At 45.0% G+C, this 195542-nt stretch carries 201 protein-coding genes, 5 tRNA genes, 4 pseudogenes and 1 riboswitch (2 of these 211 running past the window's edge); of the genes and pseudogenes, 171 read left to right on the forward strand and 39 right to left on the reverse strand.

The features are described from left to right. Positions 1-523 carry the start of a uroporphyrinogen decarboxylase family protein gene (locus C6P39_RS18755; RefSeq protein ID WP_104804798.1) on the reverse strand. It extends 539 nt beyond the left edge of the window, so only the first 523 of its 1062 coding nucleotides appear in the window; the start codon lies at positions 521-523; its stop codon lies off the left edge, out of view. A 17-nt stretch (positions 524-540) separates the two neighbouring features. Then, positions 541-1959: an MFS transporter gene (locus C6P39_RS18760; RefSeq protein WP_104804799.1), complete on the reverse strand. Its 1419-nt coding sequence runs from the start codon at positions 1957-1959 to the stop codon at positions 541-543. A 281-nt stretch (positions 1960-2240) separates the two neighbouring features. Between C6P39_RS18760 and C6P39_RS18765 the strand changes: the two genes are divergently transcribed. Together C6P39_RS18765 and C6P39_RS18770 are read left to right on the forward strand one after the other, a co-directional pair. Beyond that, entirely contained in the window at positions 2241-3026 is a 786-nt protein-coding gene (locus C6P39_RS18765) for an arylamine N-acetyltransferase family protein (protein ID WP_158661617.1), read from the forward strand. A 76-nt stretch (positions 3027-3102) separates the two neighbouring features. Then, on the forward strand, positions 3103-4428 hold the full coding sequence (locus tag C6P39_RS18770; RefSeq protein ID WP_104804801.1) for a serine hydrolase domain-containing protein: 1326 nt from the start codon (positions 3103-3105) through the stop codon (positions 4426-4428). A gap of 280 nt (positions 4429-4708) precedes the next feature. On the opposite strand, the gene C6P39_RS18775 is transcribed toward C6P39_RS18770, so the two are convergent. Continuing rightward, the gene (locus C6P39_RS18775; protein WP_158661618.1) at positions 4709-5455 is read right to left on the reverse strand and encodes a LytR/AlgR family response regulator transcription factor; all 747 of its coding nucleotides are present in this window, start codon (positions 5453-5455) and stop codon (positions 4709-4711) included. 211 nt (positions 5456-5666) lie between these two features. Here C6P39_RS18775 and C6P39_RS18780 point away from each other — a divergent pair, with 211 nt between their 5' ends. After that, positions 5667-6338 carry a hypothetical protein gene (locus C6P39_RS18780; RefSeq protein WP_158661619.1) on the forward strand — a complete coding sequence of 224 codons (672 nt, stop codon included), beginning with the start codon at positions 5667-5669 and terminating at the stop codon, positions 6336-6338. Between the two features lie 52 nt (positions 6339-6390). Here C6P39_RS18780 and C6P39_RS18785 read toward each other — a convergent pair whose 3' ends face one another. The 3 genes from C6P39_RS18785 to C6P39_RS27515 form a co-directional block, all read right to left on the reverse strand. After that, positions 6391-7710: a sensor histidine kinase gene (locus C6P39_RS18785; RefSeq protein ID WP_158661620.1), complete on the reverse strand. Its 1320-nt coding sequence runs from the start codon at positions 7708-7710 to the stop codon at positions 6391-6393. A gap of 61 nt (positions 7711-7771) precedes the next feature. Continuing rightward, the gene (locus C6P39_RS18790) at positions 7772-8728 is read right to left on the reverse strand and encodes a sensor histidine kinase (protein ID WP_158661621.1); all 957 of its coding nucleotides are present in this window, start codon (positions 8726-8728) and stop codon (positions 7772-7774) included. Positions 8729-9413: 685 nt separating this feature from the next. Next, positions 9414-10766 carry a transposase family protein gene (locus tag C6P39_RS27515; RefSeq protein ID WP_158661622.1) on the reverse strand — a complete coding sequence of 451 codons (1353 nt, stop codon included), beginning with the start codon at positions 10764-10766 and terminating at the stop codon, positions 9414-9416. Positions 10767-11289: 523 nt separating this feature from the next. Here C6P39_RS27515 and C6P39_RS18800 point away from each other — a divergent pair. The 6 genes from C6P39_RS18800 to C6P39_RS18825 all read left to right on the forward strand — a co-directional run bounded on the left by C6P39_RS18800 (position 11290) and on the right by C6P39_RS18825 (position 17604). Beyond that, on the forward strand, positions 11290-12690 hold the full coding sequence (locus C6P39_RS18800; RefSeq protein WP_104804806.1) for a DUF6034 family protein: 1401 nt from the start codon (positions 11290-11292) through the stop codon (positions 12688-12690). A gap of 201 nt (positions 12691-12891) precedes the next feature. Next, complete coding sequence (locus C6P39_RS18805) at positions 12892-13647, forward strand: hypothetical protein (RefSeq protein ID WP_104804807.1); 756 nt, start codon at positions 12892-12894, stop codon at positions 13645-13647. Continuing rightward, complete coding sequence (locus tag C6P39_RS18810; protein WP_104804808.1) at positions 13640-14539, forward strand: hypothetical protein; 900 nt, start codon at positions 13640-13642, stop codon at positions 14537-14539. Before C6P39_RS18805 ends, C6P39_RS18810 begins: the two co-directional genes overlap by 8 nt. 53 nt (positions 14540-14592) lie before the next feature. Next, entirely contained in the window at positions 14593-15183 is a 591-nt protein-coding gene (locus C6P39_RS18815) for an ATP-binding cassette domain-containing protein (protein ID WP_330407092.1), read from the forward strand. Next, a complete protein-coding gene (locus C6P39_RS18820; RefSeq protein ID WP_104804810.1) occupies positions 15180-16721 on the forward strand; it encodes a COG1361 family protein in 1542 nt (513 codons plus the stop codon). Before C6P39_RS18815 ends, C6P39_RS18820 begins: the two co-directional genes overlap by 4 nt. Beyond that, positions 16711-17604 carry a hypothetical protein gene (locus tag C6P39_RS18825; RefSeq protein WP_104804811.1) on the forward strand — a complete coding sequence of 298 codons (894 nt, stop codon included), beginning with the start codon at positions 16711-16713 and terminating at the stop codon, positions 17602-17604. Before C6P39_RS18820 ends, C6P39_RS18825 begins: the two co-directional genes overlap by 11 nt. Before the next feature lie 632 nt (positions 17605-18236). Here the strand turns inward: C6P39_RS18825 and C6P39_RS18830 are convergent. Beyond that, positions 18237-18425, reverse strand: a complete 189-nt coding sequence (locus tag C6P39_RS18830; protein WP_104804812.1) for a hypothetical protein — start codon at positions 18423-18425, stop codon at positions 18237-18239. Between the two features lie 281 nt (positions 18426-18706). Here C6P39_RS18830 and C6P39_RS18835 point away from each other — a divergent pair, with 281 nt between their 5' ends. From C6P39_RS18835 to C6P39_RS18945, 23 genes are all read left to right on the forward strand, one after another. Continuing rightward, positions 18707-20023, forward strand: a complete 1317-nt coding sequence (locus C6P39_RS18835) for a sensor histidine kinase (RefSeq protein ID WP_158661623.1) — start codon at positions 18707-18709, stop codon at positions 20021-20023. 71 nt (positions 20024-20094) lie between these two features. Beyond that, entirely contained in the window at positions 20095-20298 is a 204-nt protein-coding gene (locus tag C6P39_RS18840) for a hypothetical protein (RefSeq protein ID WP_158661624.1), read from the forward strand. Positions 20299-20543: 245 nt separating this feature from the next. Further along, on the forward strand, positions 20544-21080 hold the full coding sequence (locus C6P39_RS18845; RefSeq protein WP_104804815.1) for a phosphatase PAP2 family protein: 537 nt from the start codon (positions 20544-20546) through the stop codon (positions 21078-21080). Positions 21081-21126: 46 nt separating this feature from the next. After that, a complete protein-coding gene (locus tag C6P39_RS18850) occupies positions 21127-21960 on the forward strand; it encodes a Cof-type HAD-IIB family hydrolase (RefSeq protein ID WP_104804816.1) in 834 nt (277 codons plus the stop codon). 15 nt (positions 21961-21975) lie between these two features. Next, the gene (locus C6P39_RS18855; RefSeq protein ID WP_104804817.1) at positions 21976-23898 is read left to right on the forward strand and encodes a DNA gyrase/topoisomerase IV subunit B; all 1923 of its coding nucleotides are present in this window, start codon (positions 21976-21978) and stop codon (positions 23896-23898) included. Between the two features lie 10 nt (positions 23899-23908). Further along, a complete protein-coding gene (locus tag C6P39_RS18860; RefSeq protein WP_104804818.1) occupies positions 23909-26155 on the forward strand; it encodes a DNA gyrase/topoisomerase IV subunit A in 2247 nt (748 codons plus the stop codon). A 49-nt stretch (positions 26156-26204) separates the two neighbouring features. Then, entirely contained in the window at positions 26205-27125 is a 921-nt protein-coding gene (locus C6P39_RS18865; RefSeq protein WP_104804819.1) for a magnesium transporter CorA family protein, read from the forward strand. A 12-nt stretch (positions 27126-27137) separates the two neighbouring features. Further along, positions 27138-28355: a transglutaminase domain-containing protein gene (locus C6P39_RS18870; RefSeq protein WP_158661625.1), complete on the forward strand. Its 1218-nt coding sequence runs from the start codon at positions 27138-27140 to the stop codon at positions 28353-28355. 192 nt (positions 28356-28547) lie between these two features. Further along, a complete protein-coding gene (locus tag C6P39_RS18875; protein WP_104804821.1) occupies positions 28548-29012 on the forward strand; it encodes a ribosome maturation factor RimP in 465 nt (154 codons plus the stop codon). Positions 29013-29057: 45 nt separating this feature from the next. Further along, a complete protein-coding gene (gene nusA / locus C6P39_RS18880) occupies positions 29058-30293 on the forward strand; it encodes a transcription termination factor NusA (protein WP_104804822.1) in 1236 nt (411 codons plus the stop codon). 8 nt (positions 30294-30301) lie between these two features. Next, positions 30302-30580, forward strand: coding sequence for an RNase P modulator RnpM (gene rnpM, locus C6P39_RS18885; RefSeq protein ID WP_104804823.1), 279 nt, complete (start codon positions 30302-30304; stop codon positions 30578-30580). Then, positions 30567-30881 carry a L7Ae/L30e/S12e/Gadd45 family ribosomal protein gene (locus tag C6P39_RS18890; protein WP_095170658.1) on the forward strand — a complete coding sequence of 105 codons (315 nt, stop codon included), beginning with the start codon at positions 30567-30569 and terminating at the stop codon, positions 30879-30881. The genes rnpM and C6P39_RS18890 overlap by 14 nt, the downstream gene beginning before the upstream one ends. Positions 30882-30897: 16 nt before the next feature. Then, positions 30898-34080, forward strand: a complete 3183-nt coding sequence (gene infB, locus C6P39_RS18895; protein WP_104804824.1) for a translation initiation factor IF-2 — start codon at positions 30898-30900, stop codon at positions 34078-34080. A 10-nt stretch (positions 34081-34090) separates the two neighbouring features. Next, positions 34091-34486 carry a 30S ribosome-binding factor RbfA gene (gene rbfA, locus C6P39_RS18900; RefSeq protein WP_095170653.1) on the forward strand — a complete coding sequence of 132 codons (396 nt, stop codon included), beginning with the start codon at positions 34091-34093 and terminating at the stop codon, positions 34484-34486. Further along, positions 34467-35432 carry a DHH family phosphoesterase gene (locus C6P39_RS18905; protein WP_104804825.1) on the forward strand — a complete coding sequence of 322 codons (966 nt, stop codon included), beginning with the start codon at positions 34467-34469 and terminating at the stop codon, positions 35430-35432. The genes rbfA and C6P39_RS18905 overlap by 20 nt, the downstream gene beginning before the upstream one ends. Continuing rightward, positions 35425-36345: a tRNA pseudouridine(55) synthase TruB gene (truB, locus tag C6P39_RS18910; RefSeq protein WP_104804826.1), complete on the forward strand. Its 921-nt coding sequence runs from the start codon at positions 35425-35427 to the stop codon at positions 36343-36345. Before C6P39_RS18905 ends, truB begins: the two co-directional genes overlap by 8 nt. Next, on the forward strand, positions 36342-37268 hold the full coding sequence (locus tag C6P39_RS18915; RefSeq protein ID WP_104804827.1) for a bifunctional riboflavin kinase/FAD synthetase: 927 nt from the start codon (positions 36342-36344) through the stop codon (positions 37266-37268). Before truB ends, C6P39_RS18915 begins: the two co-directional genes overlap by 4 nt. Positions 37269-37335: 67 nt before the next feature. Then, the gene (locus tag C6P39_RS18920; protein WP_095170643.1) at positions 37336-38994 is read left to right on the forward strand and encodes a Na/Pi cotransporter family protein; all 1659 of its coding nucleotides are present in this window, start codon (positions 37336-37338) and stop codon (positions 38992-38994) included. A gap of 169 nt (positions 38995-39163) precedes the next feature. Next, the gene (locus tag C6P39_RS18925; RefSeq protein ID WP_104804828.1) at positions 39164-39916 is read left to right on the forward strand and encodes an SH3 domain-containing C40 family peptidase; all 753 of its coding nucleotides are present in this window, start codon (positions 39164-39166) and stop codon (positions 39914-39916) included. Positions 39917-40083: 167 nt separating this feature from the next. Then, the gene (gene rpsO / locus C6P39_RS18930; RefSeq protein ID WP_065542529.1) at positions 40084-40350 is read left to right on the forward strand and encodes a 30S ribosomal protein S15; all 267 of its coding nucleotides are present in this window, start codon (positions 40084-40086) and stop codon (positions 40348-40350) included. A 158-nt stretch (positions 40351-40508) separates the two neighbouring features. Next, positions 40509-42605: a polyribonucleotide nucleotidyltransferase gene (locus C6P39_RS18935; protein WP_104804829.1), complete on the forward strand. Its 2097-nt coding sequence runs from the start codon at positions 40509-40511 to the stop codon at positions 42603-42605. Between the two features lie 138 nt (positions 42606-42743). Then, positions 42744-43235, forward strand: coding sequence for an anaerobic ribonucleoside-triphosphate reductase activating protein (nrdG, locus tag C6P39_RS18940; protein WP_104804830.1), 492 nt, complete (start codon positions 42744-42746; stop codon positions 43233-43235). A 27-nt stretch (positions 43236-43262) separates the two neighbouring features. Further along, positions 43263-43775, forward strand: a complete 513-nt coding sequence (locus tag C6P39_RS18945) for a dUTP diphosphatase (protein ID WP_104804831.1) — start codon at positions 43263-43265, stop codon at positions 43773-43775. 170 nt (positions 43776-43945) lie between these two features. On the opposite strand, the gene C6P39_RS18950 is transcribed toward C6P39_RS18945, so the two are convergent. The 3 genes from C6P39_RS18950 to C6P39_RS18960 all read right to left on the reverse strand — a co-directional run bounded on the left by C6P39_RS18950 (position 43946) and on the right by C6P39_RS18960 (position 46863). After that, the gene (locus C6P39_RS18950) at positions 43946-45325 is read right to left on the reverse strand and encodes a diguanylate cyclase domain-containing protein (protein ID WP_158661626.1); all 1380 of its coding nucleotides are present in this window, start codon (positions 45323-45325) and stop codon (positions 43946-43948) included. Positions 45326-45452: 127 nt separating this feature from the next. Beyond that, positions 45453-46217 (reverse strand): nucleoside phosphorylase, encoded by a 765-nt coding sequence (locus C6P39_RS18955; protein ID WP_104804833.1) that lies wholly within the window; start codon positions 46215-46217, stop codon positions 45453-45455. A 55-nt stretch (positions 46218-46272) separates the two neighbouring features. Next, positions 46273-46863 (reverse strand): TetR/AcrR family transcriptional regulator, encoded by a 591-nt coding sequence (locus tag C6P39_RS18960; RefSeq protein ID WP_104804834.1) that lies wholly within the window; start codon positions 46861-46863, stop codon positions 46273-46275. A gap of 444 nt (positions 46864-47307) precedes the next feature. Between C6P39_RS18960 and fabV the strand changes: the two genes are divergently transcribed. Next, entirely contained in the window at positions 47308-48483 is a 1176-nt protein-coding gene (gene fabV / locus C6P39_RS18965) for an enoyl-ACP reductase FabV (protein WP_104804835.1), read from the forward strand. 55 nt (positions 48484-48538) lie between these two features. Here fabV and C6P39_RS27520 read toward each other — a convergent pair whose 3' ends face one another. Further along, positions 48539-48796 (reverse strand): hypothetical protein, encoded by a 258-nt coding sequence (locus C6P39_RS27520; protein WP_158661627.1) that lies wholly within the window; start codon positions 48794-48796, stop codon positions 48539-48541. Positions 48797-48995: 199 nt separating this feature from the next. Between C6P39_RS27520 and C6P39_RS18975 the strand changes: the two genes are divergently transcribed. Next, the gene (locus tag C6P39_RS18975; protein ID WP_104804837.1) at positions 48996-49883 is read left to right on the forward strand and encodes a hypothetical protein; all 888 of its coding nucleotides are present in this window, start codon (positions 48996-48998) and stop codon (positions 49881-49883) included. A gap of 62 nt (positions 49884-49945) precedes the next feature. Here the strand turns inward: C6P39_RS18975 and C6P39_RS18980 are convergent, their stop codons facing one another. Beyond that, positions 49946-50839: an amidohydrolase family protein gene (locus C6P39_RS18980; RefSeq protein WP_104804838.1), complete on the reverse strand. Its 894-nt coding sequence runs from the start codon at positions 50837-50839 to the stop codon at positions 49946-49948. Between the two features lie 82 nt (positions 50840-50921). Then, complete coding sequence (locus C6P39_RS18985) at positions 50922-51317, reverse strand: DUF1292 domain-containing protein (RefSeq protein WP_095170618.1); 396 nt, start codon at positions 51315-51317, stop codon at positions 50922-50924. Between the two features lie 262 nt (positions 51318-51579). Here C6P39_RS18985 and C6P39_RS18990 point away from each other — a divergent pair, with 262 nt between their 5' ends. The 7 genes from C6P39_RS18990 to C6P39_RS19020 all read left to right on the forward strand — a co-directional run bounded on the left by C6P39_RS18990 (position 51580) and on the right by C6P39_RS19020 (position 59228). Then, positions 51580-53154 carry a ClC family H(+)/Cl(-) exchange transporter gene (locus C6P39_RS18990; protein ID WP_095170616.1) on the forward strand — a complete coding sequence of 525 codons (1575 nt, stop codon included), beginning with the start codon at positions 51580-51582 and terminating at the stop codon, positions 53152-53154. A 13-nt stretch (positions 53155-53167) separates the two neighbouring features. Next, on the forward strand, positions 53168-55066 hold the full coding sequence (locus C6P39_RS18995; RefSeq protein WP_242987080.1) for an alpha-amylase family glycosyl hydrolase: 1899 nt from the start codon (positions 53168-53170) through the stop codon (positions 55064-55066). Next, entirely contained in the window at positions 55066-55602 is a 537-nt protein-coding gene (locus tag C6P39_RS19000; protein ID WP_104804839.1) for a DUF5662 family protein, read from the forward strand. Before C6P39_RS18995 ends, C6P39_RS19000 begins: the two co-directional genes overlap by 1 nt. A 122-nt stretch (positions 55603-55724) precedes the next feature. Beyond that, positions 55725-56726, forward strand: coding sequence for an ABC-2 transporter permease (locus C6P39_RS19005; protein WP_158661628.1), 1002 nt, complete (start codon positions 55725-55727; stop codon positions 56724-56726). Positions 56727-56877: 151 nt separating this feature from the next. Further along, positions 56878-57840, forward strand: coding sequence for a beta-ketoacyl-ACP synthase III (locus tag C6P39_RS19010; protein ID WP_095170610.1), 963 nt, complete (start codon positions 56878-56880; stop codon positions 57838-57840). A gap of 14 nt (positions 57841-57854) precedes the next feature. Continuing rightward, positions 57855-58334 (forward strand): LURP-one-related/scramblase family protein, encoded by a 480-nt coding sequence (locus tag C6P39_RS19015; RefSeq protein ID WP_095170608.1) that lies wholly within the window; start codon positions 57855-57857, stop codon positions 58332-58334. Between the two features lie 39 nt (positions 58335-58373). Further along, positions 58374-59228 (forward strand): class I SAM-dependent methyltransferase, encoded by an 855-nt coding sequence (locus tag C6P39_RS19020; protein ID WP_242987081.1) that lies wholly within the window; start codon positions 58374-58376, stop codon positions 59226-59228. 75 nt (positions 59229-59303) lie between these two features. Here the strand turns inward: C6P39_RS19020 and C6P39_RS19025 are convergent, their stop codons facing one another. Continuing rightward, the gene (locus C6P39_RS19025) at positions 59304-60803 is read right to left on the reverse strand and encodes a tagaturonate reductase (RefSeq protein WP_104804841.1); all 1500 of its coding nucleotides are present in this window, start codon (positions 60801-60803) and stop codon (positions 59304-59306) included. A 93-nt stretch (positions 60804-60896) separates the two neighbouring features. Next, on the reverse strand, positions 60897-62378 hold the full coding sequence (locus C6P39_RS19030; RefSeq protein WP_104804842.1) for a UxaA family hydrolase: 1482 nt from the start codon (positions 62376-62378) through the stop codon (positions 60897-60899). 278 nt (positions 62379-62656) lie between these two features. Between C6P39_RS19030 and C6P39_RS19035 the strand changes: the two genes are divergently transcribed. From C6P39_RS19035 to uraA, 3 genes are all read left to right on the forward strand, one after another. Continuing rightward, a complete protein-coding gene (locus tag C6P39_RS19035; RefSeq protein ID WP_104804843.1) occupies positions 62657-63658 on the forward strand; it encodes a LacI family DNA-binding transcriptional regulator in 1002 nt (333 codons plus the stop codon). Between the two features lie 88 nt (positions 63659-63746). Then, positions 63747-65162 (forward strand): glucuronate isomerase, encoded by a 1416-nt coding sequence (gene uxaC / locus C6P39_RS19040; RefSeq protein WP_104804844.1) that lies wholly within the window; start codon positions 63747-63749, stop codon positions 65160-65162. Between the two features lie 155 nt (positions 65163-65317). After that, a complete protein-coding gene (uraA, locus tag C6P39_RS19045; RefSeq protein WP_104804845.1) occupies positions 65318-66580 on the forward strand; it encodes a uracil permease in 1263 nt (420 codons plus the stop codon). Between the two features lie 154 nt (positions 66581-66734). On the opposite strand, the gene C6P39_RS19050 is transcribed toward uraA, so the two are convergent. Continuing rightward, on the reverse strand, positions 66735-67061 hold the full coding sequence (locus C6P39_RS19050; RefSeq protein ID WP_065542505.1) for a helix-turn-helix domain-containing protein: 327 nt from the start codon (positions 67059-67061) through the stop codon (positions 66735-66737). A gap of 500 nt (positions 67062-67561) precedes the next feature. On the opposite strand from C6P39_RS19050, the gene C6P39_RS19060 reads away from it, so the two are divergent. Beyond that, positions 67562-68011 (forward strand): hypothetical protein, encoded by a 450-nt coding sequence (locus C6P39_RS19060; RefSeq protein ID WP_104804847.1) that lies wholly within the window; start codon positions 67562-67564, stop codon positions 68009-68011. Here the strand turns inward: C6P39_RS19060 and C6P39_RS19065 are convergent, their stop codons facing one another. Genes C6P39_RS19065 through C6P39_RS19080 form a run of 4 tightly spaced genes read right to left on the reverse strand, consistent with a single transcriptional unit; the run spans position 68012 to position 71064 of the window. Then, positions 68012-68767, reverse strand: a complete 756-nt coding sequence (locus C6P39_RS19065; RefSeq protein ID WP_104804848.1) for an ABC transporter permease — start codon at positions 68765-68767, stop codon at positions 68012-68014. Beyond that, positions 68764-69732: an ABC transporter ATP-binding protein gene (locus tag C6P39_RS19070; protein ID WP_104804849.1), complete on the reverse strand. Its 969-nt coding sequence runs from the start codon at positions 69730-69732 to the stop codon at positions 68764-68766. Before C6P39_RS19070 ends, C6P39_RS19065 begins: the two co-directional genes overlap by 4 nt. Positions 69733-69738: 6 nt before the next feature. After that, complete coding sequence (locus tag C6P39_RS19075) at positions 69739-70194, reverse strand: GyrI-like domain-containing protein (RefSeq protein ID WP_095170587.1); 456 nt, start codon at positions 70192-70194, stop codon at positions 69739-69741. Between the two features lie 3 nt (positions 70195-70197). Further along, a complete protein-coding gene (locus C6P39_RS19080) occupies positions 70198-71064 on the reverse strand; it encodes an AraC family transcriptional regulator (RefSeq protein ID WP_104804850.1) in 867 nt (288 codons plus the stop codon). A 519-nt stretch (positions 71065-71583) separates the two neighbouring features. On the opposite strand from C6P39_RS19080, the gene C6P39_RS19085 reads away from it, so the two are divergent. From C6P39_RS19085 to C6P39_RS19150, 14 genes are all read left to right on the forward strand, one after another. Further along, the gene (locus C6P39_RS19085) at positions 71584-72624 is read left to right on the forward strand and encodes a CapA family protein (protein ID WP_104804851.1); all 1041 of its coding nucleotides are present in this window, start codon (positions 71584-71586) and stop codon (positions 72622-72624) included. A gap of 46 nt (positions 72625-72670) precedes the next feature. Beyond that, a complete protein-coding gene (locus C6P39_RS19090; RefSeq protein ID WP_095170581.1) occupies positions 72671-73327 on the forward strand; it encodes a hypothetical protein in 657 nt (218 codons plus the stop codon). A gap of 232 nt (positions 73328-73559) precedes the next feature. Beyond that, on the forward strand, positions 73560-74234 hold the full coding sequence (locus C6P39_RS19095; RefSeq protein WP_095170579.1) for a response regulator transcription factor: 675 nt from the start codon (positions 73560-73562) through the stop codon (positions 74232-74234). Between the two features lie 17 nt (positions 74235-74251). Continuing rightward, a complete protein-coding gene (locus C6P39_RS19100) occupies positions 74252-75625 on the forward strand; it encodes a sensor histidine kinase (RefSeq protein ID WP_104804852.1) in 1374 nt (457 codons plus the stop codon). 119 nt (positions 75626-75744) lie between these two features. Continuing rightward, the gene (locus tag C6P39_RS19105; RefSeq protein WP_104804853.1) at positions 75745-76482 is read left to right on the forward strand and encodes a polyphosphate polymerase domain-containing protein; all 738 of its coding nucleotides are present in this window, start codon (positions 75745-75747) and stop codon (positions 76480-76482) included. Beyond that, positions 76475-77164, forward strand: coding sequence for a DUF4956 domain-containing protein (locus C6P39_RS19110; RefSeq protein ID WP_095170573.1), 690 nt, complete (start codon positions 76475-76477; stop codon positions 77162-77164). The genes C6P39_RS19105 and C6P39_RS19110 overlap by 8 nt, the downstream gene beginning before the upstream one ends. Positions 77165-77169: 5 nt before the next feature. Continuing rightward, positions 77170-79026: a carbohydrate-binding domain-containing protein gene (locus C6P39_RS19115; protein ID WP_104804854.1), complete on the forward strand. Its 1857-nt coding sequence runs from the start codon at positions 77170-77172 to the stop codon at positions 79024-79026. Positions 79027-79147: 121 nt separating this feature from the next. Then, entirely contained in the window at positions 79148-80086 is a 939-nt protein-coding gene (cysK, locus tag C6P39_RS19120) for a cysteine synthase A (protein WP_104804855.1), read from the forward strand. A gap of 81 nt (positions 80087-80167) precedes the next feature. After that, entirely contained in the window at positions 80168-81475 is a 1308-nt protein-coding gene (locus C6P39_RS19125) for an O-acetylhomoserine aminocarboxypropyltransferase/cysteine synthase family protein (RefSeq protein WP_104804856.1), read from the forward strand. Positions 81476-81542: 67 nt separating this feature from the next. After that, entirely contained in the window at positions 81543-81977 is a 435-nt protein-coding gene (locus C6P39_RS19130; RefSeq protein WP_095170565.1) for an RrF2 family transcriptional regulator, read from the forward strand. Between the two features lie 186 nt (positions 81978-82163). Next, positions 82164-83042: a helix-turn-helix domain-containing protein gene (locus C6P39_RS19135; protein WP_104804857.1), complete on the forward strand. Its 879-nt coding sequence runs from the start codon at positions 82164-82166 to the stop codon at positions 83040-83042. A 464-nt stretch (positions 83043-83506) separates the two neighbouring features. Further along, positions 83507-83863, forward strand: coding sequence for a DUF2089 domain-containing protein (locus C6P39_RS19140; protein ID WP_065542492.1), 357 nt, complete (start codon positions 83507-83509; stop codon positions 83861-83863). Positions 83864-83903: 40 nt separating this feature from the next. Next, positions 83904-84308, forward strand: coding sequence for an SHOCT-like domain-containing protein (locus C6P39_RS19145; RefSeq protein ID WP_095170558.1), 405 nt, complete (start codon positions 83904-83906; stop codon positions 84306-84308). A gap of 15 nt (positions 84309-84323) precedes the next feature. Further along, positions 84324-84587 (forward strand): hypothetical protein, encoded by a 264-nt coding sequence (locus C6P39_RS19150; RefSeq protein ID WP_095170556.1) that lies wholly within the window; start codon positions 84324-84326, stop codon positions 84585-84587. Positions 84588-84631: 44 nt separating this feature from the next. Here the strand turns inward: C6P39_RS19150 and C6P39_RS19155 are convergent, their stop codons facing one another. Beyond that, positions 84632-85228, reverse strand: a complete 597-nt coding sequence (locus tag C6P39_RS19155; protein WP_095170553.1) for a cytidylate kinase-like family protein — start codon at positions 85226-85228, stop codon at positions 84632-84634. Positions 85229-85575: 347 nt separating this feature from the next. Further along, positions 85576-85745: riboswitch (Lysine riboswitch) on the forward strand. Between the two features lie 134 nt (positions 85746-85879). Between C6P39_RS19155 and C6P39_RS19160 the strand changes: the two genes are divergently transcribed. Both C6P39_RS19160 and gnpA read left to right on the forward strand, forming a co-directional pair. Beyond that, the gene (locus C6P39_RS19160; RefSeq protein ID WP_104805990.1) at positions 85880-87493 is read left to right on the forward strand and encodes a Na+/H+ antiporter NhaC family protein; all 1614 of its coding nucleotides are present in this window, start codon (positions 85880-85882) and stop codon (positions 87491-87493) included. A 299-nt stretch (positions 87494-87792) separates the two neighbouring features. Continuing rightward, a complete protein-coding gene (gnpA, locus tag C6P39_RS19165; protein WP_207657140.1) occupies positions 87793-89961 on the forward strand; it encodes a 1,3-beta-galactosyl-N-acetylhexosamine phosphorylase in 2169 nt (722 codons plus the stop codon). Between the two features lie 665 nt (positions 89962-90626). Here gnpA and C6P39_RS19175 read toward each other — a convergent pair. From C6P39_RS19175 to C6P39_RS19190, 4 genes and pseudogenes are all read right to left on the reverse strand, one after another. Further along, a pseudogene (locus tag C6P39_RS19175) lies at positions 90627-91061 on the reverse strand (ABC transporter substrate-binding protein); the annotation flags it as partial. Positions 91062-91082: 21 nt separating this feature from the next. Then, positions 91083-92441 carry a recombinase family protein gene (locus tag C6P39_RS19180; protein ID WP_104804859.1) on the reverse strand — a complete coding sequence of 453 codons (1359 nt, stop codon included), beginning with the start codon at positions 92439-92441 and terminating at the stop codon, positions 91083-91085. Between the two features lie 133 nt (positions 92442-92574). Beyond that, positions 92575-93126, reverse strand: coding sequence for an RNA polymerase sigma factor (locus C6P39_RS28775; RefSeq protein WP_408608515.1), 552 nt, complete (start codon positions 93124-93126; stop codon positions 92575-92577). A 365-nt stretch (positions 93127-93491) separates the two neighbouring features. Beyond that, entirely contained in the window at positions 93492-93872 is a 381-nt protein-coding gene (locus C6P39_RS19190; RefSeq protein WP_104804861.1) for a helix-turn-helix domain-containing protein, read from the reverse strand. Positions 93873-94018: 146 nt separating this feature from the next. Here C6P39_RS19190 and C6P39_RS27525 point away from each other — a divergent pair, with 146 nt between their 5' ends. Continuing rightward, positions 94019-94183, forward strand: coding sequence for a hypothetical protein (locus C6P39_RS27525; protein ID WP_158661630.1), 165 nt, complete (start codon positions 94019-94021; stop codon positions 94181-94183). 15 nt (positions 94184-94198) lie between these two features. Then, entirely contained in the window at positions 94199-94375 is a 177-nt protein-coding gene (locus C6P39_RS27530; protein ID WP_158661631.1) for a hypothetical protein, read from the forward strand. On the opposite strand, the gene C6P39_RS19195 is transcribed toward C6P39_RS27530, so the two are convergent. After that, complete coding sequence (locus C6P39_RS19195; protein WP_104804862.1) at positions 94364-95134, reverse strand: DUF4393 domain-containing protein; 771 nt, start codon at positions 95132-95134, stop codon at positions 94364-94366. The genes C6P39_RS27530 and C6P39_RS19195 overlap by 12 nt on opposite strands. A gap of 132 nt (positions 95135-95266) precedes the next feature. Here C6P39_RS19195 and C6P39_RS27535 point away from each other — a divergent pair, with 132 nt between their 5' ends. The 64 genes from C6P39_RS27535 (at position 95267) to C6P39_RS19480 (ending at position 144071) form a co-directional block, all read left to right on the forward strand. Then, the gene (locus tag C6P39_RS27535) at positions 95267-95416 is read left to right on the forward strand and encodes a hypothetical protein (protein ID WP_158661632.1); all 150 of its coding nucleotides are present in this window, start codon (positions 95267-95269) and stop codon (positions 95414-95416) included. Between the two features lie 195 nt (positions 95417-95611). Further along, positions 95612-95884, forward strand: coding sequence for a hypothetical protein (locus C6P39_RS19200; protein WP_104804863.1), 273 nt, complete (start codon positions 95612-95614; stop codon positions 95882-95884). A 13-nt stretch (positions 95885-95897) separates the two neighbouring features. Beyond that, positions 95898-96086: a hypothetical protein gene (locus C6P39_RS19205; protein ID WP_104804864.1), complete on the forward strand. Its 189-nt coding sequence runs from the start codon at positions 95898-95900 to the stop codon at positions 96084-96086. Positions 96087-96161: 75 nt separating this feature from the next. After that, positions 96162-98135, forward strand: coding sequence for a coiled-coil domain-containing protein (locus C6P39_RS19210; protein WP_104804865.1), 1974 nt, complete (start codon positions 96162-96164; stop codon positions 98133-98135). Between the two features lie 5 nt (positions 98136-98140). Beyond that, positions 98141-98419 (forward strand): hypothetical protein, encoded by a 279-nt coding sequence (locus tag C6P39_RS19215; protein WP_242987082.1) that lies wholly within the window; start codon positions 98141-98143, stop codon positions 98417-98419. Beyond that, complete coding sequence (locus C6P39_RS19220; RefSeq protein ID WP_207657141.1) at positions 98416-99000, forward strand: hypothetical protein; 585 nt, start codon at positions 98416-98418, stop codon at positions 98998-99000. The genes C6P39_RS19215 and C6P39_RS19220 overlap by 4 nt, the downstream gene beginning before the upstream one ends. A 51-nt stretch (positions 99001-99051) precedes the next feature. Further along, the gene (locus tag C6P39_RS19225) at positions 99052-99474 is read left to right on the forward strand and encodes a single-stranded DNA-binding protein (RefSeq protein WP_104805992.1); all 423 of its coding nucleotides are present in this window, start codon (positions 99052-99054) and stop codon (positions 99472-99474) included. A gap of 11 nt (positions 99475-99485) precedes the next feature. Then, positions 99486-99713: a hypothetical protein gene (locus C6P39_RS19230; RefSeq protein ID WP_104804866.1), complete on the forward strand. Its 228-nt coding sequence runs from the start codon at positions 99486-99488 to the stop codon at positions 99711-99713. Positions 99714-99725: 12 nt separating this feature from the next. Further along, positions 99726-100139: a hypothetical protein gene (locus C6P39_RS19235; protein WP_104804867.1), complete on the forward strand. Its 414-nt coding sequence runs from the start codon at positions 99726-99728 to the stop codon at positions 100137-100139. After that, on the forward strand, positions 100108-100719 hold the full coding sequence (locus C6P39_RS19240; RefSeq protein WP_242987083.1) for an ERCC4 domain-containing protein: 612 nt from the start codon (positions 100108-100110) through the stop codon (positions 100717-100719). The genes C6P39_RS19235 and C6P39_RS19240 overlap by 32 nt, the downstream gene beginning before the upstream one ends. Further along, a complete protein-coding gene (locus C6P39_RS19245; RefSeq protein WP_104804868.1) occupies positions 100709-101656 on the forward strand; it encodes a hypothetical protein in 948 nt (315 codons plus the stop codon). The genes C6P39_RS19240 and C6P39_RS19245 overlap by 11 nt, the downstream gene beginning before the upstream one ends. Then, a complete protein-coding gene (locus C6P39_RS19250) occupies positions 101657-103516 on the forward strand; it encodes an AAA family ATPase (protein ID WP_104804869.1) in 1860 nt (619 codons plus the stop codon). A gap of 25 nt (positions 103517-103541) precedes the next feature. Next, the gene (locus C6P39_RS28195; RefSeq protein ID WP_278277979.1) at positions 103542-103664 is read left to right on the forward strand and encodes a hypothetical protein; all 123 of its coding nucleotides are present in this window, start codon (positions 103542-103544) and stop codon (positions 103662-103664) included. Positions 103665-103676: 12 nt separating this feature from the next. Further along, a complete protein-coding gene (locus C6P39_RS19255) occupies positions 103677-103898 on the forward strand; it encodes a hypothetical protein (protein WP_104804870.1) in 222 nt (73 codons plus the stop codon). Positions 103899-104262: 364 nt separating this feature from the next. After that, the gene (locus C6P39_RS19260; RefSeq protein ID WP_104804871.1) at positions 104263-104553 is read left to right on the forward strand and encodes a hypothetical protein; all 291 of its coding nucleotides are present in this window, start codon (positions 104263-104265) and stop codon (positions 104551-104553) included. Continuing rightward, the gene (locus C6P39_RS19265) at positions 104543-104848 is read left to right on the forward strand and encodes a hypothetical protein (protein ID WP_104804872.1); all 306 of its coding nucleotides are present in this window, start codon (positions 104543-104545) and stop codon (positions 104846-104848) included. The genes C6P39_RS19260 and C6P39_RS19265 overlap by 11 nt, the downstream gene beginning before the upstream one ends. After that, positions 104832-105260 (forward strand): LexA family protein, encoded by a 429-nt coding sequence (locus tag C6P39_RS19270; RefSeq protein ID WP_104804873.1) that lies wholly within the window; start codon positions 104832-104834, stop codon positions 105258-105260. The genes C6P39_RS19265 and C6P39_RS19270 overlap by 17 nt, the downstream gene beginning before the upstream one ends. Before the next feature lie 17 nt (positions 105261-105277). Further along, positions 105278-105487 carry a helix-turn-helix domain-containing protein gene (locus C6P39_RS19275; protein ID WP_104804874.1) on the forward strand — a complete coding sequence of 70 codons (210 nt, stop codon included), beginning with the start codon at positions 105278-105280 and terminating at the stop codon, positions 105485-105487. 185 nt (positions 105488-105672) lie between these two features. Further along, positions 105673-106464, forward strand: a complete 792-nt coding sequence (locus tag C6P39_RS19280; RefSeq protein WP_158661633.1) for a radical SAM protein — start codon at positions 105673-105675, stop codon at positions 106462-106464. Positions 106465-106523: 59 nt separating this feature from the next. Beyond that, positions 106524-108146 carry a DNA cytosine methyltransferase gene (locus C6P39_RS19285; RefSeq protein WP_104804876.1) on the forward strand — a complete coding sequence of 541 codons (1623 nt, stop codon included), beginning with the start codon at positions 106524-106526 and terminating at the stop codon, positions 108144-108146. Beyond that, the gene (locus C6P39_RS19290; protein ID WP_104804877.1) at positions 108143-108571 is read left to right on the forward strand and encodes a hypothetical protein; all 429 of its coding nucleotides are present in this window, start codon (positions 108143-108145) and stop codon (positions 108569-108571) included. The genes C6P39_RS19285 and C6P39_RS19290 overlap by 4 nt, the downstream gene beginning before the upstream one ends. Positions 108572-108679: 108 nt before the next feature. Next, entirely contained in the window at positions 108680-109120 is a 441-nt protein-coding gene (locus C6P39_RS19295; RefSeq protein ID WP_104804878.1) for a peptidoglycan-binding domain-containing protein, read from the forward strand. A gap of 396 nt (positions 109121-109516) precedes the next feature. Then, positions 109517-109678, forward strand: a complete 162-nt coding sequence (locus tag C6P39_RS27540; RefSeq protein ID WP_158661634.1) for a hypothetical protein — start codon at positions 109517-109519, stop codon at positions 109676-109678. A 497-nt stretch (positions 109679-110175) separates the two neighbouring features. Further along, on the forward strand, positions 110176-110331 hold the full coding sequence (locus C6P39_RS27545; RefSeq protein WP_158661635.1) for a hypothetical protein: 156 nt from the start codon (positions 110176-110178) through the stop codon (positions 110329-110331). Between the two features lie 129 nt (positions 110332-110460). Beyond that, positions 110461-111072, forward strand: coding sequence for a hypothetical protein (locus tag C6P39_RS19300; protein WP_104804879.1), 612 nt, complete (start codon positions 110461-110463; stop codon positions 111070-111072). Positions 111073-111395: 323 nt separating this feature from the next. Then, the gene (locus C6P39_RS19305; protein WP_104804880.1) at positions 111396-111674 is read left to right on the forward strand and encodes a hypothetical protein; all 279 of its coding nucleotides are present in this window, start codon (positions 111396-111398) and stop codon (positions 111672-111674) included. A 298-nt stretch (positions 111675-111972) separates the two neighbouring features. Continuing rightward, positions 111973-112044 (forward strand) — tRNA-Gln (locus tag C6P39_RS19310). A gap of 269 nt (positions 112045-112313) precedes the next feature. Beyond that, positions 112314-112387, forward strand: a tRNA-Ile gene (locus tag C6P39_RS19315). A 326-nt stretch (positions 112388-112713) separates the two neighbouring features. After that, positions 112714-112815: transfer RNA gene (locus tag C6P39_RS27550), tRNA-OTHER, on the forward strand. 3 nt (positions 112816-112818) lie between these two features. Then, positions 112819-112902: transfer RNA gene (locus C6P39_RS19320), tRNA-Tyr, on the forward strand. A gap of 26 nt (positions 112903-112928) precedes the next feature. After that, positions 112929-113001, forward strand: a tRNA-Asn gene (locus C6P39_RS19325). Positions 113002-113183: 182 nt separating this feature from the next. Then, positions 113184-113807, forward strand: coding sequence for a hypothetical protein (locus C6P39_RS19330; RefSeq protein ID WP_104804881.1), 624 nt, complete (start codon positions 113184-113186; stop codon positions 113805-113807). Positions 113808-114060: 253 nt separating this feature from the next. Further along, complete coding sequence (locus C6P39_RS19335) at positions 114061-114348, forward strand: hypothetical protein (RefSeq protein ID WP_104804882.1); 288 nt, start codon at positions 114061-114063, stop codon at positions 114346-114348. Between the two features lie 56 nt (positions 114349-114404). Beyond that, a complete protein-coding gene (locus tag C6P39_RS19340) occupies positions 114405-116051 on the forward strand; it encodes a hypothetical protein (protein WP_104804883.1) in 1647 nt (548 codons plus the stop codon). 8 nt (positions 116052-116059) lie between these two features. Next, positions 116060-116470 carry a hypothetical protein gene (locus C6P39_RS19345; protein ID WP_104804884.1) on the forward strand — a complete coding sequence of 137 codons (411 nt, stop codon included), beginning with the start codon at positions 116060-116062 and terminating at the stop codon, positions 116468-116470. Positions 116471-116654: 184 nt separating this feature from the next. After that, positions 116655-118034: a phage portal protein gene (locus C6P39_RS19350; RefSeq protein ID WP_158661636.1), complete on the forward strand. Its 1380-nt coding sequence runs from the start codon at positions 116655-116657 to the stop codon at positions 118032-118034. Positions 118035-118132: 98 nt separating this feature from the next. After that, the gene (locus C6P39_RS19355; protein WP_104804886.1) at positions 118133-118732 is read left to right on the forward strand and encodes a hypothetical protein; all 600 of its coding nucleotides are present in this window, start codon (positions 118133-118135) and stop codon (positions 118730-118732) included. Between the two features lie 12 nt (positions 118733-118744). Continuing rightward, positions 118745-119065 (forward strand): hypothetical protein, encoded by a 321-nt coding sequence (locus tag C6P39_RS19360; protein WP_104804887.1) that lies wholly within the window; start codon positions 118745-118747, stop codon positions 119063-119065. A gap of 19 nt (positions 119066-119084) precedes the next feature. After that, positions 119085-120164, forward strand: coding sequence for a major capsid protein (locus tag C6P39_RS19365; RefSeq protein WP_104804888.1), 1080 nt, complete (start codon positions 119085-119087; stop codon positions 120162-120164). Between the two features lie 10 nt (positions 120165-120174). Beyond that, on the forward strand, positions 120175-120339 hold the full coding sequence (locus C6P39_RS27555) for a hypothetical protein (RefSeq protein WP_158661637.1): 165 nt from the start codon (positions 120175-120177) through the stop codon (positions 120337-120339). A 15-nt stretch (positions 120340-120354) separates the two neighbouring features. After that, a complete protein-coding gene (locus C6P39_RS19370) occupies positions 120355-120666 on the forward strand; it encodes a head-tail connector protein (protein WP_104804889.1) in 312 nt (103 codons plus the stop codon). 171 nt (positions 120667-120837) lie between these two features. Then, positions 120838-121095 carry a hypothetical protein gene (locus C6P39_RS19375; RefSeq protein WP_104804890.1) on the forward strand — a complete coding sequence of 86 codons (258 nt, stop codon included), beginning with the start codon at positions 120838-120840 and terminating at the stop codon, positions 121093-121095. Between the two features lie 47 nt (positions 121096-121142). Next, complete coding sequence (locus C6P39_RS19380; protein WP_104804891.1) at positions 121143-121379, forward strand: hypothetical protein; 237 nt, start codon at positions 121143-121145, stop codon at positions 121377-121379. Position 121380: 1 nt separating this feature from the next. Then, positions 121381-121815 (forward strand): hypothetical protein, encoded by a 435-nt coding sequence (locus C6P39_RS19385; RefSeq protein ID WP_104804892.1) that lies wholly within the window; start codon positions 121381-121383, stop codon positions 121813-121815. After that, positions 121808-122260, forward strand: coding sequence for an XF1762 family protein (locus tag C6P39_RS19390; protein ID WP_456318623.1), 453 nt, complete (start codon positions 121808-121810; stop codon positions 122258-122260). The genes C6P39_RS19385 and C6P39_RS19390 overlap by 8 nt, the downstream gene beginning before the upstream one ends. Before the next feature lie 4 nt (positions 122261-122264). Beyond that, on the forward strand, positions 122265-122426 hold the full coding sequence (locus C6P39_RS27560) for a hypothetical protein (RefSeq protein ID WP_158661638.1): 162 nt from the start codon (positions 122265-122267) through the stop codon (positions 122424-122426). A gap of 1 nt (position 122427) precedes the next feature. Continuing rightward, positions 122428-122967, forward strand: a complete 540-nt coding sequence (locus C6P39_RS19395) for a hypothetical protein (RefSeq protein WP_104804894.1) — start codon at positions 122428-122430, stop codon at positions 122965-122967. A gap of 59 nt (positions 122968-123026) precedes the next feature. Then, positions 123027-123722, forward strand: a complete 696-nt coding sequence (locus C6P39_RS19400; protein WP_104804895.1) for a hypothetical protein — start codon at positions 123027-123029, stop codon at positions 123720-123722. Between the two features lie 172 nt (positions 123723-123894). Then, complete coding sequence (locus C6P39_RS19405) at positions 123895-124209, forward strand: hypothetical protein (protein ID WP_104804896.1); 315 nt, start codon at positions 123895-123897, stop codon at positions 124207-124209. Between the two features lie 182 nt (positions 124210-124391). Continuing rightward, complete coding sequence (locus tag C6P39_RS19410) at positions 124392-124808, forward strand: phage tail tube protein (RefSeq protein ID WP_104804897.1); 417 nt, start codon at positions 124392-124394, stop codon at positions 124806-124808. A 59-nt stretch (positions 124809-124867) separates the two neighbouring features. Beyond that, a complete protein-coding gene (locus C6P39_RS19415) occupies positions 124868-125320 on the forward strand; it encodes a hypothetical protein (protein ID WP_104804898.1) in 453 nt (150 codons plus the stop codon). Between the two features lie 26 nt (positions 125321-125346). Next, positions 125347-125664, forward strand: coding sequence for a hypothetical protein (locus C6P39_RS19420; protein WP_104804899.1), 318 nt, complete (start codon positions 125347-125349; stop codon positions 125662-125664). Between the two features lie 32 nt (positions 125665-125696). Then, positions 125697-126185 (forward strand): zinc ribbon domain-containing protein, encoded by a 489-nt coding sequence (locus tag C6P39_RS19425; RefSeq protein WP_104804900.1) that lies wholly within the window; start codon positions 125697-125699, stop codon positions 126183-126185. A 116-nt stretch (positions 126186-126301) separates the two neighbouring features. Beyond that, positions 126302-127240 carry a hypothetical protein gene (locus C6P39_RS19430; protein WP_104804901.1) on the forward strand — a complete coding sequence of 313 codons (939 nt, stop codon included), beginning with the start codon at positions 126302-126304 and terminating at the stop codon, positions 127238-127240. 151 nt (positions 127241-127391) lie between these two features. Continuing rightward, positions 127392-128972, forward strand: coding sequence for a hypothetical protein (locus C6P39_RS19435; protein ID WP_104804902.1), 1581 nt, complete (start codon positions 127392-127394; stop codon positions 128970-128972). A 93-nt stretch (positions 128973-129065) separates the two neighbouring features. After that, positions 129066-130016, forward strand: coding sequence for an NUMOD1 domain-containing DNA-binding protein (locus tag C6P39_RS19440; protein ID WP_104804903.1), 951 nt, complete (start codon positions 129066-129068; stop codon positions 130014-130016). A 323-nt stretch (positions 130017-130339) separates the two neighbouring features. Then, a complete protein-coding gene (locus C6P39_RS19445; protein WP_104804904.1) occupies positions 130340-133321 on the forward strand; it encodes a phage tail protein in 2982 nt (993 codons plus the stop codon). 13 nt (positions 133322-133334) lie between these two features. After that, positions 133335-133685 carry a DUF6711 family protein gene (locus C6P39_RS19450; protein WP_242987084.1) on the forward strand — a complete coding sequence of 117 codons (351 nt, stop codon included), beginning with the start codon at positions 133335-133337 and terminating at the stop codon, positions 133683-133685. Positions 133686-133689: 4 nt separating this feature from the next. Next, a complete protein-coding gene (locus C6P39_RS19455) occupies positions 133690-136218 on the forward strand; it encodes a hypothetical protein (RefSeq protein WP_104804905.1) in 2529 nt (842 codons plus the stop codon). Beyond that, entirely contained in the window at positions 136187-136384 is a 198-nt protein-coding gene (locus tag C6P39_RS19460) for a hypothetical protein (RefSeq protein ID WP_104804906.1), read from the forward strand. The genes C6P39_RS19455 and C6P39_RS19460 overlap by 32 nt, the downstream gene beginning before the upstream one ends. 2 nt (positions 136385-136386) lie before the next feature. Beyond that, positions 136387-139530, forward strand: a complete 3144-nt coding sequence (locus tag C6P39_RS19465) for a hypothetical protein (RefSeq protein ID WP_104804907.1) — start codon at positions 136387-136389, stop codon at positions 139528-139530. A 94-nt stretch (positions 139531-139624) separates the two neighbouring features. After that, on the forward strand, positions 139625-142591 hold the full coding sequence (locus tag C6P39_RS19470) for a DUF6273 domain-containing protein (RefSeq protein WP_158661639.1): 2967 nt from the start codon (positions 139625-139627) through the stop codon (positions 142589-142591). 83 nt (positions 142592-142674) lie between these two features. Further along, entirely contained in the window at positions 142675-143154 is a 480-nt protein-coding gene (locus C6P39_RS19475) for a phage holin family protein (protein ID WP_104804909.1), read from the forward strand. Positions 143155-143201: 47 nt separating this feature from the next. Next, on the forward strand, positions 143202-144071 hold the full coding sequence (locus C6P39_RS19480) for a GH25 family lysozyme (RefSeq protein WP_104804910.1): 870 nt from the start codon (positions 143202-143204) through the stop codon (positions 144069-144071). Positions 144072-144429: 358 nt separating this feature from the next. Here C6P39_RS19480 and cas6 read toward each other — a convergent pair whose 3' ends face one another. From cas6 to C6P39_RS19495, 6 genes and pseudogenes are all read right to left on the reverse strand, one after another. Further along, the gene (cas6, locus tag C6P39_RS19485) at positions 144430-145173 is read right to left on the reverse strand and encodes a CRISPR-associated endoribonuclease Cas6 (RefSeq protein WP_104804911.1); all 744 of its coding nucleotides are present in this window, start codon (positions 145171-145173) and stop codon (positions 144430-144432) included. A 56-nt stretch (positions 145174-145229) separates the two neighbouring features. Continuing rightward, entirely contained in the window at positions 145230-145397 is a 168-nt protein-coding gene (locus C6P39_RS27565; RefSeq protein ID WP_158661641.1) for a hypothetical protein, read from the reverse strand. Positions 145398-145604: 207 nt separating this feature from the next. Continuing rightward, a complete protein-coding gene (locus tag C6P39_RS28200) occupies positions 145605-145727 on the reverse strand; it encodes a hypothetical protein (RefSeq protein ID WP_278277980.1) in 123 nt (40 codons plus the stop codon). Positions 145728-145817: 90 nt separating this feature from the next. After that, a pseudogene (locus C6P39_RS27570) lies at positions 145818-145970 on the reverse strand (ABC transporter substrate-binding protein); the annotation flags it as partial. Then, positions 145939-147876: a recombinase family protein gene (locus C6P39_RS19490; RefSeq protein ID WP_104804912.1), complete on the reverse strand. Its 1938-nt coding sequence runs from the start codon at positions 147874-147876 to the stop codon at positions 145939-145941. The pseudogene C6P39_RS27570 and the gene C6P39_RS19490, both read right to left, overlap by 32 nt. Before the next feature lie 63 nt (positions 147877-147939). Further along, positions 147940-148128 carry a hypothetical protein gene (locus C6P39_RS19495; RefSeq protein WP_242987085.1) on the reverse strand — a complete coding sequence of 63 codons (189 nt, stop codon included), beginning with the start codon at positions 148126-148128 and terminating at the stop codon, positions 147940-147942. 329 nt (positions 148129-148457) lie between these two features. Here C6P39_RS19495 and C6P39_RS19500 point away from each other — a divergent pair, with 329 nt between their 5' ends. The 3 genes from C6P39_RS19500 to C6P39_RS19510 all read left to right on the forward strand — a co-directional run bounded on the left by C6P39_RS19500 (position 148458) and on the right by C6P39_RS19510 (position 151197). Next, complete coding sequence (locus C6P39_RS19500; RefSeq protein ID WP_095170545.1) at positions 148458-149042, forward strand: 50S ribosomal protein L25/general stress protein Ctc; 585 nt, start codon at positions 148458-148460, stop codon at positions 149040-149042. Positions 149043-149149: 107 nt separating this feature from the next. Further along, positions 149150-149500, forward strand: coding sequence for an arsenate reductase family protein (locus tag C6P39_RS19505; RefSeq protein ID WP_095170543.1), 351 nt, complete (start codon positions 149150-149152; stop codon positions 149498-149500). Between the two features lie 299 nt (positions 149501-149799). Continuing rightward, positions 149800-151197, forward strand: coding sequence for a sensor domain-containing diguanylate cyclase (locus tag C6P39_RS19510; RefSeq protein WP_104804914.1), 1398 nt, complete (start codon positions 149800-149802; stop codon positions 151195-151197). Between the two features lie 76 nt (positions 151198-151273). On the opposite strand, the pseudogene C6P39_RS19515 reads toward C6P39_RS19510, so the two are convergent. After that, positions 151274-151738 (reverse strand): annotated as a pseudogene (locus C6P39_RS19515) (ABC transporter substrate-binding protein); the annotation flags it as partial. Positions 151739-151994: 256 nt separating this feature from the next. Here C6P39_RS19515 and C6P39_RS19520 point away from each other — a divergent pair. Then, positions 151995-152852: a helix-turn-helix domain-containing protein gene (locus C6P39_RS19520; protein WP_095170536.1), complete on the forward strand. Its 858-nt coding sequence runs from the start codon at positions 151995-151997 to the stop codon at positions 152850-152852. Positions 152853-152879: 27 nt separating this feature from the next. On the opposite strand, the gene C6P39_RS19525 is transcribed toward C6P39_RS19520, so the two are convergent. Next, complete coding sequence (locus tag C6P39_RS19525; protein ID WP_065542442.1) at positions 152880-153218, reverse strand: helix-turn-helix domain-containing protein; 339 nt, start codon at positions 153216-153218, stop codon at positions 152880-152882. A 161-nt stretch (positions 153219-153379) separates the two neighbouring features. Here C6P39_RS19525 and C6P39_RS19530 point away from each other — a divergent pair, with 161 nt between their 5' ends. Further along, on the forward strand, positions 153380-153592 hold the full coding sequence (locus tag C6P39_RS19530) for a hypothetical protein (RefSeq protein ID WP_095170534.1): 213 nt from the start codon (positions 153380-153382) through the stop codon (positions 153590-153592). A gap of 135 nt (positions 153593-153727) precedes the next feature. Here the strand turns inward: C6P39_RS19530 and C6P39_RS19535 are convergent, their stop codons facing one another. After that, positions 153728-153988, reverse strand: a complete 261-nt coding sequence (locus C6P39_RS19535) for a toxin PIN (protein ID WP_095170532.1) — start codon at positions 153986-153988, stop codon at positions 153728-153730. Positions 153989-154174: 186 nt separating this feature from the next. Continuing rightward, positions 154175-154657, reverse strand: coding sequence for a DUF6512 family protein (locus C6P39_RS19540; protein WP_104804915.1), 483 nt, complete (start codon positions 154655-154657; stop codon positions 154175-154177). 168 nt (positions 154658-154825) lie between these two features. Here C6P39_RS19540 and proC point away from each other — a divergent pair, with 168 nt between their 5' ends. Both proC and C6P39_RS19550 read left to right on the forward strand, forming a co-directional pair. Next, positions 154826-155620, forward strand: a complete 795-nt coding sequence (proC, locus tag C6P39_RS19545) for a pyrroline-5-carboxylate reductase (protein WP_095170528.1) — start codon at positions 154826-154828, stop codon at positions 155618-155620. A gap of 128 nt (positions 155621-155748) precedes the next feature. Beyond that, positions 155749-155958 carry a hypothetical protein gene (locus tag C6P39_RS19550; RefSeq protein WP_095170526.1) on the forward strand — a complete coding sequence of 70 codons (210 nt, stop codon included), beginning with the start codon at positions 155749-155751 and terminating at the stop codon, positions 155956-155958. 24 nt (positions 155959-155982) lie between these two features. Here C6P39_RS19550 and C6P39_RS19555 read toward each other — a convergent pair whose 3' ends face one another. Then, positions 155983-156441 (reverse strand): CYTH domain-containing protein, encoded by a 459-nt coding sequence (locus C6P39_RS19555; RefSeq protein WP_104804916.1) that lies wholly within the window; start codon positions 156439-156441, stop codon positions 155983-155985. A 505-nt stretch (positions 156442-156946) separates the two neighbouring features. Between C6P39_RS19555 and C6P39_RS19560 the strand changes: the two genes are divergently transcribed. Beyond that, positions 156947-157492 carry a DJ-1 family glyoxalase III gene (locus C6P39_RS19560; protein ID WP_104804917.1) on the forward strand — a complete coding sequence of 182 codons (546 nt, stop codon included), beginning with the start codon at positions 156947-156949 and terminating at the stop codon, positions 157490-157492. A 122-nt stretch (positions 157493-157614) separates the two neighbouring features. Here the strand turns inward: C6P39_RS19560 and C6P39_RS19565 are convergent. Then, positions 157615-159346 (reverse strand): annotated as a pseudogene (locus C6P39_RS19565) (IS1634 family transposase). Positions 159347-159629: 283 nt separating this feature from the next. Here C6P39_RS19565 and C6P39_RS19570 point away from each other — a divergent pair. The 17 genes from C6P39_RS19570 (at position 159630) to C6P39_RS19650 (ending at position 176493) form a co-directional block, all read left to right on the forward strand. Beyond that, positions 159630-159785, forward strand: a complete 156-nt coding sequence (locus tag C6P39_RS19570; protein WP_330407098.1) for a type 1 glutamine amidotransferase family protein — start codon at positions 159630-159632, stop codon at positions 159783-159785. 140 nt (positions 159786-159925) lie between these two features. Next, positions 159926-161236 (forward strand): trigger factor, encoded by a 1311-nt coding sequence (gene tig / locus C6P39_RS19575; protein ID WP_104804918.1) that lies wholly within the window; start codon positions 159926-159928, stop codon positions 161234-161236. Positions 161237-161287: 51 nt separating this feature from the next. Then, entirely contained in the window at positions 161288-161869 is a 582-nt protein-coding gene (gene clpP, locus C6P39_RS19580; RefSeq protein WP_065542433.1) for an ATP-dependent Clp endopeptidase proteolytic subunit ClpP, read from the forward strand. Between the two features lie 79 nt (positions 161870-161948). After that, entirely contained in the window at positions 161949-163244 is a 1296-nt protein-coding gene (gene clpX / locus C6P39_RS19585) for an ATP-dependent Clp protease ATP-binding subunit ClpX (RefSeq protein ID WP_095170516.1), read from the forward strand. 29 nt (positions 163245-163273) lie between these two features. Continuing rightward, positions 163274-165589, forward strand: a complete 2316-nt coding sequence (gene lon / locus C6P39_RS19590) for an endopeptidase La (RefSeq protein WP_095170514.1) — start codon at positions 163274-163276, stop codon at positions 165587-165589. Between the two features lie 22 nt (positions 165590-165611). After that, on the forward strand, positions 165612-166205 hold the full coding sequence (gene yihA, locus C6P39_RS19595; protein ID WP_095170512.1) for a ribosome biogenesis GTP-binding protein YihA/YsxC: 594 nt from the start codon (positions 165612-165614) through the stop codon (positions 166203-166205). Positions 166206-166301: 96 nt separating this feature from the next. Further along, complete coding sequence (locus C6P39_RS19600) at positions 166302-167486, forward strand: GNAT family N-acetyltransferase (RefSeq protein ID WP_104804919.1); 1185 nt, start codon at positions 166302-166304, stop codon at positions 167484-167486. A gap of 266 nt (positions 167487-167752) precedes the next feature. After that, positions 167753-168598 carry an energy-coupling factor transporter ATPase gene (locus C6P39_RS19605; RefSeq protein ID WP_095170508.1) on the forward strand — a complete coding sequence of 282 codons (846 nt, stop codon included), beginning with the start codon at positions 167753-167755 and terminating at the stop codon, positions 168596-168598. Continuing rightward, positions 168589-169446 carry an energy-coupling factor transporter ATPase gene (locus tag C6P39_RS19610; RefSeq protein WP_104804920.1) on the forward strand — a complete coding sequence of 286 codons (858 nt, stop codon included), beginning with the start codon at positions 168589-168591 and terminating at the stop codon, positions 169444-169446. Before C6P39_RS19605 ends, C6P39_RS19610 begins: the two co-directional genes overlap by 10 nt. Further along, positions 169443-170243, forward strand: a complete 801-nt coding sequence (locus C6P39_RS19615; protein ID WP_095170504.1) for an energy-coupling factor transporter transmembrane component T family protein — start codon at positions 169443-169445, stop codon at positions 170241-170243. The genes C6P39_RS19610 and C6P39_RS19615 overlap by 4 nt, the downstream gene beginning before the upstream one ends. Positions 170244-170254: 11 nt before the next feature. After that, a complete protein-coding gene (gene truA, locus C6P39_RS19620; RefSeq protein ID WP_104804921.1) occupies positions 170255-171010 on the forward strand; it encodes a tRNA pseudouridine(38-40) synthase TruA in 756 nt (251 codons plus the stop codon). Between the two features lie 4 nt (positions 171011-171014). Continuing rightward, positions 171015-172496 carry a 4-alpha-glucanotransferase gene (gene malQ, locus C6P39_RS19625; protein ID WP_095170499.1) on the forward strand — a complete coding sequence of 494 codons (1482 nt, stop codon included), beginning with the start codon at positions 171015-171017 and terminating at the stop codon, positions 172494-172496. Between the two features lie 81 nt (positions 172497-172577). After that, positions 172578-173087: a flavin reductase family protein gene (locus tag C6P39_RS19630; protein WP_095170497.1), complete on the forward strand. Its 510-nt coding sequence runs from the start codon at positions 172578-172580 to the stop codon at positions 173085-173087. 5 nt (positions 173088-173092) lie between these two features. After that, on the forward strand, positions 173093-174037 hold the full coding sequence (locus C6P39_RS19635; RefSeq protein ID WP_104804922.1) for an AEC family transporter: 945 nt from the start codon (positions 173093-173095) through the stop codon (positions 174035-174037). Between the two features lie 82 nt (positions 174038-174119). Beyond that, complete coding sequence (locus C6P39_RS19640; protein WP_330407099.1) at positions 174120-174266, forward strand: hypothetical protein; 147 nt, start codon at positions 174120-174122, stop codon at positions 174264-174266. 198 nt (positions 174267-174464) lie between these two features. Then, positions 174465-174725, forward strand: a complete 261-nt coding sequence (locus C6P39_RS19645) for a hypothetical protein (RefSeq protein WP_095170491.1) — start codon at positions 174465-174467, stop codon at positions 174723-174725. Between the two features lie 25 nt (positions 174726-174750). Next, positions 174751-176493: a GGDEF domain-containing protein gene (locus C6P39_RS19650; protein WP_104804924.1), complete on the forward strand. Its 1743-nt coding sequence runs from the start codon at positions 174751-174753 to the stop codon at positions 176491-176493. A gap of 96 nt (positions 176494-176589) precedes the next feature. Here the strand turns inward: C6P39_RS19650 and C6P39_RS19655 are convergent, their stop codons facing one another. Beyond that, the gene (locus C6P39_RS19655) at positions 176590-176790 is read right to left on the reverse strand and encodes a cold-shock protein (protein WP_018596689.1); all 201 of its coding nucleotides are present in this window, start codon (positions 176788-176790) and stop codon (positions 176590-176592) included. A gap of 336 nt (positions 176791-177126) precedes the next feature. On the opposite strand from C6P39_RS19655, the gene C6P39_RS19660 reads away from it, so the two are divergent. The 19 genes from C6P39_RS19660 to C6P39_RS19745 form a co-directional block, all read left to right on the forward strand. Beyond that, a complete protein-coding gene (locus tag C6P39_RS19660) occupies positions 177127-178422 on the forward strand; it encodes a dihydroorotase (RefSeq protein WP_095170487.1) in 1296 nt (431 codons plus the stop codon). A 38-nt stretch (positions 178423-178460) separates the two neighbouring features. Further along, a complete protein-coding gene (pyrF, locus tag C6P39_RS19665) occupies positions 178461-179390 on the forward strand; it encodes an orotidine-5'-phosphate decarboxylase (protein ID WP_095170485.1) in 930 nt (309 codons plus the stop codon). Between the two features lie 10 nt (positions 179391-179400). Beyond that, positions 179401-180177, forward strand: coding sequence for a dihydroorotate dehydrogenase electron transfer subunit (locus C6P39_RS19670; RefSeq protein WP_104804925.1), 777 nt, complete (start codon positions 179401-179403; stop codon positions 180175-180177). Further along, positions 180177-181079, forward strand: a complete 903-nt coding sequence (locus C6P39_RS19675) for a dihydroorotate dehydrogenase (RefSeq protein WP_207657142.1) — start codon at positions 180177-180179, stop codon at positions 181077-181079. Before C6P39_RS19670 ends, C6P39_RS19675 begins: the two co-directional genes overlap by 1 nt. A gap of 29 nt (positions 181080-181108) precedes the next feature. Next, positions 181109-181786, forward strand: a complete 678-nt coding sequence (pyrE, locus tag C6P39_RS19680) for an orotate phosphoribosyltransferase (RefSeq protein ID WP_095170479.1) — start codon at positions 181109-181111, stop codon at positions 181784-181786. Positions 181787-181828: 42 nt separating this feature from the next. Continuing rightward, on the forward strand, positions 181829-181981 hold the full coding sequence (locus C6P39_RS27710) for a hypothetical protein (protein WP_167388438.1): 153 nt from the start codon (positions 181829-181831) through the stop codon (positions 181979-181981). A gap of 134 nt (positions 181982-182115) precedes the next feature. Then, positions 182116-182604, forward strand: coding sequence for a VanZ family protein (locus C6P39_RS19685; RefSeq protein ID WP_065542414.1), 489 nt, complete (start codon positions 182116-182118; stop codon positions 182602-182604). Continuing rightward, positions 182585-182905 carry a DUF6142 family protein gene (locus C6P39_RS19690; RefSeq protein WP_095170475.1) on the forward strand — a complete coding sequence of 107 codons (321 nt, stop codon included), beginning with the start codon at positions 182585-182587 and terminating at the stop codon, positions 182903-182905. Before C6P39_RS19685 ends, C6P39_RS19690 begins: the two co-directional genes overlap by 20 nt. A 63-nt stretch (positions 182906-182968) precedes the next feature. Beyond that, the gene (locus C6P39_RS19695; protein ID WP_104804927.1) at positions 182969-183559 is read left to right on the forward strand and encodes an HD domain-containing protein; all 591 of its coding nucleotides are present in this window, start codon (positions 182969-182971) and stop codon (positions 183557-183559) included. Next, on the forward strand, positions 183552-185606 hold the full coding sequence (locus tag C6P39_RS19700) for an aminopeptidase (protein ID WP_104804928.1): 2055 nt from the start codon (positions 183552-183554) through the stop codon (positions 185604-185606). Before C6P39_RS19695 ends, C6P39_RS19700 begins: the two co-directional genes overlap by 8 nt. A gap of 423 nt (positions 185607-186029) precedes the next feature. Further along, positions 186030-186530, forward strand: a complete 501-nt coding sequence (gene purE, locus C6P39_RS19705) for a 5-(carboxyamino)imidazole ribonucleotide mutase (RefSeq protein WP_065542410.1) — start codon at positions 186030-186032, stop codon at positions 186528-186530. Between the two features lie 24 nt (positions 186531-186554). After that, complete coding sequence (purM, locus tag C6P39_RS19710) at positions 186555-187580, forward strand: phosphoribosylformylglycinamidine cyclo-ligase (protein ID WP_095170468.1); 1026 nt, start codon at positions 186555-186557, stop codon at positions 187578-187580. Between the two features lie 122 nt (positions 187581-187702). Continuing rightward, the gene (gene purN / locus C6P39_RS19715) at positions 187703-188338 is read left to right on the forward strand and encodes a phosphoribosylglycinamide formyltransferase (RefSeq protein ID WP_095170466.1); all 636 of its coding nucleotides are present in this window, start codon (positions 187703-187705) and stop codon (positions 188336-188338) included. Between the two features lie 153 nt (positions 188339-188491). Continuing rightward, a complete protein-coding gene (gene purD, locus C6P39_RS19720) occupies positions 188492-189766 on the forward strand; it encodes a phosphoribosylamine--glycine ligase (RefSeq protein ID WP_104804929.1) in 1275 nt (424 codons plus the stop codon). A 138-nt stretch (positions 189767-189904) separates the two neighbouring features. Then, positions 189905-190273, forward strand: coding sequence for a GntR family transcriptional regulator (locus C6P39_RS19725; RefSeq protein WP_065542406.1), 369 nt, complete (start codon positions 189905-189907; stop codon positions 190271-190273). A gap of 14 nt (positions 190274-190287) precedes the next feature. Continuing rightward, entirely contained in the window at positions 190288-192750 is a 2463-nt protein-coding gene (locus C6P39_RS19730; protein WP_104804930.1) for an ATP-dependent Clp protease ATP-binding subunit, read from the forward strand. Positions 192751-192873: 123 nt separating this feature from the next. Continuing rightward, the gene (locus C6P39_RS19735) at positions 192874-193287 is read left to right on the forward strand and encodes an endosialidase (protein ID WP_095170460.1); all 414 of its coding nucleotides are present in this window, start codon (positions 192874-192876) and stop codon (positions 193285-193287) included. 99 nt (positions 193288-193386) lie between these two features. After that, entirely contained in the window at positions 193387-194763 is a 1377-nt protein-coding gene (gene radA / locus C6P39_RS19740; RefSeq protein WP_095170458.1) for a DNA repair protein RadA, read from the forward strand. 526 nt (positions 194764-195289) lie between these two features. After that, positions 195290-195542, forward strand: partial view of a TetR/AcrR family transcriptional regulator gene (locus C6P39_RS19745; protein WP_104804931.1) — the 5' end (the start) only. Its footprint extends 323 nt past the window's final position; 253 of the gene's 576 nt are visible here — the first part of the coding sequence; it begins with the start codon at positions 195290-195292; the stop codon falls past the right edge of the window.

A 195542-nucleotide genomic window follows, 5' to 3' on the forward strand; every position in this document is an offset into this window, starting at 1 on the left:
CAGTAAGTTCGTCAGGCTCCTCAATGAGGGCGCAGAAGGCATCCTCAAAGCTGATAAGGTCAGCCGTTCTTTCAAAAAAACCGTTTACAATGACAAAGTATGAAAAGCGGTCCTCCGCAATCCGTCCTTTGTAGTTTTCTTCAAAGTCTTTCTTCCAGTCTATGGCGGATAAATCGGGAAATTCCAGTTCTTCCCGCCATTTTGTAATATCAGACAGTCTGCGGGTGCCGGGCTTTACCATGGCAGCCTTTGTATTAGGCTCATATTCCCATTCAATACCAAACCAGTCCGTACCGCCGAAATTGCGGGCCTTTGCATCGGGCATGACCAGGGGCTGAATGGCATTATTGTCAAGGGTCTGGTTGGGGACCCAAAGGGGCATCCTTCCGTCCAGCATGCGGAGCATATTTTCTTTAGGGGTGATGGGACGGTTGTATTTAGGTACAATACTGTCCGGTGCGCCGTAGATTCCGGGCATGTTGTATTCACCTGTGATCTCTAATTCTTTTTCATTAAATTTCATTTCCTGATTCCCTCCTGTCAATTGTTATTTCTTGCGGCGATCTCTGCGGAATACTGTTCTACTTTCTCTTTTGTCAGACGGAAGCCGAAGAGAAGAAGTACAGCTGCCACGATGAGAGCCAGTGCCGGTATGATCATAAAGGCCATGCAGATTCCCTTTTTCAGCTCTACGGATGCCATTGCAGCGTCAATACTCGGGTCAAAGGCAGCGAAGGCAAGGCAGGCAGAGATGATAATACCTCTTGTCATGACGCCCACCTTCAGAGGTACATTTTGAAGGCCGCTGATCCATCCGGTGGCGTTTTTTCCTGTTTTCCACTCAGAGTAGATGATGGTATCCGCATACAGGGCAGGGGTACATGCGTATGCAATGCCGTATCCGAACTGTGCCACAGACATAAGGATGATGACCAGGGTTACGTTGGCATAGGTAAAGTTGGCTGCGATCAGGATGACCGCCATAGCGAAAAAGGTGATGATGGTAGTCGATCTGGTGGAAATCTTTTTCGCCATATTTTTTGCCAGGTAGGAGCCAATGACACACAGGATATTGGAGATCAGGATGTACCTTGCCAGCAGGCCGGAATCTTGTGCCACATATGTAAAATAATAGATGGCTACACCGGAGCAGACAAAGTTAAACATCCATTTGGCCAGGTCAGCAAGCAGTAAAGAGAGGAGGGGCGGATTCTGTAAAAGAGCTTTGACCAGATCCATGCCTCCTGTTTTTGTGGTGTCCTTTTTGGCTGAGGCGCTGCTTGCGGCGGCTTCTGTTTCTTCGTAGCCGTCAAACATTTTAAAGTGTGTGAAATAGAGCACTGCCATGATACATCCCAGTACAAATGCAGTTGCTCCGTACTGGCTTTTCTCTCCGATCATGCCTGCGAAGAGAGCTGCCAGAGGCGGTCCCACATAGGAGAAGATAACCTTTGAAAAGTTAGCCCATGCAGCTCTGGTGGAAGCCAGATGTGCCCTGTCGTCCGGCGTTTTTCCGGCTACGGCGATCATGGATACGTTGGCTACATAGGGGAAATTCCATACAATATGGCTGACAACGGCAGCTATGATAATGATCGCTATGGAAAGAGGCCCGTCACCGATCTTTAAAAACTGGAACGCGTAGAGAAAAGGTACCATCCATGGCAGAAGGATCAGCCAGGAACGGTAACGGCCCCATTTTTTCGGTTTGATACTGTTTAAGATGGCTCCGTATATCCAGGACAGGAGGGCATCAATGATACTCGCGGTGGTAGTTATAAAGGAGACGGTGGCAAGTCCGAATTGTGCCAAATTGGTGAGGAAAAAGTTAAAGTAATAACTCTCCACATTGGTCATCAGGGTAAAGCCGCAGTCACCCACGCCGTAGAACATCTTCAGTGCCTTGCTCAGTCCCTTTTTGCCGGGTTTTTCTGTGTCAGGATTGGTTTTACTACTCATCTGAATCTCTCCCTTCGTTTTGGACATAGTGCGCACTTGTCCGTTCCTACTTTTTGTTCAGATACCGGTATGCTGTAATAAATTCATAAAACAAGTATATAACAGGTTATGATTTGCGTAAATCCGCACAGGGTTCCATTTGTGGAAAATAGATTCCTACTTTTTGTAGTATAGGGTGTGATCAATATGACGAAAGTTTTTTTCTGCTTTACAAACAAAAAAATAACTGTATATAATGAAAGTATCATATGAGTACGTGTACTGCCCAAGGAGGAAAGGTTATGTATGAAGCACTGTATGCGTCTGTTCCCGATGCGGACGCCTATCTGGAACGAATCCACAGAAAGCGCAGGACTGCGCTTACGAAAGAATATCTGGACGATTTGATCTATGGACATCAGAATCATGTGCCTTTTGAAAATCTGGATGTCTGGATGTTTAAAAAAGATATTCCATTGGATATTGCATCCATTTACGAAAAAGTGGTGGTTAAGAACAGGGGCGGCTACTGCTTTGAACTGAATGCGCTGTTTACCGCCCTGCTAAAAGACCTGGGATTCCATGCTTATTCCTGCATGTGCCGGATAACCAGGAATAAAAATTATGTGCCCCTGGTACTCCACAGGGGAATCCTTGTGGAATTGGATGGCATGAAGTATTTCTGCGATGTGGGCTATGGCGGCCCCATGCCTCCGGGAGCGGTACCGGTGCAGGATGGGGCAGAGGCGGAAATCCGTGGAGAGAAGTATTATATGTACAAGGACGTAGTCCCCTGGTGGACCATGAAGAGAAGGACGAGCAGCGGGGAGATGGAATCTATGCTGCAGTTCTATACTATGCCCCAGGAGGCAGTAGATTATATTCCTATGAATGAATACTGCTCCAAGAATGAGAATTCAGTGTTTCGTCAGAGGCTTTATGTGAATAAGAGGACGGAAAATGGAAGCGTGTCAGTTGTGGGGAATATATTTACAGAAGTGGAGAATGGGGCAGTGGTGCAGGAAAGAGAGATTGGGGAGGAGGAAGTGGCTGGGATTTTGGAGAAGTATTTTGGGATTATGTTATAAGGGGAAAAGACAGAGGCATCTGGTGTGGGTGTCTCTGTCTTTTTACGGATAGAAAGGACAGAAAGAGGTGGGGAAAGTGCCGATTGTTGATTTTATAAATGCCTGCAAAGAAAATACAAATACAAATATTTCACATGTGATTTGTACGTCTAAAGAAAATATACTTGCTGAATATATCATAGAACCATATAAACGTGACACATTGAAGCTGTTTTTCTCTATGACAAAGTCTTTTGCCGGGCTTGCAGTGGGGATAGCCTGTGACATGGGACTTCTGGATCTTGATGATTTTATTGTGGGATTTTTTGATAAAGAATTACCGTTGCTGCCCCATAAAAATCTCAAAAAGATTAGGATACGTCATCTGCTCACAATGTCATGCGGCATTTATGATGATACATACAGAGAATTAGTGATTCAAAATGATTGGGTAAGAGGATTTCTAAATCAGGAATTCCCTCATGAGCCGGGAACATATTACAAATATTGTACCCATGGTTCTCATATGCTTTCGGCAATAATTACAAAAGTCTCAAAAATGTCACTGGAAGATTTTCTGAATATACATCTTTTTCACCCATTGGGGATTTTTGAAGCCCAATGGGAACAGTCACCTGAAGGCTTGACCGCAGGAGGGATGGGACTGAGTCTTTATCCGGATTCGCTTGTAAAGATTGCGCAAATGCTTCTAAATTATGGAGCATATAACGGGAAACAACTGATTTCCAGGAAATATATCAAAATGGCCACTGAACAGCAGATAGTTAAGCAGGAAAGCAGTTTTTTCGGAGGCGCCGGATATGGATTTCAGTTTCATATCGGTAAAGAGGGGTTCTGCCGAATGGATGGTGCTTTCGGTCAGTTGTGCCTGTTGTGCCCTGCAAATGATTTGGCGGTAATCGTATTTTCACAGTGTTCAAAGATGGAAGATTTATTATCGATGATCTATAAACATTTGATATATGAAGATCAAAGCGGCAAAATTTGTTTACTGGATCATAATAATTTTAGAGTGAAGGTTCCTGGGCAGGTTTGGTTTCCTTTGAGAAAATATAGATTTAATGACAATAAGTGGGGAATAGAAAATGTAGAATTTCTGTTTCTTGACGGGGTATATCAGGTGATTATAAAAAATAGAAACGGTATAGAAAAGATATTATTTTCATTAGACTATGATACAAACGGTAAAGTGAAATTTATAAAAGATCTGCAGATGCACATGCAGGAGTATATTTGTCGTGCTGATTTTCATGAATCACTTGAATTGACCTTGTTTTTTATTGAGACCCCATATGTGGTTAAGTATAATTTTGCTTTTGAGGAGGAGAAAATATCATTTGGTTTTTCCGTAAATGTTAGTTTTACACTGGAAAATTTTATTGTAAAAGGCTTTGCGCAATGAGTGCCCCTGCCGGCGTGATTGGCAGTGTTTTTAACTAAATCCAAAATGAGCACAGCAGATAATTCCCATAGGATATTTGCTAAGCTCATTTTTAGATTGATTGTGATATCGTGAAAAAAGTACAGGTCATCACAACGCCCGGGCGTGCATTTGGTGCCTGTGGGGAAGGGTATTTGCGTTTGTCTTATGCTTCATCGGAGGAGGTGGTGCTTGAGGCGATAAAACGGCTTAAGGAATATTTTGGTATCATTTGACAAGCCCTCCCAATTTACATTCTTGGTCACTTTCCGGCTTCCAAAGCCAAAGCTACTTCTTTTTGAAAGCGGACGGCAACGTCACAGGTAAGATTATTATCAAATACAACTTTACGGACTTTTTTTTGCAGAGCCTGTACATGCTTTATATTGATTATGATGGATTTATGACAATATATAAAGTCACTGCCCAGGCGGGATTTTAACAGTTTTAATGACTCACTTGTCTCATAAATGCTGAACTGTGTATGTATGGCTCTTTTGCGGGTCCCCGGCACGATTTCTATATAATAGATATCTGACTGTTTTAAATGTATGTTCTCTGTTTTTGTTTTTAGTACCAGTGTCTCTTCTTCAGCAAGTGAGCGGGTATCTCTTTCGTGAATGAGCAGCAGGCAATCTGCTATGTTTTTCTTTAAGTCCTCAAAATTGTCTTTAGGTATAAAGTCAGTGGCAGCTATTCTGTGTCTCAATATCATCATACTATATTCGGAATGTGAGGTGATATAGATAATATATCCGTCAGGATCATATTGTCTGATTTTTTCTCCCAGATATATACCTTCTTTTCTTTTGCCGTTGCCCAGTGCAATATCTAAAAAATAAATTCCTTTTTGCTTGCCGCTGCTCACTCTGGTTAATATCTCGTCAGGGTCGGTTGTTGAACAGACAATTTTCATTTCATATTCATGAAAGGAAAGATAATCCTGAATGTAATTAGTATAACTTTTTAGGAGTACAGGCTCGTCTTCGCAAATAAAAATTGGCAGCATACAAATTCCTCTTTCTGAACGTTTATGTAAAAAAACAAGACGTTTGCGCATAAAATAACGTATTTCATTATATCATATGCTAGAATAAAATACACATAAAATGTTGAAAAAACCAGATAAAGCAGAGAGTATAAAAAAAGTACAGTTGCATAACCTGGAAAAACACTCAGCATGGTTTCGTTAAAATATGTATAGACTATGGAGGGATAAAGTGAGAATGAACAAACGTTACAAATTATGGATGGGGGCATGGGCTGTTTCTGTTTCTCTTTTATTTGCGGGATGTGGAACAAAGGAGAAAACGGAAAAGGATGCCGCTGCGATTACCGCGGAGACGGAAAGTGATTCAAATAAAAAAAAGGAAACAGTAGTTCAGCCTAAGAAAGATTCAAAAAACACTGTGGAAGATAAGAAAGTTGAAAATTCAGATATAAATAAACCTGCAGATATGACAGGGCAGGGCGCCGACACAAATGCAGCCGCGGAAGAGAACGTGCAGGAGGATAATGCAGAAGCAGTTGAGGAAAGCCGTAATCCGAATCCGGATATAAATGCAGATGTGACGGAAGAAGAGACAGAGAAGGATTTGATAGAATCCTGTGGTTATGTTATAGCAACAAATGAAGGGCCGACGATGCTGATCGCTGAAGGATGGGAAGAGGCGCCGCCCAGCGTAGTAGAAGCCAGAGAAACGGGGGTATCATATTATATCGGAGACGCAGAAATTGATTGCCCTTGTCGTATTTCTGCCGGATTGGTCGTGTATTTTACATATTATACGGAAGATGGGGTCAATATCGCTGTTGATATTACCAGCGACGGTGATGAGAAAGAACCGAGATTTTATGACTATGAATATGAATATCCACAGGATGAGCAGTAATTAAAAGCCGGATGATCTCCGGCTTTTTCATGATTGCAGATATAAAATTATTTTAGCTTTGTGGGATAAGAAGCTCCTGTGTGAAACAGCTATCTCTACATTCTGTGAAATGCATAACAACCGGATATTTATTTAATATCTCTTTTGCATTATAAAGTCCGATACCGTGTCCGAGGATTTTGGTTGTAAAACCGTTTTCGTATAGTTTTTCAATAGGAATAGCAGTTGCATTACAGGAATTAGTAAGACGAATAATAATGTTATCGTCATTTTGTAAAAAACCACAAAACAATTTCTTCTCTTCCGTTTCAGAGGCTGCTTCAATAGCATTGTCAAGGAATATGCCTATGAGCCGTGATAAATCTACAGGTTCCACAGAACCGATAGAAGTAAGAGGGGAGGGGATGTCAATATCTAACTGCAGGTGTAGGGAAGAGGCACGCATAAATTTCTGGTACAATAAACTTTTTAATTCCAGGATTTGTATATTTGCAAGTCTCCCGATTGACATACTGTCTTGGGAAAACTGTTTTCCGGTAGGCAGGATTTTAGAATGAAAGTAATCCTCCAGACTGTCTAAGTCCCCTTGTTCTATATAACAATCTAAAGTGGCGAGAATGTTTATGTAATCGTGTTTGAAGGAACGCATTTGCTGGTAAAGGTCTTCCAGTTTGGTTGTGTATTCCTGTAGTTTTTGATATTCCAGTATTTTTTGTTTCTTTTCTGTATCTTGTTTGATGGTTTTGATTGAGTGATATAGTATAATAACAGATAGAGAAAAATACAACAAAAAAAGAAAACAGTTTAAAAGATAACTAAATAAAGGATATCCCATATATTGGCCTGTGGCAAAGTTTGTAATTAATATACAGGCACAAACAGCTATAAATAGACATATGTTGATAACAAATTTTATGTTAAATTTATGCGTGAAAAGAAAATCTAATTGTTTCCTGAAAATTCTTTTAATGGCTGCGGTCGTAACGTACAACAATAAAATATAACATATATTAAATAAGGAGCGAAAAAGCCAGCTAAGTTTCATTACATAAATATCTGTTATAACGTAGATGATGGTCACACATAAATAATTTAAAAAAACATTATATATGTAACCCATGATTCCCAATATACAAATTTGAAATTTTTTCTTTTGACCAATCACAGAAACAAATACGGTATAACATATAACCAGGTAAGTTGAAAACTCACCACAAACAGGGTAGAGAAAAATTGTTATAATAGATATACCGGCTGCCATACAAAGCTTATTACGCATTTTGATAGGGGAAAGCGACAGGTTTGTAAACGCAATGATCAAGAACAGGACGCCGAATATATTATCTATAAAAAACTGTAAAGACAGATTCATGATATACCTCCAATTTATCTGTGTATTTTTCTGAATGTTCTTTTTACTTAGTGAGAAGATTTTAACAGCGTGGAATCTGTATTTCCTGGGTGAAATGGTTATCTTTACATTTGGTGTGATGAATAACATCCGGATATTTATTTAATATCTTTTTGGCATTAAAAAGCCCGATACCATATCCGGAATTTTTGGTTGTAAAGCCGTTTTCATATAATTTTTCAATTGGAATATCATTTTTAATACAGGAATTCGTAAGACAGATGATCATACCATCGTCATTTTGCAGAAGTCCGCAGAATAAATATTTTTCTTCCGTTTCAGATGCAGCTTCAATGGCATTATCAAGAAAGATACCCATAAGCCTGGATAAATCCACAGGCTCCATAGAGCCGGACGAAGAAACAGGGGAGGGGATATCAATATCTAACTGCAGGTGCAGGGAAGAGGCACGCATAAATTTCTGGTATAATAAACTTTTAAATTCTAAACCTTGTATATTTGCAAGCCTTCCCAGTGATGCGGTATCTTTGGAAAATTGTTTTCCGGTAGGAAGGATTTTATTATGAAAATACTCGTCCAGGCTGTCAAAATCCCGCTGTTCTATATAACAATCCAGAGTGGCAAGAATGTTTATGTAATCGTGTTTGAAAGAACGTATCTGCTGATAAAGGTCTTCTAATTTTGTTGTGTACTCCTGTAGGTTTTTGAATTCTGTCAGTTTTTGTTTTTCTATAGCCTCTCTTTTAACAGAATTTACTATGTAATAAATAAGTACGATAGTAAGAGAAAAGTAGGACAAAAATAGAAAACAGTTAATAAAAGTCAGGTATGTAGGATATCCCAATTGCTCACTTGATGAGAAATTAAATATGAATAGTGAAACACATAAAACAACAAAAATAACGATGAGGGTTAGCATTTTCTTTTGCTCAGTAAAGTGGCTGATAGATATATGCTTTTTTAAATAATTGCCAATTTGATAAGTTATAATCCAACATAGAAATGCATAGAAAATCATAAATACTATACTTTGCGTAAAATTATAATCCGAGAAATTAATCCTAAAAATTATATATACAAATAATGTACAAATATAATTTAAAGTCACCTGGATTAAGTAACCTATAAGAAATAAAAGACAGTTTAGTAATGCGTTCTGTTTATTAAGATAGATTATAAATAGTATATATGCGATCAGTAAATAGGTTGAGTATTCACTAAAAAAACATAAAGATATTGGTGAAATTATGAAACAGCCAAGCCACAAGATTAATTTTAAAGGAAATTTAAGGCTTGAATAGAGCATGTTTAAGCAAGTAGAGACTGTTACCAAAACCCCTAAGAAACTTGAAATAAAAAAATAAATCATAATTGACTCCTTACGTTCACTCAATAAACTATAACGTTTATGCGTATTTTTTTATCTGATTATTTATTGTGATATAATTTTAACATAAAATTATATCTTAAACCAGTTAAAAACTCAATCAGAGCTGTAGGACAGCAGCGGTGAGGAATAAATTTTATTTATTTCTCAGACTTTACTGCATACTTTTCTTTTTACAAATTATCCACCTTTTTTCTAACATTGTTCTTTGTTATACACATCCTATTTCTATACGGATACCGTTTCCAAAATTTGTGGATAACTATTCTATTATTTCAGCTTTCTTTTAACCACCACCTGTGTTAAAATAATCTTGTTATTCCAGATACACCGTTGTGTATCTAAAAATATAGGATACATCTTCGTCCGTTACTGGCTGTCTTCTAAAACTTTCCAGTAACCCCGAAGATGTATTTTTTAGTGTCTGGTTCAGCTCTTTTATATATGGATTCCATGCTACATAGAGCTGCATCAGGATATCTGCTATCTGCGTCAACAGATAGTGGTTTTTCATCGCATTGCTGTTTTTACTGTTGAGGTGTTCTATACGGTACAGTCCCTTCTTCTGGTTGTTAAAACCTTCATTTTCTATTTTCCAGCGCCCTCTTCCGGCAAGTATCATTTCTTCCAGGTTCCGTTTCGTTACTTCCAGACTGGTCACCCATTCAAAACATAGGCTCTCTTTCTTTCCTTCCTTGTCTTTTCTTTCATATTCATACTCAAATACATTCATAACCTCTGTTTTTCCGGCAACTTCTTCCACATGGTTTGCATAGAATCCCCTTCCCTTCTCTTGGCATAATCCTGGCTGACGTTCGGCATCTTCACCAGATTTTATCCATTCAAAACCTTCATCCAGTTTTTTCTGCCTTGTCTCTTTTTGGGTAAAAAGATATTCCCAATGGCAGGTTTTCTTACATAGCTTCATGAATGGTTCTGTTGCGTATAATGCATCACCCTGGATACAGATGGGAAGCCTTGGATAAGCTTTTTTTATTTTTTGCAAAAGACGTTTTGCGGCAGTCAGCTCACAGTCCTGTTTGCTTACATCTTCTTTTTCGTTTTCTATGAATTCCGTTCCCAGACTGATAACGATCTTATCACTCAGTACTATCTTTGCTTCCAGAACTTTATGATGATACAGCTTTACCGTCTTTCCATCATCGGTCTTTCTTTTCGTGCACAGACAGTTGTCACAATGCCTTTCCTTAAAATAAAACAAACCTGTCCCATCCAGGATGATCCGCCAATATTTCCCCAACAGCCGGTTTCTATGAAACTGCCTGCCACGGATCAAACTTGTGACCATCTTTTTTCGTAGATCTGAAAGGCACTCCGGCGACAGCCTCTCCAGATAATAATTCAGAGTATCATAATGAGGCATTTCCTCCAGATGCCGGTTTCCTGACAGAAGACGAAGTGTATCAATACAGGTTTCTTTATTGAAGTTTTCCTCCATCTCTCTCATGGAAAACTGACCACATACATTTTTTAGGATTGCCATATATCCCAGATCTGCCTGTGTGTATGTGATATAACTCTGGTTTCTTGGGTCATCCATCTCCATGATCCATTCCTTTAAAGAATGGAAAAAATGATTTGTGACCATCATAAGATCAACGATCTCCCTATCCTGTTTCTTTCGTTCCCGCTTTTCCCGTTTTCTCATTTTTAAAACCTCCAGTGCGAAAAATTTATTACTTATATTTTACCGCACAGAAGGCTATCCTGCATAAAATCTGGTTATTTTATTGTGAAAAATATTTATTCCTCAAAGCTGGTAGGACAGNTTTTCCCGTTTTCTCATTTTTAAAACCTCCAGTGCGAAAAATTTATTACTTATATTTTACCGCACAGAAGGCTATCCTGCATAAAATCTGGTTATTTTATTGTGAAAAATATTTATTCCTCAAAGCTGGTAGGACAGAACTGGAACTCAATCCATAATCAATGACTTTTTATTGTTTTTTGTAACTGCTCACTACATTCACAGTTACAGGCAAAAATCCATGCAGAATCGCCTTTGGCGATGGGATGTTTGTGATCTTATTGATAGGTATTATTTTGATATGAATTAGCACTACAGCGAATATTTAGGGTTCTTTTTTCTATGCAACAGATACGCGCAATGATTTCGTGGTATATGATAATAGTTTTAGAATGCAAAAACTAAGAAGGGAGGATCAGGAAAAGTGAAGAGACTATACATAGTCAAATTATTATGCCTTTTGCTTATCTGTACATTTATTTCGGGTTGTCAGGAAACACCGCAAGAAGATCTGGTCAAAAATAAAAAGGAGCAGGATTTAGAACAGGAAATGAAGGCGAACCAGCCGACAGGAGAAAGTTATGCTCAGACTGCAGAGATTTTAGAGTCTGTACCAACGCATTATACGGATGAATTTGAGGCGGACGGTGTAGCTGTGCTGGTTGATGCAGATGTACATATTCCGGATACAGATAAAATTGTAAGTGAAAAAGTAAAACCAGCAGCAATGACGCAGGAACAGATAAAACAAGTAATACATTATTTCGTAGGTGATGCGGCCTGCTACCCAATTGGCACTGCAGTATCCAAAGAAGAGATAATGGATGAAATTATTTCTCTCAAACAGGAGATATCGCTTCTGGAATGCGGCGCGCAATCAAGTATTAATGAAGGGGATGGAACTTTGGATGAGCAGCTTTCTCAATTAAAGGAGCAGTTAAAAAAATCCGAAGAATTATATACGGCAGAGGCAGATAAGGAGGCAGCCCCCATTGCTGTTGATGACATCACATTTGACGAAAAGGGTGCCATAGAACTTCAGAGTGATTTAGGAAGGGCGGAAAAAGCCCGGATACTTATTTACAAGGATACAGACAGAGGCGATCGGATAGAGTTCATGAATTACAGTCCAGCATATAACGCTGTAGAAGGCGCTTGGTCTGTGGATATTTCAGAAGAAGAAGCTGGGAATAAGGCACAAGAAGTGATTCAGGCACTTGAATTGGGCGATTTGGAAATTGTGGGTATTGAGAAAAAGGCGCAGGTTGTAGATGGAAATATTGTGGGATATTACGATATTAGCTATAAGAGAAAGATAGGCGGACTTGAAAATTTTTATCTTGAAGAAAAGACTTCTGTTCAGACAGACCGGGCGGAACCCCTGGAAGAGTATAGTGCCCATATGGGGCAGACACAAGATAATATACAGGTGGACGCTTCAGGAGTCATTGGCATGAATATGAATTTGCCGCCCCGGGTGATAGAATCCATTAATAAAGATGTCGCCATAAGCAGTTTTGATCAGATGAAGGAATTTCTGGCCGCAAATATTATGAATAAATCGTGGAAAGCACCAGGTGAAAAGACTTATCTGAAGATTACACAGATTTATTTGTCTTCTATGTATGTAGTTAATAAGAATAACAACCAGGAATACTTGACTGTTCCAGTGTGGGATTTCTGCGGATATTCTTACTGGGAAAGTATGCCGGAGAATTCCGTTTATAATCTGGAGAAGGTAGATAAAGAGAGCATCTACAAAACTACATATTTAACCCTAAATGCCATTGATGGAAGTGTTGTTAGCAGACAAGCGGGATATTAACTATAAACAGAATATGGCCAGCGGGAAGTATATTGACAACAGGATATGAGGTAATAAGGTGACTATTCAACAGGCCGCGCATTTACTGTGTTGACTGTAGGAAAGACCCTGTGAGGGGGAAAACAATCAACAGCCAGGCAAAGTCAAAGCTGATGAGGATACCCAATAGTTACATAATAAGAGTAACAGGCAGGAAATTATATGAGATATATATATGCAGAATTGATTCGGGTTTTAGAACAAAAGCGTTTTTATATGATAAATTTCTTGGTGATTGCTGTCATGATTTTGCAGTCTGAAAGGATTTGCCATCTGGCAGAAGAAAAAGAATGGCTGGCACAGGGATTTTGGATTCATTTGCTTTCGCTCATACTCCAGGATCAGCATACCGTTTTGTTTTTTGCGGTCATAAGCGGAACGGCATATGCGTCGAGTCTTAGAGAGGATTATGAAAGTAGGTTTTACTACCCCTGTTTTTGCCGTGAAAGACGAATTGATTATATAAAAGGTAAGATTGCAGTGAACTTTTGTGTTATTAACACGGTTTTTATAACAGCTTGTTTCTTCTGTGCTGTGAAGCAGTTTTTGTTTTTGAGTCCTCGAGAGGTTTTGCCTGTGGAGAGTGGAATGATAGAATCTGTCAGAGAGATATTGTCTTTTGGAATTACATATCTGCTGTTTAATTTTTTTTGGAGTAGTTTTGCTATGATGATTTCTTATGCTATGAAAAGTATATACTTGTCTTATCTTGCGCCTTTTATTGGATTCTACCTTCTGGTGATTATGAATCAGCGTTTTTTTAAGCAGTTAATAATGTTAAATCCCTATATGTGGATACAAAAAGGACAAGACTGGTATGGCGGGAAATATGGTCAGTGGTTATTCCTTCTCTTATTGTGTATTGCCGTTAATTTGATTCTTGCAGTCATTGTTTATAAGAGGTACGGAAATGATTAAAATGAAGCAGACAGGTATGGTTGTGGTCTTTTATTTCCGCCTTTGGAAACATAATTCCAAAGTATGGACCGCTTTTGGCCTGAATTTTGTTATATGTTATCTCTTGTTGGAAAGAATATTAGATTTTTCAGAGCAGCATCATACGGTTATGCAGATATTTGAACCATTCATCTGGACTTTTGACGACAGTTATGCAGTTCTGCTGATTTCAGTGGTTCTGCTCTTGCTATTTTCTGATGTTCCGTATCTTGGTAAGGAAGTGCCTTATCATCTCATGCGCATGAGCAGGAAGGTATGGCTGACTGGCCAGGTGCTTTATGTAATTTTGGCTACAGGGATTTATATGATGGCAATCTTGCTGTCAACGGTCATTATCTGTGGACCGCGCTGTTTTATAGGGAACAGGTGGAGTGAAACGGCAGTGAAGCTGGCCTTTTCAGATGCAGGCGAAACTTTATCTCTGGCATCTTCTGCCAGAACCATAGAGATGTCACGGCCGTATCAATGTATGTTGATCATAATTACACTGATTTTTCTTTATTCTTGTCTTATGGTATTCTTTATGTTTGTTTTCAGAATTTTGTTGTCTGAGACGGCTGGTATGGCCGCAGGAATTTCATTTAACCTTTACACAGTGCTTATGAGTCCTGAATTGATCGGGGAATTGTTTCATATCAGCGAGCAGGAGCGGTATAAGCTGTATGTGATTGCAGGCTGGGCTTCCCCGTTAAGGCAGGCTACATACCATTTGCATAATTTTGGTTACGATAAACTGCCAACTATTTGGCAGAGTCTGGTGTATTCCGGAGTGGTTTTAATCCTCCTGTTTATACTGGCTCTGGCGGGTATGCGGAAATATAATTTTAACTTCGGAGGTACCCTGGAAAATTGAGAGAAGATATTATTATAATTGAGCATGTCTGTAAATCTTTTCGGGGGGAGAAGGTGTTAAAGGACATTACTTATACGCTTCAGGCTGGGAAAATATACGGCCTGATTGGAAATAATGGAAGTGGAAAGACCGTCTTGCTGAAATGCATCTGCGGTTTTCTGATTCCGGATTCTGGAAAGATTTTTGTCCGGGGAAAGTGGATTGGCAGGGATGTGGATTTTCCTGAAAATATTGGCGCTATTATTGAAAGTCCTGGTTTTCTTCCAAATATGACAGGTATGAAAAATCTGAGGATTCTCGCAGCGCTCAATGGAAAAATAAATAGAGATGATATCCGAAAAGCCATTTGTAAGGTGGGGTTAAATCCCGATTTGAAAAAGAGTGTGGGAAAGTATTCTCTCGGAATGCGCCAGCGCCTGGGAATTGCACAGGCTATTATGGAAAATCCTAACATTCTTATATTGGATGAACCATTTAATGGTCTGGACAAAAGGGGAATTAAAGAGATACGTGAACTGATATTGGAACTAAAGCAAGAGGGAAAAACAATTCTGTTGGTTAGCCATAATCAAAAAGATATTGATATTTTGTGCGATGAAGTCTGTGAGATAGATAATGGATGTCTGGAGGTATTGACAAGATGAAAAAGAGTATTATTCTGGCAGGAATTCTTATAGGCACTCTGTTTGGACAAACAATTGCCGCCGCCGGTACAGAGGATGCTGCATATATGACTTCAGAACAGGAAAATTCCAGTAATCAGGAAGAACCGGGCCAGGATAAACAGGAAGAAAGTACAGACGTGGAACTGTATATAGATAATCAGACTGTGTATGAGGGAATGGATACTTCCTACAGCAATGGATACATACCAAAAGAGGGTGAAGACAGTGTTGAGATTATACTGCCTTTGCTGCACAAAGGAGAGATTCTTAACAAAGAGATCCGTGTGAGTCCCAATATAGGTGATACACAGGAGAATCCCTTTATTTATAAGAATTATGACATGTATGTAAAAGAAAAAGAGATTACTACTGCTGAACAGAAAGCGAAGAAATCCGTGTATTACATAAAGCTGACGCTGGAGTTAAAACAGGAGAGGATGGGTGGTACTTTTCCTATAACCTGGGAAATTTCAGGGGAAAGCATTGGCAGCAAGAAGTTTAAACAGACCTTTACAACTTATGTCAATGTTACGGAAAAAATGGCAGAGGAAAAAGAAGAAGCGGAAGAAGAAAAAACAGAAATTGGGGAGACTGGGGAAGAGGCAAATACAGCCCAAAATGGAGGTGAAATCAACGCGGGACTGCCGGAGGATGGTGTTACTCAGGAAGATGCAGAGAAGAAATCATCCCCCAAGTTACTTCATATAGGAACAACTTGTGAGGAAGAAGAGGTTGTTCCAGGTGAAAGTGCTGTTTTCCATCTGCAATTTCAGAATATGAGCGAAAAAGAAAACATAAATAATGTAAGCCTTTCTGTCACAAGTCAGGAAAAGGATATTTCCATATTAAATGAAAGCACAGTCTGGTATTTTGAACATATCGGACATAAAGAGACAATAGAGATTTCCGTGGAGGTTTTGGTTCAAATGGGAATTGAAACAGATGCTTTCACACTTCAATATAAAGCGGCCTATGAAAATGGGGAAGCTGAACAGTTGACAGAGGAGGGGACTGTCGTAGTTAAGATACGGAAGATACCTAAAGTAACTGCAGAGATGACGAAGCCGAATAAGCAGATTTACGTTGGAGATGCTATTGCAGTGAAAGGAAGCTTTATGAATACCGGAGCAGGAAAAGCCTATAATTTGACTATTTCCCTGACTGCTGAGGGGTTGAAATTTCAGAACACCATGTTCATTGGAGAAATCGAAAGCAGGGATGCTGCGGAAGCAGATGGTATTTTGCTGGTGGATGGCAAGGAAGGAAAGGATAAATACGGAGAAATAAACGGTACATACCGAATAAGTTACAGCGATGAACTAGGGAAAGAATATGTGGAGGAAATTCCTTTCACCACAGAGCTGCAGCCACCAATACTGCTTTCAGATAATGATAATAAGAAAGAAGGGGAGAAGATGTCGGTACAGTGGTGGATAACTATAGGGATTCTAGCCGAAATCATTATGCTTTGTTTAGCTTATTTTCTAAAAAAGGTAAAAGAGAATCATGATAAGTGAATGGAGATATATCGGTAAACAACTCTTTGAGAGAGGAAGATACAAATGGATATTGATTTTTTTTGCACTTCTATTTGCTGCAGCCATTGTACTGCCAAAAGAGCAGTTTAAGAGGATAAAAAATGCTTACAAGAGTCAGGAGATATGGATAACGGACAGTTATGTATCATTAGAAACAGTTTCAGAACTGGAAAGATGGAAGGACATTGAAACGGTTTATCCCTTATATAAACTACAGGCGGGTTCAATTGGAGAGGAGAAGAAAGAATTTGACCTTTATGGTATCTGTGGGAATTACATTTCAGATTCAAAAGCAGAAGAGATGATTTTTCTTCCGGAAAAATTGGGATTTTTTATATCCAAATTATCCAGTCAGACACTGCTCACCGTGGGGAAAGAAAAACATACACAAAAAGAATACGTGTTTTCTAATACACGGAAAAGTAAAAATAACGTGGCTTATATTTCCGGGGATACAGCAGAGAAAATCATCAGGGAGACAGGCGCAGTGGCAGGATATTATGACGGAGTGTGTCTCAAGATTACGTCTGCCGCATCTGCGTGGAAGATAGAAAAGCTTATAAAGAAAATACATGGAGTGTCCCTAAGTGACTTAAGTATTCTTAAAGAACAGTATAAATTAGGGCATGATAGCCTTATGTTGTTTGTGTTCTATCTGATAGCCGGAATTTTAGTGATAGAGGTTCTGATTTCTTTGATGACGGAAAATTTGTGGAATGCTGGGAAGATTCAATTGCATAAAGAAAAAATTATGGAGGATAACCGTAAGAAAGTAAAGATATATTGGTTTGTGAAAATGAATGGTATTTTCATATCTATAGTGGTAACTGCAGTAGTATTAGCAATATTGGGTGTTGTTTGAATCTATTACAGCAAAAGTCTCTGTCCATCCGGGAGCCATCACATCATATCTAGTCCGGTGTGGCGACTTGAAAATTTCATATACTTTGTAGATTTTACTGAATCACAACGCTACCTATAGTACAAAAGAAGTATCTTAGGAAAGTAGGTGTTTCATATATTATTTACAGAGGATTCATGCCGGCAGATTTCATTTATAGATAGCTTTATTGGTCTTACTTCATGAGAATAAAAGGAATCAGAAAAATCATGGGCAAAGATATTTGCTGAGGGGATTTTTTCTGCTATTGGTGAAAAACGTTTTCCGGTTTTTTATAGTGAAAAAGCTTCACGTCCTAATGCTCCTGTCAATGTAATAGTCGGCCGGTGCTTTGATCATCAAAGAACTATTTGATTACTCTGAGGATGAGATGATCGAAAACTGATGCATCTTTGTCCTCCTTTTCTGCTGAAAAGAGAGGGAGGAACAGGGCTAAAAGAGCCGATGTGAGGTCCTCCTCAAGCCGGGAGTTGTTTCCGGTCTGAGGGTTGTTTCCATCATAGCCTCCCCCATCAAGATATCAGAATTCATAGACTCGTTGAATGAAGATTAGATATGGTATAACAAAAAAGGGATTAAAGTATCATAATCAGCTATATGTCATCTCTTGACTCTTCATCGACCGTTTGCTGTGTGGATGTTTCTGATGTACAAAGTTTCATTTCTCTACTATATTCTTTAAATTGAGGTTCGTATGTAAATACTGGTAACGAGTGTTTCATAGAATTATTTGCATACTTCATAATATTTTGAATAAGTAAATCTATTTTTTTATTTGACATTAATTTCTCCCTTCAGACAGTCTGAAAGCTTTATTCTTTTAAAATTCAGACATTTATTTATACTGTTATAGATGGATTTCTACATATATTTTAGTGTACGTAGCCAACAACTAACTCATTTAATTACGTCTTTTGTATAAAAAAGATATGATTATAATCTACATATTTCTCAATTATTATTGCGTTATCAAATGAATAAATATATAATACTATATAAAATACAGTTTTATTATAAAATGCTTGAACGTTTCAAGAAACAACATAAACGTTTGGAGGTTACTATGAATCACACTCTACAATTTTATATAGATATCTTAATGGGGGCTCTAGTTTTAATGATAGCATGTACAAATTTAACTCCTCTCCCTATCAAAGTAAATAATATATTTTTTATCATTACCGGTATATTCATAATGTCAATTCACTTATTACCAATTGTGGGTAATTTTTTAACATATTTAATGGTGGGGTATGTAATATTTGTGGTACTCATAGGTCAAAATAAAAAATTTCAAATCTTTATTCTTGGAATAATAGGATATATTTTTAATGTATTATTTAATTATTTATGTATGGCTATCATCTATTTTATAACAGGTATTAATATAATGCAAATTGGTTGGTACCTTCAAACCCTATTTACTATATGTTATATTTTACTTCTATACATTACAACATCTGCAATTAAACAAATTTTCAAAAGACAAATAAATTATTTTATCAATCAAAAATTCAATACTAAAATCATTATTTATATTTGTCTATTTACCACTATTTGTGCATGTATATTGATTACTAACTTTGCCTCAAGTCAATATTTAGGATACCCTTTATTCAGTATACTTTTAAATTGTTTTCTTTTTTTACTATATTTTGCCTTTACTATAATTATGTTATATCAAATTATCAGAAGTATTAAACAGGATTTAGAAAAAAAGTCAAAACTAGAAGAATATAAAAATCTGCAAGAATATACAGCAAAATTAGAAGATCTTTACCAGCAAATGCGTTCCTTCAAGCACGATTACATAAACATTCTAGCCACTCTTAATTGTTATATAGAACAACGAGATTTTGAACTCCTGAATGAGTATTTTCATAATAAAATTCTTCCTACTGGAAAACAGTTTTCCAAAGATACTGCATCACTCGGAAAACTTGCAAATATACAGATTTTAGAACTAAAAGGGTTATTGTACCAGAAATTTATACGCGCATCCTCTCTGAATCTACAGTTGAATATTGATATACCCACACCTCTTACTTCTACTAATTCTATGAAGCCTATTGACTTATCCCGGCTAATGGGCATCTTTCTTGATAATGCTATAGAAGCAGCGTTTGAAACTGAAGAGAAATATTTATTCTGTGGTCTTTTAGAAAATGAAGACAATATTATAATCTGTCTTACAAATTCGTGCAATATGAACCGTTTTCCTATCGAGAAACTGTATGAAAATGGTTTTACAACAAAAGATACCGGATACGGTCTTGGACTTTTTAATGCCAAAGAGATATTAAAAAATTATCCAAATGTTATACACCATACAGAATATAAAAATAATCGTTTTACTCAGGAACTTTATATTCCACAGTGATAAGATAATTAGTCTGGTTGGAAGACATAGGATTTGAAACAACCAACTTAAAATGGACAGAAGATATCATTATGGATTATAATGATCATTATGAATACAATACGTTTATCCAGACAAGGGATGGAGCTTTAATGGCTTGTGGGATTGGTTTGGGTAAAGAGAAAAAAGTGGCAGAAATATACGAAGATACGGAGGAGGAGAAAAGCAGCATCTACAGTAGTGAGTTTTTATCCATATCTATCAGCGAAAAACCTTCTAAACAATCATTACAATGAAGTGAGATATATTCCGTGGGGTAGATAGAGGTATTCTTACCATAGACCTGGCAAGCCCCGAGATAAGAAACGGCCTTATAGTATATTTCTAAATATCATAGACAAAAAAGCCTTTGCCTCCCCGTCCCGGAGCCAAAGGCTTTTTACCGTCCCCCCTCATCTTCACCGATTTACAGAATAGATTTGAAAAAATCCCCAAAATAAGTTATGATATAGGTCGAATCCGAAACAGAAAGGAAAATCATATGGGTTGGGAATTTACAATATTGGATGCTCTGCAGCAGATACATACTCCTCTGCTGGACAAAATTTTAGTATTTATCACATCCCTTGGAAACGCAGGATGGTTCTGGATCGTACTTGGCCTGGTGCTGCTCTGCGTTAAGCGATACAGAAAGTACGGTGTCCTGGTGTTGGGAGCGCTGATATTTTCCGCATTGTTTGGAAATATTATTTTAAAGCCGCTTGTGGCGAGGCAGCGTCCATGCTGGATCAATGAGACTGTGGAGCTGCTGATCCAGGTGCCTAAGGATTATTCATTTCCTTCCGGTCACACGCAGGCTTCTTTTGCTGCGGCGACGGCACTTTTTACAGGGAATAAAAAGGCAGGCATCTGCGCCTATGTGCTGGCGGCGCTGATCGCCTTTTCACGTCTGTACTTATATGTGCATTTCCCTACAGATGTGCTGGCGGGAATCGTGATTGGCATCTGCTGCGGCCTTCTGTCTGTATATGTGTTTGACTGTGTGAAGCGTAACAGGGGGACTGAGGCAAAGGGATAAAGGAAAAAAGCCTTAGGTATATAGGAAGAATAACAGGAGAACAGAGATGAGAAAAGATTTAAAAATGATAGCTATTGACCTGGACGGTACACTCCTTCGGGATGACTGCACCATTTCACAGCGGACCAGGGAAGCGGTGGAGGAGGCGGGAAGAAGAGGATACCTTATAGTTCCCACAACAGGCCGCTCCTACCGCAATACCCGGTTTGTATTAAATGGGTTCAGGGAGATCTCTTATTTTATAAACGGCAACGGTTCCGTGATCAGCAGCGGCAGGACAGAGGATGTCCTGTATTTTCATGATATGGACATGGATAATGTCAGGAAAATTTTTGAGCTTGCGGCAGAATACGATACATATGTGGAGATCTATGCAGGTCAGGATGCCTACATGGATGCCAAAGGACAGGACGTGATCAAAAGATGCGGACTTCCGGAAGAATACTGTGACCAGCTTCTTGCCACCAATAAAATAACAGCAGATTACAGGAAGCTTCTGGCAGGGAATGATATCCGTGTGGGAAAGGTACATATCCTGGTATCCAAAATGGAAGAAAAGGATAAGCTGATAAGGGAAATCGATCTGCTCCCCGGTGTACATCCCATCTCCGTTATCCCCAATAATATAGAAGTGGTGCATGGAAGATGGAGCAAATGGAATGCCATTGCAAAGCTGGCCGATATGGTTGGAGTCAGACAGGAAGAGATCATGGCCATCGGCGACAGCAATAATGATTATGAAATGCTTTTGAATGCCGGGTACTCTGTGGCAATGGGCAATGCCTGTGACAGGGTAAAGGAGATCAGCAGTGCGGTGACAGATACCAACGAAAATGACGGTGTTGCAAAAGCAATTGAAAATATACTGAATCAGGAATAGAAAGGACGAACAGGAATGGCAAAAAAAACAACCTATGATGCCAGCAGCATTACCGTTCTGGAAGGACTGGAGGCTGTAAGGAAACGGCCCGGTATGTATATCGGCAGTGTTTCCAGGAAAGGTTTGAACCATTTGATTTATGAGATTGTGGACAATGCGGTGGATGAACATCTGGCCGGTTTCTGTACGGATATCCGTGTGACACTGGAGCGGGACGGTTCCGCCACCGTAGAGGACAACGGAAGGGGAATCCCTGTGGGAATGCATGAGAAGGGCATGTCAGCCGAGAGACTTGTATTCACCACTCTGCACGCAGGCGGAAAATTTGACGACTCTGCCTATAAGACAAGCGGAGGCCTTCACGGTGTGGGTTCTTCTGTCGTGAATGCACTGTCCACATACCTGGATATTAAGATCAGCCGGGAAGGTTATATCCATCACGACCACTATGAGCGGGGAATCCCCACCATCGAACTGGAGGAGGGCCTGCTCCCGAAATTGGGAAGGACAAAAACCACAGGGACGCTGGTGAACTTCCTTCCCGATCCGGAGATTTTTGAGAAGACGCGTTTCTCCGCCACAGAGGTCAAGAGCCGTCTTCACGAGACTGCTTATCTGAATCCTGACCTGACCATTGTCTTTGAGGACAAGAGAGGGGATGAGCCGGAGTGTATCACCTTTCGTGAGCCGGAGGGTATCGTAGGATTTATAAAAGACCTGAACAAAAAATGTGAGATCCTTCACGACCCTGTGTATTTTAAGGGGGAATCCGAGGGCATAACCGTGGAGGTCGCTTTCCAGTATATCAATGAATTCCGGGAGAACGTGCTGGGTTTCTGCAACAACATTTACAATGCGGAAGGCGGCACTCATCTGACCGGATTTAAAACTACATTTACTTCTGTGATGAACAATTATGCCAGGGAACTGGGAGTTTTGAAGGAAAAGGATCCCAATTTTACAGGTGCGGATATCCGAAATGGCATGACCGCCGTGGTTTCCATCAAGCATCCGTCCCCGCGTTTTGAGGGACAGACCAAGACCAAGCTGGACAACCAGGATGCGGCTAAAGCCACAGGTAAAGTGACGGGGGAAGAGGTTGTTTTCTTTATGGACAGAAATCTGGACACCCTGAAAAACATCCTTTCTTGTGCGGAGAAGTCCGCGAAGATCAGAAAAACAGAGGAAAAGGCTAAGACCAACTTGCTGACAAAGCAGAAATACTCTTTTGACTCCAACGGCAAGCTGGCAAACTGCGAGAAGCGTGACCCCTCCCTGTGTGAGATTTTCATTGTGGAGGGAGATTCCGCGGGGGGCAGTGCCAAGACAGCCAGGGACAGGAACTTCCAGGCCATCCTTCCCATCCGCGGTAAGATTCTGAATGTAGAGAAAGCCACCATTGACAAAGTGCTGGCAAATGCAGAGATCAAGACCATGATCAATGCCTTTGGCTGCGGATTTTCAGAAGGATACGGCAACGATTTTGATATCAGCAGGCTGCGCTATGACAAGATCATCATTATGGCAGATGCCGATGTGGACGGTGCCCACATTTCCACACTGCTTCTGACCCTGTTCTACCGCTTCATGCCGGAACTGATCTATGAGGGACACGTGTATATTGCCATGCCGCCCCTCTATAAAGCCATGCCCGCAAAGGGAAAAGAGGAATACCTCTATGATGACAAGGCACTGGAGCGCTACAGAAAAAGGCATAGAGGTCCCTTCACCCTGCAGCGGTACAAAGGTCTGGGTGAGATGGACGCGCAGCAGCTCTGGGAGACAACCCTAAACCCGGAAACCAGGCTTTTAAAGCTGGTGGAAATCGAGGATGCCCGCATGGCGTCCGATGTGACAGAGGTACTTATGGGAACAGAGGTGCCGCCCAGAAAAGCATTCATCTATGAACACGCCCAGGATGCGGAATTAGACATATAGGAGGAGCGAAATGGCGAACGTACAGGATAATATCATCAGAACAGAATATTCGGAGATCATGCAGAAGTCATATATTGACTATGCCATGAGCGTCATTGTTGCCCGCGCCCTTCCGGATGTACGGGATGGCTTAAAGCCGGTACAGCGGAGAACCCTTTACGATATGTACGAATTGGGGATCCGCTATGACAGGCCGTACAGAAAATGTGCCCGTATTGTAGGCGATACTATGGGTAAATACCATCCCCACGGCGACAGCTCCATCTATGAATCCCTTGTGGTCATGGCGCAGGAATTTAAAAAAGGCCAGACCCTGGTGGACGGACACGGAAACTTTGGTTCCATAGAGGGGGACGGGGCGGCTGCCATGAGGTACACGGAAGCCCGCCTGGAAAAAATAACCCAGGAAGTCTATCTGGCAGACCTGGATAAGAATGTTGTGGACTTTGTGCCAAACTTTGATGAGACGGAGAAAGAGCCGGCGGTGCTTCCCGTCAAGGTTCCCAACTTGCTGCTGAACGGTGCGGACGGTATTGCTGTAGGTATGGCGACCAGCATTCCTCCCCACAATTTAAATGAGGTCATTGACGGCGTTGTGGCTTATATGAAGGACAACACCATCACAACAAAAGATCTGATGAAGTACATCAAAGGACCGGATTTCCCAACAGGAGGAATCGTGGTCAATAAAGACGACCTTCCGTCTATTTACGAGAGCGGGAGCGGCAAGATCAAGATCCGCGGCAAGGTGGAGGTGGAAAAGGGAAAAGCCGGAAGAACACTTCTTGTGATCACGGAGATTCCCTACACCATGATCGGTGCCAATATCGGCAAATTCCTCAACGATGTGGCAACGCTGGTGGAGACGAAAAAGACCACGGACATTGTGGACATTTCCAACCAGTCCTCAAAAGAGGGGATCCGCATTGTGCTGGAACTGAAAAAAGGTGCGGATGTGGAAAACCTCACCAACATGCTGTACAAAAAGACAAGGCTGGAGGACACGTTTGGTGTCAATATCCTTGCGGTTGCAGACGGAAGGCCGGAGATCTTAAGCTTAAAACAAGTCATTGAATACCATGTAGACTTCCAGTTTGAGGTGGCTACCAGAAAGTATCAGACACTGCTTGCAAAAGAGCGGGAAAAACAGGAGATACAGGAAGGTCTGATCAAGGCTTGTGACGTGATCGACCTGATCATTGAGATCCTGCGGGGAAGCAAGAACAGGGAGCAGGTGAAAAACTGTCTGGTAAGCGGTATGACGGAAGGAATCCGTTTCAAGACAAAAACAAGTGAACGGCAGGCTAAAAAACTGCAGTTCACAGAGCGGCAGGCCGCAGCGATCCTGGACATGCGCCTCTATAAGCTCATTGGCCTGGAAGTTGAGGCACTGATGGCGGAACATGAGATCACATTGAAAAATATAGCACGCTATGAAGATATTCTGAACAACTACGAATCTATGGCTGCTGTTATCATTGATGAACTGAAAGCCGTGAAAAAGGAATTTGGAAAAAAACGCCTAACAGCCATTGAGAATGCAGCGGAAGCGGTATATGAGGAAAAGAAGATCGAGGAAATGGAAGTTGTGTTCTTGATGGACCGTTTCGGTTATGCCAGAACTATAGACAAGGCAGCCTATGAGCGGAATAAGGAGACAGCGGACAGCGAGAACAAATATATATTCTCCTGCCTCAATACAGATAAGATATGTGTGTTTACAGATTCCGGCAGAATGCATACCATCAAGGTGCTGGACCTGCCATTTGGTAAGTTCAGGGACAAGGGGACTCCCATTGATAATGTGAGTAATTTTGACAGCTCTCTGGAGCAGATGGTATTTGTATCCAGCCTGTCAGGGATCAAAGAGTCCATGCTGTTCTTTGCCACAAAAACAGGTATGCTGAAACAGGTGGCAGGAACAGAGTTTGATGTGTCAAAACGGACGATAGCAGCCACAAAGCTGGCGGAGGGGGACCGGTTGATCTTAGTACAGATTGCTGACCCCATGGAATATGTGGTGCTTCAGACGAAAAACGGCCTCTTCCTTCGTTTTATGAAAGAGGAGGTACCGGATAAAAAGAAGACTGCCATCGGTGTGCGCGGCATTCGCATTGCAGAGGATGATGAGGTGGAGCACGCGTATCTGCTGGAAAGCCGTACGGAATACACCGTTACCTATAAAGAGAAGAATGTGACGCTGAACAGGCTGAAGCTGGCAAAACGTGACACAAAAGGCACAAAAATAAGGCTGTAACAGACATCCCCCAGGGGATACGAAGAACAGCGCGGATACAGGAGGGGCTATGAGATATGGTTTAAATAAGAAAATGTCAGGTCTGGGAGAAAAAGAAATTCCGGCTCCGGGGGACTGTCTTATTGAGATACTGAACATGGAATCCTACAAAAGAAAATATGGGGACACCAGCCCTGGCCGTCTGCTTCTTCGGAGCTTGGAACATGTGCATTTCTGCAAGGCTGAGATGCAGAAGGATTGTGTGGTGGGAACTTTTTCCGTTCCGCAGAAAGAAAAACTGCTGGAAAAACCCATTTCTTTCGGGTATTATATGGATAAAGAAAAACTTCTGTTTGTGGATGAGTCCGGATTCGTGGCCCATATAGTGAAGCGTATGGAAGAGATCCGATTCCAGGAACAGAGCTATGTGGCACATTTCCTCTTTGAGTTCATGGAACGTCTTCTGGAAGATGATGTGCGTTTTCTCCAGGCATATGAGCTGAAGATGACGGACATGGAGGATGGGCTTTTCCGTGAGGAGATCAAGGACTGTCCGGCCAGAATGCTGGCTGTACGCAGAGAGCTCCTGCGCATGAATACTTACTACGACCAGCTTGCCGACTTCTGTGAAATGCTGGAAGAGAATTACACCGGATTTCTGGGGGAGGAGGACTGCCGCCTTTTCCGGATCATGGGCAAGAGGATCCAGCGCCTGGCGGATAATACCAGGAATCTGCGGGAGTATACCCTTCAGATTCGGGAGATGTATCAGGCCAGGACTGCGGAAAGGCAGAATAAGATCATGCAGTTTCTCACAGTGGTCACCACCATATTTATGCCTTTGACATTGATCACAGGCTGGTATGGCATGAATTTTATCAATATGCCGGAGCTTCATTACGGAAGCAGCTATTTTATCCTGATCGGCGTGGTGATCCTGATCGTTATTATAGAGATTTGGTATTTTAAACACAAGAAATGGTTTGACTAGGAGAATATGCCCATGAGAAAAAAAGTATACAGTCTGTTTTTGTGCGGAGTGATGGTAGTTTCCTTCATGGTTTCCGGCTGCGGCAGGGAGATAAGCACAGAGTCAAAAGACAGTGTATCCGAAACGGTACAGAAGAAAATATATCAGGTTTTTGAGCCCCAGAAAGAGGAGATCGCAGAGGCGGACGCCCTGCAGTATGTAAACGGTGATTACATACCCTACGGATATGAAAGCCTGACAGAGAAACAGCAGAAGGTGTACCGGCAGCTTTTGAACGGCATCCTGGAATACAAGGATGAGGTTTCCGTAGACCCCTGTACAGAGGAGGAGATCAACCTGGTCAATAATATGGTGTTTGTGGATCACCCGGAATTTTTCTGGCTGGACCAGCAGTCTTATACCTTTCAGGGGGACGGTTCCCCGGATATGGCCAGCAGTGTGGATCTGCAGCTTGTTTACAATATGGATAAGTCGGAAATAGAAGCTGTAAAAGCCTCCATTGAGGCAGCAGCGGACCAGTGGCTTGCCCAGGTGCCGCAGGAGGCGGATACTTACGGCAGGATAAAATATATCTATGAGTTTCTGAGCCAGAACATCGCTTATGACCCATCCAGCTCCAACAACCAGAACATCCAGAGCGTCTTTTTAAACCAGGTCACAGTATGTGCCGGATTTTCAAAAGCAACCCAGTATCTGCTTGGTAAGATGGGAATCTTCTGTACCCTGGTTACCGGAACGGCGGCGCCCAACAATGAAGAACATGCATGGAACCTGGTGAAAATAGGGGATAATTATTACTACGTGGATACCACCTGGGCAAATCCTGGATTTTCGGAGCAGCAGGAAGGTGCTGTACAGGAAATATCTTACACTTATCTCTGCTGTGACGCCACAACACTTCTCGCCACACATACACCGGATGCGCTTCTGCCGCTGCCGGAATGTGCGGATGACAGTTATAACTACTATAAAATGAACGGCACCTGGTACTCCTATTATGATGAAAATGAGATTTACTATGTATTGACCTCCTCCATATCGGAGGGACGGGAGCGGGAAGATTTTAAGTTTGCCGATCCGGACAGTTATCAGCAGGCCGTTGCGGCCATGGTGGACGGGGATCTGATCGAGCGGGCCGTGCGGGAAGCCTATCATTTTGGGGAAGGTGAGACCTATCAGTGGAACATCGGATACAGTGATGAGGACATGCTCCTTACCGTCTATTGGTAAAAAACACTTGCAACTTCATACTTTTAGTGGTATTCTGGTATAGAACTTGATAATCACGATAACATAAGAGTGGGCCTGCGGTCCACTCTTATTATGTAGTGGGAAACTAAGTACCCATAAAGTTACCACAAATATAGCTTAATTTATAACTTTATCGAGTACCAGACAGAAGATGCGGAAGAAGGTGAAAGAATGAGTCAAAGAGAACGATACGAGCAGAAAGCAGAAGCCCTGATAACACCCATCCTGGAAAGCCATGGTTTTGAGCTTGTGGATATGGAATATGTGAAGGAAGGCAGCAACTGGTATCTGCGTGCCTACATTGATAAAGAAGGCGGCATTGCTGTGAATGACTGTGAAGTTGTCAGCAGAGCATTTTCTGAAAAGCTGGATGAAGAAGATTTTATCGACACTGCTTATATTATGGAAGTAAGTTCCCCCGGCCTTGGAAGACCACTGAAAAAAGAGAAAGATTACCTTAGAAATATGGGGAAGGAACTGGAGATCAGGACCTACCGTGCCATTGACCGGGAAAAGGAATTTTACGGTATACTGAAAGCCTATGATGCGGACAGCGTGACCATTGAAAACGAGGATGGGGAGCGCACCTTTTCAAAGGCAGACATTGCACTGATCAGACAGGCGTTTGACTTTTAAACAGCAGTGGATATTATATAGAAGAAATTCAGGAGGATGTAAAAAATGAATACAGAGTTATTAGAGGCGCTGGATATTCTGGAAAAAGAGAAATCCATCAGCAAAGATACGCTTTTGGAAGCCATTGAGCAGTCCCTGATCCAGGCGTGCAAGAATCATTTCGGCAAAGCTGACAATGTGCACGTGAATATCAACCCTGAGACCTGTGACTTCGGTGTGTATGCGGAGAAGACTGTGGTTGAGGAAGTGATGGATCCGGTTATGGAGATCAGCCTGGCAAATGCCAAGATGATGAATTCCCAGTATGAGCTGGGCGATGTGGTGAATGTGGAGATCAAGTCAAAGGAATTCGGACGGATCGCCACCCAGAATGCCAAGAACGTAATTCTGCAGAAAATCCGCGAGGAAGAGAGAAAAGTAATCTTCAACCAGTATTACGGAAAAGAGAAAGATGTTGTGACAGGGATTGTCCAGAGAAGTCTTGGCAGAAACTACAGTATTAATCTGGGTAAGGCAGATGCCATCCTGACAGAAAATGAACAGGTGAAAACAGAGGTGTTCCGTCCTACAGAAAGGATCAAACTGTATATCCTGGAGGTGAAAGATACCCCCAAGGGACCTAAGATCCTTGTGTCCAGGACACACCCGGAACTGGTGAAACGTCTCTTTGAGGCTGAGGTCACAGAGGTGAAGGACGGCACTGTGGAGATCAAGAGTATTGCCAGAGAAGCTGGTTCCCGTACAAAGATCGCTGTGTGGAGCAATGACCCGGACGTAGATCCTGTTGGTGCCTGCGTCGGTATGAACGGTGCCAGAGTCAATGCCATCGTGGAGGAACTGCGCGGCGAGAAGATTGATATCATCAACTGGAGTGACAACCCGGCGCTTCTGATCGAGAACGCTTTAAGTCCAGCAAAGGTCATCTCTGTTATGGCTGACCCGGATGAGAAGACCGCTATGGTCATTGTTCCAGATTACCAGCTTTCCCTGGCAATCGGTAAAGAGGGGCAGAATGCCAGACTTGCTGCCAGACTGACAGGATTTAAGATTGACATCAAGAGCGAGACACAGGCCAGAGAGTCTGGTGACTTCGATTTCTATGAGGAAGATTACGAAGAAGAGAGCTATGAAGAAGAGAGTTATGTAGAAGCGGGTTACGAAGAAGAGGGCAGTGTGGCGGAATCCTATGAAGAAGAGGATATGGCAGATATTGCTTCCGATGAGGCACCGGATTCTTATGAGGAGCCGGATGCTTCCGGGATACCCGGTGAAGAAGAGTAGGTGATATTATGGGTACGGTCAGGAAAGTCCCCATGCGTAAATGTACCGGCTGCGGTGAGATGAGGAATAAGAAGGAAATGCTCCGTGTCTTGAAGACACCGGAGGAGGAAATCGTTCTGGATGCCACCGGCAGAAAGAACGGCAGAGGGGCATATCTGTGTTTTGACAAGGAATGCCTGCAGAAGGCCGTTAAGAACCGGGGCTTGGAGCGTTCTCTCAAGACAGCGATTCCGGCATCCGTATATGAGAGCCTGGAAAAGGAGTTTGATAAGCTTGAACATCAGTAAAGAACTGTCCCTTTTGGGACTGGCGGCCAAAGCCGGGAGAGTGGTGAGCGGTGAGTTTGCCACAGAGAAAGCAGTGAAAGCAGGAAAAGCACGCCTTGTCCTTGTGGCAGGCGATGCATCAGATAATTCTAGAAAAAAGTTTTCCGATATGTGTGCCTACTATAAGGTGCCGGTTTATTTTGTCGGAACAAAGGAGGAGTTGGGAGGTGCCATTGGAAAGGACTACCGCGCGTCCCTGGGCGTGACGGATGATAATTTCGCAGTGGCGATGAAGAAAAAGCTGGAACAGATGGGTAAATAAAAAAGGAGGGCAATATATGTCAAAACTGAGAGTGCATGAAATTGCAAGAGAATTAGATAAAACCAACAAGGAGGTCATGGATTTTTTGAAATCCAAAAATATAGATGTAAAAAGCCACATGAGCAGCCTTGAGGATGACCATGTGAGCATGATACGCTCAAACTTGAGAAAGGGAAATGTGGCAGCAGCCAGCACGGATTCTGCGAAACCGGCAGCGCCGGCGGAGGAAAAACCGAAGAAGAAACTGATTCAGGTGTTCAGACCGCAGAATGCAAGTCATATGCCAGAGAGAAAACAAAAACCACAGAATCGTCCTGCAGAAGCAGGCAGTGTGCACAGCAGCAGCCAGCCGGCAAATAATCGTCCGGCACAGGGAGGAATGAAAACGGAAAGTACAGCAAATACTCAGAACAGGACAGATAATCGTCCGGGCAATAACAATAACGGAGACCGTCCAAACCGCTATAACAGCGATAACAACAACGGAGACCGTCCGAATCGCTATAACAGTGATAACAACAACGGAGACCGTCCAAACCGCTATAACAGTGATAACAATAATGGGGACCGTCCGAATCGTTACAATAACGATAACAGAAACGGCGATAACCGCCCGAGAAACAACAGTGGGGATGGCCAGAACCGTTATAATAACGACAACAGAACCGGTGACAACCGTCCGAGAACAGGCACGGGAGACCGTCCGCGTTACAACAGTGACAACAGAACCGGTGACAATCGTCCGAGAACAGGCACAGGGGACCGTCCGCGTTATAACAGCGACAACAGAACCGGTGACAATCGTCCGAGAACAGGCACGGGAGACCGTCCGCGTTACAACAGTGACAACAGAAACGGTGACAACCGTCCGAGAACAGGCACAGGGGACCGCCCGCGCTACAACAATGACAACAGAACCGGTGATTATCGTCCGAGAACAGGCACAGGGGACCGCCCGCGCTACAACAGTGACAACAGGACCGGTGACAACCGTCCGAGAACAGGCACGGGAGACCGTCCGCGCTACAACAGCGATAACCGAAACGGTGACAACCGTCCGAGAACAGGCACAGGGGACCGTCCCCGTTACAACAATGACAACAGAGGCGGAGACAACCGTCCAAGAACAGGCAGCGGTCCGAACCGTTTCGGCGACAACAGACAGAGAGGTACGGATAACCGTCAGGGCGGCGGATTTAACAGAGATAAAGGCGGCAAATCAGATGCTCCCAAGCTGGAATTTGTGGAGAAAGACAGCCGTAAATTAAACCGTGAGAATAAGAAAAAGGACGTTAAGAAAGATGACTTCCAGGCAGGCAGCAAACGCCCGAACCAGGCAGGCAGCAAACGTCCGAACCAGGGCGGCGGAAGACGTCCGAACCAAAGACTGCCAAGGGCGCTGCAGAGACCAAACACACAGCCTAAGGTGGAAGAGAAGAAGGAAGTAGTAAAGGAGATCACACTTCCGGAGAAAATGACGATCCGTGAGCTGGCTGAGAAGATGAAGATGCAGCCTTCAGTTATCGTTAAGAAACTGTTTATGGAAGGCGTTATGGTTACCGTGAACCACGAGATCGACTTTGAGAAAGCAGAGGAGATCGCACTGGGCTACGATATCATCGCAGAACCGGAAGTAAAGGTGGATGTTATCGCAGAACTCCTAAAAGAGGATGATGAAGACGAATCCTTACTGGTTCCAAGACCTCCGGTAGTCTGTGTTATGGGTCATGTTGACCATGGTAAAACATCTCTTTTGGACTGCATCAGAAATACACATGTGACAGACCGAGAGGCAGGAGGTATCACACAGCACATCGGTGCTTATGTGGTTACCATCAATGATCAGAAGATCGCATTCTTGGATACGCCGGGACATGAGGCATTTACCGCTATGCGTATGCGTGGTGCCAATGCAACTGATATTGCGATCCTGGTAGTAGCTGCGGACGACGGTGTTATGCCCCAGACCGTGGAAGCTATCAACCATGCCAAAGCCGCAGGTGTTGAGATCATTGTTGCTATCAACAAGATTGATAAGCCCAGCGCCAATATCGAGAGAGTAAAACAGGAATTATCCGAGTATGAGCTGATTCCGGAAGACTGGGGCGGAAGCACCATCTTTGTACCGGTTTCCGCACATTCAGGGGAGGGGATCGAGACTCTTTTAGAGATGATCCTACTGACAGCTGAGGTGGCAGAGCTGAAAGCCAATCCCAAGAGAATGGCAAGAGGCCTCGTGATCGAAGCGGAACTTGACAAAGGAAAAGGCCCTGTTGCCACAATTCTGGTACAGAAGGGTACCCTGCATGTGGGTGACTTCATTGCAGCCGGAGCCTGCTCCGGTAAAGTCCGTGCCATGATGGATGACAAGGGAAGAAGAGTAAAAGAGGCAGCTCCGTCCACCCCGGTAGAGATTCTGGGTCTGAGTGACGTGCCCAACGCAGGAGAGATCCTGGTTGCAACAGAAAATGACAAAGAGGCAAAACATTTTGCTGCTACCTTTGTTTCCGAAAATAGAAACCGTCTGCTGGAAGAGACAAAAGCTAAGATGTCTCTGGATGATCTGTTCACACAGATTCAGGCAGGCAATCTGAAAGAGCTTCCTATCATCGTGAAAGCCGATGTACAGGGGTCTGTAGAAGCAGTAAAACAGAGTCTTGTGAAGCTGTCTAACGAAGAGGTTGTGGTAAAAGTCATCCATGGCGGTGTGGGTGCCATCAATGAATCAGATGTTACCCTTGCAAGTGCGTCCAATGCCATTATCATCGGCTTCAATGTACGCCCGGATGTGACGGCAAAGGCAATTGCAGAACAGGAAGGCGTTGACCTGCGTCTGTATCGTGTCATCTATCAGGCCATCGAGGATGTGGAAGCAGCCATGAAGGGTATGCTGGATCCGGTATACGAGGAAAAGGTGATTGGCCATGCGGAAGTGCGCCAGACGTTCAAGTCATCCGATGTGGGTACCATTGCCGGCGGATATGTTCTGGATGGTATGTTCCAGAGAAACTGCAAAGTCCGCATTACCAGAGGAGAAGAGCAGATTTACGAAGGTATTCTGGCATCTCTGAAGCGTTTCAAGGATGATGTAAAAGAAGTGAAAGCGGGTTATGAGTGCGGTCTCGTATTCGAGGACTTCAGTGACGTACAAGAGGAAGACAAGGTAGAAGCTTATATTATGGTGGAAGTGCCGAGATAGGAGAGCTTTTATGAGAAAAAACAGTATTAAAAATACACGGGTGAACGCTGAGGTTCACAAAGAACTGGCAGAGATCATCCGTAATGGTATTAAGGACCCGCGCATAAAACCCATGACCAGTGTAACTGCAGTGGAAGTGGCGCCGGACCTTAAAACCTGCAAAGCATATATCAGTGTGCTTGGCGATGCGGAAGCGAAAAAGGACACCCTCGCGGGGCTTCGCAGTGCGGAAAGTTATATCCGCAGGCAGCTCGCCAAGACGGTGAACCTTAGAAATACGCCGGAAATACGGTTCATCCTGGATGAATCTATTGAATATGGCGTGACCATGTCTAAGCTGATTGATGAAGTCAGCAAAAAGGACACAGCATCGGAGGTGCATGAGGATGGAGAAGATAGCCAGTGAACTGAAAGGCATTAAGAGGGCAGCCATCGCCGGACACGTTCGTCCGGACGGTGACTGTGTGGGGTCCTGTATGGGACTTTACCTCTATCTGCGGGAAAACTATCCGGAGATTGAGACGGATATCTATCTGGAAAAGCCAAGAGATGCGTTTTCTATGATCTCACATCTGGATGAGATCAGGTCTGCCTACAACGATGAGGAAGCATATGACGTGTTTTTTGTCATTGACACCAGCACATCAGACCGTATCGGTGTGGCGTGGGAGGCTTACCAGAAGGCAAAGAGAAAGATCTGCATTGACCACCATGTGAGCAACAAAGGCTTTGGGGATATCAATGTGGTGAAGCCGGATGTGAGTTCTGCTTCTGAGGTGCTGTACGGACTTCTGGATGAGGAAAAGGTATCAAAGTCTGTGGCAGAGGCCATTTATATGGGAATGGCCCATGACACAGGCGTGTTTAAATTTTCTTCCACAACCCCGGCAACTCTGCGTATTGCAGCAAAGCTGATGGAAAAGGGAATTGATTTTACCAGGATCATTGATGAGACTTTTTTCCAGAAAAGCTATGTACAGAACCAGATCCTGGGCAGATGCCTGATGGAGAGTATCATGCTGCTGGACGGAAAATGCATTATCGGCTGTATCAGAAAGCGGGATATGGAGTTTTACGGTGTGGAACCAAAAGATCTGGACGGCATAGTTGACCAGCTGCGCATCACCAAAGGCGTAGAGGTTGCCGTCTTCTTATACGAGGTAAAAACACAGGAATTTAAAGTGAGCATGCGCTCCAACGGACCTGTGGATGTGAATGTGGCAGCCAGCTATTTTTCCGGCGGCGGTCATGTGAAGGCAGCGGGCTGTACCATGCAGGGTTCCGTCTATGATGTCATCAACAACCTGACAGGACATATCGAAAAACAGATAAAGGAAAAATGCAGTGATTAACGGAGTTATCAATATATACAAGGAAAAGGGATATACATCCCATGACGTTGTGGCAAAACTTCGGGGCATTTTAAGGCAAAAGAAGATAGGCCACACGGGCACACTGGACCCGGACGCCGAAGGAGTCCTTCCGGTATGTCTGGGAAAGGCGACTAAGCTGTGTGACCTTCTGACCGATAAGCGGAAGACATACGAGGCAGTTCTGCACCTGGGGATCAGCACAGATACCCAGGATATGACAGGCACTGTGCTGGAGGAAAGAGAAGTTACAGCTGATCCTGCCACAGTGCGTTCCTGTATAGAGAGTTTTCTGGGAGAGCAGCAGCAGATCCCTCCCATGTATTCTGCTTTGAAGGTAAACGGCAGAAAGCTTTACGAACTTGCCCGGGAGGGAAAAGAAGTTGAGAGAAAACCGCGGCGTGTGGTATTTTACCAGATAGAGATCCTGGAGATGGACCTTCCGCTTGTGCGGTTTCGAGTGACTTGTTCCAAAGGGACCTATATCAGGACGCTGTGCCACGATATTGGCCGGAAGCTGGGATGCGGGGGCTGTATGGAAAGCCTGCTGCGCACCCGGGTGGAGCGGTTTGATGTGAAGGATGCCATGAGGCTTTCTGAGGTTGAGGCGGCAGTGGGAGCGGGCTGTATTTTATCCCATGTTGTCACCATTGAGCAGATGTTTTCCGAATACGGGGAGATACACGCCCCTGCACAATTTGACAAAATGCTGCGCAACGGGAATGCTGTCCCTGCCCAGGAGGAGATGGAGGACGGTACCAGGGTCCGTATGTATGACAGCGGACAGCGGTTCATCGGCCTCTATGAATATGAAAAGAAAAGAGAACAGTTTCGGCTGATTACCATGTTCTGCACCCCGGAGGATTTTGCGGAGAGCAGAAAGGAGACACCATGATATATACAACAGATGTGCCAAGGCTTGGCGAGGGGGAGACGAGTGCAGTCACCCTGGGAAAATTCGACGGGCTGCACAGAGGACATCAGAAGCTCATGAACTGCATACGGGAAAAAAAAGAAGATAACTGTAAGGCGGTTATCTTTACTTTTGACGTATCACCTGTAGTAAGGCTTCTACATACCCCTGCAAAGGGACTTCTGACCAATGAGGAGCGGGAGGAGCTGGCCTGTGAGCGGGGCATGGATATTCTGGTGGAGTGTCCCTTTACAGATGAACTGATGCACATGGAGGCAGAGGCGTTTGTAAAAGAATTTCTGGTGAACCGGATGCATGTAAAATATCTGGCAGTAGGCCCTGATTTCAGATTCGGCCACGACAGGGCCGGTTCCCCGGCTCTTTTGGATGATATGGGAAAAACTTATGGTTTTACTGTGGATGTAGTGGAAAAGTTAAAAGACGGGAATCGGGAGATCAGCAGCACCTATGTGCGGGAAGAGCTGGAAAAAGGGAATATGGAAAAGGTCAACGAGCTTTTGGGATATGTGTATTTTACCAGAGGTGAGATTGTACACGGCAGGCAGCTGGGGCGCACCATAGGAGTGCCTACTGCCAATCTGATCCCTCCGGTCTGTAAAAAACTGCCGCCCAACGGTGTCTATATCACCCGCTCCCGCATTGGAGACAAAATATACCAGGGAATTACCAACGTAGGGTATAAGCCCACAGTGGCAGAGCATTTTCTGGGTGTGGAGACATACCTGTTTGACTGTGACGAGGACTTGTACGGACAGGACGCGGAGGTGCGTTTTTACCGTTATCTGAGACCTGAGAGAAAATTCGCCTCCCTGCAGGAATTAAAGGGACAATTGGATGTGGATGTCCGAAAAGGTCGAGAATTTTTCAAAGCGTTTGACAAATAATGATGGACAAACCTCAAAATTTCTATTATAGTTTATAACGGAATCTTTTTTTACCAAGGAGATAAGAATGAACGTAGGAAACATTTTGACGCTGATAGGCGGCTTAGGGTTGTTCCTGTACGGCATGCGGGTGATGAGTGACAGCATTGAAAAAGCCGCAGGAGCAAAGATGCGTAGTTTTCTGGCTTTCTTTACAAAAAACAAATTTGTGGGAATGCTGTTCGGCATGATTTTCTGTGCCATTATCCAGTCATCCAGTGCGACCACAGTAATGGTAGTCAGCTTTGTAAATGCAGGGCTGATGAATCTCTACCAGGCAGCAGGTGTGATCATGGGGGCCAATATCGGTACTACCATCACGTCACAGCTGGTGGCTTTTAACCTTTCCCAGATCGCTCCGGTATTTTTGATGCTGGGTGTGATCATTGTTATGTTCTGCAAAAAGGAGAAGGTGAAAAAGGTCGGTGAGGTTATCCTGGGCTTTGGTATCCTGTTCATGGGCCTTTCGCTTATGTCGGGCAGTATGGCAGGTCTGAAGGAATCACCTATTATCATCAGCCTTTTATCCAATCTGAAAAATCCGTTATTAGGTATCTTCATCGGATTTTTGATCACGGCCATTGTCCAGAGTTCATCGGTAACGGTCAGTATACTGCTTTTGATGGCGCAGCAGGGACTGCTTCCATTGGGAATCTGCTTTTACATTATTTTAGGCTGTAATATCGGTGCGTGTACCTCTGCACTGCTGGCAGCCCTCAATGGAAACAAAGACGCAAAGCGCGCAGCGCTGATCCATTTTCTGTTCAATGTGATCGGTACCATAATCATGGCGGTGCTGCTGCTGGCAGGTGAGACTTGGATAGAGAATGCGATCACCACACTTTCCGGAGGCAACATAGGACGGAGCGTGGCAAATGCCCACACCCTGTTCAAAGTTTTCCAGGTGCTGATCTTACTGCCGTTCTCAGGTGCCATTGTGAAGATGACATATCTGTTCGTACCCGGAAAGGACGAAGTGGCAGCGGACGGCGGTTTCCAACTGGAATACATAGGGCCGACCAATGTATTTTCCCCCAGCACAGCTGTAGTGGAAGCTACAAAAGAGCTGGAGAGAATGGGCAATATGGCTATCACCAATTTAAACAGGGCGATGAATGCTCTGATCACGCTGGATGAGGACGAGATCGCAGAGGTGTACCGGGTGGAGAAACATATTGATTATATGAATCATGCCATCACGGATTATCTGATCGCCATCAACCAGAGTACCCTGCCCATTGATGATATTAAAAGCATAGGCGGTCTCTTCCATGTGGTGAACGATATTGAGAGAATCGGGGACCATGCGGAAAATGTGGCAGATTCAGCCATTGAGCGCAGGGAGAAGAACATTGAATTCAGTCCGGCCGCCCAGAAGGAGCTGGCTGAAATGATGGACAAGGTTATAAGGATCATGACCTACTCCATGGACATGTTCTCCAATAACAGCCAGAAACACCTCCAGGAGATTTTGGAGCTGGAGGACAGTATTGATGAGATGGAGAGACATCTCCAGGCAACCCATATACAGCGTCTTACCAAAAACGAATGTACACCGGACGCCAGCATGATCTATTCAGACCTTATTTCCGGTCTGGAGCGTGTGGCTGACCATGCGACCAACATTGCATTTTCTATTCTGGATGAAGAACCGGAAGAAGATAAAAGAATTGTAATGGAATTGTAATAAAATCGTAAAAAACAGGCAATACTCTATAAGACAATAAAAGATACGCTTTTATTGTTCTGAATACCAAAGAAAAAGCCTGCGGCAGATGAGCCGCGGGCTTTTTGTGTCCTGCCGGAAGCAAATCTGACAGGAAGAAATTTATGGATTCTTTGAAAAGGAGTATTTTATGCAGAATTTTATGAAAAAGATCAGTTATACATTAGTAGGAACCAGTATGCTTCTGACAGCAGTGCCTGTATTTGCGGAGCCTGCCGAGGAAGTACCGGAACAGGAGTGCTGTGCTGTGGCGGATGTGGATACCTGTCTGAACATCAGGGAGGGGGCCGGCACAGATGCTGCCATTATCGGCAAGCTTCCAAAGGACGGGCTCTGCTATGTGGAGAGCACAGAGGGGGAATGGTCCTATATCACATCAGGGGAGATGAGCGGATATGTTTGCAACCTGTATCTGGACATGCTTGGAAGCAATGAGACGGATTACCTGGAAATGACGGGGCTTGCGGAGCCTGTCCTTGCGTACCCTGTGGACGACCCGGAGCCTGTGCCGGTCATCAATCCTTCAGATGTGCGTACGTCCATTGTCAATTATGCCCTTCAGTTCGTGGGAAATCCCTATGTGTGGGGCGGGACAAGCCTGACCAACGGCGCGGACTGCTCCGGATTTGTGCAGACACTCTACAGTGACTTTGGCGTGGACATCCCCAGGGTGGCAGAGGACCAGGCAAATGTGGGGCAGAGGATATCTGTGGAGGAAGCGCTTCCGGGGGACTTGATCTTTTATTCGGAAAATGGTTATATTTATCATGTGGTCATGTACATCGGAGACGGTCAGGTGGTGCATGCCAGCAGCTCAGCCACAGGTATAAAAGTGTCCAATCTGTACAGGGAACAGGCTGTTTGGGGCGTGCGTTTATTTTAAGGAACGTTTACTGGTTACAGGCCGTATTTGATGATAAAAAGTTACTTTACAATTATAGGTTGTTATGCTATACTAAGCAAGTATGAGTACAGCCCTGATTCAGGAATTGGAAACTCCGACCGTTTCTTAATCAGAGGCGATTATAAAAAAATATGGAGGAACATACAATGATTTCTAAAGAAAAGAAACAAGCTATCATGACAGAATATGCAAGGACACCGGGTGACACAGGTTCACCGGAAGTGCAGGTTGCAGTTTTAACAGCAAGAATTGAGGAACTGACAGAGCACTTAAAGGTAAATCACAAAGATCATCATTCCAGAAGAGGTCTTCTGAAAATGGTAGGTCAGAGACGTGGTTTACTTGCTTATCTGAAGAAAACTGATATTGAGAGATACCGTGCTTTGATCGAGAAGTTAGGTCTTAGAAAATAATCAGTCAAACCTAGGGGCGGAGTATTCCGCCCTATTTTATCACGGCGAAGATACTGGAACCGAGACCACTGAAAAGGGTATTTCCCGGCTTATTTTGGAAGTGCATTTTTCAGTTGTTTCGGACAGCGCAACGCCGAAGAACGAAAAGGAGATATAATATGTACAAGAGTTTTACCATGGAACTTGCAGGCAGAAACCTGACGGTAGAGATTGACCGTGTGGCGAAGCAGGCAAACGGCGCAGCCTTCATGCATTACGGTGAGACCACCGTTTTATCTACAGCAACAGCATCCGACAAACCCAGAGAGGGAATTGACTTTTTCCCTATGAGTGTTGAGTACGAAGAAAAATTATACGCAGTTGGAAAGATCCCGGGTGGATTTAACAAGAGAGAAGGAAAGGCCAGCGAACATGCGATCTTGACTTCACGTGTCATTGACCGTCCTATGCGTCCTCTGTTCCCTAAAGATTATAGAAATGACGTTACTCTGAGCAACATGGTAATGTCTGTTGATCCGGACTGCAATCCTGAGGTGGTTGCCATGCTGGGTTCTTCTATCGCAACCTGTATTTCCGATATTCCGTTTGACGGCCCCTGTGCTGCAACTATGATCGGAATGATAGACGGAGAGCTGATCGTAAATCCTACACTTGCGCAGAAGGATGTCTCAGACCTACAGCTTACCGTTGCATCCACAAGAGAAAAAGTCATCATGATCGAAGCCGGAGCCAACGAGATTCCGGAAGACAAAATGATCGAGGCGATCTTCATGGCTCATGATGTGAACCGTGAGATCATTACATTTATTGATAAGATCGTGGCTGAATGCGGAAAAGAAAAACACACCTATGAAAGCTGTGCGGTACCGGAAGAACTGTTTGCGGCGATCAAAGAAGTTGTTACACCGGAAGCCATGGAAGAAGCTGTATTCTCAGATGACAAACAGACAAGAGAAGGCAACATCCGTGTGATCACAGAAAAACTGGAAGAGGCCTTTGCCGATAATGAAGAGTGGCTGGCACTGCTTCCTGATGCTGTTTACCAGTACCAGAAAAAGACGGTCCGCAAAATGATCCTGAAGGACCACAAGCGTCCGGATGGCCGTGACATCAGACAGATCCGTGCTCTGGCAGCAGAGACAGACCTGATCCCCCGGGTACACGGTTCCGCTATGTTTACCCGTGGACAGACACAGATCTGTACCATCACAACTCTGGCTCCTCTTTCCGAGGCACAGAGACTGGACGGACTGGATGAGTTTGAGACCAGCAAACGCTACATGCATCACTATAATTTCCCGTCCTACTCCGTAGGTGAGACAAAACCGTCCAGAGGACCGGGACGCCGTGAGATCGGCCATGGTGCACTGGCTGAACGTGCCCTGGTGCCGGTACTCCCCACAACAGAGGAGTTCCCGTACGCGATCCGTACCGTATCTGAGACTTTCGAGTCCAACGGTTCCACATCACAGGCAAGTATCTGTGCTTCCACCATGTCTCTGATGGCAGCAGGTGTTCCGATCAAGAAAACGGTAGCCGGAATCTCCTGTGGACTGGTGACAGGCGACACAGATGATGATTATATTGTACTGACAGACATCCAGGGTCTTGAGGACTTCTTTGGAGATATGGACTTCAAGGTGGCCGGTACACATGACGGTATCACAGCGATCCAGATGGATATTAAGATCCACGGACTGACAAGACCGATCATCGAGGAGGCCATTGCCAGAACAAAAGAAGCCAGAGAGTACATCCTGACAGAAGTTATGGAAAAATGTATTCCGGCTCCGAGAGACCACGTGAATGAGTATGCACCGAAGATCATCCAGATCCAGATAGATCCGGAGAAGATTGGTGATGTGGTAGGCCAGAGAGGAAAGACCATCAATGCGATCATTGATGAGACTGGTGTTAAGATTGACATTGATGATACCGGTGCTGTTTCTGTCTGCGGCACAGACCAGGAGATGATGGATAAGGCGCTTCATTATGTGAAGGTCATCACCACAGATTTTGTGGAAGGCCAGATTTATACAGGCAAGGTTGTAAGCATCAAGGATTTTGGTGCGTTCCTGGAATTCGCTCCCGGCAAAGAAGGTATGGTTCATATCTCTAAAATCGCCAAAGAGAGAATCAACCGTGTTGAGGATGTGCTGACACTTGGAGACAAGGTAAAGGTAATCTGCATGGGCAAGGACAAGATGGGAAGAATCAGCTTCAGCATCAAGGACGTGCCGAAGGACGCACAGTAGTTCAAAAATAGTGAGGGGAGAGCCAAGCCGCCTGTATCCGGGCAGCCGGTTCTCCCCTTTTATGCGCCGAGGCGCAGTACCTGTGTCAGGACGCGTGCGGCTGTCAGCTGCCGCTGCATGCTTTTGGAGGGAAAGTTCATGAGATATCACAATATTACAAAAGATGACATGTTAAACGGGGATGGTCTGCGGGTAGTCTTATGGGTATCCGGCTGCTCTCACTGCTGCAAGGACTGTCAGAATCCCATTACCTGGGATTCAGGAAATGGCCTTATTTTTGACGAGGCAGCAAAAGAAGAGGTTTTTGAACAATTGAGCAGGAATTACATATCCGGGATCACATTTTCCGGAGGTGACCCTCTGTATTTTCAAAATGTGCCGGAAGTGACAGCATTGGCAAAAGAGATAAAGGAAAAGTTTCCGGCCAGGACCATATGGCTGTACACAGGATATCTGTGGGAGGAACTCCGGGGAAAAGAGATACTTCAATATCTGGATGTGCTGGTGGACGGCAAATTTGTCGCAGAGAAGAAAGACATTGCCCTGAAGTGGAAGGGAAGTTCCAACCAGAGGGTAATTGACGTACAGAGGTCCCTGAAAGAGGGGAATGTAATACTGCACGCAGAGTAAATAAAAAACAACATACAGGAGATGACAATGAGAAGAATCGCGAAATTTCATAAAGTGAGCAGAGAACAGTTTGCAGAAGGATGGAAAGATACCTTTGGACAGGTAACAGAGGCGGAGACAGAGGCAGTATATGACAGCATAAAGCTTCCCAAAAGAGCTACCGCAGGAAGCGCAGGGTATGATTTTTACAGCCCTCTTTCCTTTGAACTGAAACCGGGAGAGACTATGAAAATCCCCACTGGGGTGCGCGCTGAGATGGATGAAGGGTGGGTGCTTAAGCTGTATCCCAGAAGCGGTCTGGGATTCAAATACCGCCTGCAGCTCAATAATACGGTTGGTGTTATTGACAGCGACTACTTTTATTCAGATAATGAAGGCCATATTTTCGTGAAGATCACCAATGATTCCAATGAAGGAAAGATCGTAAACGTGGAGGCGGGTACCGGCTTTGCGCAGGGGATTTTCGTGGAGTATGGGATCACCGTGGATGATGATGTATGTGAAGTCCGTAACGGAGGTTTTGGCAGTACAACGAAATAATAGTTTTCTGCAATTTTGAAAAGCATATAAAATACCCCCTAAGTAGAATTTGGTCATTTACCTTGTCTACTTAAGGGGTATCATATCATTCCCAAATGTGATCAGCCCCATGTCTGCTTGACATGGGGCTGATCACAAAAGAAGCAGGTTTTTATTTTATATGCCATATATTATCTGCAGCTGTAGAATGCAATCTGATTTTTTCCATTTTGTTTTGCTCTGTACAGAGCGTCATCTGCACGCTTGTAAAGCTGTTCAATGTTTAAGGTGTCACTGCTAAGAGCTACACCGATGCTGCAAGTCACAACTGACAGAGTCATTCCGGATGGTTTTATTTTCGTTATCTGTTCCAAAACATGTTCCAGACGATTCCGCAAGTCATCTTGTGACCGGAAACCTTGAGTAAAGGCTGCAAATTCGTCACCACCCAGGCGTCCTACTATGCCGTCGGCGGAAAAGGTGTCTTTCAAAATGCCCGCAATGGCTATGAGGACCTGGTCCCCTGCCGGATGGCCGTTGGTGTCATTGATGGCTTTAAAATTATCTATGTCCAGCATGACGAAGGCATGTGCTTCCCTATCGCAAAGAAGGGAGGAGACAGAGCCGATAAAGGCCGATTTGTTGAAAACACCGGTCATCACATCCCTGTCAGCCTTTGCGATCATATCCAATTCCCTGTGCTTGGCGGCATCAATATCCTTGACATACATGATCCCCTTTTTGTCACCTGTGGCCACATCCGTTATGAGCCTTACAATGGTCACCATCCAAAGTACGGAACCGTCAGGGCACAGAAAACGGTATTCGCAGTTAAGTTCTTTTTTTCCGCATGCAAAGGCATCCATAACATTTTGAAGAGACAGGGTCTCCAGGAAAATCTTCCTGTCTTCCTCCATGACATAAAGAGGTAAATGATCAGATAGAAACTGCTCATAGGGAGTTCCCGGCTCTACAAAGGCGCAGAGTTCCCCATTGAGCTGGCATTTTTCAAAAAGATCCAAAGAAAAATTTATGATGTAAAAGGCAATGGTGTCGGCCAATACAGCCTGACGATACTGCTCCTCTGCCAGATAAGCCTCCTCACCGATTTTTTCTTTGAGGCTTTGCAGGGTCTTTTCCGCAAATTTCAGGGGATATGCTTCCACGCTCTCCTCGGTTACCACTGGGGAGGAAGCGTGGAGTCCGCAGATCTTCCATTCTTCGCCCCTGCGGATGAGGGTCAGGAATTGGAGAAACTGGCTGGTGGTAAGTTCATCCCCCTTTTGGGCCCGGACGATCACCTTTGCACAGAGGTTGGCAAACCCTTCCTCATGGATCAGGATATGAATATGTTCAAAGGACAGGGAATGCTTTATGCCGGGAGCGTTTTTGACTCCGCTTAAAAAAACCTGACGCACATCCTCCAAGGAAGTGACAAATCCCTGTTCCCCAATTCCAATGCCTATGAGATCTTTGTCCAGGCATCTCATAACTTTATCCAGGTCCGCGGAAACAAGGCCGCCATCCTCATAATCATAGAAAACCTGGGTGATTTTTTCCCTATCCGTCATTGTATTCCCTTTCTGTTCAGGACTGCACAATAACCTGCGCAGCCTGCCGGGTTTTACCGGATTGAACACTGCATTTTCTTTTATTCTAATATTTCAGAATGCAGATGTCAAATATAAAAGGGAAAGTTTACATAGCCAGAGCGCACTCAAAAGCAAGGGCCATGTATTTATCTGCCCCGGAAAGTCCGTAGTCGGTCAGATCGCGGGGCTGCCAGGTGGGATTGTCCAGGCTGTCTGCCCCGTAGAAAAACTGGATAAACGGCAGATTACGGAATTGTGCAGCGGCCAGCAGAGCGGAATATTCCATATCTACGGCAATACAGCCCTGGTTTTTCCTGGCTTTTATCTGTGGCGGTGTCTCCCGGTATATGGCATCTGTTGTCCAGATCTTACCGCAGACATAGGGGTATCCGCATTTTTCAAGGCAGCCCTTTAATATTTCTGCAGAGTGGCTGTCAGACCGGATCTCATTATCCGGGAGGAGATAGTGGTAGCTGGTCCCCTCATCACGGACAGCCCCGGTGGGAACAAGGATTCGGTCCTGGGCGGCCTCCTCATCCAGGATACCGCAGCATCCAAAGAAGACAAATTTCTCTGCACCCATGGCAGCCACCTCCTCCAAACCGCATACGCAGGCAGGAGCACCTACCAGAGACATATAAAAAGCAATTTCCCTGCCGCCATAGACAATTTTATAAATTGGATTACGTCCATTGGCTGTATACAGATGTGCAATGATCTCCACGCCGTCAAGGGCAGCCATGTGTCGGATAATCTTTTCGGAGTATGTGGACACGCAGAGTTTGGGAAATCCCGGCACCCGGTGGACAGTATCCGTGGGATTGATAAAGGCCTGTCCCGGGAGTTCATTTCTATAAAATACGGTTTCCATGTGTTCCCCTTTCTATTTATATATATTTGTAGTTACAGTACCTGACAGCCGGTCATCAGCCAGCCGGGTCTTTTAACAGGAGCGTTTTGATCTGACGGGTGATCCCTTTGGGAATACGATCATCAATCTCCATAAGTTTACTGTACATGCGGACTCCCTGATAAGAAAACACGATCAGGTCGTAAACCGCTTCCGGGTCCACCGAAGAGAATTCTCCGGTCTGTATCCCATAGCGGATGAGAGCAGTCCACATGTCTTTTGATGTTTCATATTGCTGCCGGATAGAGTTATTGCTCTTGGCCATGGAAGGACTGCTGAAAAATTCATAGATGGCAATACTGAGAGAATGCTCACTGTCAGTCATTTCATTTTCATAGCGCTCCAGGACGTCATAAAGGATCTCACGTGCGGGAACCTTTGCTTTTATTTTCTCTTCAAACTCGTTTTGCTGGTTGGCCATCAGCACTTTGACAATTTCCAGGAAGATCTGTGAAGTGCTTTCATAGTGGCGGTAAAGCCCGCCCCGGCTGAGTTTTGTTCTTTCACAGATATCCTTCATAGTTACATCTTTGAACCCTTTTTCTGCAAACAGACAAAATGCGCATTGGCAGATCAGCTGTTTTGTTTTTTCACCTTTTGCTCCCATAGGATATTTTACCTCACTTGCGACACATGTGTTGCTTTTTATTATGCGACATGAATGTCGTTTTGTCAATGGGAACCAGTATTTTTTTTGAATATTGCTTTCCGCAAAATGTGCGTCACATTCCAGAATTAAATTACCGGGTTGCATTTCACCTGCATTTATGATAATATACTTTGGTAATCAAACTATTAGAAGATAAAAGTAAGTGGAGAGGCAAGGGGTCAGTGCCGCTGTCCTGTCAGGCAGGGGGCAGGCGGTCCTTGTGCGGAGAGAAAACTCTGCTTTCAGATAGTCAAAGACCCCGCAGCAAGCTGACGGGGCATCAATCTTGTAACGCAGCACAGCTGCGGGGTCTTTGACCCTCGCGGCAGTCGCCAAATATCCATGCAAGCTTGGCTGCTTGGCTCGTTGCTCGCGGGAATAAAAAAGTCGGAGGATAGAGAAATGATCGTTGAACCTAAGGTAAGGGAATTTATCTGTACAACAGCACATCCGGATGGGTGTAAGGAAAATGTAAAAAGACAGATCGCATATGTGAAGGAAAAAGGCCAGGTATGCGGACCGAAAAAGGTGTTGGTAATCGGTGCTTCCACAGGATACGGGCTGGCAAGCAGGATTACGGCAGCTTTTGCATGTCAGGCAGCTACCATTGGCATCATGTTTGAAAAACCGTCCAATGGCAAGAGAACAGCCACACCCGGCTGGTACAACACGGCTGCTTTTGAAGCGTTGGCGAAGGAGGAAGGTCTCTACGCAAAATCCATCAATGGAGATGCCTTTTCAGCAGAAGTAAAGCAGCAGGCAATTGAGATGATAAAAGAGGACCTGGGCCAGGTTGACATGGTGATCTACAGTTTGGCAGCCCCAAGAAGGACAACTGCGGACAATAAAACATGGTCCTCCACACTGAAGACCACAACAGGAGCTTTCACGGAGAAGAGCCTGGATCTAAGAAATAATACCATTGTAACCAAGACGGTAGAGTCAGCCAATGATGAGGAGCTGGAAGGTACGATCAAAGTTATGGGCGGCGAGGACTGGATGGACTGGATGGACGCTCTGACAAATGCAGGGGTGCTGGCTGAGAATGCGGTGACTGTGGCTTATTCCTATATTGGGCCGGAGCTTACCTATCCTATTTATACTGAGGGAACTATCGGACAGGCAAAAAAGCATCTCACAGAGACTGCAGGCAGGATTCGGGAAAAGCATCCGGGAATCCGGGCGTATATCTCCGTGAACAAAGCCCTTGTAACACAGGCCAGTGCAGCGATTCCCATTGTGCCCCTTTACTTTGCCATTCTGTATAAAGTAATGAAAGAGCAGGGAACACATGAGGGATGTATTGAGCAGATTTCCAGGCTGTTTCATGACAAGCTGTTTGCCGGAGAGATTCCCACGGATGAACAGGGCCGCATCCGCATGGATGACTGGGAACTGGCACCTCAGGTACAGGGGGCGGTGATGGACTGCTGGAAAGAGGTGGATACAGAGAATGTGGAGACACTTTCTGATATTGAAGGATACTGGGAAGATTTCTATCATATGTTCGGTTTCCATTTTGACAATGTGGATTATAGCAAGGATGTGGACATACAGGTGGAGATTCCAAGTCTGTAGTGAGACGTGCAGAGTACGGGAATGTATTTTCAGACACGCTTTGACTCCGGGCAGATCACAGGATGGTTTGGCCTGGAGGATTTTGGAAAGTGCCGGCACAGGAACGCAGCCCAGCGGAATGCGCGGATGGTTTTGTGTCGATACTGTTGGAAAATAAGGCTTGCTTTTTTTCGGTTTTTTTTGTATACTCTAAATACAGCAGATGCAGCATGCATATTTGCAGCGGGCATCTGCTTTTGCAAGGCCGGCTTTTTCGGACAGCGGTATTCTCTGATAAATTATCCGCTTTGTTATACTTTTCTTCAATTTTCATATAAAAATCTATTACGTCCTGTTCAGGACAAAATTTCCAAAAAAATAAAAAAAATTATGGTAAAACCGTTGTCTGCAAAGTATTAATTTGCTATAGTATCATTAGAGGACCTGCAATGTATTTGTATATGTTTACAGATACAGAGATTGTGATATTGGTGTAAGCGGATGCTTTTTCAGAGTACCTGTAAGGAGGTACCGTGAAAAAATCCAGACGGTCCGGTGTACAGCAAAAGTTTCCTGTCCATTCGGAGCATGAAGACAAGGCCATGAAGACTGCCGTGTCTTTTTTTGCCAAGGAACTGTTTCCTATGGTGGGCGTAAAACAGAAGGTAATAAGGATAGCGCCCACAGAGAGTGTCCATCTGGAACTGAAAAAATTTTATGAGGATCTTAACCTGATCCTGGAGGATGGTTCCTGCGGCCATCTGGAGTTTCAGAGCAGAGACGGAGGAATCGAGGATATGAGGCGGTTCCGGCTTTATGAGAGTATTATCAGCTATCAGTTTGGGATTGATGTTGTGACCTATGTTATATACAGCGGTCAGGTAAAACATCCTGTCACAAGTATGAGGTGTGGTAAAAATACTTATAAGGTGGTCCCTGTGATATTGTCTGAAAAAGATGGGGACGGACTTTTAAGAAAGCTGGAGGGAAAACAGAGACAGGGCAGAAAGCTGTCGCGAAAAGATTTGGCGAAGCTCTCCCTGCTACCTCTGATGGGAGGGGAGATCCCTCAGAAAGACAGGATTGAACGGGCTTTCCGGCTTACCGCAGGCCAGAAGGTTACAAGGGAAGTAAAGAAGACAGAATCTGTTTTGTACACACTGGCAGAAAAATTTCTGGAAAAAGAGGAATTAGAAGAAATCAAGGAGGTGCTTAGTATGACGTGGCTATACAGTATGCTGACCGAGGATGCAGAACGGGAAGGAGAAATAAGAGGAGAAAGGCGGGGAAAACGGAAAGGCATGGAAAAGGCGGCCGTGAGTTTTCTTGATATTCTGCCCCCCGAGGTGGTATCAGAGAGATCAGGCATTCCGCTGGAGCGGCTTAAAGAGCTGCAAAGCATGACACAGAAACAGGCATAAAAAAAGCCAGCCGGAGGATTCTTCAGCTATCCTCCGGCTGGCTGTAATACTTCTAGGTCCGCCTATGATAAAAAACGTATCAGATTGTCACCCATCACATCATTCCACTCTTCCTGTGTAAGCCCGGCATGTCCTTTGATATCTTCCACAAACATGGAAATATCCATTTCCCTGCATTTGGAAGGATAGAGCAGCAGCGGAAAATCACTTCCGAAAAGCAGACGTTTACTTCCGATCATGGAGATGACAGCCCGAAAACTGCGGATATTATACAGCAGAGGATTCGCGGCTGTGTCGTAGCAGACATTTTTGAATTTCCCGCTGTATTTGGGATTCATTTCATAGAAAGGAAGTCCGCCGCCCATATGGGCCAAAATGAGCTTTAGATCAGGATATTTCTTCACCAGTGCGGGGATAGGAGCCAGGCTGGTAAAGTCCCTGCCGGGATAGGCATGTCCCACCGGTTCCCCGCAGTGAATACATACAGTAAGGCCATAGTGCTGCGCGCACTCCAGCACATCTATAAGATCAGGATCCTCAAAATCATATCCATTTCCACCCGGTCCCAGTTCACCGATGCCGGTAAAACCCAGTTTTACACAACGTTCAATCTCAGCGATAGCCTTTTCACGGAACTTTGGGTTGATGGAAAGAAAACCTTTCAGCCTGTGGGGATGACGTTTCATCATATCAGCCATGTAATCATTGTGCATGGTCATGAGGCCCTCATCATTCCAATACCAGCCCTGCATAACAAGGCCGTAAATACCGGCTTTGTCCGCGCATTCCAAGGCTTCCTCGGCATTGGCCCAGGCTTCTTCCGTTCCTTTGCCGTTTTCCGGCTTTTTTGTGAGAAGGGCAAACCAGTTATCCCTGGCAGCGTATTTCTCCCAGTTCTGATAAATCTCAGGGGGAAACAGGTGCACATGGCTGTCCCAGATCTTAAAATCATGCATGGCAATTCCTCCGCTTCGTTCAATCCAAACCCGGTAATTTTACAGATGGGGGATACCGGTTTCACTTCCCCCGCCACTGCCGTTACTCTTCTTCTGTATCCTCTTCACTCGGAAGATTGGCGATAAATTCATGGAAGCTCTCAGCAGCAGCCATGTACTCATCTTCCCGTTCAATATTAGTTACAACAGGGTTGCCGTCTCCATCCTCTGCATAACGGAACAGATAGGTCTCCCCGGATGTGCTCTTGCCGTCTTTGTCAAGGGGAACGAGAGCAATGAACTCACCGAAGTCCTCCACAGGGAAAGTGGTGAGTACGGCACACTCCAGAACCGTATTGTCCTCAAGGGTCAGCTTGATGGTCGGGTTCGGAACTCTTGGGATAGAACCTTTGCCGGCGCTCTGGCAGTCAGAACTGCAGGAAGCGCAGTCACTTGGGTCGCAGCCGCCGATATTTGCTGTGAATGTTTCTTCACTCATATGTGATACCTCTCTTCTTTTCTTTCAGTGTAACTGTCACGTGGTTTTACAGTTACCTCTCAGTTTTCCAAATACAGCTCTGCACCGCATTTGGACTGCTTTCATACTATCAGATTAAGGAAAAGATTGCAACAGTTACGAATTGGCGATTGCAATTTTATGGGGGCACACGTATAATGAGAATAGCTGTAACTGTGAAAATACGGATCAGTTACGGGTAGTCTTTCGCATAAGACGAGGTACCAAAGAGGGAGGAATCATTGTGAAGCGGGACACTTCCTATGTGATTAAGAGAGCAGAGCATTTTAAGTCTATTTTGACAGCAGAAGGGTTTCTGGTGGGAATTGTGGCCGGACTTGTGGTCCTTTTGTACCGGGTACTGCTGGAGTACGCGGGCAGGGGCATGAACATGGTCCTTGATTACGGAAGAAAATATCCCCTGGTTGCAGGGGGCTGGTTTTTGGTATTATTTATTTTGGCCTGTGTTGTGGGGCGTCTGGTAAAATATGAGTCATTTATCTCCGGGAGCGGTATTCCGCAGGTGGAGGGAGAGATGGCAGGAAAATTAAATCAGATTTGGTGGAGAGTGCTGCCTGCAAAATTTTTGGGCGGCTTTTTGTCATTGTTCGCAGGGCTGTCCCTGGGAAGAGAAGGCCCGTCCATACAGATTGGAGCCATGGCGGGGAAGGCAGTATCGAAAATACTGGACAGGAGCAAGACAGAGGAAAAGTTCCTGCTGACCTGCGGTGCCAGTGCCGGTCTTTCCGCTGCATTCCATGCACCGCTGGCTGGTGTCATGTTTTCTCTGGAGGAGATCCACAAGAATTTTTCCGTGTCTGTGCTGGTGTCAGTCATGACAGCATCCATCACGGCAGATTACATATCTTCCAGATTTCTGGGATTCCGTTCTGTGTTTCAGTTTGAGATAACAGGCTCTATTCCGGCTAAGTATTACGGACATATTATTGTGCTGGGGATCATCTTGGGACTGATGGGAGCTTTTTATAACAAGATGACGCTTTTTTCCCAGTCATTGTTTGGAAAAATAAAGGGGAAGAGAGCTGAGACGACCAGGCTTCTCATTCCGTTTCTGCTGGCTGGGGCATTGGGCTTTATCATGCCGGAAATCCTGGGCAGCGGACATAATATTATTGATATTATCACAGAGGGCAATGTGATGCTGAAAACCATCCTTCTGCTGTTTGTGATGAAACTTATATTTTCCGCCGTCTCCTTTGGCTCCGGGGCACCGGGTGGCATTTTCTTTCCGCTGCTGGTTCTGGGGGCTTTGATCGGCGGGGCATACGGAACATTTGCGGTGCAGTACCTGGGCCTTGATCCGGATTATCTGAACAATCTGATCATGCTTGCAATGGCCGGGTATTTTACAGCTATCGTGCGGGCGCCGATTACAGGTATCATCTTGATCTTTGAGATGACAGGCAGTGTCAGCCAGATGCTGTCCCTGTCCCTGGTGTCTATTGTGGCCTTTCTGGTGGCAACGGCTGTGAAATCACAGCCCATTTATGAGAGCCTGCTGGAAAATCTGCTGAGAAAGCGGGGCGAACCGGTTCCGGAGAAAACAGGGGAGAAGATTTTGCAGGAGTTTGTGGTACGCCATAACTGTGAACTGCAAAATAAAATGGTGCAGCAGATTGAATGGCCGAAAAACTGCCTTCTGGTGGCAGTGCAGAGAAACGGTGTGGAATTGATCCCAAAGGGGCGCACCATACTAATGGCCAGCGATACCATTATTACCATGACAGATGAGCAGGATGCACCGGCAGTACATGACAGGATGGAGGTCCTGTGTTCGGAGCAGGAGAAATTGAAATGAGGTGGACAGCTTGATGAAGAGAAGTGACGAGGCATCAAAGGAGATACAAGCTTTGCCCGTATATCCGGGAAAACCGGGAGTAGCCAGGACAGATAAGGGATATCAGTTTACGGTTTCCATCCCCCATGGGGAGGAGGCATTTCTGCTTCTGTATCATACAGGAGAGAAGGAGCCGGTGAAGGAGATTGCACTAACAGATGAGAAAAAGATAGGAAATTTGATCTCTGTCTGTGTGGAAGGCATTTCTCCGGACCGCTATGAGTATAATTACCGTATCGGAAATGAAGTGATACAGGACCCCTATGCGGTCTATCTGTCCGGTACAGGGCCGTTCGGCCAGGAACAGAATGAAAATCCGGATATCATCCGGTGTGGTTTCCGGAAAGACAAATACAGATGGCAGGATGAGGATTTTAAGCCCTCTTCCCTGGCCGATACCATTATCTATAAGCTGCAGGTGCGGGAATATACCATGCAGAAAAATTCCAGAGTGCGTTTAAAAGGAACATTTAAGGGACTGGAGCAGAAGATAGAGTATCTGAAAAACCTGGGGGCCACGGCAGTGCTCTTAATGCCTGCTTATGACTACAGGGAAACAGCAAAAGTGCGAAGCACCGGGAGGCGGGGAGAACCCTCCTTTGCCTATCCAAGCAGCGTGCCAAAGCAGGTGAACTGCTGGGGATATACAGGTGAGGCCAATTATTTGGCGCCTAAGGCATCTTTTTGTGCTACGGACCGCCCTGTGCGGGAATTTTCCCATCTGGTGGATGCGCTTCATAAAGCCGGGATGGAATGCCTGATGGAATTCTACTTTGATGGCTCTGTCAGCCCTTCCGCTATGCTGGATATTCTGCATTACTGGAAGATGCAGTACCATGTGGATGGTTTTCATCTCATGGGGAGCGGTATCTGCCAGGAGGTTTTGGTGAGGGATGCACTGCTTTCCAGGACGAAGCTCTTTTTTCATGATGTGGACGGCGGATATCTTTACCAGGGAAAAGAACCTGCCTATAAGAATGTGGCAGAGTACAATGAAGGATTTCTTTACTGCATGCGCCATCTGCTGAAAAGTGATGAGAACATGCTGGAAGATTTCATTTACCGGAACCGCAGAAACCCAAAAGAGACGGGAATCATCAATTATCTGGCGGACCAGGACGGCTTCACCATGATGGATATGGTGTCCTATGATGAAAAACACAACGAGGACAATGGTGAGGACAACAGGGACGGCATGGAGTATAACTGCAGCTGGAACTGCGGGACGGAGGGGCCAACCAGGAAGAGAACGGTCAGGGAGCTGAGGCTGCAGCAGCTTAAGAACGCATTTCTGCTCCTTCTGTTAAGCCAGGGAACGCCTCTGATCTTCCAGGGCGATGAGTTTGGAAATTCCCAGAGGGGCAACAATAATGCCTGGTGTCAGGACAATGAGATCGGCTGGGTGGACTGGAATGCCTTTAAATCCAATCAGGAATTATACGAATTTGTGAAAGAGGCCATTGCCTTCAGAAAGAAATATTATATCCTGCACATGCAGGAGGAGCTGAAAGGCGTGGATTACAGGGCACTTGGTTATCCTGATCTGTCTTATCATGGAGCGCAGGCCTGGTACGCGCCCTGTGAGAGAAATCTGCGGCATCTGGGCATGATGTACTGCGGAGACTACGGCAGGCAGGAGAAAGAGTTTTTGTTTGTAGCCTACAATCTGCACTGGATGCCCCATGACTTTGCACTCCCCAATCTGCCGAAAGGGGCTGTGTGGAAATTCGTGGTGAGCACCGGTAAGCAGGAAGGAAAGGTATTTACAGAGGAAGATGTGAAGACGGCAAAGCAGAAAGGAAAAGGAAAAAGAGCTGTGGAGGTGCCGTCCAGAACCATTGCAATATTAATCGGAAAGCAGGAAACAGCGTAATGCATATATGGGCACATTTCAAGACAATTACCAGCCATAAGCTGCTGGTCATGCGCTACTGTTTTAAAATAGGTCTGTACCGGCAGGGTCTTCTGCACGACCTGTCAAAATATTCCTGGACGGAGTTTTCCGTGGGATGCAGGTATTATCAGGGAAACAGAAGCCCCAACAATGCGGAGCGGGAGGCCACAGGGCTGTCCACTTCCTGGATCCATCATTATGGAAGAAATAAGCACCATTTTGAACACTGGGTGGACTATGGTGTGGACTGCAGAACCGTTATACAGGGCGTTCCCATGCCCAGGAGATATATCGCAGAGATGGTCATGGACCGGATCAGTGCTTCCAGGGTGTATAATCCCGGAACCTATACGGACCAGGCACCTTTGGCTTATTTTCTGAAGAGCAGGGACCGGCTTTGGTTTGTGCATGAGAAGACCAATGAGGATCTGGAGTTCTTGCTGCGCATGCTGGCGGAAAAAGGGGAGAAAGATACCCTGAAGTATATTAAAAACGTGTATTTAAAACAAAAGTAAAATCCGGTATCAGGGGAGAGAGTGGTTTTTACTTGTCCGGGGCCTTTGGGCAGTATCAGGAAGGAAACAGACGTAAAGCGTTACAAATAAATACATTTCAGATAAGGGGTAAGGTGATTAATATGAATCCGGCAGATATTTTAAACATTGTAACTTCCCAGTATGGGAATGTTACGGAAAAGTATACGACGGGAATTATGCTGGCAGGGCTTGTTTTTGCACTGCTGAATTGTTTCATGGGATATAAGCTCAGAAAGATCTGGGGCAGTATCCTTGGACTTTTGATCGGTGCCGCGGGAGGCGGAATCGCGGGATATTATTTTCTTCATGAGGCAAAGTACGCGGTAATTGCAGGAATAGCCGGTGCAGTGGTGCTTGGCCTGCTTGCCTGGGTTTTCTATAAATTGGGAATTTTTGTGCTTTGTGCGGGTCTGGTGTATGCGCTGGCAAACTCTTTTCTAAGCGCACCTACAAATACCGGCAGGATCATCTGCATTGCTATAGGAATCTTTGCCGCTACCATGGCTATCGGTTATGAGGAGTATGTGATTATCGGCATTACGGGAATCTGCGGTGGTTTGGGCGCAATCAGGATCCTGTTTTCCATGACAGGCAAAGACGGCGGTGCAGGGACCTGGCTGCTGGGTCTGATCCTGGCTTTTTTGGGGATTGCGGTGCAGGCGGCCCCTCTTCTTCGGAACAGGGAGAAAAAGCAGGGACGAGGGAGCAGCAGGGAGCCTTTGTTTAACCGGAAAAAGAGGAAATTCAGCCTTCCTTCGCTGCCGGGCAGAAAAAAGAAGACAAAGAAGAAGACTGTTTATAAGACTACAGAGAAGAGCCGCGGCAATACATCATCCGGGCGGGCCCCTTCCGGGAGCAAAAGAAGCGGGAGCGGCAGCCAGGGAAGCGGCAGCCAGAGTCAGACACTCCGCAGGCAGACAGAGGAGCCGGGAGAAAAGACAAGAGAAATCCCCGATATGGCAAAACTGCGGGAACAGGACTATAATACCAGACCGAAACCGGATCATTCCTCATACAGTGGTGTGGGAACGGGAATTGACTTGGATGATCTGAGCCGGGAACTCTCCCAGGAAATCCAGAAAATATATAAAGAAGACGAGTGAGAAGGCCAGAGGCCGTTTGTGTAGTTGACAAACGGCCTCTTTCTTAGTATACTTTGAAAGAAAAGATTTGATTATCAAACTATTTGAAGGCATAAAGGAATTCCCGGATAGGATCCGGTGAAAATATGATAGAATAAGAGGTAGGAAGAGTATGGTAGCAAGGATAGCCGGAACAGGCAGTGCAGTTCCTGAAAATATTGTGACGAACGATGATTTATCCAGGGTTGTGGATACAAACGATGAATGGATCTCCACCCGGACCGGAATCCGGGAGAGGAGAATCGCAAAAGAGGAAAATACAACAATACTGGCATGCCGTGCCGCGAAAAAAGCACTGGAGAATGCCAACATGGATGCTGAGGATGTGGAGCTGATCATAGTGGCTACCTGTACGCCGGATTCTTTTTTTCCAAACACTGCCTGCCAGGTGCAGAAGGCCATAGGCGCCTCTCATGCTGTGGGATTCGATTTGAGTGCGGCCTGCTCCGGGTTTGTATTTGCACTGAGTACAGTTCAGGCGTATATAAAGAGCGGAGTTTATAAAAATGCCCTGATAATCGGAGCGGAAACCCTGTCAAAGCTGCTGAACTGGGAAGACAGGAGTACATGCGTGCTGTTCGGGGACGGAGCGGGTGCTGTTGTGGTAAGAGCTGATGAGACCGGGTTTGTGGATATGGTCCAGTGGTCAGACGGCAGAGGTGACCAGGTTCTCACCTGCGGTGCCCGCCAGATGAAAAATGTGCTGGTGCCGGGCATACAGGAGACGGATTATGTGGCCATGGAAGGACAGCCTGTGTTCAAATTCGCAGTGAAGAAGGTACCGGAGTGTATCATGCAGGTGCTTGAGAAAACAGGAATAGAAAAAGAGGAGATCAAGTATTATGTTCTGCACCAGGCCAACAGCAGGATTATCCAGTCTGTGGCAAAAAGGCTGAAGGAGGATGAGGAGAAATTCCCCATGAACCTGGAGCGGCACGGGAATACCTCGGCAGCCAGTATTCCAATCCTGCTGGATGAGATGAACCGTGAGGGCAAATTAGAAAAAGGGGACAAGGTTGTCCTGTCAGGTTTCGGAGCAGGGCTTACCTGGGGTGCTGTGCTGGTTGAATGGTAAAGGAGGAAGGATATATGAAATTACTGATAAAACAGAGAGTGTTTTCATGGACGGATACTTATGATGTATATGATGAGAACGGAACGCCAAAATATTTTGTAAAAGGAGAGTTTCTTTCTATTGGCCACAAGATCCATATTTATCGTCACGACACCGGTGAGGAAGTGGGTATGGTGAGAGAGAAGCTGATGACGGTCATGCCCAGATTCGAGCTGATAACAGGCGGCAGGGTTCTGGGAAGTATACAAAAGCGCTTTGCACTGTTTAAACCCAAATACGAGATTGATTACAATGACTGGAGAGTGGAGGGAGACTTTCTGGAATGGGATTATGATGTCTATCAGGAATGCTGTCCCATCATGCATATTCGGAAGGAGCCTTTCCATTGGGGTGACACGTATGTGATCGATTATGCCTGCCAGGATGATGAACTGATCGGACTGCTGACCGTGATCGCCATTGATGCCGCCAACTGCAGCGATGGAAAACGGTAGACACAGAGAAAGCAGAGAGCGGGACAGGGAGGAAATCATTTGGAAAATAACAGTAGTAAATTAATCAGTTATATGAAACAAAGGCCAAAGGTCTATGAGCCAAGCACCTCTGCTTTCTGGGATGATGTACATATTTCCAAGTATATGCTGGAAGCGCACCTGGATCCGGATGATGAGGGAGCCACCAGACAGCATGATTTTATAAAAAGATCTGCGGACTGGATTGCAGATTTCTGCGGGGGCGGGACCGGAAAAAGACTTCTTGATTTAGGATGTGGACCGGGGCTTTATGCCGAATTGTTTGATGCGCGGGGATTCCAGGTGACAGGTCTTGATCTTTCCAAGCGTTCTGTCCGGTACGCGGAAGAACACGCTGCGAAGGTGGGCAGGGAAATCCGATATTATTATAAGAATTATCTGGAAATGGATTACCGGGAGGAATTTGATGTCATTACCTTGATCTATTGTGATTTTGGGGTACTGCCTCCAATGGACAGGAAGATTCTTCTTGAAAAAATTAAAAAAGCCCTGAAAAAGGGCGGGATTTTGATTCTCGACGGATTTACGGATGCGGCACCGTTTGAGGAACTTGAAACGGTCGGGTATCAGAAGGAGGGATTTTGGTCCGCGGCCCCTCATGTGGTGATCCAGCGCAATTACCGATACCGGGAAACGGCCAATACCCTGGAACAATATGTGATAATCACAGAAGATGACTGTGCCTGCTATAATCTTTGGAATCAGCGGTACACCAGGGAAACCTTTAAGGCGGAAATAGAAGGTGCGGGTCTTACCTGTATAGGATTTTATGATGATGTGGCAGGGAAACCATATACAGGGAAAGATGTTACAATCTGCGCAGCCGCACAGAAATTAGCCCCAAATGGAAACTAATAAATACAGGTTTCCATTTGGGGCTATTATATTGCACTAGAGTGTGTCGGAATGAATTTTCAGACACACTCTAAATCAGCAGACAGACTTGATCAACTCATAGGCGCCGTCTTTCTGAATCTTTTTCAGCATATCTGTTACCGCAGCTTCAAATCCGGGCAGGGATGTCAGATCCATATCCCAGAGTGCCTCATTGGCGCAGACTGCGTGTACATATTCTTCCGGTCCATCCTCTTTATGGGCGGCAAAGAAGGTAAGCACACTCCGGTCGTCCGATACGGTGTAAGTGTCGCCTTTTGGGCGGCTGGCGGCAAGTCCGGTGTCGGTCAGTTCTCTGCCCTGGTAGAATGTCAGATAAAAAGCAAAAGACGCGGTGAGGCAGACAGGCAGTTTTCCAGTCTGTTCTGCATAGGCTGTCAAGGACGGCAGTACCCTTGCTTTCCACTTGGAAGTGGAATTCAGGGAGATGGACAGCAGTGCATGGTCTATAAACGGATTTTTAAAACGCTCCGTGACAGCAGATGCGAAACTTTCCAGTTCTTCCTTTGGAAGAGACAGGGTAGGGATGATTTCGTCATAGACCGCATGATTCATAAAACCGCAGATGGCGGCATCCTCCATACAGTCACGCACAATGTCAAATCCGGCCAGATACGCGCCCATGACCATGGAGGTATGGGCACCATTTAAGATGCGCACTTTGCGCTCCTTGTATGGTTTGTGGTCATCGGTGATGAGTACCGGGAGTCCGGCTTCCTCAAACCGGAGTTCTTCTTTTAAGGAGGCAGGTCCTTCTATTACCCAAAAGGCAAATACTTCTCCGGTATCCATGGCAGCATCCTCCCAGCCGTTTTCCCGGTTCAGCGTATCCTCCTCCCCTTTGGGAAAACCGGTCACGATCCGGTCCACAAGTGTGGAACAAAACATATTTTCTTCGTCCAGCCAAGTGAGGAAATCTTGTTCCAGGTTCCACTGTGTGGCATAGGAGAGCACACATTTTTTCAGTTCTTTTCCGTTTTCAGCGATCAGTTCGCAGGGTAGGATGACAAATCCTTTTCCTTTGTTACGGCCAAAGATTTCATAGCGGCGGTATAGGAACTGGGTCAGTTTACCCGGAAAGCTGGCAGCCGGCTTATCCTCAAACGCACAGGAAGGGTCGTAGACGATCCCTGCCTCCGTTGTATTGCAGGTTATGTAACGAAGGTCCGGATTTTCCGCACAAGCCATAACTGCCTCATAGTCTGCATAGGCATTGAGGCAGCGGCTGACACAGGAAATGACCCGCTTATCGCTGACCCTTTTGCCATTTTCAAAGCCCCGCAGGTATAAAGTATAGAGCCCTTCCTGCGCATTCAGATCATCGGCAAGGCTGTGGCCCGGGCGTTTTTGCCTGGGCTGTACAAGGACTGCTTTGCCATGAAACCCTGTCTTTTCATTTAATACATCAATAAAGTAGTCTGTAAAGGCGCGCATAAAATTGCCTTCTCCGAACTGGAGTACACGTTCGGGAGCCTCCGGGAGAAGATAGCCTTTATATTTTTTCTCTTTTAATATCTGATAACTGAGTTTTTCCATGATTTCTATTCTCCTGTCGGTTTATTTTCCCCTTTAAGCTGCAGAAAGACTCGGTTAAAACCCGGCGTTGTGTCTGACTGCAGCAGTGTGGGTTTAGAGGGTTACACCTTGCTTAAAAATCGCCATATCGTGAAAACCGGCTTCCTCTGCTTTAACCTTCTCCCCGGAAGCTACGCGCAGCACATATTCAAAAAGCTGGCCGCTCAACTCCTCCAATGTGACACCCTCCACCAAGGGGCCGCAGTTGAAGTCGATCCAGTTTTTCTTCTTCTCATAGAGCGCAGAGTTACTGGAAATTTTCACGGTAGGCACAGGGGACGCAAAAGGGGTGCCTCTTCCTGTGGTAAACAGGACAATATGAGCCCCTGAAGCGGCCAGAGCTGTGGAGGCCACCAGGTCATTGCCCGGAGCGCTCAACAGGTTCAGTCCCTTTTCCTTCACCGGTTCGCCGTAGGAGAGAACACCTTTCACAGGCGCGCTGCCTGATTTCTGGGTACATCCCATGGACTTGTCCTCCAGTGTGGAGATCCCGCCTTTTTTATTGCCGGGTGACGGATTTTCGTAAATTGTCTGGTTGTGGCTTTTGAAATAATTCTTAAAACCATTGATCAGATCAACTGTTTTGGCAAACAGTGCCTCATTGGCACAGCGGTTCATAAGCAGGGTCTCTGCGCCGAACATCTCAGGTACTTCCGTCAGAATAGTGGTGCCGCCCTTGGAGATGAGCAGATCAGAGAAACCTCCCACAGTGGGGTTGGCAGTGATGCCGGACAGACCGTCGCTGCCGCCGCACTTCATACCGATGACAAGTTCCCTGCAGCTGATGGGTTCTCTTGTAAAGCTGCCTGCATAATCTGCAAGTTCCCGGATCATAGCAAGTCCATCACGGATCTCATCCTCGGATTCCTGGGCTGTCAGAAATCGAACTCTTTGGGGATCATAGGACCCAATATATTTTTTCAGTTCCTCAATATTGCTGTTTTCACATCCAAGCCCAAGTACCAGAACACCGCCTGCATTGGGATGGTTGACCAAGTCTGCGAGTATCTGCCGTGTGTATTCCTGGTCATCCCCCATTTGGGAGCATCCGTACGGATGGGGAAATGCTGCGATATCGTCGATGGTGCCCGTCTTATAGATCTGTGCCTGTCTTTCAATGGCGGATGCCACATTGTTGACACAGCCTACAGTAGGGATGATCCAGATTTCGTTGCGGACACCCACCCGGCCGCTGTCTCTTTTGTAGCCGTTAAAGAAGCGGTCTTCTGTAACGGGAAGTTCAGCTGTGTTCTTATGATACGAATAGGTGAGAACCTCGCCCAGGCCTGTCTTCATATTATGTGTATGGATCCAGGTGCCTGGGGCAATATCCTCCTTAGCCAGTCCGATTGGGGAGCCGTACTTGATGACTGCCTCACCTGTCCGGATATCCTTCAGGGCAAACTTGTGCCCCTGGGGAATATCCTCTGATAACAGGAGTTCCTTGTTGTCCAAATGGACAGAAGTGCCTTTTGTAAGCGGTGTAAGCGCTACGGCAACACTGTCATCCGGATGGATCTTCAGATAAGTCTGCATGGGAATTTTCATCCTCCTTCATAAAGTGCCATTCCAAATAATGGGAAAGTTTGAAATGTAAGAGCTTACACTAAATCTACAACTTGGCAGGGGTTTCGTCAACTTGAATTTTCAAAATCCTGTAAAAAATAAGATATTTATTAAAAATAGACAAAAATATAGTGGAAAACTTGTGAAAAATATGGCGGCGAAAAGAATTGATTTTTCTTTTTTCTATCTGTATAATGAAAAATAAAGTGTAAGGGCTTACACTTCCACGGTGAAAGGATAGTGGGATTATGAATATATACGATATCGCCAAGCTGGCAGGGGTTTCCATTGCGACAGTATCACGCGTGGTCAATGACAGTCCCAAGGTGAGTGAAAAGACAAAAGAAAAGGTACGGGCAGTCATGGCAGCCAATGACTACATACCGAATGTATTTGCCAGGGGCATGAGCCTTAACTCCATGAAGACAGTGGGCATTATCTGTCCCAGTGTCTCAGACCATTATATGGCGTCTGCTGTGTCCTACCTGGAAAAGAACCTGAGGAACTACGGATATGACTGTTTTTTATACTGCAGCGGATATGAACAGGAGGACAAGGAGATCTCTGTGCAGATGATCCTGCAGAAGCGCATTGACGCGCTGCTTTTAGTTGGTTCCTGTTATGCGGGGGACAAGGAGTATGGGGAAGACATTACTTATATTAAGAAGGCTTCCGAAGAGATCCCGGTCTTTATTATGAACGGCTTTATCAGCGGGGAGAATATCTACTGTATGCTCACAGACGATTACCAGTCTGTCTATGATGCCGCTTCCGCCATGCTTGCGTCCGGCAGGAGGCAGATCCTGTTCCTCAGCGACTCTTATTCATACAGTGCGATGCACAAGCTGCAGGGATACGAGGATGCTCTGAAGGCGGCAGGTATTCCGGTGCTTGGGGAGCGCAAGGTCTATATTAAGAATGAGATCCATCTGGTGCGGGATATTTTGCTGGCCAGAAGAGATCTGGAGTTTGACGGGGTCATCGCCACAGATGACGGCCTGGCAGTGGGCGCTGTAAAATATGCCAGGGCAAAGAGGCTGTCCGTGCCCAAGGATATCAGTATCATAGGTTACAATAATTCAGAACTTTCCATTGGATGCGAGCCGGAGCTGACATCCATAGACGGCAGGGGTGATCTGTTATGTAAAATGACGATTGACTCCCTGATGGAGGTATTAAAAGGGGAGGACGTGGAGCACAGAAAATATGTGCGGTGCCGTCTGGAAAAACGGTGTACCACGGACTTTTGACAAAAAGAGGTAACTTATATCCCAAAGCTCAGCCCGTGGCTGTCAAGCCTGATGGGATATGTATAAAAATATAAGGAGGCAATGTTTTATGAAACAATTTATGGACAAAGATTTTCTTTTAAGTACACCCACTGCACAGGAATTATATCATGATCTTGCGGCTAAGGTACCGGTTCTTGACTACCACTGCCATATCAATCCTCAGGAGATCGCAGAGGACAGAAGGTTTGAGAACATCACGCAGGTATGGCTGGGCGGAGACCATTACAAATGGCGCCAAATGCGTTCCAACGGTGTGGAGGAGCGCTATATTACCGGTGATGCACCGGACAGGGAAAAATTCCAGAAATGGGCGGAGACGCTGGAGAAAGCTATCGGCAATCCCCTGTTTCACTGGAGCCATCTGGAACTGCAGCGGTATTTCGGATATACAGGTGTTTTAAACGGGGACACTGCGGAGGAGGTATGGAACCTGTGCAATGAAAAGCTCCGGGAGCCTTCCATGAGTGCGAGAAACCTGATCATCCAGTCAAATGTCACACTGATCTGTACCACAGACGACCCGGCAGATGACCTGAAATGGCATAAGGTGCTTGCAGAGGATACCAGCTTTCCGGTACAGGTGCTTCCTGCATGGAGACCGGACAAGGCCATGAATCTGGAAAAAGCGGATTACGGCCAGTATCTGGAGACTTTAGCGGCAGCGGCCGATATGGACATCCAGTCTTTTGAGGATTTAAAGACAGCTCTTAAGTCCAGAATGGCATTTTTCAATGAGATGGGATGCCGTGCGTCAGACCATGGGCTGGAGTTTGTTATGTATGTTCCGGCAGCAGAGGATGAGGTAGAGGCTATTTTCCAGAAACGTCTGAATGATGAGACGGTTACCAGAGAGGAAGAGCTGAAGTTTAAGACTGCATTTATGCTTTTTGCTGCCGCGGAGTATGCAAAGATGGGCTGGGCAATGCAGCTCCATTATGGCTGTAAACGTGACAATAACAAAGATATGTACGCAAAAGTGGGGCCGGATACAGGATATGACTGCATCAATAATTATGCGCCGTCAGGACAGATCGCGGACTACTTAAACGCACTGGATCAGGAGGGAAATCTTCCAAAAACCATTATCTACAGTCTGAATCCCAATGATGATGAGGCCATCGGTACCATTATCGGGTGCTTCCAGAACTCTGACGCTGTGGGAAAAATACAGCAGGGTTCCGCATGGTGGTTCAATGACCATAAGACAGGAATGACAAAACAGATGACCTCCTTGGCAAATCTGGGACTGCTGGGTAATTTTATCGGTATGCTGACAGATTCCAGAAGTTTTCTTTCTTATCCGCGGCATGAGTATTTTAGAAGGATACTTTGTGAGCTGATCGGAAATTGGGTGGAAAACGGAGAGTACCCTAAGGATAGGAAGATGCTGGAGAAAATTGTGAAAGGGATTTCTTATAATAATGCGGTGCGTTATTTTGGGTTTGAACTGGATGTGAAATAAAATTTGAGACAGAGGCCTGTGTGGAAGAGATTCCATGCAGGCTTTTTTCTTAGCAGATAGGATGTATTACCTTTGGAAACGTCGAATTTTGTATGGCAGATTACCGGCTATTGTGTTAAAATAAACGGAAAAGGATTTAAGAGAGGAGAAATATTGTGGAAAATCGAAGAATTATCCAGGTGGAAGAGAAAGTTCCGCCAAAACTTCTGATACCACTCAGTATCCAGCATATGTTTGCCATGTTCGGCGCGTCTGTGCTGGTTCCGTTTTTGTTTGGTATCAATCCGGCAGTGGTCCTGTTTATGAACGGTGTGGGAACCCTGCTTTTTATACTGATAACTAAGGGGAAGGCGCCGGCTTATCTGGGTTCCAGTTTTGCTTTTATCGCACCGGCCGGTATTGTGATCAGTAAATTCGGATACGCTTATGCACTGGGCGGGTTTGTGGCAGTGGGATTTTTGGGATGTATTCTGTCTTTTATCATTTACAAATTCGGCTCTGACTGGATAGATATTGTGCTCCCTCCGGCAGCCATGGGTCCGGTGGTGGCCCTTATCGGTCTGGAATTGTCAAGCACGGCGGCCAACAATGCAGGTATGCTGGATGAGGCAGTGGACCCGAAAAACGCGGTCGTATTTTTGGTGACTTTGGGCGTTGCGGTGATTGGCTCAGTAGTGTTCCGGAAATTTTTGTCGGTGATTCCCATTCTGATAGCGATCCTTGCGGGATATGCTGCGGCACTGCTCTGCGGGATCGTGGATTTTACGGAGGTGGCAAATGCCTCTATCTTTGCAATGCCAAATTTCTCAGCGCCTAAGTTTAATCTGCAGGCAGTATTGATCATTCTTCCGGTCATTCTGGTCATTGCTTCGGAGCATATCGGACATCAGATTGTTACGGGTAAGATAGTGGGAAGGGATTTGATCAAGGACCCTGGACTGCACCGCTCCCTTTTTGCGGATAACTTTTCTACCATGATCTCCGGTTTTATCGGTTCAGTGCCCACTACCACATACGGTGAGAATATCGGTGTTATGGCAGTGACAAGGGTTTACAGTGTATATGTGATCGGCGGAGCCGCAGTGCTTTCCATTGTCTGCTCCTTTGTGGGTAAACTGTCAGCACTTATCAGCACCATTCCGGGACCGGTCATCGGAGGGATTTCTTTCCTTCTGTATGGTATGATCGGTACTTCTGGTATCCGGATTCTGGTGGATGGACGTGTGGATTATGGCCGTTCCAGAAATCTGGCGCTGACATCTGTGATATTTGTGACCGGTTTGTCGGGAATCTCTGTCAGATTTGGACAGATAGAATTAAAGGGTATGGTCTTGGCTTGTGTGGTTGGAATGCTCTTAAGCCTGTTGTTCTATGTGCTGGACAGATTTAAACTGACCAATGATTTTGAGGAAGAATAGAATTGTATAAATAATGGGGGACCGGCATTGGTTTAAATATAAAGATCAATGCCGGTTTTTATATTGGTATCAATTTACAGCGAGAAGAATAAAGAAACCGTAGGATATGTTATTTCGATGCAGTCGCGGATGTATATGCAGATGGATCTCCGAGTTATTTCGGATAGTTTTTTAAGAATATTTCAATGATCTCCTGAAGCACCCTCTGGCTTTTGAAATCCAGGGAGCGCATTTGCTCTGCGTACTTTGACATTCTGGCCTCATGGCTGGCACTGATGACTCCCGAGAGAAGTTCATCTGCAGAGGCTTCCAGAGCATTGGCGATCACGGAGAAGGTTTCCAGTGTGGGGATTTTTTCACCGCGCTCGATCATTCCAATATATGCTGCACTTAGATGAACTTCCTCAGCCAGTTTTTCCTGGCTCCAGGATTTTGCCTTGCGTTTGGCGCGGATCTGAAATCCGATGTCTGAAAAATCCATATGCTTTCTCCTTCGTGTTTGCTCTGCTATAAGTATAGGTGAGAAAGGAGAGAAAGGACAGCAACTAGTAGTGAACTATTTGCACTGTCAGTTTATGCATATGAAAAAATAAGGAACAACTCCAACGTAAAATGCATCGCTGGTAAAGGCGGTGCGAATGATCTGCGCCATGGAATCCAGTGGCAGAATATGATGTACAGTCTGCCGCCGCCCGGGCAGGGCAATGGGCAGCCAGATCAGGGTGTCCGCAATGACAATGGCCCCGCGGTTTATAGGCAGGGTTTTTGAAAACGTGAGATGTCCTTCGTCTTGGCTTCTGAGTTCTGGAATGGAAGGCAGGCAAATCCGCATATGACAAATATCATTGTGGGAGCACCGGTTGCCAGGTACAACATGGTGGTTTTGTCAAGATGTAGAATTCGTATCTTGACTCTTACATCATGTAATGGTTTATACTTTTGACAAGGATAAAATGAGAAAAAAGAAAGGATGTGTTTAGAATGTGCCGGGAGTGCTATGCATATGAGGACCGAATCACGCCGCTTTTAAATCCCAAAGATTGTCTGAGAGATCATACCCAGTACATCTGCGGAACATGCGGGCGCTGTATCTGTATGGAACGGGAACCGAAAAGAGGCATGCAGAGGTGGAATTTTCCGTTTGCGTCTTTGGAGCAGGCAAAGCTCTATCTGCGAACTGCTGATTTTACCATGAAAAAGTCATGCGGAATCTATGAACTGAAGAATACCCAGGGAAGAGTTTCATATAAAATCTTCCCCGGTACAGAAGAATTGCAGGTTTATTTGAAAAAGAACCGAAATAAGAGATGTGAAACTATGCTGCCTGTTTTTTCTGAGAAAGAATACCGGGAGTATGCAAACACCCGGATACGGAGGTTGGAGCAGGCGGAAATAGAAAGGTATCTGCAGGAGAAAAATGCGCTGAAATAACTACAGATCTGTTTCCTTTTTCAGCCTGTAAGCGGCAAAGAAAAATCCCAGCCCTCCCATAAGAAGCAGCAGGCATACAGTAAAGACAAGCTCCCTGCCATGTATGGTCCCATACAGCAAAATAGAGCGTATATGATTGATCACATGTGTAAAAGGGTTGAGATTTACTGCGGCTTTCAGCACTCCCGCAGTGCCGTCAACGGGAAACAAAGCAGAGCTTAAAAAGAAAACAGGAAGCACAATGGCATTCATTACTGTCTCGTACATCATCTCATTGGGGAGGATCAGGCTGATGCCATAACAAATACCAGACATAAAAAATGCTGTCAGAAAGACCAGCAGCAGTATGATGGAGATGCCAATAAGGCCGGCACTGAATTTTACGGAAAAGAATAAACTCAAGATCCCCATGATCCCCACCTCCAAAAAGGTGCAGAGAACACCCTCCAGGATCTGTCCAAGTATGATGGAGCTCCTTTTGACCGGAGCGATGAGGATTCTGTAGAAGCTGCCTTCCGCCTTCAGCATGTAATTCATGATACCGCTGCTGCTGCACACAGAGAAGGAGACCAGCACCATGAGGCCCGGCAGAATAAATGCCGTGTAATTGCCTATCGCTGCCCCTTTCATGGTCTGACCGGCAACCGCGCTGTATAAGGCCAGCCAGAGAAAAGGCTGGGTCAGCGTGATGACAATGGTGAATTTGTTGTGAAAGCGCCATTTTATATTTTTCCATAGGATGGCAAAGACCGTCATATGCAGCTCCCCTTTCCGGTATCCTCTGTGAATTTCAGAAATATGTCATCCAAAGACGGCTGCTTTATCTCAATACCCAGAAAAGGTATATTGTTTTTCAGCAGATATACATTGGCTTTTGTCAAATCTGTGTGGATATCCTCTGTGAAGATCATACAGAAATTATCCTGGATCCTTACCTTCCCGCCCGGAAAAAGTCCGGCCATCGGCGCTGCAGAGTCTTTGGCAGCCGCCTTGGAGGAAAAGCGGATACGGATCATATCCTGTCTGATATACTGTCTCAGCTCAAATGGCGTACCCTGGGCTGCCTCCCTGCCATCTTTCATGATGCAGACAGTATCACTCAGGCTGTCCGCTTCCTCCAGATAGTGTGTTGTCAGAAAGACAGTGGTGCCAAATTCTTCCCGTATTTTACCTAACATTTCCCACATAGCCATACGGGACTGGATATCCATGCCAACTGTGGGTTCATCCAGAAAAAGGATCTCCGGCTCGGACATGAGATTCAGGGCAATATCCAGCCGCCTTTTTATGCCGCCGGAGTAGGAGGAGACCGGGTATTCCAAATACGGGATTAAGTCAAAAGCGTGTATGAGTTTGTCCATACGTTTTTGGGCAGCGGCTTTGGGAATCCTGTATAGACGGCTCTGAAACATCATATTTTCTTTAAGTGACAAATGAGTATCAATGGAAGTCTGCTGGGAAACACAGGCAATACGGGCGCGTATTTTTTCCGCATCCCTGTGAAGGTCCCAGTCCAGAACGGATATCCTTCCGCTGTCCGGTCTGAGAAAGGTAGTCAATATCCGTATCAAGGTTGACTTCCCCGCACCATTTTCCCCCAGCAGGGTGAAAATTTCCCCTCTTTTTACAGACAGGCTCAGTCCGGATAGAGCCTGCACGCCGTTTTTATATTGTTTGTACACATCTTCAGCCAAAATAGCGTATTGCGTTGTCTGCTGCATACTGCCTCAATCCTCCTCAATGGGAAACTGGATTTCCGTAATGTATTTGTCAGGGTTTCCTTTTAAGATCATACCCGGCCCCTTGAGGAAGACTTCCCGAAAAGGTGGTTTTAGGACCAGATGATGACTGGAAGCAAAGGCGTCTATGGCTTCATATGCCTGGGGAAGTGTCTCATAAGAACCTATATGCGTGACACAGACGGCCTTTATACGCGGAAATTCTTTTACCTCTACCCCGTTGCCTGCTGGGGTTTCTAAGGTGGGAACGCACAATTCCATTTGTCCCATCTTTGTTTCCGGGTCCATACTGATATAAGAAAAAAATGGGGCGCCATTTGTTTTTCCCCGGACGGACTTAAACACATGGGGGAAAATGCTGTTGGCTTTGGTGGCATCTCCACGGTATTTCATGAATGCAGCCCGTATAGGCTCGATTTCTCTGATTTCTGCTTTATGATCCATAAATCAATGCTCCTTATTCTGTGCTATTGCGATCCATACCTGAAAGTGGCCGTTTTCCGGCTGCTTTTCATATATGGGATAGACTTCTACATCCGGCAGATATGCATAATCATATCCGGAGAAGGGCAGCCATTCTGTCACAAACCGGCGGAATATTTCCTGCACCTGCTGTTTCAGGCTTCCGTCGCTCTCAAAGACTACCCATGTGGCAGCCGGTATGGTGTATGCAAACATCCCCTCAGGCACCGGGCCTTCTGTCTGGGCGGCTATATAATAGAAGATATGCAGCGGGTCCTGATAAATACTGACACCCAGTATAGTTCCGGGTTTCTGGTCAGAGAGGGAACAGATTTCCCTGAACTTTGGGCTTTCCATGGTTTGTTTCCAGAAAGAAGGGATAACCTCCATGTTTTTCTCCATGTTTTCTGTCAGTGGGATGCGTATGCCTGCAATGCGCATGGATTCTTTTTGTTCGATGCGGTAAGTCATAGGTGTTTCTCCCGTTACAGTGACGGAAAAACTGACAGCGGGATATGCATTCAGAACACATCCTTCATTTCTAGCGGCTGTGGGAGGAATCCCGTGTACACTTTGAAAGGCACGGTTGAATGAGGTAGGGGAAGTATAGCCGTACTTCAGGGCAATGTCCAGAACCTTCCGGTTTGTGCGCTGCAGTTCAAAAGCAGCCTGTGTCATTTTTCGTTTTCTGATGTAATCAGACAGGGGGATCCCTGCCACATAAGAAAACATGCGCTGGAAATAATAGGTGGAGCAGCAGGCAATCTCTGCTGCCTTGTCATAGGAAATCTCCTTGTCCAGATTCTCTTCAATATACGCGATGGCATTACTTAATTTTGTTAACCATTCCATTGTTTTGCCTCCTTGCTTACAGCATATCTTATAAAAATAGTATAATCCTCTCTTTTGGTGCCCTGTTTTGTAAAGGAAAGCTCCGTTCTCATGTCCGGTTTAGGATTACAACACCAAACGTTTATACGGATATGGGTTACGCTCACACTATTATCATGCAAAATGATATATTGTCTGATAATATACGGATAAGTGCTCAGGCCATACGGTCTGCCGGAATGTTACACACCTGTAACGCATTCTGTCATAGATTACATTCGGAACCGGGCATAAACAGCGGAAAGAGGATGGAAATTTTACATTTGTGGTATATGACATGTTAAGAATTTATTTTTTATTGTACACAAAAATGCAAAGATAGTCACAAACTTTGTCATTTCATTAAAAAAATAGTCACTGGTTTGTACAAGTAAAGTCGTTCAAACTTAAAATAAGATAGCTTATATTAGTAACAACTTTTCTATATAATACCAAACATGGACAGCAAATCCAGTTATTTGCTGTGAAAGAGGGGCTATTATGGATAAAAAGATCAGAAGGAACCGGATAAGGCGTGCCCGGCAGGTCAGGCGTATCAAGAAGAGACTTACATCAGGTGTGCTCCTGCTGGCAGCGCTGCTTTTCATTTTCCTGTTTTTTGTGCCAAAGGTATCTGCAAAGAGAGAATTAAAAGCACAGGCAGCCCGGGAACAGGAACTGGAATCTAAGATGACAAAGGTTACCATTGGAGCTGTCGGTACCTGTATCTTTGGCGACGAGCGGGGGACAGGGGAAAAGGGAAGTTTCCTGGAAGCATACAAAAAGGAAGATGATCCGGCTTACTTTTTTCAGAAGGTGAAAAAAGAGCTGGATAAAGCCGATGTAAATGTTGCGAATTTTATCGGAGATATGTCAGATGAGACCGCAGCAGGCAGGAAGCACCCCATTAAGGGACAGAAAGAATATGCAGATATTTTCAAAGCGGGTTCTATTGATTTAGTGAACCTGGCTAATGACAGAACAAAGGACTACGGACAGGACGGCTATTACGATACAGCCATTGCATTGAACGAAGCGGGAGTGGGAGCATTTGGACATGACCGGGTTTCTTTTAAAAATGTAAATGGAATTCAAATTGGCTTCATCGGCATTGATGTGCTTGACAAATCTATGGATATGCAGGCACTGCTGGTTAAGAATATACAGCTGGCAAAGGGCGCAGGCGCACACATGGTAATTGTGTGTATGAACTGGGGCAGTGAAGGGGCCCAAAAGCCCGGCAAAAGCCAGGAGGAATGGGCACACAGAGCCGTTGAAGCGGGGGCAGATCTGGTGCTGGGGTATCACCCTTCCCATGTACAGCAGGTAGAGAGATATGAGGGGAGTTATATCATATACAGCCTGGGAGTATTTTGCAATGGGGCAGATAAGAACCCTGAGGTTTGGGACAGCGTGATATACCGCCAGACATTCGGGTTTTTGGATGGAAAGCTTGCGAAGGCCTGGGAACCGGAGCAGATTCCATGCAGGATATCATCCGATTCCGGGGAAAATAATTTTCAGCCGGAATTGGGTGTTTAAAACCCGCCCCTGAAAAATCTGAAAGAACAAAGGAGAAAAAAGGGATATGAGAGCAAGAAAAATCATGGTTTTAGCAGCAGCAGCGATTTTATCTGCCAGTCTTTTGGCAGGATGCGGTGACAGCAGGGAGGAGCAAGATACAAAAACAAAGACAGAAGATACGGCAAAGAAGGACAAGGAAACAAAAAAAGAAGATACCAAGGTAATAAATCCGAAGAAGAAGACAGAAGAAGAAAAATCCGGTGAAAGCAGTACAGATTCTGATAAGAAGGACACATCTCAGGGGGAAGGCAGCAGCCAGGGCAGCGTGGAAAACCAGGAGAACGCAGAAGGCAGTGAAAGTTTGGAAAACCAGGAAAATGGGGAAAACAATGGGGATACCAGCAGTGTCATGGATGAATTTACTGATGAAAACGGGCATTATGATCCGTCAGGCGGAAGAGAAACTTATGAGACCGCAGGTTATGTCCTTAGCGTGGATGGCAATACCATGAGGATTGACGAGGAGAATACAGAAGGCCGTACTTACCAAGGGGAGGGGGAAGACAGGGCTACGGTCTATGATCTAGGCATGGCTCTTGTGGACTGTCCCGTACTTATAAAGGCAGGCCTCAGCGTGGATGTGGAGTATTATGTGGAGGACGGGGTCAATTATGCAGTCCATGTTTACAGTGACGGCGATGAAAAAGAACCCATCGGATGAGATCAATATGGAGCCATAACCGTGTGAGAGACCGGCAGCTTTTTAGCCGGTCTTTCACACGGTTCTGTTCCCGGAACTGCAGAGGACTATCTGCAGTTCCGGGGATTTTTTTAGCTTCTTTTAAGGTTTTTATGATATTATGATAATAAAACAATTTACGATCTCCTTTCCCGGATCCGTTTCATGGGGGAAAGGTGATCATCTATCTTATTGCATCCACAGGAGGGAAAACATGCGGCTACTTCTTGCAGAAGACGAAAAAGAGCTGGCAAACGCGCTGGCAGCAGTGTTGAAGCACAACAATTATTCCATAGATGTGGTCTATAACGGGGCAGATGCCTATGACTGGGCCCAGGCGGCTGCGTATGACGGTATGATCCTGGATATCATGATGCCCAGGATGAGCGGCCTTGAAGTGCTGGAAGCGCTGAGAAAGCAGGGCTGTACTGTGCCTATCCTGCTTCTCACTGCAAAGGGGGAGATTGAAGACCGGGTCACAGGACTTGATCTGGGAGCGGACGATTATCTTCCAAAACCTTTTGCCATGAAAGAACTGCTTGCCAGGATCAGGGCCATGACCAGGAGAAAGTCAGAGTTCTCAGCAAATGTGCTGGATTTCCATGAGTTGACCCTGAACCGGGAGAATTTTGAACTGGGCTATAAAAGCCAGTCTCTCCGTTTGGGAAATAAGGAGTTTCAGATGATGGAAATGCTCATGAGGAATTCCAATCAGTTTATCTCAGCAGAGCAGTTCATGGAAAAGATATGGGGATTTGAAGCGGAGGCCGAGGTGAGTGTGGTATGGGTCTATCTCTCCTATTTGCGAAAGAAACTCCAGAGTCTGGGTGCACCTGTGGAAATCAAGGCAGCCAGGGGAATCGGGTATAAACTGGAGAAAAAAGCCTGAGCCGGAAAGGTGTGCATATGATAAAAAAACTACAGAGGAAGTTTGTCATGATAACCATGATCTCCCTGCTCGCTGTGCTTCTGCTTGTGGTAGGGGGGATCAATGGGCTGAATATTTACCAGACCAACGGCAAGTCCAATATCCTTCTGGATATGCTGGTTCAAAACGGCGGGAGTTTTCCAAAGCAATGGGATAAGGGCAGCCATCCTCCCGAACCCGGTGAGGAGACAAGGCCAAAGGATGGGGAAGACAAGTCTGAGGAACCGCTAAGTCCCGGGGAACCGCCGGCTTCGCAGGAGGGCGATGGTATACGCGGACGGGGCGGGCTGTTTAGCTACCGGATGTCAGAGGAGACGCCTTTTGAGACCCGGTACTTTTCCGTGACCATTCCAAAAGAACTGACAGATTCCGGTGAAACAGTGCCTGTCTCACAGATGCAGGTGGATTTGACGCATGTGGCTGCAGTTACAGAGGAGGAGGTGGCTGCATTTGCCAATGAGGTTTTGGAAAAGGGCAGGGAAAAGGGCTACTGCGGCCAATACAAATACCAGAAGACTGTGAAGGAGGACGGACAGACGCTTCTGGTGTTTGTAGACTGCGGCAATGATTTGCAGTCTATCCGGAACTTCGCGGGAATATCTTTGCTCGTGGCATTTCTCTGCCTGGTGCTGGTACTGTTTTTTGTAAGTGTGTTCTCCAGAAGGGCAATCAGACCGGTGATCGAGAGTATGGAAAAGCAGAGACAGTTCATAACGGACGCAGGTCATGAGATCAAGACCCCCATTGCCATCATCTCTGCCAATGCAGAGGTGATCGAAATGTGTGAGGGGGAGAGTGAATGGACCAGGAGCATCCGAAACCAGGTGGAGCGTCTGGGAGAGCTGGTGAAAAATCTGCTTACGCTGTCACGGCTGGATGAAATGCAGGAGAGGCTTCAGACCGCAGATTTTTCCTGCTCCGAGACGGTAAAAGAGTGTGTGGATGCTTTTGCTCCCATGGCGCAGGCAAAAGGGCTGCAGATGCAGAAGCAGATACCTCAAGGACTTTATATGAACGGATGTGAATCCAATATCCGGCAGTTCGTGACGATCCTTATGGATAACGCAGTCAAATATGCCCCGGATGGAGGATGTATCCGTATAACCCTGGAGAAAAAAGAGCGAACCCTGGAGCTTTCTGTCTACAACGATTGTGAGGAGATTCCGGACGGAGATCTGAACAGGCTTTTTGACAGGTTCTACCGGGCCGACAGTTCCCGCTCCAGAAAGACAGGGGGATACGGAATCGGACTGTCGGTGGCTCATGCCATTGTAAAAGCACATAGGGGAAAGATCACCGCCAGGGCAAAGGATTCGGGTATCTGCTTCACGGCAAGGCTCCCATTGAAATAGACGGCTGCTTTAAGGCAGACAGCAGAAAAAAAATTGCTGTCTGTCTTTTTAAGTTGATTTAAGGTTGAAGCGCTATACTGAGGCAGAAGTAAAAAATAAGTAAACCAAGGAGGAACATCATGGGCAGTTATCAGATGACATTTAAGCGCTACGAGAAGAAATACCTGCTGGACGACAGTCAATATAAAGAATTTGTAAAAAGGACAAGCGGGAGGCTTATCCCGGATCAATATGGGACAACCACCATATGCAATATTTATTTTGATACACCGGATGCCCGGCTTATCCGTGCATCCCTGGACAAGCCGGTCTATAAGGAAAAGCTCCGGCTTCGCAGTTATGGAACACCGAAAAAGGACGGGCCTGTATTTCTGGAACTGAAGAAGAAATATAAGGGTATTGTATACAAGCGGCGGGAGAGTATGGTGCTTTCCGAGGCTGAGAGATATCTCCTGCGACGTGAGATGCCGGGGGTAGAGACACAGGTTCTGCGGGAAATTGACTGGTTTTTACAGTATTATAAAGATATCAGGCCGGCCATGTACATCGCTTACGACAGGATAGCTGCCTATGATATGGAGGAGCCGGAACTCAGAGTGACATTTGACTGGGATATCCGGTTTCGGAGCCGGGAACTGGATTTGAGAAAGGGCGCATGGGGCCGGCAGATACTGGAGGAGGGGCAGCAGCTTATGGAAATCAAAATTCCAGGGGCCATGCCTGTATGGCTTTCGGAACTTCTGGACCAGCTTCACATTTATCCCATATCGTTTTCCAAATACGGAAAGGCATACCAGCTTCAAAATGTCCGGCATACAAGGGAAGGAAAACGGGAAGGAGGGAAATATTGTGCTTAATACCTGGTTTCAGTCAATTTTGGTGAACGAGACAGCAGCCACATTTTCCCTGGGGACTTTTCTGGCATGTACAGCGGCCTCCCTGGTTTTGGGGATCGCGATCGCAGGGATTTACATGTACCGCAATACATATACAAAGGGATTTGTTGTAACTCTGGCGCTGATGCCTGCCATTGTGCAGATGGTGATCATGCTGGTGAATGGGAATCTGGGCACCGGTGTGGCGGTGATGGGGGCATTTTCCCTAGTCAGGTTCCGTTCTGTGCCCGGAACGGCCAAAGAGATCAGCAGTATTTTCCTGGCTATGGCTGTGGGGCTGGCTACGGGCATGGGATATATCGGTATTGCGGCACTTTTTGTGGTGGTGATCGGCGCAGTCAACACCATTTTTACAGTCAGCAGGTTTGGGGAGAAACATACGCAGGAGAGAGCACTGCGTATTACGATTCCGGAATCTCTGGATTACACGGAGGTGTTTGATGAGATCTTTGAAAAATATTTGAAGAGATGGGAACTGATCCAGGTAAAGACCACCAATATGGGCAGCCTGTTCCGTCTGGAGTACCAGGTTGTGCTGAAAGAGCAGAAAGACGAGAAGAGGCTGATAGATGCCCTTCGCTGCCGAAATGGAAACCTGGAGATATTAAGCAGCAGGGCTGCGATTGTCAGAGAGGAGCTGTGAGACAGATGTATAATAAAAAAACAGCGGCAGCAGTGCTTCTGGGTATTCTGCTGTCGGCGGGCAGCCTTTGGGGATGCGGAAATGAACAGGCAGACAGCCGGGAGACCGATAAAACGGTATCCGATACGGCAGCCGGCGGCAGAGGCGGTATGATGGGGGGAACCGGCAGCACGGAAGGCGTGGACCGGGATCTGGAGCTGACAGGATCAGAGGTAGATACGGAATTTACCGAACGCGATCGAGATGGCACTTATGCGGCGGATGCGGTGAGTGAGATAACCCTGAATGGAGATACCATTCAGTCAGAGAGCGGCAGTGCAGAGGTCTCCGGCAGCACGATCACCATTAGCGGGGAAGGTATCTACCGTATTACCGGGGAACTCCGTGACGGACAGATCGTGGTAGATGCAGGGGACAGTGACAAAGTGCAGATCGTTCTTGACGGAGCGGAAATCCACTGTGAGACAAGCGCTGCTGTTTATGTAAAAAACGCGGACAAAGTATTTCTCACGCTGGCAGAGGGAAGTCAGAACAGTCTGAGCGGAGGAAATACCTATACACAGACAGATGACAACACAGTAGACGGGGTAGTCTTTTCCAAGGATGACCTTACCGTAAATGGCAGCGGGGCTTTGAAAGTGACTGCCTCTTATAAACATGGCATGGTATCAAAAAATGATCTGGTCATTACAGGCGGAGAGATTACAGTCAATGCCGCGGAACACTGCATGACCGGAAAAGACTGCATAAAAATATGGGACGGCACATTCAGCCTCACATCCCAGGGCAAGGGAATGAAAGCAGAAAATACGGAGGAGACGGAAAAAGGCAATATCTATATTGCAGGCGGTACCTTTGTTCTTAATACAGAAGATGATGCCCTGCATACCGGCGGGAGCATTGTGATAGACGGCGGCAGTTTTACGGTGGACTCAGGGGATGATGCCTTTCATGCGGATCTGGATGTTGTGGTGAACGATGGAGTGATTGCTGTAAACTCCTGTTATGAAGGACTGGAAGGCCGCAGAGTGGTGGTAAACGGCGGCGAGACCAGTCTGACAGCCAGTGATGACGGGGTAAATGCGGCAAAGGCCAAGACGGAAGAGGAGGAGGCAGACGTGCCCGGCGGCAGCGGGGATGGAAGCATGGAGAATGATACGGAAGCCTACATTAAGATCACAGGGGGAACTCTGGAAGTGGACGCTGAGGGGGACGGTCTTGATTCTAACGGCAGTCTCTTTCTGTCAGGGGGAACCGTATATGTAAACGGCCCTGTGTCCGACGGTGATGGTGCTCTTGACTATAACGGAGGCGCGGATATCACAGGTGGAACCATCATAGCCGTGGGAAGTTCCGGTATGGCACAGGGATTCAGTGATTCCTCCACCCAGTGTTCTATTCTGCAAAATCTCACAGAGTCCCAGGAGGCACAGTCTGCGATTATCTTAAAAAATGCAGACGGCAATGAGCTGTTAAACTGGGCGCCTGAGAAAAATTATTCTTCTGTGCTGATCAGCTGTCCGGAAATGAATGAGGGGGAGACATATACCCTTACTGCCGGAAACGAAAGTAATGAGCTGACCCTGGAAGCCGTAGTCACGTCCAATGGCGCAGCAGGAGGTATGGGACGAATGGACGGCGGCATGAAAGGAAATAGGAAGAATGGCCAAAATCCGGGTAATGCGGATGGAGAGATGCCGGAGGGAATGGAACCACCGGATGGAGAGATGCCGGAGGGAACGGAGCCTCCGGAAGGAGAGATGCCGGAGGGAATGGAGCCACCGGAAGGAGAGATGCCGGAGGGAATGGAACTACCGGAAGGAGAGATGCCGGAAGGAATGGATCCGCCGGATGAAATTTAGCAAGATCCCAGATTGTATCTGAAAAAAAATCAGGCAATCTGGGATTTTTTTCTTGACAGACGGGACAGATGCGGTTATAATTCCTATTAATTCGATAGGAAATATATGAAAGGAGAAAATGATGAGCAGAGATCATATTTATAGAAGCGCAGCAGAGCTGGTTGGGGGCACTCCCTTGATGGAAATGCAGAATATGGAAAAGGAGGAGGGGCTGAACGCGTCAGTTCTGGCAAAGCTGGAATATCTGAATCCGGCGGGAAGTGTGAAAGACAGGATTGCCAAAAATATGCTGGATACTGCGGAGGAGGCCGGGCTGGTCGGTCCGGGTACGGTGCTGATAGAACCAACATCCGGCAACACAGGCATAGGCCTTGCATCCATGGCCGCAGCCAGGGGATACCGCCTGATCCTTACAATGCCGGAGACTATGAGCGTGGAGCGCAGGAATATACTGAAAGCCTATGGTGCGGAGCTGGTGCTGACGGAGGGAAGTAAGGGCATGAATGGGGCCATAGCAAAAGCGGAGGAACTTAGCCGTCAAATCCCCGGCAGCTTCATTCCGGGCCAGTTTGAAAATGCCTCCAATCCGGAAATGCACAGAAAGACCACAGGACCTGAAATCTGGAACGACACGGAGGGCACCGTGGATGTCTTTGTTTCAGGGGTTGGCACAGGCGGAACCATCACAGGTACCGGAGAGTATCTGAAATCAAAAAATCCGGCTGTTAAAGTGGTGGCAGTAGAGCCAACAGATTCACCGGTCCTCTCAGGCGGCAGGCCGGGGCCTCACAAGATCCAGGGCATCGGGGCAGGCTTTATCCCAACGGTGCTGAACACAGAGATATACGATGAGATCATACAGGTGGAAAATGATGCAGCCATTGAAACCGCAAAGAAAATCGCAAAAAAAGAAGGCATTCTGGTAGGGATCTCCTCCGGTGCGGCCATGTATGCAGCTATGGAACTGGCAAAGAGAGAAGAGTATGCAGGGAAAAATATCGTTGTGCTTCTTCCGGACAGCGGAGACAGATATTATTCCACGCCATTATTCCAGAATTAAGATCCCGGAACAAAGAACAGCTTTTTGCGCCAAAGCTTAATCGGCGTTATAAAAATATCAGAAAAGGTGAGGGTGACAACTATGAAAAAAACAGAGAGAAAAGACAGAAATTTCAAATTCGAGACTTTACAGCTCCATGTGGGTCAGGAGGCTCCGGATCCGGCAACAGGTGCAAGGGCAGTACCTATTTATGCCTCCTCCTCTTATGTGTTTGATGACTGCGCACATGCGGCAGCACGTTTTGATCTGTCAAATGCGGGGAATATTTACGGAAGGCTGACAAATCCCACGCAGGATGTATTTGAACAGAGAATTGCGGCCCTGGAGGGCGGCGTGGCAGCACTGGCTGTTGCGTCGGGGGCAGCGGCTATCTCCTATACCTTCCAGAACCTGGCAAAACAGGGGGATCACATCGTCTCCGCAAAAAATATTTACGGGGGGTCTTATAACCTGCTGGAACATACCCTGCCGGACTATGGGATTGAAACCACATTTGTGGATATATTTAATAAGGAAGAAGTGGAGGGGGCCATTCGGGAGAACACGAAAGCTATTTTTATTGAGACACTTGGAAATCCCCGTTCTGAAGTGGTGGATATTGAGGCTGTTGCGCAGATCGCCCATGCCCATAAAATTCCTTTGGTGGTTGACAACACGTTTGCAACGCCTTTCCTGGTGCGCCCCATTGCATACGGGGCTGATATTGTGGTACATTCCGCCACAAAGTTTATCGGCGGCCACGGTACGGCTCTGGGCGGTGTGATCGTTGACAGCGGAAAATTCGACTGGGAGGCATCCGGAAAATTTTCTTCCCTTGTGGAACCCAATCCCAGCTACCACGGGGTAAGCTTTACAAAAGCCGCTGGTCCGGCTGCCTTTGTGACAAAGATCAGAGCCATTTTGCTGCGCGACACAGGTGCTACGCTTTCTCCCTTCCATGCATTTTTCTTCCTTCAGGGGCTGGAAACTCTGTCTCTGCGGGTAGAACGCCATGTACAGAATGCGCTGAAAGTGGTAGAATATTTACAGAAACATCCGCTGGTGGAGGAAGTTCATCATCCGTCTGTCAGCGAAGATCCCGAACAGCAGAGATTGTATAAAAAGTATTTCCCCAATGGGGGCGGTTCTATCTTTACATTTGAGGTAAAAGGAGATGCCGGGAAGACAAAAGAATTCATCGATAACCTGGAACTTTTCTCTTTGCTGGCAAATGTGGCTGATGTGAAATCCCTGGTCATTCACCCGGCTTCCACCACCCATGCCCAGCTCACCGAAGCAGAACTTGCAGAGCAGGGAATCCGTCCCAACACTGTCCGCCTGTCCATAGGTACGGAGAACATTGATGACATCCTCCAGGATTTGGAGGAGGCATTTCGTGCCATATCCTGACAGGTACAGGGGAAGCGGGGATGACAGCATCTGCCTTCGGAAAGAAAGGGATATCTGGAGGTAACTCATGAAAATATCAACAAAAGGACGTTATGCACTGCGTATGATGCTGGATATAGCCATACACGATGAGGGCGGTCCGGTGAGAGTAAAAGAAATTGCGTCAAGACAGGAAATCTCCACAAAATACCTGGAGCAGATCGTGTCTATCCTTGCCCGCGCCGGTTATGTGAAAAGCATCCGCGGGCCCCAGGGCGGTTACCGCCTGTCAAAAAAGCCGGAGGAGTATACCGTTGGTTCTATCCTTCGTTTGACAGAGGGCAGCCTGGCACCGGTGGAATGCCTGGAAGGGGAGACCAACGAATGTCCCCGTGCGGAAGCCTGCCCCACGCTTGTTCTCTGGCAGGAGCTGGACAATGCCATCAAAAGTGTGGTGGACAAATACACACTGGCAGATTTGGTAGAATGGCAGAAGCAGTGTTCCCTGAATTATATTATATAGGAAAAACAGTGATACAAAAGAAAGCTGCTGCGGCCTGCCGGTATTTGAACCATTCGGCAGGTACCGCAGCTGTTTTATGATCCAAATCCTTTTGTAAGGAAGGACAAGCGTTTTGTGGTTGGCAAAAAAGGTCGAGAGTAATATTGGAAGTTCCGGTATGATAACAATTGTAGGGAGGTGACAGAAATGACAGAGCAGATTCTGGCTGTTCAGAGAATGCAGGATTACATCGAGCAACATTTAAGTGAAAATATCACGCTGGCGAAGCTTTCGGAAGTGTCTCTGTATTCTCCCTGGTATTCATACCGCCTGTTTAAGGAGTATACCAATCTCACTCCGGCAGATTACATCCGCCGCCTGCGCCTTTCCCGGTCCGCCTTGCGCCTGCGGGATGAGAAATGCAGGATTCTGGATGTGGCACTGGATATGGGATTCGGCAGTGTGGATGGGTATCAGCGTGCTTTTTTTCGGGAATTTGGCTGTAATCCCAGAGAGTACACGGCGAAACCGGGGCCTCTGCTTCTGTTTATCCCCTACGGCGTAAAATACAGAAACCTGCGAAAGGAGCCGGAAGATATGGAAAGTGTAAAAAGTGTATTTGTTCAGATGACAGAGCGGCCAGCAAGAAAAGTGATCTTAAAGAGAGGTAAGGACGCGGAGGACTATTTTCAGTATTGCGGGGAAGTAGGGTGTGATGTGTGGGGAATCCTCACCAGTATAAAATCCATCAGCGGCGAACCTGTATGTCTATGGCTTCCGGATGCATACCGCACTTCGGGCACATCGAAATATGTGCAGGGTGTGGAAGTGGCGGCAGATTTCCAGGAGCCGGTGCCGGAGGGATTTGAATGCATAGACCTTCCGGCAGCAAAATACCTGATGTTTCGCGGAGAGCCCTTCGAGGAGGAGGGGTACTGCCAGGCGATCACGGAGGTGCAGCAGGCAATTGAAAAATACGATCCGGAAGTGATCGGCTGCTGCTGGGATAAGGAAAATCCCCGCATACAGCTTGAACCGGTAGGTCACAGGGGATATATAGAACTGCTGCCGGTGAAAGAAATCTGATGAGCCGGTGCATCCCGTTAAGTATTTCATACTGATGTTTCACGTTTCGCTGTACCCGGGTGAGAAGTGAAGCATACAGCACTCCAGAGAATTCGTTCTTTCTGTTTTCCGGAAGAACGGGTTCTCTGGATTTTTGTGTGGAAAAAACGCAGGCAGAATACGATCTTTGGTATTTTTTCGGATGTGGGACTATAGGCGGTAAAACCGGGAGTGGGAAATATCACTTTGGGCGGCAGCAGGGGGCGTGCCGGAAGAGCCGGTACATTAGAGTTGACAGCTCTGCAGATGGGTATAAAAGTGCGGATAGAGGATACATGAGGTGATATATAAAAGGAATGAATACTTAAAATTAATATATTTAACGACAAAATTAAAATAATTAATATAGATATTAAAAATATGAATATTTATATTGACATATACGAAACGTAGGTATATTATATAAAACATAAGGAGGAAAACAAATGTATAAAGTAATCAGTCAGTGCCCGGTCTGCGGCGGCCAGCTCAAAGTGATCAAATTAAAATGTGACAAGTGTGATACGGTAATTGAAAATGATTTCCGCCTGAACAAATTTGATTACCTGTCCGAACAGGAGCTTTTCTTCACCGAAACATTCATCCGCTGCCGAGGCAACATCAAAGAAGTAGAAAAAGAACTGAAAATCTCTTATCCCACAGTCCGTTCCCGTCTGGACGAGGTGATAGAGAAGCTGGGTTACAAATCGGCTCCGGCTCCGGACAATAAGAAAAAGGAAATACTGGATGCCCTGGAACGCGGGGAGATCACCCCGGAGGAAGCTTTGGAGCAAATGAAATAAAAATAAAAAAATGAAAATATCAAAATAAAAGGAGAATATCATGGAAGAACAGTTAAGGATTTTGAAAATGTTAGAGGAAGGCAAAATTACAGCAGAGCAGGCATCGGAACTTCTGGCAGCTCTGACACCACAAAAGGAGGCTGGGTCAGCTTCCTATGAAGTAGTAAAAACCGAACCGGTCAACATGGATTATGATAAAAGAATGGTACGCATTGTGGTCGACAGCAGTGAGGGGGATAAAGTCAACGTGCAGCTTCCGGTGACAGCCATCCGCCAGATCCTCAAAGTCACAGGAAAGCTTCCTGTTGTCAGTGAAAATATGCAGGGTATTGAACTCACGGAGATTCTGGATACCGTTGTGGACTGTCTGGATGCGGAGGCGATCGGTGATATTGTGAATGTGGTATCTAAAGCCGGTGATGTTGTAAAAATCTACATCGGTTAAGCAAGGGGAGAGAAGATGAGGATCATTATACGCTCCAAGGATGTACGACTTTTCATTCCGGTACCTCTGCGGCTTGCGGGATTAGCCATAGCCTGCATCCCGGAGCGTGCTGTCCGGGAAATGCAGAATGCTCTGCCTGCTCCTTACGGAAAAGATATCAACAAAAAATTTCTCCGTCAGGCCTGCCGTGAATGCTATCAGGTTCTGCGGCAGTATAAAGGCCTGGAGATCATAAACGTCACAGCGCAGGACGGAACTTATGTTTCTGTCAGGCTGTGAAAAAAGGGACATCGGTGGATGTCCCTAGTACTCGATCCGGTCATTTACATATCTCTGTAAACCGCCTCCAGCATATCCAGAATGTGCTTCTGGGAAAATTTACTGCTGTCTAAACAGAGGTCATAGTGGGTCATATCCAGCCATTTGGCATCCGTGAAGTATTCATAGTAGGAACGTCTTCTCTTATCCATTTTTTTGACCAGGGAGCGGGCGCTTCGCTCTTCCCTGCCGATACGTTCCATAATGTTTTTTACCCTGTACTCAAAGGGGGCAAAAATGAAAATACTTTTGCATTTGTTCTCCAGAATCTGGTCAGCACAGCGTCCTGCAATAATGCAGTCTCCCTTTTCTGCCAGGTCATGAATGATTTTAGACTGGGACCCAAAGAGCACGTCGTTCATGGGCTGAAAATGATACTGGGGTTCCATCTGCATGGCGTCTTTCACCGGAAGATGCCATTGGTTTGCCCGCGTTTCATCTACTTTTTTCAGTTCCTCCAGGGGAATATCATTTTCCTGGCTTGCCAGGGTGATGAGCTCTTTGTCATAAAACGGAATATCAAGTCTCTCTGCAAGTGCTTTTCCGATAAGCCTTCCATTGCTGCCATACATTCGGTTGATCGTAATGATGCGGTTAGCCATATCCATCCCTCCTTGTATAAAACTGTGGGTAACGATCGGGTGTCCGTTATCTATTATTCTTTCAATCATTATACCATATTATCTGAAAGTATTCTATATATATAGAAAATTAAAAGCAGTAATTCAGCGCGCTGCGCAGCTAAAGCATGAGACAGCCAATACCGAAATGCATTCCATCGTAGTTGGACCCTGAAAGCGAGAACTACCATAAAGGGAGAAATTAGCGGATCATAACAGATGAAACGAATTTTAGGAAGAAATGTGTCAAAAACACTTGGATTTCTGACGGGATAATGTTATGATAACATGGAAATAAAAAACGGTTTCTGACAATGTGTCAGGAACGGCAGAATGATAGAGGTGCAGGTTTCAAGAGTATTTCCGCAGAAAAGGCCGGGCGGCCGCCGGAAAGAAAGGGGAAGCTGCCGAAGGGATGGATACCTGCCCGGGTGTCTGTTTCTGGGACGCCGCATAAGATGCGTCGTACTGTCACTGGAAGTGGAGCGCTATCATCTTGGACAGAGAAAGAAATTTTGCTGCCATGAACGCGTTCCCGTAAGGGATTGCCGTTCATGGCTTTTTATTGTCCGGAATAATAGAAAGCACTGCAGTACAGGGCAGAAACCGGGAAAAGAAAGAGAGGATGTTTCTATGGGAAGCAGGAAAAGAAGATGGGTCATGTGGGTGTCCGCAGCGCTTATGGTGCTGCTGTGTGCAGTCACAGTATTTGCCGGGGAGGGCGAGACGGCATATGAACCCAAAATGTACGCGACCTTCTGGGCGCTTGTGCCGCCGGTTGTGGCGATCGCGCTGGCACTGATCACAAAGGAAGTTTATAGTTCTCTGTTTATTGGAATTCTGGTGGGAGCTTTATTTTACTCCAACTTTTCCTTTGAGGGAACGGTAACACAGATTTTTCAGGGAGGCATAATCAGCGTGCTTTCCGATGGCTACAATGTAGGGATCCTTGTATTCCTGGTCATTCTGGGCATTATGGTGTGTCTCATGAACAATGCAGGAGGTTCCGCAGCTTTTGGACGCTGGGCAGGCGAGCATATTAAGAGCCGTGTGGGCGCGCAGCTTGCCACGATCCTGCTGGGTGTGCTGATTTTTATTGACGACTATTTCAACTGTCTCACCGTGGGCAGTGTTATGCGTCCGGTGACGGACAAGCAGCAGGTTTCCAGGGCAAAGCTGGCCTATCTTATTGATGCCACGGCTGCTCCGGTCTGTATTATAGCTCCTATTTCCTCATGGGCTGCTGCAGTCAGCGGATTTGTTGAGGGGGAGGACGGGCTTTCCCTTTTTGTGCGGGCCATTCCTTATAATTTTTATGCCCTTCTTACCATTGTCATGATGGTGGGAATGGTACTGATGAAGGTAGAGTTCGGCTCCATGGCAGTGCATGAGAAGAATGCAATGCAGGGTGATCTGTATACCACTCCGGGCCGCCCTTATGCCAGTGCAGAGACGCAGAGAGAGAACATGAAGGGGAAAGTGATTGACCTTGTCATCCCTATTTTGTGTCTGGTAGTGTGTTGTGTCATCGGCATGATCTATACAGGCGGATTTTTCGACGGGGCTGGGTTTGTAGAGGCATTCTCCCAGAGTGATGCATCCGTAGGCCTTGCACTGGGCAGCTTTTTTGGTCTGGTGATCACAGTGGTCCTGTATATTGCCCGTCGGGTTCTCTCTTTCAGGGATTGTATGGCATGTATACCGGAGGGATTTAAAGCCATGGTTCCGGCCATCCTTATCCTGACCTTTGCCTGGACACTGAAAGCCATGACGGACAGTCTGGGTGCAGCAGAGTATGTGGAAGTCCTGGTGAAATCAGGAGCAAGCGGATTTATGAACCTGCTTCCTGCTATTATCTTTTTAGTTGGATGCGGTCTGGCATTTGCCACCGGTACTTCATGGGGAACCTTTGGTATCCTGATCCCCATTGTAGTTTCCGCATTTTCCAACACCAATCCGCAGCTAATGATCATTTCCATTTCTGCCTGTATGGCAGGGGCTGTATGCGGTGACCACTGCTCTCCCATATCAGACACTACAATTATGGCGTCAGCGGGAGCCCAGTGTGACCATGTAAACCATGTTTCCACGCAGCTTCCTTATGCGGTCACAGCGGCAGCGGTCAGCTTTGTATCCTACATTATTGCAGGATTTGTGCAGACTGCATGGATTGCGCTTCCTATAGCGATTCTTCTCATGCTGGTGGTGCTGGTTGTAATAAAAATACAGAACAGGCCTCTTTCCTAAGGATTGGGCAGAAACAGGTGTGCAGACCTTTTGTCAAGGTGCTGCACACCTTTTTTGTGCCGGTTTTTGGGCTGTGCGGGAAAAACTTTCGGGGTCTGGAACAGTCTGATAACTCATCTATATTGTTGGAATGGATTGTAAAAAAGCAATATATCTAATATTATGAGCAAGAAGAAGATAGACTTATGAGGAAAATTTGCGTATGCTATAAATAGTAAGACGAAAGTTCCGGCAGAGTGCGGCAGCAGTCTGCAAAGGAGAAAAAAGTTGATATTTTTACCGGATGAAAGGAGATTCTTATGAGTGAAAGAGCGGAAATGAAGGGGCGGGTTACAATTCCTACAGATGTGGATGTGGTTCCGGAGACACTGGAGCTTGTGAAACGGTGGGGCGCAGACGCTATCCGCGACTGTGACGGAACAGACTATCCTGAGGAGCTGCGCCATGTGGATGCCAAGGTTTACTCCACTTATTATACAACCAGAAAAGACAATACATGGGCAAAAGCAAACCCGGATGAGATTCAGCAGATGTATATCATGACACCTTTCTATAATGCAGCTGAAAGTGAGCTGTCCATTCATCTGATGAACCATTTGTATCCGGACATGCTCAAGGTTAATTCCAGGGATGATATCACCCGCTGGTGGGAAGTGATTGACCGTACAACCGGTGAGGTGGTTTCCCCTGAACAGTGGGAGTACAGTGACGAGACAGGGAATGTGACCATCCATGATGCCAAAGCATTCCATGATTATACAGTCAGTTTTCTGGCCTATATTATGTGGGACCCGGTACATATGTATAATGCAGTGACCAATGACTGGAAAGATGTGGAAAAGCAGATCACTTTTGATGTCCGCCAGCCAAAGACCCGCAAATTTTCCATGGAGAGGCTGCGCAAATACATACAGGACAATCCTCACATTGATGTGATTCGTTATACAACTTTTTTCCACCAGTTCACTCTGATCTTTGATGAACTGGCAAGAGAAAAATATGTGGATTGGTACGGGTATTCCGCTTCCGTAAGCCCATACATTCTGGAACAGTTTGAGGCTGAGGCGGGGTATAAATTCCGTCCGGAATACATTATTGACCAGGGCTATATGAACAATACCTACCGCATTCCGTCAAAGGAATTCCAGGATTTCCAGAGATTCCAGAGACGTGAGGTTGCCAAACTGGCGAAAGAGATGGTGGATATCACACATGAGTGCGGCAAGGAAGCCATGATGTTCTTAGGTGACCACTGGATTGGAACCGAGCCATTTATGGATGAATTCAAATCCATAGGTCTGGACGCTGTTGTGGGAAGTGTGGGAAATGGTTCTACCCTGCGTCTGATCAGTGATATTGAAGGTGTGGATTATACAGAGGGACGTTTTCTCCCCTACTTCTTCCCGGATACATTCCACGAGGGCGGTGACCCGGTGAAAGAGGCAAAAGTAAACTGGGTAACAGCCAGAAGAGCTATTTTGAGAAAACCGATCGACCGTATCGGCTACGGCGGATATCTGAAGCTGGCTATGCAGTTCCCGGATTTTATTGACTATGTGGAGAGCGTTTGCCGGGAATTCAGGACCCTGTATAACAATATCAAGGGAACCACACCGTATTGTGTAAAACGTGTAGCTGTGCTGAATAGCTGGGGCAAAATGCGTGCCTGGGGCAATCATATGGTACACCATGCCATTTACTACAAACAGAATTATTCTTATGCAGGTATTATTGAGTCACTGAGCGGCGCGCCCTTTGATGTGAGATTCATCAGTTTTGATGACATCAGAGAGAATCCGGATATCTTAAAAGATATTGACGTTATTCTCAATGTGGGCGGTGCCTACACCGCGTATTCAGGAGGCGAGAACTGGGCAGATGAGAAAATCCTTACAGCAGTGAAACGTTTTGTATATGAAGGCGGCGGATTTATCGGCGTGGGTGAGCCTACCGCCTGCCAGAGAGAGGGACGTTACTTCCAGCTCTCCGGTGTTATGGGAGTGGAGAAAGAGAACGGTTTCACTCTGAATGTGGACAAATACAACTGGGAAGAACATGAACACTTTATCACGGAGGACTGCACAGGGGAAGTAGACTTTGGCGAGGGCCAGAAGAGTATTTTTGCCCTTCCGGAAACCACCATCATCAAGCAGGTAGATAAGGAAGTACAGCTTGCTGCCAATGATTTCGGAGATGGTAGAAGTGTATATATCAGCGGCCTTCCTTACAGCTTTGAGAACAGCAGACTTCTCTACAGAGCCATCCTCTGGTCATCCCATGATGAAGAAAACCTGCATAAATGGTTCTCCTCAAATTATAACGTAGAAGTCCATGCATATGTGAAAAATGGAAAATACTGTGTGGTCAACAATACTTATGAGCCCCAGGATACAGTGGTATATAAAGGGGATGGAAGCAGCTTTGAACTGCATCTGGATGCCAATGAGATTATCTGGTATGAAATTTAATTAAAAGCCGAAGCGAAAAAGAAGAGTTCCTGTCTGCGAAGCTGCCGACAGGAACTTTTCTTTTCGTTAATCACCTTTTAATTTACGGGAAAACATGATCTTCCACAGTTTATTCCGCTTTACTCTGTGCACGATTTTACTGGTTTTGTTACAATGCTTACATGTACCCAGATACTCATATACCATCACGTCATTTCTTTTTAGGTTTAGGTGATATACTTGATTCAAACACTTTCTGCAGTACTCCAGTTCATGGATCTTTTCGTTTTTCGTCATATTTCTCCCAACTTTCTGTAATCTTAAAGGTATCTGCCGCCAGCCGTACCTTTATCATAACAGATTCAAAGAACACAGAAACAGTCGTTGGCGCAAAAAAAACTGCTTTGCGCAGAGCGGCGGAATCTCTATTATATCAACAAAGCGAAAAAGCAGCTGTTCTGTCAGTGAAGATGCTGACAGGACAACTGCTTTTTACAGCAAGAAGTTCAAAGGATTTTACATCACTTTTTATGTGTTTCAGGTATAAGAAGTGATATATTATATATGATATCAGATTAAAAACGATATTGCAAGGGGGTGGTGTGAAAAATTTGTGAGAAAACCCATGGTTCATCGGGGATAGTATTTTTGTGTGAATTGAGATATCAGATTAAAACTGATGTACCTTATTTTTTTGCGTTCTCTGCGTAATCGGTAACGACAAGGTTAGAGTAATCCACTCGGGCTTTCAATTCACCTGCACTGTCCAGAATATCCTGGAGAAGTTCAAAACTGTCTTTTTCAAAGACAAGGTTATCTTTCCAGGTATCCTGGTCTTTATAACGTTTTACAATGGTTGTGATGGTATCTAAGTCGTTTTCCTTGAACTGAGGTTTTATGATCTTGGCAATCTCCTCGGCTGTGTGGGAGTTTACATAGTCCATACCTTTTTGCATGGCATTGACAAAACCCTGAATGATCTCCGGATTTTTCTCTATAAAACTTTTTTTGGCACTGTAGGCTGTGTAAGGAACATAACCGGAATCAACGCCGCAGGAGGCCACAACATAACCGGCTCCTTCTTTTTCAAGGGCGGTGGCGCTTGGTTCAAATTCAACGGATTTTTATAAGATACTACACCTCTAAACTAAAAATTCAAACCCACAGATTTTATGGGTTTCTGGGTCAACATGTATTTCTTTGATGGTGCGTTTCCAGAATGCTTTGCGATGCTCTACATCTAATTTGTCATACAGCCGTTGCCAATCACCTGAGACGGATTTCTTGATTTCCAAATACTTTTCCAGGGGAACAGCTACCGGCTGTTCTTTTTTTAATTCCTTTTCAAGTCTCCCATATTCCTGATCATAATATGCTTCCTCAATTCGTCCTTTTTGAAACAACAGATTTAGACGATTCATTTCGGATTTAATTTTTGATACACGGTTTTGAGGATTCTTCTTCATGGCTTGCTGCTGTTGCTGGATATTAAAAATATTATTTTCCAACTGGGGTATCAGATTTGCAACCATATATTCTTCAATAACGGATTCCGTAATGCATGGAGAGCTGTGATAATCAAATTTTCTGCTACACCGATATCTTTTGTAATGACTGATGTCTCCGTTTCCAAGCTTTTGTTTTTTGGTAATACCGGATAGACACGAACCGCAATGCGGACATTTTATCAGACCGCTGAATAGATAAGGCTCCCGGGTATGAGGATAACTTTTGGCTGTAGAAATTTTGTGGATTTCCCTGTATTGGTCCGGGGTTATATAAGCGGGGTGGTATCCCTCAATGCCATCATATATGCCGGCATAGGCTTCATTGGATAAAATCCGGTTTATCTTGTATTCAGTGAGTTTCTTGTCGTCGCTGTATTTGTCTAATATATAAAAGACAGTCCGACGCTTGGAAAAACAGGAAAAGTAGTATTTAAATATCTCATCTACGATATGCTCACGCTCAGGATCCTTATGTAGCCTTTTGTCATCTCCCAGGATGTAACCATATGGAGCTGCGCCAGTCACGTGCTGGCCCTGGCGTTTTTTGTGGGCAAAGACCACTTTGATACGCTCACTGGTGCGGTCACACTCATTCTGGGCCACGGCAAGCATGATATTGATTTTAAGCTGTCCGTCTGCAGTGGATGTATCATAGTCTTCATGGACTGTCTTCCAGTTGCAGTGATGGGCCTCCAGGATAGCCTGGGTATTATGATAGTCCTTCACGTTACGAAACCAGCGGTCCAGCTTAGTTACAAGTATAAGGTCTATCTTATCTTGCTGCACATCACTAAGTAGCCGCATAAAGTCTTTGCGGTTCTGCAGCTTCTTTCTGGCGGTAATCCCCTCATCAGAGTATGTGCCCACAATTTCGTATCCATGTGACAAGGCGTATTCTTTCAGGTCCTCCATTTGGGTTTCCAGTGACAGGCCGTACTTGGCCTGCAGGTCATGGGATACACGGTCATATAATGCACAGCGTATTTTTTTCATGGTATCATCTCCTCTATATGTGTATGAGTTTAGGTTACAAAAATAACACCATACTGGACCGTTCCGGGTTGCCGCCCGGGGTGGTTTTATAGTGTGAATAATCCTCAAAGGTAAACAATCCTTTTCTGTTCACTTAAAAAGGGGTCCGTAAAATGATGTAAATAAACAATGGTAGCACCACATCTTCTAAGTTAACTCCATTTTGAGCTTTTATGTAATTTCTGGCTCTTCGCAGGCAATTCTCTACTGTTTTTTTACTGCAACGAAATCTCCATGCGATTTCTTCAGTGCTTAATCCCAGAGTATATTTCATAAGGAGCATGTCATACCATATATTGTTTTTGCATCTGAGATCATATAGCACTGACGAAAGATATGTCCGTTCTATAACATCATTGGCATAATTCTTCCTTGTTGGGATTTCTTTGCTAAGCCAAATTATCCGGAATTTACCGTATTTTCGGACAAAATCTATGGAGGTATGTTTGGCTGTTAAATATAACCACGCCTGCAAATTTCGTATATTATTCCCATTACTGACGTTCTTATATAATTTCATAAAAACCTCTTGCGCAATGTCTTGGGCATAATCTCTGTCTAATACTATAAGATAAGCTACTTTCGCCACATTGTTATAATGTGTATTGTATATCTTTTCAAAGTCTTCCGTACTAATAGTTACCACCTCAGAGAAATTGTACCATGTAGGGTAGGGGGTGACTAATGGTAAGTGTTGGAAGGAATGGTATAAATTACCAAAATATATTTTGAAAAAATATGAGGGATTTTAAGCAAATCTCTCGGCTTATATATGTAACCTTAATAAAATATTGTTTACACAATAAAACAGAACGTATGTTCTTGAAATTTCTTTACTCCCGGTGTATACTCATAATAGAATATATGTTCCCACTGCATATCTGAGAGGGAGGCGCTACATATGGAAGAACTGAAGAACGAAATCATCACATTGGTTTCAAAATCTACAAATTATGACTTATTAAAGATAATTTCAAGGTTTGTAAAGAGATTACTAAGCTAGGCAAATGCCTAGCTTTTTCTCTTATTAGCAGCCTTTTGGGCTATTTTTTCCAATAGCTCCCATTCCTCAACCTCGAGATCGGCCAGTGCTTCAACTAATCTTCTCCGAAAGGATTCTTCTTCATCTCTTAATATGTCAGCCGCAAAATCAGTAATTTTTTCTGTTCGTGTCTTTTCTCTTATTGGTGATCCTTCACCTATAAGTAACCAGTTCATATTGACATCATGTACATCACATATATCAGATAACACTCTTTCAGTTATAGAAACGGCTCCGGTTTCTATATTTCCAAGGTTTGAGCGGGATATTTTAATGGATTTTGCAAACTCTTCTTGAGTCATATGTAAAACGTTTTTTCTTAAATATCTTATTCTCTCATGGGACTTCAATTATTATCACCAACTTTCCTTTTTTTGTATAGAAATATTATATCACAAGTCAAAATGCTTGTAAAGGACAAAGAAATACGTTGTATGCTTGACAAGGACTAAATAACGGTGTATAATGTCCTTAACAAGCGAAAGGAGAGGACAAAATGTCAGAGAAGGAAAAATGCATTTTAGAAAAACTTGCCGAAGTGCTTCCACACATGGATGAAGAGGACAAAGAAATCCTTGTTGAAAAAGCAGACAGTATGGCTTACATGAATCGGAAGTGGAAAAAGAAACTGGCTGAAACAGATGACAAGAAAGCCGGATGAGAGGAGGTGAGGAAGATGTGGACCATTGTTTTTGTGGTGTTGACAATATTATGTGGTTTTAAATGGATGCAATGGAAATTAGCTACTCATGCATGGGCGTGGTATTTGGAAAAGCGCGGATACCAACCTCCAAATGACCATGATATCAAGGAGTGTACCCGCGCGGTTATCGGTTCTTTATTATTTCGTTAATTTTTTTTCGAACGGATAAATTGAACATGCTGTAGCTAATGATTCTCCATAAGGAGTTAAGTATACTTGAGTGCCGCGTGCTATTGGGCGTGATTCACTTGCGGAATACTTTTTTTCTAGACTTTCAAAAAATTTGTTGTGAATAAAGTTTTCACTAATTACGACTGATATAGATGAAATTTGCTGGATTAACCCTAGTTGCTTTAGAGCAGAAATAGAAAGAGACTGCATATCGAAATTATCAAATGGTTCATCTACAAAAATAATGCAATCGTACAATAGTAGATAGTTGTCAGAGAAATCTGTTTCAACACGGTACTCTGCTGCATCAATGGAATGCTCTTTATTTTTAGCTAACTCTTTAAAAAGCCTTGCATCGTATGGGCTCATCTGCTTTAAAGTATTTGGAAAGGATGGATGCATAAACGTTGAAAAGTCAATATTACAAGAATTAGCAATCAATGCTGCAAACATAGAACGGAGTTCTTTGTGATGAATACAATATGCGCTACAATCAATTGCCTGTCCTAATACTTGATATTCAGGACGAATAATTTTGCTCTCATCTATTGATGTAAGATTATCAAATATATTTTGCCGGAAGATTTCTTGGCTAACATCATTTGGAACAGCATATTTTTCTGAAAATTGTCTTACTTTGCTTGCCGGGATTGCTAACAAATCAGAAATCATGTGGAAGATGATAGTAATAGGCTTTTTGGTCACTTCCCACAGTTGCTTATTTTGTTCATTGTTCACTAATGTTTCTCCTCTTTTTATGTATTCGGCCTGGCGGGGCCTGTAAGTACATTATAAATTAGAACTATTAATAAATCAATCAGAACCCAGACAACCTGTCATACATACCATAATACAAGGAAGGTGAAGTGTATGAAAACTATGGCAAATATGAGTAATGCGGAAAGAGAAGAAAGAATAATTCAGATCCTTGTGGAGTTACTGGAGGATCAGGACGGATGCAAATATGAGTACAGAAAATTGACACCGGAAGAAATAGCTGAGAAGGATAAAACCGCCTAATGGCGGGAAGGAGGGACAAGCCTGTGTATTATGAAACTGTAAGAGATACAGTTATCTGTACTGCAATAACAATACTACCACCGTTTTTCCGACCGACAAGCCTGTCAGCACAGGTGATTTGCTACATCGGTATATTTGCTATCATCTATGCTGCATTGGCCTTGTCAAGGGAATGGGATGAAAGGAGAAAAGACCATGGACAAGCTAAAAACAGACGGTGATGTCATGATCCATCTGGTGAAGGTAAGAAAGCACCTGCGGGATATATCGCAGCAGATAGATCAGAGTATATATTTGGAAATATCACCGGATGGGTATGCAAGAGTAATTGTTGGAGACTATGAGGCCTCAGAGTATCCTGGAATAGGGGCTGGTATAGAATACAGACCGGCTCGGAATTTGAAAGCATGGCAGGATGTAGAGCCACAGCAGATACGGTTTGGAAAAACTCCAGTAACTAGGAAATGAAGGAGGGCAAGTTATGAATACTCTGACAAGAGAATGCATTGAATACATCTCGGAAGAGATACAAGAAGGAAAAATGAAGGATGAAGACAGGCGATTAGCGTGTGTGTTATCATATCTGGCCAATGATGAAGATATTGATGAACTGTATAAACTCATTAAAACTGGAAAAGCCCCTGGAGCCGGGAAGCAATCAGGGACTTGATAAATAAAAATCATATTAATTGTATCAGAAAAGAAGTAATCGTGCAATGAAAAAAATTGTGAGGATAAAAACGTCATGAAAATCAAGTTAAAAAAATTGATACTGCAAAATTTTATGAACTACCATGAGATGTCCATTGATTTTGCAGAGATTACAAAGATTATCGGTAAGAACGGTAAGGGGAAGAGTAGTATTCTGACTGGCTATACATGGCTGCTCTTTAACTGTGACTATGAACTGAAGGATAATCCTAAAGTTCGCAGGGAAATAGAGGGAGTACCTGTATCTGATATGGATGTATCAGTAGAGGGGATATTTGAGTTGGACGGGAAGGAGGTTTCCGTTAAGAAAGTACAGAAGCGTAAATTTGGAAAGGATGGGGTTTCTTACGCAGACAATAATACATACTTTATCAATGAAGTTCCGAAAACGCTGCGGGATTTTAATGATTATTTTGATTTAGATATGGATGTCTTTAAAATGTGTTCCAGTATCAATGCATTCTTATCCAAAAAGCCAAAAGAAATGCGAGAGTTCTTATTTGGAACAGTTGATAGCGTGACCGATTTCGATGTGTCGGAGAAATTTGAGGATCTGGCTGAATTGGTCCCGCTCCTCCAGCAGTATGAGCTGGGAGAGATTGTTGCCATGAATAAGGCCAGTAAAGCCAAGATTTCCAAGGAACTTCCTATTCTGGAAGGTCAGATCAAGGAGAAAGAACGGGATTGCACGGTGGACATTGATACGGCTGAACTGGAGCTGCAGGCAAATGCTATTAAAGAGCAGATTGTAAAACTGGAAGCTCAGACGAATGACACAGATGCTCAATATGAACAGTGGCAGAGGCAATCTGATCAGATTCTTCAGAAGAAAATGGACTTGAATGAATATGTTCGTAAGGCTAATGCCGGGCTGGTTGAACAGAAGAGCCGGCTGAATCGGGAGTTGCTGGAATTACAGCAGAATCTTCGGGATGTCCAGAATGATTTCCGCATGGCTGAGTTGGACAAGCAGCGGTGTGAGCAGAATTTGGAGCGTCATAATAAGGAACGTGATTCGGTTTTTGCACAGTGGAAAGAATGGAATGCTAAACAGTTTGATGAGTCTATATGGGTTATCGGAGAAAACGATACCATATGCAAAATGTGTGGACAGAGGTTGCCGGAAGTAGAAATAGAAGAACGTAGGACACATCTTGAAGAGCGTAGACAAGATGCTCTGGAAAAATTCAATGATGAAAAGGCTTCTCATCTCGAAAATTTAAATGGTAAAGGGAAAGAAATCACTAATTTAATGAAGAACGCAAGTGCAGATATTGACGTTGCATCGGATAAAATGGAAGAACTGGCATTACAGTCTGGTAGCATTAAAAAAGAAATTTCAGACAAAGAGAACGAGCTGGCAATTCTTCATCCAGAAGTAGATTTGTCTGACAATCAGGAGTTTCAGGCCATGCAGGCCGAAGTGATCGCAATGGAAGAAGCCCATAACTCCATGACTTCTGGAACAGATATCCGTAATCTTCTCAAAATAAAACTTTCTGATCTGCGTGAAGAGTTATCGGCAGTGGAGAGGCAGATTGCATCAGCAGACACAACGGAAGCGGAGGAGCGCCTTGAAGAACTTCGGAAGAATCGTATGGATATGGAGCAGGCAAAAGCGGACTGTGAAAAGATTCTTTTTCTGGTTGACAAGCTGGATAAACATAAAAATGAGATGCTTTCAGACAGTATCAATGCACAGTTTAAATATGTGGATTGGAAATTATGGGAGACAAATAAATCAGATAATTATAAAAGTGTGTGTATCCCGACCATTGATAAAAAATCATTGTTGGATATTTCTTCAAACAAAGGAAACCGGATCATTGGAAAGTTGGATATCTGTAATTCTATCCAGAAGATTACAGGAATTAACTGCCCAGTGTTTCTTGATGATGCGGAAAGTCTTGACAGCGACAATATGAATAAGTGCCTGGAGATGATGCATTGCCAGGTGGTGACATTGATGGTATCTGATGATGCCGAACTGAGAGTGGAGGTAGCGTGATGGGATTGAAATTAAAAGAGGGAATAGCCCCAGAGGTTTTGAGAAAATACGGTTTCAGAACAGGAAAAGAATGGGCAGATGCAGGAGAGCGTTGCCTGAAAGGAGTGGGGTATGAGTATCAGCATGGATGGTGGCACAAATTCCTGATGGATGAAGAAGAACCAGAAAAAATAGCCTATACGGAAGAGGAATATGACATACCAATGGTGCAGATATCATTCCGAACCCAGGATAAGTTTAATATGGGATTGATGAAGAACTCCGGGCAGAGTCTATCGAAATGACCACTTTATCTGGTCTGATCGAGTACATAAAGGCAGGTGTAGATGATATGGCAGACAGCATGCTGGTTCAGGTGGTGTCCCCAACAGAAGTCAGGCTGATTTCACAGTTGGATTTTGACCGGAAACGTGAGTGCCTGGTAGAAGTCCATGCGGATATCCCGCAGTTTGCGTTTGGCAAATTCATTGATTCAGAAGCTTTCCTTATTGGAGTACGCTCTAAATTTATCCAGAATGAGGGCGCAGAGTCAATTCTGAGATTTGCTGGAACTGTAGAGAGTGGTACGGTTGCTAAGTATGGTGATGATGGCGTATCACAATCTGCAACGGTCAAAAAGGGAATTGCATCAAAAGAGGAAAAACTGGTTCCCAATCCTGTAACGCTCCGTCCGTACCGAACATTTACAGAGGCAACACAGCCGGAATCTGAATTTGTGTTCCGTATGAAAGATGACGGCATGAGTGTATATTGCGCCCTCTTTGAGGCTGATGGCGGAGCGTGGAAGAATACTGCCATGAAAGCCATTAAAGAGTTTTTGAAGTTTGAGCTGGCTGAATATCCTAATTTTACAGTGATTTCATAAGAATAAGTTTTCCGGCTGCCCTTTTCAGGGTGGCCGGGGATGGGAGAGAAAATGAATAAATGGATTGGAATAGGACGATTAACGCGTGATCCAGAAATTAGATATAGCCAAGGGGGAAACTCATTGGCAATCGCCAGATATACATTGGCAGTTGATAGAAGATTTAAGAAAGATGGAGAGCAGACAGCGGATTTTATCAACTGTATTGCTTTCGGCAAAAACGGCGAGTTTGCAGAAAAATACCTGCGTAAGGGAACAAAAGTTGCCGTTACGGGGCGAATTCAGACCGGAAATTATACCAACAAAGACGGCGTAAAAGTCTATACCACGGATGTTGTTGTTGAAGAGCATGAGTTTGCCGAGAGTAAAAATACGCAGCAGACAAATAACCAGACGCAGCAGAACCAGCAAGCAACAGGCGACGAGTTTATGAATCTCCCCGATGGAATAGACGAGGAGCTTCCGTTCAATTAAGGAGAGTATGTATGAAAGTGATAGTCAAAACTGAAAAAGAGATGGAATTAAAGAGGTATTTTGTACTTAGAGGAATCAAAGATACATGTGTATGCAAAACAGTCGTTGCGGAAAGAAAATACGCAAGTCCACCTCCGGCATTAGAAATCGCTGAATTTATCAATGAATATGGATGTGATTTTGCTTCACTGGTCGAAAACTTCTATTTAGAAGATGATCCTGAACTTCCGTTTAGTTAAGGATGGTGGAATATGGCAGGTAAAAAGACTGAAAGAAATCCGTCCGATATAATCCAGGACTTCCTTGATCTGATGAAGTCGAGCCAGAAGGAGTATCAGGATTGCGTAACTAAGGTGTGGCAGTATGACAAGAAAAAGCCTGTAGACTATATGCATGATTTTGAGTTTATGAACAACTGTAAAGAGCGCAGCAAGCTCTCTACAAAAATCCATAATGAACGTATTGAGCGCCGGAAATATAAGGATAGGGCGGAGCGGACGGAGAAGCTGGCAAAGTTCTATTCCGATAAACAGAACAAGCAGTTTTTGGACAGGTTGAGCGGCCTGGCAGCAGCGCAGAGGGAAGTAGAGGAATATCTGGACGGGGAAAGGCATTATAACAGAAGGGCAGGTGATGATATTGGCGATAACAGTCATAGAGGATAAAGCACAGCAAGCCGAAAAGCACATTACAAAATATCTGCACTGGGAAAACCATGGTGTGTATTGGGAACGCTATCCCTTGCCCGTAGGAGACTATATTCTTGCAAATGAAAAAGTTCTTGATGTGATTTCCAGAAAGCAAAAGCGGGGTACCGACGTAAAGAAAATGGATTTCCTTGGTACATATAATTGCACTGTGGATACTAAGAAGGATATACAGGAGATTATTGGAAATATTTGTGGTAAGCAGCATGGACGCTTTAAGGATGAATGCATTTTAGCACAGAATAATGGCATTAAACTGATTGTGCTGATCGAGAATGAAGATGGTGTGAAATCTATTGATGATTTGTTTCATTGGAACAATCCAAGGCTATATAGGTACAATAAGATTGCCTATATGCACAACTTTGAGAAGTGGCTAAGCATTCCATTGCCAAAGGCAAAGCCAACGGCAGGGAGTACACTTGCCAAAGCAATGATCACGATGGAAAAGAAGTATGGAGTGGAGTTTAAATTTTGTACTCCAGAAGAAGCAGGGCGGAGAATAGTAGAACTACTGGAGGGAGATTATGGCAAGTAAAAGAATGTTTAGTATAAATATAATGGATTCAGATGCTTTTCTAAATCTTCCAAAATCAGCGCAAGCCCTGTATGTTCATTTGTGCATGAGAGCTGATGATGATGGGTTTCTGGGAAACGCCAAGCGTATTACAAATTATGTCGGCGGTTCCACTAAAGACTTGGAGTTGCTTCTTAAAAAAAGATTTTTAATGCAGGTAGATGATGTGGTGGTCGTTAAGCACTGGAGAATGCACAATACGATTCTGAAGGATAGGTATACGCCGACTGTCTATCAGGATGAATATAAAAAGTTAACAATTAAGGGTAATCGCTCGTATACAGAACGTAAACAGAATGATGACAAAAATGTTAACGAATGTGTTAACAAAAATGACAACACTATTATAAACAACGCAGATAGCAATGGCGCTAACTGCAATGTTGCCATTAATGATAACACAGGTTTAGATTTAGGTTCAGGTTTAAAAAATAGTAAAAACACTCTTGTGCATTCTGGCGAAATGCACGACCCTGAAAAGCTCTCTTTGGAGCAGTTTTATGAATCTATCTGGAAGCTTTATCCACTCAAAAAAGGCAAGGGCCAGGTATCTAAGACAAAAAAACAGGTGCTGCAGAGGATTGGGTATGAGCAGATAAAACGCTGTGTAGACCGCTATGTTACAGAGCTCAGATCTTCTGGGAAAGAGAAATTCATGATGCATGGCAGCACGTTTTTTAACAGTGGATATGTGGATTATCTGGATGAAAATTACGTGGTTGGGGAGCAGCCGGCCGAGCAGGCTAAAGAGAGTGAGCCAGAAGACAGATTTTCCTGTCTGGAACCAGATATGCGTTCTCTCCTAGAAAGCTGCGGAGTGATTGACGGACAGTCACTTGATCTTGGAAATGCTACGGATGAGCAGATCAGATATTTGCAGGAATGCGGGGTGCTGTAAATGCTTTATGAGTTCAAAGAGGCGGATGCTTATGCTTTTGCCAGACATGTAGGTATACGGGCCAAGCAGAGAGGGCATAACCTGCATTTTCAGACTTGTCCTTACTGCCGTTCAGCGAAGGATAAAGACACATTTGCTATCGACCTGGAAACAGGGCAGTTCAAGTGCCTGCGGGCGAGCTGCGGGGTATCCGGTAACATGATCCAATTATCCAGGGATTTTGATTTCAGCCTTGGATATACGGTTGACGAGTATTACCGGCCAAAGAAGAAATATAAGCGGCTGCCAACACCAAAAGAGCCGATAGTCCCGAGGGATAAGGCGGTAGCATATCTGGAGAGCCGCGGGATATCTGCAGAGGTTGCAAAACGGTATGAAATAACCGTACATGCCAGACATGAGAATACTTTAGTATTTCCGTTCTTTGATGAAAAGGGTATATTGCAGACAATCAAATACCGGGATACGGAACATTTCCCTGGTAAGAAATTTACTGATAAAGACGGGAAAGAGCGTAAGTCACCGAAGGAGTGGATTGAAGAAGACAGCAGGCCAATCTTGTTTGGCATGAAGCAGTGCAATGATAAGTTTGACCGGCTCGTGGTTACGGAAGGGCAATTAGACAGTCTGAGTGCTGCCACGGCAAGCATAGAAAATGCGGTATCCGTTCCAAATGGATCGCAGGGTATGACATGGATTCCTTACTGCTTCAACTGGGTATCAAAATTCGAGGAGATCGTAGTCTTCGGGGATTTTGAAAAAGGGAGAATGACTTTACTGGAAGACTTCCAGAAGCGGTTTCCAAACAAAATAAAACATGTCCGGGAACAAGATTATCGAGAGTGCAAAGATGCCAATGAATTATTGCAGAAGCATGGCAAGGATGCTGTTAGGCAAGCTGTAGAAAATGCAGTTCCGGCTCCTGTAAACAGAGTTTTACCGCTTGCTGAAGTGGAAAGCGTAAATATCTATGAGCTGCCAAAGTTAAAGACCGGTATCAGTCAATTAGACCGCACACTGTATGGCGGGCTGCCATTTGGCATGGTGTGCATTATCGCAGGTAAGCGTGGAGATGGAAAATCCACATTGGCAAGCCAGATCATGGCAAACGCAGTGGAACAGGATTTGTACACATTTGCCTATTCAGGGGAGCTGCCTAATTATCTCTACAAGAGTTGGTTTGACTTCCAGGTGGCTGGCCGAAACCATATCGTTGAAAACCAGACAGAGTATGGTACGGTCAACCGGTTTATCACAAACAAAAATCAGGAGTTGATCAATACATGGTATGCGGATAAGGCATATATCTACGACAATCGTATCATTGACGGTGATGAGAAAGAGGACCTGTTGAAAAGCGTAGAACAGGCTATCATGCAGTATGGGATCAAGGTGGTGTTGATAGACAACCTTATGACTGCCATGTACATTGATGAGCTGCAAGGCAGCGATAAGTATGACCAGCAGGGGCGTTTTGTCCGGGAACTGACAAAGATAGCTATACGGTATGACGTCCTGATTCTTCTTGTCGCGCACCGCAGAAAAAATGCTTTTACATCAGATGCCAATGACGAGATCAGCGGTTCGGGAGATATCACAAACCTTGCCGGGATTACGTTGAGTTATGACCGCGGAAGTAAAGACGAGATTGATAAAGGGGTGTTGGAGGAGAGCCAGCGAAAGCTGATTGTTGCGAAAAATAGGTTATTCGGGAAGATTGACCTAAAAGGCCTGATTCTCAGCTATGATGAAAAGTCAAAACGGATCTATGGGGATGGCGATGATGTGAACAAGCAGTTTGGATGGGATAAATCTGATGGATTTACGGGCGCTGATAATATGGAAATACCATTTGATTAGTGTGGAAAGAGAGACATTATGAGATATGAACTACATATGTTCTTCCGAAAATTATATATATCTGGTACCAGAAGGGACTGCGATACATGCAGGCATTATGACGGAAGATTCGGGGATGATCATTGCTTCCGGTGTGAACGAAGTATAAAGGCGGTGGGGTATGACAAAAGAGGATCTGAATAAATACTTTGAGATATATACGGACTGCTGGAGACTATTCCGGAAATATTCAGAGCCAAGTGATAAAGATGCGTTCTGGCAAAGTTTGTTTGAAGAAGCAAATGCGCTTCATGAAAAGAATGGAAAAACTGAATTTTCTGAAAAGCTTATTTTGATAACAGAGGGAGAAATAGATAGGATTTTCAGGGAGCGAAAGGAGTGAGAGGTTTGCCGGCCGGCTATAAAGAGCTCTTTACTCCAAATCAGTATAATGAAAGATTGTGATTATCCAAACTGCCTGAATTGTACACAGAGTGACTGCATTATGGAAGAGCAGGATATAGCAGCGATATTGAAACGCAGGCGGTGGAATGCAAATCCTGAAGCATACAGACAAAAACAACGAGATTACCGTAAACGGGTCAGGGATAGCCTGCCACATTGTGACGAATGTGAAAATTGTATTCTGGTCCGTAAAGATAAGGGTGAGGGATACCGCAGATTATGTATCCAGGAAATGCGCCTAGTGGAACAGAAAGTTTCAAACAGCCCGCTGTGGTGCAGGAAGAGAAAGGGGAAAATTAAGAATGATACATTTGATAAAGAATTATTATGCGATCCCAAATAACATGGGATTTACACTTGCCGTGGATAAGGGCAGGAAGAACCAGGATGGGACCAACGCTTACGATACAATAGGATATTGTGGGAGCTTTGAAGAAGTGATTTTTCTCCTCAGACGTAAAATTGTAGACCGGAGGCTGAAAAGTGGATTATATGAGCTTTCAGAAGCTCTGGATATGATCAGAGAAACTTCGGAAGAGATAAGATTGGCGATAAACGGAAAGACGGAGGAAGGGAATGCAAATGGAAGTTGATGAGCGATATCACATAATTGCGGGATACTACAACAAGAGGGATGAATTGGGAAAGCTGTGGGAAGAAATCGGAGAGCTTGAAAATGAATTGGAATCATCAACGAATCCTTTTGGGCTGCCAGATCTTGTATATCTTACTCCAAATACATACAGTGAAATGGCTGATGTGATGATTGTCTGTATTAATGTGGCAATTCAGCAGGGAAAGCTGGATAAATTACTGGAGCAGATAGATTATAAATTAACTCGGCAGATTCGCCGGATTGAGGAGGAAAAACATGAAAGCCGAGGATAACATTAAACGAGGTGAGAGGACCCGCAGGGACATTCTGGAATACATAAAGCAGTATATCCGGCAACACAGTTATCCACCCTGCCGCAGGGAGATAGGGGATGGTGTAGGACTTAAATCTACATCCTCTGTACAGAGTCATATAGACAGAATGCTGGCCGATGGGATGCTAGAGACAGATGATGAAGCAGGTACTCCCAGAGCGCTGCGAGTACCGGGAATGCAGATCGTCAGCCGGGAGATGACAGTACTGGATAGATATATCGAATCAGAGAGAGTACGGATTGTGGAGCAGTTATGTCCTTATGATATACCATGGCTTGTCCATGAAGCAGGCACCCAGCAGTTTGAAGGAAGACAATGCCAGAATGACTGTGAGAAATGCTGGAATGTACGGTTGGTTAAGGCACCGTGACAAGGAGATGATAGACTATGGCAAAGTATAAAGCTCAGATTACAGAAATGGATATAGAGATCATAAAAAAGATGGCTGCCAATGACATGAATGTCACTCAGACAGCACTTGAATTAAATTACCACCGTAATACGGTTGTATACCATCTGGAAAAGATTGAGAGTATAACAGGATACAATCCATGCAGCTTTTATGGGCTTGTGCAATTGATTAATAAATTTGGATAGATAAGAAAGGAGCTTTTGCCGGCCGGCACAAAAAGGGCGCCCTTTTCAATTTTAAAATGAATATAGGTCTTCATGATGCAGAGAAAGAACATTTTAAACATGGGAAAAAATTTCCCAATTTAGCACTAATGAAATTATCAGAATGGCATAAAAAACAAGGAGATAATATAGGCTGGTGGATCCCAGTGTTACATTATGACCGAGTGTATAGCAGTAAAGTTTTTGACTTTACACCAGATAACACAGAACTGCCAGACGGTGCAATCCGTGGTGGAACCGGATATCGGGATTTGCCAATAGACCAGGAGCTGCCGCCGGAGATTGATGAAATGTATCCGGATTACAGCATATATCCTGAGTGCGATTATGCAATTGGGTATCTCACCCGTGGGTGCCCAAATCACTGCCGCTGGTGCGTAGTGCCGCATAAAGAGGGTCAGATTAAGCCGTACCAGTCTTGGCAAGATGTTGTGAGGTATGATACAGATAAGCTAGTGCTGATGGATAACAATATACTGGCTTGTGATCATGGTATAGCGCAGCTGGAGGGGCTGATAGAGAGTGGATATCGGATTGATCTTAACCAGGGTATGGACGTAAGGCTTGTGACGGACGGGGTGGCGCAGATATTATCACGGTTGTCATGGATCAGATTTATAAGGTTTTCATGCGATACAAAATCACAGATAGAGCCGATTAGGCGGACAATTGGCCTGTTGGGCAGATATGGAGTGAGGCCGTACCGGATTTTTATATACCTACTGGTCACAGAGGATATTGAAGATGCAGCAGATAGAGTTGAGTCCCTTAAAGGCTATAAGGCAATCAACCTATATGCCCAAGCTGAGCGTAACGAGCGTCTGGGAGTAATACCCAATAAAGTACAACTTGAGTTTGCGCAGCGGTACATATATGGTGGATGTTATCGCCATGAGACGTGGAATGAATATTGTAAAAGAAATCAAATAAAGCAATAAAATAGCAGAAAGGAGCCAGCCTCCGGCCGGAGAAATGCTATAGCGGGCTTCTAAATAATATGAGAGATTTAATTATTGATTGTTTCGCCGGTGGTGGCGGAGCGAGTGTAGGAATAGAAATGGCATTAGGCCGTCAGGTAGATATAGCAATTAATCATGATGAGCAGGCCATAAGGATGCACAAAACCAATCACCCAGACACGCTGCACCTGACAGAAGATATTTTTAAGGTGGATTTGGAAAAGTATGTAAAAGGCCAGCATGTAGCGCTCATGTGGGCAAGCCCAGACTGTACCAGCCATAGCAAGGCCAAGGGCGGACAACCAAGAAAGCATGGCCTCAGGATCTTGCCGTGGGCAGTGTATAAACATGCAAAAAAAATCCTTCCAGATGTAATAATTATGGAAAACGTGGAGGAAATACAGCAGTGGGGGCCTTTGGATGATAAGGGTCATCCTATTCCAGAGCGGAAAGGTGAGGAGTACCAGAGATTTGTAAGCAAGATGCAGGGCCTTGGGTACGGTTTCGACAGCCGGGAACTGGTGGCTGCGGACTATGGGGCACCGACAACCAGAAAGCGCTGGTATGCAATTTTTCGGCGGGAGGGTAAACAGATAATCTGGCCAGAGCCTACACATAGTAAGACAGGAGATGGCGGCAAGAAAAAGTGGGTGCCGGTGGCAAGCATTCTGAATTTCTCTGACCTTGGGAAACCTATCTTCGGACGCAAGAGACCTCTGGCAGAGAATACCATGCGCAGGACTGCAAGAGGACTGGAAAAGTTTGTATTTAACAACCCGGACCCGTTTATCATCCAGGTAAACCACGGTGGAGATAACTTCCGGGGCCAGAGCGTCCATGAACCAATGCCGACCATTGCGCAGAAGCATGGGTTTGGTACGATATCACCGTACATTATGCAAATTGGGCAGACTGGATTTACCGCAGATAGAAATAGGGGCATGGAAGAATCCCTGTCAACAGTGATTACAAAAAATGAGCACTGCCTGATAGCGCCATATATGATTCAGTATCATTCTGAAACCACCGAAAACGGCGTAAGAGGGCAGCAAGTGTCAGAACCCGTACAGACCATAGATACCAGCAACCGATACGGCCTCGTTATGGCGTTTTTGGAAAAGTTTTATAAAACAGGAACCGGACAGAGCCTTGCAGAGCCAATCCATACCATCACCACAAGCCCGGGACACTTCGGACAGGTATCAATCTATGCAATGGACTGGAAACAGTTGCAGGAAGCAGGAGTGGACGAAAAGACGGCCCAGAAAGCCACATGGGTATCAGAGTTTATCATGGAGTATTACGGAGCGGGTACCGGGCAGCAGGTGACAGAGCCACTGCACACGGTAGTCACAAAAGACAGATTTGCCATAATCACCATACTGGGTAATGAGTATGCCATACTGGACATTTTTCTTCGGATGCTGACACCGGAGGAGTTGAAATTGGCCCAGGGATTCCCGGCAGATTACATTATTGACCGGGATTACGCCTGGAAACCATATCCGAAGTCAGAGCAGGTTAAACGCATCGGAAATAGTGTTGTGCCAATCATGGCGAAGGCTTTGGTAAGCGCAAACTGCGGTTACTTAAGAGCAGGAGAGCGGCGGCCGGCGCCAGTAGTATATACACAAAAAAATGGGCAGGTGGCATTCGGATGAGTGGGAAATTTGAAGGCCAGATCACCCTGACAGACTACATCATTGACCGGAACAATGTTACCTTTAAGCTATGCGGCCAATGCGTCTGCGATAACTGCCTATACTGGTGGTCAAGCCGTTGCCCATATGGTGGATGCTATGATGATTGGCGGGCGGAAATAGACCCCTACGATAAAGCCTATCCTAATCAGCCGTCGCGGACTGCCTGGAGTTATTGGGATAAGCCCGGGGAGCAGGCACACTGGTGCAGAGGCGGGACGTTCTATCCGGCCCATTACTGCCCGGGTTTTACAAAATATAAAGGTTGCCAGATTAAAGAGTGCCTAAAGTGCAATGTGGCAGTGTATCAGGACGGGTATATAGATTGTAGCCTGGTGGATACTCTGGGCTGTACGGAGTGCTATCAGGAGTTTATGGAGAAATAGTCAGACAGATAATGTCGTATTATGCTATAAAGTGTCGATATAGTTATCTTGAATATTACTATAATTGATAATATAATTAAGATATCAAAATATAGAGGAGGTAGTAACATGAAAAGTTTTTGCAAAAAGATTTGCGTCTTCTTATTAACGGTGATAATGATTTTTACATCATCGTTCAGTGTTTTAGCAAGTTCAAATTATGATTCAAATTCTGACTTGGTAAAATCCGATGAATGGGTTCTTCCTGGCGGTGTACTTGCTAAAATACATGTTATTAACACTATCGTAGATGTTCCATCATGGGCAGTGCTACAATATGGAAGTAATAATCAATATGTATATTTGTTACAAGCCTGCTTGAAACATTTAGGACATTATTCAGGTGAATTGGACAGCAATTTTGGCCCTGCTACGTTAGCTGCGTTGAAAAGTTTTCAGGGAAAATGGGGGTTATCGGTAGATGGTTCTTGCGGCCCGGCTACTTGGATGAAATTTCATCAGTTATTATTAATGCAAACAGTTCAGATTGAGTGGTATTGGTGGTTTTAAGCTTGAATAATATATAATAAAAGCGTCTGGTCAGATTACTGGTTCTTTCTGACCTTTGGGTAATGTGAACTTTCTGAAATAACAATAGGAGCTTTAAATCTGTGATAAATACAGACTTAAAGCTCCTTTGATATTCAATGCCAAAATGATTCTTTACCCATAGTTCAGTAAGAACCAGATTACTGGCAGGGCGCTTTTACATTGCATTCCGCTAAAATGTAAGATATAATGTATAAATAATGAGGGGGTTGTCTTATGAAATGTTGTGGTACTGAAATGCATAGGAATGCAGATAGTTATTTTTGTGCAAAATGTGAATCTAGAAAATATTTTAAGTGATGTAAGAATCAATCATCAGTATTCACTGGTAGTTTTTCATAAGTGAGGAGATTTCTTATGGATAAATATACAAAGAAGGCTTTAATAGAAGCCATTTTATGGCTATTGCTATTGCTGTTTATATTTATTTGTCCAGAATTTAATCCTGTTATTGGGTTAATTATGCTTGGGGTTTTTTTGATAAAAGTGATAGCTAAATTTATGGATTCACATTTATAAATTATACTGATCGTTCCGCAAAGATGATAATAGACCGCACATCCTTTTCGATTTCTGTATGTTGGCAATATGTGAATATTTTGTATTTCAGGAATGAGTACGTTTAAGATAACGCGTTGTATGCATCTATGTATACATTTCGTGTTTTGCTATGAGTACACTATGTATACAAAACGGTTACATTCTGCTACCATCTTGTAATCACAGATAAGAATAGTAAAGAGAAGAAAAGAAAAGTAAAGATAAGAAAAAGGGTATTACATACCCCAAAAGAAAGCCGCTCACAAGTTGGCAAGTATTCGTGAAAATTTGCTATTGACAGCCATTGTATGTGCATGGTAGAGTAATGACCAAGAGAAATTGTATAATCACCCCGGCAATCTTTCCAGCAATTGAAATAGTCCGGGAAGCCTGTAAAGGTCGGTAGTCGTGAGCCGCTAGAGATTGGATTAAACCCCAGTCTTTAGCGGCTTTTTGTTTATCTGGAGGTAGTTTATATGCTTTGCGGAGAGTTTAAATGTGTGTTTCTGGTGGATGGAGAGTGTGAGCCGGTTGACGGTGGATTTATCAGCGATATGTGCGATAACTGGGGAGAGTGTATTAACTGCCAGCAACAAGCAGACGAAGACTGTGATGGGCTGCAGAAGGGATGATTACAAGGTGTCAAGGCGGCCGTAGCGAAGGTTTTAACAGCTTCCAAAGGTGCAAACGAGTAAATCATTGAAACAGGTAAAAGACAGGTAAATACAGCCATATACAAAGCAGAGAGGAGGTATAGAGAGATGACTATAGACAATACAGTTAAGACAGATACTGGTGTAGAAGTATATGAAAATGACATAGCTCTATATCTGGATCAGTATATACAAGAGCGTGGTATACAGAATATGTCTAAAGAGCCACAGAGTAAATGGAATGCATGTTTATTATATATCTATAAACATGTATTTAAAGGCAATAGAAATAATCTTTTATACCCCCATAGTAGAGATACATATAACAGTGAATTGATTAATGATATATGTGATATATATATAGATTTATGCTATGAATATGACAAGGAAGTATCTATTATGGGATTCAGTAAATTGACTGGAATAGATACGGATACTGTTAATACATGGGGTACAGGAGAGTGTAGACTTGGCTCTTTAAGTACCGTCATATACAAAAAGTTAGTTGCCAATAACGAAGAATCTCTTAGCAATATGCTCATATCTGGTGGGCGAAATCCCATGAAGATTTTGCCAGCACTTAACCGCAGACATAACTGGAACATGGGACAGCCCAGAGGCGTAGACGGGGCAATACAGCACCGGACACCGGAGCAGATAGCAGCGGATTATGCACTGCAGATAGAGCAAAAGGACACCAAAATAAAGGCAGATTCTTAAGGCAGTTGTATATGCAATTTATAATCTGCATGTGGTAAAATGACAGACACAATTCAATACAATTTGTGATCTGCTGAAAAGCCTTTAAAACAAAGGAATTCGATAAATAACTGTTCGCAAAATTGCTATTTAACGAATAGTTCAAGGCTATCAAAAAGCAAATGTGTCAATGGTTTCTAAATTTCACACAATTGTTTGGACGTAGATCTGAGGATGAAAAAGCAGGGGGGTGGGGGTCTGACAGGATGAGGCGCCCCGGGCCTAAATGAGCCGTTAGACTAAATTTAAAACAAAAAGAGCCTTTGCATGAAGGGAGATAAAGCATGAAAGATAAGGATTTTCAAAGAGCGCAAGAACTCAAGAGAGAAATTGAAAGGCTGGATTCTGAAATATATCTTTTGTATGACTTTATGCCGCCGACAAATAGAAACTGGGTAACAAAACTATTGTATAAAGTAAAGCGTTTGATTATGATAAACTCTTTCTATGCTGTTACAAGAGAAATAGAATTGACAAATGATGATGTAAGAGCTTTACAAGATTTGAGAATTGCAAAACAGGATCAGCTTAAAACAGAATTTGAATGCATAGGTTGCAATTGAATTCTGGAAAATATATTCAAAGGACGTGAAAAACAATATGACAATACTTAAAGCAATTTTAACAATCCTGAATATTTTCATGGCGTTTATATTCTTGATTAGTGCCAGGGATTACAAATGGGAGAATAAGGCAGATCATTCAAGTATTATTGGGTTTAGTTTTATGGTAATGCTGCATATAGTTAGTTCATTTTCTTTTTGGATTTAGAGTATAAAACCCCTATAATGCAAAAGTAACTGTTGCGGGCGTATGCGGCGAAACAATGGCGGTAAGCTGCTGATATGACCGCCAGCGTGATGGGCCATCGCCAAACGGTAAGGCACAGCACTTTGACTGCTGTATGCGCTGGTTCAAATCCAGCTAGCCCAGCTCGGTTTCTGATTTTTAGAAAACCTCCTTCCCCATCTAGCCTGAAGTGGCTGAATAAAGGCGTGTCAACAGCGCCGGATGGGTTCGGCACTCAGAGTAATGGCTGTTGTGCCGTATTTCCCCTCAAAACCATTACAGCAAACCAGCTAACGGTAGCAGGCGTTCTGCGCGATAGGGCTATAAGCGGTATAAAACGAATGGAATAACCGGCTTATGGTTGGCAGAACGGTCTGCGGAGCAGGTGAACTTGCACTGTCCCACCTGCTTTTGGGCTTTTAGCTCAGTTGGTCAGAGCAACCGGCTCATAACCGGTCGGTCCCAGGTTCAAGTCCTGGAAAGCCCATGTGGCGTAAGACGATGTAGGCTATGTCTTTATGGCAACGGTCATCTATTACAAATAGCTGATGCAGGCTGACGAGCAGTTTATATTGCAGCCGTTTTGGTTGGGAGTCCCCTTGATCCGTAGGACCAGAAAACTCCACGCTTGCAAGAGCGATTAAACTGAGCCTGGTCTTGCATATGCCAAGGAATGGCCCAGGATAGCCATATGCACGGCATTGGTTGGGAGTAGAGCCGTAAAATCCATGGCCGCCCTAGTGGCAGCAAAAACTCCATAGTGGAATGCACGCCACGATAAATATTGCTGCTATGGGGCCTGTGCCCCATCAAGACGGAATGGCGAAATTGGAAGACGCACATGTAAACCATGGAGTATTTAGCAATGCGCAAGGCGGTACTCAGTATTTAGAGGTTCAAATCCTCTTTCCGTCATCTGGATGAATATACCGTAATTGGTAGCGGGCCTGACTGTAAATCAGGTGCCTTCGGGTTCTGGTGGTTCAAGTCCACCTTCATCCACTGATTTTTACTTACAAATTTGATTTTGGCGTATAGCTCAGTTGGTAGAGCGTTCGGCTGTTAACCGGAGTGTCGCAGGTTCAAATCCTGTTGCGCCAGTTTTGGACAGAAAGTGCATACGTGCAGTAACCGGTCAATGCTGTGGTGTATGCCGGGGAACCATGGATATCATTTGTCCATGCTCCGGGTTCAAGTCCCGGCTGTCCATTTGAACTTTGATAATTGAATATTGGTGGTTGGTGTGATATAATTTCATTATCATAAATGATTGGAGATATATCATGAATAATGTTGGAAATATTGCCAACATCATATTTGGAAGCGCGCTTTTATTTGTTTGGGGAACCGGCATAGTCATCATTTTAGTTGGAATTATTTTAGGGAAAATGTATGAGAGAAGCTTCTTTCATGCTGTAAAAGAGTGTATTTCTGTAAAAGAGATTGATTTGCAAAAGTGTGTAGAGAGTATAAGGAATTATTATGCGGTATATAGAAACCATAGATTTGGCTTTGCTGGAAAGAAGATAGTTCATATTTGTCAAGAATTATCATTAGATATAAGACGAGGAGTCCGATTAGATAGCTTAGAATACAAATCAAAGGATGAATGGGCGGATAGGCTGGATGAGATTATTAAGCAATTTCAATATGAGGAACATTTTAGTGATGAAAAAGCAAACGAGATAGTTGACGAATTAAACAGCAAGATATCTACTGAGATGCTCAATAAAATAAAACAGAAGTTGATTTTCCTTGAAGCATTTCATAAGGGAGTTATAAGTGTAAAGGATGTAGAGATACAAGAGCTAAAAGATAAATTAAAAAGAAAACAATGGATTAGTTGGGTGTCTGGAATAATAGGTCTCATTGGGAGTATTGCCTCCATAATTTCTTTTTTTTCATAGTATGTGCCAACCATCAATATTCGGTGGTTGGTTTTTTATTGCAGAAAATTATGAGTTGCGGATATGGTGGAAGGATTTTCGTTGGAATTACAGGAGTATTGTTCGCATTGTGGTGATTTTGAACTAGATGTAGAAAAAGTGGAAGTCACGTCTCTTGGCAAAAATACATGTTTCTACATAACAGTGATTAAATGCAGAAATGATTATAAATGTTCGAGAATTGTTGAGAACATGAAGAATAGGGAGGCATACAATGAATCCAGTTGATTTTCCAGAAAGAAATGCAGTATTTGTAGCAGGTGGCTGTGATAATCTCCCTGCCTGCAGGCAGCACAACAAGCGGTTTGGCGCTGATGAGATTATTTCCTGTTGGGAATTATCCGATAAAGATTGTGTGGAGATATTAAAGCAGATCAAGGCCGGCCAACGCCCTGCTGTCTACCTGGCAGTGATCGTCGGGCAGCCCACGGTGAGTTTATGGGTGAGAGAAAACGATAATAATTATATACCGGCTGATAAACGATTTCAGCCGCTGTCCTAGAAAAAATATAGGCAGATGTGCAAGGGCACTTCTGCTTTTACGCGGAGGTGTCTTTATTGATTTCAGAACAAAACAAAGCGATTGCCAAGGCAATACGCAGTACCGGATTAAATACATACAAAACGCTCCATGATTATCTTGACCTGGTAAAATCCATAACAGAGCCTGATGGAGACAATGACCTTGCATATGCTCTCACCATGACAGCGGAGATTAAGGCGATTGTTCCAACATTGCCACTGACGCAGGAATTTAATGATCTGTACTGGCAGGCCATGTTGTTAGAGGCACCGTACCGGTTTGAAAGCTTTCTGCTGTACATGGAAAAGAACCGCCGGCCGGAGAAGAGATTCTATCAACCCAGGGCAAAGACATTGAAAATCGTGGTTAATGATTTGCAGGACTTGGAAGATGGTTTACTGGATTTTTATGGATTGTCGCTCCCCCCGCGCGTGGGCAAGAGTACGTTGTGCATCTTCTTTCTTGCCTGGGTGATTGGTAAACGTCCGGCAAGTCACAATGCCATGTCCGGGCACTCTGGCATATTGGCAGATAGATTTTACAATGATGTACAGAAACTGACTGAAAACGAAGAATACACTTTCCGGGAGATATTCCCTAAAGTTCAGCTTTGTAGGAAATCGGCAGATAAAAATGAGCTATCCTATGATGAAGTCGAGAGTTTTGCCACACTGACCTGCAGGGGTATAGATGGGACATGGACCGGTGCCGTCGATATTTCACCAGATGGATATTTGTACGTGGATGACCTGGTTCGCGACAGGACGGAATCATTAAGTCCTACTCGATTAGAAAATCGCTATCAGGATTATTTAAATGTGCTGGTTGACCGTAAAAATGATGGAGCAAGAGAGCTCATGGTGGGTACCCGGTGGAATGTCTTGGACCCTCTTGGGAAAGTTGAGGAAAAAAACAAAAATAATCCAAGATATCGCTTCCGGAAAATCCCGGCGCTGGATGAGAAGGGTAAAAGTGACTTTGATTACGATCACGGTAAAGGCTTTTCTACAAAATATTATCAGGATCTGAAAGAACGACTTGATCGGAACGAATGGGAAGCAAAATATCAGCAAAAGCCGTTTGTGCGTGAAGGTCTGCTATTCCCTGAGGCAGAGCTGCGTACATATAATGGTGTACTGCCAGATGGGGATTATTTCACGGTAGCGGCCTGTGATGTTGCATGGGGCGGCGGAGATAGCCTTTCAATGCCATTTGGAAACGTGTTTTCCGGAATGGATGGAGATATCTACATAACTGACTGGATCTTTAACAAAGGTGATAAAGAAGTTACGAAACCTATTGTAATTGCAAAAACATTGCAACATATGCCATCTAAAGAGCATTTTGAGGCAAATAATGGAGGAGATGAGTATGCGGATGATATAGACCGCAGGCTGAGAGATGAAAGGTATAAGATCAGTATCACATACTCAAAAGCATCAAATCAGACGAGTAAAATGGCAAAGATCATCCAGTATGCACCTGATATAAAGCGCAGGTTTGTTTTTCTGGCTGAAAAATACAGGAGTGAAGAATATCAGAACGCAATGGATGAATTGATGACGTTTGTGCAGATTGGTAAGAATGAGCATGACGATGCGCCAGATGGATTGGTACAGCTTCTGCAGTTGATAGATGGCGGTGTCTATGCGAAATGCGAAGCGATGCAGAGACCGTGTTAGGAGGGAGTATGAACAAGAGGGAACTAAATCTTAAAAAATACGGTATAAGCGGGAAACGGTACAAAGAATTATGTGGATTCTGTGAGCAGTATCCAGAATGGGTTGATGAACTAAAGCACAAGACGGATACCGTTAAGAGTAAAGTGGTTACAGATATGCCATTACCTCCACATGGCACAAGTGATCAGACGGGAGACCTTGCAATCCGGAGAGCAGAACTGCAGAAAAAATGCGAATTAATAGAACGAAGCGCTACACAGGCAAGCCCGGATCTTTACCAATACATAATCAAATCTGTATGTTATGAGGTTCCGGTTCATTATTTGATCTCTTTTGAAGAGATGCCCATTGGTAAGTCTGCATTTTATGAAATGCGCAGATATTTCTTTTATTTACTGGATATAAATAAGGAATTTTGAAAATACGGAAAAAAAGGACATGCTTTCGTGATATTATGATAGTATAGAAAAATTAGAGAACACCGACTTTGAGAACTCATTGCCGGTGTTTTTATTATGCAAAGAAAGGCGGTGGCAGAGATTGCTATACGGTCAAAATAGAAAATCGTTTACTTCAGTATGCCACGGTCAGCTTGGCAGGTGTGTGATTTACAGTAATGCCGTGGAGATAACGAAAAATAATGTTCTGCAGGAACTTGGAAAGGCATTAGCACTCCACTGGAGTAACCGTAGGGAAATTGAATATCTGGACAGGTACTATCGTGGAGACCAGCCTATCATATACCGGGAAAAGAAAGTGCGGCCGGAGATCAATAATAAGATCGTAGAAAATAGGGCATTTGAGATTGTGGAATTTTTCACGGCTCAGGATTTCGGGGAGCCAGTACAGTATGTGAGGCGCGGAACGGATGAAAATGTGTCATCTCTTATCAATCGCCTAAACGATTTCATGTTTTCCGAGGATAAAGGGGCGCACGACATAGAACTTGGGAGATGGCGAAACATCTGCGGAACGGGATATCGTCTTGTATACAATGATTCGCTGGCAAATATAGATATGGATGAGGCTCCATTTGGCCTGGAGATACTTGACCCACGATTTACATTTGTTGTCTATTCGTCTGGAGCTGGGAAGCGTCCCCTGTATTCGGTGCAGCAGGTCAAAGATGAGTTCGATGCGGATAAATATATTATTAAAACACGCAATAAGAAGTTCATTATCCAGAATGGGAAGATAATCAGTGAGAATCCGAACTATCTGGGGATAAATGTGATTGAATATCCGCTGAATGAGCGCAGGATTGGAAGGCTGGAAGTTGTCGTTACTATCCTGGATGCGATCAATAAGACCCAGTCAGACAGGCTGAACGGCATAGAACAGTTCATACAGGCGTTTATGAAATTTGTAAACTGCGAAATCGACAAAGAGACATTTATAGAAATGGTCAATTTAGGCGCTTTGAATGTAAAAACAGTGAATCCGAGTATGCCGGCAGATGTCAGTATGGTTTCCAGCCAGTTAGACCAGTCACAAACACAAGTGAGCAAGGATGACCTGATCGCAGCCATCCGGGATGTGCTTGGTATGCCGAGCCGCGAGGGAAATACTGGCGGCGATACCGGGCAGGCGGTATATCTCCGTAATGGTTGGGATTTTGCAGAGGGCAGGGCGGAACTGGATGAACCTATTTTCCAGAAATCAGAAAGAAACTCTTTGCGTGTAGTTTTAAAGATTCTTGATGGAAAGACAGATATCCGCTTGAAATTGAGCGATATAGAGATCAAGGTCACCCGTAGTAAAACAGACAATATGCAGTTGAAGTCCCAAGTGTTAAACCTTCTGCTGACAAGTGGGGTGGAGCCCGACAGGGCATTTAAAACCTGTAACCTCTGGAGTGATCCTGAGGAGGCTTATATGGAGAGCAAGCCATATCTGGATGCAAAATACAAGACCAAAGAGCAGATAGATAGTGAAATGGCAGCGAATAAACCGCCGCCGGAAGGTGGAGGTGCAGTTGATTAATGTGCGCTGCAAAGAGTTTTTATCTTGCACCTATGCGATAAATAGGAAGATCAGGCAGATACGACCTGCGATAACAAAGTGTGATTATAGGAGGATATATGAGTAGAGAACAGGCAAAAAAGAATTTGATTAGTTTCGGCATTGAGGAACCCACAGAAGAGCAGATCACCAATTATCTGAACCAGGTCAATGGTGAGACTCAAAAAGAAAAAGATAAAGCTGAAAAGCTGAAAGAAAAAGCAGACCAGTATGATGAAGCACAGCGCTTACTGGAGGAGGAAAAACAAAAAAATATGACGGCGGAGGAGAAGTTAGCTGAAGCGGAGCGCCTTGCAAATGAAAAAGCATCGGAGTTCGCTAAAAAGGCAAACAGGCTTGACGCAGAGAAAATCCTTCTGGATGCCGGGCTTACCGGTGAAGATTACGAGGCATTTATTGATGGAATCATCTCAGACGATACCGAACAGACGAAAGCTCTGGCTACATCACTTGCCGGAACATTTAAGGCAAAAAATGAAGCCGCTTTGCAGAAGGCGAAACAGGAATTGCTGGATGCTGGGGGTGCAGGAGATGAAGGTGATCATACAGGTGGAGCCGGCGGAGATGAAAAAACAGAAGATGTTAAATTTGCTGAAGACATCGCAAAGACATTCAGCAGTAACAGCGAAATTTCAAAGTCAGTATTTGAAAATTATTAGGAGGTATTTTAAATGGTAAAAAGCAGAGAATTTGGACAGCCGATTGAAATTCTGAAGTTTAATGACTTTAAAGGAGAGCCTTGTATGGTATCAGACAGCGGGGTGACTGCAGATGCAAACGGACTTAAAATCGTAAAGGCGGGAACGCCGCATCCGGCAAATGACGGAACGTGCAAGGGTATTTTGTTACATGACACGGATGTTACATACGGTCCGGCTCCAGGGACCCGCATTTTTGAGGGGTCCGTAGACACTAAGAAACTTACAAAGAACGGCATTACAGTTTCAGCGGAGGCGAAAGCTGTTCTTCCACGCGTGACATTTTTTGATTAAAGAGAGGGAGGTATAGATTATGCCAGCATTACCATTAAAAGAAGCATTTACCGCAAGGGCCATAAAGGTTATGTGGGATTCATACAAAGAAACACAGGGTATCGCGCCATATCTTGGCAGCGGTTTTTTCCCGGCTGAGAAAACACCAACCATGGATCTGAAGTGGTTCAAGGGTTCCAAAGGGCTGCCTGTATCACTGACACCATCCAATTATGATGCACAGGCAACTGTACGTGACAGGATTGGATTTAAAGAGATGGAAACCGATATGCCGTTTTTCCGAGAATCTTATCTGGTGAAGGAAAAAGACGCGCAGGAATATGAAAATCTCATGAATGCCTCTGACCCGGCTGTAGCGCAGCAGATATTAAAGCAGATCGCGCTTGGCCCTATCGACCTTATTCAGGGTGCAGACGTTGTTCCGGAGCGTATGATCTGGCAGCTCCTTGCCCCAGTTGACGGTGCGCCGAAGATTTCCATTTCCGCTAATGGAGTAGCATATGACTACAAGTATGACGTGGACGGGTCCTATAAGTCCAAAAATTTCATGGAGCTTACCGGGACAGATAAGTGGGATGATCTGGAAAATTCAGACCCTGTAGAGGACTTGAGAACTGCCAAAAAGGCAATGAAGAAGAGAGGAAAGGTTATTAAGGCATTTTCTCTCAACGACAATACATGGATGAAGATCTGCAAAAATAAAAAACTGGCAGGATACATTCTGGCAAAGAATCCGGCTGCTACCGTGTATATTACAGAAAAGATTGTTCAGGCTTTTATCACAGAAGAGCTGGAAATGGAGCCGATCGTCTATGATAAGCTGTTTATTGACGATGCAGGTGCAGAAAAGACATTCATCCCGGACGGTGTTGTCACATTGCTTCCCGGAAAGACTGCACTTGGAGTTACGAAATATGGTAAGACACCAGAGGAAAGAAGCGGTGATATGAGTACCGGCAATCTTTCTATCGTGAACACTGGTGTAGCATTGTACACCTTTACAACGCCTCATCCTATCGTAACTCAGTGTATTTGTTCGGAAATCGTTCTTCCTACTTACGAGCGTATGGATGACACCTACGTTATCAAGGCGTATTAGGAGGTGCGGCATGAAGTATGATCACACGGTAAAAGTGAACGGGAAGTATTATCCGGCAGGGGCAGAAGTTCCTGATCTGGATGCTGCAGCAGAGCAATCAGAAGAGGTGGAAGCTGAAGATATTACCGAGACAACACCTCAAAAGCGCGGCCGTAAGCCAGCAGGAGAAAAATAAGGCAGGTGATGAGGAGTGGACAAGAACAAAATCCTTGAAAACCTCAAAACATATTTAGGAGAAAAAGACGATGAGCTTATTTGGCTCTTCGTTGATTTGGCCTGCCAGAATGTGGTGAATCGGAGATATCCTTTTGGATATACAGAAGAGCAGGAGGCAGCCGCCATTAAACGATATAGGAATGTAGTGTTCCGAGCCGTGGTGTATGCCTATAATCTTCAAGGGGCTGAAGGACAGAGTGCTCATAGCGAGAATGGCATCAGCCGAACTTACATAGATGAGGATGATTTGTATATGGAGATTGTTCCGATGTGTGGAGTGTTGTAGAAAGGATGGTGTTCCAGGTATCTCCCGGCCGCAGGGTTAAGCGGCGAAGAAGTCAGTGCGTGGAGCAATCCGCAGGGCGGCGTTCAATGTTGGTGGAGGGAAGAACGCTAAAATTAGTTGGAAAATATCTCCTTTTGTCGTATAATGGCGGTGGAAGGAGCGTGATAAAGCATGCAGATAGTTATTAAGTTTCCAGATGGATATCAAGGAGTGGATGTTCAACCTTTTGTAGATTCAGAAAGAAAAGACTGTTTATCAAATGAAGACAGGAAAATCCTTGATGAAGCAGTAAATGTTTTAGGAAAAATAGAAAAAATTGGTTACAGAGTATTTGGCAATTATCCATTGGTATCAATAGAAAAGAAAGACGGATATTTATATGTTGAAATTGATGAGAGAGAAGTAATCAGTTGTGAAAAGGTAAATTAAGAGAGGCTAACCCCTCTCTTTTTTCATCATAAATTTGGGAGGTGCTTATGGCGAAATGTAGAGAATGCGGAAAAGAATTGCCGCAGATATGGGGTACGGACATATGCTTAGACTGCTCTCGTGAAGCAGTACGGAAGATTTTTAAAGAAAATCCCGAAGTGAAGCAGGCTTTCAAGGAAAGCATTGAGGAAATGAAAGAGCCGGAGAATATGAATAAAATGGTTGATAATACCTGCCGTTTTATGTCTGCCATTCAGAATTTGCAGAAAACAAGGAAGGGATGATATGCGGAGTTTACGGAAAAATACCCAGCCCCTCCATTACGCAACCTACAGCGAAGAAATTAAAGTATATCAGCGTGACGAAAACGGGGATATAGTTTATATAGAGGTTGATGGCGAGAGAGTTGCTGTTGAGATAGGCAGTGCGCCGGGGTACAATGCTCCGGTGCTTTTTTATGCCAACATAGCCATGTCCGGCGGTGAGGCAGAAGCAAGGGAATATGGCTTTGATATAGGCTCATACGAGGCGGTTTTGGTCACTACGGACAAATCCTTACCCATAAGCGAAACCTCTCGAATTTGGCACACCACAGAGCCCAAAATCAATGCTGACGGAACTGTTGACGGAGACAGCGCTGATTATTCCGTGCTTGCTGTAAAGCCAAGCCTTAATGGAATGAAATATCTGTTGAGGAAATTACCGAAAGGTGGTGCATGATTTGGAAATAAGACCTATAACATTTCGACAGGCAAGCGATTTTATCAATCAGTACCACAGGCACCATAAAGCTACCGTAGGTCATAAGTTCTCTGTCGGATTGTATGATGGAGAAAAGTTTGTTGGCTGTGCTGTATGTGGTAGACCTGTAAGCAGATACCTTGATGATGGATTAACCTGTGAAATAAACAGATTGTGTACTGATGGCACAATAAATGCCTGTTCTATGCTGTACGGTGCTTGCTGCCGCATAGCAAAGGATATGGGATATAGAAAGATTATTACTTATATTTTGCAGTCTGAAAATGGAGCAAGTTTAAAAGCAAGTAATTTTGTATGTGACGGAGAGGCAGGCGGAACGCATTGGACTGGAAAAAGAAATAAAAATCAGAATATTCCACATGAAATGAAAACACGATGGCATAGGGATTTGATTGGAGCATGAGCGTATGGCAAAATTGAAAATGGAATTTAAGTGTGAAAAATGCGGTAAGCCACAACCGAAGAATGAAAAAGAATCCAATGGGAATTGGAATGTCTATGACTGCAATCAAGTGTGTAAGTGCGGCGGTAAGTTCGTTATGTATGTGAACGGGAAGAAAGCAGGCTGATATGGCAAAGAAAATCAGTTTTGGCTTATCCGTGCGGGAAATCCAAGCCGCCATTAAAGAGGTCAAGGCATATCAATCTGATCTCAACCGCAAATGTGAAGAATTATGCCGCAGGCTGACCGCCGAGGGTATAAGTATAGCACAAGCCCATATCGGCAGTAGCGGCTTTGGCAAATACATCTACCTGGGCTCTGAAATCACACCACAGCGGGCCGGGTGCAAGGCTATCTTCTATATGGAGGACAGCAGTAAGATTGTGAGCCAGTGGCAGACGCTTGAGGGTGTACAGACAAAAGAAATCAGTCCATCATTGATGTTATGCTTTGGTTCGGGACTAAAGGCTCAAAATCCCGCCAATATACCTAATGTTGGTACGGGAAGTTATGGGGAGCATGGGGCAGACCCGAGTGGTTGGTGGTATATGGACTTACATGGTGTTTGGCATCACTCTACAGGTATAGAACCTAAAATGCCTTTGTATTTTGCTGGGAAAGAATTGCGTGATAAGGTCGTGGCGATAGCTAAAGAAATTTTTAAGTAATTTCAATTGGAAAGCACTTGATTTTGTCATATAATACTGATAAAGGAGTGTACAGTACATTGAAATACAAAAGAGATTTATTATTTTGGATAGTGTTTATTTTGGCCATATTATTTCTTTTTAGTCCACTTGTTTTAAGAATACCTGCTATGAAAATAGCTTTAGAGTGGTTTCTAATGCCGTTAAGAGATAACGCTTATAAAAGCACCTACATAGAGACGATAGGAACAATGATAGGAACAGTTTTAGCGATTGCTGGAACTTTGTTATTGCAAGGAATGATTGACAAAAGAGAAGATAAAGAAAAAGAATCACAAAAACAAAGGGAAATCAAATACAAAATTGTAATTATATATTATGATTTGAAACTTGCATTTGAAGATATTGCCAAAATCTATAACATGCTTGTTGTATCAGCTTTTCTTATAAATGACAAGAACAAGGTGGATGAGTTTTTTGATAGTGCAAGTAAAATTGAATTGTATATTGATGAAAATTGGATAAGGAATGTTGCATCTTTGTGTGATGAGCTGGACGAAAGTATATTGGAAAATATTTTCCTTATTTATGGTAATATATGCTCGATTAAAAGTGGGCTAAAATCTATGGACAAAAGCCTATATCAAGTTTGCAGACTTATAAATCTCATATGTCAATTTTACACTGGTGTGCATGAAGGAAAACCCGAATTAAACAAGAAATATTCAAATATATTAGATGTATTAAAGGAAATAGGAAACATTAAGGGAGGCTAATCCCTCTCTTTTTCCATACTCAAATTAAATAAATACGTGAAAAATGGGATTGTGCAAAACTGCACAGTTCTATCTTTATCCAAAAAATGACCGTGTCAATTTGATTTGTGACTTCGATAAATAACAACGGGTACTCGATTTGAACTCCCGTTATGAGAGAGGATGTGGAATAATGGCAGGCTTCGATTGGAACGAGTTCTATACAATTTTCAAAGTCAAACTGGAAAGGGCGGCGAAATGCGCCGTTGGGCGGTATGTGACTCCAAAAGAAACACGGATGCCTTACTGCGATATATCGCTCGCAGACAACTCCGGCGGCAACTATGATTTAGAGGGCAACGAGGGCAGCCAGTCCCCTATGCTAACAATATCAGTCTATTCTACCGGCTCCCTTGCTGACAGCACCTGCGAGCAAATCAGCCAGGCCGCAAAGAAAATCATACTGTCTTATGGTTTCATTGCCGGGGCGGGCCTATGCCGGTTGTAAACACGGCAGATCCAAATATCAAGAGATGGATTGGGCGGTACCAGCGTATTATTGCTGATGGAGATAAATTATAATAGAAACGAGAAACCAAGAGTCTGAAAGGGCTCTTATTTTTATGCACCGGATACCACATGAGGTATTCGCTGACCCCTAAAAGCTATGGGGTAGAAAGGATGGGAAATATGGCAATTTCAAGTTTTAACGCAAAATTAATGAAGGGTGCTGGAAGTGGAGATTCTGTCACCTGGACACAGCTCCTTCCGGTAAAGACCACACCGCAGATTGGTGGCGCTCCGGAACAGTTGGAAACGACTACCCTGGATGATAGCATGCAGACATATATCAATGGTATTCAGTCTTCGGAAACCATGGAATTCACTGCTAACTATGACAGTACCCAATATGATACACTGAAAGCGTTAGAAGGAAAAACAACACCTTATGCTGTGTGGTTTGGAAATGACGGTGACGGCTCTGAAGGGAAATATAAATTTGAGGGTCAGTTATCAGTTTATATTAACGAGACAGAGGTGAATGGTGTCGTTGAAATGACTATCAGCATTACACCAGGTACACCGATCACAAAAGACAATGCGTAGCTTGGACACTGGGCGGCTTAATGCCGTCCTTTATTTGATATAAGAAAGGAATCGGAGATATGGTTTTAAAAATCGGAGAAAAAGATTATAAACTGGAATATACATTTGAGGCCGCACTGAATGAAGAATGCATAGAGAAAACAATCAGTATGTTTGGCGGTATGGCGGATGCCAGCAAAAACATGAATAACAAGGAGATGCTGAAGGAAATCGCATCCATGCCCAAAACCGTCGTGTCATTGTTTTACGCTGGTCTTTTGGAGTATAACCCGGTTGATACGGAAGAGGATGCCAAGATACTGCTGAAACAGTATTTTAAAGAGAACCCTGAAGCAAAGGACGCTAATTTTTATGGAATGGCAACGGCGATTATCGGCCAGATGGAGGAAGATGGTTTTTTCAAACAGATCGGCCTGGTGAAACCGGAAGAGGAGGAAGAGGTCGAAGAGGAGCAGAAGATTCCACAGGATCACAAGAAAAAGACCACAGCGAAAAAAGCTACAAATGTATAATCTTAGAGGAACATCTTCCGTGGGCATTGACCTATGGTGTTCCTTATGTATTGTTCTGGCATCTTAACCCTGCAAAGCTAAAGCCGTTCAAACTAGCCTATGAACACCAATTAGAGCGGGATAATCGGAACGCATGGAATCAGGGCTTGTACATTAAAGCTGCTGTGTGCAGTGCTTTATTGGGTAAGAAAGCAAAATACCCGGACAAGCCATTTGGTACGGCTGAGGAAGCAAAAGAGGTCACTAAGGAATCGGCCGAAATTGCAGCAAAGAAATTTGATGCGTGGACAAAGATTTATAACGAGAGATTTAAAAAAAATGATGCGGAATTATCGTCGGAGTAGTATAATGTAATTATAAGAAAGGCGGTGATTCCATGGCTTTGGTTAAGTGTCCTGAATGTGGCAAAGAAATATCTGATAAAGCGTCGAGCTGTACTAACTGTGGCTGCCCTGCAAGTGAATTTAAGAAACCGTCGGTGCCGGAAGATACACGGTCTGAACTGGATAGGATTGCGGATGAGATATTTTGGAATGCACCTGTCGATATCGTGGGATGCGCTAAACATCTATCAAAAGATACTGGGATACCGGTTCGCGAGGCACGTCAAATGATGATTGCACGCAATACAGAATGGAAAAAAGGTAAGAAGAGTGGTAAATATTCAGATTCAGAATATTGTCCGTATTGTGCGTCACGTAATATTGAATATTTCCACAGGCCAGGAATAATCGTAACGAGGCAGTCCTCAGCATCTAAAAGCATGCTGATTAGTAGCCAAACAGATGGAATTGACATGATGCGTTGCCAACGTTGTGGAAGCAAGTGGATACCAAAACATAAAAAGAGAGAAATTAAAACATGAAGGGCGGTGATTCCTAGTATTGTTTACGTGTCCTGAGTGTGGGAAAAAGTGGAAAATTAAAGTTTGGTTATTATTTTGAGTTACAAGTCACAAAAGATAGAAAAGGGCTTTAGACTATGGGTGTCTTATTAGGTGTTTTGGATTTTATATGTTTAATATTAATTTGCGTATCAATTATATGTTTTGTTGTTTCCGTGTTGAAAAAGAAAAGTAAAAAGGTTCCTATTATTACATTTGTGACATCATTTGCGCTTTTGATTGTTTTTACTTTTATAGCGGTGACATTTTTTCCCGTAAGTGATAAGACTACGGAAGTAAAAACATCTGAAGAAGTCAATGCTAATAATATTACAGAGAAGAAAAAACAAGATAATGTAGAGAATAATGATAAAAATGCACAGAAACAGAATAAGAACGAAAAGGAGAATGATAAACATAAGCAGGAACCTGCAAAAAAGCAGGAGCCTACAAAAGACACAGCATTGAATGAACAAGAGAAAAAACAGGAGCCTGCGGATGTGCAGCAATCCCCAGTCCAAGAGCTGGAACCACCATCAGAGGACGAAGCTATAGAAACAGAGCCTTCTGTTAATGAAGAAAATACGCAAGAAAACGAAAAATCACAAGAAGTCGATGTGTCGTCTTTATCAGAAGATGAATACAAAAATATGTGTGAAATATTATGGTATGACGAGATTTTCTTCTCTAAAGATAGTCTGGAAGGGAAGTATGTTAGATTAGATTTATTTGTAGAAGAGTGGAGATTTTTCAATAACAAAGCTGCTTATGATGTGTTTGCAACCGATTTTATAAATAAATACAATTTACAGAGAGAATTCTATAAATGCGGAGTGCAGCGTGAAAATGAGAATTCGTACGTTGGTGGACAGATAACTATGTATTTTACTAATGAGAATGGATATTCTGCTTCAGACATGACGGAAGGAGATCACTTAATAGCGTACGGTGAAATAATTGAATATTCAACATTGACTAATGATGGATATAATTCTTGTAGCTTTTTACCAAAATATATTGAGAATAATGGACAATAGAATCCAAAATGAACCCCGCCTGGTTTTCCATGCGGGGCATTATATTGTGTGAACATCTGTCGCTATGGCAGGTGTTCTTTTTTATACAAAAACCGGTTATCAGATAAGTGATAGCCGCTGACCATGAACAATTAATGGAAGAGGTGAGAAGTTGGGAACCGAGATAGATAGACTTGAGATACAGGTCGAAGCGCAGGCGGCATCTGCCAATAAGCAGTTGGATACTTTGATCGTAAAGCTGAATAGTGTTTCAAAATCCATGTCAGGGATTAATGGCGGTGGGATGAAACAGTTTGCCGAGGGAATGAACCGCATTACTGCCGCGTCTAAGACCCTGGCGGCTGTAAAAGCATCAGATATCAACAGGGTGGTATCGCATTTACATAAGCTTTCGACGGTTAATTCTGGAAATATGTTCAATGTTGGAAATGCTTTGAAGAATCTTACATCTGGATTATCGGGTGTATCAGGCGTGAATATTTCAGGAATAGCACAAATGACCAACAGCATTGTCGGATTGTCTAAGATTGGGAATAAGGGCGTACAGACAGCTATTACAAGCATGCCGCAGCTAACCAAGGCTATAAATGGCATGATGGCGGCGCTAAACGGGCAGATGGCCAATAATGGGGCAGTGACACAGTTAACATCCGTAGCAAATGCAGTGAGCATGTTTGGACAGAAGCGAATCCAGGCCGCTACGACTATGATGCCCCAATTGGCAATGGCGCTGAAAACTTTCATGGACACGTTGTCCAAAGCGCCGGCTGTCTCGAACAACCTGATTCAGATGACTAATGCCCTGGCAAATCTGGCCGCTAGTGGTTCAAAGACAAAATCGGCTGCCAGTGCGATCACAAGTATAATTTCTGCATCTGCAGCAGCCAAAACTAAAGTGCAGGGGCTATCTACCAGCACTTATGCACTGGCGTTTAGCACGGGAGCATCCAAAGTGTCATTGAAGGGTTTCTCAACTGCCCTCACTAATGTTACAACAAGGATTGGGTTAACGGCTGTCAGAACTAAAAGCCTGTCACAAGTTTTCCATTCTTTTTATGCTACGTTATATCCAATCATCCGGGGAATAAAGCTCTTCGGAAAAACTGTTGAAAAGTCAATGGACTACGTGGAGACATACAATTATTATTCCGTTATCATGGATAAGATAGGGAAAGAGTTTGGCAGTAATTTTGCCCAGTATGGTTATGATAGTGCAGATGAATATACAAATTCTTTTAGCAGCAGGCTGAATGGCTTAACTGAAAAAATGTCTGGGTTTAAAGTTGGTGATGATGGAGTCCTGTCATTTGCGGATAATAAAAATTTAGGCCTTGACCCGGAACAGTTGATGCAGTATCAAGCAAATATTTCTGCTGTAACAAACTCTGTGGGGCTGGTCGGTGAAACGAGTATAAACGCAAGCAAGGCATTGTCAATGCTGGCTGCGGATATGTCATCTTTAAAGAATATTGATATGCAAACAGTTATGACTAACTTCTCGTCCGGTCTTATTGGGCAGTCCAGGGCATTGTATAAATACGGTATTGACATCACGAATGCCACGTTGCAAACCTACGCCTATAAATATGGGGTTGAAACGGCACTGCAGGAGATGACGCAGGCTGATAAGATGCAGTTAAGGCTGTTAGCAATACTTGACCAGTCAAAAGTTGCCTGGGGCGACCAAGCGAATACGATAAACAATAGTGAAGAGCTATTACTTGTCGCCTAATGTAGTAATGCATTAGTGAAAATCGGGTAAAATCGGTGAAACCTAAATTGATATGTATATGGTATAGTGGTATAATTAATTTGGTGATTAATTATGGAAAAGACCTATGTCATATATAAAGTGACAAATAAAATTAATGGAAAAATTTATATTGGAAAGACATATAACTTTGAAAAAAGAAAACGAGAACATATTTATGATATTAACAATGAATTGCCTTTTCATAAAGCCTTAAAGAAGTATGGTACAGAAAATTTTAGTTGGGAAGTTATTGATAATGCTTGTACCGATAAAAAAGCTAGGGAAAAAGAATCTTATTGGATAAAATTGTTTAATTCTTGCATACATATGCCTGACTCAAACGGATACAATATCACGTTAGGTGGAGAAGGTGGAGTATCATGGAATTCACGTCCTGTATTGCAGTTCGATATGGATGGTAAATTTTTGGAAGAATATCTAAGCTGTGCTTGTGCTGATAATGAATGCGGATTGTATCCGGGTGCTGTGCAGAGGGCTTGTCAGAATCAGGGGTCAGCTTGTGGATATCAATGGAGATATAAAGAGGATGTTACGGATAATAGTTTACAACCGTATATCCGTAAAAATGGCAAGGAATTGGCAGTTATACAAATTGATAAGCAGGGTAATTTCATAAAAGAGTTTTCGTCAGTAACCGAGGCAAGTAATCAATTATTGCTTAGCCGTTCAAACATATCAACTTGTTTAACGGGGAGAAGCAAGACTTGCGGTGGTTTTCAATGGAGATATGCTAATGAATTCTATAATGATGGATGTAGCAAAATTGAAGGTTATGATATTGAGAATAAAATTGTTCAATTAACCAAAGATTATAAATTTGTTGCAGTACATTATAATTGTAGGAGGGCAGCAAGAGCTATTGGTCTTGAAAGACCAGAAACCCAATATAAAATGATTCATAAAGCTTTAAACAAAAGAAGTCATTTTACACACGGTTTTGTGTGGATGCGACTTTCTGAATATTTGACACTTCAACAGGGTAATACCGAGGTAAGTGCATAGATTGCGAAAGGCTATGCAACACCGTAGAGCGTAGGTGGTGAATAAATATAATCCACCCAAGAGTATCCGACAACCATAGGACGCAATTTTGCGTTCTATTTTTGTGGTTGAAAATGTACGCCGACCTATGGGTGAAACAACATCCAGTAATGGGGGAAACCCCTAGAAGTAGAGGATAAAAAGCCTTTATGATAACAATGTGAAATTCGGTTGCGAACCAGTATCGTATTTTTAAACAGCAGATAAGTAATGTAGCACGTGCAATCGGAAATCTGCTCATACCGGCTTTGCAAGTAGTCTTACCAGTTGTAAATGGCGTACTTATGGCCTTCAAGAAACTTGTTGTATTTATTGGAAAATTATTCGGTATAGACTATTCAAAGATTATGGATGGTATAAGCGGTGGGTATTCCGGCGCTGATGATATAATGGGGGATCTGGTTGATGAGACTGATAGTGTTGCCGACGCTGCAGGCGGGGCTGCGGACAACACAGGGGATATAGGAGGCTCCATAGACGATGCCAGTGACAAGGCAAAAAAATTGAAAAATGCCCTCCTGGGAATTGATGAAATCAATAAATTACCAGATAATAGTAGTGATTCGGTTGAAGGCACTAATTCCAGTTCTGGGAAAAATTCTGGGATTGGGGAAAGTGGAGGAGCAGGCGGGATTGACCTCTCTGGAGCTATTGCAGATGCACTGGCGAATTATGAGAGCATCTGGAATAAAGCTCTTGAAAACTCAGTGAATAAAGCCCAGGAGTATGCCGATAGGATTACCTCTGTTTTCAGCAATATGTGGAGCATGATTAAAGGCGGCGATTTTGAAGGACTTGGTAAATACATTGCAGGCGGGGTTGATTCCTTATTTGAGAAAATCAACTCCGTTTTTAATTGGGATAGATTGGGACCTGGCATAACCGAATTTGTAAGTGGTTACACCAGAACTGTCAATAGTCTGGTTGATAATATTAATTGGACACAAATTGGAAACACCATTGGTGAGGGTGTAAATATCTTGACAAATACGTTGTATCTGTATTTGACAGGAATTGATTGGGTAAATATAGGAAATTCACTTGCCACGGGCCTGAATGGTATGATTGAATCTATTGATTGGGATATCCTTGGTCGGACGATAGGAACATGGATCATGAAGATTCCAAAGATGGTCTATGGATTTGTAACCACCCTTGACTGGAGCAGCCTCGGAACTGGTCTTGGAAGTGCTCTTAATGGCGCGTTAAAAGAATTTGACGGTAAGATGATTGCCGAAGGTATTAACGGTCTGGTGAACGGTATCCTGACAACGATAAAATCATTTATCAAAGAAGTTAATTGGGATGATGTGGCAAAGACAATCGGTGATATACTCGGTAATTTGGACTGGGGGACCCTGGCAAAAGTTGGACTAGCTTTTGGGGCGGCAAAGTTGATCAGTGGATTTGCTGGTTTAATTAAAGATGGCCTTATAAAGGGATTAACAGATACGGTTGGACACGGGGTTGAAGTAGCCGTTGCTGAAATTGGGCTTAAATTGTCTACATGTATGTTTAAAGTAGTTACAGATGATGGAACGGTTATTACGGGGTTTAAAGCGCTTGGCGTGAGAATGGTTTCAGCTTTCTCTAGCGTAATTGGCAATATCTCTTTTTCCGATATAATAGCTACGCTCGGAACAAAATTAAGTGGAATCACTGGTGTTTTTAAACTATTAGGAACAGATATAGGTGCAGCCTTTTCATCAGGAGGTATTTTCTCAGCTATACAGACTGGTTTTAGCGGATTACTTGGAATAATTGGTCCATGGGGGCTGGTAATAGGGGCGGCTATTGCAGGAATTATAGCAATTTTCTGTAATTGGGATAAAGTAAAAGAATTCTTCACTGTGACCTTACCAACGTGGTGGAATGAAACTGTGATTCCATGGATTGAGGGGTTGCCAGAATTCTTTGCGGAATTACCGGGTAAGATTTATGAAAAAATCATTACCCTTAAAGAGAAGTTCATTGAATGGGCTGCTACAATTTGGGAAACTGCCTCAACAAAGGTCCAGGAAATCCGGGACGGAATTGTTAACTTCTTTGCCGAATTACCAGGAAAGATAGGGTACGCAATAGGATTTACACTGGGGAAATTGGCATCATGGTGGGTAGAAGTCTTTGTGTGGGCCACAGAGAATATACCCGTAATAATCGAAAATATTGTCACTTTCTTCGCAGAACTCCCAGGGAAAATATGGGACGCCATTATTTCTGCCAAAGATAAATTTGTAGAATGGGTGGGAAACATATGGGGGTATTTGTCTACAAAGGTTCCTGAAATGATAACGGGTGTTGTCAAATTCTTTACAGAACTCCCGGGAAAGATTTGGAATGCCATTGTAAGTACTGTAGGCAAAGTCGGAGAATGGTGTAAGAACCTGTATAACAAAGTAAAAGAAGAAGTACCTAAGATCACTAATAAAGTTATTGATTATTTCAAGGAATTACCTGGTAAGATTCTTGATATTGGAAAAAATATCATATCCGGCTTCATAGATGGTATCCATGAAAAATGGGAATCTGCGAAGAAAGGAGTCGGGGATTTTGTTGACGGTATAGTAAAGGGATTCAAAGATGGATTTGATGTACACAGTCCAAGTAGAGTTATGTCAGGCATTGGTGAAAATGTTGCGGCAGGACTTAAAAATGGCATTGACGGTAGTTCTTCAGATGTATTAAAGGTGATGGATAAACTCGGTGATAATTTGAGGGATTCTATCAGTCAGTCACTAAGTGATATGGAAGTTAGAACGGCACGTATGATGCAGAATCTCAAGGATGAATTCAGCAGAACTGTGAATGAGGCTGATATAAGTGCTGGAAATATTATTGGGGCATTTTCAGGGCTGCATATTCCCATACCGCATCTTTCAGTTAGCTGGGATAATTGGGATCTTGGTCCGTTATCATTTTCTGTGCCTAATTTTGATATTGACTGGTACGCTAAAGGCGGGTTTCCTGAAATGGGAGAACTTTTCATAGCCAGAGAATCAGGACCTGAGATGGTTGGCAGTATGGCGGGCAGACCTGCTGTTGCCAATAACGACCAGATTATAGAGGGCATCAGCAGCGCCGTATACCCTGCGGTAAAACAGGCGGTCGCAGAAGCCATCATCATGACATCGAGTACGGCTTCCGGAAATGAGCAGGCTCCGATCATTGAGGTCACTATACAGGAAGATTGTGAAACTACTTACAAGAGAGTATTAAAGGGTGAGAAAAAATATAAAGGGCGCTATGAAGCTATTGTAGCGATTTAAGGAGGTGTCTGATGTGATAAAGGTAAACGGTGTCACGATAAAGGCACCTTCTGGTATGACATGGGGACTGCAGGATGTGTCGGACGCAGCGGCAGGGAGAACAGACGATGCAGTAATGCATAAGAATCGGATAGCGCAAAAAGTCAAACTGTCTCTTTCGTGGAACAATCCCACCAGTGAGGAGGCGGCCGCTATACTGCAGACATTTAATCCGGAATATATTATGGTCACTTACCCGGATGCCATGAGCGGCTTAAATGAAACTCGCGAGTTTTACGTTGGTGACCGTTCTGCACCTATGAAAATATGGACAATCAGTAATAAACGATACTCACAGATATCGTTCGATATTATAGAGAGGTAGCGGCATGATTAATACAAGCATAGAATTTCAACAGGCGCACTTAGAGAATAGTGCATGTATCACTAAAGCCAGTATCCTCTTAAAAGATGGAACCCTGCTGGAAATAAACAACTCCAAAATATCTCAGGGCGCGACCAAAATAGATGATGGCGTCACTGGTTCCAATAAATTTACCATTGGCTCTGCAATTTCCAATAAGCTGACACTAAGTTTAAACAACCGTTATGATGCATTTTCGGACTACGATTTTACCGATGCTGTGGTGACAGTTTGGGTGGGAAAACAGTTGTCTGATCGTATAGAGTGGCTGAAAAAGGGTGTCTACAACACAGATGACCCTACAGCTACTCCCGCCATATTGTCTTTGGAGTGTTTGGACAACATGAGCAAATTTGATACTATCTATGACGGTGGCATCGGATTCCCGGCTACATTGCAGGCTATCGTGCAGTATTGCTGTACTCAGTGCGGCGTGCTGTTACTCAATGGAGAGTTCCCAAACTTCCGGTATCAGATAAATAAGAACCCATTTACGGACACCACCAACATAACCTATCGTGCCATAATCGCCTACTGTGCTCTCCTGTCCGGATGCTATGCCCGGTGTAACGCGGATGGACGTCTGGAGTTTAAATGGTACGACACATCAGCCTTTGATGATATCATTGACGGCGGAGTATTTGACGAGACCACAGAGGCATCATACCAGACGGGCGCTGATCTGGATGGTGGTAACTTTACCGACTATACCAGCGGAGATACTGCGGACGGTGGTACTTTTACGGATGTACTGCCATATCACCATATCTATAGCTTTAGCAGCTTATCCGTATCCACTGAGGACGTAGTGATCACCGGTATCCGTGTTACGGCTATGGACAGCGAGGATAGCGCCGGCAAAAAGGTTGAGGGCGAGACATATCTGTGCGGAGCTGAGGGGTATGTGCTGGATGTATCCGGTAATCCCCTTGTAGAGGCCGGCAAGGCCAAGGCGGTAGCGGAGTATCTGGCGGGCCGTGTTGTAGGGATGCGATTCAGACCATTTACGGCAAGCGCTATCGGAGACCCGAGTTGGGAAGCTGGGGATGCTGTGGTAGTTACGGACCGTAAGGGCAATAGCTATTATACTTATCTGACCAATATCACATACAGCACTGGTGGATATGCCAGTATCTCCTGCGACGCGGAGCCGGCAGCCAGACACAGCGCGGACCGATATGCGGAGATCAATAAGATTGTCAGTGACATCAAAAAGGACAGCCAGCAAAAGCTGTCTGAGTATGCTGACTATGTAAATCAGCTCAATAGCCTGGCAATCAATGCAATGGGTTATTATGAGACATCGGAGACGCAATCTGATGGCAGCACAATTAATTACATGCATGACAAGCCACTGTTGTCGGATAGTACAATCGTGTATAAAAAGACAATTGACGGGTTTTTCATATCCCGGGATGGAGGCAAGACCTATGTAGGAGGCATGGATAAGGATGCCAATATTGTAGCCAATGTCATAGCGGCTATTGGGATAAGTTTTGACTGGGCAAGCGGCGGCACTCTGACACTTGGAAAAGTCGATGGAAAATCCGTTGGAAAGATGGAAATCCTGCAGAGCACGACGTCATCGACAGGCGGTATGATGAATGCAGTCATAGGCCGTTGGGATGAAAACGGGATACTGATAAAAAACGGCGAATTTATTCTGAGTGGAGTAGAGACTGTAAATGGGTATACACGTAGCTATAGTTTTACTGTGAAAAATGGCCGTATGATGGCCAATGATCCTTTTGTTAAAGGTAGGCTGGAAATGGGAAGTTCAACTGCAGAAAAAGGGCGCTCTATCATGAAGATGGGTACAGATACCCAACTGGACATAGGGAGCAGTGATGCGAGTGAAAAATTGAGCAGTATTAATATACAGGCAGATAGCGTCAATATAAGCTCGCTGTCTTCCAGTAATCCAACGGTCTATATCAATGATAAAATAAATACTGGAGACCTTAGATGTAGTGCATTAAGCGGAGTAGCAGCTGAATTTTCAGGCAAGGTGAGAGCCTATCAATTAGATGTCTGGGGGAGCAAATCTAGGATTGCAGGCACAAAGGATTATGGTGATCGGCTTTTATATTGTTATGAGACGCCAACGCCGTATTTTGGTGATATCGGGACTGGCCGGACTGATGAAAATGGCATTTGTTATGTGTCAATAGACGATATATTCCAAGAAACTGTCAGTATAGGAGAAGAATACTCTGTGTTCCTCCAGAAAGAAGGGGCCGGTGATTTATGGGTAGGGGAAAAAACCTCTGCTTTTTTTATTGTACAAGGAACGCCAAATCTCTCATTTTCATGGGAAATCAAGGCGGTGCAAAAAAACTATGGATATTTGCGGTTAGATGACTACAGCCTTCAAGATTATATTGCTGACGATAGCAAGGATTTGGAATACATTTTTGATCAGGAGCTTGAAAACTATGACAGAGAAATGGAGGAATTGCTGAATGAAGATTTTAAGAGCATTTCAGGTGATTAACAAGGACGGTGTACGGACGATATCAAGCACGTACAATGAGGTTGATAAAGAAGGTAACATCACAAACCGAAACGTAAAAGACAGTTTTTATGCTGTTAATTCGGAATTAAAGGCCCATGTGGATGCAATTGAGGAGTATATCAATAACAGACTGGCAGGTGAGTAATTATGGCGATAACCAACAGAACGGGGCTGAAAGAACAACTCATCCCCTCAAAGTTACTGCCCGGTGAGTTGGCCATTGCCACAGACACCGGCAATGCCTGGTACTGCTATGCTGCAGGCAAGGTTATGCTGATGGCTACGGCTACAGATATTGAGACCTTGCGGCAGGAGGCCGGTAACTACCAGGAGGCCCAGCAACTTATCATTGACCGGATCCAGACAGCAGTCAGCAAGAATACCGCCGATATTGTTGCTGATGAAAGGGCAATCCTGCAAAATCAGAGTGACATTGCCAGCCTGCAGGCGGGACTTCAGGCCACCAATCAGGATGTGGTCAAGATGAAAAATGAGGTCCTTGCCCAGATAGATAAGGACCTGGATACCATAGAGAGCAAAGTCACAGCCAACACCCAGGATATCGGGAAAAATACCCAGTCCATCAAAACGCTGGAGGCCAACGCCAGTAACATGTCCGGGGATATTGCAGATGCCACAAACTCCATACGCACGCTGGACGAAAGCCAGAAAGCCATCCAATTAATGCTGGCAGGCAAGATCGATGATGCCTACGTGGAGGACGGCTATCTCTACATGACCAGCAACAACGAGGTTGTGGTTGGACCCCTGGGACCGTTTTCGGGCGGCGGTGGAGGCGGCGGCACTGGCAACAATGCGGTGCTCACTGTATCCAATACGAGCGGGTGGTTATCCAAGTCCATTGCGACCGGGGCAGAGTGCGTTATCAGCATATCCTGGACATCCCTGGAGGATGAGCTGCCAACTGGTAACGGCACCCTCAAAGTCACCATCAATGGTCTGGTCAAGACCACCCAGGACGTGGCACAGGGCGCTGTGACCGTGGATATATCTAAGTATCTGGCAACAGGTGCCAACATGGTCAAGGTCAACGTTACAGATGCATACGGCAATGGCCGGACCATCAACTACAGTGTATCCGTGGTGGAGGTCAGTGTATCATCAACCTTTGACGTCAGCGTGCCTTACAGCGGGCCTATCACATACACATATACTCCCGTGGGTAATGTCACCAAGACCATGCACTTTTTGGTGGACGGAGCGGAGCTGGGTACAGCAGAGGTATCTGCATCCGGTCGGCAGCAATCCTATGTCATACCGGCACAGTCTCACGGAGCACATAGCCTGCTGGTGTATTTTACAGCCACGGTTGACGGAGTTGAGATTAAATCCAATGAGCTGTACTACGAGCTGATCTGCACCGTAGCCGGGGAGGATGCACCGATTATCGTGAGTAACTACAGGGGCACAAAAGCAGAGCAGTACGCATCTATTGTTATTGAGTACATGGTGTACAATCCTTTGAGCATGACATCAGAGATAATCCTGTCTGCAAATGGCACGGTAGTAAATACCCTGACAGTGGACCGTACACAGCAGATCTGGACATACCGGGCAGACAGAGTAGGGAAGCTGTCTCTGGAGATTAGATGCGGGGATACACACAAGGTAATTACACTCACGGTAACAGAGAGTAGTATGGACATAGGCGCGGAGACGCAGGACCTGTCGTTGTATCTGTCAAGCTATGGCAGGAGCAACAATGAGGCTGATCCGGGCACATGGAGCTATGGCGATATCCAGGCGGTGTTTACCGGGTTTAACTTTACATCTGATGGCTGGCAACTTGACAAGGATAATAATACAGTGCTGCGGGTATCCGGTGACGCCCGGCTGACGATACCGTACAAGGCTTTTGCGCAAGACTTTAGGACCGGGGGCAAGACCATTGAGCTGGAATTTGCAACGCGGGATATCATGGACTACGATGCTGTAGTGGTATCTTGTATGTCAGGCAACAGGGGCATTGAGTTGACAGCACAGCGGGCGGTGCTCAAATCGGAGCAATCCGAAATATCAACCCAATACAAAGAGGATGAGCATGTGCGCATCTCTTTTGCTGTCGAAAAGAGGGCTGAGAATCGCCTTATCTACTGCTACATCAACGGCGTTATGTCCGGGACCGTGCAGTATCCGGTTGACGATGATTTTGCCCAGGTTACTCCGGTGGATATCAGCATAGGCAGTAATGACTGTACCATTGACCTGTATAACATCCGGGTATATGACAATGACCTGACCAGGCACCAAATGCTTAATAACTGGATCGCTGACACGCAGGATGTTGATGAGATGCTGGATAGATATACACACAATAATGTATTTGACGCATACGGCAGTATCGTCATTGCCCAGTTGCCAAAAGACCTGCCTTATTTGGTATTGGAGGGGGCCGAACTCCCACAGTACAAAGGCGATAAAAAGACAGTATCTGGATACTATGTGGACCCGCTACATCCAGAGAGGAGTTTTACTTTTACCAATGCCCAGATTGACGTCCAGGGTACCAGCTCACAATACTATGCCCGCAAAAACTACAAAGTCAAGTTTAAGGGCGGATTTATCCTGACTGACGGCGTGACAGTCCAGGTGTACTGCATCCGGGAGGACGCGATTAGCACCAACACATTTACTTTTAAGGCGGATGTGGCGAGTTCCGAGGGAGCCAATAACGTGGAACTGGTAAGGCTTTACAACGACGCCTGTCCATATAAGACGCCGCCGCAGGTCAATAACCCAAATATCCGCCAGGGTATTGATGGGTTTCCCATTGTCATGTTCTGGAGCAATGGCAACAGCACCATATTTTTAGGCAAGTACAATTTTAACAATGATAAAGGTACTCCCGAGGTCTATGGCTTTGCGGCCGGGGACGAATCCTGGGAGATATTAAATAACACCAGCGACCGGGTACTGTTTAAATCGGCTGACTTTGCTAATACCGACTGGATCAATGACTTTGAAGGCAGGTATCCCGACGGCAATACAGATCCGGCGCAGCTCAGTGCCCTGTCGGCATGGCTTGTCAGCACTGATCAGGAGGCGGCTACGGGAGCAGCCCTTGCAAGTCCAGTCACCTATGGCGGAGTGGAGTACACTGCAGATACGGCAGAGTACCGGCTGGCTAAGTTTAAAGCAGAGCTGCCGGAGCATGTGGAGCTACAGAGTGCCTGCTTTTATTATCTGTTCACGGAGCTGTTTCTCATGGTGGATAGCCGCGCGAAGAACATGTTCCCGACTATATTTGATGGAGGTGAGACAAATGGGTAAGTGGTGCTTTTTGCCATATGACTTTGATACCGGGCTGGGTATCAATAATGAAGGCTCACTGGTATTTGGGTACGAGCTGGAGGACATTGACCAGGTGGCCGGAGCTGATGTCTACAACGGGCAGCACAGCGTGCTCTGGACAAACCTGCGGCAGGCGTATTTTGACGAGATTAAGGCCATGTATCAGGATTTGCGCTCAAAAGGCAAGCTCTCATATGAGGATACAGAGAGACGATTTGAGGAGCACCAGGCGCGCTGGCCGGAAGCAATATTTAACGAGGACGCCTACTTTAAATATTTGGCTCCACTCATTGAGGACAGCAGTGCAGCATACCTGTCCATGCTCCAGGGGAGCAAGGCAGAGCAGCGTAAGTGGTGGCTGTACAACCGGTACAGATACCTGGATAGCAAATATAACGCCGGGGACGCCCTGTCAGATGTGATCACAGTCAGGGGTTATGCCAAGGCGGATATCACGGTGACACCATATGCGGATATCTATGCCAGCGTCAAGTACGGCTCTTATCTGGTCCAGCAGCGGGCTTTGAGGGGCAACAGCTACACATTGCAGTGTCCTCTGGACAATGTTAATGATACTGAGATATACATCTATAGCGCGTCGCAACTTAAAGATGTGGGGGACCTGTCAGGGCTGATGGTAGGCTATGCGGAGTTTTCCCTGGCCACGAAGCTGCAGGCGCTCAAACTGGGGGATGCCAGTGCGGATTACAGTAATACCAACCTGGCAGACTTACATCTAGGCAATAATGTCTTGCTACGGACCTTGGACGTGCGTAACTGCCCGAATCTGACCCAGGCCGTAGATGTGTCTGGATGTAGTAACCTGGAGCATGTGTACTTTGACGGGACCGGAATCACCGGTCTGTTATTGCCGGTAGGCGGTATCCTCAAGACACTGCACTTGCCAGAGACAATCACCAACCTGACAATCCGCAACCAGGCCAGCCTGACTGATCTGACCATACCGTCATATGCGGGCATATCTACTCTGCGGCTCGAAAATGTCAGCAGTGCAGTGGACAGCAAAGCTATCCTGGAGGCTATCCCAGCCAATAGCAGGGTACGTCTGATAGGCATTGACTGGGCTGCAGGCACAGCGGACGTACTGATGGATATTATTACGCTCCTGGACAGCATGAGAGGCCTGGATGAGGCTGGAAATAATACCGACATGGCGCAGGTGTCCGGTAGCATATCCGTGGATACCGTGACCGGGGCACAGCTTGCAGAGATTGCGGGGAAGTATCCGGATATCCGGGTGGCTTATCAGCATGTGACCAGTAACCTGTATTTTTACAGCGAGGACGGTAGCACTCTGTTATATACGCAGGCTATCGTGGATGGCGGTAACGGCACTTACAGCGGCAGCACACCGACAAAGACCAGCACGGCACAGTATACTTATAGCTTTGCTGGATGGAGCAAAAAGCCGGGAGGAGCGGCGGACAGCACAGCTCTGCAGGCTGTTACTGCGGACCGGAGCGTGTATGCGGCGTTTACGGCGAGTATCCGTAAGTATACCGTTAGATTTTACAATGGTAGCACTCTTTTGCAGACTGTTAATAACGTGGCTTATGGTGGCAGTGCGACGTACACCGGGGATACGCCGGTAAGCACAGAGGGTAGTGCCGAGGACTATCCATTCGAGGGCTGGCAACCTACGGGCAAAAATATCACAGGTAACACTAATTGTTATGCGCAGTTTGGTAGTCCATTGGAAGTTAAGGAGATTACGGATGACTGGGATACCATTATTGCTAATATTGATAATAACACTTATAAAGATAAATATAGCGTGGGTAATTATAAGCCGATTGACCTGGGCAGTGAAGGCATTATTAATATGCAGATTGCCGGCTTTGATGTGGATGATTTTGCAGATGGTAGTGGTAGAGCTCCGATTACTTTTATTAGTAGAGAGTTATTAACAGAAAAGAAAGCGGTACTAAACACAGGCGAATACTCTTATAAAAACTGGGCCACATCACCACTCCGTTTATATATGCAAGACACCCTTAAACTATTATTTCCTGAAGTGGTGCGCAATAGGATTGCGGTTGTAAAAAAGGAAACGTTATCAGTTATTGGAAGTACGTGGGGGGCACCCGTGTCAGAAGAGACAGTATGGGCACCGAGCTCTGCAGAGGTTAGCAGTGAAGCGTCGTGGCGTGAAAAAATACGTTATGAAATTTTATTTCCACCGAATGACGATGATTCAAGAAAGAAATATATTTATAACAAAGAAATCGATGGCGCACAGATGTGGGCTACAAGAAGTGGATGGGCTGGCTTATATGTGGTTAGAGCAGATGGGACACTAAATATAAACGATGAATCGCAGCAGTACGTGTGTTTTGGCTTTTGCCTACGCGGTCCCAAGGAAATCACCGACACCTGGGAAGAAATCTTTGCAGCAGAGGCGGATGGGACGTACAAAGAGAAGTATCAGGTATCTGATTATAAGCCGCTTGACCTGGGCAGTGAGGGTATCATCAATATGCAGATTGCGGCCTTTGATACAGATGATTTAGCGGATGGCAGTGGAAAGGCTCCAATTACATGGATAGCTCAAAATCCTCTCTATAATAAACATCGCATGAATCCGAAATACATTGAAAATGAGGATGGAACTTATCAGGAAGGAACGGGTGCTGTTGATGGATGGGGAAAATGCGAGTTAAGGGATTACTTAGCCAATACCATTAAAAATCTATTTACCGAAAGTGTGCGTGTCCAAATAAAAGAAGTCAACAAAGGGTATGAAGGATACGATACTGTGGGAAGAAAACAGAAAAGTGCTATTTCAAAAGATGAGATATGGATTGCTGCTTACGAAGAAATCAACAGGTGGAATGCTAAATATAAAGAACTGTTCCCTAATGAGCCTAGCCGCATAAGAAGACACAATGATAAATCGGTAACTTGGCAATTAAGGTCTGTAGGTACTGTATCTCAATACCAGTGTATTACTCCATTTGGGGTAGGAAGTTCTAATTTAACTGATAAAGAGAACTATATTATTATTGGCTTCTGCACCTAAAAGGAGAAAAACAACATGCCAATCCGAGCCAGGCCGCACCAGCGGTCTTTTATTATGCGTAAAATCAGAAGGAGAACAAATACATGGACAAATACAATGTGATCAAAGCAATATTATCTGGAACAGTGGCTGCTATCTCAGCCAAACTGGGAATCCTGGGGCCTATGCTCCTGGCCCTTACCGGGGTTATGATCGTGGACTACATAACCGGGATGTTAGCCAGTAAGAAGGAAAATAATATCTCCAGCCGGGTAGGCATGTGGGGAATCGTCAAGAAGCTCCTGTATATCGTTGTGGTTGGCGTCGGGATGCTGATGGACTGGCTCATCCTGACCACAGCAGAGAGTATGGGAGTACATATCCCTCTTGCGACATTTTTCGGGCTGTTGGTGGCTGTATGGCTCATTATTAATGAGCTGATATCAATCCTGGAAAATCTGACCAGAATGGAAATACCTATGCCGGGATTTTTGCTGACGGTTGTGCAGCACTTTAAAGTGGCCGTGGAGTCCAAGGGAGATGAGCAGGCCGGGAATATGGACGATAAATCAGAGGGCGAGTAAAATCGCTCTCTTTTTGCGCCGGCGCAACGCTGGCAGAAAGGAGTGTTATGCAGTTAAGAATAATTGATGTAAGTGAGCACAATCAGAAAATTAACTGGGCAGAAGCCAAGAACCACATAGACGGAGCAATCATCCGCTGCGGCTATGGGATGGATATGGCTTCCCAGGATGACAAGTGGTGGAAATACAACGCTGACGAGTGTACACGCCTTGGCATTCCCTTTGGGGTGTATCTGTACTCATACGCCAACACAGACAAGAAGAGCCGCAGTGAGGCCACTCATGTGCTCCGGCTGATTAAGGGCTATAAGTTGTCCTATCCGGTATATCTTGACCTGGAGGAGCAGGCCAGCCCGGATACACGGCCTCATGCAGTGAGAGGCGCCAAGATATTTGCGGATATCATTGAGGAGGCGGGATACTGGTGCGGCATCTATGCCAATGAAAACTGGTACAAGACAGTCATTGGCAGTGCTCTGGACAAGTATACTAAGTGGGTTGCCAAGTACAGCAGCAAGGCCCCGGACGTCCCCAACGTGGATATCTGGCAGTATAGCAGTTCCGGCAGCGTCCCAGGGGTCAGCGGCCGAGTGGACATGAATTATTGTTACAGGGATTTGGCCGGAGAGATAGCCGGGAAACCGACAGCAGAGAATGTGAAGGAGGGAAGATATATGTTCAAACCGGAAAACGTAATGAATGGAAGCCAGGGAGCCAGTGCCCTACTCCTGCAGAGGATACTGAAAGGCATGGGAATCTACAAGGGCAACCTGGACGGAGATTCCAGAGGGCAGACGGTGACTGCTATTAACGCTTACCAGACACAGCGCCGCAAGCAAGGCATAGAAGTTGGCACCAATGGACGTAATGACGGGTGCTGCGGACCTGCTATGTGGAGAGACATTATAGGCATCTGATAATAACGTAGCCCCGGTGATGAGCCGGGGCTTGTTCCTCATAGGTACGGTATAACAAAAGCATAAAGAGTTTTTTGGCTGTGAAGGACTGGAAGAGTTTCAATTCCTCATAGGTACGGTATAACATCTATAAACATGAAGAAAATGCAGAAGATATTCTTCGTTTCAATTCCTCATAGGTACGGTATAACAACAGGTTTTAAAACATTCTTTCTCTTCATTATACTATCTTTTAATGGTTTTTCAACCTTTTTCAATCAAATAGTCGGTCGATGTCAAAGTTGACAGATTGCTCAAACCCTTGCTTTTACTGGCTTTTTACACTTGACCGAAAATTCCTTTTACCCTGACCGACTTTTTAGATTATATCAAACATCCCAAATCCCTGAGAGTTTTTGCCTCCCAGGCCCGTCTGATACAGGAAGTCCAGATATTTTCTTTCTCCATTCAGATAATATTCTCCCATCCACCCACTGATATAAAAATTTTTGTATTTGGTAACATATTTATTTTTGCTATTTACCTTGGCAGGCTTTAACCATATGCCATTTTGGGGCGGAACCCCATAGCAGGCCATATATTTTCGGATAAAATTATCACTGACCATCTGTGGAAACTCTTCATCATCCGGTGAGTAAAAGTAGGTTTCCTTTGTTCCGGGGACTGTAGAGTATACAGAGATAGGAGACCGCATTTTAATATGGATATTTTCAGATTCCACAGTGGTGTCTGAAAGATAGACATCAACTTCACTGAAGTGTTGTGACCCATAATATATACCATTCTTCATAATATTATCTGCCAGTATTTTAATCATGAACAAATCAGGGCTACGGACCTCAAATGAAACCTCCTGGCGGAAAATAATGTTCTTTTGTTGTACTTCGTATTTCCCCTGCAGCAAGCTGAAAGTAAACAGCTTAAAACTACGTTCTCCATATGTATATCCATGATTGTGTAAGTAGCTGCTATATCCATAGGAAGGATTAAGATTCTTATAGATTATTGCCTGTAGTATGTGATGATAACTCAGCGGTAAGACCAATTTGTCTGCTATCTGGTGTTTTATTAATAATTGCATGATAATACCTCCTACTACCATTATACAATGTAGATATGATTTGAGATATCGGCTATTTGACAATTTAGGACTGGAATTTATTTCTTTCCTTTATTTTTAAAATTGTATGTACACCCAATTGCCACTCCGGCCACTAAGCCAAGTGCTAAATTATCCAATAAGAGCCCAAATAGCATTCCTAAACATAGTCCAATTGCTAGGCTATCATTATTAGAATTACGGTCGTCACTTTTCTTGTTTTTCAATATTCATTCCCCTTCATTACTTAATTCACCTTTTAAAAACTATTCTAAAAGGACGGGAGACAGTTGTCAAGAGACACAAAAAGGCCGGCACCATTACAGCACCGGCCAACAAGTCGAATCAGAGGCTATCCATACCTCTGGTTACAATTTAAGCTTACTATATAATAGGTATAGTTGCAATATGTAGTCGCAGACGTTTTTCGACATTTAGTCTTCTTCCTCCAGCATACGCTGGCATATCCATTCAATGTATTCCGGATCTACTTCAAATTCAGGATTAGCTTCAAAATCCAGGTCGAATTCCCTATTCTTATTCTTTTCATTTTCCATGTTTTCACCTCCCCATTAAGTTTAATATCTGAAGTGGTCATTTTACTACTGGTAAATAATGGTAATAATTTAAAGGTGTAGTAATCATATAAATTCAACAGTAAAGTCACCCTGACCACCAGAAAAAGCAGCAGCAGTGGAACCGAAATCAATACTCTGGTCAATATTCATATCCTTCTGCGGGTCAAGTCCGTTTTGTTTCAGGATATACTCAAATACCATTTCCGGCATACCACCTGTTCGTCTCATTACCATGTAAATGAGAAGTGCAATCGGGATAAGGCATCACATTTTCTTGAAAATCCCCTATTATTTTTTCTATCTCCTCTTTTGTTTTAATGACAGCATAAGGTTTCCGCGGATTTTCCGCCGGTTCTATCAGTCCTCTGTCTATCATCAGATGAATATATGGCAAAACGGATTGTTTGGAAAATTGATATCCAATGGCAGTCAGTTTTTCTGAGAGATAATTAGCAGAGGTAAAATTACGATCATTTTCAGAAATGAGTTTCATGGCAGCCAGCATTATTTCCTTTTCTGATCTGTTTAATTCTTCTGAAGGGCTATAAGGGATTAAGCCCGAAAGACCATATTTTAGCTCAATTTCAGGCAAACCGTTTTCATCTACTTCAATTCTTTCGATCAGAAGCTCCATATCTTTCCTATCTAATGTTCCGCTTTTAATGATTTCATCTACAACATCGAGGGCTGTCGGTAAGTTTTGTTTGGCATCCGGTGTTTTCAGACGGGTATCCTGCAAGGTGTTAAGATGCAGTTCCAGAGCGTGGATACGGGTTAAAAAGTCATTCTGTAAATCATGATAGCTTTCATGGATCAGGTCATAGCTGTCAGCATTTTCTGCTAAGTCCTTTACTTTTTGGGTAAGCAGAGATTTTAACTGCTTTTTTTGAATCTCAATGGATTCCCGGATTTCCTGACATTTTTCTTCTATAGTTTTTTCACCGGATTCAAAATCCTTCAGATCATATGCAGCTATCCTTTCAGATAAGGTATTTCGGCATAGGCGGATATAGTTCATTACATCATCCATTAAGTCATTTTCTTCCGTTAAGTGCGCCTTGGGGCAATATCGTTTCCCCTTTGTATTGTAGGTGCTGCAGATATAATATTTGCGCACTCCGCAGGTGGTCTTACGGACAATAGGTGTTAAACGTTTTTTACAGTCTTTACAAAACAGGCAGCTTCCGAATGGATTCGGGATGTTTGTCTCTGCCCACTGCCCGTGGTTTCCATGATAATTTGTCTTTACACGCTTTTCTTTCATTTCCTGTACAAGTTCAAATGTAAACTTATCAATGACAGCAGGATGATGATTCTCAAAAATATTTTGTTCCTCTTTTGGTACCCGCCTGTCTTTACCGTGTACGGTTGCTCTTGCCCTTTTATGTAAGCGGTAAGTTCCAATATAAAAATCATTGTCCAGAATTTCTTTTACCGTATTATCAGACCATTCTGCAGCAACCTTTCTTTTGCTCAGTCTGCCTTCTGCAAGTTCCCGTTCATGGCGAATTGCTGATGGTGTAGGGATATGCTGTTTCGTTAGGTATGCTGCAATTTTGCGATAGCCGCAGCCCTGGATATAAAGCTCATATATCCTCTTGATCTGTCTGGCCTCTTCCGGTACAATTTCTATGATACTCTTATCCTTAGTATTTCTTTTATACCCAAAAGGGACATGTGTCAGAAGCGTTCCCTCTTTTTGACGGGCACCGAGGACACGCCGAATCTTCTTGCTGGTATCTTTTACATATTTTTCATTGTACCAAGTCTTAATACCAATCACATCATCATCAGGTGATAAGGAATCATAATTATCGTCAATGACAACCAAGCGTTTTCCGCGTTCTTGAAATTCATCCAAAAGTAAGAGCACTTTTGCATTATGGCGGCCAAGCCGAGAGAAATCTTTGACAAACACAGTATCAATATCCTTATCTAAATCTTCCATGAGCTGCTGAAAGCCAGGACGGTCAAATTTGTAACCGGAAACGCCATCATCCTCGTACCAACGGTCAATTACGGTATTTTGAGAAGCTGCATACTGTTTAATAATAAGTTTCTGATTTTCTATTGAAATGTAGTTACGCCTGTCGTCATCCCTTGACAGTCTGACATACCCAGCATTCATAATGAACCCTCCCAAAAATCTTATTACGATGTGCTTACCGGACATACCTGCTTTGAGCAAAGGTCAGTTTGTCTTGTTAGCATAGTGGTTTTTGATCAATTCCTTTAATCCTTTATGGATATCATTCTCTTTCTGGCTGTCTTGATAGGTAACGACCCGAAACCCCAGATCTGTGTATTTCCTTTTCGTGTTTAAATAATCGGTCTGAGTCTGAAAATCAGATTTCCAGAGGTAGTGGGTTGGCTTCTTCAAAATGATACCTTCTTACTTGATCATCTTATGAGTAAAATATGTAAAAACGTAAAATGTGTGCACCTTTGGTCATCCTACTTTATTTCCGGATCAGCATTTCCTGTGTTTTAAAACCGACTTTTCTTAGTCCGCTATGAGGGCGGACGTAAAGGGAGGAGTTGACAGGCATGTTATAATATATATAGTGCATACAGAACTTCCATATAGAAAGCTCCTAACTACACGTTACACGTAGTGAGGGGCTTCTTTTTTTCATAGTTTGAAAAAGCGGAAAGTGACTGCCGTGCACCGGACGCATTGACGCTGCAATTTATAGGAGGTATTGGATCATGACCACATTACAAGCAGAAAAAAGAAACCCGGAAATAAAAGCAAAACGCTTAAGACGTGAGGGGTACGCCACAGGTACTCTGTCCGGCAGGGGGATGAAAGAGACCATTGCACTTCAGTATCCCGAGAAAGAAGCTCTGCAGTTCATCAGAGGGAACAAAGAAGGGTCACAGGTTATATTGGAGATCGGTGGAAAGAAGATCAGTGCCATTACAAAAAATATTGCGTATGATCCCTTGAAAAAGCAGATACAGGCCCTTGACTTTCAGGCACTCGTGGCAGGCGAGAAGGTTTCCACGTCGGTACAGATTCATTTTACAAATGAGGATATAGTACAGGGGTTTGTAAGTCAGGAGCTTACAGAGGTGCATTACAAAGCAGACCCGGCGAATCTTCTCGAACCAATCGAGATAGATTTTGGAAAAATACCGCCTGAGATCAAGAATTATTATGTGAGAGACCTGAAATTAGACGAAAAGAAAGAGATAGAGCTGATCACACCTGAATCTGCGCAGATTTTCCATATCGGGGAAGTGACAGTGGATGCCGGTGAAGAGGAAACATCAGAAGAAACAAAGGAGTAATTCCTGCTTGGCCCAGTGTCAGTTTGCGGCTGCAGAGGAGATGGCTTTTTTTACGGATATATGGTATAGTTTATCCATTAGAATAGATATAAGTCAGGAGTGCAGGAATGAATATACAGATTTTCGGAACGGGCAAATGTTTTGACACTAAGAAAGCGATACGTTATTTCAAAGAGCGGAATATAAAATATCAGTTTATAGATATGAAAGTAAAAGGAATGAGCAAGGGAGAATACAATAGTGTAAAGCAGTCAGTAGGCGGTCTGGATGCCATGCTGGATAAAAAATGTAAAGACAAAGATGCTCTGGCATTGATAAAATATATCGCAGACGAGGAGAAAGACGAAAAGGTCTTGGAAAATCAAAAGGTATTGAAAACACCAATTGTCCGGAATGGAAAGCTGGCAACAATTGGTTATTGTCCTGATATATGGAAAAATTGGAACGAAAAAGGCTGAGAAGCAAAGATCGTGAAGATGGTAGTGAAGGAGGGGCGTAATGTAAGGCATCCCAAGATGGATGACCTCCTTCCCAAAGGAGTAGAGATTAACATATGAGACAGTGTCCTTTTGGATGCTGTCTTTTTTCAGCCTTCGTTTGACGCTGATCTGCCCTTATGCCGCAGGCTTCAAAGTTCAGTCTGATTGGCTTGGAGGAGCCTGGGAGACACAGCGTTAACAGCCAGCAGTATTATTGTTCGACTTTTTTTGCATATTATGGTAAAATGAAACTATATAATATGAACAAGGAGTGGAAGATGATGCAGGGTTCATACGAAATGCTTCTCTCGGATATAGCCGTCCTCCTGGCAGGAAACCAATTTGACACGGAGGCTGTCAGCAAGTCTTTGAAGCTGATTTGTGACAGCTTTTCTTTTACATACGGCGCCGTATATGAGGCAGATAATTCTGAACATTTTAATCTGATGGAAAACGTTACTTTAAATCAAACGGCTCTCCGCCAGAGATTTTCCGTGAAAGAACTGACCACGGAGCAGTGCAGTTATTTGACTAAAAAAACAGTTTCTTATATCACCCGCAATGAACATAATACGCTTTGTGAAACAAAACTGCTCACCATGTTCGTGGCCTCCTCACTGGTAATAGCGCCCATAACAGATGAAAGCTTTTGTATCTATGGTCTGATCGTTTTCTTTGACACAGCTTCGGAAGAAAAACGCACGGAAGCTGTCCAAGAGACATTGTCTGTTATGCTCCCAATGCTGGTCAGGTATATAGGCGTGAGGATGTATCGGTACATGCTCTCCCGGTCGCAGGCTTCACTGGAAAACATACTGGACAATACAGGGATTGATATTTACGTCAATGACTTTTACACGCATGATATCCTGTATGTAAATAGATCAATGGCGGAACCTTACGGGGGACAGGGACAGTTCCTCGGAAGGAAATGCTGGGAAGTCCTTTTTCCCGGGCAGAATGGCCCCTGTGATTTTTGTCCGGAAAAATATTTGATCGATGACCAGGGAGAGCCTACCAGGGTATACACCTGGGATTACCAGCGCCCCTTCGACGGATCGTGGTTCCGTGTGTTCAGTGCGGCTTTCCAGTGGGTGGATGGCCGACTGGCCCATGTAGTGAGCAGTGCGGATATCACCGACAACAAAGAGAAAGAAGCACTGATCCAATACATGGCAAACTATGATTCCCTGACAAATCTTCCCAACCGCAGGATGCTGGTAAACGACTGCAAGAAACGCATTGATCTGGCCAGCGATACGGAGAAAGGCTATCTGCTGTTCTTTGATATTGACGGTTTTAAAAATGTTAACGATAATTTTGGCCACGATGCCGGCGATGAACTTTTGATCGCGCTGGGTAAATTTTTCTCGGGTATACCTCTGTTGAAGGACAGCATCTACCGCAATGGCGGAGATGAATTTGTGGCCATTATCGGGGGTGAGTCCATCACAAAGGAGAATATACAGAATCTCACCCGTTTTATTCTTGCCCGTTTCAGGAAGCCCTGGATACTAAAAGCAGGAAGTATCCACTGTAATACCAGTATCGGTGTGGCATGTTTTCCGGAAGACGGGTGTACAGCCGAGGAACTTCTCCGCAAGGCAGATATGTCTATGTATCAGGTGAAAAAATCCGGCGGAGGCGGTGTGTGTTTTGGCTATCAGCTTCTGTGATCTACAGCAGGGAAAAATGATCGGATGCAGACAAGATGAGAGGATGATATGAAATTTACATTATATGCAGGCAGACACCTGCCCGACCGCCCAGAATATCTTTGCCTTTCAGATCGCTCCATTTGAAATCAGGCATCTCTTTTCTGGCTACCAGGAAATTTCCTGCCCGCTGTGTAAGCTGTGCAAAGTTGACAACAGCGTCATTGGCACCTTCCTGGTAAGCATACACGGAAGCCTCTGCGCCCATAAAGCCGATGTCCGCATCGCCGGAGAGGACGGCGGTCATAGTCTTGTCTGCGCCAAAGCCGGTCACACATTCTAAGCGGATCCCTTCTTTTGTAAAGTACCCTTCTTCAATTGCCACATACTGAGGTGCATAGAAAATGGAATGGGCAACTTCATTTAATTTTACATCCACCAGTTCTTTTTCCGTCTTGGAATCTTTGGGATTTTTCTCACTTTTATCTGACTTTTGGCAGCCTGTAAGGCACATGGAAGTACAGAGTGCCACGGCGAGTAAAACGGATAAAATCTTTTTCATAGTTCCCTCCTGTTTTGGTACTACGTTTTGAAACATATAATGTAACTGTTCAGTATCTTCACAGGTACAAGCAAAAATCCACGCAGAATCGCCTTTGGGGATAGGGTTTTTGCCTGGCTGCTGAATAGTTACCATAAAATACAATATGAAAAAGGCTTGCCACAGGTTCCGATGCGGATTTGTTTAAAAACTGACTTGTCCCCACAGATGAAAAAATTTATAATGAGGATAGAAAAGAAAACAGGAGGAAGGATATATGAGCAATCAGCGATATTCCATGGAGACGCCTCCGGCGTCATTGCCTGTCCAGCTTTTGTATGTAACCTGCGCCAGGTCGGATAAGGACTGGCACAGCATGGAACATTCCCATTATTTTGCGGAACTCTTCTTTATCACAAAAGGGGAGGGCTGTTTTATCATTGACAATGAAAGAGTTCCTGTGCGGGAAAATGACCTGGTTTTAGTAAACCCCGGCGTCTCACATACAGAGCTGGGAAATAAAAAAAGCCCCTGGGAATACATTGCCCTGGGCATTGAAGGACTGCAGTTCCATTCCCGGGAGGACAGTGGACCTTATGATTACAGTGTCCACTTTCTGGGGCAGAGCCGTAAGGAAATAGGGGATTGCCTGACACAGATGGTAAGGGAGGCACGTATTGGTGAACAGGACAGCGGGGCAGTCTGCCAGAAGCTTTTGGAACTGCTGCTTCTGTATATTACCAGACATACCCGCCAGAATATCCTGGCTGCACCTCCCAATAAGGCAACCAGGGAATGCCGGGTTGTGGAACAGTATATCAATGAGCACTATGCGGAGGAGATCACCCTGGAAACACTAAGCCTTACGGCCCATATCAACAAATACTATCTGGTACATGCTTTCAAAGCCTACAAGGGTATATCTCCCATCAGTTATCTTGCGGAGAAACGGCTGTCAGAGGCCATGCATCTTCTGGAGACAACCAATTATCCTGTTACAAAAATATCAGGTATGGTAGGATACTCCTCCCAGTCTTATTTCTCCCAGGCTTTCCGTAGAATGACATCCATGTCACCGAATCAGTACAGAAAGAAAAATGAAAAGAGTGCCGCGGGCTGCAGTATTGTAAAATAACTGCGGCTCGCGGCACTTTTTGCGGTCTTATTTTTGAAGACGTTTTGTTAAAGTCCATAAAAGCTGAAGGTCATCGTGTCTCAGCTCTTTCATGTCCTGACAAAGATTCTTGAATTGTTCAGGACAAATAATACTTTCGTCAAAAAATTCTTTCGGTGTGACATTCAGGTAATCACAGATATAAAAAAATACTGTCATGGAGGGAAGCCCTTTTTTGTTTTCCAGTCCATTAATATAACCCGGATTTTGTCCAATGGAAAGACTCATATCTCTTGCAGAAACCTTCTTCGCTGACCTAAGCTGCGTCAGACGGTTATAAAACAAATCTTCATAGCTGTTTTCTTCAAAAGTATTCTCACTGTGCATATTTTTCACCACCTATTATATGACATTGTACATGATACTATGTCCCGAAATGTCGTTTTTGATACGTGATATGTCTTGAAATATCGTATTGTATCTGATATTATAAAAAGAAATATTAGATTCATTAAGATATTATTAAAATACAGGGAGCGGGAGTGAATATGACAAGAAATGAGAGAATACATGCACTGGGATACTGCAGATCATGCCTGAATGAGACATATGGTCTGAAGCTGAAGCAAGAGGATGTGCTGGTATACGAATTTTTAGGACAGTGTATGAAATGCGGAAATACCCGGCATATTGTCCATAGAGTTAAGAAATATAAAACCTGGAAGCTAATGAGTTCCCGAAAACTGGGTCATGAGTGTTAGATAAAAAAAGAGGGGCCGCCGCATGGTATTCATGCGTGCGGCCCCTCTCTGCAGCCAAGGAAAATCCCAACACTAAAGGGAGTTCTGCCGGGATAGTTGTCCGTAACTGTGAAGACAGAAAAAAGATTCCGGAATTTAAAGCCTGGGGATTTTCTTTTCTCTGTTGTTCAGATATGCTTTTACGCCATCTACATCGCTGTAGGCAAAGTGACGCAGCTCTTTTTCTGTCATCTGTCCCAGTTCTTCCAGGTCGGAGTTTCCGGTGACAGGACAGATGGGAAGAAGCTCCTCAGCGGTCAGACCGAATTCCTCCATCTGCTGGGGAGATATGTACTGTGTCACTTCTATTTTATTGCAGGATTTGCAATGATACACAGAAAATATTTCGTTGGTCATGGTTTTGTCTCCTTTGTCAGAATAATATTATCATAATACAAGAAGGAAAAAATGTATAGGGGGAAAGTGAGCTTTTTGGGGGAAGGGCGGCGGACGGAAGTGGATGGGAGGCCAGGGCGTGAGTGTCCTCCCATCCACTTCCCGGTTTCTGCAAACGGCAAGTGATCTGGCAGATAAAACAGAGACTTATATCATAAAAAAGATGGAAATGACGGTGAAGACGGCCAAAAGGATATAGAGGGCTGCCTGATTGAGGCGGCATAGGGGGTCAGGGAGTTTCGTTTTTCGGAGGGCGTAGGAGAGCAGGTATGTGATGAGAACACTGAGTATGAAAATTGCGATATCGACCCACAGATAGCTTTTTTTGGTGAATCGAGTGTAACTGTAGAAGAAAAGAGGCATGGAGAGAAGCCCGGCGTACAGTCCTGTCAGGTTTTTGCAGAGAAGGTCAGGGCAGCGGTAAGACAGAAGGCGCTGTTCCAACAGCATGAAGAGGAGAGCCGGGAAGAAGAGCAGTTTCAGGTGTTCCCACACGCTCTCATTAACAGGACTGAATAACCCTACCAGAAAAAAATTGCCGGACCATTCATAAAAAAAGTGGGATAGGGAACCAAGCAGGATCGTGAATAGAATGCCAATTACCGTAAAAACCTTATAAGATTGCTGCATAAACAGACCTCCGGGGATTTAACATGCATTATGTTTAAAAGTATGCAGTGTATTGAAAAAATATTTGTATCACTCTTGAAAAAATAAGGGGAACGGAGGATAATGAATAGGAAAAGGCTGCGAAGGGACTGAACAGTCACAGGACAAGTATAACGAGGAGGATTACAGATGAAACTTGGATTTATCGGATGCGGTAATATGGCTTCTGCTATTATTGGCGGTATTTTGGAAAAAGAGATCGTAAGCAGGGGGGATATTACGGCTTCAACAAAGTCGCAGGAATCTGCTGCTAAGATAAAGGAAAAACTGGGGATTGCCTGTAGTACAGATAACAGGGAGACTGCGAAGATATCGGATGTGGTGTTTCTGGCTGTGAAGCCGCAGTTTCTGGAAGAGGTGATCGCAGAGATCAAGGATGTGCTGGGCAAAGAAAAGGTGATCATCTCCATCGCTGCAGGTAAGACTATGAGCTGGCTGGAGGAGCGTATCGGGGAGGACAGGAAGATAATCCGTACCATGCCCAATACGCCTGCATTGGTAGGAGAGGGGATCACAGGTGTCTGCAAAAACGCTCTTGTGGAAGAAAAAGAGCTGGAGGAGGCTTTGGTGCTGCTCCGTTCTTTTGGAAGAGCGGAGGTTGTGACAGAACCCATGCTGGATGTGGTGGGAGCTGTCAGCGGAAGTTCTCCGGCATTTGTTTTCATGTTCATTGAGGCCATGGCCGATGGCGCGGTGGCGGAGGGAATGCCAAGGAAAAAGGCATATGAATTTGCGGCACAGGCTGTATTAGGAAGTGCCAAAATGGTTCTGGAGACAGGGATGCATCCCGGAGAACTCAAGGATATGGTGTGTTCACCTGCGGGAACTACGATTGAAGGGGTGGGAGTTCTGGAAAAGAAGGGCATGAGGAGTGCTGTGACAGAATGTATCCGTGCATGTGTGAAGAAGACAAGAGAACTGTAAAACAGGCAATGTCTTGACAGGGATTAGCAATATTTCTCATTGCAAGAAATGCAAACTGCTGTTAAAATAAAAGAAAAGGCAAAAAAGCGCATATGTGCTGCTTTAGCCGAGACAAAAGAGGTCATATCATGGATCGAATTTTTGAAATCAGTGTGTGGTTGCTGGACAGCGGCAATGCGTTTCTGCGGTTTTGGGGAAAGCTGCTCTATAAGATTCCCAGAGCATATACGAAAAGACTGGAGAAAACCAGAAAAGGAGACGAACTTTTAGAGGAGGAGATTGAGAAGCGCCGGGAAGCCACCTGGCACAGTATCATGAAAAGCCTCGGTGAAGAATGACTCAGAGGAAAGGACAGGCCTGCATTACTGCGGTCTGTCCTTTCCTGCGGAGAGCGTGCTGTTGTGGTATCCGGATGAGAAGGTTACATCCTCGCCGAACCAGTGGGGCGGCGTAAAGGAATTGGCGGACTCTACATCCGGAAATTCCACCTCCGCCAGAAAGAGTCCCTCGTAGGGCGCTCCAAATACATCCAGCTCAATGGTAAGTCCTCCTTCAAGAGGAAGCAGATATCTGGTTTTTGTAAGAATGATCCCGTCTGCCTTTTCTTTCAGGTGACAATAGGATGTTTCGTTGAGAGGCAGGTTATACTCCTCCCGCACCATATGTCCCTCCCCTTTGTAGGTGAGAAAATAAGCGTCATCCTGCCTGCGGATGCGGACAACCGGGTTGGTGTTCAGATAAGCCTGCTCTATTTTGTGACAGGGGAAGCTTGCCAGATCAGCGGGCAGCTCTTTAATAAGAAACTTTCTTTCTATTTCCATTGCTGTGAAGAACCTCCTTTTTCTATATGATAGGTACACTCTGAAGGGCACCCCGTAAGATATACAGCATCGAGTGGTGCATATTATTAAGGTATACCTTATTGGGCATCCCACAAATCATGCAGCAGTGAGTGGTGTATATTATTAAGGTATACCCTATTGGGCACCCCGCAAATCATGCAGCAGTGAGTGGTGCATATTATTAAGGTATACTTTATTTGGGCACCCCGCAAATCATGCAGCAGTGAGTGGTGCATATTATTAAGGTATACTTTATTTGGGCATCCCGCAAATCATGCGGCAGCGAGTGGTGCATATTATTAAGATATAGCCTATTGAGCACCCTTTAATTCATGCAGCAGTAAATGCTGCCTCTTTATAAGGTATAACATAATTTTTATAAAAAAGAAACGGAAGTTTTAGAAATATCAGATAATCCTATGGTATAATAAGCAGGTATGCAGGATTTTATACTCGTTTTATTTAAAGTAAGGGAGGGACTCATATGGCAAAAGTTTGTGTATTTACCGCAGATGGTTTTGAAGAAGTGGAAGGTCTGACTGTGGTGGATCTTTTGAGGAGAGCCGGGGAAGAAGTGCTCATGGTATCCATCTCCGATAATCTGAGTGTGACAGGTTCCCATGGGATTGAGATAAAAGCAGATGTCTTCTTCGATGATGTGGACTACAGCACCGTGGATATGCTGGTACTGCCGGGCGGTATGCCGGGCACACGGCATCTGGGAGAGCATCAGGGGCTTGCAGCCCTGCTAAAGAGCTTTGCTGCATCAGATAAAATGGTGGCGGCAATCTGTGCAGCTCCCAGCGTACTGGGCGGTCTTGGGATTTTAAAAGGCAGAAAGGCTGCCTGCTATCCCGGATTTGAGGAGAAGCTGGAGGAGGCCATAGTCTTTACGGATCCGGTGGTAAAAGACGGAAATATCACTACCAGCAGAGGCGTGGGAACAGCGATCCCCTTTGCACTGGAGCTGATTTCACAGCTGGAGGGAGAAGTGAAAGCCCGTCAGATTAAAAAATCCATTGTTTCATAAAAAAATGCTGGTGTTTTTAAACTCCTTGTGCTATACCCTGACTTTTGCAGATGATTAAGTATAAAAATACCCGTTAGCCCAGCAAATAAGCTGACTAACGGGTTTGTCTTTTTGTCATATTTTCATGGTGTATTTTCACTTTTTTGTGGCTGCTAAAACTTTTTTTATTTCACCAAGAGTTCTGATTCTCTTACTGAAATCAATATCAAGAACCTTGCCGATGTCTTTCTGTACATTGTCGTAGTAATCAAACAAGTAATAGTTCTGTTGAATTAGGGTACAGCTTGCTTTAGAGAGTGATTCCAGAAGCTTACCAATGCTGTATTTTTGCTCTAACTTTGTTTCAAGTATGCGAGCGATGGTAAGGGCCACAAAACAGGTAAGAAAATGTGCTTCTATATGTTCTCTTGTCCATACATATACGGGTCTGGCTTCTACTTCGCTTTTAGTTACCTTAAATGATTCTTCGATTTTCCAAAGTCCTCGGTACATGTCAATGATTTTGTCATCACTTTCATCCATTTCACTTGTAAGTAAAACATAATAACCATCAAGTGCCTCTTCTTCACGAAGCTTTGCTTCGTCAATTTCTAAGATGGAAGATGCGGTTAAAATTTCACCAGTATCTTTATCATAATCGATTTTCTTTACATATTTTGCTGCACCATAAGAAGTTGCTCGGGTATAACCACCTGGATTTTTTGCAAGGTCTGCAGCTTTTGCAAGAGCCGCAGCACGATCGGCTTTTGCTCGTCTCGCATATTTTTCACTCCAAAAGACAACCTGCTTTTCATGTACAGTTTTCTTTAGCTTGCGTCCGGTTTGAGAGGTGACTTGAATCGTGCGAGGGTGCTTGCGTGACTTTCTTTTATATTCAGTGCCCAGCCAGGTATAATCCTCTTCGTCGAGCACATACTTTTTCATTTCTTTATCAGCACCACGTACAGACATGCTGAATACATAGCCATCTTTTGTGGGAGTATTAATGGTATACCAAATGTTATCACCAGTGGTCATTCCTTTATCTGCAACAGAAATAACACGACCAAGATCAAACTCTTTTTTGATTCGCCCAAAGTTTGGACGATAGGTGAGGCAGTCGTTGGTATTTCCTGCAAAAAGTTCGTAGGTAATAGGAATTCCATTGTTATCCATGAATAATCCCATCTGTACGATTGGGTTTGGACGGTGTTCCTTGGAAACACCTTTTCGAAGGAAATCATTCTGGTCATCTGATTCGAAATAGTAATTCGTCACATCGTAATAAATAAGGCTGGTGTCCCTACCGTATTTCTCTTTGATTTTATCGTTCATCCAGACTTGAAGGCTTTCTTTGTGTTTTGAAAAGAAGGAAAGACAGCGATAAACATCATCTAAAGAATAGTCTGTTTTTTCGAAGAACTGTTCCCTGTTATCAAAAGAAGCTTTCTTTGATGCTGGAAAGAGAAGCCTTGAATATACAAGCATCTTCATGATAGTATTTGCATCAAACTTCTCTTTTGAATGGCGCCTGCGATTAATAAGGAACTTATCAATTTCAAGTTCATGATAAATCTTACTTAGAGCAGCATAGCCAAAGTTTTTTCGAAGAGAAGTATCATCCGTGCACAAACGATCGGAAGGATAAAAAGTAAAGTTAATGGGAGCTTGCATCGCATTTTTTTCGATTTTTAATTCTTCAGCACGTTTTTGAAAGTGGGCAATAGGATCATCATATAGTTTTTCCAATTCATCAAGATAGCCCAAAGATTCAACAGTCTTAGAACGAGACATTTTTCGCTGTTTGTCATAATAGGAATCTACAATTGCCAGATAGATACGTCCTTTTGATGTTTTAGTTTTTCTTAAATGCATAATTGACACCTCCAATACCCTTATTATATCATATACATCCACATATATCCAGTAAAACATGACAAAAAAATAAAACAAAAAATGCCCGAATGCCTTATGAATAAAGCAATCGAGATATATCATCTTAGAAAGTAACTGCAAAAGTGTGGAANATACCCTTATTATATCATATACATCCACATATATCCAGTAAAACATGACAAAAAAATAAAACAAAAAATGCCCGAATGCCTTATGAATAAAGCAATCGAGATATATCATCTTAGAAAGTAACTGCAAAAGTGTGGAGGCCATAGTCTTTACGGATCCGGTGGTAAAAGACGGAAATATCACTACCAGCAGAGGCGTGGGAACAGCGATCCCCTTTGCACTGGAGCTGATTTCACAGCTGGAGGGAGAAGTGAAAGCCCGTCAGATTAAAAAATCCATTGTTTCATAAAAAAATGCTGGTGTTTTTAAACTCCTTGTGCTATACTGTGATAATGACTGTAAGTATGATAAAGTGTCCGTTTTGGGCAGGAATGCATGAATACTCAAAATGCATGAATACATATAGAATTCAAGGAGGAATCATTTAAAATGAGCGTACAGGTAGAAAACTTAGAGAAGAACATGGCGAAGCTTACTATTGAGGCTTCCGCTGAAGATTTTGAAAAAGCAGTACAGGCTGCTTACCAGAAAAACAAAAACAAGATCACCATCCCGGGATTCCGTAAAGGAAAAGCACCCCGTGTGATGATTGAAAAAATGTATGGAGCAGGTATCTTCTATGAAGATGCAGCCAATGCGCTGATCCAGTCTGAATATCCGAAGGCAGCAGATGAGTGCGGCCTGGATATCGTTTCCCAGCCGGAAATTGATGTGGTACAGATTGAAAAAGGCAAACCGTTCATCTTCACAGCAGAAGTAGCTGTAAAACCTGAAGTGACCCTGGGTGACTACAAAGGTGTAGAAGTGGAAGTTGCCAAAGCAGAAGTGACAGAAGAAGAAATTGCAGGAGAACTGAAGAAAGAGCAGGAGAATAACTCCAGAACCATCGACGTGGATGACAGAGCAGTTGAAAACGGCGATATGATCACTCTTGATTTTGAAGGATTCGTGGACGGAGAGGCATTTGAAGGCGGCAAAGGCACAGACTATCCTCTGACGATCGGTTCCAACTCCTTTATCCCGGGATTTGAAGATCAGTTAGTGGGCGCTGTGATTGGCGAGGAAAAAGAAGTCAATGTGACTTTCCCGGAAGACTACCAGGCCAGTGACCTGGCTGGAAAAGCAGCAGTGTTCAAATGCAATGTAAAAGCCATCAAAGTGAAAGAACTTCCTGAACTGGATGACGAATTTGCAAAAGATGTCTCTGAGTTTGATACTCTGGAAGAATACAAAAAAGACATTGCGCAGAAGCTGAAAGAGCGCAAAGAAGACGTTGCAAAACGTGAAAAAGAAGATAAAGTAGTAGATGCGATCATCGAGAACGCACAGATGGATATTCCGGAAGCAATGATCCAGAACCAGATCCGTCAGTTAGTGGATGATTTTGTAAGAAGACTGCAGTCTCAGGGATTATCCATTGACCAGTACTATCAGTTTACAGGTCTTGATAATGCTAAGATCCAGGAGCAGATGAGACCTCAGGCCATGAAGAGGATCCAGAGCCGTCTGGTACTGGAGAAAGTTGCAGAAGTAGAGAACATCCAGGTTACCGATGAAAAAGTAGATGAAGAGATCGCAAAGATGGCTGAAATGTACAAAATGGAAGCCGACAAATTAAAAGAATTAATGGGCGACTACGAGAAAGAGCAGATGAAGAAAGATATCGCTGTTCAGGAAGCTGTTACCTTAGTAGCTGACGCTGCAAAAGTGACAGAAGTAGTGGAGAAGACAGAAGAGTAACGGACAGACAGTTCGTTTCTTACGCCCGCGTGACAGAATAGGAGGAGTTTCATGAGTTTAGTACCATACGTCATTGAACAGACCAGCAGAGGAGAGAGAAGTTACGATATCTACTCCAGGCTGTTGAAGGATAGAATCATTTTTCTGGGAGAAGAAGTGAATGACACAACAGCAAGCCTGATCGTGGCACAGCTTCTGTTCCTAGAATCAGAAGACCCGGGAAAGGATATTCATCTGTATATCAACAGTCCGGGCGGTTCTGTGACAGCAGGATGGGCTATTTATGATACCATGCATTACATTAAATGTGATGTGTCCACAATCTGCATCGGTATGGCTGCAAGCATGGGTGCATTCCTGCTGGCAGGCGGTACAAAAGGAAAGAGATTCGCGCTTCCCAACGCGGAGATCATGATCCATCAGCCGTCCGGCGGTGCAAAGGGACAGGCTACGGAAATTCAGATTGTTGCCGACATGATCTTGAAGACCAGGAAGAAACTGAATGAGACTCTGGCCGCCAACACAGGTCAGCCTTTTGAAGTCATTGCCAGAGACACGGAAAGAGATAATTATATGTCCGCAGAAGAGGCAAAGGCTTATGGTCTGATTGACAGTGTAATTGAGCACAGATAAGAACGAATGATAAGACTCCTGCGGTTAAGCTGCGGGGGTCTTTCGGCATTAATACGGTAAACAAGAAAGGAATAGAAGAATGGCGATAAAAGGAAACGAGCCAAAGATCCGCTGCTCTTTCTGCGGAAAGACAGAAGAACAGGTACGGAAACTGATTGCAGGACCCAGCGGTACTTATATCTGTGATGAATGTGTGGAGATCTGTGCAGAGATCATAGATGAGGACAGCGCAGGTTACACGGAGGACAGCAACGGAGAGATCAATCTGCTGAAACCACAGGAGATCAAAACATTTCTGGATGACTATGTGATCGGGCAGGATGAGGCGAAAAAAGTGCTGTCTGTAGCCGTTTACAATCACTATAAGCGAGTTATGGCCGGAAAAGATTCCGACATTGAACTTCAGAAAAGTAATATTTTGATGCTGGGACCAACCGGCTCCGGTAAGACGCTGCTGGCTCAGACACTGGCCAGACTGTTGAATGTGCCTTTTGCCATTGCAGATGCCACAACTCTGACAGAGGCCGGATATGTAGGTGAGGATGTGGAAAATATCCTGCTGAAGATCATTCAGGCCGCGGATTACGATATAGATCGTGCGCAGTACGGTATCATATACATTGATGAGATTGACAAGATAACAAGAAAATCGGAAAATGCGTCGATCACCAGAGATGTATCAGGGGAGGGTGTACAGCAGGCACTTCTGAAGATCCTGGAGGGCACAGTTGCCAGTGTTCCGCCCCAGGGAGGAAGAAAGCATCCGCATCAGGAATTCCTGCAGATCGATACCACCAATATTCTCTTTATCTGCGGCGGTGCTTTTGAGGGACTGAACAAGCTCATTGAAAACAGAATGGATACAAAAGCCATTGGTTTCAATGCTGTGGTGACAGATAAGAAAGAAAAAAACGTGGGAGAGATCCTCAAAGAGGTAATGCCTCAGGACCTGGTAAAATTCGGTATGATCCCCGAGTTTGTAGGCCGTGTTCCCGTGGTGGTATCCCTGGATGCCCTGGACGAGGAGGCGTTGGTGAAGATCCTGAAAGAGCCGAGAAACTCTCTGATCAGACAGTATAAAAGGCTTTTTGAAATTGACGGCGTGGACCTGGATTTTGACGATGATGCCCTGGTGGCGATCGCCAAGAAATCCATGGACAGAAAGACAGGAGCCAGAGGACTGCGGGCTATCATGGAGTCTACCATGATGGACCTTATGTATACAGCGCCTTCTGACGAGACGATCCGCTCCTGTAAGATCACAAAAGACTTGGTAGAAGGTAAGGGGCAGGCCTTAATTGAACATGGGGAAATGCAGCCGCCCACAAGGAGAAACAAGGGTGGACGCAAGAGGGGAACACCAGAAACTGCATAAATATGCATAACGATTAAGGAGGCGCGGGAATGAGTGACATAATCTATAATCTGCCGGCCATCGCCCTTAGAGGTACAACCATCCTTCCTGACATGATCGTCCATTTTGATGTGAGCAGGGAAAAATCCATACAGGCCATTGAGAAGGCCATGATGCAGGATCAGAGGGTGCTTTTGATCACCCAGAAGGATCCTGCAGTGGAGGACCCGGGCCAGGAAGATTTATATAAAATTGGAACCGTTGCGGAGATAAAGCAGCTTGTAAAACTGCCCAAGAATATTGTCCGGGTCCTGGTAGAGGGAATGGAGCGGGCTGAACTGCTCCGTTTTACGGAAAGTGAATACTATCTGAATGCCGAGGCAGCTACCTTTGATGTGGAAGAACTGAAAAGTGTGGAGGAGAGTGTGGAAGAAGCCATGCTCCGCGGCATGAAAGAGATCTTTGTCAAATACTGCAATGTGAATCCAAAGATGAGCAAAGAACTGGCAGGCCAGATACTGGAACTGGATGATGTGAGCAAGGTCATTGACCAGATATCCATACATCTTCCCATGAAATATGAGGACAGACAGAAGGTTCTGGAAGCGGTATCTCTGGAAGAACGCTATGAGGAACTGGGAATCATTCTCACCAATGAGATCGAGGTCCTGGAAATCAGTGCAGAACTGCAGAGTAAAGTAAAAGAGCGGGTGGACAAGAATCAGAGGGAATATATCCTGAGAGAACAGCTCAAACTGATTCGGGAAGAGCTGGGCGAAGATGATACCCGGTCCGAGGCGGACCAGTTCCGTGAGGAAGCCAGGAAGCTGAAAGCTTCCCGGGAAGTGAAAGACAAGATAATAAAAGAAGTGGATCGATTTAAGAATACGGCAGGCAGTCAGGCAGAGTCCAGTGTGATGCGCAGTTATATTGAGACACTTCTCTCTCTTCCCTGGGATAAGATGACCAGGGATAATAAGAACTTAAAAGAGGCCAACAAGGTTCTGGAAACAGACCATTATGGCCTTAACAAGGTGAAGGAACGCATCATGGAATTTCTGGCGGTGCGCACACTCACCAAAAAAGGTGAAAGTCCCATTCTGTGTCTGGTGGGTCCTCCTGGAACAGGAAAGACCTCCATTGCCAAGTCCGTGGCGCGGGCGCTCCACAAGGAATATGTCCGCATCTGTCTGGGCGGCGTACGGGATGAGGCTGAGATCCGGGGACACAGAAGAACCTATATCGGCGCCATGCCCGGCAGGATCGCCAATGGGCTGATACAGGCAGGTGTGAAAAATCCCCTGATGCTTCTGGATGAGATAGACAAAGTCAGCAGCGATTATAAAGGGGACACGTCTTCCGCACTTCTGGAAGTGCTGGATTCTGAGCAGAATAACAAGTTCAGGGACCATTATGTGGAGATCCCGCTGGATCTGTCAGAGGTGCTGTTCATTGCCACAGCCAATGACCTGCAGACGATACCAAGGCCGCTTCTGGACCGTATGGAGATCATTGAGGTGAGCAGCTATACGGAAAATGAAAAATGGCACATCGGCAAAGAACATCTCGTTCCAAAGCAGATGAAGATCCATGGCCTGAAAGAGGGACAGCTCGTTCTGGAGGATGAGGTTCTGCGGGAAATGATCACCGGCTATACAAAGGAAGCCGGAGTCAGGGAATTGGAGCGGAAGATTGGTGAAATCTGCAGGAAGACCGCAAGGCGGATCCTGGAGGATAAGCAGGAATCCGTCACAGTGCAGAAAGAGAATCTGGAGGCGTTTTTAGGCCGTGCCAAGTTCACCTACCAGAGGAAGAACAACACGGATGAGATTGGAATCGTACGCGGGCTTGCGTGGACCAGCGTGGGTGGTGATACCCTGCAGATCGAGGTAAACCTCATGCCCGGAAAAGGCGAATTCATGCTCACCGGACAGCTGGGGGATGTGATGAAAGAGTCAGCACAGACCGGGGTGAGTTTCATCCGTTCCATAGCGGATAAATATAATATCAAACCTGAATTTTTCCAGGAACATGATTTACATATCCACATTCCTGAGGGAGCGGTACCTAAGGACGGTCCGTCCGCGGGAATCACCATGGCCACTGCCATGCTCTCCGCAGTGACCGGAACACCGGTGAAGGCAGATCTTGCCATGACCGGTGAGATCACCTTAAGAGGACGGGTACTGCCGATCGGGGGCCTGAAGGAAAAGCTTCTGGCAGCTAAGAGTGCAGGGATTGAAACTGTGCTGGTTCCGGGGGAGAACAGACCGGATATTGAAGAGATGGAAAAAGAGATCACAGACGGCATGACCATTGTATTTGTCAGCACCATGGAAGAAGTGCTGGCACAGGCTTTTGTCTGAAACCAAATTCGGAGGATGAATGATGGTAATTAAAAATGTATCACTGGATATTGTCTGCGGTGTCACAAGCACGCTTCCCGTGACGGAGCTGCCGCACATCGCATTTGCGGGGAAATCAAATGTAGGGAAATCTTCCCTGATCAATGCGCTTATGAACAGGAAATCCCTGGCAAGGACCAGCGCATCCCCCGGAAAGACACAGACTATAAATTTTTATAATGTGAATGATGCGTTATATCTGGTGGACCTGCCGGGGTACGGCTACGCAAAAGTAGCCCAGGCGGTAAAGGAACAGTGGGGAAAGCTGATAGAGAGATATCTGCAGAATACAAAGGAATTGAAAGCAGTATTTCTGCTGATCGATATCCGCCATGACCCATCTGCCAACGATAAAACCATGTATGACTGGATTGTGCACAACGGATATGAGCCGATTATCATAGCAACAAAAGTGGACAAATTAAAGAGAAGCCAGGTACCGAAGCATGTAAAAGCCTTAAAAGAAGGGCTTGCGCTGCGTCCGGGCACAAGAGTGATCCCATTCTCCGCTGAGACAAAGCAGGGGAGAGAGGAAATCTGGGAGCTGGCGGAAAGTTTGCTGTTTGAGCCGGCGTAGGACCGTGTAGAGATACGAGGGAGTGTCGCTTTGACAGCGGCGCTCCCTCGTTTTTTTGGAAAACACAGGGTAAAGTTCCGTTAAAAGGGAGATAGTATGTTAAAAGGAATTATTTTCGACATGGACGGCGTGTTGATCAACAGTGAGCCGGTCCACTACAGAGTCTGGAAACAGGCGCTTGCAGCGCGGGGGATTGAACTTGATTATGAGATTTACAAACCATGTATCGGTTCCACCAATGGTTTTTTAATGGATATACTGCATGATAATTATGGGATTTCCAGAGATGATAAAGAACTGGTTGAGACTATGGAACAGATAAAAAAGAAGGTCATTGCAGAGGAAGGCTTTCCTATGATAGAGGGTGTGCCCCAGCTGCTCGGACGTCTCAAAGACAGCGGATATCGTCTGGCTATAGCCTCCTCCTCCCCTTTGGCCTATATCCGGCAGGTGGTGACAAGTCTGGGGATTGACGGTTATTTTGAACTTCTTGTGAGCGGGGAGCAGGTGAAAAACCCAAAACCGGCACCGGATGTATTTTTGGAAGCCGCCAGGCAGATGAAACTTGACCCGGAGGAGTGCCTGATCCTGGAGGACTCCAGCAACGGATGCAGGGCAGCAAAGGCGGCAGGGATCGTCTGCTGCGCCTACTTCAACCCGGATTCCGGAAAGCAGGATCTAAGCCCCGCGGATGTGGTGATCGAGGGATATGAAGAGATTGACGGTGCTTTTTTAGAGAAAGTATACTGCCATGGCAGACATCTTCCCGCATTGGTGTGTGAGACAAAAAGACTGCGGATACGGGAAATGACGGAACAGGATATTCCTAAAATGATGGAGATCACCAGTCAGGGAACCCCGGATACCTCGGAAGGAATGGCAAAGAGCCTGGAGGAGGAACTGGAGGCCTTTCCCTCCTACCGCAAATACATGTATGAAATGTGTGATATGGGCTACTGGGTCCTGGAGGAGAAAGAGAGCGGGATGATCGTGGGCCGTGCAGGGGTGGAGCCAAAAATATGGAACCACAACAGCTCCGTGGTGGAACTGGGTTATCTCATTGATGAAAAACACAGAGGAAAAGGATTTGCCTATGAAGCCTGCCGGGGTATTTTGGAGGAGGCAAAGAGAAGAGGGGCTGTGTACCTGTACTGCAGGATACGCAGTGCCAATCTGGCCTCTAAAAAACTGGCCCGCAAGCTGGGATTTTCTAAGATTGACTACCGTTTGGAGGATGACAGCGAGGATATGGAGGTCTACAGATATACCTGCAGTGAATAGAGATCCGTTACGATTCACAGCCCTGCAAAAAACGCAGTTCTGTAAACAGTAACACGCTTCGCGATGCACAGATATGTAGCATTCTGCCCCATATCGCGCTGGCTGCCTCGGGATTTTCATGCGCAAGCGCATAAAAACACCTCGCGGGACAACAGCCGTGAATAATAACAGAGATCCCCATCGGAGCGTGATTTTATTGGGTAAATACCCGTGATTATGCAGTTGACTGGATCGTTACAAATCAGGTACAATGGAAAGGATATAAAATGGGAATTGTAAAAGCCATTAAACTGGTGCATGACTATTATAAATACGATGAAAGCGGCCATGTGGAGGGCACCTACAGGGCCCTTGACAATGTGGAGCTGGATATCGAAGCAGGACAGTTTATTGCTGTTCTGGGACACAACGGCTCCGGTAAATCCACTCTGGCAAAGCATATCAATGCCCTTTTGTTTCCTACGGAGGGCGCGCTGTGGCTGGACGGCATGAACACTATGGAGGAAGAGGAGATCTGGAAGATCCGCCAGAAAGCAGGAATGGTTTTCCAGAATCCCGACAATCAGATCATCGGTACTGTGGTGGAGGAGGATGTGGGGTTCGGCCCTGAGAACATGGGGATCCCCACAGACCATATCTGGCAGAGGGTGAATGAAAGTCTGGAGGCAGTGGGAATGACCGCTTACCGCCATCATTCGCCCAATAAACTGTCAGGCGGGCAGAAGCAGAGGGTTGCCATAGCCGGTGTGATGGCTATGCACCCCAAATGCATCATACTGGATGAACCCACAGCCATGCTGGACCCAAACGGCAGAAAAGAAGTGCTCCGCGCAGTAAAGGAACTGAACGAAAAAGAAGGCATCACAGTTGTTCTGATCACGCATTATATGGAGGAAGTGGTGAACGCGGATCGTGTTTTCATTATGGACCAGGGGAAAGTAGTGATGCAGGGAACACCTAGGGAGGTGTTTTCCAGGGTGGAGGAGTTGAAATCCTACCGCCTGGATGTACCCCAGGTGACACTTCTGGCCTATGAACTGAAACAGGCGGGAGTGAAGCTGCCTGCAGGAATTCTGACAACAGAGGAATTGGTGAACGCATTATGTCAATAAAATTAGAGCATATCACATACACATACAGTCCGGGAACCGTCTATGAAATGCACGCCTTAAAGGATGTGGATATGGAAATCCCCGACGGTCAGTTCATGGGCATTATCGGTCACACGGGAAGCGGAAAATCTACACTGATACAGCATTTTAACGGCCTTATGAAACCTACATCAGGCACTGTTTTCTATAATGGCCAGGATATCTGGGCAGATAAATATGACAGGCAGGAGCAGCGAAGCAAGGTGGGGCTGGTATTCCAGTACCCGGAACATCAGCTTTTTGAGGCAGAGGTTCTGGAGGATGTCTGCTTTGGGCCAAAGAATCTGGGGTTCTCAAAAGAAGAAGCAGAGGAGAGGGCAGTCAGAGCGCTGACCCAGGCGGGATTACCGGAAAAGTTTTATAAAAGTTCTCCTTTTGAACTGTCAGGCGGGCAGAAGCGGCGGGCGGCCATCGCAGGGGTTCTGGCCATGGAGCCGGAAGTGCTGATCCTGGATGAGCCTACAGCAGGGCTGGACCCTCAGGGCCGTGATGAGATACTGGATCAGATCGCATCCCTGCACAGCCTGCGGGGAATCACCGTGATCCTGGTATCCCACAGTATGGAGGACATCGCGAAATATGTGGAGCGCATGATCGTGATGAATAAGGGGGAAAAGGCATTTGACGGTGTACCGAGAGAAGTCTTTTCCCATTACAAGGAGCTGGAGGCCATGGGGCTTGCAGCACCCCAGATCACCTATATCATGCACGCGCTCGGTGAACACGGGCTGCATGTGGATACCCGGGCTACCACGGTGGAAGAGGCAAAGGCAAGTATATTACAGGCACTGGAGAGATTGGACAAATGATAAGAGATATTACGATCGGACAATATTACCCTGCGGATTCGCTTCTCCACAGGCTGGACCCCCGTGTAAAGTTTGTAGGAACCATCATGTTTCTGGTATCCCTTTTCGTGGCAGATTCCTTCTGGGGATATTTGCTGGCAACCGCATTTTTGGTGACGATCATCGTCATGTCAAAGGTTCCTGTAAAATTCATGCTGAAAGGCCTGAAACCGCTGTTTTTCATACTTTTGATCACCGTTGCGTTCAACTTGTTTCTGGTACCTGGCAAGGTACTTTGGCAGTTTTGGATATTAAAGATCACAAAGGAAGGTATCCTGCAGGCCGTGAGGATCGGCATCCGGCTGATCTACCTGGTTATCGGCTCCTCGGTCATGACGCTGACCACAACACCGAACCAGCTTACAGACGGTTTGGAAAGGCTTATGAAGCCCCTGAATAAGATCAGAATTCCCGTGCATGAGATTGCCATGATGATGTCCATCGCCCTCAGATTCATCCCCATCCTCATGGAGGAGACGGATAAGATCATGAAAGCCCAGATCGCCAGAGGTGCTGACTTTGAGAAGGGCAGTCTGATTCAGAAAGCCAAGAACCTGCTTCCGCTTCTGGTGCCCCTTTTTATCTCCGCTTTCAGAAGAGCGGATGATTTGGCTATGGCCATGGAAGCGCGGTGCTATCACGGCGGTGAGAACCGGACATCCATGAAGCCTCTTAAATACCACAGCAGAGATATCTCTGCTTATGTGTGTATTTTCCTGTATCTGGCCGCGGATATTGCGATCCGTGTGCTCGTCTAGGAGGGGCCGGTATGAAGCGTATTATGCTGGAGGTTGCTTACGATGGCACAAACTACTGCGGCTGGCAGGTGCAGCCAAATGGAATTACGGTACAGGAAGTTTTAAACCGCCATCTGTCGGAGCTGCTGCATGAGCCTGTGGAGACCATAGGGGCAAGCAGAACCGATGCAGGCGTACACGCCCTGGGCAATGTGGCCGTGTTTGACACAAATGCCAGGATGCCCGGGGAAAAGATATCTTATGCACTGAACCAGCGCCTTCCTGAGGATATCCGTATCCAGATGTCAAAGGAGGTAGGCGCAGATTTTCATCCCAGGTACCGGGTCAGTGAGAAGACTTATGAGTACCGGATCCTGAACAGAAGGTTTCCTGTGCCCACAGAGCGGTTTTATTCTCATTTTACTTATATCCCCATGGATATAGAGAAGATGAGAAAGGCGGGGGAATATCTGCTGGGAGAACATGATTTTAAAAGCTTCTGCGGTTCCGGGGCGCAGGTGAAGACTACGGTCAGGACCATTCACGGGTTTTCAGTGGAACGTGAGAACGACCTGATCACCATGCGCATTACCGGCAGCGGATTCTTGTACAATATGGTGCGGATTCTGGCAGGCACGCTGATGGAGATCGGCGGCGGGGCCTATCCCCCTGAAAAAATCCGGGAGATACTGGCTGCCAGAGACAGGAAAGCAGCCGGCCCCACCGCACCGGCGCGGGGGCTTACCCTGATAAAAATTGACTATAAAAACGGCAAGGAAGAGGAATAGTGATATGAGAAGAAGTGGAATGCTGCTGCCAATCGCCAGTCTGCCGTCTCCATACGGCATTGGAGCATTTTCAAAGGAGGCATATGAGTTTATTGACCTTTTGAGGGATACCGGTCAGAAGCTCTGGCAGATACTGCCGCTGGGACCTACCAGCTACGGGGATTCCCCCTATCAGTCCTTTTCCACTTTTGCAGGCAACCCCTATTTCATAGATTTGAATGTCCTGATCGGAAAAGGATGGCTTAAAAAGGAAGAGTGCGATGCCTGCGACTGGGGAGACCATCCCTCCTATATTGACTATGGGAAAATATACGAGAGCCGTTTTCCTCTCCTTCGGAAAGCATTTGAGAGAAGTAAAATCCTTTCCGACGGCAATTTCCTCACGTTTTGTGTGGAAAATAACCACTGGCTGGATGATTATGCCCTCTACATGGCTGTGAAGAATAAATTTGGCGGCAAAAGCTGGATTGAATGGGATGAGGAAGTGCGCCTGAGAGAGCCTGCTGCCCTGAAAAAATATCAGGACGAGCTGCGTGAGGACATTATTTTTTATCAGTACCTGCAGTTTGAATTTTTTGAACAGTGGAAAAATGTGAAGAATTATGCCCATGAAAAGGGGATTCAGATCGTTGGGGATATCCCGATCTATGTGGCCTTTGACAGCGCGGATACCTGGGCGAACCCGGAACTGTTCCAGCTGGATGAAAATAATCTGCCCATAGCAGTGGCCGGATGTCCGCCGGACGGGTTTTCTGCCACAGGCCAGCTTTGGGGCAATCCCCTGTACCGTTGGGATTACCACAAGAGAATGCACTATGGCTGGTGGATGCGCAGGATCAGCCACTGCTTTAAACTCTTTGATATTGTGCGTATTGACCATTTCAGGGGATTTGATGAGTATTATTCCATCCCTTACGGAGATGATACGGCACAAAACGGACACTGGGAAAAGGGGCCGGGCATGGATTTGTTCCATACCATGAAAGAAGAGCTGGGAGAGCGGAACATCATTGCGGAAGATTTGGGATTTCTCACGGAGACCGTGTATAAGCTGCTGCGTGACAGCGGGTATCCGGGCATGAAAGTGCTGCAGTTTGCTTTTGACACCAGTGAGAACAGTGACTATCTCACCTATAAATATGACAGAAACTGTGTGGTCTACACAGGAACCCATGACAATGACACTACAATGGGCTGGTATGAGCACTTGACAGACTGGGACAGGGATGTTGCTCTCCGATACATGAACAGCTTCCATACGCCAAAGGAGGAGCAGCACTGGGATCTGATCAGCCTTGCCATGCGCAGCGTGGCGGACACCTGCATCATACCGGTACAGGATTATCTGGGCCTTGGCAGTGAGGCAAGGATCAATACCCCTTCCACATTAGGGGACAACTGGAAGTGGAGGATGGGAAAAAATGCATTTTCAGACGAATTAAAAGGCAGGATCTGGCATATGACAAAATTATACGGCAGATTGTAGCAGCAGTTAAGCAGGTCTGCGCATTGGCTGTGCGGCCGTATGAATGCGTGGCGGTATAAGTGTAGAAAGGAAGGAATCATTATGGCATTTAAAGAAGTAAAAACAGAGGAATTACAGTTCAATCCATTTACCAAGATCGGAAAAGAGTGGATGCTGATCACAGCGGGAACAGAGGAAAAATACAATACCATGACTGCAAGCTGGGGCGGCGTTGGTGTGATCTGGGGAAAAGATGTGGTGACAGCTTACATCCGTCCTCAGCGGTACACAAAGGAATTCGTGGATGCAAACGATACCTTTACCATCTCCTTCTTCCCTAAAGAGTACAAAAAAGCCCTGAGTCTCTGCGGCAGCGTGTCCGGACGTGACAGGGATAAGATCACAGAGGCCGGTCTGACCGCCTGCTTTGTGGACGGCACTCCCGCGTTTGAGGAGGCCAGTCTGGTGTTTGTCTGCAAGAAAATGTATCACGGAGATATTTTCCCGGAAAACTTTGATGCACCGGAAAATGACGAAAAGTGGTATCCTGAAAAAGACTATCACACTATGTATATCGGAGAAGTTTTGAAGGTACTGGTGAAGGAAGGCTGAAAGCATTGGAAAATCTCATATTCAGCCTGAATGCCACGCTGCCCATCTTTCTCACTATGCTTCTGGGACTTCTGTTCCGGTATCTGGGACTGATGAGTGCTGATTTTGTGGCAAAGCTCAACCGTTTTGTCTTTGTGGCAGCCATACCGGCGCTGGTATTTCAGGACATTTCTTCTGTGGATGTGCGGGAAAGCTGGGACGGCGGATTTGTCCTGTTTTGTTTTCTGGCTACCCTTGTAAGTATTACGGTGATCACCCTCCTCGCCAGGTTTCTGGTGGAGGAGGATATCCGGGGGGAGTTTGTGCAGGCATCCTACAGGAGCAGTGCCGCTATTCTGGGTATTGCGTTTATCCAGAATATCTATGGCAGTTCCGGAATGGCGCCTCTTATGATCGTGGGAACGGTTCCCCTCTACAATGCGGCGGCGGTGGTGGTGTTGTCCCTCATGAAGCCCGGACGAAAGAAGCTTGACAGAAAACTTTTGCTTCAGACAGCAAAGGGGATCGTGACCAATCCAATTATACTGGGTATCCTGGCCGGCATTCTATGGTCTGTACTCCGAATCCCTCAGCCGGAGATCATGCAGAAAACAGTGAAGAACGTGGCAGTCCTGGCAACCCCTCTGGGCCTTATGGCGATGGGGGCTTCCTTTGAAGGAAAGAAGGCATTGGCAAAGCTTAGGTCCTCTGTGCTGGCGAGTGTGATAAAACTGGTGGTTCTGGCTGCCGTTTTCCTTCCCCTTGCTGTCCGTCTCGGGTATACCGGGGAACGCCTGATCGCCATACTGGTCATGCTGGGGTCAGCCACAACCGTGAGCTGCTTCGTCATGGCGAAAAATATGGGGCATGAGGGCGTGATGACTTCCAGCACAGTTATGCTGACTACGTTTTTTTCGGCGTTTACACTGACCGGATGGCTGTTTTTATTAAAAACCCTGGGACTGGTATAAGAGAAAAGGAAGTGGATCCATTATTCCTTATGACCGCGTGGCTGTGAAGCCTGTAGTTAGAAGTATCTGTACCGGAGAACAGGTGGCAGGATTCAAAGATTTAAAAATAGGAAAATTCCAGGATATGTACCTGATCAAAAGCCAGGCTGAACTCAGGGATTTTATGGAGCAGTACGGTTACTGTACACAGGCCACTGTGCCGGGAGGCGTTTTCATGCTGAAAGCATGAAAATCCCGAGGCAGCCAGCGCGATAAAGCAGAATGCTCAATATCTGTGCATTGCGAAGCGTGTTACTGGACACGGAGTGAACAGTAACGCAGTACGGCATCGGGGAAGAAGAAATTTCAAAAGAGTGGTAAAATAAAAAAAGATGTGCTATAATTAAAAACCAGAGAATACTCATTACTTTACATAAGGAGAAGCATCATGAGCCAGGAAAAAGTCGATAAATATAAAAAGAATAAGAATAACCGCGATAAGATCCAGAAAAAAGAAGCACGGGCTCTTTTACTGGAGAAAGTGATCGTTTCCGCAGTTTGTCTGCTGATCGTGGGATGGATTGGCTATTCTGCTTACAGCCTTGCAACGAAAGAGGACACAGAGGGAGAGGCTGTTACAACTGAAATGAATGTTACAGCCATGACAGATTATCTCCAGGAGCTCTCTGCAGGAGAAGAGGCTGAATAAGCATACAGGGAAAGCAGGATTGGAAATGCAGAGATGCATTTCCTTTTTTCATGATATGAGAAGATACGCAGTAGTGTTTGGGCGTTTAGATGGAGGGATGCTGGTGAGAGAAAAGGGAATCAGAGGTATTTGGCGCTGGATTTTGATTTTTACGGCTGTGCCCGTGGTAGTACTGCTTGTTCTTACAGCACTGCAGGCAGGGCCTGAGAACCTTCCGGAAAAAAACAGCGGCCTCCATAAATGGGATACAGGCTGGTATTATAATGCGGAGGATGGTACAAAACAGATATGCCAGGTACCTTCCAGGATCAAAATCAGCGGAGGGGAATTTATCCTGCAGCAGACGGTTCCGGACTTTTTGGAGGAGGAGAAGTATCTGGGATTTTTGAACCACTATCAGCAGGTAGAGGTTTTTATTGATGGTGAGAGCAGATACCGGTATACAGAAGAACAGACGGGATTATTCCGCAGTATGATGGGTAATACACTGTGCATGATAAAGCTTAACAAAGAAGATTGCGGAAAAGACATAGCGATCAGGCTTGGCCGCTATAATAAGAGTTTGCATTGGCAGATACCTGTCATCTATTTGGACAGCAGGGAGAGTCTGCTTTTGCATATCTGGATGCAGGAACAGCCCAAAATGATTTTTTGTTTGGTGCTTCTGGTGTTGAGCGCGGGTCTTTTTCTTTTATGGCTGCTTTTGAGGGTCAGGGAAGAGGTCCGGGTATCCAGCGTGTTTCATGCGTGGGTTTTTATTCTGGTATCAGCCCTGTGGATTCTCACGGATTCCAGAATTATGATATTTTTTGTCTCTTGGCCACGGTTTATCTGTCTCATATCCTTTTATGCGTTTTATATGTTCCCGATTCCCATGCTCTCCTTCATCAGTGAAGTATGCGGCAGAAAGTCAGTCATGCTTGACTGGATGAAGACGATTCTGGTCTGCAATGTGCTGGTGCAGAGCCTTCTGTATCTGACCGGGATATGTAAGCTGATGAATATGCTGCCGGTTACCCATGTGCTCTATGGGGCAGCCATTGTTTGTTTAGTTCTCTATATGGCAAAGGAGCTTAGGAGCAGTAAAGCCCAGTATGCTAAAATCTTTTTTATCGGCGTGTTTTTTTTAATGTTTATGGCAGCCGTATCCCTGCTTTCTTTTTATACAGGGGTGGGGAGCAGATATGCCATGTATTATCAGCTGGGCCTTCTGGGATTCATGTGTGCACTGATCTGCATGACCATACGGCAGGTCAATGAAATTTTGGAGGGCAGGACCGGGGACAGGATTTTGGAAGAACTGGCGTATATGGATGTTATGACAAAGCTGGGAAACCGTTCCGCTTATGAGATGCGCCTGCAAAAACTGCAGGAGACCATGTCTTTGGGACAGGAGCTGTCAGCAGTCATGGCAGATTTAAACGGTCTGAAGAAAGTGAACGATACCCTGGGGCACAAAGCCGGGGATGAGATGATCAAGGGGTGCGCGAAATGTCTGCAGGAGGCATTCTGCGGTTTTGGGGAGATATATAGAATCGGAGGAGATGAGTTCTTGATCCTGCTGAGACACCTGCAGAGCATCCGGACCTGGGAGGAGAATTTAAAAGAAGCCCAGGAAAAATATAATTCTGAGCATGAAGTGAAAATTTCCATTGCGGCGGGACATGCCACAGGCAGGAAAGCCGGGGAGTCGGATAAGTGGCTGCACGAGCTGGTCGAGCAGGCAGACAAGAATATGTATGAGAATAAAAAATGCAGCAGGGAATAAAAATAGAGGGAAGCCGGCAGGGCTTCCATTTAGAACAAAAAACGGCTGGACAGAATCTTCTGTCCAGCCGCGTTTTTCGTACAGTTTATCCGGAAATTATAATTTTTCTACGTTAGCTGCCTGCATTCCACGAGCGCCTTCAGTTAAATCATAAGATACAGCCTGTCCTTCTTCCAGGGATTTAAAACCATCTCCATTGATAGCGGAGAAGTGTACGAATACATCCTGTCCGTCTTCACCTGTGATGAATCCGTAGCCTTTTTCTGCATTAAACCATTTTACAGTTCCCTTGTTCATAGTGTTACCTCCATAAAATAAAAAAATAAAAATTAGGATTGGATAAAGAAAACAGGAAGTACGCTTCGTGGAAAGTTCCCATTATTTATGAAAAATAAGCGGTCTTTAGAGAGGGTATTATAAATAAGAAATAATACAATCTCTAAAAACCGCTTAACATCACGATAACCGGAAGCTTATTAAATGCACTTTCAATTATTTATATCCAATATTCCTTTAACAAATTCAGTATATTCGCAAATCGAAAAAAAGTCAAGTAAAAATGTATAATTGACGAAAGAAATTGTGTATGTTACTATTAAAATCAAAAGATGTAAAGTCCCGGAGGAAGAATTTATGAATATTTTGATCAGGAACGGACGTATCATCGATCCGGCAACAAAAACAGACGAGATAAGCGACCTCTATATAGAGGGCGGCAAGGTTAAAAAGACAGGCAAGGGCTTAAAGCCCAAGGACAAGACAGATAAGGTCATTGATGCTACGGGCTGTTATGTGATGCCCGGTCTCATTGACCTGCATGTACATCTGCGTGACCCGGGGCTGACATACAAAGAAGATATTGTATCCGGCTCCAAGGCAGCGGCCAGGGGCGGATTTACCACCATTCTTGCCATGCCCAACACCAAGCCGGTCATCGATAGTGCGGACCGTGTGAAATACGTGCAGAATAAAGCAAAAGAATTGTCACCCATCCATGTGATGCAGATCGGTGCCATAACAAAAGGCCAGGCAGGTGAAGAACTGGCGGATATTGAGGAGATGATCGAGCAGGGAGTGCCTGCCATCAGCGAGGACGGCAAGTCCGTTATGAATGCCAGATTATATAAGAATGCCATGGGGATCGCAGCGAAATACGATGTCCCGGTGTTTGCCCACTGTGAGGACCGGAATATTGTGGGTAAAGGCTGCGTCAATGAGGACGAGCATTCCAGAGAGATGGGACTGCCGGGGATCAGCAATGCGGTGGAGGACATCATCGCGGCAAGAGATATCATTTTGGCAAAGGAGACAGGGGCAAAACTGCATCTGTGCCACTGCTCCACCAAGGAGAGCGTCCGCATGGTAGAACTTGCAAAAAAAGAGGGGATCAAAGTGACGGGTGAGGTCTGCCCGCACCACTTTACACTGACCTCTGACGATGTGGACCCCAATGATGCCAACTATAAAATGAACCCGCCCCTGCGCACCAAGGAGGACAGGGATGCACTGATCTGCGGTCTGAAGAATGATATCATGGACGTGATCAGCACCGACCATGCGCCCCACAGCCGCGAGGAGAAAACCATGCCTATCACCAGAGCGCCGTTTGGTATTGTAGGGCTGGAGACATCCGTTGCCCTTACCATCACGGAACTGGTGGACAAAGGGATCCTGACCCCTATGCAGATGGCTGAGAAAATGAGCTACAATCCGGCCAAGATCATTGGACTGGACAGAGGCTCCCTGGAAGAGGGGAAAGCGGCGGATGTGACCATCATCGACCCGGATGCGGAATATGTCATTGACTCTATGACATTTCTGTCAAAAGGAAAGAACACCCCATTCCACGGACGCAAGGTCAAAGGTCTGGTAAAAGCCACGATCTGTGACGGCAGGATCGCCTATATCCAGGATGGCATGACCAGATAACAAAGAATTATCCATAAGAGAAATACGGAGGAAAAACCATGATCAATAAACTTACAGAGAAAATCAGAAAGACCCACGCACCTATTGTGGTGGGTCTGGATCCTATGCTTAATTATATTCCAAAACACATCCAGGAGGCAGCATTCAAAGCGTGCGGCGAGACGCTGGAAGGGGCAGCCGAAGCAATCTGGCAGTTCAACAAGGAAATCGTGGATGCCACTTATGATCTGATCCCTGCGGTAAAACCACAGATCGCCATGTATGAACAGTTTGGCATTCCGGGTCTTATGGCTTTCAAAAAGACAGTGGATTACTGCAAGGAAAAAGACCTGGTAGTCATCGGAGACATCAAACGTGGTGATATCGGTTCCACATCTGCGGCTTACGCTGCCGGACATATCGGCAAAGTACAGGTGGGCAGCAAGGAATATGCCGGGTTTGACGAAGATTTTGTGACAGTGAATCCTTATTTGGGTTCCGATGGAGTGAATCCGTTCATTGATGTGTGTAAGAAAGAGAAAAAGGGCCTTTTCATTCTGGTGAAGACCTCCAATCCTTCCAGCGGTGAGTTCCAGGATCAGCTTGTAAACGGAAGGCCTCTCTACGAACTGGTCGGCGAGAAAGTGGCAGAGTGGGGACAGGAATGCATGGGTGACACCTACAGCTATATCGGCGCTGTGGTAGGCGCCACTTATCCGGAGATGGGGAAAATCCTCCGCCGCATTATGCCGAAAGCCTATATCCTGGTGCCGGGATACGGTGCCCAGGGCGGACAGGGAAAAGATCTGGTGCACTTCTTTAATGAAGACGGTCTGGGCGCTATCGTCAATTCCTCCCGGGGCATTATCGCTGCCTACAAGCAGGAAAAATATGCACAGATAGGCGAGGCTAACTTTGCAGATGCTTCCCGCAAGGCAGTGGAAGATATGATCGCAGATATCGACGGCGCCCTGCAGGCTGCAAAATAAGGAGAGGACCATGGCAAAAGCAAAGATAACAAGTACAGTGTTAAAACAGGAAAAGCTGGCAGAAGGTGTGTACAGTATGTGGCTTGCGGCTGATGAGATCGCCGCAGTTTCCGTACCGGGACAGTTTATCTCAATCTACAGCAATGACAAAAGCAGGATGCTCCCCCGTCCCATCAGTCTGTGTGAGATAGACAGGGAGGCGGGAAGCCTCAGGATCGTATACAGAACCGTGGGAAAGGGGACAGAAGAGTTTTCAAACGCCTGTGCAGGCGACACCCTGGATATCCTTGGCCCTCTGGGAAATGGTTTTCCTATGGAAGAGATTAAGGGAAAACATGTGCTTATGATAGGCGGAGGTATCGGTGTGCCTCCTATGCTGCAGACAGCAAAGGAGGCCGACGCGGACGTTACCATTATATCCGGTTACCGGAATGCGGACCTCTTTCTTGAGAAAGAATTGGAGGCGGCGGGCAGGCTTTTTATTGCAACAGAGGATGGAAGCGTGGGCACCAGGGGAAATGTCATGGATGCGATCCGTGAGAACAAAATAGAACCGGACGTTATCCTTGCCTGCGGTCCCACTCCCATGCTGCGGGCGGTAAAGACTTATGCGGAGGAGAAGAATATAACATGCTACATTTCTCTTGAAGAGAAGATGGCATGCGGAATCGGTGCCTGTCTGGCATGTGTCTGTCAGTCAAAGGAAGTGGACGGGCATTCCCATGTGCATAATAAACGAATCTGCAAGGATGGCCCGGTATTTTTGAGCACGGAGGTAGAGCTTTGATGAATACAAAAGTAAATCTGGCAGGTGTGGAACTGAAAAATCCGGTTATGACAGCCTCCGGAACCTTTGGCTCTGGGGCGGAATACAGTGAGTTTGTAGATCTGAGCCGTCTGGGCGCTGTTGTGACGAAAGGCGTTGCCAGTGTGCCCTGGCCCGGAAACCCCACACCGCGTATTGCGGAGACTTCCTGCGGAATGTTAAACGCCATTGGACTGCAGAATCCCGGGATTGATGTATTCTGCCGGAGAGATATTCCTTTTCTGAAAAAATATGATACAAAGATCATTGTCAATGTATGCGGCAAGAGCACAGAGGAATACTGTGAAGTAGTGGAGCGCCTGGCTGATGAAGAAGTGGATATGCTGGAGATCAATATTTCCTGTCCTAATGTAAAAGAGGGCGGCATTGCGTTCGGACAGGATCCCAAAGCAGTGGAGGCGATCACAAGAGAAATTAAAAAATACGCCAAACAGCCCATCATCATGAAGCTTAGTCCGAATGTTACGGATATTACGGAGATGGCAAGAGCAGCCCAGGCAGGCGGCGCGGATGTGCTATCCCTGATCAATACCCTGACAGGCATGAAGATAGATATCAATAAGAGAGCTTTTGCTCTGGCAAACAAGACCGGCGGTATGTCGGGACCTTGTTTAAAACCGGTTGCTGTCCGCATGGTCTATCAGGTGGCACGTGCGGTGAAGCTGCCCATTATCGGTATGGGCGGTATCTGTAATGCGGAGGATGCCCTGGAATTCATTTTGGCCGGTGCCACAGCCGTGTCCATAGGAACTGCCAACTTCACCAACCCATATGCAACGGTGGAGACTGTGCAGGGGATTGAAGATTATATGAAGAAAAATAAAATTGAGGATATTCAATCCCTGATCGGTGTGGTAGAATAAACGGGAAGAGAAAACTAGGAGGAAATTCGATGGAAGCGTACAAACAGGAATTTATTGAATTTATGGTGGACTGCCAGGTGCTGAAATTCGGAGACTTCGTCACAAAGAGCGGACGGAATACCCCGTTTTTCGTAAACACCGGATTTTATAGAACAGGAGCACAGCTTCGCAAGCTGGGAGAATACTATGCCAGAGCCATTGCAGACAAGTTCGGACTTGACTTTGATGTACTGTTCGGACCGGCTTACAAAGGAATACCGCTGACGGTGGCTGCGACCATGGCGATCAGTGAGTTTTACGGTAAGGATATCCGTTACTGTTCCAACAGGAAGGAAGTTAAGGACCATGGGGATAAGGGGATCCTTCTGGGAAGCCCCATTTCAGACGGCGATAAGGTAGTCATCATCGAGGACGTGACAACCGCAGGGACCTCCATCGCTGAGACACTTCCCATTATCAAGGCACAGGGCAATGTAAGCCCCATCGGCCTTGTGGTATCTGTGGACCGCATGGAGCGGGGACAGGGCGAGAAGAGCGCACTCAAAGAAATCGAAGAGAAGTACGGCCTTGCAACAACTGCCATTGTAACCATGGAGGAGGTTGTGGAGCATCTGTACAACAAAGAGTACAAAGGAAGTATTATCATTGATGATAAGATGAAAGCAGCCATTGATGCATATTATGAGAAATATGGCGTAAAAGAATAAGACAATCATCGGACTTTGTCGGGACGGAAGGAAGTGTGCTGGATGAACGAAAAGATTTACAAGACTATGTCATGTGCCGGAGTTACCTCTCTGGTGCTGGGAATCGTCGTTATGGTTACAAGTATTGTAAGCGGAGTTATGCTTATTATAAACGGAACCAGACTTTTAAAAAAGAGAAGTGAAATCACATTCTAGCCGGACAGAATAACACCAGAACAATAGAAAGGGCGCGAAACACACTTTCTGTTGTCAAGGATAGAGAAGAGGGCGTTTTTAGGCGGCCCTCTTCTTCATACATAGGAGAGACTATGCAATAGGAGTTTAGAACATTGAAAAATAAAACAAAAAGGAAAATTAAAGCGGCAGGAACTGTCTTGTTCCTGATTTATATACTCGCGCTTATTTATTTCCTGTTTTTTGCGGAGCGGTTCAGCGGTGTGGAGTTTGCCCAGAGGGAATACCACTACAACTTGACTCCGTTTCAGGAAATCAGAAGATTTTGGATATACAAAGAGCAGCTTGGAGTTTTTGCAGTGGTATCTAATCTGTTTGGTAATGTAATAGGTTTTGTTCCTTTTGGCCTGATCCTTCCCATCATTTGCAGAAATGCAAGGGGATTCTTTTTTATCACTTTTTCCGGTTTTGCACTGAGCCTTTGCGTGGAAACCATACAGCTTATCACAAAGCTGGGATGCTTTGATGTGGATGATATGATTTTGAATACAACTGGCGCGGCATTTGGATATATCCTTTTTGCTGTCAGCCATTTTATATATAGAAAAAACAGGAGGAAACAGCATGGCAAAGAAACGCTATAAATATTCATTTACGAAAAAAAGACATACCAGAGGCGGAGTGGAATCCTCTATCCTGGCGCTGGTGTCCGGCCTGCTGTTTTTGGGAGCAGCCATCTGTGCCCTTGCACTGAACGGACAGGGAGGTATGTATCTGGGAGCACTTGGAATCCTGGCTCTCGGTTTGTCTGTATTTGGGTTTATTCTGGGACTGAAAAGTTTTTCCGAACAGAACCGTGCATTTCTATACAGCAAGGTTGGCTCAGTGGCCAACGGTGTGCTGATGGTCATTTGGATCGCACTTTTTCTGGTAGGGATCTCATAGTTGTCGATCACAGAACTGCGTCTTGCAGAGCTGTGGACTGTAACATCTCATAAGGAGGATAACATGGAAGATAGACTGAAAAAACAAATGGAATTTATGCTGGAGGTGGACAAGAGTAAATTTGTACGCCGCCAGACTTATTTATCAGACGGGATTCGCAGGGAGAACGATGCGGAGCACTCCTGGCATCTGGCACTGATGGCAGCCCTTTTGTCAGAACATGCCAATGAGAGCATAGATGTGGCCAGGACCATGCTTATGGTTCTGATCCATGATATTGTAGAGATAGACGCAGGGGATACTTATGCCTATGACGATGCCGGCCATATGGATAAACGGGAGCGTGAAGTCAAAGCGGCGAACCGCATCTTCGGGCTTCTGCCAAGAGACCAGGCGGAAAAAATGATGGATCTGTGGGAGGAGTTTGAGACATTTGAGACCCCAGAGGCAAAATTTGCCCACTCTCTTGACTGCGTGCAGCCCCTGATGCTCAATGATGCCACAGACGGCAAGTCCTGGAGAGAGCATGAAATAAAAAAATCACAGGTCATGAAAAGAAACGCGAAAACAGCTCAGGGTTCTGAAAAACTGATGGAGTATGTGAACGGGATCCTTGACAAAAATGTGGATAAAGGAAACCTGAAAGATGAGTAGAGATACTTTTTTGGAGGAACGGTTTGAACTGGTAAAAGGAAGGATTCGGGAGATGCAGCAGGACATGGATGTCCCGGAGCGGTTTTGCGGTTTTTTTAAAGAAATGACTACATACCTGAATTATGTGCTGACCCTTCACGAGAAGATCAGGGAGGGGTGGCTGGAACATGCCGCCCTTTCGGAGCTGCAAAAAAACAATGAAGAACTTTACGCAGGTATACTGCCCGGTGCCTATGAGTCATCCTATACAAATCCGGCTTATGCGGTGCGTATGCTTTCAGAAGATTACGGCAGGCTCCTATCCTTTCTGGCAGCGGAGGTGCGCGGGATCGTGGTCTATGCGTATGAGGACCGTCTTTTTGATATGACGGTGCTCATGGAGCTGTATGTACAGATTTACAATCTGCTGGAGGAACCCACTGTGCCGGCACAGGAGATAAAAGATACACTGTACTGGTATGTGAGTGATTACAGTGAGGAGATGGTTGGGAGAAGAATCCGGGAAGCTGTGGACCCTTCTCTTGACTTTGCTGTGCGCATAATCTGCGGAAGTGACCTTACGGATATAAGGTATTTATATAAGTATGGGGAATACGTGACAGAGAACGAGATTTCCATGGCAGAATACCTGAATGACCTTACCGAAGAAGAAATAAAGGCTATGGCCCGCACATTTACGGAAGGCTACAGAATTGGATTCATCAACGGAAGAAAAGATATCTCCAAAAAGAACAGTGTGAATATCCGCTATCAGCTTGGCTTTGAGCGCATGATAAAGGAGGCTGTCTGCCAGTTTGAAGAGATGGGGTTAAAGCCTGTGATCTACCGGAGCGCGGTCCATGCGGTGAACAAAAAACAACACCACAGGATCGGCTATTACGGGGCAATCCCCAACAAGCAGCTGGATTATGACCATAAGGATGACTCAGCCCTTTATCTGGACCAGGAATTTGTGCAGCGGAAGCTGCGGGTCATGCAGGTGGCCTATGAGCAGGTGAAAGAGCTTGCCAATACCCACGGAGGTCCGGCTGTGATTGAGACCTTCGGTGAGAAACCTTTTACACCTGTCAGCAAGAAAGAAGCTTTCTCCCTGACGCCGCACCAGCAGAAACTGCAAGTGAGTTACGACAATGAGGCGGGACAGATCGTGAACCGCTATATCAAGGGGGAAGAGCGCAGTTTCACCATAATTGCATATCCGGTGTGCGAAATAGGTCCACGGTTTAAGGAGATATTCCGGGAAACCGTGCGTCTGAATACTCTTGACTATCATCTTTATCAGGATATCCAGCAGAAGCTTATCAATGCCCTGGACGAAGGGTGTGAGGTCAGGATAAAAGGCAGAGGGTCTAACCAGACCGATATGACGGTGCGTCTGCACGAACTGGAAGATCCGGAAAAGCAGACAAACTTTGAAAATTGTGTGGCAGACGTGAACATTCCTGTGGGTGAGGTCTTCACAAGCCCTGTCCTTGGGGGCACCAACGGCGTGCTTCACGTGTCGGGAGTGTATCTGGACGGCCTGTACTACAAGGACTTGAAGATGACTTTCCGGGATGGAAAAATATCAGACTATATTTGCAGCAATTTTTCCACGGAGGAGGAAAACAGGGATTATATGAAAGAAAATATCCTGTTCCACCATGATATGCTGCCCCTGGGGGAATTTGCCATAGGCACCAACACCACGGCGTATGTGATGGCAAAGAAATATCATATTGAGGATATCCTGCCCATTCTCATTGCGGAGAAGATGGGCCCCCATTTTGCGGTGGGTGATACCTGCTACAGCTGGTCTGAAGATACGGCGGTGTATAATCCTGACGGAAAAGAGATAATTGCCAGGGATAATGAAGTGTCTATCCTCAGAAGGATTGACCCGGGCAGAGCATATTTCGGATGCCATACAGATATTACCCTCCCCTATGAGGAGCTGGGGGAGATCACTGCTGTGAAAAAAGACGGAAGTCTGATACCGATCATAAAAGACAGCCGGTTCGTACTGAAGGGAACAGAGGAACTGAACCGGGTATTGGAAGAATTATAGAATATTTGCAGCCGCTGTGCCGTTATGGTACGGCGGTTTGCTTTTGGGCAAAGGATTTATTACGATTATGTCAGAAATCCCGACAATTATGTACTTTTTAGCCCGGTGCGCTCTGTAAACGGTATAATTAGTTAGAATATAGTAAGGGATATGTAATCACACAGAATTACACCGGGAGAAAGGAAGTATTTTTATGAGGAAACGGATGATAGCCACTGCGCTTGCAGGCTTCCTTTTTCCGTGAAAAACTGCCATTTTTCTTCATAAGCTGCCATCAAAAATGAGATATGAGGTTGACAATGTTTAGAACTCTATGTAAAATTGTTCTGTAAAGAAGAAGCAGCAGAAGAGCTGCGGCACCCATTCTGAATTTGCTTTTTGGATTTGGAATGAGGATAGAGATAAATATAAAGGAGATAAGTCATGGCAAAAGTTGGAATTGTTATGGGAAGTGACTCTGATATGCCTGTTATGAAAAAAGCAGCGGACATGTTGGAAAAGTTTGGAATCGAGTATGAGATGAAGATCATCTCAGCCCACAGAGAACCGGACGTATTCTTTGAGTACGCAAAGACAGCGGAGGAAAAAGATTTCAAAGTCATCATTGCAGGTGCAGGAATGGCAGCTCACCTTCCAGGCATGTGTGCAGCGATCTTCCCTATGCCGGTCATCGGTATCCCCATGCACACCACATCATTAGGAGGAAGAGACTCCCTGTATTCCATCGTACAGATGCCGTCCGGAATTCCGGTTGCAACAGTTGCAATCAACGGAGGAGCCAATGCCGGTATTCTGGCAGCCAAGATTTTAGCAACTTCGGACCCGGCACTTCTTCAGAAGTTAAAAGACTACAAAGAAGAGCTGAAAGACCAGGTCGTTGCAAAAGACGCAAGACTGCAGGAAGTTGGATATAAAGAGTATTAATACAGAAAATTTTGGAGGATGAAAATGGATTACAAGAATGCCGGTGTAGATATTGAAGCAGGCTACAAATCAGTAGAGTTGATGAAGGAACACATTAAAAAGACCATGAGACCGGAAGTGCTCACCAATATCGGTGGATTTTCCGGTGCATTTTCCATGGATGCATTCAAGAACATGGAGAAACCGACTCTGGTATCAGGAACAGACGGTGTGGGTACCAAGCTGAAACTGGCTTTCATCATGGACAAGCACGACACAGTAGGGATCGACTGTGTGGCAATGTGCGTGAATGATATTGCATGTGCAGGCGGAGAGCCTCTGTTTTTCCTGGATTACATTGCCTGCGGCAAGAACTATCCGGAAAAGATTGCTGAGATCGTCAAAGGCGTGGCAGCAGGCTGTGAGCAGTCAAATGCAGCGCTTATCGGCGGTGAGACAGCAGAGATGCCCGGGTTTTATCCGGAGGACGAATATGACCTGGCAGGATTTGCTGTAGGTGTAGTGGACGAAAAAGACCTGATCACAGGCAAAGAGTTAAAAGACGGCGATGTACTTGTAGGCATGGCGTCCTCCGGTGTACACAGCAATGGATTTTCCCTTGTCAGAAAAGTGTTTGACATGACAAAAGAGTCTCTGGACACTTACTATGATGAGCTTGGAAAAACGCTGGGAGAGGCACTGATCGCGCCCACTAAGATCTATGTAAAGGCATTGAGGAGCGTAAAAGAAGCCGGTGTCCGCATCAAAGGCTGCAGCCATATTACAGGCGGCGGCTTCTATGAGAACGTGCCGAGAATGCTGAAAGACGGCGTATGTGCAGTGATTGAGAAGGACAGCTATCCCATTCCTCCGATCTTCACCCTGATGGCAAAAAAAGGTGAGATCGACGCAAAAATGATGTACAACACTTACAACATGGGCATCGGCATGGTGATGGCTGTGGATGAGGCGGACGTGGAGAAGACCATGGAAGCCGTGAAGGCAGCAGGTGAGACGCCGTATGTCATCGGCCGCATCGAAGCTGGTGACAAAGACGTTAAATTAGTGTAGTACGATATAAGGCAACCATTCAGTTGACTGAATAGTTACGATAATAAGTTCCCGCAGATTCCTGCATATACAGGCAGTCTGCGGGCTTTCCGCTCATTGAGAAAGAGAAAGGTGGGTACACGATGCTGAGACTGGCAGTTCTGGTGTCCGGCGGCGGCACAAACCTGCAGGCCATAATAGACGCCATTGACAATAAAACAATTACGAATGCGGAGATTTCCGTGGTGATCAGCAACAACCCCGGCGCCTATGCGCTGGAACGCGCGAAAAAACGTGGAATAGACGCTGTTTGCGTATCCCCGAAAAACTATGAGAACAGGGCAGCTTTCAATCAGGCTCTTCTTGAAACCCTGCAGTCCTATGACCCGGATCTGATCGTGCTTGCGGGCTGCCTTGTGGTGATCCCGGAGATCATGGTAAGAGCGTTTCCCAATAAAATCATCAACATCCACCCGGCACTGATCCCTGCCTTCTGCGGAACCGGCTATTACGGGCTCAAGGTCCATGAGGCTGTGTTGAAAAGAGGGGCGAAAGTGACCGGAGCTACCGTACACTTTGTGGATGAGGGCACAGATACCGGCCCGATCATCCTGCAGAAAGCAGTGGAAGTAAAAGAAGGGGATACCCCGGAAATCCTTCAGTTAAGAGTGATGGAGGAAGCAGAGTGGGTCATCATGCCCCAAGCCATTGATCTGATCGCAAATGACAGGATAACAGTGGAAGACGGTATTGTAAAAACGAACGTAACGATTCAGTAGGTCTGCGCATTCACTGCGCTGACCGTAAGAAAGTGTACCACAGCCAAGCAAAAATCCCATCGCCAAAGGCGATTCTGCCTGGATCTTTGCCTGCAACTGTGAGGGTACTGAACCGTTACAAACGAAAGAATAAATGGAGGGAAGAGGCGTAATATGAAAGTATTAATTATCGGAAGCGGCGGAAGAGAGCATGCCATTGCATGGAAAGTGGCACAGAGCCCGAAAGTGGATAAGATTTACTGCGCACCGGGGAATGCGGGAATCGCGGAGTATGCCCAGTGTGTGGATATAAAAGCCATGGAATTTGAAAAGCTTGCTGCATTTGCAAAGGAAAATGCCATTGACCTTACTGTTGTGGGCATGGATGACCCGCTGGTAGGGGGCGTTGTGGATGTTTTTGAGAAAGAGGGTCTGCGTGTATTCGGACCGAGAAAAAATGCTGCTATTTTGGAAGGCTCCAAAGCATTTTCCAAAGACCTGATGAAAAAATATAATATCCCCACGGCAGCCTATGAGAACTTTGAGGATGCAGAGGCAGCTTTGGCGTATCTCCGCGAAAAGGCTGAGTTCCCCATTGTGCTGAAGGCAGATGGCCTGGCGCTTGGAAAAGGCGTTTTAATCTGCAGTACCCTGGAGGAGGCCGAGGAAGGTGTTAAAACCATCATGCTGGACAAGAAATTCGGTTCCGCAGGCAATACGCTGGTCGTGGAGGAATTCATGACAGGCCGTGAGGTTTCTGTGCTCTCCTTTGTGGATGGAAAGACAATTAAGACTATGACTTCCGCGCAGGACCATAAACGCGCAAAAGACGGAGACCAGGGCCTGAATACCGGCGGTATGGGGACTTTCTCCCCAAGCCCCTTCTACACCAAAGAGGGGGATGATTTCTGTGAAAAATACATTTATCAGGCAACCGTGGATGCCATGGCTTCAGAGGGAAGAGAGTTTAAGGGAATTATTTTCTTTGGACTTATGCTCACGGAGAAAGGACCAAAGGTTTTGGAATACAACGCGCGCTTTGGCGACCCGGAAGCGCAGGTGGTGATCCCGAGACTGAAAAATGACATTGTGGAAGTGTTTGAGGCATGTGTGGACGGCAGACTGGACGAAATAGACCTGCAGTTTGAGGATAATGCGGCGGTCTGTGTAGTCCTGGCTTCTGACGGATACCCGGTATCCTATGAAAAAGGATTTCCGATCGAGGGTCTGGAGACCTTTAAGGACAAGGACGGCTACTATGTATTCCACGCGGGAACTGCCTTCAAAGATGGCCGGATCGTTACAAACGGAGGCCGTGTCCTGGGTGTGACGGCAAAGGGAACAGATTTGAAAGAGGCCCGCGCCAATGCGTATAAGGCAGTCGAATGGATCTCCTTTGACAACAAATACATGCGCAATGATATCGGCAAAGCAATCGACGAGGCATAAAAAGAATTTGATGGATACCAAAGAAAAGGAAACGCCGCAGACGCCGGGCGTTTCCTTTTTTTGCCACACACTTGAACAAATAGCTTATTTGTGCTATCCTATATATAACAAATTCCAAAAGAGAAAGCAGGTGGAAGGATGTTGATAGAAATTGATTTCAACAGTGAAGAAGCAATTTATATTCAACTGTGTAATCAGATCATATTGGGAATTGCCACCTCCAAGCTTCAGGAGGGTGAAAATCTTCCTTCTGTGAGACAGCTGGCTGACACCATAGGCATTAATATGCATACGGTAAATAAAGCTTATTCTGTTTTAAAGCAGGAAGGCTTTGTCACGATCGACAGGAGGAGAGGCGCCGTTATTTCCATAGATGCGGATAAGATACGTGCCCTGGAAGAGATGAAAGAAGAACTGAGAGTTCTTTTGGCAAAAGGAAGCTGCCGGAATATTTCCAGAGCAGAGGTCCATCAGCTGATAGATGAAATCTATGAAGAATATGAGTAGTTAAGGAGACTTGCATGAAAGAACGTTATTCAAAGCAGGCAGTAAGTGCGCTGAAAGCCGCTGAGAAAACTGCCGAGGGACGCAGCCATAATTATGTGGGCACAGAGCACCTGCTCGCGGGGCTGCTGAAAGAAACGTCGGGGACAGCAGGGCTGGTCCTGGCAGAAGCCGGTGTGGAAGAAAAAAAACTGCTGGCGCTGATTGATAAACTGATTGCCCCACAGGGGGATGTGGTGCTGGAAAATCCCCAGGGATATACACCGAGGGCCCAGAGGGTCTTAGATAAAGCCAGAGAGGAGTCAGGTAATCTAGGCGGCGGTGTCATAGGCACAGAACATATCCTGATCGCCATGCTCAAAGAATATGACTGCGTGGGGACCAGACTTCTCCATACGCTGGGAATCAACATACAGCAGCTTTATCTGGATGTGCTGAAAGCCATGGGAAAAGATAAGATGATTCCCAAGGAGGACCTGCAGAGCGGCAATCTGATGAAAGCGTCCACAGGAAGCCAGACCCCCACTCTGGACCAGTACAGCCGCGACCTTACCAAAATGGCAGCGGATGGAAAACTGGACCCTGTTATCGGCAGGGAGAAGGAAATCTCACGTATCATCCAGATCCTGAGCAGAAGAAGCAAGAATAATCCCTGTCTGATCGGTGAGCCGGGAGTTGGCAAGACGGCCATCACGGAAGGGCTTGCACAGAGGATCGTGTGGGGGCTTGTACCGGAGAATATGCTGGATAAGCGTGTGGTGGTCCTGGATTTGTCCGGCATGGTAGCAGGCAGCAAATACAGAGGTGAGTTTGAAGAGAGGATTAAAAAAGTGGTACAGGAAGTCATGAACAACAAGGGTATCCTTCTGTTCATAGATGAACTGCACACCATTATCGGTGCAGGCGGTGCGGAGGGCGCTCTGGATGCGTCCAATATCCTGAAGCCATCTCTCTCCAGAGGAGAGATCCAGCTTATCGGTGCTACAACCATAGATGAATACAGAAAATATATAGAAAAAGATGCGGCACTGGAGCGTAGATTCCAACCTGTCATGGTAGAAGAACCCTCCAAAGAGGAAGCAGTGGAAATATTAAAAGGCCTTGCGCCTTACTATGAAAAACATCACGGGGCAGTGATCGAGGAGTCAGCCATAGAGGCAGCCGTAACCATGGGGATCCGGTACATCAACGACAGATTTCTGCCGGATAAGGCGATCGATCTTCTGGATGAAGCTGCATCCAAGGTACAGTTGGCAGGTTATAAGACACCGGAAGGCATTGTGCAGACGGAGAACCATCTCCGCCGCATTTATGCAGCCAAGGAGGAGGCCGTAAAATCCCAGGATTTTGATCTGGCGAAGGAACTTCAGGCAGAGCAGGAAAAAGCTGAGGGAGAGCTTACGAAAGCCCGTGAGCGTTATGAGAAACAGTGCCGCAGCAAAAAACTGGTGGTAAAGGCAGAGGACATTGCAGAGGTGGTTTCCGAATGGACAAAAATACCTGTGAAGAAACTGGCTGAGGGAGAGTCCAAACGCCTTGCCCGCCTGGAACAGATCCTTCACAGACGCGTCGTGGGCCAGGAAGAAGCGGTATCCGCAGTGGCAAAAGCGGTCAAGAGGGGACGTGTGGGACTCAAAGACCCCAAACGCCCCATTGGTTCCTTCCTGCTGTTAGGACCTACAGGTGTGGGTAAGACAGAACTTTCCAAAGCGCTGGCGGAGGCTGTATTCGGCAGCGAGCAGTCCATGATACGGGTGGATATGTCCGAGTATATGGAAAAGCACAGTGTATCCAAACTGATCGGTTCACCGCCGGGATATGTGGGGTATGAGGAGGGCGGCCAGTTCAGTGAAAAGGTACGCAGGAACCCTTACAGTGTGATCCTTTTTGATGAGATCGAGAAGGCACATCCCGATGTGTTCAATATCCTGCTCCAGGTGTTGGATGACGGGCATATTACAGATGCACAGGGAAGAAAAGTGGATTTCAAGGAGACCATTATCATCATGACCTCCAATGCCGGCGCACAGGCCATTATAGCTCCTAAAAAGCTGGGATTCGGGGCCGTGGAAGATGAAAAGCAGGATTATAAGAGGATGAAGGAAGGGGTCATGGAAGAGGTAAAACGTATGTTTAAGCCGGAATTCCTGAACCGGATCGATGAGATCATCGTCTTCCACACCCTCAACAAAGAGGAGATCAAGAAGATAGTCGGAATCCTGATGAAGGACCTGATCAAACGCTGCAAGGACCAGATGAACATTAACTTAAAGGTGCGTGACAGCGTGAAAGAACTCATAGCCAAAGAAGGGTTTGATCCAAAATACGGGGCAAGGCCGCTGAAACGGGCGATCCAAAGTAAGATCGAGGATGCCATGGCGGAGGAGATCCTGGAAGGGAAGATCAAGGAGGGGGATGAAGTCACTCTCGGAATTTCTAAACAGGGAATAAAATTTGTGGTAAATCCCTCGAATGACTAGAAAAAGATTACGAATTATGGTAACATGCATATAAGGTTTCCATTGAGAAATATAACCAAAGACACCGGAAGGCCAGGAAGTCTTTCCGGCCCCGGTGAAAGACATAAGTGGGAGGACATTGAGATGTCAGTAGTAAAAGAGTTAATACGAACAGAGGAAAACGGTAAGATCAGCTTTGGAAATTATGAATTGGCGGCAAAATCCAAACTTTCCGACTTTGAGCATGACGGAGACATGTATAAAGTAAAGACATATAATGAAATTACAAAGCTGGAGCGCAACGGTATGTTTGTGTATGAGTCTGTTCCGGGGACTGCAGTTCTGGATCTTGATGTAGTGGAGGACGGCATGAGCTTTGTGGTGGAAGGCCCAAAGGATGCGCAGATTACCGTAGAACTGGAAGAAGATACAGAATATGCGATTACCATAGATGAAGTAAATGCAGGTCAGATGAAGACGAATCTGGGCGGCAAGCTGTCCTTCAGTGTTGAGCTTGAGCAGTCCGAGCAGGTATCTGTAAATATTAAGAAGCTGTAAGCAAGGATGCAGCCGGGCAGGCAGTGGTTTAGCTAAAAGCAGCGGGTCGGAGTGTGGTGCTCCGGCCCGTTTTATCTTTGCAAAGGAAAGGACAAACATATGGCAAAGGCGAAAAAGACAGTATTTTTCTGTCAGAACTGTGGATATGAATCTGCAAAATGGATGGGGCAGTGTCCCGGATGCCGGGAGTGGAATTCATTTGTGGAGGAGACTGTTTCCCAGGGGGCCAAAAAAGGCCCGGGACAGGCAGCAGGAAGTGCAGCGGGCGGCCGTGCAGGCAAACCTATGATGCTCTCTCAAATAGATATCAGGGAGGATAACCGGATCAAGACCAGTATGGAGGAATTAGACCGGGTCCTGGGCGGCGGTGTGGTCCAGGGCTCCATGGTGCTGGTCGGGGGTGATCCCGGGATTGGAAAATCCACCCTTCTTCTGCAGGTATGTAAACTGCTTTCTGATGCAGGCCATAAAATCCTATATATATCAGGAGAGGAATCCCTGCAGCAGATTAAAATGCGGGCGCAGCGTATCGGGGAGTTCAATGAAAATCTGCGCCTTCTCTGCGAGACGAACCTGGAGATCATCAGCACAACAATAGAAAATGAAAAGCCGGAGGCGGTCATTATCGACTCTATCCAGACTATGTATAATGAGGAGGTGTCCTCAGCACCGGGCAGTGTTTCCCAGGTCCGGGAATCCACAGGTATCTTGATGAAGATTGCAAAAGGAATGGGAATATCGGTCTTCATTGTGGGCCATGTGACCAAGGATGGAAGTGTGGCAGGCCCCCGTGTACTGGAACATATGGTGGATACGGTACTGTATTTTGAGGGGGACAGACATGCGTCCTACAGAATCCTCAGAAGTGTGAAGAACCGTTTTGGCTCCACCAATGAGATCGGTGTATTTGAGATGCAGGAGTGCGGGCTTGTGGAGGTGAAAAACCCCTCCCAGGTTATGTTAAACGGCCGCCCCACGGATGCGTCAGGGACTGTGGTGGTGTGTTCATTAGAGGGGACACGCCCGATTTTGATTGAGATCCAGGCTTTGGTCACAAAGACAAATTTTGGTTTGCCGAGGAGAACCTCTGTCGGTATTGATTATAACCGGGTTAATTTACTTATGGCAGTTTTGGAAAAGCGTGCAGGCCTGGCACTGGGAAACTGTGATGCGTACGTCAACCTTGCAGGCGGTATGAAGCTGGGGGAACCGGCTATTGATCTGGGCATTGTGGCTGCCATTATATCCAGCTATAGGAATAGAACCGTGGACCCGGATACCCTGATTTTTGGTGAAGTGGGTCTGTCCGGCGAAGTGCGGGGAGTCAGTCAGGCACAGCAGAGGGTGAAAGAGGCGGAAAAAATGGGATTTACAACCTGCATAATGCCTAAAGCAAACCTGGAAGGATTGCAGGGAAAATTTAAAATCGCTTTGATCGGAGTGGGTAATATTAAAGATGTGATGGGATATATATGATATTGAGTAACGGTTCAGTACCCTCACAGTTACAGGCAAAAATCTATGCAAAATCGCCTTTGGCGATGGGATTTTAGCTTAGTCGTGGTACACCTTCTTACGGTCAGCGCAGTGAATGTACAGACCTACTGAATAGTTACGATATTGAAACACAAAAGCCGGTAAATATCCTGGCCATACAGAGTTCTTGCTATTTGCGAAAGGCATTTAGTGGAAAAAAGTCGTTTGTCAGCCGAAAGGCATATGGCAAACGGCGTTTTTTTAGTTAGAGACCTAAACGAGTAAAGGACGGCAGCAGGTGACAGACTTAAAGGTGCTTCCGGAAGCCAGGTGTTTGGTGATGTAGGGAAGGGTATGTAATGCTGGTCATCATCCGCAGCTAAAGCATAAAATTGAAACGATTGCAGTAAAATGGATTGTTTATATAGATGTTGACAGGAACATGAGTGTAAGATATAATGTAAATAAGTTTATTGTAAACTAATTTATTATAAATGTATTTACTGTATTATGTGAGGAGATAGATATGCCAAGTAGTCCAAAGATACCAAAAGAAATGATTTTAAATGCAGCACTGACGATGCTGATTCGTGACGGATATTCTGCCTTAAATATTAAAGCGCTGGCGGAGGAGTTACACTGTTCCACGCAGCCGATTTCCCGGCACTTTGGAAATATGGAGGGATTCCGAAAGGAATTGGCGGATTTCGCTTTGTCTTACGCATTTGAAAAACTGACCCCTTCTGCGCCTGATGGCAGGGAAGCTTTTAAAGAAATGG

This window comes from Blautia marasmi (assembly GCF_900258535.1).
Taxonomy (GTDB): Bacteria; Bacillota; Clostridia; order Lachnospirales; family Lachnospiraceae; genus Blautia; species Blautia hominis.

What these genes read in the sequence shown, in the direction of transcription:
- C6P39_RS18760 (WP_104804799.1), bottom strand. Translation starts at nt 1,959, where the DNA reads ATGAGTAGTAAAACCAATCCTGACACAGAAAAACCCGGCAAAAAGGGA.
- C6P39_RS18765 (WP_158661617.1), top strand. Translation starts at nt 2,241, where the DNA reads ATGTATGAAGCACTGTATGCGTCTGTTCCCGATGCGGACGCCTATCTG.
- C6P39_RS18775 (WP_158661618.1), bottom strand. Translation starts at nt 5,455, where the DNA reads ATGCTGCCAATTTTTATTTGCGAAGACGAGCCTGTACTCCTAAAAAGT.
- C6P39_RS18785 (WP_158661620.1), bottom strand. Translation starts at nt 7,710, where the DNA reads ATGAATCTGTCTTTACAGTTTTTTATAGATAATATATTCGGCGTCCTG.
- C6P39_RS18790 (WP_158661621.1), bottom strand. Translation starts at nt 8,728, where the DNA reads ATGATTTTCTATGCATTTCTATGTTGGATTATAACTTATCAAATTGGC.
- C6P39_RS27515 (WP_158661622.1), bottom strand. Translation starts at nt 10,766, where the DNA reads ATGAGAAAACGGGAAAAGCGGGAACGAAAGAAACAGGATAGGGAGATC.
- C6P39_RS18805 (WP_104804807.1), top strand. Translation starts at nt 12,892, where the DNA reads ATGAGATATATATATGCAGAATTGATTCGGGTTTTAGAACAAAAGCGT.
- C6P39_RS18810 (WP_104804808.1), top strand. Translation starts at nt 13,640, where the DNA reads ATGATTAAAATGAAGCAGACAGGTATGGTTGTGGTCTTTTATTTCCGC.
- C6P39_RS18820 (WP_104804810.1), top strand. Translation starts at nt 15,180, where the DNA reads ATGAAAAAGAGTATTATTCTGGCAGGAATTCTTATAGGCACTCTGTTT.
- C6P39_RS18825 (WP_104804811.1), top strand. Translation starts at nt 16,711, where the DNA reads ATGATAAGTGAATGGAGATATATCGGTAAACAACTCTTTGAGAGAGGA.
- C6P39_RS18830 (WP_104804812.1), bottom strand. Translation starts at nt 18,425, where the DNA reads ATGTCAAATAAAAAAATAGATTTACTTATTCAAAATATTATGAAGTAT.
- C6P39_RS18835 (WP_158661623.1), top strand. Translation starts at nt 18,707, where the DNA reads ATGAATCACACTCTACAATTTTATATAGATATCTTAATGGGGGCTCTA.
- C6P39_RS18840 (WP_158661624.1), top strand. Translation starts at nt 20,095, where the DNA reads ATGGATTATAATGATCATTATGAATACAATACGTTTATCCAGACAAGG.
- C6P39_RS18845 (WP_104804815.1), top strand. Translation starts at nt 20,544, where the DNA reads ATGGGTTGGGAATTTACAATATTGGATGCTCTGCAGCAGATACATACT.
- C6P39_RS18850 (WP_104804816.1), top strand. Translation starts at nt 21,127, where the DNA reads ATGAGAAAAGATTTAAAAATGATAGCTATTGACCTGGACGGTACACTC.
- C6P39_RS18855 (WP_104804817.1), top strand. Translation starts at nt 21,976, where the DNA reads ATGGCAAAAAAAACAACCTATGATGCCAGCAGCATTACCGTTCTGGAA.
- C6P39_RS18860 (WP_104804818.1), top strand. Translation starts at nt 23,909, where the DNA reads ATGGCGAACGTACAGGATAATATCATCAGAACAGAATATTCGGAGATC.
- C6P39_RS18865 (WP_104804819.1), top strand. Translation starts at nt 26,205, where the DNA reads ATGAGATATGGTTTAAATAAGAAAATGTCAGGTCTGGGAGAAAAAGAA.
- C6P39_RS18870 (WP_158661625.1), top strand. Translation starts at nt 27,138, where the DNA reads ATGAGAAAAAAAGTATACAGTCTGTTTTTGTGCGGAGTGATGGTAGTT.
- C6P39_RS18875 (WP_104804821.1), top strand. Translation starts at nt 28,548, where the DNA reads ATGAGTCAAAGAGAACGATACGAGCAGAAAGCAGAAGCCCTGATAACA.
- nusA (WP_104804822.1), top strand. Translation starts at nt 29,058, where the DNA reads ATGAATACAGAGTTATTAGAGGCGCTGGATATTCTGGAAAAAGAGAAA.
- rnpM (WP_104804823.1), top strand. Translation starts at nt 30,302, where the DNA reads ATGGGTACGGTCAGGAAAGTCCCCATGCGTAAATGTACCGGCTGCGGT.
- infB (WP_104804824.1), top strand. Translation starts at nt 30,898, where the DNA reads ATGTCAAAACTGAGAGTGCATGAAATTGCAAGAGAATTAGATAAAACC.
- rbfA (WP_095170653.1), top strand. Translation starts at nt 34,091, where the DNA reads ATGAGAAAAAACAGTATTAAAAATACACGGGTGAACGCTGAGGTTCAC.
- C6P39_RS18905 (WP_104804825.1), top strand. Translation starts at nt 34,467, where the DNA reads ATGGAGAAGATAGCCAGTGAACTGAAAGGCATTAAGAGGGCAGCCATC.
- C6P39_RS18915 (WP_104804827.1), top strand. Translation starts at nt 36,342, where the DNA reads ATGATATATACAACAGATGTGCCAAGGCTTGGCGAGGGGGAGACGAGT.
- C6P39_RS18920 (WP_095170643.1), top strand. Translation starts at nt 37,336, where the DNA reads ATGAACGTAGGAAACATTTTGACGCTGATAGGCGGCTTAGGGTTGTTC.
- C6P39_RS18925 (WP_104804828.1), top strand. Translation starts at nt 39,164, where the DNA reads ATGCAGAATTTTATGAAAAAGATCAGTTATACATTAGTAGGAACCAGT.
- rpsO (WP_065542529.1), top strand. Translation starts at nt 40,084, where the DNA reads ATGATTTCTAAAGAAAAGAAACAAGCTATCATGACAGAATATGCAAGG.
- C6P39_RS18935 (WP_104804829.1), top strand. Translation starts at nt 40,509, where the DNA reads ATGTACAAGAGTTTTACCATGGAACTTGCAGGCAGAAACCTGACGGTA.
- nrdG (WP_104804830.1), top strand. Translation starts at nt 42,744, where the DNA reads ATGAGATATCACAATATTACAAAAGATGACATGTTAAACGGGGATGGT.
- C6P39_RS18945 (WP_104804831.1), top strand. Translation starts at nt 43,263, where the DNA reads ATGAGAAGAATCGCGAAATTTCATAAAGTGAGCAGAGAACAGTTTGCA.
- C6P39_RS18950 (WP_158661626.1), bottom strand. Translation starts at nt 45,325, where the DNA reads ATGACGGATAGGGAAAAAATCACCCAGGTTTTCTATGATTATGAGGAT.
- C6P39_RS18955 (WP_104804833.1), bottom strand. Translation starts at nt 46,217, where the DNA reads ATGGAAACCGTATTTTATAGAAATGAACTCCCGGGACAGGCCTTTATC.
- C6P39_RS18960 (WP_104804834.1), bottom strand. Translation starts at nt 46,863, where the DNA reads ATGGGAGCAAAAGGTGAAAAAACAAAACAGCTGATCTGCCAATGCGCA.
- fabV (WP_104804835.1), top strand. Translation starts at nt 47,308, where the DNA reads ATGATCGTTGAACCTAAGGTAAGGGAATTTATCTGTACAACAGCACAT.
- C6P39_RS27520 (WP_158661627.1), bottom strand. Translation starts at nt 48,796, where the DNA reads ATGAAAATTGAAGAAAAGTATAACAAAGCGGATAATTTATCAGAGAAT.
- C6P39_RS18980 (WP_104804838.1), bottom strand. Translation starts at nt 50,839, where the DNA reads ATGCATGATTTTAAGATCTGGGACAGCCATGTGCACCTGTTTCCCCCT.
- C6P39_RS18985 (WP_095170618.1), bottom strand. Translation starts at nt 51,317, where the DNA reads ATGAGTGAAGAAACATTCACAGCAAATATCGGCGGCTGCGACCCAAGT.
- C6P39_RS18995 (WP_242987080.1), top strand. Translation starts at nt 53,168, where the DNA reads ATGAAGAGAAGTGACGAGGCATCAAAGGAGATACAAGCTTTGCCCGTA.
- C6P39_RS19000 (WP_104804839.1), top strand. Translation starts at nt 55,066, where the DNA reads ATGCATATATGGGCACATTTCAAGACAATTACCAGCCATAAGCTGCTG.
- C6P39_RS19005 (WP_158661628.1), top strand. Translation starts at nt 55,725, where the DNA reads ATGAATCCGGCAGATATTTTAAACATTGTAACTTCCCAGTATGGGAAT.
- C6P39_RS19010 (WP_095170610.1), top strand. Translation starts at nt 56,878, where the DNA reads ATGGTAGCAAGGATAGCCGGAACAGGCAGTGCAGTTCCTGAAAATATT.
- C6P39_RS19015 (WP_095170608.1), top strand. Translation starts at nt 57,855, where the DNA reads ATGAAATTACTGATAAAACAGAGAGTGTTTTCATGGACGGATACTTAT.
- C6P39_RS19025 (WP_104804841.1), bottom strand. Translation starts at nt 60,803, where the DNA reads ATGGAAAAACTCAGTTATCAGATATTAAAAGAGAAAAAATATAAAGGC.
- C6P39_RS19030 (WP_104804842.1), bottom strand. Translation starts at nt 62,378, where the DNA reads ATGCAGACTTATCTGAAGATCCATCCGGATGACAGTGTTGCCGTAGCG.
- C6P39_RS19035 (WP_104804843.1), top strand. Translation starts at nt 62,657, where the DNA reads ATGAATATATACGATATCGCCAAGCTGGCAGGGGTTTCCATTGCGACA.
- uxaC (WP_104804844.1), top strand. Translation starts at nt 63,747, where the DNA reads ATGAAACAATTTATGGACAAAGATTTTCTTTTAAGTACACCCACTGCA.
- C6P39_RS19050 (WP_065542505.1), bottom strand. Translation starts at nt 67,061, where the DNA reads ATGGATTTTTCAGACATCGGATTTCAGATCCGCGCCAAACGCAAGGCA.
- C6P39_RS19060 (WP_104804847.1), top strand. Translation starts at nt 67,562, where the DNA reads ATGTGCCGGGAGTGCTATGCATATGAGGACCGAATCACGCCGCTTTTA.
- C6P39_RS19065 (WP_104804848.1), bottom strand. Translation starts at nt 68,767, where the DNA reads ATGACGGTCTTTGCCATCCTATGGAAAAATATAAAATGGCGCTTTCAC.
- C6P39_RS19070 (WP_104804849.1), bottom strand. Translation starts at nt 69,732, where the DNA reads ATGCAGCAGACAACGCAATACGCTATTTTGGCTGAAGATGTGTACAAA.
- C6P39_RS19075 (WP_095170587.1), bottom strand. Translation starts at nt 70,194, where the DNA reads ATGGATCATAAAGCAGAAATCAGAGAAATCGAGCCTATACGGGCTGCA.
- C6P39_RS19080 (WP_104804850.1), bottom strand. Translation starts at nt 71,064, where the DNA reads ATGGAATGGTTAACAAAATTAAGTAATGCCATCGCGTATATTGAAGAG.
- C6P39_RS19085 (WP_104804851.1), top strand. Translation starts at nt 71,584, where the DNA reads ATGGATAAAAAGATCAGAAGGAACCGGATAAGGCGTGCCCGGCAGGTC.
- C6P39_RS19090 (WP_095170581.1), top strand. Translation starts at nt 72,671, where the DNA reads ATGAGAGCAAGAAAAATCATGGTTTTAGCAGCAGCAGCGATTTTATCT.
- C6P39_RS19095 (WP_095170579.1), top strand. Translation starts at nt 73,560, where the DNA reads ATGCGGCTACTTCTTGCAGAAGACGAAAAAGAGCTGGCAAACGCGCTG.
- C6P39_RS19100 (WP_104804852.1), top strand. Translation starts at nt 74,252, where the DNA reads ATGATAAAAAAACTACAGAGGAAGTTTGTCATGATAACCATGATCTCC.
- C6P39_RS19105 (WP_104804853.1), top strand. Translation starts at nt 75,745, where the DNA reads ATGGGCAGTTATCAGATGACATTTAAGCGCTACGAGAAGAAATACCTG.
- C6P39_RS19115 (WP_104804854.1), top strand. Translation starts at nt 77,170, where the DNA reads ATGTATAATAAAAAAACAGCGGCAGCAGTGCTTCTGGGTATTCTGCTG.
- cysK (WP_104804855.1), top strand. Translation starts at nt 79,148, where the DNA reads ATGAGCAGAGATCATATTTATAGAAGCGCAGCAGAGCTGGTTGGGGGC.
- C6P39_RS19125 (WP_104804856.1), top strand. Translation starts at nt 80,168, where the DNA reads ATGAAAAAAACAGAGAGAAAAGACAGAAATTTCAAATTCGAGACTTTA.
- C6P39_RS19130 (WP_095170565.1), top strand. Translation starts at nt 81,543, where the DNA reads ATGAAAATATCAACAAAAGGACGTTATGCACTGCGTATGATGCTGGAT.
- C6P39_RS19135 (WP_104804857.1), top strand. Translation starts at nt 82,164, where the DNA reads ATGACAGAGCAGATTCTGGCTGTTCAGAGAATGCAGGATTACATCGAG.
- C6P39_RS19140 (WP_065542492.1), top strand. Translation starts at nt 83,507, where the DNA reads ATGTATAAAGTAATCAGTCAGTGCCCGGTCTGCGGCGGCCAGCTCAAA.
- C6P39_RS19145 (WP_095170558.1), top strand. Translation starts at nt 83,904, where the DNA reads ATGGAAGAACAGTTAAGGATTTTGAAAATGTTAGAGGAAGGCAAAATT.
- C6P39_RS19150 (WP_095170556.1), top strand. Translation starts at nt 84,324, where the DNA reads ATGAGGATCATTATACGCTCCAAGGATGTACGACTTTTCATTCCGGTA.
- C6P39_RS19155 (WP_095170553.1), bottom strand. Translation starts at nt 85,228, where the DNA reads ATGGCTAACCGCATCATTACGATCAACCGAATGTATGGCAGCAATGGA.
- C6P39_RS19160 (WP_104805990.1), top strand. Translation starts at nt 85,880, where the DNA reads ATGGGAAGCAGGAAAAGAAGATGGGTCATGTGGGTGTCCGCAGCGCTT.
- gnpA (WP_207657140.1), top strand. Translation starts at nt 87,793, where the DNA reads ATGAGTGAAAGAGCGGAAATGAAGGGGCGGGTTACAATTCCTACAGAT.
- C6P39_RS19180 (WP_104804859.1), bottom strand. Translation starts at nt 92,441, where the DNA reads ATGAAAAAAATACGCTGTGCATTATATGACCGTGTATCCCATGACCTG.
- C6P39_RS27525 (WP_158661630.1), top strand. Translation starts at nt 94,019, where the DNA reads ATGTCAGAGAAGGAAAAATGCATTTTAGAAAAACTTGCCGAAGTGCTT.
- C6P39_RS27530 (WP_158661631.1), top strand. Translation starts at nt 94,199, where the DNA reads ATGTGGACCATTGTTTTTGTGGTGTTGACAATATTATGTGGTTTTAAA.
- C6P39_RS27535 (WP_158661632.1), top strand. Translation starts at nt 95,267, where the DNA reads ATGAAAACTATGGCAAATATGAGTAATGCGGAAAGAGAAGAAAGAATA.
- C6P39_RS19200 (WP_104804863.1), top strand. Translation starts at nt 95,612, where the DNA reads ATGGACAAGCTAAAAACAGACGGTGATGTCATGATCCATCTGGTGAAG.
- C6P39_RS19205 (WP_104804864.1), top strand. Translation starts at nt 95,898, where the DNA reads ATGAATACTCTGACAAGAGAATGCATTGAATACATCTCGGAAGAGATA.
- C6P39_RS19210 (WP_104804865.1), top strand. Translation starts at nt 96,162, where the DNA reads ATGAAAATCAAGTTAAAAAAATTGATACTGCAAAATTTTATGAACTAC.
- C6P39_RS19220 (WP_207657141.1), top strand. Translation starts at nt 98,416, where the DNA reads ATGACCACTTTATCTGGTCTGATCGAGTACATAAAGGCAGGTGTAGAT.
- C6P39_RS19225 (WP_104805992.1), top strand. Translation starts at nt 99,052, where the DNA reads ATGAATAAATGGATTGGAATAGGACGATTAACGCGTGATCCAGAAATT.
- C6P39_RS19230 (WP_104804866.1), top strand. Translation starts at nt 99,486, where the DNA reads ATGAAAGTGATAGTCAAAACTGAAAAAGAGATGGAATTAAAGAGGTAT.
- C6P39_RS19235 (WP_104804867.1), top strand. Translation starts at nt 99,726, where the DNA reads ATGGCAGGTAAAAAGACTGAAAGAAATCCGTCCGATATAATCCAGGAC.
- C6P39_RS19240 (WP_242987083.1), top strand. Translation starts at nt 100,108, where the DNA reads ATGATATTGGCGATAACAGTCATAGAGGATAAAGCACAGCAAGCCGAA.
- C6P39_RS19245 (WP_104804868.1), top strand. Translation starts at nt 100,709, where the DNA reads ATGGCAAGTAAAAGAATGTTTAGTATAAATATAATGGATTCAGATGCT.
- C6P39_RS19250 (WP_104804869.1), top strand. Translation starts at nt 101,657, where the DNA reads ATGCTTTATGAGTTCAAAGAGGCGGATGCTTATGCTTTTGCCAGACAT.
- C6P39_RS28195 (WP_278277979.1), top strand. Translation starts at nt 103,542, where the DNA reads ATGAACTACATATGTTCTTCCGAAAATTATATATATCTGGTACCAGAA.
- C6P39_RS19255 (WP_104804870.1), top strand. Translation starts at nt 103,677, where the DNA reads ATGACAAAAGAGGATCTGAATAAATACTTTGAGATATATACGGACTGC.
- C6P39_RS19260 (WP_104804871.1), top strand. Translation starts at nt 104,263, where the DNA reads ATGATACATTTGATAAAGAATTATTATGCGATCCCAAATAACATGGGA.
- C6P39_RS19265 (WP_104804872.1), top strand. Translation starts at nt 104,543, where the DNA reads ATGGAAGTTGATGAGCGATATCACATAATTGCGGGATACTACAACAAG.
- C6P39_RS19270 (WP_104804873.1), top strand. Translation starts at nt 104,832, where the DNA reads ATGAAAGCCGAGGATAACATTAAACGAGGTGAGAGGACCCGCAGGGAC.
- C6P39_RS19275 (WP_104804874.1), top strand. Translation starts at nt 105,278, where the DNA reads ATGGCAAAGTATAAAGCTCAGATTACAGAAATGGATATAGAGATCATA.
- C6P39_RS19285 (WP_104804876.1), top strand. Translation starts at nt 106,524, where the DNA reads ATGAGAGATTTAATTATTGATTGTTTCGCCGGTGGTGGCGGAGCGAGT.
- C6P39_RS19290 (WP_104804877.1), top strand. Translation starts at nt 108,143, where the DNA reads ATGAGTGGGAAATTTGAAGGCCAGATCACCCTGACAGACTACATCATT.
- C6P39_RS19295 (WP_104804878.1), top strand. Translation starts at nt 108,680, where the DNA reads ATGAAAAGTTTTTGCAAAAAGATTTGCGTCTTCTTATTAACGGTGATA.
- C6P39_RS27540 (WP_158661634.1), top strand. Translation starts at nt 109,517, where the DNA reads ATGGATAAATATACAAAGAAGGCTTTAATAGAAGCCATTTTATGGCTA.
- C6P39_RS27545 (WP_158661635.1), top strand. Translation starts at nt 110,176, where the DNA reads ATGCTTTGCGGAGAGTTTAAATGTGTGTTTCTGGTGGATGGAGAGTGT.
- C6P39_RS19300 (WP_104804879.1), top strand. Translation starts at nt 110,461, where the DNA reads ATGACTATAGACAATACAGTTAAGACAGATACTGGTGTAGAAGTATAT.
- C6P39_RS19305 (WP_104804880.1), top strand. Translation starts at nt 111,396, where the DNA reads ATGAAAGATAAGGATTTTCAAAGAGCGCAAGAACTCAAGAGAGAAATT.
- C6P39_RS19330 (WP_104804881.1), top strand. Translation starts at nt 113,184, where the DNA reads ATGAATAATGTTGGAAATATTGCCAACATCATATTTGGAAGCGCGCTT.
- C6P39_RS19335 (WP_104804882.1), top strand. Translation starts at nt 114,061, where the DNA reads ATGAATCCAGTTGATTTTCCAGAAAGAAATGCAGTATTTGTAGCAGGT.
- C6P39_RS19345 (WP_104804884.1), top strand. Translation starts at nt 116,060, where the DNA reads ATGAACAAGAGGGAACTAAATCTTAAAAAATACGGTATAAGCGGGAAA.
- C6P39_RS19355 (WP_104804886.1), top strand. Translation starts at nt 118,133, where the DNA reads ATGAGTAGAGAACAGGCAAAAAAGAATTTGATTAGTTTCGGCATTGAG.
- C6P39_RS19360 (WP_104804887.1), top strand. Translation starts at nt 118,745, where the DNA reads ATGGTAAAAAGCAGAGAATTTGGACAGCCGATTGAAATTCTGAAGTTT.
- C6P39_RS19365 (WP_104804888.1), top strand. Translation starts at nt 119,085, where the DNA reads ATGCCAGCATTACCATTAAAAGAAGCATTTACCGCAAGGGCCATAAAG.
- C6P39_RS27555 (WP_158661637.1), top strand. Translation starts at nt 120,175, where the DNA reads ATGAAGTATGATCACACGGTAAAAGTGAACGGGAAGTATTATCCGGCA.
- C6P39_RS19375 (WP_104804890.1), top strand. Translation starts at nt 120,838, where the DNA reads ATGCAGATAGTTATTAAGTTTCCAGATGGATATCAAGGAGTGGATGTT.
- C6P39_RS19380 (WP_104804891.1), top strand. Translation starts at nt 121,143, where the DNA reads ATGGCGAAATGTAGAGAATGCGGAAAAGAATTGCCGCAGATATGGGGT.
- C6P39_RS19385 (WP_104804892.1), top strand. Translation starts at nt 121,381, where the DNA reads ATGCGGAGTTTACGGAAAAATACCCAGCCCCTCCATTACGCAACCTAC.
- C6P39_RS27560 (WP_158661638.1), top strand. Translation starts at nt 122,265, where the DNA reads ATGGCAAAATTGAAAATGGAATTTAAGTGTGAAAAATGCGGTAAGCCA.
- C6P39_RS19395 (WP_104804894.1), top strand. Translation starts at nt 122,428, where the DNA reads ATGGCAAAGAAAATCAGTTTTGGCTTATCCGTGCGGGAAATCCAAGCC.
- C6P39_RS19405 (WP_104804896.1), top strand. Translation starts at nt 123,895, where the DNA reads ATGGCAGGCTTCGATTGGAACGAGTTCTATACAATTTTCAAAGTCAAA.
- C6P39_RS19410 (WP_104804897.1), top strand. Translation starts at nt 124,392, where the DNA reads ATGGCAATTTCAAGTTTTAACGCAAAATTAATGAAGGGTGCTGGAAGT.
- C6P39_RS19415 (WP_104804898.1), top strand. Translation starts at nt 124,868, where the DNA reads ATGGTTTTAAAAATCGGAGAAAAAGATTATAAACTGGAATATACATTT.
- C6P39_RS19425 (WP_104804900.1), top strand. Translation starts at nt 125,697, where the DNA reads ATGGCTTTGGTTAAGTGTCCTGAATGTGGCAAAGAAATATCTGATAAA.
- C6P39_RS19430 (WP_104804901.1), top strand. Translation starts at nt 126,302, where the DNA reads ATGGGTGTCTTATTAGGTGTTTTGGATTTTATATGTTTAATATTAATT.
- C6P39_RS19440 (WP_104804903.1), top strand. Translation starts at nt 129,066, where the DNA reads ATGGAAAAGACCTATGTCATATATAAAGTGACAAATAAAATTAATGGA.
- C6P39_RS19445 (WP_104804904.1), top strand. Translation starts at nt 130,340, where the DNA reads ATGGCCTTCAAGAAACTTGTTGTATTTATTGGAAAATTATTCGGTATA.
- C6P39_RS19455 (WP_104804905.1), top strand. Translation starts at nt 133,690, where the DNA reads ATGATTAATACAAGCATAGAATTTCAACAGGCGCACTTAGAGAATAGT.
- C6P39_RS19460 (WP_104804906.1), top strand. Translation starts at nt 136,187, where the DNA reads ATGAAGATTTTAAGAGCATTTCAGGTGATTAACAAGGACGGTGTACGG.
- C6P39_RS19465 (WP_104804907.1), top strand. Translation starts at nt 136,387, where the DNA reads ATGGCGATAACCAACAGAACGGGGCTGAAAGAACAACTCATCCCCTCA.
- C6P39_RS19475 (WP_104804909.1), top strand. Translation starts at nt 142,675, where the DNA reads ATGGACAAATACAATGTGATCAAAGCAATATTATCTGGAACAGTGGCT.
- C6P39_RS19480 (WP_104804910.1), top strand. Translation starts at nt 143,202, where the DNA reads ATGCAGTTAAGAATAATTGATGTAAGTGAGCACAATCAGAAAATTAAC.
- cas6 (WP_104804911.1), bottom strand. Translation starts at nt 145,173, where the DNA reads ATGGTAGTAGGAGGTATTATCATGCAATTATTAATAAAACACCAGATA.
- C6P39_RS28200 (WP_278277980.1), bottom strand. Translation starts at nt 145,727, where the DNA reads ATGGAAAATGAAAAGAATAAGAATAGGGAATTCGACCTGGATTTTGAA.
- C6P39_RS19490 (WP_104804912.1), bottom strand. Translation starts at nt 147,876, where the DNA reads ATGAATGCTGGGTATGTCAGACTGTCAAGGGATGACGACAGGCGTAAC.
- C6P39_RS19500 (WP_095170545.1), top strand. Translation starts at nt 148,458, where the DNA reads ATGACCACATTACAAGCAGAAAAAAGAAACCCGGAAATAAAAGCAAAA.
- C6P39_RS19505 (WP_095170543.1), top strand. Translation starts at nt 149,150, where the DNA reads ATGAATATACAGATTTTCGGAACGGGCAAATGTTTTGACACTAAGAAA.
- C6P39_RS19510 (WP_104804914.1), top strand. Translation starts at nt 149,800, where the DNA reads ATGATGCAGGGTTCATACGAAATGCTTCTCTCGGATATAGCCGTCCTC.
- C6P39_RS19520 (WP_095170536.1), top strand. Translation starts at nt 151,995, where the DNA reads ATGAGCAATCAGCGATATTCCATGGAGACGCCTCCGGCGTCATTGCCT.
- C6P39_RS19525 (WP_065542442.1), bottom strand. Translation starts at nt 153,218, where the DNA reads ATGCACAGTGAGAATACTTTTGAAGAAAACAGCTATGAAGATTTGTTT.
- C6P39_RS19530 (WP_095170534.1), top strand. Translation starts at nt 153,380, where the DNA reads ATGACAAGAAATGAGAGAATACATGCACTGGGATACTGCAGATCATGC.
- C6P39_RS19535 (WP_095170532.1), bottom strand. Translation starts at nt 153,988, where the DNA reads ATGACCAACGAAATATTTTCTGTGTATCATTGCAAATCCTGCAATAAA.
- C6P39_RS19540 (WP_104804915.1), bottom strand. Translation starts at nt 154,657, where the DNA reads ATGCAGCAATCTTATAAGGTTTTTACGGTAATTGGCATTCTATTCACG.
- proC (WP_095170528.1), top strand. Translation starts at nt 154,826, where the DNA reads ATGAAACTTGGATTTATCGGATGCGGTAATATGGCTTCTGCTATTATT.
- C6P39_RS19550 (WP_095170526.1), top strand. Translation starts at nt 155,749, where the DNA reads ATGGATCGAATTTTTGAAATCAGTGTGTGGTTGCTGGACAGCGGCAAT.
- C6P39_RS19555 (WP_104804916.1), bottom strand. Translation starts at nt 156,441, where the DNA reads ATGGAAATAGAAAGAAAGTTTCTTATTAAAGAGCTGCCCGCTGATCTG.
- C6P39_RS19560 (WP_104804917.1), top strand. Translation starts at nt 156,947, where the DNA reads ATGGCAAAAGTTTGTGTATTTACCGCAGATGGTTTTGAAGAAGTGGAA.
- tig (WP_104804918.1), top strand. Translation starts at nt 159,926, where the DNA reads ATGAGCGTACAGGTAGAAAACTTAGAGAAGAACATGGCGAAGCTTACT.
- clpP (WP_065542433.1), top strand. Translation starts at nt 161,288, where the DNA reads ATGAGTTTAGTACCATACGTCATTGAACAGACCAGCAGAGGAGAGAGA.
- clpX (WP_095170516.1), top strand. Translation starts at nt 161,949, where the DNA reads ATGGCGATAAAAGGAAACGAGCCAAAGATCCGCTGCTCTTTCTGCGGA.
- lon (WP_095170514.1), top strand. Translation starts at nt 163,274, where the DNA reads ATGAGTGACATAATCTATAATCTGCCGGCCATCGCCCTTAGAGGTACA.
- yihA (WP_095170512.1), top strand. Translation starts at nt 165,612, where the DNA reads ATGGTAATTAAAAATGTATCACTGGATATTGTCTGCGGTGTCACAAGC.
- C6P39_RS19600 (WP_104804919.1), top strand. Translation starts at nt 166,302, where the DNA reads ATGTTAAAAGGAATTATTTTCGACATGGACGGCGTGTTGATCAACAGT.
- C6P39_RS19605 (WP_095170508.1), top strand. Translation starts at nt 167,753, where the DNA reads ATGGGAATTGTAAAAGCCATTAAACTGGTGCATGACTATTATAAATAC.
- C6P39_RS19610 (WP_104804920.1), top strand. Translation starts at nt 168,589, where the DNA reads ATGTCAATAAAATTAGAGCATATCACATACACATACAGTCCGGGAACC.
- C6P39_RS19615 (WP_095170504.1), top strand. Translation starts at nt 169,443, where the DNA reads ATGATAAGAGATATTACGATCGGACAATATTACCCTGCGGATTCGCTT.
- truA (WP_104804921.1), top strand. Translation starts at nt 170,255, where the DNA reads ATGAAGCGTATTATGCTGGAGGTTGCTTACGATGGCACAAACTACTGC.
- malQ (WP_095170499.1), top strand. Translation starts at nt 171,015, where the DNA reads ATGAGAAGAAGTGGAATGCTGCTGCCAATCGCCAGTCTGCCGTCTCCA.
- C6P39_RS19630 (WP_095170497.1), top strand. Translation starts at nt 172,578, where the DNA reads ATGGCATTTAAAGAAGTAAAAACAGAGGAATTACAGTTCAATCCATTT.
- C6P39_RS19645 (WP_095170491.1), top strand. Translation starts at nt 174,465, where the DNA reads ATGAGCCAGGAAAAAGTCGATAAATATAAAAAGAATAAGAATAACCGC.
- C6P39_RS19650 (WP_104804924.1), top strand. Translation starts at nt 174,751, where the DNA reads ATGCAGAGATGCATTTCCTTTTTTCATGATATGAGAAGATACGCAGTA.
- C6P39_RS19655 (WP_018596689.1), bottom strand. Translation starts at nt 176,790, where the DNA reads ATGAACAAGGGAACTGTAAAATGGTTTAATGCAGAAAAAGGCTACGGA.
- C6P39_RS19660 (WP_095170487.1), top strand. Translation starts at nt 177,127, where the DNA reads ATGAATATTTTGATCAGGAACGGACGTATCATCGATCCGGCAACAAAA.
- pyrF (WP_095170485.1), top strand. Translation starts at nt 178,461, where the DNA reads ATGATCAATAAACTTACAGAGAAAATCAGAAAGACCCACGCACCTATT.
- C6P39_RS19670 (WP_104804925.1), top strand. Translation starts at nt 179,401, where the DNA reads ATGGCAAAAGCAAAGATAACAAGTACAGTGTTAAAACAGGAAAAGCTG.
- C6P39_RS19675 (WP_207657142.1), top strand. Translation starts at nt 180,177, where the DNA reads ATGAATACAAAAGTAAATCTGGCAGGTGTGGAACTGAAAAATCCGGTT.
- pyrE (WP_095170479.1), top strand. Translation starts at nt 181,109, where the DNA reads ATGGAAGCGTACAAACAGGAATTTATTGAATTTATGGTGGACTGCCAG.
- C6P39_RS27710 (WP_167388438.1), top strand. Translation starts at nt 181,829, where the DNA reads ATGAACGAAAAGATTTACAAGACTATGTCATGTGCCGGAGTTACCTCT.
- C6P39_RS19690 (WP_095170475.1), top strand. Translation starts at nt 182,585, where the DNA reads ATGGCAAAGAAACGCTATAAATATTCATTTACGAAAAAAAGACATACC.
- C6P39_RS19695 (WP_104804927.1), top strand. Translation starts at nt 182,969, where the DNA reads ATGGAAGATAGACTGAAAAAACAAATGGAATTTATGCTGGAGGTGGAC.
- C6P39_RS19700 (WP_104804928.1), top strand. Translation starts at nt 183,552, where the DNA reads ATGAGTAGAGATACTTTTTTGGAGGAACGGTTTGAACTGGTAAAAGGA.
- purE (WP_065542410.1), top strand. Translation starts at nt 186,030, where the DNA reads ATGGCAAAAGTTGGAATTGTTATGGGAAGTGACTCTGATATGCCTGTT.
- purM (WP_095170468.1), top strand. Translation starts at nt 186,555, where the DNA reads ATGGATTACAAGAATGCCGGTGTAGATATTGAAGCAGGCTACAAATCA.
- purN (WP_095170466.1), top strand. Translation starts at nt 187,703, where the DNA reads ATGCTGAGACTGGCAGTTCTGGTGTCCGGCGGCGGCACAAACCTGCAG.
- purD (WP_104804929.1), top strand. Translation starts at nt 188,492, where the DNA reads ATGAAAGTATTAATTATCGGAAGCGGCGGAAGAGAGCATGCCATTGCA.
- C6P39_RS19725 (WP_065542406.1), top strand. Translation starts at nt 189,905, where the DNA reads ATGTTGATAGAAATTGATTTCAACAGTGAAGAAGCAATTTATATTCAA.
- C6P39_RS19730 (WP_104804930.1), top strand. Translation starts at nt 190,288, where the DNA reads ATGAAAGAACGTTATTCAAAGCAGGCAGTAAGTGCGCTGAAAGCCGCT.
- C6P39_RS19735 (WP_095170460.1), top strand. Translation starts at nt 192,874, where the DNA reads ATGTCAGTAGTAAAAGAGTTAATACGAACAGAGGAAAACGGTAAGATC.
- radA (WP_095170458.1), top strand. Translation starts at nt 193,387, where the DNA reads ATGGCAAAGGCGAAAAAGACAGTATTTTTCTGTCAGAACTGTGGATAT.